At 62.4% G+C, this 197,497-nt stretch carries 184 protein-coding genes, 3 tRNA genes and 1 pseudogene (1 of these 188 running past the window's edge); 123 read left to right on the top strand and 65 right to left on the bottom strand.

From position 1 onward, the window contains the following. Positions 1-243: 243 nt before the first annotated feature. The 3 genes from QRN42_RS10010 to QRN42_RS10000 are packed head-to-tail and all read right to left on the bottom strand — an operon-like array spanning position 244 to position 2,138. Positions 244-492 (bottom strand): PspC domain-containing protein, encoded by a 249-nt coding sequence (locus QRN42_RS10010; protein WP_284979039.1) that lies wholly within the window; start codon positions 490-492, stop codon positions 244-246. Positions 493-523: 31 nt separating this feature from the next. Continuing rightward, positions 524-787: a hypothetical protein gene (locus QRN42_RS10005; RefSeq protein WP_284976348.1), complete on the bottom strand. Its 264-nt coding sequence runs from the start codon at positions 785-787 to the stop codon at positions 524-526. Between the two features lies 1 nt (position 788). Further along, the gene (locus QRN42_RS10000) at positions 789-2,138 is read right to left on the bottom strand and encodes a PspC domain-containing protein (protein ID WP_284979038.1); all 1,350 of its coding nucleotides are present in this window, start codon (positions 2,136-2,138) and stop codon (positions 789-791) included. A 125-nt stretch (positions 2,139-2,263) separates the two neighbouring features. Here QRN42_RS10000 and QRN42_RS09995 point away from each other — a divergent pair, with 125 nt between their 5' ends. Together QRN42_RS09995 and QRN42_RS09990 are read left to right on the top strand one after the other, a co-directional pair. Then, on the top strand, positions 2,264-3,661 hold the full coding sequence (locus tag QRN42_RS09995; protein WP_284979037.1) for an ATP-binding protein: 1,398 nt from the start codon (positions 2,264-2,266) through the stop codon (positions 3,659-3,661). Further along, positions 3,645-4,319, top strand: coding sequence for a LuxR C-terminal-related transcriptional regulator (locus tag QRN42_RS09990; protein ID WP_284979036.1), 675 nt, complete (start codon positions 3,645-3,647; stop codon positions 4,317-4,319). Before QRN42_RS09995 ends, QRN42_RS09990 begins: the two co-directional genes overlap by 17 nt. Before the next feature lie 119 nt (positions 4,320-4,438). Here QRN42_RS09990 and QRN42_RS09985 read toward each other — a convergent pair whose 3' ends face one another. Continuing rightward, the gene (locus QRN42_RS09985) at positions 4,439-5,668 is read right to left on the bottom strand and encodes a pyridoxal phosphate-dependent aminotransferase (protein WP_284979035.1); all 1,230 of its coding nucleotides are present in this window, start codon (positions 5,666-5,668) and stop codon (positions 4,439-4,441) included. Between the two features lie 255 nt (positions 5,669-5,923). Between QRN42_RS09985 and QRN42_RS09980 the strand changes: the two genes are divergently transcribed. The 9 genes from QRN42_RS09980 (at position 5,924) to rplL (ending at position 12,471) form a co-directional block, all read left to right on the top strand. Next, positions 5,924-5,996 (top strand) — tRNA-Trp (locus tag QRN42_RS09980). Positions 5,997-6,076: 80 nt separating this feature from the next. Next, positions 6,077-6,358, top strand: a complete 282-nt coding sequence (secE, locus tag QRN42_RS09975) for a preprotein translocase subunit SecE (RefSeq protein ID WP_284976353.1) — start codon at positions 6,077-6,079, stop codon at positions 6,356-6,358. Positions 6,359-6,469: 111 nt separating this feature from the next. Next, positions 6,470-7,339: a transcription termination/antitermination protein NusG gene (gene nusG / locus QRN42_RS09970; protein WP_284979034.1), complete on the top strand. Its 870-nt coding sequence runs from the start codon at positions 6,470-6,472 to the stop codon at positions 7,337-7,339. A gap of 129 nt (positions 7,340-7,468) precedes the next feature. After that, complete coding sequence (gene rplK / locus QRN42_RS09965) at positions 7,469-7,900, top strand: 50S ribosomal protein L11 (protein WP_011775609.1); 432 nt, start codon at positions 7,469-7,471, stop codon at positions 7,898-7,900. A 148-nt stretch (positions 7,901-8,048) separates the two neighbouring features. Then, positions 8,049-8,756 (top strand): 50S ribosomal protein L1, encoded by a 708-nt coding sequence (gene rplA / locus QRN42_RS09960; protein ID WP_284979033.1) that lies wholly within the window; start codon positions 8,049-8,051, stop codon positions 8,754-8,756. 106 nt (positions 8,757-8,862) lie between these two features. Beyond that, on the top strand, positions 8,863-9,972 hold the full coding sequence (locus QRN42_RS09955; RefSeq protein ID WP_284979032.1) for a GNAT family N-acetyltransferase: 1,110 nt from the start codon (positions 8,863-8,865) through the stop codon (positions 9,970-9,972). Further along, on the top strand, positions 9,951-11,120 hold the full coding sequence (locus tag QRN42_RS09950) for a GNAT family N-acetyltransferase (RefSeq protein WP_502869487.1): 1,170 nt from the start codon (positions 9,951-9,953) through the stop codon (positions 11,118-11,120). Before QRN42_RS09955 ends, QRN42_RS09950 begins: the two co-directional genes overlap by 22 nt. A 299-nt stretch (positions 11,121-11,419) precedes the next feature. Continuing rightward, positions 11,420-12,022, top strand: a complete 603-nt coding sequence (gene rplJ / locus QRN42_RS09945) for a 50S ribosomal protein L10 (RefSeq protein ID WP_284979030.1) — start codon at positions 11,420-11,422, stop codon at positions 12,020-12,022. A 74-nt stretch (positions 12,023-12,096) separates the two neighbouring features. Next, complete coding sequence (rplL, locus tag QRN42_RS09940) at positions 12,097-12,471, top strand: 50S ribosomal protein L7/L12 (protein ID WP_284976359.1); 375 nt, start codon at positions 12,097-12,099, stop codon at positions 12,469-12,471. A 59-nt stretch (positions 12,472-12,530) separates the two neighbouring features. Here the strand turns inward: rplL and QRN42_RS09935 are convergent, their stop codons facing one another. Both QRN42_RS09935 and QRN42_RS09930 read right to left on the bottom strand, forming a co-directional pair. Then, complete coding sequence (locus QRN42_RS09935) at positions 12,531-13,022, bottom strand: aminoacyl-tRNA deacylase (protein ID WP_284979029.1); 492 nt, start codon at positions 13,020-13,022, stop codon at positions 12,531-12,533. A gap of 14 nt (positions 13,023-13,036) precedes the next feature. Further along, on the bottom strand, positions 13,037-14,236 hold the full coding sequence (locus QRN42_RS09930; RefSeq protein ID WP_284979028.1) for an acetyl-CoA C-acetyltransferase: 1,200 nt from the start codon (positions 14,234-14,236) through the stop codon (positions 13,037-13,039). Between the two features lie 437 nt (positions 14,237-14,673). On the opposite strand from QRN42_RS09930, the gene rpoB reads away from it, so the two are divergent. The 6 genes from rpoB to tuf all read left to right on the top strand — a co-directional run bounded on the left by rpoB (position 14,674) and on the right by tuf (position 27,034). After that, positions 14,674-18,180: a DNA-directed RNA polymerase subunit beta gene (rpoB, locus tag QRN42_RS09925; RefSeq protein WP_284976361.1), complete on the top strand. Its 3,507-nt coding sequence runs from the start codon at positions 14,674-14,676 to the stop codon at positions 18,178-18,180. A gap of 104 nt (positions 18,181-18,284) precedes the next feature. Then, a complete protein-coding gene (locus tag QRN42_RS09920; protein WP_284979027.1) occupies positions 18,285-22,184 on the top strand; it encodes a DNA-directed RNA polymerase subunit beta' in 3,900 nt (1,299 codons plus the stop codon). Positions 22,185-22,581: 397 nt separating this feature from the next. Continuing rightward, complete coding sequence (gene rpsL, locus QRN42_RS09915; RefSeq protein ID WP_009358312.1) at positions 22,582-22,956, top strand: 30S ribosomal protein S12; 375 nt, start codon at positions 22,582-22,584, stop codon at positions 22,954-22,956. Between the two features lies 1 nt (position 22,957). Continuing rightward, a complete protein-coding gene (gene rpsG, locus QRN42_RS09910; protein ID WP_003803829.1) occupies positions 22,958-23,428 on the top strand; it encodes a 30S ribosomal protein S7 in 471 nt (156 codons plus the stop codon). 69 nt (positions 23,429-23,497) lie between these two features. Continuing rightward, on the top strand, positions 23,498-25,612 hold the full coding sequence (gene fusA, locus QRN42_RS09905; RefSeq protein ID WP_284979026.1) for an elongation factor G: 2,115 nt from the start codon (positions 23,498-23,500) through the stop codon (positions 25,610-25,612). 231 nt (positions 25,613-25,843) lie between these two features. Further along, positions 25,844-27,034 carry an elongation factor Tu gene (gene tuf, locus QRN42_RS09900; protein WP_284976364.1) on the top strand — a complete coding sequence of 397 codons (1,191 nt, stop codon included), beginning with the start codon at positions 25,844-25,846 and terminating at the stop codon, positions 27,032-27,034. A 105-nt stretch (positions 27,035-27,139) separates the two neighbouring features. Here tuf and QRN42_RS09895 read toward each other — a convergent pair whose 3' ends face one another. Continuing rightward, on the bottom strand, positions 27,140-28,585 hold the full coding sequence (locus QRN42_RS09895) for a GH1 family beta-glucosidase (protein ID WP_284979025.1): 1,446 nt from the start codon (positions 28,583-28,585) through the stop codon (positions 27,140-27,142). Between the two features lie 381 nt (positions 28,586-28,966). Here QRN42_RS09895 and rpsJ point away from each other — a divergent pair, with 381 nt between their 5' ends. From rpsJ to map, 23 genes are all read left to right on the top strand, one after another. Next, positions 28,967-29,275 carry a 30S ribosomal protein S10 gene (gene rpsJ / locus QRN42_RS09890; protein WP_003803825.1) on the top strand — a complete coding sequence of 103 codons (309 nt, stop codon included), beginning with the start codon at positions 28,967-28,969 and terminating at the stop codon, positions 29,273-29,275. A 17-nt stretch (positions 29,276-29,292) separates the two neighbouring features. After that, the gene (gene rplC, locus QRN42_RS09885; RefSeq protein ID WP_258438093.1) at positions 29,293-29,943 is read left to right on the top strand and encodes a 50S ribosomal protein L3; all 651 of its coding nucleotides are present in this window, start codon (positions 29,293-29,295) and stop codon (positions 29,941-29,943) included. Positions 29,944-29,947: 4 nt separating this feature from the next. After that, positions 29,948-30,565, top strand: a complete 618-nt coding sequence (gene rplD, locus QRN42_RS09880) for a 50S ribosomal protein L4 (RefSeq protein WP_284976366.1) — start codon at positions 29,948-29,950, stop codon at positions 30,563-30,565. After that, positions 30,562-30,867: a 50S ribosomal protein L23 gene (rplW, locus tag QRN42_RS09875; RefSeq protein WP_011775593.1), complete on the top strand. Its 306-nt coding sequence runs from the start codon at positions 30,562-30,564 to the stop codon at positions 30,865-30,867. The genes rplD and rplW overlap by 4 nt, the downstream gene beginning before the upstream one ends. A gap of 29 nt (positions 30,868-30,896) precedes the next feature. Further along, the gene (gene rplB, locus QRN42_RS09870; protein WP_011775592.1) at positions 30,897-31,736 is read left to right on the top strand and encodes a 50S ribosomal protein L2; all 840 of its coding nucleotides are present in this window, start codon (positions 30,897-30,899) and stop codon (positions 31,734-31,736) included. 12 nt (positions 31,737-31,748) lie between these two features. Further along, positions 31,749-32,030 carry a 30S ribosomal protein S19 gene (rpsS, locus tag QRN42_RS09865; RefSeq protein WP_011775591.1) on the top strand — a complete coding sequence of 94 codons (282 nt, stop codon included), beginning with the start codon at positions 31,749-31,751 and terminating at the stop codon, positions 32,028-32,030. 38 nt (positions 32,031-32,068) lie between these two features. Further along, on the top strand, positions 32,069-32,434 hold the full coding sequence (gene rplV, locus QRN42_RS09860) for a 50S ribosomal protein L22 (RefSeq protein ID WP_090817766.1): 366 nt from the start codon (positions 32,069-32,071) through the stop codon (positions 32,432-32,434). Next, positions 32,435-33,268 (top strand): 30S ribosomal protein S3, encoded by an 834-nt coding sequence (gene rpsC, locus QRN42_RS09855; RefSeq protein ID WP_284976367.1) that lies wholly within the window; start codon positions 32,435-32,437, stop codon positions 33,266-33,268. It begins immediately after the preceding gene. Then, positions 33,269-33,685 (top strand): 50S ribosomal protein L16, encoded by a 417-nt coding sequence (gene rplP, locus QRN42_RS09850; RefSeq protein ID WP_003803795.1) that lies wholly within the window; start codon positions 33,269-33,271, stop codon positions 33,683-33,685. Positions 33,686-33,687: 2 nt separating this feature from the next. Further along, positions 33,688-34,008, top strand: coding sequence for a 50S ribosomal protein L29 (gene rpmC, locus QRN42_RS09845; protein WP_284976368.1), 321 nt, complete (start codon positions 33,688-33,690; stop codon positions 34,006-34,008). Then, positions 34,005-34,301 carry a 30S ribosomal protein S17 gene (gene rpsQ, locus QRN42_RS09840; RefSeq protein ID WP_284976369.1) on the top strand — a complete coding sequence of 99 codons (297 nt, stop codon included), beginning with the start codon at positions 34,005-34,007 and terminating at the stop codon, positions 34,299-34,301. The genes rpmC and rpsQ overlap by 4 nt, the downstream gene beginning before the upstream one ends. A 353-nt stretch (positions 34,302-34,654) precedes the next feature. Further along, complete coding sequence (rplN, locus tag QRN42_RS09835) at positions 34,655-35,023, top strand: 50S ribosomal protein L14 (RefSeq protein WP_284976370.1); 369 nt, start codon at positions 34,655-34,657, stop codon at positions 35,021-35,023. A 3-nt stretch (positions 35,024-35,026) separates the two neighbouring features. Next, positions 35,027-35,386, top strand: coding sequence for a 50S ribosomal protein L24 (gene rplX, locus QRN42_RS09830; protein ID WP_284976371.1), 360 nt, complete (start codon positions 35,027-35,029; stop codon positions 35,384-35,386). Then, a complete protein-coding gene (rplE, locus tag QRN42_RS09825) occupies positions 35,386-35,973 on the top strand; it encodes a 50S ribosomal protein L5 (RefSeq protein ID WP_284976372.1) in 588 nt (195 codons plus the stop codon). The genes rplX and rplE overlap by 1 nt, the downstream gene beginning before the upstream one ends. A gap of 77 nt (positions 35,974-36,050) precedes the next feature. After that, positions 36,051-36,449, top strand: coding sequence for a 30S ribosomal protein S8 (rpsH, locus tag QRN42_RS09820; RefSeq protein WP_284976373.1), 399 nt, complete (start codon positions 36,051-36,053; stop codon positions 36,447-36,449). A gap of 18 nt (positions 36,450-36,467) precedes the next feature. Next, a complete protein-coding gene (gene rplF / locus QRN42_RS09815) occupies positions 36,468-37,004 on the top strand; it encodes a 50S ribosomal protein L6 (protein ID WP_284976374.1) in 537 nt (178 codons plus the stop codon). Between the two features lie 3 nt (positions 37,005-37,007). After that, positions 37,008-37,391: a 50S ribosomal protein L18 gene (gene rplR / locus QRN42_RS09810; RefSeq protein WP_284976375.1), complete on the top strand. Its 384-nt coding sequence runs from the start codon at positions 37,008-37,010 to the stop codon at positions 37,389-37,391. Positions 37,392-37,420: 29 nt separating this feature from the next. Next, complete coding sequence (rpsE, locus tag QRN42_RS09805; protein ID WP_284976376.1) at positions 37,421-38,098, top strand: 30S ribosomal protein S5; 678 nt, start codon at positions 37,421-37,423, stop codon at positions 38,096-38,098. A 2-nt stretch (positions 38,099-38,100) separates the two neighbouring features. After that, entirely contained in the window at positions 38,101-38,307 is a 207-nt protein-coding gene (gene rpmD / locus QRN42_RS09800) for a 50S ribosomal protein L30 (protein ID WP_284976377.1), read from the top strand. Next, complete coding sequence (rplO, locus tag QRN42_RS09795) at positions 38,307-38,789, top strand: 50S ribosomal protein L15 (RefSeq protein ID WP_284979024.1); 483 nt, start codon at positions 38,307-38,309, stop codon at positions 38,787-38,789. Before rpmD ends, rplO begins: the two co-directional genes overlap by 1 nt. 187 nt (positions 38,790-38,976) lie before the next feature. Then, positions 38,977-40,287 carry a preprotein translocase subunit SecY gene (gene secY, locus QRN42_RS09790; protein WP_284976379.1) on the top strand — a complete coding sequence of 437 codons (1,311 nt, stop codon included), beginning with the start codon at positions 38,977-38,979 and terminating at the stop codon, positions 40,285-40,287. A 5-nt stretch (positions 40,288-40,292) separates the two neighbouring features. After that, on the top strand, positions 40,293-40,862 hold the full coding sequence (locus QRN42_RS09785; protein WP_284976446.1) for an adenylate kinase: 570 nt from the start codon (positions 40,293-40,295) through the stop codon (positions 40,860-40,862). A gap of 164 nt (positions 40,863-41,026) precedes the next feature. Next, positions 41,027-41,854, top strand: coding sequence for a type I methionyl aminopeptidase (gene map, locus QRN42_RS09780; protein ID WP_284979023.1), 828 nt, complete (start codon positions 41,027-41,029; stop codon positions 41,852-41,854). 73 nt (positions 41,855-41,927) lie between these two features. On the opposite strand, the gene QRN42_RS09775 is transcribed toward map, so the two are convergent. From QRN42_RS09775 to QRN42_RS09765, 3 genes are read right to left on the bottom strand one after another with little or no spacing between them, the layout of a single operon-like run. Beyond that, positions 41,928-43,274 (bottom strand): ABC transporter substrate-binding protein, encoded by a 1,347-nt coding sequence (locus tag QRN42_RS09775; protein WP_284979022.1) that lies wholly within the window; start codon positions 43,272-43,274, stop codon positions 41,928-41,930. Positions 43,275-43,331: 57 nt separating this feature from the next. Then, the gene (locus QRN42_RS09770) at positions 43,332-44,189 is read right to left on the bottom strand and encodes a carbohydrate ABC transporter permease (RefSeq protein ID WP_284979047.1); all 858 of its coding nucleotides are present in this window, start codon (positions 44,187-44,189) and stop codon (positions 43,332-43,334) included. A 38-nt stretch (positions 44,190-44,227) separates the two neighbouring features. After that, complete coding sequence (locus tag QRN42_RS09765) at positions 44,228-45,217, bottom strand: carbohydrate ABC transporter permease (RefSeq protein ID WP_284979021.1); 990 nt, start codon at positions 45,215-45,217, stop codon at positions 44,228-44,230. Between the two features lie 273 nt (positions 45,218-45,490). Between QRN42_RS09765 and QRN42_RS09760 the strand changes: the two genes are divergently transcribed. The 8 genes from QRN42_RS09760 (at position 45,491) to QRN42_RS09725 (ending at position 50,833) form a co-directional block, all read left to right on the top strand. Continuing rightward, on the top strand, positions 45,491-46,465 hold the full coding sequence (locus tag QRN42_RS09760; protein WP_284979020.1) for a P1 family peptidase: 975 nt from the start codon (positions 45,491-45,493) through the stop codon (positions 46,463-46,465). 225 nt (positions 46,466-46,690) lie between these two features. Next, the gene (gene infA / locus QRN42_RS09755) at positions 46,691-46,912 is read left to right on the top strand and encodes a translation initiation factor IF-1 (RefSeq protein WP_011775571.1); all 222 of its coding nucleotides are present in this window, start codon (positions 46,691-46,693) and stop codon (positions 46,910-46,912) included. A gap of 72 nt (positions 46,913-46,984) precedes the next feature. Continuing rightward, positions 46,985-47,098 (top strand): 50S ribosomal protein L36, encoded by a 114-nt coding sequence (gene rpmJ, locus QRN42_RS09750; protein ID WP_011775570.1) that lies wholly within the window; start codon positions 46,985-46,987, stop codon positions 47,096-47,098. A 194-nt stretch (positions 47,099-47,292) separates the two neighbouring features. Then, a complete protein-coding gene (rpsM, locus tag QRN42_RS09745; RefSeq protein WP_011775569.1) occupies positions 47,293-47,670 on the top strand; it encodes a 30S ribosomal protein S13 in 378 nt (125 codons plus the stop codon). A gap of 51 nt (positions 47,671-47,721) precedes the next feature. Next, a complete protein-coding gene (gene rpsK / locus QRN42_RS09740) occupies positions 47,722-48,123 on the top strand; it encodes a 30S ribosomal protein S11 (protein ID WP_014922380.1) in 402 nt (133 codons plus the stop codon). Positions 48,124-48,272: 149 nt separating this feature from the next. After that, on the top strand, positions 48,273-49,283 hold the full coding sequence (locus tag QRN42_RS09735; protein WP_284976385.1) for a DNA-directed RNA polymerase subunit alpha: 1,011 nt from the start codon (positions 48,273-48,275) through the stop codon (positions 49,281-49,283). A gap of 66 nt (positions 49,284-49,349) precedes the next feature. Further along, positions 49,350-49,910, top strand: coding sequence for a 50S ribosomal protein L17 (gene rplQ, locus QRN42_RS09730; protein ID WP_284979019.1), 561 nt, complete (start codon positions 49,350-49,352; stop codon positions 49,908-49,910). A 32-nt stretch (positions 49,911-49,942) separates the two neighbouring features. Then, positions 49,943-50,833, top strand: a complete 891-nt coding sequence (locus tag QRN42_RS09725; RefSeq protein WP_284979018.1) for a tRNA pseudouridine synthase A — start codon at positions 49,943-49,945, stop codon at positions 50,831-50,833. Between the two features lie 121 nt (positions 50,834-50,954). On the opposite strand, the gene QRN42_RS09720 is transcribed toward QRN42_RS09725, so the two are convergent. The 9 genes from QRN42_RS09720 to QRN42_RS09680 form a co-directional block, all read right to left on the bottom strand. Beyond that, the gene (locus QRN42_RS09720) at positions 50,955-51,839 is read right to left on the bottom strand and encodes a type II secretion system F family protein (protein ID WP_284979017.1); all 885 of its coding nucleotides are present in this window, start codon (positions 51,837-51,839) and stop codon (positions 50,955-50,957) included. Between the two features lie 10 nt (positions 51,840-51,849). Further along, positions 51,850-52,791: a type II secretion system F family protein gene (locus tag QRN42_RS09715; protein WP_284979016.1), complete on the bottom strand. Its 942-nt coding sequence runs from the start codon at positions 52,789-52,791 to the stop codon at positions 51,850-51,852. A 2-nt stretch (positions 52,792-52,793) separates the two neighbouring features. After that, positions 52,794-54,113: a TadA family conjugal transfer-associated ATPase gene (locus QRN42_RS09710; RefSeq protein ID WP_502869489.1), complete on the bottom strand. Its 1,320-nt coding sequence runs from the start codon at positions 54,111-54,113 to the stop codon at positions 52,794-52,796. A 113-nt stretch (positions 54,114-54,226) separates the two neighbouring features. Next, on the bottom strand, positions 54,227-55,426 hold the full coding sequence (locus QRN42_RS09705) for a CpaE/TadZ family protein (RefSeq protein WP_284979014.1): 1,200 nt from the start codon (positions 55,424-55,426) through the stop codon (positions 54,227-54,229). Next, positions 55,423-56,193 carry a Flp pilus assembly protein CpaB gene (gene cpaB / locus QRN42_RS09700; protein ID WP_284979013.1) on the bottom strand — a complete coding sequence of 257 codons (771 nt, stop codon included), beginning with the start codon at positions 56,191-56,193 and terminating at the stop codon, positions 55,423-55,425. The genes QRN42_RS09705 and cpaB overlap by 4 nt, the downstream gene beginning before the upstream one ends. Positions 56,194-56,247: 54 nt before the next feature. Next, on the bottom strand, positions 56,248-57,267 hold the full coding sequence (locus QRN42_RS09695) for a pilus assembly protein TadG-related protein (protein WP_284979012.1): 1,020 nt from the start codon (positions 57,265-57,267) through the stop codon (positions 56,248-56,250). Positions 57,268-57,275: 8 nt separating this feature from the next. Further along, on the bottom strand, positions 57,276-57,686 hold the full coding sequence (locus QRN42_RS09690; protein WP_284979011.1) for a TadE/TadG family type IV pilus assembly protein: 411 nt from the start codon (positions 57,684-57,686) through the stop codon (positions 57,276-57,278). A gap of 98 nt (positions 57,687-57,784) precedes the next feature. After that, positions 57,785-57,979 (bottom strand): Flp family type IVb pilin, encoded by a 195-nt coding sequence (locus QRN42_RS09685; protein ID WP_284979010.1) that lies wholly within the window; start codon positions 57,977-57,979, stop codon positions 57,785-57,787. A 332-nt stretch (positions 57,980-58,311) separates the two neighbouring features. Further along, positions 58,312-58,956: a prepilin peptidase gene (locus QRN42_RS09680; protein WP_284979009.1), complete on the bottom strand. Its 645-nt coding sequence runs from the start codon at positions 58,954-58,956 to the stop codon at positions 58,312-58,314. 318 nt (positions 58,957-59,274) lie between these two features. Here QRN42_RS09680 and rplM point away from each other — a divergent pair, with 318 nt between their 5' ends. The 3 genes from rplM (at position 59,275) to glmM (ending at position 61,797) form a co-directional block, all read left to right on the top strand. After that, a complete protein-coding gene (rplM, locus tag QRN42_RS09675; RefSeq protein ID WP_024817563.1) occupies positions 59,275-59,718 on the top strand; it encodes a 50S ribosomal protein L13 in 444 nt (147 codons plus the stop codon). A 38-nt stretch (positions 59,719-59,756) separates the two neighbouring features. Further along, positions 59,757-60,263, top strand: coding sequence for a 30S ribosomal protein S9 (gene rpsI, locus QRN42_RS09670; protein ID WP_284976397.1), 507 nt, complete (start codon positions 59,757-59,759; stop codon positions 60,261-60,263). A 169-nt stretch (positions 60,264-60,432) separates the two neighbouring features. Further along, positions 60,433-61,797: a phosphoglucosamine mutase gene (gene glmM, locus QRN42_RS09665; RefSeq protein WP_284979008.1), complete on the top strand. Its 1,365-nt coding sequence runs from the start codon at positions 60,433-60,435 to the stop codon at positions 61,795-61,797. A 108-nt stretch (positions 61,798-61,905) separates the two neighbouring features. Here glmM and QRN42_RS09660 read toward each other — a convergent pair whose 3' ends face one another. Then, positions 61,906-62,751 (bottom strand): M15 family metallopeptidase, encoded by an 846-nt coding sequence (locus tag QRN42_RS09660; RefSeq protein WP_284979046.1) that lies wholly within the window; start codon positions 62,749-62,751, stop codon positions 61,906-61,908. Positions 62,752-62,821: 70 nt separating this feature from the next. After that, positions 62,822-63,793: a type I pantothenate kinase gene (gene coaA, locus QRN42_RS09655; RefSeq protein ID WP_284979007.1), complete on the bottom strand. Its 972-nt coding sequence runs from the start codon at positions 63,791-63,793 to the stop codon at positions 62,822-62,824. A 139-nt stretch (positions 63,794-63,932) separates the two neighbouring features. On the opposite strand from coaA, the gene glmS reads away from it, so the two are divergent. The 8 genes from glmS to QRN42_RS09615 all read left to right on the top strand — a co-directional run bounded on the left by glmS (position 63,933) and on the right by QRN42_RS09615 (position 76,675). After that, entirely contained in the window at positions 63,933-65,816 is a 1,884-nt protein-coding gene (gene glmS / locus QRN42_RS09650; RefSeq protein WP_284979006.1) for a glutamine--fructose-6-phosphate transaminase (isomerizing), read from the top strand. 4 nt (positions 65,817-65,820) lie between these two features. After that, positions 65,821-66,168 (top strand): holo-ACP synthase, encoded by a 348-nt coding sequence (locus QRN42_RS09645; RefSeq protein WP_284979005.1) that lies wholly within the window; start codon positions 65,821-65,823, stop codon positions 66,166-66,168. A gap of 16 nt (positions 66,169-66,184) precedes the next feature. Further along, positions 66,185-67,762, top strand: a complete 1,578-nt coding sequence (locus tag QRN42_RS09640; protein ID WP_284979004.1) for an NAD(P)H-hydrate epimerase — start codon at positions 66,185-66,187, stop codon at positions 67,760-67,762. A gap of 67 nt (positions 67,763-67,829) precedes the next feature. Next, entirely contained in the window at positions 67,830-70,103 is a 2,274-nt protein-coding gene (gene glgX, locus QRN42_RS09635) for a glycogen debranching protein GlgX (protein ID WP_284979003.1), read from the top strand. Beyond that, positions 70,100-72,412, top strand: a complete 2,313-nt coding sequence (gene treY / locus QRN42_RS09630) for a malto-oligosyltrehalose synthase (RefSeq protein WP_284979002.1) — start codon at positions 70,100-70,102, stop codon at positions 72,410-72,412. Before glgX ends, treY begins: the two co-directional genes overlap by 4 nt. 74 nt (positions 72,413-72,486) lie before the next feature. Then, the gene (treZ, locus tag QRN42_RS09625; protein ID WP_284979045.1) at positions 72,487-74,274 is read left to right on the top strand and encodes a malto-oligosyltrehalose trehalohydrolase; all 1,788 of its coding nucleotides are present in this window, start codon (positions 72,487-72,489) and stop codon (positions 74,272-74,274) included. A 97-nt stretch (positions 74,275-74,371) separates the two neighbouring features. Beyond that, on the top strand, positions 74,372-75,409 hold the full coding sequence (mgrA, locus tag QRN42_RS09620; protein ID WP_284979001.1) for an L-glyceraldehyde 3-phosphate reductase: 1,038 nt from the start codon (positions 74,372-74,374) through the stop codon (positions 75,407-75,409). Positions 75,410-75,589: 180 nt separating this feature from the next. Then, on the top strand, positions 75,590-76,675 hold the full coding sequence (locus QRN42_RS09615; RefSeq protein ID WP_284976406.1) for an inositol-3-phosphate synthase: 1,086 nt from the start codon (positions 75,590-75,592) through the stop codon (positions 76,673-76,675). Between the two features lie 77 nt (positions 76,676-76,752). On the opposite strand, the gene QRN42_RS09610 is transcribed toward QRN42_RS09615, so the two are convergent. From QRN42_RS09610 to QRN42_RS09600, 3 genes are all read right to left on the bottom strand, one after another. Continuing rightward, complete coding sequence (locus QRN42_RS09610; protein ID WP_284979000.1) at positions 76,753-78,441, bottom strand: formate--tetrahydrofolate ligase; 1,689 nt, start codon at positions 78,439-78,441, stop codon at positions 76,753-76,755. A gap of 117 nt (positions 78,442-78,558) precedes the next feature. Beyond that, entirely contained in the window at positions 78,559-79,803 is a 1,245-nt protein-coding gene (gene mshA, locus QRN42_RS09605; RefSeq protein WP_284978999.1) for a D-inositol-3-phosphate glycosyltransferase, read from the bottom strand. Between the two features lie 178 nt (positions 79,804-79,981). Then, positions 79,982-81,400 (bottom strand): family 4 glycosyl hydrolase, encoded by a 1,419-nt coding sequence (locus tag QRN42_RS09600; RefSeq protein WP_284978998.1) that lies wholly within the window; start codon positions 81,398-81,400, stop codon positions 79,982-79,984. Between the two features lie 46 nt (positions 81,401-81,446). Here QRN42_RS09600 and QRN42_RS09595 point away from each other — a divergent pair, with 46 nt between their 5' ends. The 6 genes from QRN42_RS09595 (at position 81,447) to tsaD (ending at position 86,725) form a co-directional block, all read left to right on the top strand. After that, positions 81,447-82,541 (top strand): carbohydrate kinase family protein, encoded by a 1,095-nt coding sequence (locus tag QRN42_RS09595; RefSeq protein ID WP_284978997.1) that lies wholly within the window; start codon positions 81,447-81,449, stop codon positions 82,539-82,541. 88 nt (positions 82,542-82,629) lie between these two features. Further along, positions 82,630-83,856: an alanine racemase gene (gene alr, locus QRN42_RS09590; protein ID WP_284978996.1), complete on the top strand. Its 1,227-nt coding sequence runs from the start codon at positions 82,630-82,632 to the stop codon at positions 83,854-83,856. After that, complete coding sequence (tsaE, locus tag QRN42_RS09585) at positions 83,853-84,428, top strand: tRNA (adenosine(37)-N6)-threonylcarbamoyltransferase complex ATPase subunit type 1 TsaE (protein ID WP_284978995.1); 576 nt, start codon at positions 83,853-83,855, stop codon at positions 84,426-84,428. Before alr ends, tsaE begins: the two co-directional genes overlap by 4 nt. Then, positions 84,428-85,099 carry a tRNA (adenosine(37)-N6)-threonylcarbamoyltransferase complex dimerization subunit type 1 TsaB gene (gene tsaB, locus QRN42_RS09580; protein WP_284978994.1) on the top strand — a complete coding sequence of 224 codons (672 nt, stop codon included), beginning with the start codon at positions 84,428-84,430 and terminating at the stop codon, positions 85,097-85,099. The genes tsaE and tsaB overlap by 1 nt, the downstream gene beginning before the upstream one ends. 13 nt (positions 85,100-85,112) lie before the next feature. Next, a complete protein-coding gene (gene rimI / locus QRN42_RS09575; protein ID WP_284978993.1) occupies positions 85,113-85,631 on the top strand; it encodes a ribosomal protein S18-alanine N-acetyltransferase in 519 nt (172 codons plus the stop codon). After that, a complete protein-coding gene (tsaD, locus tag QRN42_RS09570; RefSeq protein WP_284978992.1) occupies positions 85,628-86,725 on the top strand; it encodes a tRNA (adenosine(37)-N6)-threonylcarbamoyltransferase complex transferase subunit TsaD in 1,098 nt (365 codons plus the stop codon). The genes rimI and tsaD overlap by 4 nt, the downstream gene beginning before the upstream one ends. Before the next feature lie 52 nt (positions 86,726-86,777). Here tsaD and QRN42_RS09565 read toward each other — a convergent pair whose 3' ends face one another. Next, entirely contained in the window at positions 86,778-87,929 is a 1,152-nt protein-coding gene (locus QRN42_RS09565) for a glutamate--cysteine ligase (protein ID WP_284978991.1), read from the bottom strand. A gap of 125 nt (positions 87,930-88,054) precedes the next feature. On the opposite strand from QRN42_RS09565, the gene QRN42_RS09560 reads away from it, so the two are divergent. Beyond that, complete coding sequence (locus tag QRN42_RS09560; RefSeq protein WP_284978990.1) at positions 88,055-88,867, top strand: shikimate 5-dehydrogenase; 813 nt, start codon at positions 88,055-88,057, stop codon at positions 88,865-88,867. Here QRN42_RS09560 and QRN42_RS09555 read toward each other — a convergent pair. After that, positions 88,864-90,114, bottom strand: a complete 1,251-nt coding sequence (locus tag QRN42_RS09555) for a THUMP-like domain-containing protein (RefSeq protein WP_284978989.1) — start codon at positions 90,112-90,114, stop codon at positions 88,864-88,866. The two genes, QRN42_RS09560 and QRN42_RS09555, sit on opposite strands and share 4 nt — an antisense overlap. A 67-nt stretch (positions 90,115-90,181) precedes the next feature. On the opposite strand from QRN42_RS09555, the gene QRN42_RS09550 reads away from it, so the two are divergent. The 15 genes from QRN42_RS09550 (at position 90,182) to QRN42_RS09480 (ending at position 113,218) form a co-directional block, all read left to right on the top strand. Then, the gene (locus QRN42_RS09550) at positions 90,182-90,625 is read left to right on the top strand and encodes a hypothetical protein (protein WP_284978988.1); all 444 of its coding nucleotides are present in this window, start codon (positions 90,182-90,184) and stop codon (positions 90,623-90,625) included. Positions 90,626-90,815: 190 nt separating this feature from the next. Beyond that, the gene (groES, locus tag QRN42_RS09545; RefSeq protein WP_211711208.1) at positions 90,816-91,112 is read left to right on the top strand and encodes a co-chaperone GroES; all 297 of its coding nucleotides are present in this window, start codon (positions 90,816-90,818) and stop codon (positions 91,110-91,112) included. A gap of 84 nt (positions 91,113-91,196) precedes the next feature. Beyond that, positions 91,197-92,810: a chaperonin GroEL gene (gene groL, locus QRN42_RS09540; RefSeq protein ID WP_284978987.1), complete on the top strand. Its 1,614-nt coding sequence runs from the start codon at positions 91,197-91,199 to the stop codon at positions 92,808-92,810. Positions 92,811-92,986: 176 nt separating this feature from the next. Beyond that, the gene (locus QRN42_RS09535) at positions 92,987-94,639 is read left to right on the top strand and encodes a response regulator transcription factor (RefSeq protein ID WP_284978986.1); all 1,653 of its coding nucleotides are present in this window, start codon (positions 92,987-92,989) and stop codon (positions 94,637-94,639) included. Positions 94,640-94,812: 173 nt separating this feature from the next. Then, positions 94,813-95,934, top strand: coding sequence for a flavin-containing monooxygenase (locus tag QRN42_RS09530; protein WP_284978985.1), 1,122 nt, complete (start codon positions 94,813-94,815; stop codon positions 95,932-95,934). A 153-nt stretch (positions 95,935-96,087) separates the two neighbouring features. After that, complete coding sequence (locus QRN42_RS09525) at positions 96,088-98,151, top strand: acyltransferase family protein (RefSeq protein ID WP_284978984.1); 2,064 nt, start codon at positions 96,088-96,090, stop codon at positions 98,149-98,151. 244 nt (positions 98,152-98,395) lie between these two features. After that, on the top strand, positions 98,396-99,907 hold the full coding sequence (guaB, locus tag QRN42_RS09520) for an IMP dehydrogenase (protein ID WP_284976425.1): 1,512 nt from the start codon (positions 98,396-98,398) through the stop codon (positions 99,905-99,907). A 148-nt stretch (positions 99,908-100,055) separates the two neighbouring features. Further along, complete coding sequence (locus QRN42_RS09515; protein WP_284978983.1) at positions 100,056-101,933, top strand: ABC transporter ATP-binding protein; 1,878 nt, start codon at positions 100,056-100,058, stop codon at positions 101,931-101,933. A gap of 97 nt (positions 101,934-102,030) precedes the next feature. Continuing rightward, positions 102,031-103,167: a GuaB3 family IMP dehydrogenase-related protein gene (locus QRN42_RS09510; protein WP_284976427.1), complete on the top strand. Its 1,137-nt coding sequence runs from the start codon at positions 102,031-102,033 to the stop codon at positions 103,165-103,167. 185 nt (positions 103,168-103,352) lie between these two features. Next, positions 103,353-105,107 carry a glycerol-3-phosphate dehydrogenase/oxidase gene (locus QRN42_RS09505; protein WP_284978982.1) on the top strand — a complete coding sequence of 585 codons (1,755 nt, stop codon included), beginning with the start codon at positions 103,353-103,355 and terminating at the stop codon, positions 105,105-105,107. A 64-nt stretch (positions 105,108-105,171) separates the two neighbouring features. Next, positions 105,172-105,660 carry a PTS sugar transporter subunit IIA gene (locus tag QRN42_RS09500; RefSeq protein ID WP_284978981.1) on the top strand — a complete coding sequence of 163 codons (489 nt, stop codon included), beginning with the start codon at positions 105,172-105,174 and terminating at the stop codon, positions 105,658-105,660. Between the two features lie 62 nt (positions 105,661-105,722). Further along, entirely contained in the window at positions 105,723-106,625 is a 903-nt protein-coding gene (locus QRN42_RS09495; RefSeq protein WP_284978980.1) for an SURF1 family protein, read from the top strand. Next, positions 106,622-107,122, top strand: a complete 501-nt coding sequence (locus tag QRN42_RS09490) for a DUF3817 domain-containing protein (RefSeq protein ID WP_284978979.1) — start codon at positions 106,622-106,624, stop codon at positions 107,120-107,122. Before QRN42_RS09495 ends, QRN42_RS09490 begins: the two co-directional genes overlap by 4 nt. Before the next feature lie 123 nt (positions 107,123-107,245). Further along, positions 107,246-108,835, top strand: a complete 1,590-nt coding sequence (guaA, locus tag QRN42_RS09485) for a glutamine-hydrolyzing GMP synthase (protein WP_284978978.1) — start codon at positions 107,246-107,248, stop codon at positions 108,833-108,835. Positions 108,836-109,021: 186 nt separating this feature from the next. After that, positions 109,022-113,218: a DUF4011 domain-containing protein gene (locus QRN42_RS09480; protein ID WP_284978977.1), complete on the top strand. Its 4,197-nt coding sequence runs from the start codon at positions 109,022-109,024 to the stop codon at positions 113,216-113,218. 26 nt (positions 113,219-113,244) lie between these two features. On the opposite strand, the gene QRN42_RS09475 is transcribed toward QRN42_RS09480, so the two are convergent. The 3 genes from QRN42_RS09475 to QRN42_RS09465 all read right to left on the bottom strand — a co-directional run bounded on the left by QRN42_RS09475 (position 113,245) and on the right by QRN42_RS09465 (position 115,169). Beyond that, positions 113,245-114,060: an RcpC/CpaB family pilus assembly protein gene (locus QRN42_RS09475; protein ID WP_284978976.1), complete on the bottom strand. Its 816-nt coding sequence runs from the start codon at positions 114,058-114,060 to the stop codon at positions 113,245-113,247. An 85-nt stretch (positions 114,061-114,145) separates the two neighbouring features. Beyond that, positions 114,146-114,412 (bottom strand): FmdB family zinc ribbon protein, encoded by a 267-nt coding sequence (locus QRN42_RS09470; protein ID WP_284978975.1) that lies wholly within the window; start codon positions 114,410-114,412, stop codon positions 114,146-114,148. Positions 114,413-114,563: 151 nt separating this feature from the next. After that, positions 114,564-115,169: a 5-formyltetrahydrofolate cyclo-ligase gene (locus tag QRN42_RS09465; protein WP_284978974.1), complete on the bottom strand. Its 606-nt coding sequence runs from the start codon at positions 115,167-115,169 to the stop codon at positions 114,564-114,566. A gap of 106 nt (positions 115,170-115,275) precedes the next feature. Here QRN42_RS09465 and galU point away from each other — a divergent pair, with 106 nt between their 5' ends. The 5 genes from galU to QRN42_RS09440 all read left to right on the top strand — a co-directional run bounded on the left by galU (position 115,276) and on the right by QRN42_RS09440 (position 118,759). Then, a complete protein-coding gene (gene galU, locus QRN42_RS09460; RefSeq protein ID WP_284978973.1) occupies positions 115,276-116,181 on the top strand; it encodes a UTP--glucose-1-phosphate uridylyltransferase GalU in 906 nt (301 codons plus the stop codon). A 5-nt stretch (positions 116,182-116,186) separates the two neighbouring features. Further along, positions 116,187-116,798: a GNAT family N-acetyltransferase gene (locus tag QRN42_RS09455; RefSeq protein WP_284978972.1), complete on the top strand. Its 612-nt coding sequence runs from the start codon at positions 116,187-116,189 to the stop codon at positions 116,796-116,798. A 124-nt stretch (positions 116,799-116,922) separates the two neighbouring features. Further along, positions 116,923-117,843 (top strand): hypothetical protein, encoded by a 921-nt coding sequence (locus QRN42_RS09450; protein WP_284978971.1) that lies wholly within the window; start codon positions 116,923-116,925, stop codon positions 117,841-117,843. A gap of 3 nt (positions 117,844-117,846) precedes the next feature. Further along, the gene (locus QRN42_RS09445; RefSeq protein ID WP_284978970.1) at positions 117,847-118,647 is read left to right on the top strand and encodes an SDR family oxidoreductase; all 801 of its coding nucleotides are present in this window, start codon (positions 117,847-117,849) and stop codon (positions 118,645-118,647) included. Between the two features lie 36 nt (positions 118,648-118,683). Beyond that, positions 118,684-118,759, top strand: a tRNA-Ala gene (locus QRN42_RS09440). 72 nt (positions 118,760-118,831) lie between these two features. On the opposite strand, the gene QRN42_RS09435 is transcribed toward QRN42_RS09440, so the two are convergent. From QRN42_RS09435 to QRN42_RS09425, 3 genes are all read right to left on the bottom strand, one after another. Further along, a complete protein-coding gene (locus tag QRN42_RS09435; protein WP_284978969.1) occupies positions 118,832-120,199 on the bottom strand; it encodes a protein kinase domain-containing protein in 1,368 nt (455 codons plus the stop codon). 350 nt (positions 120,200-120,549) lie between these two features. Next, the gene (locus QRN42_RS09430) at positions 120,550-121,455 is read right to left on the bottom strand and encodes a DMT family transporter (protein ID WP_284978968.1); all 906 of its coding nucleotides are present in this window, start codon (positions 121,453-121,455) and stop codon (positions 120,550-120,552) included. Positions 121,456-121,617: 162 nt separating this feature from the next. Next, on the bottom strand, positions 121,618-122,877 hold the full coding sequence (locus tag QRN42_RS09425; RefSeq protein WP_284978967.1) for a phosphatidylserine decarboxylase family protein: 1,260 nt from the start codon (positions 122,875-122,877) through the stop codon (positions 121,618-121,620). A gap of 203 nt (positions 122,878-123,080) precedes the next feature. Here QRN42_RS09425 and QRN42_RS09420 point away from each other — a divergent pair, with 203 nt between their 5' ends. Next, on the top strand, positions 123,081-124,514 hold the full coding sequence (locus QRN42_RS09420; protein WP_502869488.1) for an S-layer homology domain-containing protein: 1,434 nt from the start codon (positions 123,081-123,083) through the stop codon (positions 124,512-124,514). Between the two features lie 4 nt (positions 124,515-124,518). On the opposite strand, the gene selB is transcribed toward QRN42_RS09420, so the two are convergent. The 3 genes from selB to QRN42_RS09405 form a co-directional block, all read right to left on the bottom strand. Next, positions 124,519-126,342: a selenocysteine-specific translation elongation factor gene (selB, locus tag QRN42_RS09415; protein WP_284978966.1), complete on the bottom strand. Its 1,824-nt coding sequence runs from the start codon at positions 126,340-126,342 to the stop codon at positions 124,519-124,521. Between the two features lie 3 nt (positions 126,343-126,345). Then, the gene (gene selA, locus QRN42_RS09410; protein ID WP_284978965.1) at positions 126,346-127,737 is read right to left on the bottom strand and encodes an L-seryl-tRNA(Sec) selenium transferase; all 1,392 of its coding nucleotides are present in this window, start codon (positions 127,735-127,737) and stop codon (positions 126,346-126,348) included. Positions 127,738-127,772: 35 nt separating this feature from the next. Beyond that, positions 127,773-127,867, bottom strand: a tRNA-Sec gene (locus QRN42_RS09405). Between the two features lie 57 nt (positions 127,868-127,924). Between QRN42_RS09405 and selD the strand changes: the two genes are divergently transcribed. Further along, positions 127,925-128,935, top strand: coding sequence for a selenide, water dikinase SelD (gene selD / locus QRN42_RS09400; RefSeq protein ID WP_284979044.1), 1,011 nt, complete (start codon positions 127,925-127,927; stop codon positions 128,933-128,935). Between the two features lie 4 nt (positions 128,936-128,939). Here the strand turns inward: selD and nrfD are convergent, their stop codons facing one another. The 8 genes from nrfD to QRN42_RS09360 all read right to left on the bottom strand — a co-directional run bounded on the left by nrfD (position 128,940) and on the right by QRN42_RS09360 (position 141,581). After that, complete coding sequence (gene nrfD, locus QRN42_RS09395; protein ID WP_284977305.1) at positions 128,940-130,046, bottom strand: NrfD/PsrC family molybdoenzyme membrane anchor subunit; 1,107 nt, start codon at positions 130,044-130,046, stop codon at positions 128,940-128,942. After that, positions 130,043-131,038: a 4Fe-4S dicluster domain-containing protein gene (locus tag QRN42_RS09390; protein ID WP_284978964.1), complete on the bottom strand. Its 996-nt coding sequence runs from the start codon at positions 131,036-131,038 to the stop codon at positions 130,043-130,045. The genes nrfD and QRN42_RS09390 overlap by 4 nt, the downstream gene beginning before the upstream one ends. Then, positions 131,039-134,338, bottom strand: coding sequence for a formate dehydrogenase (gene fdh, locus QRN42_RS09385; protein WP_284978963.1), 3,300 nt, complete (start codon positions 134,336-134,338; stop codon positions 131,039-131,041). Between the two features lie 83 nt (positions 134,339-134,421). Further along, the gene (locus QRN42_RS09380; protein ID WP_284978962.1) at positions 134,422-135,390 is read right to left on the bottom strand and encodes an NAD-dependent epimerase/dehydratase family protein; all 969 of its coding nucleotides are present in this window, start codon (positions 135,388-135,390) and stop codon (positions 134,422-134,424) included. Next, positions 135,387-138,074 (bottom strand): alpha/beta fold hydrolase, encoded by a 2,688-nt coding sequence (locus QRN42_RS09375; protein ID WP_284978961.1) that lies wholly within the window; start codon positions 138,072-138,074, stop codon positions 135,387-135,389. The genes QRN42_RS09380 and QRN42_RS09375 overlap by 4 nt, the downstream gene beginning before the upstream one ends. Further along, on the bottom strand, positions 138,068-139,090 hold the full coding sequence (locus QRN42_RS09370; RefSeq protein WP_284975914.1) for a 3-oxoacyl-ACP synthase III: 1,023 nt from the start codon (positions 139,088-139,090) through the stop codon (positions 138,068-138,070). The genes QRN42_RS09375 and QRN42_RS09370 overlap by 7 nt, the downstream gene beginning before the upstream one ends. Before the next feature lie 267 nt (positions 139,091-139,357). After that, positions 139,358-140,638, bottom strand: coding sequence for an ABC transporter permease (locus QRN42_RS09365; RefSeq protein ID WP_284978960.1), 1,281 nt, complete (start codon positions 140,636-140,638; stop codon positions 139,358-139,360). Between the two features lies 1 nt (position 140,639). Next, entirely contained in the window at positions 140,640-141,581 is a 942-nt protein-coding gene (locus tag QRN42_RS09360; RefSeq protein WP_284978959.1) for an ABC transporter ATP-binding protein, read from the bottom strand. A 206-nt stretch (positions 141,582-141,787) separates the two neighbouring features. Here QRN42_RS09360 and QRN42_RS09355 point away from each other — a divergent pair, with 206 nt between their 5' ends. From QRN42_RS09355 to crcB, 5 genes are read left to right on the top strand one after another with little or no spacing between them, the layout of a single operon-like run. Continuing rightward, on the top strand, positions 141,788-142,324 hold the full coding sequence (locus tag QRN42_RS09355; protein WP_284975917.1) for a PadR family transcriptional regulator: 537 nt from the start codon (positions 141,788-141,790) through the stop codon (positions 142,322-142,324). 3 nt (positions 142,325-142,327) lie between these two features. Further along, positions 142,328-144,040 carry an ABC1 kinase family protein gene (locus QRN42_RS09350; protein ID WP_284978958.1) on the top strand — a complete coding sequence of 571 codons (1,713 nt, stop codon included), beginning with the start codon at positions 142,328-142,330 and terminating at the stop codon, positions 144,038-144,040. Positions 144,041-144,087: 47 nt separating this feature from the next. Then, on the top strand, positions 144,088-144,600 hold the full coding sequence (locus QRN42_RS09345; protein ID WP_284978957.1) for a universal stress protein: 513 nt from the start codon (positions 144,088-144,090) through the stop codon (positions 144,598-144,600). Continuing rightward, a complete protein-coding gene (locus tag QRN42_RS09340; RefSeq protein WP_284978956.1) occupies positions 144,590-145,030 on the top strand; it encodes a fluoride efflux transporter FluC in 441 nt (146 codons plus the stop codon). The genes QRN42_RS09345 and QRN42_RS09340 overlap by 11 nt, the downstream gene beginning before the upstream one ends. Beyond that, entirely contained in the window at positions 145,027-145,398 is a 372-nt protein-coding gene (gene crcB, locus QRN42_RS09335; RefSeq protein ID WP_284978954.1) for a fluoride efflux transporter CrcB, read from the top strand. Before QRN42_RS09340 ends, crcB begins: the two co-directional genes overlap by 4 nt. A 60-nt stretch (positions 145,399-145,458) precedes the next feature. Here crcB and corA read toward each other — a convergent pair whose 3' ends face one another. Beyond that, complete coding sequence (gene corA / locus QRN42_RS09330; RefSeq protein ID WP_284978953.1) at positions 145,459-146,454, bottom strand: magnesium/cobalt transporter CorA; 996 nt, start codon at positions 146,452-146,454, stop codon at positions 145,459-145,461. A 17-nt stretch (positions 146,455-146,471) separates the two neighbouring features. After that, positions 146,472-146,975 carry an Lrp/AsnC family transcriptional regulator gene (locus QRN42_RS09325; protein ID WP_284978951.1) on the bottom strand — a complete coding sequence of 168 codons (504 nt, stop codon included), beginning with the start codon at positions 146,973-146,975 and terminating at the stop codon, positions 146,472-146,474. A 154-nt stretch (positions 146,976-147,129) separates the two neighbouring features. On the opposite strand from QRN42_RS09325, the gene QRN42_RS09320 reads away from it, so the two are divergent. After that, a complete protein-coding gene (locus QRN42_RS09320; RefSeq protein ID WP_284978950.1) occupies positions 147,130-148,365 on the top strand; it encodes an MFS transporter in 1,236 nt (411 codons plus the stop codon). Positions 148,366-148,382: 17 nt separating this feature from the next. On the opposite strand, the gene QRN42_RS09315 is transcribed toward QRN42_RS09320, so the two are convergent. Beyond that, positions 148,383-148,889 carry an Lrp/AsnC family transcriptional regulator gene (locus QRN42_RS09315; protein ID WP_284975925.1) on the bottom strand — a complete coding sequence of 169 codons (507 nt, stop codon included), beginning with the start codon at positions 148,887-148,889 and terminating at the stop codon, positions 148,383-148,385. A gap of 68 nt (positions 148,890-148,957) precedes the next feature. Next, the gene (locus tag QRN42_RS09310; protein WP_284979043.1) at positions 148,958-150,181 is read right to left on the bottom strand and encodes an MFS transporter; all 1,224 of its coding nucleotides are present in this window, start codon (positions 150,179-150,181) and stop codon (positions 148,958-148,960) included. Between the two features lie 159 nt (positions 150,182-150,340). Between QRN42_RS09310 and QRN42_RS09305 the strand changes: the two genes are divergently transcribed. Continuing rightward, the gene (locus tag QRN42_RS09305; protein WP_284979042.1) at positions 150,341-151,315 is read left to right on the top strand and encodes a LysR family transcriptional regulator; all 975 of its coding nucleotides are present in this window, start codon (positions 150,341-150,343) and stop codon (positions 151,313-151,315) included. Here QRN42_RS09305 and QRN42_RS09300 read toward each other — a convergent pair. After that, positions 151,290-152,330: a nitronate monooxygenase gene (locus tag QRN42_RS09300; protein ID WP_284978949.1), complete on the bottom strand. Its 1,041-nt coding sequence runs from the start codon at positions 152,328-152,330 to the stop codon at positions 151,290-151,292. The two genes, QRN42_RS09305 and QRN42_RS09300, sit on opposite strands and share 26 nt — an antisense overlap. 41 nt (positions 152,331-152,371) lie before the next feature. Here QRN42_RS09300 and QRN42_RS09295 point away from each other — a divergent pair, with 41 nt between their 5' ends. Further along, positions 152,372-153,319, top strand: a complete 948-nt coding sequence (locus QRN42_RS09295) for an N-acetylglucosamine kinase (protein WP_284978948.1) — start codon at positions 152,372-152,374, stop codon at positions 153,317-153,319. 31 nt (positions 153,320-153,350) lie between these two features. Here the strand turns inward: QRN42_RS09295 and QRN42_RS09290 are convergent, their stop codons facing one another. Then, positions 153,351-154,382 carry a pirin family protein gene (locus QRN42_RS09290; RefSeq protein ID WP_284978947.1) on the bottom strand — a complete coding sequence of 344 codons (1,032 nt, stop codon included), beginning with the start codon at positions 154,380-154,382 and terminating at the stop codon, positions 153,351-153,353. Positions 154,383-154,432: 50 nt separating this feature from the next. Here QRN42_RS09290 and QRN42_RS18005 point away from each other — a divergent pair. From QRN42_RS18005 to QRN42_RS09250, 9 genes and pseudogenes are all read left to right on the top strand, one after another. After that, positions 154,433-155,392, top strand: a pseudogene (locus tag QRN42_RS18005) (glycoside hydrolase family 35 protein); the annotation flags it as partial. A gap of 123 nt (positions 155,393-155,515) precedes the next feature. Next, positions 155,516-156,229 (top strand): glycoside hydrolase family 35 protein, encoded by a 714-nt coding sequence (locus tag QRN42_RS18000; protein WP_350224871.1) that lies wholly within the window; start codon positions 155,516-155,518, stop codon positions 156,227-156,229. 37 nt (positions 156,230-156,266) lie between these two features. Beyond that, positions 156,267-156,719, top strand: coding sequence for an NUDIX hydrolase (locus tag QRN42_RS09280; protein WP_284975929.1), 453 nt, complete (start codon positions 156,267-156,269; stop codon positions 156,717-156,719). Between the two features lie 183 nt (positions 156,720-156,902). After that, entirely contained in the window at positions 156,903-157,997 is a 1,095-nt protein-coding gene (locus QRN42_RS09275; protein ID WP_284978946.1) for an ABC transporter ATP-binding protein, read from the top strand. Then, complete coding sequence (locus QRN42_RS09270) at positions 157,997-158,674, top strand: ABC transporter permease (RefSeq protein ID WP_284975931.1); 678 nt, start codon at positions 157,997-157,999, stop codon at positions 158,672-158,674. Before QRN42_RS09275 ends, QRN42_RS09270 begins: the two co-directional genes overlap by 1 nt. Continuing rightward, complete coding sequence (locus QRN42_RS09265) at positions 158,671-159,414, top strand: ABC transporter permease (RefSeq protein WP_284978945.1); 744 nt, start codon at positions 158,671-158,673, stop codon at positions 159,412-159,414. The genes QRN42_RS09270 and QRN42_RS09265 overlap by 4 nt, the downstream gene beginning before the upstream one ends. Beyond that, positions 159,411-160,367: an ABC transporter substrate-binding protein gene (locus QRN42_RS09260; protein ID WP_284975933.1), complete on the top strand. Its 957-nt coding sequence runs from the start codon at positions 159,411-159,413 to the stop codon at positions 160,365-160,367. Before QRN42_RS09265 ends, QRN42_RS09260 begins: the two co-directional genes overlap by 4 nt. Before the next feature lie 121 nt (positions 160,368-160,488). Further along, complete coding sequence (locus tag QRN42_RS09255) at positions 160,489-161,709, top strand: pyridoxal phosphate-dependent aminotransferase (RefSeq protein ID WP_284975934.1); 1,221 nt, start codon at positions 160,489-160,491, stop codon at positions 161,707-161,709. Between the two features lie 50 nt (positions 161,710-161,759). Further along, positions 161,760-162,614, top strand: coding sequence for a polyphosphate kinase 2 family protein (locus QRN42_RS09250; protein ID WP_284978944.1), 855 nt, complete (start codon positions 161,760-161,762; stop codon positions 162,612-162,614). Here the strand turns inward: QRN42_RS09250 and QRN42_RS09245 are convergent. Continuing rightward, positions 162,611-162,874, bottom strand: coding sequence for an exodeoxyribonuclease VII small subunit (locus tag QRN42_RS09245; RefSeq protein ID WP_284978943.1), 264 nt, complete (start codon positions 162,872-162,874; stop codon positions 162,611-162,613). The two genes, QRN42_RS09250 and QRN42_RS09245, sit on opposite strands and share 4 nt — an antisense overlap. Positions 162,875-162,903: 29 nt before the next feature. Beyond that, positions 162,904-164,181, bottom strand: coding sequence for an exodeoxyribonuclease VII large subunit (gene xseA / locus QRN42_RS09240; protein WP_284978942.1), 1,278 nt, complete (start codon positions 164,179-164,181; stop codon positions 162,904-162,906). A 222-nt stretch (positions 164,182-164,403) separates the two neighbouring features. Between xseA and QRN42_RS09235 the strand changes: the two genes are divergently transcribed. Together QRN42_RS09235 and QRN42_RS09230 are read left to right on the top strand one after the other, a co-directional pair. After that, entirely contained in the window at positions 164,404-165,264 is an 861-nt protein-coding gene (locus QRN42_RS09235) for a hypothetical protein (RefSeq protein ID WP_284978941.1), read from the top strand. Positions 165,265-165,291: 27 nt separating this feature from the next. Then, positions 165,292-166,377 carry a 4-hydroxy-3-methylbut-2-enyl diphosphate reductase gene (locus tag QRN42_RS09230; RefSeq protein ID WP_284978940.1) on the top strand — a complete coding sequence of 362 codons (1,086 nt, stop codon included), beginning with the start codon at positions 165,292-165,294 and terminating at the stop codon, positions 166,375-166,377. Between the two features lie 118 nt (positions 166,378-166,495). Here the strand turns inward: QRN42_RS09230 and QRN42_RS09225 are convergent, their stop codons facing one another. Next, entirely contained in the window at positions 166,496-167,740 is a 1,245-nt protein-coding gene (locus QRN42_RS09225) for a DNA recombination protein RmuC (RefSeq protein ID WP_284978939.1), read from the bottom strand. Positions 167,741-167,874: 134 nt separating this feature from the next. On the opposite strand from QRN42_RS09225, the gene ychF reads away from it, so the two are divergent. Further along, a complete protein-coding gene (gene ychF / locus QRN42_RS09220; protein WP_284975941.1) occupies positions 167,875-168,960 on the top strand; it encodes a redox-regulated ATPase YchF in 1,086 nt (361 codons plus the stop codon). A gap of 44 nt (positions 168,961-169,004) precedes the next feature. On the opposite strand, the gene QRN42_RS09215 is transcribed toward ychF, so the two are convergent. Both QRN42_RS09215 and QRN42_RS09210 read right to left on the bottom strand, forming a co-directional pair. Further along, a complete protein-coding gene (locus QRN42_RS09215) occupies positions 169,005-169,406 on the bottom strand; it encodes a cupin domain-containing protein (protein ID WP_284978938.1) in 402 nt (133 codons plus the stop codon). Positions 169,407-169,481: 75 nt separating this feature from the next. Next, positions 169,482-170,699: an MFS transporter gene (locus QRN42_RS09210; protein ID WP_284978937.1), complete on the bottom strand. Its 1,218-nt coding sequence runs from the start codon at positions 170,697-170,699 to the stop codon at positions 169,482-169,484. Between the two features lie 136 nt (positions 170,700-170,835). Between QRN42_RS09210 and QRN42_RS09205 the strand changes: the two genes are divergently transcribed. Further along, positions 170,836-171,735, top strand: coding sequence for a helix-turn-helix transcriptional regulator (locus tag QRN42_RS09205; RefSeq protein WP_284978936.1), 900 nt, complete (start codon positions 170,836-170,838; stop codon positions 171,733-171,735). A 22-nt stretch (positions 171,736-171,757) separates the two neighbouring features. On the opposite strand, the gene QRN42_RS09200 is transcribed toward QRN42_RS09205, so the two are convergent. Continuing rightward, a complete protein-coding gene (locus QRN42_RS09200) occupies positions 171,758-172,822 on the bottom strand; it encodes an LLM class flavin-dependent oxidoreductase (protein ID WP_284978935.1) in 1,065 nt (354 codons plus the stop codon). Between the two features lie 120 nt (positions 172,823-172,942). Next, a complete protein-coding gene (locus tag QRN42_RS09195; RefSeq protein ID WP_284978934.1) occupies positions 172,943-173,968 on the bottom strand; it encodes a DUF6454 family protein in 1,026 nt (341 codons plus the stop codon). Positions 173,969-174,314: 346 nt separating this feature from the next. Here QRN42_RS09195 and QRN42_RS09190 point away from each other — a divergent pair, with 346 nt between their 5' ends. The 4 genes from QRN42_RS09190 to QRN42_RS09175 all read left to right on the top strand — a co-directional run bounded on the left by QRN42_RS09190 (position 174,315) and on the right by QRN42_RS09175 (position 179,794). Beyond that, the gene (locus tag QRN42_RS09190; RefSeq protein ID WP_284975947.1) at positions 174,315-175,952 is read left to right on the top strand and encodes a peptide ABC transporter substrate-binding protein; all 1,638 of its coding nucleotides are present in this window, start codon (positions 174,315-174,317) and stop codon (positions 175,950-175,952) included. Positions 175,953-176,164: 212 nt separating this feature from the next. Next, positions 176,165-177,094 (top strand): ABC transporter permease, encoded by a 930-nt coding sequence (locus QRN42_RS09185; RefSeq protein WP_284975948.1) that lies wholly within the window; start codon positions 176,165-176,167, stop codon positions 177,092-177,094. After that, a complete protein-coding gene (locus tag QRN42_RS09180; protein WP_284978933.1) occupies positions 177,084-178,067 on the top strand; it encodes an ABC transporter permease in 984 nt (327 codons plus the stop codon). Before QRN42_RS09185 ends, QRN42_RS09180 begins: the two co-directional genes overlap by 11 nt. Before the next feature lie 11 nt (positions 178,068-178,078). Continuing rightward, positions 178,079-179,794: a dipeptide ABC transporter ATP-binding protein gene (locus QRN42_RS09175; protein WP_284978932.1), complete on the top strand. Its 1,716-nt coding sequence runs from the start codon at positions 178,079-178,081 to the stop codon at positions 179,792-179,794. Between the two features lie 112 nt (positions 179,795-179,906). Here the strand turns inward: QRN42_RS09175 and QRN42_RS09170 are convergent, their stop codons facing one another. After that, complete coding sequence (locus QRN42_RS09170; RefSeq protein ID WP_284978931.1) at positions 179,907-180,782, bottom strand: SGNH/GDSL hydrolase family protein; 876 nt, start codon at positions 180,780-180,782, stop codon at positions 179,907-179,909. Between the two features lie 247 nt (positions 180,783-181,029). On the opposite strand from QRN42_RS09170, the gene typA reads away from it, so the two are divergent. Then, positions 181,030-182,946, top strand: coding sequence for a translational GTPase TypA (gene typA, locus QRN42_RS09165; RefSeq protein WP_284975952.1), 1,917 nt, complete (start codon positions 181,030-181,032; stop codon positions 182,944-182,946). 80 nt (positions 182,947-183,026) lie between these two features. On the opposite strand, the gene QRN42_RS09160 is transcribed toward typA, so the two are convergent. Beyond that, complete coding sequence (locus tag QRN42_RS09160; protein WP_284978930.1) at positions 183,027-183,263, bottom strand: putative acetyltransferase; 237 nt, start codon at positions 183,261-183,263, stop codon at positions 183,027-183,029. 134 nt (positions 183,264-183,397) lie between these two features. Here QRN42_RS09160 and fdxA point away from each other — a divergent pair, with 134 nt between their 5' ends. From fdxA to QRN42_RS09145, 3 genes are all read left to right on the top strand, one after another. Continuing rightward, positions 183,398-183,724, top strand: a complete 327-nt coding sequence (gene fdxA / locus QRN42_RS09155) for a ferredoxin (RefSeq protein ID WP_144648485.1) — start codon at positions 183,398-183,400, stop codon at positions 183,722-183,724. 14 nt (positions 183,725-183,738) lie between these two features. After that, a complete protein-coding gene (gene dapC / locus QRN42_RS09150) occupies positions 183,739-184,887 on the top strand; it encodes a succinyldiaminopimelate transaminase (RefSeq protein ID WP_284978929.1) in 1,149 nt (382 codons plus the stop codon). 231 nt (positions 184,888-185,118) lie between these two features. Then, positions 185,119-186,402 (top strand): citrate synthase, encoded by a 1,284-nt coding sequence (locus QRN42_RS09145; RefSeq protein WP_284975955.1) that lies wholly within the window; start codon positions 185,119-185,121, stop codon positions 186,400-186,402. A 69-nt stretch (positions 186,403-186,471) separates the two neighbouring features. Here the strand turns inward: QRN42_RS09145 and galE are convergent, their stop codons facing one another. Further along, positions 186,472-187,515 carry a UDP-glucose 4-epimerase GalE gene (gene galE, locus QRN42_RS09140; protein ID WP_284978928.1) on the bottom strand — a complete coding sequence of 348 codons (1,044 nt, stop codon included), beginning with the start codon at positions 187,513-187,515 and terminating at the stop codon, positions 186,472-186,474. A gap of 83 nt (positions 187,516-187,598) precedes the next feature. On the opposite strand from galE, the gene QRN42_RS09135 reads away from it, so the two are divergent. Together QRN42_RS09135 and QRN42_RS09130 are read left to right on the top strand one after the other, a co-directional pair. After that, positions 187,599-188,240 (top strand): TetR/AcrR family transcriptional regulator, encoded by a 642-nt coding sequence (locus QRN42_RS09135; RefSeq protein ID WP_284978927.1) that lies wholly within the window; start codon positions 187,599-187,601, stop codon positions 188,238-188,240. Positions 188,241-188,358: 118 nt separating this feature from the next. After that, on the top strand, positions 188,359-188,970 hold the full coding sequence (locus tag QRN42_RS09130) for a hypothetical protein (RefSeq protein ID WP_284975958.1): 612 nt from the start codon (positions 188,359-188,361) through the stop codon (positions 188,968-188,970). A 34-nt stretch (positions 188,971-189,004) separates the two neighbouring features. Here the strand turns inward: QRN42_RS09130 and QRN42_RS09125 are convergent, their stop codons facing one another. Further along, positions 189,005-189,847: a hypothetical protein gene (locus QRN42_RS09125; RefSeq protein ID WP_284978926.1), complete on the bottom strand. Its 843-nt coding sequence runs from the start codon at positions 189,845-189,847 to the stop codon at positions 189,005-189,007. A gap of 13 nt (positions 189,848-189,860) precedes the next feature. Then, positions 189,861-190,886, bottom strand: coding sequence for a 2,3,4,5-tetrahydropyridine-2,6-dicarboxylate N-succinyltransferase (gene dapD, locus QRN42_RS09120; RefSeq protein ID WP_284978925.1), 1,026 nt, complete (start codon positions 190,884-190,886; stop codon positions 189,861-189,863). 96 nt (positions 190,887-190,982) lie between these two features. Between dapD and dapE the strand changes: the two genes are divergently transcribed. Continuing rightward, on the top strand, positions 190,983-192,107 hold the full coding sequence (dapE, locus tag QRN42_RS09115) for a succinyl-diaminopimelate desuccinylase (RefSeq protein WP_284975961.1): 1,125 nt from the start codon (positions 190,983-190,985) through the stop codon (positions 192,105-192,107). A gap of 20 nt (positions 192,108-192,127) precedes the next feature. Here dapE and QRN42_RS09110 read toward each other — a convergent pair whose 3' ends face one another. The 4 genes from QRN42_RS09110 to QRN42_RS09095 all read right to left on the bottom strand — a co-directional run bounded on the left by QRN42_RS09110 (position 192,128) and on the right by QRN42_RS09095 (position 195,408). Next, positions 192,128-192,979, bottom strand: coding sequence for an amino acid ABC transporter permease (locus QRN42_RS09110; RefSeq protein ID WP_284978924.1), 852 nt, complete (start codon positions 192,977-192,979; stop codon positions 192,128-192,130). Then, on the bottom strand, positions 192,976-193,626 hold the full coding sequence (locus tag QRN42_RS09105; protein ID WP_284978923.1) for an amino acid ABC transporter permease: 651 nt from the start codon (positions 193,624-193,626) through the stop codon (positions 192,976-192,978). The genes QRN42_RS09110 and QRN42_RS09105 overlap by 4 nt, the downstream gene beginning before the upstream one ends. Before the next feature lie 95 nt (positions 193,627-193,721). Continuing rightward, positions 193,722-194,600, bottom strand: a complete 879-nt coding sequence (locus QRN42_RS09100; protein ID WP_284978922.1) for a glutamate ABC transporter substrate-binding protein — start codon at positions 194,598-194,600, stop codon at positions 193,722-193,724. Between the two features lie 52 nt (positions 194,601-194,652). Further along, the gene (locus QRN42_RS09095) at positions 194,653-195,408 is read right to left on the bottom strand and encodes an amino acid ABC transporter ATP-binding protein (protein ID WP_410549250.1); all 756 of its coding nucleotides are present in this window, start codon (positions 195,406-195,408) and stop codon (positions 194,653-194,655) included. Between the two features lie 182 nt (positions 195,409-195,590). Here QRN42_RS09095 and QRN42_RS09090 point away from each other — a divergent pair, with 182 nt between their 5' ends. The 3 genes from QRN42_RS09090 to QRN42_RS09080 all read left to right on the top strand — a co-directional run. Beyond that, positions 195,591-196,430: an LOG family protein gene (locus QRN42_RS09090; RefSeq protein WP_284978921.1), complete on the top strand. Its 840-nt coding sequence runs from the start codon at positions 195,591-195,593 to the stop codon at positions 196,428-196,430. Positions 196,431-196,448: 18 nt separating this feature from the next. Then, positions 196,449-196,790 carry a DivIVA domain-containing protein gene (locus tag QRN42_RS09085; protein ID WP_284978920.1) on the top strand — a complete coding sequence of 114 codons (342 nt, stop codon included), beginning with the start codon at positions 196,449-196,451 and terminating at the stop codon, positions 196,788-196,790. A gap of 80 nt (positions 196,791-196,870) precedes the next feature. Next, on the top strand, positions 196,871-197,497 hold the 5' portion of the coding sequence (locus QRN42_RS09080; RefSeq protein ID WP_284978919.1) for a putative hexosyltransferase. Its footprint extends 606 nt past the window's final position; the window shows 627 of its 1,233 coding nt (coding positions 1-627); its start codon is at positions 196,871-196,873; its stop codon lies beyond the right edge, outside the window.

Below are 197,497 nucleotides of genomic sequence, written 5' to 3'. Positions count from 1 at the left end.
GCCGCTGGTCAGAATGCCAATTTTCATGTTTGCTCACTCATGGCTTGGAGGAATACGTGCAGAGCGCCACGCTGAGCTCCCCATGATTGTAGACGGGCATGTGGGGTGCGACACAAATGATGACTTGTTAACACTGCTGTGCTGTCACTGAAACTTTCATGAAACGAGGGAGGTGCTCCACCTGCGGGTGGAGCACCTCCCTTTCCAGTCCGTGTTTGGCCGGCAATGGTTGGCTGGCAGCAGTTAGCGCAAGCGCTGGCTGACGAACGATTCGAGGACGATTTTGTTTCGCTGGTCCGGCAGGATGAGCCAGCCCAGGACGTAGACCGCGATCGCCGGCCCTGGCAGCAGGCAGAAGAGCAGGAAAGCAACCCTCACGTAAGCGACGTCCACGTTGAGCTTGGCGGCGATTCCTCCGCAGACACCGGCCAGCCAGCGCTTGGGTCCACGTTTCAGGCCAAAGCCCCTGACGATGCTGAAGAACTTGTCCATAGTTACAGCCTTCCCTGTTGTGGTTGCTTTGTCACCTGTTGTTGGTGGCTTTGCGCGAGCTTCTCCGTGCCGAAAGGAGCCCTCCGAGCACCAATGCGATGCCTGCGCCGATCATCAGGCCGATCAGGACGTACGTTCCGTTCAGGACCACCCAGCCAAGTGCTGTCAGGAAGATCAGGGCGGCGAGAACCACCACGATCAAGCCCCAGACAACGGTGCCGATCCTCGGTTCGCGGGCCTCGTCGCCGTCCTCGGGATGTTCTGGAGGGGTGAACTCCGGGTTGTTGGTGCTCATTTCATTTGCCTTCCTTGATGGTCACGTTGCTGAACGTGCCGTCCACCGCCACAACGAGTGCGGGGCCTGACTTGTCGGTGTTGTACGCGGTTCGGTCATTGTGGAGCTGGCCGCCACGATCACCGCCGTTTTCGCTGAGGTTGCCGAACGTCATGTCCGCTGTGACCTGGACCGGAACATTGGCGGGAATGATCACGGTGACCTCACTTGCCGTGGCGTTCACAGGAACGGCTACTTCGGAGGGTAATTGTGAGCCCGGAACCAGCCCGCTCAGGTCCACCACACCCTGGGCTCCAGTGATATCGACTCCCATGCGGGCCTCGTCCACGCTCGACGGCGTCCAATGGACATCATGGAAGGTGAACCGGTCCACTCCGCGCGGTGCCATGGTAAATGCGCTGCCCGCAACCAAGGCCACCACAGCAAGTAGGCCCAACAAACCGGAGCTCCGTCCGCGAAGCCCCGCCGCGACGATGCCCAGTCCCAACACCGCCGCCCCGGCAGCCCAGGCCACAGCGTTGACCGAAGCGCCCAGTTGCAGGAGGTGTCCGGCGTCGAGCGCCTTCAACGCACCGCCGACCACAAGGGCGGCGCCGGCCGATATGGCGACTATGCCCGAACCCGGGCCCCTCCGCTTCCCGCGTCCGGGCTTTGGCGGAGTACCCACCGGGGGAACACCCACTGGGGGAACGGCACCGTAGGCCGCGGCGCCGTCCGGGTCCGTGGGCTGACCGTAACCCGTCCCGGCCATCGGCGCAGCAGCGTTCCAAGCGTTGCCCTGCTGGGCTGCATTGCGTTGACCTTGGAACCTGTTGCCTTGAACGAACCTGTTGCGCTGAACAGACCTGTTGCGTTGAACAAGGAAGTAGATCAGGTATGCGATCGCGCCCATCCACAGAAGCGTCCAGAACAGACCGGCCAGGCCGTTCCCGCCCCATCCCCAAAAGCCGCGTCCCAGGCTGGGCAAACCTATGATCGATGTGACCAGGGCTCCTGTCATACCTGTTGTCCAGTGCCCGTTCCCGGCTTCCTGGACGTGGATTCGGCCATCGGGCTCGGGCAGGAGCGCCCAAGCCAAGCCATAGAGCAGAACCCCGACACCGGCGAAGAGCGCCAGGACGATGAAGATGCCCCGCACGATCATGGGATCGATGCCGAGTCGATGTGCAATTCCACTCGAGACGCCGCCCAGCCAGCGATCCGGTCCGCGTCGGATCCCTTGACCGCGAATCCAGTCGAAGAAGTTCTGCTGTGAGGCGGTTCCGGGCGCGTCCGGGGGCGCCCCATTCTCGGGTACTTCCGTGCTTCCGGGCGTCCCTGCGCCCTCTGGATTGGTGCTGTTCGCGTTCATAACTCCATCCTGCCGTTCGGCACGCGCGCGCCTCTATGAGGGGATACCCTGAACGATCCCTGAAAGGCCCCCGGTCAACCCCGAACAGCCAACCGGGGCACCCTGATCCGTGCTTGGATTGGTTCATGAGAACCGTTGTCCAACGCCCACCGATGGTCCGCAGCAGTGACCGGATCATCGCTGGCGTGTGCGGCGGTCTCGCCGACCATTTGGGCTGGCCCCTCAAATATGTTCGCCTCGGGATGGTCTTGGCGGTGTTCGCAGGCGGCGCCGGCATCGTCTTCTACGCCTGGCTGTGGGCTGTGGTTCCCACAGCGGATGAAAACGCGACACGCAGCGCCCGCCGGCCGGCGTCGCCCATTGCCCCGGCAGTCAGCCAGGCGCCCACCCTTGCGAACCTTGGGAACGGTATCCAGCCAGGCGGGCCAGGCCTCTTTCACGCAGGGTCCGACGACGGTCCCACCACGGGCGGCAGCAGCCGTGCGTCGTGGTTCACGTTGCGCCGGATCCAGTACGGCAAGGAAATCCTGCTTGGTTTCGCGCTGCTGATGGTTGCCGCCATCTTGATGGCACGCCAGTTCGGCGTGGACGTCCCCCTGGGAACGTTGATCCCGGTGGCGGCCATCCTTTGCGGTGCCGCCATCGCCTGGATGCAGTTGGATGAAACCCGCCGGGCAGGCCTGGTAGACAAAACCAAGGCGGATCAGGCCGGCGGCTGGGTTCGCCTCGCGGCAGGCTTGGCCTTGGTAGTGGCTGGCGTCCTGGTGATGGTGTCCGGGTCCGGATCATGGGAGCAGACCTGGCTGGCACTGCTCGCCTCGGTTGCCGTGCTTGGCGGCGTCGCTTTGGTTTTGCTGCCGTGGGGACTGAAGTTTTGGCGGGACTTGGAAGCCGAGCGCGCCGGCCGTGTTCGCGAGACTGAGCGTGCCGAGATCGCTGCGCACCTGCATGATTCCGTTCTGCAGACCTTGGCCCTGATCCAACGCCGCGCCGGTTCCGAGCAGGACGTAGTGCGGCTGGCAAGGGCGCAGGAACGCGAACTGCGGGCGTGGCTCTTCAGCGACGCGGCCAGGGAATCCGGCCTCCTGGCAGATCGGCTCAAGGCGGTCGCAGCGGAGGTGGAGGACTCCCACGGCCAAGCGGTCGACGTTGTCACTGTAGGCGATACCGGAATGACGGAAAGGCATGAGGCCTTGGTCCAGGCAGCCCGGGAAGCCATGCTCAACGCCGCCCGGCACGGTGGTGGCACGGTGTCGGTGTATGTGGAAAGTGCAGCGGGAAACACAGAGGTATTCATCAAGGACAGGGGTCCCGGCTTTGATCTTGCCGCGGTGCCTGATGATCGGCTTGGCATCAAGGAGTCGATCATCGGCCGCATGAAACGCCATGGCGGCTCTGCGGTCATCAACAGTAGCTCCGAGGGCACGGAAGTCAGGCTCTCCCTGCCTCCGCTGGGCACCGGTCCCGGAGAAATGCGCAATGACGACGGCGGAATGGAGAAGCGCGATGACGCACAACCCTGACAGTGGCGCGGACCGGCGCGTCCGTGTGGTGATCGTGGATGACCATGCGATCTTCCGATCCGGACTGAAGGCCGACTTGGATGCGCGCATGGACGTCGTGGGCGAGGCAGGGACGGTGGAACAGGCCCTCGCTGTGATCGCCGAAGCACGTCCGGAGGTGGTCCTTCTTGACGTTCACCTTCCCGGTGGCCTGGGTGGCGGAGGGCGGGAAGTCATTGCCGGTTCGGCCGCGCTTCTGGGCAGTACCAGCTTCCTAGCGCTGAGCGTCTCCGATGCCGCCGAGGACGTGGTGTCCGTGATTCGGGCCGGCGCCCGTGGCTATGTCACCAAGACCATATCCGGGCCCGAAATTTCCGACGCCGTGATCCGGGTTGCGGACGGGGACGCCGTGTTCTCGCCCCGCCTTGCGGGTTTCGTCCTGGATGCGTTCGGGACCGCGCCGGCAGACATCGCCGACGACGAGCTGGATAAGTTGTCAGCCCGGGAACTGGAAGTCATGCGCCTGATCGCCCGTGGATACAGCTATAAGGAAGTCGCGAAGGAACTTTTCATCTCCATCAAGACCGTGGAAACCCATGTGTCGGCGGTTCTCAGGAAACTCCAGCTATCGAACCGGCATGAGCTCACAAAGTGGGCAGCCGAGCGACGCCTGCTCTGACGTTAGTTGCCCAGACGCCCCAGACGCCGCTTCCTGACCCCTTCTCCCAATAAATCAGCCCCTGGGCAACCGTAAGAGGTTGCCCAGGGGCTGATCCAGGCCCCGGGAGGGTCAGAGGCCTATTTCGCCTTGCCCAGGAATTCCTGGATTCGGCGGACACCTTCGGCGAGGTCGTCGTCGCCCAAAGCGTAGGAGAGCCGTACATACCCGGAAGGACCAAATGCTTCGCCCGGAACCACGGCGACTTCGACCTCATCGAGGATGAGTGCGGCAAGTTCCGCCGACGTAGCCGGCCGGACAGGGCCGTTGGAGGTCTCGAATTCCTTGCCCAGGAGGCCGCGCACGTCCGCGTAGACGTAAAAGGCGCCTGTCGGCGTCGGGCATTCAACACCGTCGATCTTGTTAAGTCCGGCGACGATTGCTTTTCGACGGCGGTCGAAGGCAACCTTCATCTCGTCGACGGCGGTCAACGGGCCGGTGAGGGCCGCGGCGGCAGCAACTTGCATGATGTTCGAGACGTTGGAGGTGGCGTGCGATTGCAGGTTGGTGGCGGCCTTGATGACGTCGGCCGGGCCAATCATCCAGCCCACCCGCCAGCCGGTCATGGCATAGGTTTTGGCAACACCGTTGAGGATGACCACCTTGTCACCGAGTTCCGGTGCCGCCGTCGCGATCGAGGTGAACTCAACGTCGTCGTACGTCAAGTGCTCATAGATTTCGTCAGTGACAACCCACAGGCCCTTGGACGCCGCCCACTTGCCGATCTCCGCCGTCTGCTCCGGGCTGTAGACGGCGCCGGTGGGGTTGGATGGCGAGACGAAGAGCAGGATCTTGGTCCTGTCGGTGACTGCGGCCTCCAGCTGCTCAACAGTGACCAGGTATCCCTGCTCAGGGCCGGCGAAGACCTCCACCGGTACACCGCCAGCCAACCGGATAGCTTCAGGGTAAGTGGTCCAGAACGGCGTCGGGATGATGACTTCATCGCCCGGATCCACCAGCGTGGCGAAGGTGTTGTACACCGCCTGCTTGCCGCCATTGGTCACCAGGACCTGAGACGGGTCAACCTGGTAGCCCGAGTCCCGGAAGGTCTTTTCGGCGATGGCCTTCTTCAGCTCCGGGAGACCGGCGGCGGGGGAGTACCGGTGGTACTTGGGCTGGCCCGCCGCTTCAATGGCAGCCTGCACGATGTAATCCGGGGTGGGGAAGTCGGGTTCACCGGCCCCGAAACCGATCACGGGACGTCCCGCGGCCTTGAGTGCTTTGGCCTTGGCATCAACGGCAAGGGTGGCGGACTCGGCAATGGCGGAAATTCGCTGTGAAATGCGGGCGGTAGTTGTTCCGGCAGACATCTATGTACCGTTCTTCGCAGGCAGCTCGTGGGCTGGATGATGGGATTCGACGTAAACTACCTTATGCTGTTCTGCGGCGCTCTCGCGTGCCTGCCGGACAATGTGACCAATTCCCGTGCTCACACTTGCCCAGCGACGTGCGGGAACTCTGAAGTGCGTCGGTTCGACTATCGCGAATTTCTTGCGTAGACTGATTCACCGGTGTTGAAAAGCATCACAGGCTGAAGTGCGGCCTGAAACATGGATTCGATCCATAGGGTAGTGGCGCAATTGGTAGCGCAGCGGTCTCCAAAACCGCAGGTTGCAGGTTCGAGTCCTGTCTGCCCTGCGCAAGGTGTTCCGGCGGAAACGCCGGGACACGCGCAGCAACCATGGCTCTGATCAGAGTCGGGTCAACGACTTTGCAAGGTGAGTGAGGACCAGGTGACCGAAACAGCTGCCAGCAGCTCAAAGGGCCGTCCCGCCAAGAAGGCCGATCGCGGCCTCTTCGCCCGAATTGCACTTTTCGTACGCCAGGTCATCGGCGAGCTGAAGAAGGTCGTTGCACCCACCCGCAAGGAACTGATCAACTACACGCTCGTGGTGCTGGTGTTCGTCGTCATCATGATGGTTGTCGTCACAATATTGGATCTGGCCTTCGGTACCGGAGTCAACTGGGTCTTCGGTGGTTCCGGCATCAAGGACCACTAGGCGGACGTGTCCGCAAACTGTGCCTCATCTCCGCAGTTCGGAGTAAGGCAGGGTTTGCGGAATTGAGCCATTTAAATAGGCATGTTAGGCAATGAGGAAGCAGGAGACCAAGTGTCTGAGCAGGAGCTCGAGGTAACTGAGACTGAGCTGGGTGCGTCCACTGAGGACACAGCCGACGCCACGGCTAACGCCGCGGGAGAGTCCGAGGTTGATTCCGCTGCGCCCGAATCTGCCGACGTCGACGCGTCCGAAGAGGACTTCGAGGCGGACGTCGACGGCGAATCGGATAACGAGTCAGATCACGACGACACCGTCGGCGACGCCGGTGACGAGGACACTGCCGACAGTTCACTGGAAGCCGCTGCTGCTGCCGCGCCGGCTGACCCGGCCGATGAATTCAAAGCCAAGCTGCGCCGCCAGGAGGGTGACTGGTACGTCATCCACTCCTACGCAGGTTACGAAAACCGCGTGAAGGCCAACCTCGAGACCCGCATCCAGACCTTGGACATGGAAGATTACATCTTCGAAATCCAGGTCCCCATGGAAGAAGTCGTTGAGATCAAGAACGCTCAGCGCAAGGTCATCAATCGCGTCCGCATTCCCGGCTACGTCCTGGTCCGCATGGACCTGACCGATGCTTCCTGGGGCGCCGTGCGCCACACGCCCGGTGTCACCGGCTTCGTGGGTAACGCCCACAACCCCGTTCCGCTGCGTCTGGATGAGGTCTTCTCCATGCTCGCCCCGGTCTTTGAAGAAGAGCAGGCAGAGCAGGGCAAGCCGGTCAACAAGCAGAACCAGGCTCCTGTCGCCGTCGACTTCGAGGTCGGCGAGTCGGTCATCGTCAAGGAAGGTCCCTTCGAGACCCTGCCGGCAACGATCTCCGAGATCAAGCCGGAATCCCAGACCCTCGTGGTACTGGTCTCGATCTTCGAGCGCGAAACACCGGTGACGCTCGCATTCAACCAGGTCACCAAGATCTAGTTGACTCCATATTTCGCTCCTGTCCTGCCTGCTTAGCAGTTCGGGAGCGGCCGGCCGCCTCGCCATGGCGGCCACCAACCTGGGACGCGCTCCTGTGCCCCAGGAAGCTATTGAGAGAAGGACCCTACATTGGCTCCCAAGAAGAAGGTCACCGGCCTCATCAAGCTGCAGATCCAGGCAGGTGCCGCTAACCCGGCTCCGCCGATCGGTCCTGCGCTTGGCCAGCACGGTGTCAACATCATGGAATTCTGCAAGGCGTACAACGCTGCAACGGAATCCCAGCGCGGAAACGTTATCCCCGTTGAAATCACGGTTTACGAAGACCGTTCCTTCACGTTCATCACCAAGACCCCGCCGGCTGCAGAGCTCATCAAGAAGGCTGCAGGCGTTGCCAAGGGTTCGGCTACCCCGCACACCGTCAAGGTTGCCAAGCTGACCCAGGCCCAGGTCGAAGAGATCGCTTCCACCAAGATGGAAGACCTCAACGCCAACGACATCAAGGCCGCCGCCCTGATCATCGCCGGCACCGCCCGCTCCATGGGTATCACCGTAGAGGGCTAGTCAGCCTTTGAAAGCCATCCATGGCTTTCAACCCGCCGGGCAACCGGCACCAAAAATCGAAATGTCGTCAGGATCCACGCCGGATCCACGACTGTGGCAGGGCCCAGCGCGGTCCGCAGACCACAACTGCACAAGGAGAAACAGCAGCATGGCAAAGCGCAGCAAAGCATATGAGGCAGCCGTAGCCAAGATCGAGGCAGACAAGGTCTACGCCCCGGTCGAGGCCATTAACCTCGCGAAGGAAACCAACCCTTCCAAGTTCGACGCAACCGTTGAGGTCGCTTTCCGTTTGGGCGTTGACCCCCGTAAGGCCGACCAGATGGTTCGTGGCACCGTCAACCTGCCGCACGGCACCGGTAAGACCGCCCGCGTCCTCGTTTTCGCAACCGGCGACAAGGCTGAAGCAGCAATCGCTGCCGGCGCCGACTTCGTTGGTTCCGATGACCTGATCGAAAAGATCGCCGGCGGCTGGACCGACTTCGACGCCGCAGTGGCAACCCCTGACCTCATGGGCAAGGTTGGCCGCCTCGGTAAGGTCCTCGGCCCCCGTAACCTCATGCCGAACCCGAAGACCGGCACGGTTACCCCGGATGTCACCAAGGCTGTCAACGACATCAAGGGTGGCAAGATCGACTTCCGCGTCGACAAGCACTCGAACCTGCACTTCATCATCGGCAAGGTTTCCTTCGACGCCAACAAGTTGGCCGAGAACTACGCGGCTGCACTGGAAGAGGTGCTTCGTTTGAAGCCGTCCGCTTCCAAGGGCCGCTACATCCAGAAGGCCACCCTTGCCACCACGTTCGGCCCGGGCATCACCGTTGACCCGAACGTCACCAAGGTTCTCGTCGAGGCGTAAACTTCGGGAGCACTGGCTCTGATAAAAGGACCGTCCGGCATAGCCGGGCGGTCCTTTTTCTTGCATTGGCTGTCCCCAACGGACGCACAGCCGTAGGCTGTGGTGCGTGTCGACGTCGAACTCTTCTGTCAATGGCGGCGTATCCGTACAGCGGATCCCGGTGCCGGATAGTCCCGCGACGCCCGGAGCGTCCGGCTTCCACGCGTTCCACGAGTTGACGGTGTCCCACGAGATGGAACTCTGGGGAAACCTGGACCGCTGCCCCACGTGGGCGGAGGCTGTCCTGTTTTGGCAGGGCAACGACTATGAGGAGCGGCACGTATACCTGGCACACATCGGCGGCGTCCCCGTGGGAGCCGGCACGCTGACGCTCCCGATCTCGGAGAATACGACGACGGCGGGTGTGGATGTCCTCATCCGGCCAGGTTATTGGCGGCGCGGCTTAGGCTCGTTGATCCTCGGTGTGCTGGAGCAAGCCGCTTACGAACGGGGCCGGCTTTCTTTTGATGCGTATTTCGGAGGGCCGATCGCGGCGGTGGAGGCAGGCTCCGATATTTTGGCGGCGAAATCCGGCTCTGGCGGCGTCCCCCGGTCTTGGGCAGCCACGTGTTTTGCCCTCCACCACGGTTATTCCTTGGAGCAGGTGGAGACCAGCAGCGTCCTTTCCCTTCCCATCCCGGCCGAGCGCCGCCTGGACGTCGAGTGGGACGCGTTGCGGCACGCATCGGGTTACAGCACTGTGACGTGGCATGACTCGTGCCCGGAAGCGCTAATAGGTGCGTTCGCCCGACTCAAAAGCCTCATGAGCACGGAGGTACCTATCGCCGGCATGGGCTGGGAGGGCGAGCAATGGAATGCCGCCCGCGTCCGGCAGGAGGAAGCAACGTGGGACGCCAGCGGGCTCCGGTCCGTGGTGGCTGTTGCCCGGCATGATGCCACGGGCGAGTTGGCGGCGTACACGGCCATGACTCATCGTGACCAGACACCCGCCATGCTCTATCAAGAGGACACATTGGTGGCTCCGGAACACCGCGGGCACAGGCTGGGCATGCTCGTCAAGGTGGCGAATCTTCGTCAGGCCGCAGAGCGGTGGCCACACGCCACAGCCGTCTTGACATGGAACGCCACCGAAAACCAGCATATGCTGGCCATAAATATCGCCCTTGGATTCAAGCCTTCCGGGTTTGAAGGCGCATGGCAGAAACGGCTGGAATGACTGTAAACGACGTGCCGACCGTTCACATCGAGCAATTGTGGGTCCCGGATAACCTGGACAGCCCTGACGCCGTTGATTTCCTGGATGCGGTGGAAGTGGGCCGTCGGGTCCGAATGCAGACCTGGGGAAGCGATGACCTCGCCTACACACCACTTGAAAAGCTGCTTGAATTTTCCGATCCGTACGAGCGGCAGCTGATCCTGGTAGCGAAAATCGGCGGCGTCATTGTGGGCACGGTGGACATCGCTTTTCCCTTGGCGGACAACCAGGACCTTGCCGAGTTCACCTTGGACATCCTCCCTGAGGCCCAAGGGCGCGGCGTGGGGCGCCAACTCCTGGAAGCAGCAGAGGAACTGGCGCTGGCCGAGGGCAGGACCATGATCCTGGTGGACACGAACCACCCGGCAACCTCGCTGACAGAGGTGCCCGAGGATCAGCTGATACCCGGGAGCGGCGCCGGATTCATTCCGGTCAGCAGCAGGGAAGCGGACTTCGCCACGAGTGCTGGCTACACCTTGCAACACATCGAACAGTTCAGTTCCTGCGCGTTACCCCTTGATTCCAAGCTGGCGGCTGAACTTCAGCGGGAAGCGGAAGAAGCCAACTCGGGCCGGTACGCCCTCCACCACTGGACGGACCGGTGCCCTGAGAAATGGCTTGAAGCAGTAGCGGCGCTGGAGAACGCTGCCGGGGAGGTAGTGCACGACGGCGGAGAGGACGAGCCTGCAGCCGCGCTGGCAACCGGCATGGTCTTTGACGCAGCAGTGCTGCGTGAAACCGAAGACGCCGCGTTGGCGCAGGGCAGGCGCACGGTGGTCACCGCCGTCGAGCATCTTGCCACCGAGCGCATCGTGGGGCTGACCACCATCAGCGTGCTGGCGCACCGCCAGGACGTTGTCTTCCAGGACGATACCCTGGTCCTGCAAGAACACCGGGGCAATAAGCTCGGATTGCTGATCAAGGTATCCAACATGGAACGGCTTACGGAGCAGTTCCCGGACGCTCGCGTCATTTACACGTGGAATGCCCCCGAAAACCGGTACCTCCTGACGGTGAACAAGCAGTTGGGATTCACGACGGCGGGTGTCACCGGCTTGTGGCAAAAGGAGTTCCCGGCCCGAGGACCAAGGGTGTCCTCATCGGAGTAGTGCCGGGTCGATTTGGTTTGCCGGACAGTCTCCCGTAACCTTGAAGTACCAAAGACCGTCGGTTGATGGGAATCCACTCTTTCGAGCACAGCTCAACTCTGCAGCCACGCCCCTGAGATCCAAGTGAATTCCTTGACGAAGGACCCTGAACATAGGGCGGCCGGCGCAGGTGAACGAAGCGAGTCTCCACGCATTGAGCGTGTTGAGCCAAGCCCCGTGCATCTGCGCGGGGCGTTTTTAGTTTTTGCTCTCGTGAGCGGGGACCCGGAAGACCGGCTTTTATCCCCGGAAGGAGGGTTATGACAACGCCTAGCAAGGTCTCCGCAGTTGCAGAGATCACCACCGATTTCCAGGAATCGAACGCGGCTGTCCTGACCGAATACCGCGGGCTCACTGTTGCACAGCTCAAGGAACTGCGTGTTGCGCTCGGCCAGGACACCAAGTTCTCGGTCGTCAAGAACACCCTGAGCGCCATTGCAGCCAAGGAAGCTGGAGTTGAAGCATTCAACGAGCAGCTTTCCGGCCCTACTGCAATCGCCTTCATCAAGGGTGACGCTGTTGCTGCTGCCAAGAGCCTGACGGACTTTGCCAAGGCCAACAAGCAGCTGGTTATCAAGACCGGTCACTTCGAGGGCAAGGCACTGGACGCAGAAGGTGTTGCCGCGCTGGCAGCCCTTGAGTCCCGCGAGCTGCAGCTTGCACGTGTTGCCGGTGTCCTCAAGGCTCCCGCATCCGCTGCCGCACGCATCATCGACGCCCTGCGCCTCAAGCTTGAAGAAGAGGGCGGCGCACCTGCGGCTGCCGCTGAAGAAGCTCCGGCCGCCGAGGCTGCTGAAGAGCCCGCTGCTGAAGAGGTTGCGGCTCCGGCCGAAGCCGCTGAAGCTGCACCCGTAGAGAACTAAGTTCTCTCCCAATCAAACTCTGGCGCATGGACTGGCTTAGCCGGATCTGCGCCAACTAATGGAAGGACGCCACCATGGCGAAGCTCAGCAACGAAGAGCTCATTGAAGCTTTCAAGGAACTGACCATCATCGAGCTCTCCGAGTTCGTCAAGCTCTTCGAAGAGACCTTCGAAGTTACCGCTGCTGCTGTTGCAGTTGCTGGCCCCGCTGCCGGTGCTGCTGAAGCTGTTGAAGAGAAGACCGACTTCGACGTCATTCTCGAAGCTGCTGGCGAAAAGAAGATCGCAGTGATCAAGGAAGTTCGCGCTATTACCTCCCTCGGCCTCAAGGAAGCCAAGGACCTGGTTGACAGTGCACCGAAGGCTGTTCTCGAAGGCGCCACCAAGGAAGCCGCAGAGAAGGCAAAGGCTCAGCTCGAAGAAGCTGGCGCCACCGTTACCCTCAAGTAACACCTCTTACGCAGGAAGCCCCGCCCGGTTCGCCGAGCGGGGCTTCCTGCGTTAAACCCCTAGTTGGGTTCGCTGATGTCCGCCACGATCGCCCCAAGCGCTGAGGTGAGCGCGTCTGCGTCCACGAAGGCGCTACGGCCGTGGGCGCCTGCCCCCATGGATATCCGGCGCCCCGTGATGGTGGCATCCGCGTAGACAGGCCACCGGGTGGTGCTTCCCAACGGTGTGATGGTCCCGCGTTCATAGCCCATGGCAGCCAGGGCGACGTCGGCATGGGGGAGTGAGAGCTTGTTGACCCCCACAAGGGCCCTCAACTTTGGCCACGAGATCTGCCGATCACCCGGAATGAGCGCGAACAGAAAGCTACCGTCGCGGTGCTTCACCACCAACGATTTCACGATGTCGGCCGGGCTGATGCCCAGGATGCCCGCCGCCTCTTCCAAGCTGTTGGCAGCCGGACGCTCGACGACGTCGACGTCCAGCCCGCGCGCTGCGGCGTCAGCGAGGAACCTCTGTCCGCCGTCGTTCATGTCCTCCACGGTGTGGCCCATAAATACGGTGCCCCTTAGTCGCGGTAGAGGAGGAGAGCTTCGCCTTGGCCCCCGCCACCACATAGGGACACAGCAGCTTTGCCGGAACCCCTGCGTTTGAGTTCGTGCGCAGCGTGGAGGGCCAGTCGCGCGCCGGACGCACCAATGGGGTGGCCCAAGGCAATGGCCCCACCGTGGATGTTGCATTTCTCCAGCGGGTAGTTGAGGTCCTTCAACGACTGGACGGCAACGGAGCCGAAGGCCTCGTTGATTTCGATGAAATCCAAGTCTTCCGCGGTCCAACCGGCCTTCTTCAACGCTTGGGCAATGGCGTTGGAGGGTTGGGAGTGCAGGGAGTTGTCCGGGCCCGCAACCTGCCCCGGTTTGCCGACGACGGCCAAGTAGCCCAAACCGTTGTCCTCCGCGAAACGGCGACTCGTGAGCACCAGGGCGGAGGCGCCGTCGGACAGGGGAGAGGAGTTGCCCGCAGTGATGGTGCCGTCCGTCGCGAAGGCCGCCTTCAGCGGTGCCAGTGTTTCTACCGTTGTGTTCGGCCGGACTCCCTCGTCAGTTGCGAGGACCAGCGCGTCACCCTTGCGCTGCTTGACGCTGACGGGAGCAATTTCGACGTCGAAAGTTCCGTCCGCGATCGCAGCTGCGGCGCGCTGATGGGACGCAGCCGCCACGTGGTCCTGGGAAGCGCGGTCGATCCCCAGGGTGACGTTCTTGGATTCAGTGGACAGCCCCATCGACTGCCCGTCGAAGGCATCGGTAAGCCCGTCGTGGGCGGCGACGTCCAGGGCTTGGATGGAGCCGTAGGTCCAACCCTGCCGGGATCCGGGCAGGAGATGCGGAGCCCGGGTCATGGATTCCTGTCCGCCAGCCACCACCACAGTTGCATCGCCGCCGCGAATCATCCGTGCTGCGTCAATCACGGCCGTCAGGCCGGACAGGCAGACCTTGTTGATGGTGACAGCAGGGATGTTCCAACCCAAGCCAGCGGCGATCGCGCTCTGCCGGGCCGGGTTTTGACCGGCTCCGGCCTGCAGCACCTGCCCCATGATGACGGCGTCAACCTGTTCGGCCTTGACGCCGCTGGACTCGAGCGCCGCGGCGATGGCATGGGCGCCGAGATCGACGGCGGTGAAGGACGCGAGTTGCCCGTTGAGCCGACCCTGTGGGGTGCGGGAAGCGGCAAGGATGACAACATCGTTGTCGTCAGCGGAGGTGGTCATGATCTCTCTTCCGGTTGCAATGTGTAGCAAGGTTATCGCGGGGTGTGCGCTACCAGTTCAGCACCCTTCAACTACAACGGGAGTACTGTGCCTTGGATTCCCGACTGCCCGGTTCATAGGTACCCGGATTCTCAAGATTGGAACCATGCCGGACAGCAGGATTGGTGCTTGCATTCCCAGGCGATCTGGGGTAGACAGGAAGGCTGCTTTGCCGTATTGTAGATATTTGCGTCTTCCCTGTTAACCTTCAGCCTTCATATAGCGGTGGGCTTTACCTCTCAGCTGCGCCATTGACGTGCCGTTCCTAACGTGCACTTTAGTGGGCAGCCTGGGTCCGGGTCATATAGCGGAACCGGAATAAGTGTCCTGCGGAGCATTCTGCCGGATGCAAACGGGGGAGATCTGAAAACGCCTGAAGGTCTGTGGAAGGATCCCTCTTGGTCGCCTCGAGCACCTCTAATAACGAAACCGCTAACACGGCAAGCACCGATGGTGCCACCCGCCGCCTCTCATTTGCAAAGATTCACGAACCTTTGGATGTTCCGAATCTTCTCGCCCTGCAGACTGACAGCTTTGACTGGCTTGTCGGAAACGAACGCTGGCAGGCGCGGGTAGCAAAGGCTGTCGAGGAGGGCGACCTCAGCGTCGCCACCACCTCCGGACTTGCCGATATCTTCGAAGAGATCTCCCCCATCGAGGACTTCCAGGGCACTATGTCCTTGAGCTTCTCCGAGCCGGAGTTCGCTGACCCGAAGTACACCATGGCCGAATGCAAAGACCGTGATGCCACGTACTCGGCACCCTTGTACGTCAAGGCCGAGTTCATGAACAACAACACGGGCGAAATCAAGCAGCAGACCGTGTTCATGGGCGACTTCCCGCTGATGACCGAAAAGGGAACGTTCGTTGTCAACGGCACCGAGCGCGTCGTCGTCTCCCAGCTGGTCCGCTCGCCGGGCGCGTACTTTGAGCGCACCGCGGACAAGACCAGTGACAAGGACATCTTCACTGCGAAGATCATCCCGTCCCGTGGCGCATGGTTCGAACTCGAAATCGACAAGCGCGACCAAGTCGGCGTTCGCCTCGACCGCAAGCGCAAGCAGTCGGTGACGGTCCTGCTGAAGGCCCTCGGCTGGACCGAAGGCCAGATCCTGGAAGAGTTCGGCCAGTACGACTCCATGCGCGCAACGCTGGAGAAGGACGCCACCGAGACGCGTGAAGACGCCCTCTTGGACATCTACCGCAAGCTGCGTCCGGGCGAGCCGCCCACAGTCGAGGCTGCCCAGTCCCTGCTGGACAACCTGTACTTCAACGCCAAGCGCTACGATCTGGCCAAGGTCGGCCGCTACAAGATCAACCGCAAGCTTGGTATCGATCGCTCCCTTGGTGACAAGGAAGCTTCGGTCCTGCATGTTGAAGACATCGTTGCCATGATCAAGTTCCTCGTTGCGCTTCACGCCGGCGAGAAGACCCTCATGGGCAAGCGGGACGGCCAGGACCACGAGCTCCGCGTCGAGATCGATGACATCGACCACTTCGGCAACCGTCGCATCCGCGCCGTTGGCGAGCTGATCGAGAACCAGGTCCGCACCGGTCTTTCCCGCATGGAGCGCGTCGTCCGCGAACGCATGACCACGCAGGACGTCGAGGCCATCACGCCGCAGACGCTGATCAACATCCGTCCCGTCGTGGCAGCCATCAAGGAGTTCTTCGGAACTTCACAGCTGTCGCAGTTCATGGACCAGAACAACCCGCTGTCGGGTTTGACCCACAAGCGCCGTCTGTCGGCACTTGGCCCGGGCGGTCTGTCCCGTGACCGTGCCGGCATGGAAGTTCGAGACGTTCACCCGTCCCACTACGGACGTATGTGCCCCATCGAAACCCCTGAAGGCCCGAACATCGGCCTGATTGGTTCGTTGGCTTCCTACGGTCGCATCAACCCGTTCGGTTTCATTGAGACGCCGTACCGTTTGGTGTCCGAAGGCGTTGTTTCGGATGAGGTCCAGTACCTGACCGCCGACGACGAAGCTGAAGTTTTGATCGCACAGGCCAACGCTCCCTTGGATGCTGACAAGAAGTTCTCGGAAGAGACCGTCCTTGTCCGTGCCCGCGGTGGTGGAGGCGAGCCCGTCCTGGTTCCCGCAGGCGAGGTCCAGTTCATGGACGTTTCCCCGCGCCAGATGGTGTCCGTGGCAACGGCGCTTATTCCGTTCCTTGAGCATGACGATGCAAACCGCGCACTCATGGGTGCCAACATGCAGCGCCAGGCCGTGCCGCTGGTCCGTTCCGAGGCTCCTTTCGTGGGCACCGGCATGGAGCGCGCAGCCGCCGTCGACGCCGGTGACGTTGTCATCGCGAAGAAGGCCGGTGTGGTCACCGAGGTTTCCGCCGAGCTCGTTGTCATGATCAATGACGACGGCACGGAGACCAACTACCGCATCAACAAGTTCGCCCGCTCCAACCAGGGCAACTGCTACAACCACCGCGTCCTGGTCAACGAAGGCCAGCGCCTGGAAGTTGGCGGCATCATCGCTGACGGTCCCGCAACGGACCAGGGTGAGCTTGCCCTCGGTAAGAACCTGCTCGTGGCATTCATGTCATGGGAAGGCCACAACTTCGAGGACGCCATCATCCTGTCCCAGCGCATTGTTGCTGAGGACGTCCTTTCCTCCATCCACATCGAGGAGCACGAAATTGATGCCCGCGACACCAAGCTTGGTGCCGAGGAAATCACCCGTGACATCCCCAACGTGTCCGAGGAAGTCCTGGCGGGCTTGGACGAACGCGGCATCATCCACATCGGTGCAGAGGTTGAAGCAGGCGACATCCTGGTGGGTAAGGTCACCCCCAAGGGTGAAACCGAACTCACCCCGGAAGAGCGTCTCCTCCGTGCAATCTTCGGTGAGAAGTCCCGCGAAGTGCGCGACACCTCGTTGAAGGTTCCCCACGGTGAGTCCGGCACGGTCATCGGCGTTCGCGTCTTCGACCGCGACAACGACGACGAACTGCCCCCGGGCGTGAACCAGCTGGTCCGCGTCTACGTTGCAGCCAAGCGTAAGATCACCGACGGCGACAAGCTCGCCGGCCGCCACGGCAACAAGGGTGTTATTTCCAAGATCCTTCCGATCGAGGACATGCCCTTCCTTGCAGACGGTACCCCGGTGGACATCGTCCTGAACCCGCTTGGTGTTCCGGGTCGAATGAACGTTGGCCAGGTTTTGGAAACCCACCTCGGTTGGGTTGCCAAGACCGGTTGGAAGATCGAAGGCGAGCCGGAGTGGGTCAAGAACCTGCCCAACCTGCCCCGTGAAACCGGCCAGACCACCGTTGCCACCCCGGTGTTCGATGGCGCCCGTGAAGAAGAAATCACCGGCCTGCTCGACTCCACCAATGTCACTCGCGACGGCGACCGCCTGATCGATTCCTCCGGCAAGACCCGTCTGTTCGACGGCCGCTCCGGCGAGCCGTTCCCGGACCCGATCTCCGTCGGTTACATGTACATCCTGAAGCTCCACCACTTGGTGGACGACAAGATCCACGCGCGCTCCACCGGCCCGTACTCCATGATCACGCAGCAGCCGCTGGGTGGTAAGGCTCAGTTCGGTGGCCAGCGCTTCGGTGAAATGGAAGTGTGGGCGCTCGAAGCTTACGGTGCCGCTTACACGCTTCAGGAACTCCTCACGATCAAGTCTGATGACATCCATGGTCGTGTGAAGGTCTACGAAGCCATCGTCAAGGGCGAGAACATCCCTGAGCCTGGCGTTCCCGAGTCCTTCAAGGTCTTGATCAAGGAAATGCAGTCGTTGTGCCTGAACGTGGAAGTTCTTTCCACCGACGGAACCACGATCGAAATGCGTGACTCTGATGACGCAGTCTTCACGGCTGCGGAAGAACTGGGCATCGATCTGTCTCGTGCAGAGCCCAGTTCCGTAGAAGAGGTTTAGCAGCTATTCCGTCGGGCAGTCATTCAGTACTGCCCGACGGAACAGCTCCCTCTTCCCGTAACCAAGACTTCAGAATTTAGAGAACAAGAGAGAACAGGGACCATATGTCCAGCGAATCCTCCTTCGGCCTCATGCAGATCGGCCTTGCCACCGCGGAAGACATCCGCGGCTGGTCTTACGGCGAGGTCAAGAAGCCGGAAACCATCAACTACCGCACGCTCAAGCCCGAGAAGGACGGCCTCTTCTGCGAGAAGATCTTCGGTCCGTCGCGGGACTGGGAATGCTACTGCGGTAAGTACAAGCGCGTCCGCTTCAAGGGCATCATCTGCGAGCGTTGCGGCGTTGAAGTTACCCGCGCCAAGGTACGCCGTGAGCGGATGGGCCACATCGAACTGGCTGCGCCCGTAACCCACATCTGGTACTTCAAGGGCGTTCCGTCGCGCTTGGGCTACCTGTTGGACCTGGCACCGAAGGACCTTGAGAAGGTCATTTACTTCGCTGCCTACATGATCACCAGCGTTGACACCGAAGCACGTCACGCCGAACTGCCGAACCTCCAGGTCGAGCACGACCTCGAGAAGAAGCAGATGGTTGACAACCGCGACAGCGACATCGCCACGATCGCCCGTGACCTTGAAGACGAGCTTGCCCGTCTTGAAGGCGAAGGTGCCAAGGCTGCCGACAAGAAGAAGGCCCGCGACTCGGCCGACCGCCAGATGGCGAACGTCCGCAAGCGTGCCGACGCCGACATCGAGCGCCTTGAGCAGGTCTGGGACCGTTTCAAGAACCTCAAGGTCGCTGACCTCGAGGGCGACGAAGGTCTCTACCGCGAACTGCGCGACCGTTACGGTCTGTACTTCGAGGGCTCCATGGGTGCCGAGGCCATCAAGAAGCGTCTTGAGACCTTCGACATGCAGGCTGAGGCTGAGTCACTGCGCGACACCATCCAGAACGGCAAGGGCCAGCGCAAGACCCGCGCCCTGAAGCGCCTGAAGGTTGTCAACGCATTCCTGACCACCAACAACAGCCCGCTCGGCATGGTACTCGACGCCGTCCCGGTGATCCCGCCGGAACTGCGCCCCATGGTCCAGTTGGATGGTGGCCGCTTCGCGACCTCCGACCTCAACGACCTCTACCGTCGCGTGATCAACCGCAACAACCGTCTCAAGCGTTTGCTTGACCTGGGTGCTCCGGAGATCATCGTCAACAACGAGAAGCGCATGCTTCAGGAAGCTGTTGACAGCCTCTTTGACAACGGTCGTCGTGGCCGTCCGGTTACGGGTCCGGGCAACCGTCCGCTGAAGTCCCTGAGCGACATGCTCAAGGGCAAGCAGGGACGTTTCCGCCAGAACCTCCTCGGCAAGCGTGTTGACTACTCCGGCCGTTCGGTCATCGTCGTCGGCCCGCAGTTGAAGCTGCACCAGTGCGGTCTGCCGAAGCAGATGGCCTTGGAGCTCTTCAAGCCGTTCGTGATGAAGCGCCTGGTTGACCTCAACCACGCCCAGAACATCAAGTCGGCCAAGCGCATGGTGGAGCGTTACCGTCCGCAGGTTTGGGACGTGCTCGAAGAGATCATCACCGAACACCCGGTGCTGCTCAACCGTGCACCTACCCTGCACCGCCTCGGCATCCAGGCCTTCGAACCCCAGCTTGTGGAAGGCAAGGCAATCCAGCTTCACCCGCTGGTTTGTGGCGCCTTCAACGCTGACTTCGACGGCGACCAGATGGCAGTCCACCTGCCGCTGAGCCCGGAAGCCCAGGCAGAAGCCCGCATCCTGATGCTGTCCTCGAACAACATCCTGAAGCCGTCCGATGGCCGCCCGGTGACCCTTCCTTCGCAGGACATGATCATCGGCCTGTACCACCTGACCACCAAGCGCGTCGGTTCCGCCGGCGAGGGCCGCATCTTCTCCTCGGTTTCGGAAGCGATCATGGCGTACGACGCCCGTGACCTGCACCTGAACTCCCAGGTCAAGATCCGTCTCGACGACTTCGTGCCGTACGCGGGCTGGGAAGCTCCGGAAGGCTGGGAGCCCGGTCAGCCGGCGCTTGTCCAGACCTCCTTGGGCCAGGTCATCTTCAACCAGACGCTGCCCGAGGACTACCCCTGGGTTGAGGCTGTTGCCGACAAGGGCGAACTGTCCCGGATCGTCAACGACCTCGCGGAGCGCTACCCGAAGGTGGTTACGGCTGCAACGCTGGACAACCTGAAGGATGCCGGTTTCTACTGGGCAACCCGCTCGGGAGTCACCGTTGCTATCTCGGACATCGAGGTTCCCAAGGACAAGCCTGCCATCCTGGCCGGGTACGAGAACATGGCTGCCAAGATCCAGGGCCAGTACGACAAGGGCCTGATCGACGACGACGAGCGTCGCCAGGAACTGATCGAAATCTGGAACAAGGCAACCAACGAGATCGCCCAGGCAATGCGCGACAGCCTGTCTCCGATGAACACCATCAACCGCATGGTGTCCTCCGGTGCACGTGGTAACTGGATGCAGGTCCGCCAGATTGCGGGTATCCGTGGTCTTGTGGCCAACCCGAAGGGTGAGATCATCCCGCGCCCCATCAAGTCCTCTTACCGTGAGGGCCTGTCGGTGCTGGAATACTTCATCGCTACGCACGGTGCCCGTAAGGGTCTTGCCGATACCGCTCTGCGTACCGCCAACTCGGGTTACCTGACCCGTCGTTTGGTGGACGTTTCACAGGACGTCATCGTCCGTGAAGAGGACTGCGGTACCGAGCGCGGCTTGGTTACCCCGATCGCCGTGCCGGACTCCAACGGTGAGCTCGTCCTGGACGAGAACGTCGAGAACAGCGCCTACGCACGTACGCTGGCTGTCGACGTCGTCGATGCCCAGGGCAATGTCCTGGCAGCAGGCGGAACCGACTGCGGCGACGTCGTCATCGACCAGCTGCTGGCCGCGGGCATCACTGAGGTCAAGGTCCGTTCGGTGCTCACTTGTGAATCCAAGGTCGGTACGTGTGCCCTGTGCTACGGCCGTTCATTGGCAACGGGTAAGACCGTGGACATCGGTGAGGCCGTGGGCATCATCGCCGCACAGTCCATCGGTGAGCCCGGTACCCAGCTGACCATGCGTACGTTCCACACTGGTGGTGCTGTCTCTGCCGGTGGTGGCGATGACATCACCCAGGGTCTGCCCCGTATCCAGGAGCTCTTCGAAGCCCGTACTCCCAAGGGTGTTGCCCCGATTGCTGAAGCAGCCGGTCGTATCACCATCGAAGAGTCCGAGCGTCAGATGCGCTTGGTCATCACTCCGGACGATGGCTCCGAAGAGATTGCCTACCCGGTGCTGCGCCGTTCACGTCTCCTCATCGAGGATGGCGATCACGTCAGCGTCGGCCAGAAGCTGATCAACGGTCCTGTGGACCCGAAGCAGGTTCTGCGCATCATGGGTCCGCGTGCTGCACAGAAGTTCCTCGTGGACGAAGTGCAGGGCGTTTACCGCAGCCAGGGTATTGGTATCCACGACAAGCACGTCGAGGTTATCGTCCGCCAGATGCTGCGTCGGGTAACCGTCATCGAATCCGGCGACTCCGACCTGCTCCCCGGCGAGCTGGCAGAGCGCTCACGCTTCGAAGACGAGAACCGTCGCGTAGTGTCCGAGGGCAAGGCACCGGCTTCCGGTCGCCCGGAGCTCATGGGTATCACCAAGGCTTCCTTGGCTACCGAGTCCTGGCTGTCGGCGGCTTCCTTCCAGGAGACCACCCGCGTCCTGACGCAGGCGGCCATGGAAGGCAAGAGCGATCCCTTGCTCGGCCTCAAGGAAAACGTCATCATCGGTAAGCTCATCCCGGCCGGAACGGGCTTGCCCCGTTACACCGAGGTCACTGTGGAGCCGACGGAAGAAGCAAAGGCCAGCCTGTTCACGGGCCCCAGCGCTTTCACCGACTTCTCCTATGACGCCCTCGGGGGAGACGGTGCTCCTGAGTTCCACGCCATCCCGTTGGATGACTACGATCTCGGCAACGACTTCCGCTGAAATTAGTCGGCAGTAGTTAGCGATTGAAGGTCAGGCCCCGCACTTTCAGAGTGCGGGGCCTGACCCATTAAGTGCGGGCCTGGCCCGTCAGGGGAGGCGCGTGCCGCCGTCGAACTCCTATACACCCGATTAAGGCGCCGGAGCAAGCCGTGCTAGACTTTTGTTAATTGTTCTGTGTGGCAGTGGATGAAGGCCGCCGCAGCATCATTTTGGTTTTGTTCTCATGGTGCTGGGTGGAGTCTGTTTCCGGGTTGCGGGCAACATGCGCAACGAATGCCGCACTTTTGCACGCCTACCGGAGTTTCGGCCGGCCGCATGAGCAACGCCAAAGTTCCCACGTTCACACCGGCTGGCGCCTGTGTGTGGGGGCAGAGATCAAACAACGGAGAACACGAAAGTGCCTACGATTAACCAGCTGGTCCGCAAGGGCCGCACGCCGAAGGTCTCCAAGACCAAGGCTCCCGCGCTGAAGGGCAGCCCGATGCGCCGCGGTGTTTGCACCCGCGTTTACACCACCACCCCCAAGAAGCCGAACTCGGCTCTGCGTAAGGTGGCACGTGTGCGCCTCAACGGTGGCGTGGAAGTTACCGCTTACATCCCCGGCGTTGGCCACAACCTCCAGGAGCACTCCATCGTGCTCGTCCGTGGTGGTCGTGTGAAGGACCTTCCGGGTGTCCGCTACAAGATCGTCCGCGGCGCGCTCGACACCCAGGGTGTCAAGAACCGCAAGCAGGCCCGTAGCCGTTACGGCGCAAAGATGGAGAAGAAGTAATATGCCTCGCAAGGGTCCGGCCCCGAAGCGGCCGCTAGTTTCCGATCCCGTTTACGGCTCCCCGTTGGTCACGCAGCTGATCAACAAGGTTCTGGTTGACGGCAAGAAGTCCACCGCTGAGCGCATCGTTTACGGTGCCCTCGAAGGTGCTCGTGCCAAGTCCGGCGGCGACCCCGTTGCCGCCCTCAAGAAGGCCATGGACAACGTCAAGCCTTCCCTCGAGGTGCGTTCACGCCGCGTCGGTGGCGCAACCTACCAGGTTCCGGTTGAGGTCAAGCCGGGTCGCTCCACCGCCCTCGCCCTGCGTTGGCTCGTGGGCTACTCCAAGGCTCGCCGGGAGAAGACCATGACCGAGCGTCTCCAGAACGAAATCCTGGATGCCTCCAATGGTCTTGGTGCCGCTGTGAAGCGTCGCGAAGACACCCACAAGATGGCCGAGTCCAACAAGGCCTTCGCACACTACCGCTGGTAAAAACTTTCCGGACGCCGCCGGCTCACTGAGCCGGCGGCGAACGTGTAGTCCATCCGAAAGGGAGACCCCGTGGCACAGGACGTGCTTACCGACCTCAACAAGGTCCGCAACATCGGCATCATGGCCCACATCGATGCCGGCAAGACCACCACTACCGAGCGCATCCTGTTCTACACGGGTGTGAACCACAAAATCGGCGAAACGCACGACGGCGCTTCGACCACCGACTGGATGGAACAGGAAAAGGAACGCGGCATCACCATCACGTCTGCCGCCGTGACCTGCTTCTGGGACAAGAACCAGATCAACATCATCGACACCCCGGGCCACGTGGACTTCACTGTTGAGGTTGAGCGCTCCTTGCGCGTCCTTGACGGTGCCGTTGCGGTGTTCGACGGCAAGGAAGGCGTGGAGCCGCAGTCCGAGACTGTTTGGCGCCAGGCTGACAAGTACAACGTGCCCCGCATCTGCTTCGTCAACAAGATGGACAAGCTGGGCGCTGACTTCTACTTCACCGTAGACACGATCATCTCCCGCCTTGGTGCCAAGCCGCTCGTTATGCAGCTGCCCATCGGCGCTGAGAACGACTTCGTCGGTGTTGTGGACCTCCTTGAAATGCGCGCCCTGGTTTGGCCTGGCGACGCTAAGGGTGACGTCACCATGGGTGCTTCATACGAAGTGCAGGAAATTCCTGCGGACCTCCAGGCCAAGGCCGAAGAGTACCGCGCGCAGCTCGTTGAGACTGTGGCCGAATCTTCCGAAGAACTCATGGAGAAGTACCTCGAAGGTGAAGAACTCACCCTCGAAGAGATCAAAGCCGGCATCCGCAAGATGACCATCAACTCTGAGCTCTACCCGGTCTTCTGTGGCTCTGCCTTCAAGAACCGTGGCGTACAGCCGATGCTGGACGCCGTCGTCGACTTCCTGCCGAACCCGCTGGACGTCCCGCCGATGATCGGTCACGATCCCCGCGACGAAGAGAAGGAACTGACTCGTAAGCCTTCGGCCGACGAGCCCTTCTCCGCCCTCGCCTTCAAGATCGCGGCACACCCGTTCTTCGGTCAGCTGACCTTCATCCGCGTGTACTCCGGTCACGTCGAAGCCGGCGCCCAGGTGGTCAACTCCACCAAGGGCAAGAAGGAACGCATCGGCAAGCTGTTCCAGATGCACGCCAACAAGGAAATGCCCGTCGAGGGCGCTACCGCTGGCCACATCTACGCAGCTATCGGCCTGAAGGACACCACCACGGGTGACACCCTGTGTGATGCCAACAACCAGATCGTCCTTGAATCGATGAGCTTCCCGGCACCGGTTATCTCCGTTGCCATCGAGCCCAACACCAAGGGTGACCAGGAAAAGCTCTCCACGGCCATCCAGAAGCTCTCCGCTGAGGACCCGACCTTCCAGGTCTCCCTCAACGAAGACACCGGCCAGACCATCATCGCCGGCATGGGCGAGCTCCACTTGGACATCCTGGTGGACCGCATGCGCCGCGAATTCAAGGTCGAGGCAAACGTTGGCAAGCCGCAGGTTGCTTACCGCGAAACGATCAAGCGCACTGTTGAGCGTCTTGACTACACGCACAAGAAGCAGACCGGTGGTTCGGGTCAGTTCGCTAAGATCCAGATCGCCATCGAGCCGATGGACACCAGTGACGGCGAAATGTATGAGTTCGTGAACAAGGTCACTGGTGGCCGCGTTCCGCGCGAATACATTCCTTCGGTCGACGCCGGTATCCAGGATGCGCTGAACGACGGCGTCTTGGCTGGCTACCCGGTTGTCGGCATCAAGGCCACGCTGATTGATGGCGCGTCCCACGATGTTGACTCCTCGGAAATGGCGTTCAAGATCGCCGGCCGTATGGCTTTCAAGGAAGCTGCACGCAAGGCGAACCCTGTTCTGCTTGAACCGCTGATGGATGTTGAGGTCCGCACCCCTGAGGAATACATGGGTGATGTTATCGGTGACCTGAACGCCCGTCGTGGCCAGATGCAGTCCATGGAGGACGCAGCAGGTGTGAAGGTTATCCGTGCACACGTTCCGCTGTCCGGCATGTTCGGCTACATCGGTGACCTTCGGTCCAAGACCCAGGGTCGTGCCGTGTACTCGATGACGTTCAACAGCTACGCTGAGGTCCCCAAGGCAGTAGCCGACGAGATCATCCAGAAGACCCGCGGCGAGTAATCTCCCGGTAACCGATGCAATTCCGGTCCCGGGAAGGCATCTCAGCTCGCGAGGCCGGGTTGTGGCGAGAGCCGCAACCCGCCCCGTGCGCGAACAGGCTCTAGGAACTAAGATTGGTTCCTGAATCTGCAATTTCATCAAAACCAAGCCCCCAAGTAGACTTGCTAAAGTTTCTGCCGCGAAAAGCGCGGCCGAGGAGCACTTCACTTGAAATCGTTCTAGGAGGAACCTGTGGCAAAGGCAAAGTTCGAGCGGACTAAGCCGCACGTCAACATCGGCACCATTGGTCACGTTGACCACGGTAAGACGACGCTGACTGCCGCCATTTCCAAGGTGCTGTACGACCAGTACCCGGACATCAACGAGCAGCGCGACTTCGCGTCGATCGACTCGGCTCCGGAAGAGCGCCAGCGCGGTATTACCATCAACATCTCCCACGTGGAGTACCAGACCGAGAAGCGCCACTACGCACACGTAGACGCCCCGGGTCACGCTGACTACATCAAGAACATGATCACCGGTGCTGCCCAGATGGACGGCGCAATCCTCGTGGTTGCTGCAACCGATGGTCCGATGGCTCAGACCCGTGAGCACGTTCTGCTCGCCCGCCAGGTTGGTGTTCCCTACCTGCTGGTCGCGCTGAACAAGTCCGACATGGTTGATGACGAAGAACTCCTCGACCTCGTCGAAATGGAAGTTCGTGAGCTCCTCAGCTCGCAGGGCTTCGATGGCGATGAGGCTCCGGTAGTTCGCGTTTCCGGTCTGAAGGCTCTGGAAGGCGACCCGGTTTGGGTCAAGTCCGTCCAGGACCTGATGGCAGCTGTCGACGAGTCCGTTCCGGACCCCGTACGTGACCGCGACAAGCCGTTCCTGATGCCGATCGAAGACGTCTTCACCATCACCGGCCGTGGCACCGTTGTAACGGGCCGCGCCGAGCGTGGAACCCTCGCCATCAACTCCGAGGTCGAGATCGTCGGCATCCGCCCGGTCCAGAAGACCACGGTTACCGGTATCGAGATGTTCCACAAGCAGCTCGACGAAGCATGGGCCGGCGAGAACTGTGGCCTCCTGCTCCGCGGTCTGAAGCGCGACGACGTCGAGCGTGGCCAGGTTGTCGTCAAGCCGGGTTCCATCACCCCGCACACCGACTTCGAGGCTAACGTCTACATCCTGTCCAAGGACGAAGGCGGACGTCACAACCCGTTCTACTCCAACTACCGCCCGCAGTTCTACTTCCGTACCACGGACGTAACCGGCGTTATCACCCTGCCGGAAGGCACGGAAATGGTTATGCCTGGCGACAACACTGAGATGACCGTTGCGCTCATCCAGCCGATCGCTATGGAAGAGGGCCTCGGCTTCGCTATCCGCGAAGGCGGCCGCACCGTTGGTTCGGGACGTGTCACCAAGATCATCAAGTAGTTTCCTGCTTGTAGGTCGGTGACCTTCCGGATTTACCGGTAGTTACCTGAAAAGAACCCCATCGCTCCGGCGGTGGGGTTCTTTTTCATGCCTGGGCAGGTGACGCTACCGGAAGAGTGAGCTTTGGTGGTTCCGCGCCTTGGCCAACGAGCGGAACCAGTAGAAGGAGTCTTTGGGGGTTCGAGCCTGTGTGTCGAAATCGACGTGGACCAGGCCGAAACGCTGCGAATAGCCGGCGGCCCATTCGAAGTTGTCGGTGAGGGTCCACACGTAGTAGCCGCGTAAGTCCAAGCCCTCCGCCACGCCACCAGGTCCCGTGGCGGTCAGCGCATGCCCCAGATGCTCTGCCAGGTAGGAGATCCGGTTGGTGTCCTGTATGGGACCTTCCACGTGGGCCGGCTCCGGGAAGCTCGCACCTCCCTCCGTGATGTATACCGGAGGGAGCGCGTCGCCGTAGCGTTCCCGCATTTCCTGCAGCAATATCGACAAATGCTCGGGAGCCACCGGCCAACCGAACCCGGTGGTCTCGTATTCGCTGTACGTGGCCAGGTGAAACGGAATTTTGGCCATTTCGGGAGAGCTTCCAGTGGGGATCTCCGCCGGCCCCGGCCCCGAGGCGACCTTCAAGGGGTAGTAGTAGTTGAGCCCGTAGAAGTCCAGCGGCTGGTGAATGGTGTCCATGTCGCCGTCTTCGACAGTGCTCAGTGATCGAAACCAAGGTTTCATGGGCAGTGGTGGCTTGGGGTACTGACCAAGGAGGACGGCGTCCGCATAGATCCGGTTGAGGATGTGGTCCAGCGCTTGGGCCATGAGCCGGTCCGACAGCTTGTTGGTTGCGGCGCGGACGGGGGAGTGCATGTTCGAAATGCCAATTAGTCCTTTGACGCCCACGCCACGGAGGGCCTGGACTGCTAGCCCATGGCCCAACAATTGGTGGTGGGCGGCGGGAAGCGAGTCGAACAGCAGTTCCCTACCGGGGGCGTGGACCCCCAGCGCATAGCCTTGGAGGGTAACCGAAACGGGCTCGTTCAACGTAACCCATCGATCCACGCGATCCCCATAGCGTTCAGCTGCCGCTTCACAATAAACGGCGAAGCGCTCTGCGGTCTGCCTGTTCATCCACCCGCCGGTCTGCTCCAGTTCCAGCGGCAAGTCCCAGTGGAAGAGGGTGGCCATGGGGGAGATGCCTGCGGCCAGGAGTTTGTCGATGAGGCGATCGTAGAAATCCAAGCCGCGCTGGTTGACGGCGCCGGTCCCCCCGGGCTGTATGCGAGGCCACGATAGCGAGAAGCGGTACGAATCGATGCCTAGTTCCTGCATCAGGGCGATGTCCTCGTCCGCGCGGTTGTAATGGTCGCACGCAACGGCGGGGGAGCCGCCGTCGACAATCACGCCTGGCTTCTCGGAGAAGGCATCCCAGCCGGACGGGCCCCGACCATCGGCGGTCAGCGAACCCTCGATCTGGAATGCGGCTGAGGCCACGCCCAGGACGAACCCTGGCCGGAGGCGCGCGGCAAGATCTTCCACGGAACCTGTATCCTGGACGGTCATTTTCCTATCATGCACAGGGTATCGGTGCCCGGCAATGGTGTCTGGGGCCCCGATTGGCCTTTACGCCATAATTCCGCCATACTGGATAAGTTGTTCAAGCGCTTCTTCGTGTCCCGATCCGGATAATGCCGGATGTCAGGGGCCAAGCCGAAGCCCAAACATAACCCTGAACCCCATGATTGCGGTCGAGTTTGCGTGGAAATCGCGACACGCCCGACCGCGGGGGTCGGTGCGCTGGCAGGTTGAGGAACCCGGATATCCGGATTCAGCTTGTGCGGCGTGTGGTGGCAGAGCCTCAATCGCTTCGGCGGCCACGTCAACAGGTAAGTAAACAGAGCAGCCCTAACTAGAGCAGCACTAGCTGAAAGAGAGTCAGGCGACATGGCGGGACAAAAAATCCGCATCCGGCTGAAGTCATATGACCACGAGGTCATTGATGTTTCAGCGCGGAAGATCGTTGAGACGGTCACGCGCGCAGGCGCAACGGTAGTCGGCCCCGTGCCGCTGCCGACGGAGAAGAACGTGTACTGCGTTATCCGCTCTCCGCACAAGTACAAGGACAGCCGTGAGCACTTCGAAATGCGTACTCACAAGCGACTGATCGACATCATCGACCCCACGCCGAAGGCTGTTGACTCGCTCATGCGTCTCGACCTGCCGGCTGACGTGAACATCGAAATCAAGCTCTAGGGAGGTGCTGAGAGACTATGACCGCAACCCGTAATGTAAAGGGCCTGCTGGGCACGAAGCTCGGCATGACCCAGGTCTGGGACGAGAACAACAAGCTCATCCCGGTAACTGTCGTCCAGGCTGACTCAAACGTCATCACCCAGCTGCGCAACGCAGAGGTTGATGGCTACGTCGCCGTCCAGATCGGCTACGGCCAGATCGACCCCCGCAAGGTCACCAAGCCGCTGGCTGGTCACTTTGAAAAGGCAGGCGTCACGCCTCGCCGCCACGTTGTCGAACTGCGTACCGCAGACGCCGCATCTTACGAGCTGGGCCAGGAGCTTTCTGTTGAGCTCTTCGAAGCCGGCCAGAAGATCGACGTCGTAGGCACCTCCAAGGGCAAGGGCTTCGCCGGTGTTATGAAGCGTCACGGCTTCCACGGCGTTGGTGCTTCCCACGGTGCCCACAAGAACCACCGTAAGCCTGGCTCCATCGGTGGCGCATCCACCCCGAGCCGCGTCTTCAAGGGCCTGAAAATGGCCGGCCGCATGGGCGCCGAGCGTCACACGACGTTGAACCTGACGGTTCACGCTGTTGACGTTGAGAAGTCGCTGCTCCTTATCAAGGGTGCCGTTCCCGGTGCCCGCGGCCAGGTCGTACTCGTACGCACTGCCGTGAAGGGAGCCTAGTTAAATGACTAGCACTGTCAAGGTAGACCTGCCTGCAGAGATCTTCGACGTCCAGACCAACGTGCCCCTGATGCACCAGGTCGTCGTCGCCCAGCTCGCTGCTGCACGCCAGGGTACCCACAAGACGAAGACCCGCGCCGAGGTTTCCGGTGCAGGTCGCAAGCCGTTCAAGCAGAAGGGCACCGGCCGCGCCCGTCAGGGTTCCATCCGTGCTCCTCACATGACCGGCGGTGGCGTTGTCCACGGTCCGACCCCTCGTGACTACAGCCAGCGCACCCCCAAGAAGATGAAGGCTGCTGCACTCCGTGGAGCCCTCTCTGACCGCGCCCGTAACGGCCGCATCCACGTCATCGCTGAACTGGTTACCGGCACCAAGCCGTCAGCCAAGGACGCACTGGCTTCGCTGCGCTCTGTCACAGCGCGCAAGAACCTGCTCGTCGTTATCGAGCGCGCCAACGATGTTGCTGCACTGTCCGTGCGCAACCTCGAAGATGTTCACGTTCTGTACGCAGACCAGTTGAACACCTACGACGTGCTGGTCTCCGACGACGTGGTCTTCACCAAGGCTGCTTTCGAGGCGTTCGTCGCTGACAAGGCAAAGAACGAGGAGGCCTCCAAGTGAGCGTAACCACCATCAAGGACCCGCGCGACGTCGTGCTTGCACCCGTCGTTTCGGAAAAGAGCTACGGTCTGATCGACGAAGGCAAGTACACCTTCCTGGTGGACCCTCGCTCGAACAAGACCGAAATCAAATTGGCCGTCGAGAAGATCTTCTCGGTCAAGGTTGACTCGATCAACACCATCAACCGTGCCGGTAAGCGCAAGCGCACCAAATTCGGCTGGGGACAGCGCAAGAGCACCAAGCGTGCAATTGTCACCCTCAAAGAAGGCACAATCGACATCTTCGGCGGTCCGCTCGCGTAGCGGAGACCACTTTAACGAGGAAATAAATTATGGGAATCCGTAAATACAAGCCGACTACCCCGGGCCGTCGTGGCTCGAGCGTAGCCGACTTTGCTGAAATCACGCGATCGACTCCGGAAAAGTCGTTGCTGCGTCCGCTGCACAAGACTGGCGGCCGTAACAACTCCGGTAAGATCACCACCCGTCACAAGGGTGGTGGGCACAAGCGCCAGTACCGTCTGATCGACTTCCGTCGTCACGACAAAGATGGCATCAATGCCCGCGTTGCCGAAATCGAGTACGACCCGAACCGCACGGCTCGCATCGCACTCCTGCACTACGTTGATGGCACCAAGCGTTACATCATCGCCCCCAACAAGCTGTCCCAGGGTGACTTCGTCGAGGCTGGTCCTGACGCTGACATCAAGCCGGGCAACAACCTGCCGCTGCGCAACATCCCGGTTGGTACCGTAATCCACGCAGTTGAACTGCGTCCGGGCGGCGGCGCCAAGATGGCACGTTCCGCAGGTGCTTCGGTACAGCTCGTTGCCAAGGAAGGCCGCTTCGCCCAGCTGCGTCTGCCCTCCGGTGAAATCCGCAACGTTGACGTGCGCTGCCGCGCAACCGTCGGCGAGGTCGGCAACGCCGAGCAGTCGAACATCAACTGGGGCAAGGCCGGCCGTATGCGCTGGAAGGGCGTTCGCCCGACCGTCCGCGGTGTAGCCATGAACCCGGTTGACCACCCGCACGGTGGTGGTGAAGGTAAGACTTCCGGTGGACGTCACCCGGTTAACCCGAACGGCAAGCCCGAGGGCCGTACCCGCCGTCCGAACAAAGAGAGCGACAAGCTTATTGTTCGTCGCCGCCGTACTGGCAAGAACAAGCGATAGGAGCCTGGACACATGCCACGCAGCCTGAAAAAAGGTCCTTTCGTTGACCAGCACCTCTTTGTGAAGGTCGCACGGGAAAACGATAAGGGCACCAAGAACGTCATCAAGACCTGGTCCCGCCGTTCGATGATCATCCCCGACATGCTCGGGCACACGATCGCCGTACACGACGGACGCAAGCACATCCCGGTGTTTGTCACTGAGTCGATGGTCGGGCACAAGCTCGGCGAATTCGCTCCCACGCGGACATTCCGCGGCCATGTTAAGGACGACCGTAAGGGCAAGCGCCGCTAGGCGCCTGACTTTACGTCTTAGACGAGAGAAGGAAAGCAATGGAAGCCAAGGCTATTGCGCGTCACATCCGCGTAACGCCTATGAAGGCCCGGCGCGTCGTCAACCTTGTTCGTGGTAAGCAAGCGAATGAGGCTCTGGCAATTCTGAAGTTTGCCCCCCAGGCAGCTTCGGAGCCGGTATTCAAGGTACTTCAGTCGGCAATGGCCAACGCACGCGTCCTCGCGGACCGTGACGGCGTTGCATTCGACGACAGCGACCTGTTCATCAGCGAAGCATTCGTTGATGAAGGCCCGACCATGAAGCGGTTCCAGCCGCGTGCCCAAGGCCGCGCCTACCGCATTAGGAAGCGGACCAGCCACATCACCGTGGTCGTCGCAACCCCGGAGAAAGAGGAGGCTCGCTAAGTGGGACAGAAAGTAAACCCGCACGGGTTCCGACTCGGCATCACCACCGACCACGTTTCGCACTGGTTCGCTGACAGCACCAAGCCCGGACAGCGCTACAAGGACTTCGTCCGTGAGGACATCAAGATCCGTCAGCTCATGTCCACCGGCATGGAGCGCGCCGGCATCGCCAAGGTCGAGATCGAGCGCACCCGCGACCGTGTCCGTGTGGATATCCACACTGCACGCCCGGGTATCGTCATCGGCCGCCGCGGCGCCGAAGCAGACCGCATCCGCGGCGAGCTCGAAAAGCTCACGGGCAAGCAGGTCCAGCTGAACATCCTCGAGGTCAAGAACCCCGAGATGGAAGCACAGCTTGTTGCCCAGGGCATCGCTGAGCAGCTGACTTCCCGCGTGGCTTTCCGCCGCGCAATGAAGAAGGCAATGCAGTCCGCACAGCGTGCGGGTGCCAAGGGCATCCGTGTTGCTTGCTCGGGCCGTCTGGGTGGCGCAGAAATGTCCCGCTCGGAGTTCTACCGTGAAGGCCGTGTGCCCCTGCACACCCTCCGCGCGAACATCGACTACGGCTTCTACGAAGCCAAGACCACCTTCGGCCGTATCGGTGTGAAGGTTTGGATCTACAAGGGTGACGTAACCGCCAAGGAACTGGCTCAGCAGGCAGCTGCTGCTCCTTCCCGTGGCCGTGCAGGAGAGCGCCCGGGCCGCCCGGGTGGCGACCGTCGTCGTCGTAACGACCGTCCGGCAGCTGAGGCAGCACCTGCTGCCGTTGAAGCACCGGCCGCTGAAGCCGCTACCGCAGGTTCGGCTCAGGCAGCAGAAGGAGGACAGGCTTAAATGCTTATCCCACGTCGAGTCAAGCACCGTAAGCAGCACCACCCGGGTCGTTCCGGCGCTGCTACGGGCGGCACCAAGGTCAGCTTCGGTGAGTACGGTATCCAGGCCCTCAGCCCGGCATACGTAACCAACCGTCAGATCGAGTCCGCTCGTATCGCGATGACCCGCCACATCAAGCGTGGCGGTAAGGTCTGGATCAACATTTACCCGGACCGTCCGCTGACGAAGAAGCCTGCTGAAACCCGTATGGGTTCCGGTAAGGGTTCTCCGGAATGGTGGGTCGCAAACGTCAAGCCGGGCCGGGTTCTCTTTGAACTCTCCGGTGTCAATGAAGAGGTAGCTCGCGAGGCACTGCGCCTGGCAATCCACAAGCTGCCGTTGAAGGCACGCATTGTGCGTCGCGAAGGTGGTGAATAGAAATGGCAGTAGGGTCGAAGGATCTCGCACCCGCACAGCTGGACGGTTTCGACAACGAGCGTCTCGTTGAAGAACTCCGCAAGTCCAAGGAAGAGCTGTTCAACCTGCGTTTCCAGTCCGCCACCGGACAGCTGGAAAACCACGGTCGTTTGCGCGCGGTAAAGAAGGACATCGCACGCATCTACACCGTTCTTCGTGAGCGCGAGCTGGGCATTCGTGCCGAGGTTGCCGCACCGGTTGTGGAAGCCAAGGAAGAAAAGAAGTCCAAGAAGGCTGCCAAGGCTGAACCAGCCGAGGTTGAAGCCGGAGAGGACGCCAAGTGAGCGAGAAGGAAACTGTGACGGAAGCAGCAGCCAGCGCTGAACAGCGCGGTTACCGTAAGACGCGTCGCGGCTACGTAGTCTCTGACAAGATGGAAAAGACCATCGTTGTTCAGGTTGAAGACCGCGTGAAGCACGCTCTGTACGGCAAGGTTATTCGCCGCACCTCGAAGGTCAAGGCTCACGACGAAGAGAACATCGCCGGCGTCGGCGACCTCGTTCTCATCTCTGAGACCCGCCCGCTGTCCGCTACCAAGCGGTGGCGTCTGGTGGAGATCCTCGAAAAGGCCAAGTAAATCCAGCGCTGGGTTTACCCGGCACGGATTCACTGGAAAGGCCCGCGTTCCCTACGGAACGCGGGCCTTTCCGCGTTCCCGGCCGTTTCGGTTCATAGGCCAAAACGTGCTAGGATATTGAGTTTGTATGGCGCCACATGTGCGTCGTCCACTACCTCGTAAACAATCGTGCCACTGCATACTGCCCCGCGCAGAGTTTTCTGCAAGGGAAGCTGATGCTTGTGGCACGGGCGTTTAGGCCTGGTCTGGCAAAATCCAGCCAGGTCAAGAGACACCCCGATCAACCGTTCCGCAAGGCTCATTCCGTAGGCATGATTTCGGTCTGAGAACCCGCGCGACGCAAGGAGTAAAAATTGATTCAGCAGGAGTCGCGACTCAAGGTCGCCGACAACACGGGTGCTAAGGAAATCCTTACCATTCGCGTTCTCGGTGGATCCGGTCGTCGCTACGCAGGCATTGGCGACGTCATCGTCGCTACCGTCAAGGACGCTATTCCCGGCGGAAACGTAAAGAAGGGCGACGTCGTCAAGGCGGTCATCGTCCGTACCAAGAAGGAACGCCGTCGTATCGACGGTTCCTACATCAAGTTCGACGAGAACGCAGCTGTGATCCTGAAGAACGACGGTGACCCCCGCGGTACCCGTATCTTCGGCCCGGTTGGTCGTGAACTTCGCGACAAGAAGTTCATGAAGATCGTTTCGCTGGCCCCGGAGGTGCTTTAGTCCATGGCTAAGATCAAGAAGGGTGACCTGGTTCAGGTCATCACCGGCGCCAAGCAGGAACGCGGCGGCGACCGCGGCAAGCAGGGCAAGGTCCTGCGCGTATTCCCGTCCACCAACCGCGTGCTGGTAGAGGGAATCAACCGCGTCACCAAGCACACCAAGGTCGGTCAGTCGCAGCGCGGCACCAAGACCGGTGGCATCGAGGTTGTAGAGGCCCCGATCCACGTTTCCAACGTTGCTTTGGTGGACCCGTCGACCAAGAAGCCGACCCGTGTTGGTTTCCGTCTCGACACCGTTGAGAAGGATGGCGCTACCAAGACCGTCCGTATCCGCGTGTCCAAGGCCACCGGGAAGGACATCTGATGAGTGAGACATTGTCTGAGAACACCGTCGAAACCAAGATCGTTCCTCGTCTGAAGACGAAGTACGCAGAGACCATCAAAAAGTCCCTGCAGGACGAATTCAACTACGCGAACGTGAACCAGGTTCCCCGCCTCGTCAAGGTTGTCGTGAACATGGGTGTTGGAGATGCCGCTAAGGACTCCAAGCTGATCGACGGCGCTGTCCGCGACCTCACCCTGATCACCGGCCAGAAGCCGCAGGTTACCAAGGCCCGCAAGTCAATCGCACAGTTCAAGCTGCGCGAAGGCATGCCCATTGGCGCACACGCTACCCTCCGTGGCGACCGCATGTGGGAATTCGTGGATCGTCTGGTCTCCCTCGCACTGCCCCGTATCCGCGACTTCCGCGGCCTCAACGGCAAGCAGTTCGATGGCAACGGCAACTACACCTTCGGTTTGACCGAGCAGGTTATGTTCCACGAAATCGACCAGGATTCCATTGACCGCGTTCGCGGTATGGACATCACGGTTGTCACCACTGCCAAGACCGACGACGAAGGCCGCGCGCTGCTCAAGGCGCTTGGTTTCCCGTTCAAGACCGAAAACTAACTACGTAAAAGGTCCGCAGCGCCAACTCCTCGGAGCAAGCGCTACGGAAACCGGTACGAGGAAGGGCTATAGCCCAAATGACTATGACAGATCCTGTCGCAGACATGCTCACGCGTCTGCGCAATGCAAACTCGGCATACCACGACTCCGTGTCCATGCCGTACAGCAAACTGAAGGCACGCGTTGCTGACATCCTGAAAGCAGAAGGCTACATTGCCGGCTGGAAGGAAGAAGACGCCGAGGTTGGCAAGAAGCTGACCCTCGACCTGAAGTTCGGTCCGAACCGCGAGCGTTCCATCGCTGGCGTCCGCCGCATCTCCAAGCCCGGCCTGCGCGTCTACGCGAAGTCCACTAACCTGCCTCACGTTCTCGGTGGCCTGGGTATCGCAATCCTGTCCACCTCTTCCGGCCTCTTGACTGACAAGCAGGCCGGCAAGAAGGGCGTGGGCGGCGAAGTCCTCGCGTACGTCTGGTAACGGGAAAGGAAGAGAATAATGTCACGTATTGGACGTCTCCCCATCACCGTTCCTGCCGGAGTTGAGGTCAAGCTCGATGGCTCCGTCATCAGCGTCAAGGGTTCCAAAGGCGAGCTGAGCCACACTGTGGCCAGCCCGATCGAGGTTGCCCTGGAAGAGAACACGCTCACGGTCACCCGCCCGAACGACGAGCGCGCTTCGCGTTCGCTGCACGGCCTGACCCGCACCCTGATCGCCAACATGATCCAGGGCGTTACCGAGGGCTACGAGAAGAAGCTTGAAATTGTCGGTACCGGTTACCGCGTTCAGGCCAAGGGTTCTGACCTGGAGTTCGCTCTGGGCTACAGCCACCCGGTTAACGTCTCTGCACCCGAAGGCATCACCTTCGTAGTAGAGGGTCCGACCAAGCTCTCTGTTGCGGGTATCAATAAGCAGCAGGTCGGCGAGGTTGCTGCCAACATTCGCAAGCTGCGCAAGCCCGACCCCTACAAGGGCAAGGGTGTCCGTTACGCCGGCGAAGTCATCCGCCGCAAGGTCGGAAAGGCTGGTAAGTAAACCATGGCCATCGCAATTAACAAGAAGCGTTCGAACAAGAGCAAGTCTGCTGCACGCAGCCGTCGCCAGCTTCGTATCCGCAAGCGCATCAGCGGAACGGCTGTACGTCCTCGTCTGGTCGTCAACCGCTCGGCACGCCACGTATTCGTCCAGGTTGTCGATGACAGCAAGGGTGTAACCGTGGCTTCGGCTTCCACTTTGGAAGCTGACCTCCGCGCATTCGACGGAGACAAGACTGCCAAGGCCAAGCGCGTTGGTGAGCTCGTTGCCGGGCGTGCCAAGGCCGCAGGCGTCGAAGCTGTCGTCTTCGACCGTGGCGGTAACAAGTACCATGGCCGCATCGCCGCCGTTGCTGACGGTGCTCGCGAAGGTGGGCTGGCACTGTGACCGTTGAAAATAACGAAAAGGACATTCAGGTGACTGAAGCTGTAGCTGCTGAAGCAACTGAGACCGCGACGGCACCCGCTGCCGATGACCGCCGCGGCGGACGTCGTGGCGAGCGTGGCGACCGTGGCCAGGGCCGTGGCGACCGTGGTGGCCGTGGTGGCCGCGACGGTGGACGCGAAGCCGAGAAGAGCCAGTTCGTAGAGCGCGTTGTCACCATCAACCGTGTTGCCAAGGTCGTCAAGGGTGGTCGTCGCTTCAGCTTCACCGCCCTCGTCGTCGTCGGTGACGGCAACGGTATGGTCGGCGTTGGCTACGGCAAGGCCAAGGAAGTTCCCGCTGCTATCGCAAAGGGCGTCGAAGAGGCCAAGAAGTCCTTCTTCCGCGTTCCCCGCGTTGGCAGCACCATCCCGCACCGCGTGCAGGGTGAGGCTGCTGCAGGCGTTGTCCTGCTGCGTCCGGCTTCCGCCGGTACCGGTGTTATCGCCGGTGGTCCGGTCCGCGCGGTATTGGAGTGCGTCGGTATTCACGACATCCTCTCCAAGTCGCTCGGTTCCTCCAACGCGATCAACATCGTTCACGCGACTGTTGCCGCTCTGAAGCAGCTCGAAGAGCCCGCTTCCGTGGCTGCCCGCCGTGGCCTGCCGCTGGACGAGGTTGCTCCTGCTGCTCTGGTGCGCGCGCTCCAGAACCAGAAGGCAGGTGTTTAGTCATGGCTAAGAACCTGACTCCCTCCGACGCCAAGTTGGAGATCACCCAGATCAAGGGCGTCATCGGCGCCAAGCAGAACCAGAAGGCAACCCTTCGGTCACTGGGCCTCAGGCGCATCGGACACACCGTTGTCCGCAACGCTGATGCCGTGACTGTTGGAATGCTGAACACGGTTCCGCACCTCGTGAATGTAGAGGAGGCGAAGTAATGGCAGAGAACAAGACGGCCGCAGAGGCTGCTGAGAAGCAGAACACTCTGAAGGTCCACCACCTGCGTCCCGCCCCGGGTGCCAAGACCGCCAAGACCCGTGTTGGTCGTGGTGAAGGCTCCAAGGGTAAGACCGCTGGTCGCGGTACCAAGGGTACGAAGGCCCGCTACCAGGTAAAGGCTGGCTTTGCCGGCGGCCAGCTGCCGCTGCACATGCGCCTCCCGAAGCTGCGCGGCTTCAAGAACCCGTTCCGGGTTGAGTTCCAGGTTGTAAACCTGGAGAGGCTCAACGAGTTGTTCCCGGAAGGTGGCACTGTCACCGTGGAGTCCCTGGTTGAAAAGGGTGCGGTTCGCAAGAACCAGCCCGTTAAGGTGCTGGGCACCGGCGACATCACCGTCAAGGTTGACGTCACCGCCCACGCTTTCTCTTCCAGCGCTTCGGAAAAGATCGCCGCAGCTGGCGGAAGCACCACTGCTCTCTAGGAGCTAGTGGGGTGAACACCCGCTGTGAAAAGAATCCCGGTATGCGGGGCTTCGGCCCCGTATGCCGGGATTTTTTTGCGTGGCTGTGGACTCTCGATTATTGCGACGGCGTCACAAGCGGTTAGACTCGGTTGTTGGGTTTCATTGAGCCCATCCACACCCTTGTACTTTCTACTCAGGAGGACGCTTGCTAAGCGCATTCGGCCGGGCGTTTCGGACGCCTGATTTGCGACGCAAGTTGTTGTTCACGCTGGCAATCATCACAATCTTCCGCTTGGGAGCTTTCATCCCCTCGCCTGGTGTGAACTACCAGAATGTCCAGCAATGCTTGAACACCGGTGACACCTCGCAGGGCATCTACCAGCTGGTGAACTTGTTCAGCGGCGGCGCGTTGCTGCAGGTCTCGATCTTCGCTCTGGGGATCATGCCTTACATTACGGCGAGCATTATCGTGCAGCTGCTCCGGGTGGTCATTCCCCGGTTCCAGCAGCTGTATGAGGAAGGGGCCTCGGGCCAGTCAAAGCTGACGCAGTACACCCGCTACCTCACCATCGCCTTGGGCCTCTTGAACGCGACCACCTTGGTCTCCCTGGCACGGTCCGGCCAGTTGCTGCCGGGCTGTAACCTGCACATCATTCCCGATGACAGCATCATCACCACGATCCTCATCATCATCACACTGACGGCCGGTACGGGCTTGATCATGTGGATGGGTGAACTGGTCACCGAAAAGGGTGTGGGCAACGGCATGTCGCTGCTCATCTTCACTTCCATCGCAGCTGGGTTCCCGCGTTCGCTAGGTGCCATTTGGGAGTCCAAGGGCCCCGGTACCTTCTTCCTGGTGTTGGCCATTGGTTTGCTCACCGTGGCGCTCGTGGTCTTCGTGGAGCAGTCGCAGCGCCGCGTTCCGGTCCAGTACGCCAAGCGCATGATCGGGCGACGCACTGTCGGCGGCACCAGCACCTACATTCCCATCAAGGTGAACATGGCCGGCGTCGTGCCTGTCATCTTTGCTTCCTCCATGCTTTACCTGCCCGGACTGATTTCGCAGTTCAACCAGCCGAAGGCAGGGGAGCCGATGGCTCCATGGGTCGAGTGGATCAACAACAACCTCACCCGTGGCGACCACCCCATCTACATGGCGTTGTACTTCCTCATGATCGTGTTCTTCACCTACTTCTACGTGGCGATCACCTTCAACCCTGAAGAAGTCTCGGACAACATGAAGAAGTACGGTGGCTTCATTCCGGGCATCCGGGCGGGTAAACCGACCGCGGACTACCTGCAGTACGTGCTTTCGCGAATCACTTTGCCAGGAGCCCTGTACCTGGGCTTCGTGGCGCTGATCCCGCTGGTCGCACTCGTCCTGATCAATGCCAACCAGAACTTCCCCTTCGGTGGCACCTCAATCCTGATCATGGTGGGAGTTGGCCTGGAGACCGTCAAGCAGATTGATGCGCAGCTACAACAACGTCACTACGAAGGGCTTTTGCGATGACGAGAATGCTGATCATAGGACCTCCCGGTTCGGGGAAAGGTACGCAGGCTGAACGGATTTCCGAGCGGCTCGGCGTCGTTGCCATCTCAACGGGCGACATCTTCCGCGCCAACGTCAAGGGTGAAACTCCCTTGGGCATCGAAGCGAAGAAGTACATGGACGCCGGCGACTTCGTTCCGGACAGCGTCACGAACGACATGGTTCGCGACCGGCTGAGCCAGCCCGACGCCGAGAATGGCTTCCTGCTGGACGGTTACCCGCGCACCACCGCGCAGGTGGACTACCTGGACCAGATCCTCGCAGACGGCCAGCAGGAGCTCGACGTCGTGCTCCAGCTGACTGCCGACGACGAGGAACTGGTAGCCCGGCTGTTGGGCCGTGCGAAGGAAACTGGCCGTTCGGATGACAACGAGGCTGTTATCCGGCATCGCCTGGACCTTTACCACGGTCAGACTGAAGCGGTCGTGGCAAAGTATGCCGAGCGCGGAATTCTCACCAAGGTCGATGGCATCGGCGGTATCGATGAAGTTACCGAGCGCGTCCTCACAGCCATTGAGTCGGCCAAAGCAGTCTAAGTAGCTCCCCGCCGTCGGCCTTGGCCACGGAGGAAAAGGGCGTGCTTTGCACTAACCGTGCAGGGCACGCCCTTCCTTAATTTCGGCCACGCTCCCCAATACGGGAAAATGGTCTTAGTCGCGGCGCCTGATCGGTCCCCGCAGTAAACCATCCAGAGGAGATCATGGCGTTCGGTCAGCCCCGCATTGAGTACAAGACCAATGAGCAGATGCGCATCATGCACCAAGCCGGGCTCGTCCTGAGCCGTGCACTGGACGCCGCGGTAGCGGCGGCAAAGGCCGGTGTCACCACCAAAGACCTTGATGAGGTGTTCGCTGCCGTGCTGAGCGATGCCGGTGCGAAGTCGAACTTCCTCGGCTACCACGGCTTCCCCGCTACCATTTGCACCTCCGTCAACGAGGAGGTGGTGCACGGCATCCCAGGGAACCGTGTGCTCCAGGACGGCGACATCATCTCCATTGACGGTGGCTGCATCGTGGACGGGTGGCACTCTGACTCCGCCAGGACGGTCATCGTAGGCACTGCGGATCCTGAAGACCAGCGGCTCTCGGATGTGACCGAGGAAGCGATGTGGCGGGGCATTGCTGCCTTGGCCACGGGCAAGTTCGTGGGTGACATCGGCAATGCGATCGATGATTACGTGTCGTCCGTCCATGGCAAGCCCCTGGGCATCTTGGAGGACTATGTGGGCCACGGCATCGGTTCGGAGATGCACATGGCTCCGGACGTCCTGAATTACCGCACCGGACACCGTGGGCCGAAGGTCCGGCCCGGCCTGTGCCTGGCGATTGAACCGATGCTCGTTCGTGGCGGTATCGAAACCGCCACGTTGGAGGACGACTGGACAGTGGTGACCACGGACGGGAAACGGTCCTGCCAGTGGGAACATTCGGTAGCAGTTCACGAACAGGGCATCTGGGTGCTGTCCGCAGTGGACGGGGGCGCCGAACGCTTGGCCCCACTCGGCGTCGTGCCAGTCCCGATCCCGTAGCAGGCGACGAAAAATGGCAGTAGTGGTGGTGCCCAGGCGTGGGCACCACCACTACTGCCGGTTAATGACTCGATCAGGCCTTCAACTTGGGTTTGACGTCCTTGGTGTAAATCCCATCCAGCGTCCCCTTGAGGTCGGTCATGGTTGCCTTGACGTCACCTTGCTGGGTGAGGATCTTCGCGGCGGCCTTGGCCATCTCTTGGTCGGCGCCGGGAAGGAACACGCGCGCGTTGTCCTGGACCCGGGTAACGGCGAGTTGGTCCATTGCCGTTTTGATTTGGGGCGTCTTGGCAAGGACGGCGGACATGTCCGCGGAAAGCCGGGTGGGCATGTAACCGGTGGCTGCGGAGAATGCTGCGGTGTTTTCGGGTTCCGTCATGAACTTCAGGAAGGTGGCAGCTGCCAGCTGCACTTCCTTGGTGACACCGCTGGGGATGCCAAGGCCTGCCCCGCCCGTGGGGCAGACGTTCGTCGCTGCTTTGGGGCCGCCGGGCAGGAAGCCGACTCCGACGTTGAACTTGGCGGACTTCAGCACGCCGAGGAGGTCACCGGTGGAGGAGATGGTGGTCGATGTAATACCTGCTGAGAAATCGTCCGCAGCGTTCTTCGAGGAGACGCCGGCCCACTTGTCCTTGTAGACGGAGTCCTGTGCCCATTGAAGGGCAGCAACGGACTCGGTGGAATCGCAGGTGATTTTCCAACCGTCGGACCAGCTGCCGCCCCAGCCCCAGAGGTTGTTCTGCAGGGTCCAGCCGGCGTAACCGGCCAAGGCGGGATACATGTAGGCGTATTTGGCGCCCGAGGCCGCTTGGAGTTTCGGTGCCCAGTCCGCGAATTCCTGCCATGTCTTCGGTGCCCGGTCAGGCAGCCCGGCGGCCTTGAAGTGGTCCTTGTTGTAATAGAAGAGCGGTGTGGAACGGCCGTAGGGAAGCGCCCACTGCTTGTCGGCGTACTTGTAGTCAGCCACGAGGGACTTCTGGAAATCATCCATGGCGAAGTTCAACTGCTTCAGCAGCCCGTCCAAGGCAATGATGTTGCCGTTGGTGTAGTAGCGGAACCACCAGACGTCGGAGAGGACCACGAGGCCGGGGAGCGTTGACTTCGCAGCCTGCGAGGTCTGGAATTTCTGTGCGATTTCCTCATAGTTGGCACCGGCGGTTACCAGGTTCACCTTGATATCCGGAAACTTCGCGTGGAATTTGTCGATGATGGACCGTTCAACGTCCATGGACTGTCCCGGGTGGCTTGTCCAGAAATCAAATGAGCCGGCCGGCTTCACGCCGGTGAAGTCAACAGCGGAGGCGTCGACGGTTGCAGCCGGAGCCGACGTCGAGGGGCCGCCACAGGCCGCGAGGGCAACAGCGCTGGCGCCAAGGCCTGCGAGGCCCAGGAAGTGGCGTCGGTCAAGTTGGGTGTTCACAATGCTTCCTTTCAAGAATCTTTGGGGGTAGATCGATGCGGTGGATGTGATGGAGGCCTAGCCGGTCACGCTGCCTTGGGTGAGGCCGGCGACGATGTAGCGCTGCAGTGCCGCGAAGACGAGGAGGATCGGGATGATCACCAGAACGGCGCCGGCCATCAGGATTCCCCACCCGGCGCCGTTTCCTTCAGAGTTTTGAAGGAGCGTCAGGCCCACCGGAAGGGTCATGGTTTCAGGGCGGTCGGTAATGATCAGTGGCCAGATGTAGTCGTTCCATTCGCTGACCACGGTCACCAGAGCCACCGTCGCGATGGAGGGAAGCGATACCGGTGCCACCACTTGCCAGAGCCGCCGCCAGTGGCCTGCGCCGTCGATCTCGGCTGCTTCCAGGATGGAGGCAGGAAGCGTCAGGAAATGTTGGCGGAGCAAGAAGGTGCCGAAGGCTGTACCAAGGCCGGGAAGGATGATTCCCCAAAGCGTGTTCTTCCCGCCCAGTCCCGAGATCAGGATGTAGTTGGGCAGAATGGATACCTGCGGTGGCACCATCAGCGCCACGAGGATCAGAACGAAGATGATGTTCTTGAACGGGAATCGGACAAAGACCAACGCGTAGGCGGTGAGGATCGCCAGGACTACCTTCACGGTTGAACCCACCGTGGTGACGATGAGGCTGTTGAGGAAGAACTGGGCGAACGGCACAGTGGTCATGGCTGCGCGGTAGTTCTCCAGGTTCACGCCCTGGGGCAAGATCTTGAGGTCTGTTGTGACGATCTCGCCCGGCTGTTTCAGGGAGCTCAGCACCATCCACAACAACGGTAGGACCACCACCAACGTGGCCACGAGGAGGGGAAGGTAACCTCCTGCGAGTGTTTGGACGAGGTTCTTCCGGGAGAACGGACGGGCGCGTTCCACCATCGGCTCCGGAGATGTGTTCTGTTGTGGCGTCAGCGTGCTCACGAGTAGTGCACCTTCCGTTCGACGAACCGCAACTGGAGCACGGTGATGATGAGCAGGAGGGCGAAGAGGACCACTGAGATGGCGGCGCTGTACCCGGCCCGGTTGTAGGCCCCGAAAGCCTGTAGGTAGGCCTCGTAGATCAAGGTGCTTGTCCCCGCGCCCAGCGGAGTCATGATCCGGATGAGGTCGAAGGCCTGCAGTGAACTAAGCATCGTGGTGATCAGCAGGAAGAACGTTGTGGGGGAGAGCAGTGGAACAGACATGCTCACGAAGCGCCGAAGACCGCTGGCGCCGTCCAGCGATGCTGCTTCCATGACGTCTTTGGGAAGCGACTGCAGCCCCGCGAGATACACGACAGCGCAGTAGCCGAGGTTTTTCCAGATGTAGACGATGATGACCATCACGAGGGAAAGTTGGGGATCATTGATCCATTCCGGGCTTTGCTGGCCGAAGCCACGGAGGATCCAAGCGAGCACGCCGTAACCGGGATCGAAGATGAACAACCAGACAAGGCCGACTCCGACGCCGCTCAGAACGTAGGGAGCGAAGACGGCGGAGCGCGCGAAGGTGGTGCCGCGGACCTTCGAGTTGAGGGCAACAGCGATCAGGAGTCCCAGTGCCATCGAGCCACCCAGGGTCACCAGGGTGAAGACGGCGGTGGTCCCCAGGACGTTGGAAGCATCGGAACCGGTCAAGAAGTCGATGTAGTTCCCGAAGCCCACCACCGTGGCCGAAGCGGAGCCCAAGGTCCAGTCAAGGGTGGAGTAGTACATGTTGTTGATCAATGGCCAGTAGGTGAACGTCCCAATCAATATCAGGTTGGGCAAGGCCAGGGCGAGGAAGACCACGAAGTCCCTGCGGGTGCGGCGCGACCAGCCATTGCGTTTGCGGCCGGCGTCGTCGCTGCGGGAGGGGGTCCGCGTCTGGGCGTTCGCCTGGCCGAGAGGCACAGGGCTGTTGCTGCTGTGAATCTGTCGGGTAGTCATGAGTCGCTCACGGGTTGGATTGTGGTGGCCGGCTCCCGGATCGGGGCGGCGGGACAGGCCCAGCTCATCACGCCGCACTAGCGCCGTAGCGCCAAAACCGGCCAGCGTAGCGATAGTTGTCGTACACTTCCGCGCCTGTTTACCGTGCGTTCCCCGCATGTTCGGAAATGAGGTTCGGCTCCCGTTTGCGCCAGGATCTGCCCAGTGAGAGGAGCGTCCGGCTCATGGTGACTCCCCGGTGGACAGCCTCTGGCTCCGGTGGAGAATGGAGCCATGAATGCAATCACCGACGTACCGGGCGTCCGGGTTGGGCACGTGCAGAAGCACGACGACGGCTGGCTCAGTGGCGTCACTGTGGTCCTTCCTCCGCCCGGAACGGTAGGCTCCGTCGACGTGCGCGGGGGCGGCCCCGGGACGCATGAAACCGATGCGCTGGATCCCACAACGCTCGTGCCCACCGTTGACGCCGTGGTGCTCACGGGCGGCAGCGCCTTTGGACTGGCCACCGCAACAGGCGCCCAACTCTGGTGCGAGGAACAGGGCCGAGGGTTCGGAGTGCCTGGAACCGTGGTGCCGATCGTTCCGGCCGCCGCGATCTTTGACCTCGGGCGTGGCGGTGACGTGAATGCGCGACCCGGCGCGGACATGGGTTACCAGGCTGCCGCGGCGGCGTTCGCATCAGGGGACCACGCCGCCGTCGAACGTGGAAACGTCGGTGCCGGCACGGGCGCGGTCATAGCCCGTGGGCAGTACAAGGGCGGGGTGGGCACCTCGTCGCTCACGCTGGAGAACATCTCCGCCGAAGGTCCGGTCACCGTGGGTGCCATTGCCGTAGTTAATGCACTGGGGGCGCCGCTGGGATTGACGCCTGCCAGTGCGCGCCCGAGTCCGAGCACGCAAGGGGCGCCAGGCCAGGGAGGCCTCAACACCACTCTCGTGGTGATTGCCACCAACGCAGCCTTGGATGTGGCCGAGTGCAAGCGGACTGCCTCTGCGGCACACGCAGGCGTGGCCCGGGCGCTCGATCCGTCCCATACGCTAGCGGACGGAGATACCGTGTTCGCCCTGGCGACGGGCGGCGTCGCACTTGACCGCAGTAGCGAACAGGCACGGCAGATCTCGCTCATCACCCTGCAAAGCGCAGCTGCGGAAGCGGCCCGGCTGGCCATCCTCGACGGCGTCATGGCGGCGGAAAGCGTCTCGACCACGGCCGGTGATTTCCCGGCATTCGGGCCCGCAGGGGAGTGACGACGGCGGACAGGTGCGCTACCATGGCCGGATTTAACATTCATGCCGCATTGGCGTAGAGTTGTCTGTTGGTTGTCTGTACAGCCACGCCCTTTTCAGTGTCGCCTTCATCGGCGTCGCGCGCAGGAGTGTCGTGGACCCAAGAAGACCAAACAAACAAAAAACGTCCGCTGGATCTTCGGTGCCTAACCGGAGGACGGCGGCAAACAACAGTTAGCGGAGGGTATGGCCAAGAAGGACGGGGTCATTGAGATCGAGGGCGTTGTGACTGAGGCGCTGCCCAACGCGATGTTTCGCGTTGAGCTCACCAACAAGCACGTTGTTCTCGCACACATCTCTGGGAAGATGCGTCAGCACTACATCAGGATTCTCCCAGAGGACCGCGTAGTGGTGGAGCTAAGCCCATACGACCTCACACGTGGTCGTATCGTCTACCGCTACAAGTAAATTGCTGGGCGGCCAGGCAGAAATGCCCAGCTGCTCCAGCAGATCAACTGCTAAATCACGCAAAGGAACGCCATGAAGGTCAAGCCGAGCGTCAAGCAGATCTGCGACAAGTGCAAAGTGATCCGCCGTAATGGCCGGGTCATGGTGATCTGCGAGAACCCGCGCCACAAGCAGCGCCAGGGCTAATTCCCGCCAGGGAATCAGCGCCCGAAAGGGCAACCTGGGTTGCTAGCCCACGCAAGTAAATAAAGGCAGCACAAGCTGTGCCAGGACTGCATGACAGAGCCTGGTCAGCGAACCCCCGGTCGGAGGCTGGGGCCACACAGCACGTGTGGGTGTACTGCCTACGACCTCCGGTTTATTCAAGGAGTACCGCCACTATGGCTCGTCTCGCTGGCGTAGACATTCCCCGCGAAAAGCGGTTGGAAATTGCGCTTACTTACATCTACGGCGTGGGCAAGACCCGTGCACACGAAACCCTGGCTGCCACCGGCATCAGCGCTGACGTTCGCGTCAAGGACCTGACTGACGCCGAGCTGGTCCAGCTGCGTGACTACATTGAAGGCAACTACAAGGTTGAGGGTGACCTTCGCCGCGAGGTAGCCGCTGACATCCGCCGCAAGGTCGAGATTGGCAGCTACGAAGGCCTGCGCCACCGCAAGGGCCTGCCCGTACGCGGACAGCGTACGAAGACCAACGCTCGTACCCGCAAGGGCCCGAAGCGCACCGTCGCCGGCAAGAAGAAGGCCGGACGTTAATCCCTCGGGATTGACCTGGTTTTCCCCCGATAACTTTCTGTAGGAGAAACAATGCCCCCGAAGACTCGTGGAGCGGTTCGTAAGCCGCGTCGCAAGGATAAGAAGAATATTGCGCTTGGCCAGGCGCACATCAAGAGCACGTTCAACAACACCATCGTGTCCATCACGGACCCGAACGGTGCTGTCATCTCATGGGCTTCCGCCGGTGAGGTTGGCTTCAAGGGCTCCCGTAAGTCCACCCCGTTTGCTGCCCAGATGGCTGCCGAAGCTGCTGCAAAGCGCGCTCAGGAGCACGGTCTGCGCAAGGTTGACGTATTCGTCAAGGGCCCGGGATCCGGACGCGAAACCGCAATCCGTTCGCTTCAGGCCGCTGGCCTCGAGGTTGGCTCCATCCAGGACGTCACCCCCAGCGCCCACAACGGTTGCCGCCCCCCGAAGCGTCGCCGCGTCTAATTAGGTATTCCCTGCCTGCCGGCCGGGCCTTGCTGTGAATGGTTTTGACCCTTCATCAGCATGGCCCGGCCGGCAAGGCTGGAAACCGAAGCCGATTTCCACCACCTGTGTTGCGTCATATAGCGGATGCTCGCCGAAAGGAAACCTAAGTGCTCATTGCACAGCGCCCCACCCTGTCCGAAGAAGTAGTCTCCGAGAACCGCTCCCGTTTCATCATTGAACCGCTGGAACCGGGCTTCGGCTACACTCTGGGCAACTCACTCCGCCGTACCCTGCTCTCCTCCATTCCCGGTGCCGCTGTAACCAGCATCCGGATCGATGGCGTGCTGCACGAGTTCACCACGGTTCCGGGTGTCAAGGAAGATGTCACCGAGATCATCCTGAACATCAAGAACCTGTCGGTTTCCTCCGAGCACGATGAGCCGGTTGTTGCTTACCTGCGCAAGCAGGGCCCCGGAGTCGTCACGGCAGCGGACATCGCTCCGCCGGCCGGCGTCGAATTCCACAACCCGGATCTGCACATTGCCACCCTGAACTCGAAGGGCAAGTTCGAACTCGAACTGACCATCGAGCGTGGACGTGGCTACGTTTCGGCAGCTCAGAACAAGTCCGGCGACTCCGAGATCGGCCGTATTCCGGTTGACTCGATCTACTCGCCGGTCATGAAGGTAACTTTCCGCGTGGAAGCTACCCGTGTTGAGCAGCGCACCGACTTCGACAAGCTCATTGTCGACGTCGAGACCAAGCAGGCAATCGCTCCGCGCGATGCTGTCGCTTCCGCAGGCACCACCTTGGTGGAACTGTTCGGTCTGGCTCGTGAGCTGAACACCGCAGCTGAAGGTATCGAGATTGGCCCGTCGCCCACCGACGCTGCCCTGGCAGCTGACATGGCTCTGCCGATCGAGGATCTGGACCTCACGGTCCGTTCCTACAACTGCCTCAAGCGTGAGGGCATCCACTCCGTGGGTGAACTCGTTGCCCGCTCCGAGGCTGACTTGATGGACATCCGCAACTTCGGTGCGAAGTCCATTGACGAGGTCAAGGCAAAGCTCGTGGAACTGGGACTGTCCCTCAAGGACTCCCCTCCCGGTTTCGATCTCGCAGCCCGTGCCGCAGCCATCGAAGAGGACGACGCCGCGTTCAGCGACGACGAGCTCTAACCAGCAGATCTTGGCCAATGGGTTCAGCGATGGACCTGTTCGGCTTACATAACAGGAGAAATAACTATGCCTACCCCCACTAAGGGTCCGCGCCTCGGAGGCGGCCCGGCTCACGAGCGCTTGATGCTCGCGAACCTGGCAGCTGCTCTGTTTGAGCACAAGCGCATCACCACCACGGTCACCAAGGCCAAGCGTCTCAAGCCGTACGCAGAGCGTTTGGTCACCTTCGCCAAGCGTGGCGACCTCGCTTCCCGCCGTCGTGTTCTCGGCCTGATCAGCGACAAGGGCGTTGTCCACGAGCTGTTCACCGACATCGCCGGCGCCGTTGCCAACCGCGATGGTGGATACACCCGCATCACCAAGATCGGCAACCGCAAGGGCGACAACGCTCCCATGGCTGTCATCGAGCTCGTCCTTGACCCCGTTTCCCCGAAGCAGGCCGTTGTTGCTGAAGCAACCGCCGCTGCTGCCAAGGCTGCTCCGGCTGCCGAAGCTCCGGCCGCTGAGGAAGAGGTTGTAGAGACCGAAGCTGCTGAAACCGAAGAGGCTCCGGCTGCTGAGGCCGAGGTTGTTGAGGCTGAAGCTGCTGACACCGAAGAGGCTCCGGCCGCTAAGGACGCGAAGTAATTCACTGAATTCTTCCCAGTAGACTTGGGTCTATGAACGAACGAAAACCCGCTGCCCCCGTTATGGGGGGCGGCGGGTTTTTGCGTGTCCGGCTGGACCTGTCGTATGACGGCGCCCCTTTCAGCGGGTGGGCGCTCCAGCCAGGCCTGCAAACCGTGCAGGGTTCACTCGAGCAAGCTTTGGCGCTCCTTTTCCAGCGCCCGGTCCGTGTGACCGTTGCCGGCCGGACCGACGCCGGTGTCCATGCCCGGGGCCAGGTGGTCCACTTGGACGTTTCCGAAGCTGAGTGGTTGGCGCTTCCGCGAGGGCACGAACTTGATCCCGCCGTCGCCCTTTTACGGCGGCTCCGCGGCGCTTTGAGCCGCATCCTTGGCGAGCTCACCGGCGCGGTGGAAGTGCACGACGCCGGACTGGCGCCGGAGGGTTTCGACGCCAGGTTTTCGGCGTTGTGGCGCAGGTACAGTTACCGGATCGCTGATGGGCCCCAACGGTGGGACCCGGTGCTGCGCGGGATAACCCTGTGGCACAAGTCCGCTGTGGATGTCGACGCGATGAATGAGGGCTCACAGGCACTGTTGGGCCTGAACGATTTCCGGTCCTATTGCAAGCCACGGGAAGGTGCGACCACCGTCCGTGAGCTGCAGAAGCTTTCCTTCGCGCGCAGGCCCGACGGCGTCATTCTCGCCACCGTGCAGGCGGATGCCTTCTGCCACAATATGGTGCGGTCCCTGGTGGGTTCGGCGTTACGTGTGGGGGAGGGCCTGGAGTCGCCGGGATGGTTGCTCGAGCGCCTTTTGGAACGCAAACGCGATGCAAAGTCGATCCTGGCCGCACCCCACCCGTTGGTGTTGGAGGAAGTTGCGTACCCTTCGGACAGCGAGTTGCTGGCCAGGGCTGAGTTGACCCGGGCGCGGCGGGAGTAGTTTCGCTGCCACGCCGGACGTGGAGGACCCCCTCCCGGCTCTGGGTACCGGAAGGGGGCCGATGTGGCTGCCCGTGGTCTGGGATCCGCGGACAGCCGGTCTATCTCCCCGGAGGGCAGGATCACATGCTGGTGAAAACGTGCATGATCTTGATGACGGCTGGACCCAGAAGGACGATAAAGAGCACCGGAAAGATCGAGAACAGCAGCGGGAAGAGCACCTTGACGGGTAGTTTCATCGCCTTTTCCTCAGCAATTTGACGGCGTTTGACCCGTGCCTGCTTGGCTTGGGCACGGAGTACGTTCGCGATGCCGATACCGTACTTATCGGCCTGGATGACGGCCAGGACAAAACTGCGAACGTCAGCCACCGTGGAACGATCGGCCAAGGCGGTGTAGGCTTCCTGCCGGGGACGGCCCACCTGGATGTCTTGGAGCGTCCGCAGCAGTTCCTGTGCCAGTGGGCCCCCTCCGTATGTTGAGGCCCGCTCCATGGCGGCTTCAAATCCGAGGCCTGCTTCCACTGAGATGAGCATCTGGTCCAGTGTGTTGGGGAACTCCAACTGGATGGCTTCCTGCCGCTTGAGGCCTGTGTTGTAGACCAACAAGTCAGGTATGAAATACAGGAACACGGTAAGGAAAAGACCGAACCCAAGAACGAGGGGGCTGGGGTTCGCCACAAACAAGAGCACACCGGCAACTGCTCCTCCCGCGGCGCCCACTGGTTTGATGGCGATCAGCTTTGTTAGCGGGATCCATTGCGGACGGCCAGCTAAGGCGAGCCATCGATCCAATTTGGCTTCGTAGCTTCCAGGGGTGAGTTTCCTGGCGATCCCCAGCATCAGGGGTGGGCGTTGGATTGTCACCCCCGAACCATTGCTGAACCCCGAGCCCAGATTGCTGTGGATGGCAACCATGCCCTTGCGATCGATGGTTGCCAGGGACCAGGCAAAGTAAGCCAGCGGGATGATGATGACGGCGATGATCAGCCAGGCGATGATAGTCACGGCGATCCTCCTAGAACTTGATCTTCACGGTGCGGCTCATCCAGAAACCGCCGACGACAAACAGGACCGCGCTGGCAATCAACATGGCGATTCCCAACGGATTTTGAACGAAGACCGCCATGTATCCGGGGTTCATGAGGGTCAGCATGAGGCCGACGCCAACCGGCAAGGCCATGAGGATGTACGCAGACATCTTTCCTTCGGCACTGAGTGCCCTGACATGGGCCTTGATTTCGCTGCGCTCCCGGATGGTCCCCGCGACTTGTTCCAACACTTCGGCCAAGTCACCGCCGACCTCCCGATTGATCTGGATTGCTTGCCCGATCCAGCGAAAGTCATCGCTTTCCATGCGGGCAGCGCAATCTTCCACGGCTTGGCGTGGGTCCTGCCCGATTCGCACTTCATTGACGATCCGGGACAGTTCTTCAGAAGCGGGCCCTTGCGCCTCTTGGGCTACAGCCTCGAAGGACCGCATGATGGTGTGGCCTACCCGGAGGCCGCCGATGAGCATTTGGATGATGTCAGTAAGTTGGCCTTCGAACTTTGCCCGGCGCTTTCCGCTCCTGAAGGCGAGGACAAGTTTCACTAAGAACGGAGTGGCTAACGCCAGCACGAGTCCGAAGATGACGTTAATAAGGAACGTCACCATCACGCCTACCACAATGGTTCCAAAAGCAACCATGACCGTGAAGTCGGCGGGGCTTAGGTGGACGCCGGCGTTGTAGAGAACTTCCTGGTTGAACGGCCCGCCAGAGCGACCCAGAGCAGTACCCATGGCCTGGACTGCCGATTGGGAAACGCGGCCCAGGACCGAATCATCGGGCAGTGTGCTTTCCCGCCGCCTTTCCAACGGAATAGTGCCGTTGGCTGGCTTCAGGACAACGAAGAACAGCACTAGGATAGCGCTGACGCAAAGGCCGATCGCTGCAACGAAGAGGGCTGAATTGTCCATGGTTATCGCCTCACTGCAGACGCCGGGCCAACCCCGAAGACAGCGGGGGAGACGGAGATACCCAGTTCCGCGAAGCGGTCCAGGAACCTGGGCCTGATGCCGGTGGGAAGAGCCCTGCCCAGAAAACGTCCTTGGGCGTCCAAGCCCGCAGAGTAGTCGAAGAGGAATGCATCTTGGAGGGTGACGACGTCTCCTTCCATGCCTTGCACCTCCGTCACGTGGGTGACGCGACGGCTCCCGTCACGCAAACGGGTGATCTGGACAATGACGTCGACCGCGGAGGACACCTGTTCCCGAACTGCCCGGAGTGGAAGGTCCATCCCTGCCATCAGCACCAAGGTTTCCAGGCGGGAAATAGCGTCCCGTGGTGAGTTCGCGTGGACCGTTGACAGGGAGCCGTCGTGGCCGGTGTTCATGGCCTGCAGCATGTCAAGGGACTCTCCGCCACGGACTTCGCCGACGATGATTCGATCCGGCCGCATGCGGAGGGAATTGCGGACCAAGTCCCGAATGGTGACCGCACCCTTGCCCTCGATGTTCGGCGGCCGGCTTTCCAGCCGCACCACGTGGCGCTGCTGCAGTTGCAGCTCCACCGCGTCTTCAATGGTGACAACCCGGTCCGATTCCGGAATGAACGACGACAGCACATTGAGCAGGGTCGTCTTTCCGGTACCTGTTCCGCCCGAGACAATAATGTTCAGGCGTGCCAGCACGCATGCACTTAACAATTCCGCCATCTCTTGGCTTACCGAGCCCCACTCGATGAGGTTACGCACCGTCAGCGGGATGTGGCTGAACTTCCTGATGGTCAACGACGGTCCGTTGACAGCCAGGGGCGGAATGATGGCGTTGACGCGCGAGCCGTCCTCCAAACGGGCATCAACCAGGGGTGATGATTCATCAATGCGGCGGCCCACCTTGGATACGATGCGCTCGATGACTTTCCTTAGGTGCTCATCGGAACTGAACTGGAGGTCCGTCAACGCCAAATGGCCGTGGCGTTCGACGTAGATCTGGTCAAAGCGGTTGACCATCACTTCGGTGACCGACGGATCTTCGAGCAAACGCTGCAACGGGCCGAAACCCATGACCTCATCGGCAATTTCGCGGATGAGACGCCTACGCTCTTCAGGGGAAAGTGGAACCTGTTCATCGTCAATAACCGCTGACAGCTCATCGACGGCAAAGGACCTGAGTTCCTCTTCCGACGACGACGAGTCGCCTATGCGGCTTCCCATACGCTCGAACAAAGCCGAGGCGGCACGCTGCTTCAGCCCGGCCAGGGCGTCCACGACCGGAGTTGCAGGGACTCCGCCGAGCATCGGGGTTTGTGGCTGTACCGGTATCTGCGGCTGCACCAATGCAGGGGCTTCATCAGAGTCCAAGGCGTCAGGCATGGCCAGGGGATTGTTTTTTGAGAGCCGTTCCGAGAGCTTCATGACACCACCACCCTTCTGTGCAGCTTGTTCTGCGGCAGGGATTCCGTGCGGGGATCAAAACGCGCAACGAGCTTTTTGAGCCCTTTGGTTGCCGAGTCACGTGTGTTTCCCTGGAGGACGGGGATGCCACGGTTGGTAGAGAAGGGAAGGTTCCGGGAACGCGGAATGACGGCGTCAACCGGCACACCGACCGTCGCTTCAACATCTTGTACCGTGATGCCGCTCTTTCGGTCAGCGAAGTTCAAGACCATGTGGCGGCCCTGAGGAAGAAGTTGGAGTTCCTTCAGCACGCTGAAGCTCTTGCGAAGCCCCCGAACACTGGGAACGTCCATACCGCATACCCACACGCCGTCCGTTGCGATTTCCAACGTGGCAAGGCAGTGCTCGCCAAGGCCAGGCGCAGTATCCACCACCACATATTGAAACTCTGTTGCCAGTTGGTTGATCAGCCTGGTGACGTGGTCTGCCGTGATGTAGTCGGAGTCGGAGGGCTTCTGGGGTGCACAGAGGGCGTAGATTCCGGCCGGGTGCACCGTGAGGAAGGCCTTGAGCACCATGGAATCCTGCGACGCCGGCCCATGCACGGCTTCGGTGATGGTGTGCTCGGGTTCAAGCAGAAGCCCGGAAGCGACATCGCCGAACTGCAGGTCAAGGTCCACGATGACCACACGCATCGGAGCTACCGCACCCAACCCCACTGCAAGATTCGTTGCCACCGTTGTCTTTCCCACGCCACCCTTCGGTGACATCACGGCGATAACGCGTCCCCGCTGCTGACCTGATTCTGCGGCAGGCTGCATACCACGCCGCCTGCTGGCAGCGGCCAAGCACGCGCGTTCAAGCAGAACCCGAAGCTCGTTGACCTCGATTTCGGGCGCTACCACGTCCCTGATTCCTGAGTGCATGGCCCGGAGCACGATCTCGGGGCTGGGGTCGGCCACGAGCAGCAGGCTGATCTCGGGGTATTGCAGGTCCAACACGGTAGCCAGTTTCAGTGCGTCATCGGGGTTTACCCCGGGGCCCAGGACAATGACCTCCGGCGGCGCTCCTGTCAGCTGGTTGAAGACATCCTCGGTACCGCGTTGCAGGACGTCAGGCGAGAGGGTTTGAAGTTCGCCATGCAAGGCACCCGTGATGGCCTGGCGCACGCGGCTCTCAAAATCGCGCACTGCCGTAATGGCTACGAAGCGGCTCATTTCAGCTCACCGCCCAGGGTCGTCACAGGGGGTTCGCTCTTGGTTGTCTTGTCTGTCTGCTTCGATAGGTACAACGTTCCAAACTCGGCACCGAACACCATTTTCGCTGCATTGGCGTCGCTGACTGCCAAGGTGACGTAGGCTGAACCGTTCGGCAGGGCGACCGCTTGGTCGGATGTTGCCGACTTTTTCTGTGCGTCGGGCGCTGCCTGCTGGATTGCGGTCACGATGACGTCATGATTCAGGAGCTTGGTGTATTCCTTCCACCCTTTGACCTCGGCAGGAAGATCGGCACCTGCAGGCATGTCGCCGTCCAACTTAAAGGACGAAAAGACAGTCACGGTGTTACCCGCTTCGAGCCGGCCACCAAGAATGCGCTCAGGTGCCAAGAGAAAGGTGACTTCTTGTAAGCCGGCCGGCACAGGGACAGTTCCCGGCACCAATTCATTGGGGTTCACGAGCTTGGCGCTCAGGAGTTGCTCTCCGGGCTGCAGATCCGCGGAGACAACTTTGCCCGTCTGGCCGCTGAGTGCGCTGATGGTGCCCTGCGCTACGGCTGATTGGGGCAGTGTTTCAGTCTTGACTTTGGAACCTATTTCTTCGGCCTTGGTTCCGGCCGGTATACGTTCCTTGACGACCAGGACGGTGACGGGATTGAGCCCTTGCTGCGCCCGCTTATCGGCTCCTTGAACATAGGAAACCAACAAAACGGTACCGATTACTGCCAGTAGCAGCGCTGCAATGCCTCCCAGTAGGCGTGTTTTCACTGTGCATCTCCTTTCGGTTTTTCCTAACGTGGTGAGTAGACATTGAGCCAACGGCTACTCGATGAGCGTGACCACCGACGCTCCATAGTTGGGGGTGGTTCCACTGACCGTCATCCCTTCATCAAGGGACACGAACCGCTCGAAGTACCCCTGTAAGCCGCGACAGTTGCCGGTGCAACCTGGCGCGGCGGGATCCAGGACGGCGCCCGAACCGCTGAACTTGTAGCCCGTGACTTTGAACGCCGCGAAACCAATCAGCGTGTAGCGGGCGTTGGACCCATTGCCGGTCGCGGTCTTGAAAAGCGGGATAAGGGCGGGCTGGTCCATGATGTGGGCGAGGACCGTATTGCAGGCGGCAGCGTTGGGGAAGTGGTTTCCCGTCTGCCCGTTGACCGTGGCATTGACTGAGATGTCGGTGGAGCATCCGGAGTTAGTCACCAGCCAGCCAAAGCCGCCCGGTTGGTAGCCGTTTTGTGCTGCGCAGCCCGGGACAGTGGGCGCGTTGGTGTCGTAGCGAAGCAGGATATGCGTAGGAATCGGGTCTCCGCTAAAGCTGCCCGTGGAGTTCAACGATGCGAGCTGCGTTGGTGAAAGATACTTCTTGAAAACACACTCGCTGACCGTCCACGGCAGGGTTGTGGCCTTTGAAGGTGCTCCCCACGATGCTGTAGCTGTAGCCCCCACTGTGGCGCTATCGATTCCCAACGCCCGCGCAAAGAACAACCCGAAGCCGTTCTGGCCGCTCGTATCGCGTGAATTGGTGACCACTTTGACAGTTGTTCCCGAGGGAAAACTAACCACCGCCCCGCTGGTGTTGTCATTGGCGTTGCTGTTGGCAAACTGGTTACCCGTGGAAGTGCTGTTGCCGCAATGCCCGCCCGCGCAGTCGGTGGCAATGGCCAAGGCGGCGGCATCGGCACCGTTCTGGAGCTGTGCCTTCTCGAAGTACAAAGCGCCGACGTCCACAACCAATGCTGCGAAGCCCAACAGCACGACCATAAGTCCGGCGACCATGATGGTAGCTGCTCCGCGCTCGTTGTCAGCCTCGTCGCCGCCGGGTAGGACATCTCCCATGTAGCGACTTAGCCACCGCATCTCATCACCCCTACCCCGCGCATGCTGACCGGAAAGATGCTCGGGGCTCCGAAGAACCCGGCATCGAGGAATCCGGACATGGAAGGCAATGAAACCCTGGTTGTCACGGTGACATTCGAGCCAGGTGCGCAACTGGCGGCGTTATCGGTGACGGTCACGCCCAAACCGCTAAGTGAGGGGGCGGAGGCCAAGGCGTCCGCCGAGACATTGAGTCCGCCGTCCTTATAGTGGACTGCGGCGTAGCGGGCACCCTCGCGGGCAGCCTCAGTCAGCGATATTTGCACGTTGAGGGCACGGCCGAATTCCATTATTCCAATCAGGAGCAGCAGCAATAGAGGTAGGAGCAACGCCATTTCCACAGCCACTGCGCCGCGCTCCTTTTTATTATTTGATGCCATGACCATCTCCCAGAGCCAGAACCATGCAACGAAAATGCGCTTAAGCAGTTGACTGCGGCGGCAAAGGGTTGCCGCCGCAGTCAACTGACCGCGACCGGTTAGAGGCTTCCGGCAACTGTGGTGAAGAGGCCTGCGATGGCCGGCCCGAGGACCAGAAGGGCAGCGATGACGACGACGGCGATCAGGGAGACCATGAGGCCGTATTCAACCATGGTGGCGCCCTTCTCCTCGGAGGTGAGGCGGGACTTGACGCCGGCGATGAACGAGGTGACGGAAAGCATAAGAGCAGACATTGGAAACCCTTCCCAGAGAAATATTTAGAATTAGCGATTTGAAGTTCAAGCAAATTGTCGGAATTTGCATGACTCTCGAATTTCACCTTGAGCCTTTTTGGCGGTTCGAATTCGATGAGATAAGAATTCCCCATTGGAAGCCGGCTGGACAATGCGTAGCCGTACTCAAATTTTCTTTAGGGGGCGGACGCCTCGTACTCGGCTCGAACGCGGCGAGTACTCAGTTTTCGGACGCGCGGGGCCGTGGACTACTTGGAAAAGTAAGGGTGCTTACGAATTTCAGGCCAGATGGCAGGGGTGCTTTTCAGCTGAAATCGTCAGTACTCGTAAGGTCAGTTCAGGAACAGGATGACGCCCAGCGCCGCGCTCAACATGGCCGGACCATGCGCGGTTTCCCGTGTATTTCCGCTGTTTCCCACCCGTAACAGCAGCAACGTGAGTATCCCGCCCACTACGAATCCCAGCAGGCCGCCGTAGAGTACTTGCCCCCAACCCAAGTACCCCAAGTACATTCCGAGCGGGGCTGCGAGCTTCACGTCCCCCATGCCGAGGCTGCCCGGCGAAAAAAGTCCAAGAATCAGGTAGGAAAGGAACAATATTGCTCCGCCGGCTAGGGCCCGGAACAGTTGGGGCCACCCTGGAGCCAAGGAGGCGGCAAGCGCAAGAAGCAGCAATCCGCCGCTTAAGAGAAGCAAGACAAGGGGATTGGGCAGCAGGTGCAGGGTGAAATCGATGCGTGACAGTTGCACTCCGACAAGTGCGAGCAACAGAAACGCGAACAGCTGGGGCGCCGAACCAAAGCGCCACGCGAGCAAGCCGAACAGCAGGCCGGTGACGGCCGCCGTCGTGGTCCGGACCTTAAGATCAGGCAGTGAGCCCAGCCTCGGGAGCGCTCGGGCGATCACGAGCTCTGCGCCCAGGCTGAGCAGTATGCCGGCCGCGGCGAAAACGAGCAGGAAGGCGGGGTTGTCGGTCATCGGCTCTCCGTTTGCTGTGATGCTCAGTCCCTTGTGCACGAATCCAGAGGACGCGTATCCCGAGGGCAGATACCCCATTTTGACCCGGACGCCCCGTTGAAGGTATTGTTTAGAGTCGTTGTGCGTGTCCTATCTCGATCACACGTGCCTCCTCGGGGATCCAGTTGCAGGATCAATAACTCAAGAGGCATTTCGAGATCCTGGGATTACTGGTACATAGAGCCCTCACCTCTGCTCCGGTAGCGCATACATAGTAGGTACACGCCTCACTGCGTGTCGCCTAAAACATGAACGCCAGAACAAGAACGAGGCAAAACCGTGCGTACGTACACCCCGAAGCCCGGCGATATCAACCGCCAGTGGCACGTCATTGACGCCACCGACGTTGTCCTTGGTCGTCTTGCCAGCCAGACCGCAACACTGCTGCGCGGAAAGCACAAGCCGACCTTTGCGTCCCACATGGACATGGGCGACTTCGTCATCATCATCAACGCTGAAAAGGTTGCCCTTACCGGCGCCAAGCTGGAGCAGAAGCGCGCATACCGCCACTCCGGTTACCCGGGCGGCCTGACCTCCGTCAACTACGCCGAGCTGTTGGAATCCAACCCGGTCCGCGCTGTTGAGAAGGCCATCAAGGGCATGCTCCCCAAGAACTCCCTTGCTGCACAGCAGTTGGGCAAGCTCAAGGTCTACCGTGGCGCCGAGCACCCCCACGCTGCACAGCAGCCGAAGACTTTCGAAATCACCCAGGTCGCCCAGTAGTCCTGGCCACCAAACAACTTTTCATCACAAGGAGAACCGTGGCTCAGAACGAAGAACTGACCGCCGAAGCCGTCGAGGCCGAGGAAACCCTCACCAGCTACACCTCTGAAAGCACATCTACTGAAGATGCGCCCAAGAAGGAGCGCCCGGCACTGACCGTTGCCGGCGCAGCTGTTGGCCGCCGCAAGGAAGCCGTTGCACGCGTTCGCGTCATCCCGGGTTCCGGCAAGTGGACCATCAACGGCCGCACGCTGGACAACTACTTCCCGAACAAGCTGCACCAGCAGGACGTCAACGAGCCCTTCAAGATCCTCGATCTCGAAGGCGCCTACGATGTCATCGCCCGTATCCACGGTGGTGGCATCTCCGGCCAGGCCGGTGCACTGCGCCTCGGTGTCGCTCGCTCGCTGAACGAGATCGACGTCGACAACAACCGCGCCACCCTGAAGAAGGCCGGTTACTTGAGCCGTGACGCCCGCGTCATCGAGCGTAAGAAGGCCGGTCTCAAGAAGGCTCGCAAGGCCCAGCAGTACTCCAAGCGTTAATTCGCTTACACCCCTCTCGAAGGGGGTATCGAAAGCCCGTTCCGCCCTTCCGGCGGGGCGGGCTTTCGCCGTTAAGCCACCTGCTCCGGGTGCGCATTGGCCATTCTGGCGGGGCGGCCGCGACACGCCCTGTCCCAGCGTTCTCCCAGCGTCGTCTAAACTTGAGCCGATGTCTAGATTATTTGGAACAGATGGCGTCCGCGGTCTCGCGAACGAATTGCTCACAGCCGAGCTGGCTATGCAGCTCGCGCAAGCCGCCGCCGTCGTACTCGGCCATGACCGCACAACCGACGGTAAGCGGCCCCGCGCCGTCGTCGCCAGGGATCCCCGCGCCAGCGGCGAATTCCTCGCCGCCGCCGTCGAGGCGGGGCTCTCCAGTTCCGGCGTGGATGTCTACGACGCCGGTGTCTTGCCAACCCCCGCCGCGGCGTATCTGGTAGCTGATCTCGACGCCGACTTTGGCGTCATGCTCTCCGCCTCCCACAACCCCGCGCCGGACAACGGAATCAAGTTCTTCGCCCGGGGCGGCCAGAAGCTGCCGGACCAGGTCGAAGATGCCATCGAGGCGCAGCTTGGGAAAGATCCGCGGCGCCCCACCGGTGGCGAGGTCGGCCGCATCCAAAGGTTCTCGGACGCCGAGGACCGGTACATTGTTCATCTGCTCGGCACCCTGCCCCATCGGCTTGAGGGCTTGAAAATCGTCCTGGACTGCGCGCACGGTGCCGCGAGCGGCTGCTCGCCGCAGGTGTTCGCCGACGCCGGGGCCGAGGTAGTGGTGATTGGCGCCGAACCGGACGGCTTGAACATCAACGACGGCGTCGGGTCCACCCACTTGGGACCCCTCAAAGCCGCCGTGGTGGAGCATGGCGCCGACCTCGGCATCGCGCATGACGGCGACGCGGACCGTTGCCTGGCCGTCGACCACGAGGGCAACGAGGTGGACGGCGACCAGATCATGGCGATCCTGGCACTGGCCCTCAAGGCTTCAGGCCGTCTCAAGGACAACACGCTGGTAGCCACCGTGATGAGCAACCTCGGCCTCAAACTGGCTCTCCGGGATGCAGGGATCAGCATGCTCGAGACCGCCGTTGGCGACCGGTACGTCCTCGAGGGCATGCGCGACGCCGGCTACAACCTCGGCGGCGAGCAGTCAGGCCACGTTATTTTCTCGGACTACGCCACCACGGGCGACGGCGTCCTAACGGGACTCCAGCTTGCGGCCCAGGTTGCACTAACCGGCCGCAGCCTCAAGGAATTGGCGACGGCGATGACCAAGCTCCCGCAGCTGATGATCAACGTCAAGGACGTGGACAAGGGCCGCGCCGGCACTGACGAAGGCATAGCGGCCGCTGTAGCCGCTGCTGAAGTGGAGCTGGGCGAAACGGGCCGGGTCCTTCTCCGTCCGTCCGGGACAGAAGCCCTGGTCCGGGTCATGGTGGAAGCTGCGGACATGGACACCGCCGAGCGTATCTGCACGGGGCTTGCCGCCGTCGTCAAAGAGCGCCTGGGCGCCTCAAGCGAGCTGGCGGTCTAGGCGCAGCCCGCACGTTAACAGAGCTGCTCACGGCCCGTTCCTGGAATACCCGGGAGCGGGCCGTTCCTGTATCTGAACAGCTCTCTGTTGCTACAAACGACCCGGTTCTTACAAGTAACCCGGCGCGGCCGGGAGGCCGAAATATTGCTCGAGGGTTGCTATGCCACGGGTTGCCATGGCCGTGGCGACGTCCGTCCCGACGTACCGCAGGTGCCAGGCTTCGTGGACGTAGCCGGTGACGGCCTGCATCCCCGCGGGGTAGCGGACGATGAAACCAAACTTGTACGCATTGGCCTTGGCCCACACGGCCGCTGGTTGGTCCGCGAAGCAGGGAAGGAAGCTGCACACGCCGCCGCCGTCGCCGATGTCCATGGCCCAGCCCGTTTGGTGTTCGGAGTACCCAGGACGGGCCGAGACGGTGTCCGCGGCTGCACGGCCGTCGGTGTTGACGTACCCGTTGTACGTGGTCACTTGGGTCGAGTACGAGCGGTAGCCGGAAGCCAAGGTCATAATGACGCCGTCGGCAGCCGCGGCGGCAAACATCTTTTCTGCGGCAGCCGCCGTCGTGCTGTTGACCATGGAGGCCTCACCGCTGATGGCGAGGCGTACCCTCGGCTGCACGAGGTCCGCCGGCGCGAACGTTGTCGGGTTGAGCGGGCGGCGCTTGTTGACCACCACCCAGGGGCTGGTGGGGTCGGTGAGGGAAAATTTTGGTGTGGCCGCGGTGGGGGCAGGCGCCGGGCTCGACGCGTCGGGGCCGGGGGCGGTGCTGGTCTCCGCTGCCGGGGCATGCTCAGTGGTCAGGACGCCCGACGGCGTTGCAGCTGCTGACAGGGTGGATGGGCTGGGCGTCGCGGTGGATGAAGGCGTCAGTGAGCCTGCGGCGGTGGGCAAGCCTGCCGCAGTGGGGGAGGGTGCGGGGCTCCCGGGGCTGCAGGCCGTGAGCGCAGTCATGCCAAGGCCGGCTGCCAGGAATCCCGTAAACGCCCGGCGGCTTGGTGCTGGGTGCGGCTGATCCACTGTCTTAGACCTTTCGCAGGAGCATGCGTCGGATGGAATGGTCCGCGTCCTTGGTGAGGACCAACTGGGCTCGGCCGCGGGTTGGCAGGACGTTCTCCTCCAGGTTCGGCTCGTTGATCCGCTTCCAAATACCCCTGGCTGTGGACTCGGCGTCGTCGTCGGACAAGGTGGCGTAGCGGTGGAAATAGGATTCCGGCTGCGCGAAGGCAGTGGACCGAAGCTTCCGGAACCGGTCCACGTACCATTCCTCGATGTAGGACGTTTTAGCGTCCACGTAGATGGAGAAGTCGAAGAAGTCACTGACGGCGAGGCCTTGCTTGCCGTCCATCCGCGGACGTGCCGGTGCGAGGACGTTGAGTCCTTCCACGATCAGGACATCCGGGCGCCGGACCACCACCTGCTTGCCCGGCACAATGTCGTACGTGACGTGGGAGTACCACGGTGCCCTGACTTCCTCCGCGCCGCCCTTGACCTCGGAGACGAACCGGAGCAAGCTCCGCCGGTCATAGGATTCCGGGAAGCCCTTGCGTTCCAGGAGGTGCCGGCGCTTCAACTCGGCCAGGGGATAGAGGAACCCGTCGGTTGTGACGAGTTCCACGTTCGGAGTCCCTGGCCAACGTCGCAACATTTCCCTGAGCACGCGGGCGATGGTCGATTTGCCCACGGCTACCGAGCCAGCCACACCGATGACGAACGGGGTGCGCTGTGTTTGCTCGCCAAGGAACGTGGTGGTTGCGGCGTGGAGCTGCTGGGATGCCTGGACGTAGAGGTGCAGGAGGCGGGAAAGGGGAAGGTATACCTCCCGGATTTCCTTCAGGTCCAGGGGATCGCCCAGGCCGCGGAGGCGGAAGACGTCCTCTTCATTGAGCGGCTGCTCCATTTGGGCTGCAAGCCGCGACCAGGTTTGACGGTCCAGCTCAACAAAGGGGGAAGCGCCGTCGCCATTCGCCTCACTGCGTTGCAAAGTCACTCTCATGATTCTGCCTTCAGTGGGGCGGATCAGGAAATGGGCGGCGACCGTGCGACCACGCGAAAGGGGACGGGAGGTGAATTGTTAAGGCTGGAGAGAGGATGTCCGACCTCGATTGTCCGGGCTAGCAGTTAGGCTTGTACCCATGTGTGGAATCGTAGGCTATGTTGGCAATTCGTCTCGCAAGGAAGCTGGTCACAGCGCCCTTGACGTTGTGGTGGAAGGGCTGCGTCGTCTTGAGTACCGCGGCTATGACTCCGCTGGCGTCGCTGTGGTGGCTGACGGGAGCATTTCCTCCCGCAAAAAGTCCGGCAAGCTGAGCAACCTGATTGCTGAGCTGGAAGCAGATCCGGTTCCGGAGTCGTTGACCGGTATCGGTCATACCCGTTGGGCCACGCACGGCGGCCCGACCGACCAGAACGCGCACCCGCACCTTTCCGACGGCGGACGCCTTGCGGTGATCCACAACGGCATCATCGAAAACTTCGCCGAGCTCAAGCAGGAGTTGCTGGCCAAGGGCGTCGTATTTGCCTCGGAAACCGATACCGAAGTTGCTGCCGCCCTGATCGGTGACATCTTCCGCACCGAATTCGACGGCGACGGCGCCAACCTCACGCAGGCGATGCGTCTGGCCTGCCAGCGGCTCGAGGGTGCCTTCACCCTCTTGGCCGTCCACGCCGACCAGCCCGACGTCGTTGTTGCTGCCCGCCGTAACTCCCCGCTTGTGGTGGGCCTTGGCGACGGCGAGAACTTCCTGGGCTCGGACGTCTCCGGCTTCATCGACTACACCCGCCGCGCCGTGGAATTGGGCCAGGACCAGATCGTTACCATCACCGCTGAATCCGTGGACATTACCGACTTCTTCGGCAAGCCCGCTGAAGGCAAGGAGTACCACGTTGACTGGGACCCGGCCTCGGCGGAAAAGGGTGGATTCAGCTCCTTCATGGAGAAGGAAATCCACGACCAGCCGGACGCCGTTGCCCAGACCCTGTTGGGTCGCTCCGACCTCGATGGCAAGCTGACCCTCGATGAGGTCCGCATTGACCCTGAGCTCCTCAAGCAGGTCAACAAGATCATTGTGCTCGCCTGCGGAACGGCAGCCTACGCCGGCCTCGTGGCCAAGTACGCCATTGAAAACTGGTGCCGTATTCCCACGGAGGTTGAGCTCGCCCACGAGTTCCGCTACCGCGATCCGATCGTAGACTCCAACACGCTGGTGGTTTCCATCAGCCAGTCGGGCGAGACCATGGACACGCTGATGGCCGTCCGCTATGCCCGCGAGCAGGGTGCCAAGACGATCTCCATCTGTAACACCAACGGTTCCACCATTCCGCGTGAATCCGACGCCGTGCTCTACACGCACGCCGGCCCGGAAATCGCCGTCGCCTCCACCAAGGCGTTCCTTGCGCAGATCACCGCCGCATACTTGCTCGGCCTGTACCTGGCCCAGTTGCGCGGCAACATCTTCTCCGGCCAGATCAAGGATGTCCTCGCGGACCTCTCCAAGATTCCCGCCAAGATCCAGCACATTTTGGACGGTGCGGGCCCGCTGCGCGAGCTGGCACGCAGCATGAAAGACGAAAAGTCAGTGCTGTTCCTCGGCCGCCACGTGGGCTACCCAGTAGCACTGGAAGGCGCCTTGAAGCTCAAGGAAATCGCGTACATCCACGCTGAAGGCTTCGCCGCCGGTGAGCTAAAGCACGGCCCGATTGCCCTTATCGACGACGGTCAGCCCGTTTTCGTCGTCGTTCCGTCACCTCGTGGCCGCGACTCCCTGCACTCCAAGGTGGTCAGCAACATCCAGGAAGTCCGCGCCCGTGGTGCACGCACCTTGGTCATCGCGGAAGAAGGTGACGAGTCGGTCAAGGACTACGCGGAGCACGTGTTCTATGTTCCTGAAACACCTACCCTGCTGATGCCGCTGCTCACCACGGTTCCGCTGCAGATCTTCGCAGCAGAGCTGGCCGGTGCGAAGGGTTACGACGTCGACCAGCCGCGTAACCTCGCCAAGAGCGTGACCGTAGAATAACGCCATGATCGTTGGCATTGGCGTAGACGTCGTAGACATCGAGCGCTTCGGGCGGCAGCTGGAACGCACCCCCGGGCTCAGGGACCGCTTGTTCGTCCCTGCTGAGCGGGAGCTGAACCCCCGTTCCTTGGCTGCCCGCTTTGCAGCCAAGGAAGCCGTGGCCAAAGTGCTTGGCGCACCTGCGGGCATGAACTGGCAGGACTGCTGGATCGGCCTGGACGAGAACGGTCCCACCGTGCAGGTCAAGGGAACTGTCCTTGCGGTGGCTGAGTCGCGCGGCGTCAAACGCTGGCATTTGTCCATTAGCCACGACGGCGGCATCGCCACGGCGACCGTCATCGCCGAGGGCTAGACGGACTTCATAACTAATGATCAGCGCCTTCACCGGACAACAGATCAGGGATGCGGAACAGCCGCTCCTGGACTCCGGTGAGGGCGCTGTTCTTATGCAGCGGGCAGCGTATGGCCTGGCCCTTGCAGTGGTCCGTGAGGTGCGCCAAGAGCGTCGTCTGCCCGGTGCCGCCGTCGCGGTCCTCGTCGGCAGCGGAAACAACGGTGGCGACGGCCTCTTCGCGGGTGCCCTGCTGGCCCGCCGTGGAATGCGGGTTACGGCTATCCTTACGTCCCCTAAAGTGCATTCCGAAGGGCTGGCTGCCTTCCTCGCGGCCGGAGGACGCTGCCTTCAGCTGGGTTCCGGAAACGCTGAGGAACTTGCGGTTCTCTGCGCCGGGCACGACGCCGTCATTGACGCGGTGCTGGGGACCGGTGCCCGGGGAGGGTTGCGTGAAGACTCGGCGGAGCTGGTTGCCTGCCTCCAGGAACTCCGTCCCCGCCTGGTGGTGGCCTGTGATCTTCCCAGTGGGCTGGATGCGAACACCGGAGAAGTGCACTGGCCCGTCCTGGAGGCTGATGTCACCGTTACCTTCGGCGGTATCAAAGCCGGACTCATGGCCGATCCCGGGGCAGGATGCGCTGGCCGGGTCGAACTGGTCCGCATTGGTATAGAAGAATCGCTCAACTCCGCCACTCCGGAACTCCGGAGGCTCACCGCCGCTGACCTCCACGGCGTCCTGCCCAAGCCCGAGCGCCGTGCGCAGAAGTACTCCCGGGGCGTCCTGGGGGTGGTAGCGGGTTCTTCGCGGTTTGTTGGCGCTGCGGTCCTTTGCGTGCATTCTGCAGCGCTCACCGGCGCTGGAATGGTGCGCTACCTCGGGCCGGAGACCGCGGCGCATGAAGTGCTGGGCCGCACCCCCGAAGCCCTCTGGGAAAGTGGTAGCCCGGGCCGGGTTCAGGCGTGGCTGCTGGGACCGGGGGTTGACGGTGATGAACAACTGGAGCGTGTCCGCGTGGCGCTGAAGGACGCAGGGTCCTCGGAACTTCCGGTGGTGCTCGACGCCGGCGCACTAAGTGCCTTGCCGGTCCGATGCCCCCCGCAGTGGATCCTGACACCGCACGCAGGAGAGCTGGCAACCCTCCTGGCCTCCCTCTCGGGTCCAGGTGAAGCAGCGGTGACGCGGGAGGACATCGAGTCCCGTCCGTTGCACTTTGCACGTCAGGCGGCCAAGCAGACCGGGGCCACGGTCCTCCTGAAGGGCTCCACCACCTTGGTGGCCTCGCCGTCGGGCGTTGCCTTCAGCCAGTCCGAGGGGACGCCGTGGATGGCCACCGCGGGCAGCGGCGACGTACTGGCCGGCCTCTTGGGTGCCCTGCTGGCGCAATCCGTGGAATGGATCCAGGACGACGACGGCCCTTACGCCGCGTTGGGCCTCGAACAGGACGATCGCTGGGCTGCCCTGGCGGCCTGCGCGGCGAGCATCCACGGCCGGGCCGGAACCGCCGCCTCCGGCGAAAACGGGGGAGGACCTATCACTGCATCGGCCATCATGGCGGCGGTTCCCCGCGTCATTGGTTCGCTGTGCGCGGAATACGACCACAGAAGACCCTAAGGTTACTGACTGTGTCGTTCCAGTGAGTAGGCTTGCAGCAGTTGTTCGCATCACTAGAGGAGAACGCATGGAAGTCTGGCCTGGATCGGCTTACCCGCTCGGCGCCACGTTTGATGGCACCGGCACCAACTTCGCGCTGTTCAGCGAGAAGGCCGAAAGAGTGGAGTTGTGTCTCTTCGACGACGACGGCGGGGAAGTCCGCGTGGAAGTCACTGAGGTTGACGGTTACGTGTGGCACTGTTACTTGCCATTGGCACAGCCGGGACAGAAGTACGGGTACCGCGTCCATGGGCCGTATGACCCGGATGCAGGCCAGCGCTTCAACCCCAACAAGCTGCTGCTGGACCCTTACGCAAAGGCTATCCACCGGCAGATCGACTGGGATCCGTCGCTGTTTTCCTACAACTTGGGAGACCCCGAGTCGCGTAATGACGAGGACTCCGCAGCCCACATGATGCTCGGTGTCGTCACCAACCCGTTCTTCGACTGGGATGGCGACAAGCTCCTCAAGATTCCGTACCACAAGTCCGTGATCTATGAGGCCCACGTCAAGGGCCTCACCCAGCTGCACCCCGAAATCCCCGAGGAACAGCGCGGCACCTACGCCGGCGTCGCCCACCCCGCCGTGATTTCGCACCTGCAGAAGCTGGGTGTCACCGCCATCGAACTGATGCCTGTGCACCAGTTCGTCAATGACGGAATCCTGCAGGACAAAGGCCTGAGCAACTACTGGGGCTATAACACCATCGGCTTCTTCGCCCCGCACAACAGTTACAGCTCCAAGGGCGATACCGGGCAGCAGGTCCAGGACTTCAAGGCGATGGTCCGGGCGCTGCACGCTGCGGGGATCGAGGTCATCCTCGACGTCGTGTACAACCACACAGCCGAAGGTAACCACCTTGGCCCCACGCTGTCCTTCAAGGGCATCGACAACTCTGCCTACTACCGCTTGGTGGAGGACGACCAGAAGTACTACATGGACTACACCGGGACGGGTAACTCCCTGAATGTCCGCAGCCCGCATTCACTGCAGCTGTTGATGGATTCCTTGCGCTACTGGGTCACCGAAATGCACGTGGATGGCTTCCGGTTCGACCTCGCTTCCACCCTGGCCCGCGAGTTCTACGATGTGGACAAGCTCTCCACCTTCTTCGAACTTATCCAGCAGGATCCGGTGGTCTCGCAGGTGAAGCTCATCGCCGAGCCATGGGACGTTGGCCCCGGCGGCTACCAGGTGGGCAACTTCCCGCCGCAGTGGACCGAGTGGAACGGCCAATACCGCGATACCGTCCGCGATTTCTGGCGGGGTGAGCCTTCGACCCTCGGTGAATTCGCATCACGGCTGACCGGCTCCGCGGATCTCTACGAGCACTCCGGGCGGCGGCCTGTTGCCTCGATCAACTTCGTAACCGCCCACGACGGTTTCACCCTGCATGACCTCGTCTCCTACAACGAGAAGCACAATGACGCCAACGGGGAAGACAACAATGACGGCGAATCGCACAACCGTTCATGGAACTGTGGCGTAGAAGGTCCCACCGACGACGCCACCGTCCTGGCACTGCGGGCCCGCCAGCAGCGGAACTTCATTGCCTCCCTGTTCCTTTCCCAAGGTGTTCCCATGTTGCTCCACGGCGATGAACTTGGAAGGACCCAAGGCGGCAACAACAACGGCTACTGCCAAGACTCCGAGATCACCTGGATCCACTGGGACAACGTGGACCAGCCCCTGATCGAGTTCACGGCAGCCGTCAGCGCGCTGCGTGCAAAGCACCCAAGCCTGCGCCGCAGCCGCTTCTTCGACGGCCGCCCTGTGCTTCGCGGCGAAGGAGAGCGGCTCCCGGACATCGTATGGCTGGACGCCGACGCCAATGACATGAGCCCGTCCGATTGGGACGAGGCACTGGGCCGTGCTGTGGGTGTCTTCCTCAATGGCGACGGCATCCACGGCCTGGATACCCAGGGCCGGCGCATCACCGACGTCAACTTCCTGCTGTACTTCAACGCGGACCAGGAACAGGTCGATTTCCGAATTCCTTCGGACGAGTACGCCCCGGCATGGGACGTCATGATCGACACCGCGGGAGAAGGTGCCGAAGCGGGAGTTGTCAAGCCTGACCAGACACTCACCGTGGCAGGCAAGTCGCTCGTGGTCCTCCGGGCCCACACGGCTCCCGAGGTGGAGCCGGACCACTCCGTCGCTGCTTCCCTTGCTGCGCTGACCCAGACCAGCACGCCGGAAACGGCGTCGATCACGGCGCCGGCAGTGACGTCATTGCCCTTCGACTACAAGGCCGGAGACGCTGCCCCGGCCGCCAGCCCCGCGAAGGACGGAGAATGAGGACCCCTGTATCCACGTACCGGCTCCAAATCCGGTCCGGATTCACGCTCCAGGACGCCGCCAAGCTGACCGGCTACCTCCGGTCGCTGGGCGTCGACTGGTTATATCTTTCTCCCATCCTCACGGCGGAGGAGGGCTCGGATCACGGCTATGACGTCACCGACCTCTCCAGCGTGGACCCGTCCCGCGGCGGAGCGGAGGGGCTGTCCATGCTCTCCAAGGCCGCACGGGAACAGGGCCTCGGCGTCCTGGTGGACATCGTCCCCAACCACATGGGCGTGGCCACTCCGGCGCAAAACGCCTGGTGGTGGCAACTGTTGAAAGAAGGCCGTTCGTCCAAGTACGCAGAAGCGTTCGACGTCGACTGGGACTTCGGCGGCGGGAAGATCCGCATTCCCGTGCTCGGCAGTGATGAGGACATCGACCAACTCACCTTGATGGACAATGAGCTCCATTACTACGATCACCGCTTCCCGGTGGCGGAAGGCACTGTGCAGGCCGGGGACAGCCCCCAGGATGTCCACGCGCGGCAGCACTATGCGTTGGTTGGATGGCGTCGGGCGGATGCCGAGCTGAACTACCGGCGCTTCTTCGCCGTCAACACGCTTGCCGGTGTGCGCGTGGAGGTCCCGTGGGTCTTCGACGAGGCACACCAAGAGATCGTGCGTTGGTTCGATGAGGGTCTGGTGGATGGCCTACGGATCGACCACCCGGACGGCCTCGCGGATCCGGAGGGATACCTGGCCAGGCTCCGGAAAGCCACAGGCGGAGCCTACCTGCTGGTTGAAAAGATCCTGGAACCGGGAGAAAAGCTACCGGAAACCTTCGATTGTGAAGGTACTACGGGCTATGACGCTCTCGCCGACGTCGACCGCTTGTTCGTGGACCCGACGGCCGAAGAGTACCTCGACTCCCTCGATGCGCGTCTTCGGGATGCCGACGAGCCCGCGGACTACCACCTCATGATCCATGCCACCAAGCGCCGGATCGCGGATGGGATCCTGCGTTCGGAGGTCCTCCGGCTGGCCCGCCTCGTTCCGGAGGATGCGCAGCTTCCCATGGACTCTGCTGCCGATGCGATAGCCGAGGTCATTTGCTGGTTCCCGATCTACCGGACGTACCTCCCATATGGGAAGGAAACGTTGGTGGAAGCCGTCCACCGCGCGGCAAAGCACCGGCCGGAGCTCGAGCAGGTCCTGGGGGTTCTCCAGCCCTACCTGCTGGACACCTCGGGCGAACTTGCCCGGCGTTTCCAGCAGACCTCGGGAATGGTGATGGCCAAGGGTGTGGAGGACACTGCGTTCTTCCGTTACACCCGGCTTGGGACCCTGACCGAAGTCGGGGCAGAGCCCACGGAGTTCTCGTTGTCGCCCGCAGGGTTCCATGAGCGGATGGCCCGGCGACAAGCAGAACTGCCGCTATCCATGACCACGCTGAGCACGCACGATACCAAGCGCAGCGAAGACACCCGGGCCCGCATCTCGGTCATTTCCGAAGCTGTCCCGGAGTGGGAGCTCTTCCTCGGCACGGCCCAGGAACTCGCCCCGATTCCGGACGGCCCCTTGGCTGCCCTGGTGTGGCAGGCTATCGCCGGAGCGTGGCCTGCTGATCGCGGCAGGCTCCAGTCCTATGCGCTCAAGGCGGCACGGGAAGCCGGGAATTCCACTAACTGGACGGACCCGGACCAGGAGTTCGAACGCCACTTGGCTGCCGCCGTCGACGCCGTTTTCGACGTCCCGGAGGTAGCCGCAGCGTTGGAAAACTTCGTGGCTGAACTGGAGCCGTACGGAACGTCCAACTCCTTGTCCGCCAAGCTCATCCAGCTGACAATGCCCGGTGTCCCGGACGTGTACCAGGGGACTGAGTTCAGGGATGGTTCACTGACTGACCCGGACAACCGGAGGCCTGTGGACTTCCAGGCGCGGATGGACGCACTGGCGGATATCGATAACGGAGCGAGGCCGGCTTACACGGAGGATGCAGCCAAACTCCTGGTGGTATCCCGTGCCCTGAGGCTGCGCCGTGACCGGCCTGAACTTTTTGGCGGGTACCGTGCGGTGGATGTCCGCGGTGAGGCAGCGAACCACCTGATCGCGTTCGATCGGGGTGCCGATGGCCCAGGCGCCGTCACACTCGCCACCCGTTTGCCCAAGCGGTTGGCTGGGGACGGCGGCTGGCGGGATACGGTCATCGATCTGCCCGTCACCTTCCGCGATGAACTCACCGGAGCTACGTACGGCGCCGGCGAAGTTTCCGTGGCCACTGTCTTGGGGCAGTATCCGGTGGCACTGCTTGTACCTGCCGAGTAATGACGGACGCACCACAACTGCACTGAACTGACACTGCACTGCAACGCACGCTTGAAGACATACAGGGGATCATGATGCTGGAGCACGCTGCTGGAAAAAGCCGCTACGACGTGTGGGCGCCGAACGCCGATTCGGTACGCCTTCTGGCTGGCGGCCAGGAATACCCCATGGAGGAAATTCACGACGACGGCGCCGCCGGTTGGTGGCGGGCGCCCGCTGACCTAGTAGCAGGGGACGCCGTGGACGTTGCCTATGGCTACCTCGTGGACGGAGAAGGGCCCTTCCCGGACCCGCGTTCGCGCAGGCAGCCGGAAGGTGTCCATGGGTTGTCCGCGACGTTCGATCCCGCCGCGCATGAGTGGCAGGACGCCCAATGGAAAGGGCGCGAACTCAAGGGTTCCGTCATTTATGAGCTGCACTTGGGCACGTTCACGCCCGAAGGAACGCTGGACGCTGCTGCCGGCAAGCTGAGCTACCTCGCGGAACTCGGCGTTGACTTCATCGAGCTGCTGCCGGTCAACGATTTCAATGGAGTCCATAACTGGGGCTACGACGGCGTCCTCTGGTACGCCGTCCATGAGCCCTACGGCGGTCCTGCGGCGTACCAGCGTTTCGTGGATGCCGCCCATGCCGCCGGGTTGGGTGTCATCCAGGACGTCGTCTATAACCACCTTGGTCCCAGCGGGAACTACCTGCCGAAATTCGGCCCGTACCTGAAGTCGGGCGAGGGCAACACCTGGGGCGATTCGGTAAACCTCGACGGGCCCGGGTCCGACGACGTCCGGCGGTACATCCTCGGGAACGCGGCGATGTGGCTCCGTGATTACCACGTGGACGGCCTCCGACTCGATGCGGTGCACGCCCTGCGGGACGAACGCGCAGTTCACATCCTCGAGGAATTCGGGGCGCTGGGGGATCTTATCGAGGCGGAGACCGGGATCCCGAGGACGCTCATCGCGGAATCGGACCTGAACAATCCACGCCTCATCTACCCGCGCAAGGACAACGGTTACGGACTGGAGGGCCAGTGGAGCGATGACTTCCACCACGCCGTCCACGTTAACTTGAGCGGGGAGACAACGGGGTACTACTCGGACTTCGATTCACTCGCCGTGCTGGCGAAGGTCCTGGAGCATGGATTCCTGCACGATGGCAGCTACTCGAGCTTCCGCGGCCGGCATCACGGGCGGCCCATCCGCCACGATCTCGCGCACCCTTCGGCCTTGGTGGTCTGCCTCCAAAACCATGACCAGATCGGCAACCGGGCCATAGGAGACAGGCTTACCGCATCCCTGTCCTACGGCAGGTTGGCAATCGGTGCCGTCCTGACCATGACGTCCCCCTTTACGCCCATGCTGTTCATGGGCGAGGAGTTCGGCGCGTCCACACCGTGGCAGTTCTTCACCTCCCACCCGGAGCCGGAGCTTGGCAAAGCCACAGCCGAGGGCCGGATCAAGGAGTTTGAACGCATGGGCTGGGATCCCAAGGTGGTGCCGGATCCCCAGGACCCGGAAACCTTCCTGCGCTCCAAGCTCAACTGGGCTGAAGCCGGAGAGGGTGAGCATGCGCGCTTGCTCCAGCTGTACAAGGATTTAGCACAGCTGCGCCGGAATACGCCTGAACTGGTTGACGGAGGATTCGGTGAGACGTCCGTAGAGTTCGACGACGACGATCACTGGCTGCAGTTCTCGCGCAGCCACGGGGGAGCGGGCAGCGTTCGCGTGGTGTGCAACTTCGGGGATGACGCCCTTGAGCTTCCGCTCACCGGCACCGTGCTGTTGGCCACCGACGAAAAAGCAGTCCTCGAGGACGGGACCCTGGCGCTTCCGGGTGCCAGCGCCGTCGTCGTGCGCCTTTCCTAGGACGTCTTTCAAAAGAAAAACCACGACGTCGGGGTGACGGCGCCCACATTGCGGACAGCGCCGTCACCCCGCGCCGGGCAGTGGCAGGATGGTAAGTATGACTTATTCGGCTGCGGAAGACCGCTACGAGACCATGCCCTACCGCCGCGTCGGACGCAGCGGACTCAAACTCCCTGCCATTTCGCTGGGCCTTTGGCACAACTTCGGTGATGACAAACGCTTCGATGAACAGCGCGCCATCCTGCGCCGCGCCTTCGATCTCGGAGTGAACCACTTTGACCTGGCCAACAACTACGGGCCTCCGGACGGATCGGCCGAAACGAACTTCGGCCGCCACCTGAAGGAAGACTTCAAGCCCTACCGCGATGAACTCATCATCTCCACCAAGGCCGGCTATTACATGTGGCCCGGCCCCTACGGCGAGTGGGGATCCCGGAAATACCTGATTTCCAGCCTTGACCAGTCCTTGGAGCGGATGGGCCTGGAGTACGTGGACATCTTCTACAGCCACCGCCCGGACCCGGAGACGCCGCTTGAAGAGACGATGGGTGCCCTCGACTACGCCGTCCGCTCAGGCAAGGCCCTTTACGCCGGCATCTCTTCCTACACTCCCGAACAGACGCTCGAGGCGGCCCGGATCCTGAAGGAGCTCGGAACACCCCTGCTCATCCACCAGCCCAGCTATTCCATGCTTAACCGTTGGACCGAGAACGGTTCCCCCAACCTGTACGAGGCCTTGGACCAGGTGGGCGCGGGATCCATCGCGTTCTCGCCGCTGGCCCAAGGGATGCTGACCGACCGCTACCTCAACGGTATTCCGGCTGATTCCAGGGCTGCGAAGGAACGCTTCCTGTCCGAGTCCCAGTTGACGGAGGAAAAGCTGGATCGCGTGCGGGGCCTCAAGGCCATCGCTGAGGGCCGCGGCCAGACCCTGGCACAGATGGCCATTGCCTGGATCCTTCGTGACCAGCCCAAGGGTTCCCCGGTGACCTCCGCCCTGGTTGGTGCCTCGAGCGTGGCGCAACTGGAGGACACCCTCAGTGCCATCAACAACCTTGCTTTCACGACGGATGAGCTGACGGCGATCGATGAGTTTGCCGTCGAATCCGATATCAACCTCTGGGCACAGAAGTAGCAGGAGGCTGCAGAGTCGAACATCGGGGGCCGGTGGCCAACGTGGCGGGAACAAAACCTGCCCCCGATGTGTTCGATACAATGCAAGGTGTGCGCCAAGTGGCGCCGTGCCCATTCGTCGCGTTCCGAAACCATTTGGAACGGCGCGAGGCACCTGAGGTTTAGTCTCAAAAGGAGTTCCGTGTCTTCACATCCGATTCGTGTTGCCATTGTCGGCGTAGGTAACTGCGCTGCATCGCTGGTCCAAGGTGTTCAGTACTACCGTGACGCCGACCCTACGGCCACGATCCCGGGTCTGATGCACGTTGAGTTCGGTCAGTACCACGTCAACGACGTCCAGTTCGTTGCTGCCTTCGACGTCGATAGCAAAAAGGTGGGCTTGGACCTTGCCGACGCCATCGGCGCCAGCGAAAACAACACCATCAAGATCGCCGACGTTCCTTCCACCGGCGTAACTGTCCAGCGCGGCCACACCCTGGATGGCTTGGGCAAGTACTATCGCGAAACCATCGTCGAAGCTCCCGAGGAAAACGTCGACATCGTTGCGGCCCTTCGTGAAGCGAAAGCCGATGTCATGGTGTGCTACCTGCCGGTGGGCTCCGAACAGGCGGCAAAGTTCTACGCACAGTGTGCCATCGACGCTGGCGTTGCTTTCGTCAACGCCCTGCCCGTATTTATCGCCGGAACCAAGGAATGGGCTGACAAGTTCACCGAAGCCGGCATTCCGATCGTGGGCGATGACATCAAGAGCCAGATCGGCGCCACCATCACGCACCGCGTCATGGCTAAGCTCTTCGAAGACCGCGGCGTCACGCTGGATCGCACCTACCAGCTCAACGTCGGCGGCAACATGGACTTCAAGAACATGCTTGAGCGGGACCGCCTCGAGTCCAAGAAGATCTCCAAGACCCAGGCCGTGACCTCCAACGTCGAGGCCGTACTGCACGCTGACGATGTCCACATCGGACCGTCCGATTACGTTGCGTGGCTTGATGACCGCAAGTGGGCTTTCGTCCGCCTCGAAGGCCGCAACTTCGGCGACGCTCCCGTCTCCCTGGAGTACAAGCTCGAAGTGTGGGACTCACCGAACTCTGCGGGTGTGATCATCGATGCCATCCGTGCAGCGAAGATCGGCCTGGACCGTGGCATCGGCGGTCCGCTGCTCTCGGCTTCCAGCTACTTCATGAAGTCCCCGCCGGAGCAGTTCAACGATGACATCGCTCGCGAAAAGGTCGAGGCCTTCATCCGCGGCGACATCGAACGCTAAAACCGAATAGCTTCTGCAGGCGCCCTTCCACCCAAGGTGGGAGGGCGCCTGCCGTTTGCTACGCTGCTGGGCGGCACCTAGGAGAGGCCCGAGGGGTTGCCTTCGGCGTCAACGTCCATGCGCATCGCTGCCGGTTCTTTGGGAAGCCCGGGCATCGTCATCACAGCCCCGGTCAACGCCACGATGAAACCTGCGCCCGTCTTGGGGATGAGGTCCCGGACGTGGACCGTGAATCCGCTTGGGGCGCCCAGTTTGGAGGCGTCATCGGTGAACGAGTACTGGGTCTTGGCCATGCACACCGGTAGCCCGCTCCACCCGTTCCTCTCAATCTCGGCCAAACGCCGCAACGCTGGAACCGAGAACTCCACGCCGTCGGCACCGTAAATCTCGCGCACGATCGTGGTGATCTTATCCTCGATGCTGAGCTCCAGCGGGTAAAGGTGACGGAAAGACGACGGCGCCTCCAGCGCAGCGGCCACCTTGGCGGCCAGGTCGTCACCGCCGTCGCCTCCACCGCCCTTGCCCCATACATCGGCGACGGCGGCTTGGACACCTTCTGCTTGGCACCAATCGAGCAGCCACTGGAGTTCCGCGGCGGTGTCCGTTCCGAATTTGTTGATCGAGACCACCGGGGAAATCCCGAACTTGGCCACATTGCCCAGGTGCCGTTTGAGGTTGGCGACTCCTGCGGCCACCGCCGCCACATTGGGCTCGTTGAGTTGGTCCTTGGGGACGCCGCCTTGCATTTTGAGGGCCCGGACTGTCGCGACCACCACGACGGCGGAAGGCGCCACGTCCGCGATCCTCGCCTTGATGTCCATGTACTTTTCGGCGCCAAGGTCAGCGCCGAAACCGGCCTCGGTGACAACAATGTCCGCCAGCCGGGTAGCCGTGCGCGTTGCGATGAGGGAATTGCATCCGTGCGCGATGTTGGCGAACGGGCCACCGTGAACCAGCGCGGGCGTTCCGGCTATGGTCTGGACGAGGTTTGGCTTGATCGCGTCCTTGAGCAACAGCGTCAGTGCTCCTTCAACACCTAGGTCCGCGACCGTGACGGGCGCCCGGTCATAGGTGTAGCCGAAAGTGATGTTCGCCAAGCGGCGTCGCAGGTCGTCGAGGTCGCTGGCCAGGCAGAAAACCGCCATTATCTCCGAGGCCACCGTGATGTCGAAACCGTCTTGCCGCGGCACACCTTGGGTTGGTCCACCCAGGCCTATGACCACTTCCCGCAATGAGCGGTCGTTCATGTCCAAGACGCGCTTGAACGTCATTCTGCGCGGATCGATTCCGAGCGCATTTCCTTGGAAGATATGGTTGTCCACCAAAGCCATCAGCGCATTGTTGGCCGAGGTGACGGCGTGGAAATCACCCGTGAAATGCAGGTTGATGTCATCCATGGGCAACACCTGCGAGTAGCCGCCTCCCGTGGCCCCGCCCTTCATGCCAAGGATCGGTCCCAGCGAGGGTTCGCGAAGCGCGATCATGACCTTGTGTCCGGCCCGCGCCAAGGAGTCGGCAAGCCCCACGGTTGTTGTGGACTTCCCCTCCCCGGCAGGGGTGGGCGACATGGCAGAGACCAGGACCACCTTGCCGGGGGCTTTGCTGTCTTGGAGGCGCAGCTTCCCGGGCTGGATCTTGGCCTTGTAGGGGCCGTAGAGCTCCAAGGCGTCCGCAGGAATGCCTGCACGCCTGGCGATTTCCTCGATGGGCAAGATGGCGGCGTTGTGGGCAATGTCCAGATCGGAGGGGACCTTATTCTCAGACATCGTTGTCCTTCGGCTCAGGGCTTGCGCTGCGCGTAGGCGGCGGGAAACGGGATTCCCCGGATCGCCTACGTTTCGCATCAACCTATCAGGCCGTACCCGTGAACCGGCGGAGGGCCGTTAATGCCGTGGGACGAGCAGCCCTGAGGCCGCTTCGCGGTAGCTTTCCATCGTGATGTCGGCCGTGTGCTTCCAGCCGAAAGATTCAGCGTGCACCGCGGCAAGCCTGCCCATGTCTTCGCGCGTCTGCGCGTCGTCGAACAGGTCCTCCAGGACATCAGCCCAGTGGCTGGGGTTGTGGCCGTCCACCAGGATGCCGGTGCGGCCGTCTGAAATAGCCCTGGACAGGCCGCCGACATTGGTAGCCACCACCGGGGTACCGCACGCCTGTGCTTCCAAGGCAACCAATCCGAAGGATTCACTGAAGGACGGCATGACCACCACGTCGGCGGATCGGAACCAGCCGGCGAGCTCGGGTGCGATCACCGGCGGGCGGTGGGTGACGACGTCGTGCAGTCCCTCTTCGTCAATGATTTGCTGGAGGTTGAAGTCTTTGGCGCCACTGAGCGAACCCAAGATGGTCAATTCAAGGTCGATATCGGGACGGCGCTTGCGCAGGATGCCCGCGGCCTTGACGAAGATCTGGGGACCTTTGAGCCGTTGGATTCTTCCGGCAAAGACAAGATGGAAACTGTCCGGCCTGACCTTGCGCTCTGTCCGTGACTTCCTGCGGAACGAGGGCGTGAACACCTTAAGGTCCACGCCCGGAGGTGCCACATCTATCCGGTCGATGTCCGCGCCGTAGTGGGAAACGAGTTCAGCGGCTTCCGCGGACGTATTCGCGATGAGCCGGGAGGCGCCGTCCACGATCCGCTGCTCGCCGTCCTCGCGACGCCTCGGTTCCGGCCGCTCGCCGGATTCCAGGACCAGGTTCTTGACCTTGGCCATGGTGTGCATGCTGTGCACCAGTGGAACACCCCACAGTTCCGACAACTCCAAGCCGGCCACCCCGGAGACCCAGTAATGGGAATGGATGGCGTCATAGCGGCCGTGGAGTTGCTGGTGGCGGATCTTGTCGATCTGTTCCACCATTTGGTGCAAAAGTTCGGGGAGCTCCTCCTTGGGCAGCTTCCGGGGCGGCCCTGCCAGGACGTTGTGGACGCAGACGCCGGGCCCGGGATGTTCGACGGCGGCTTGGCCGGCTTTGGTGGAGCGGGTGAAGATCTCTACCTCCACGCCGGATTCCGCCATGGCCATGGCCAGTGCCCGTACGTAGACGTTCATGCCTCCGGCATCCCCGGCGCCGGGTTGCTCCATGGGGGAAGTATGCAAGGAAAGCAACGCCACACGGCGGATCAACGGCACAAACTTCCTCCTGACAACCACAGCAAAACCATCTTTGCCCTGCAGAAAACAGTACTCCTGCGCCGCGCTGTAGTGGCGTCAGGCTATGCGGCCTGTACTCACCAGAGGCGCGTGTTGGCAAAGCTCCGTGTTAACCAAGGTGTGCTTTAACCGAGGCATGCTTTAACTGAGGCGGTCTTTAACTGAGGCCGGAGCCATGCGCCCACAAGGACCGAAGGGCCGGGAAAGCCGTCTCGTATCCTTCCAACAGTTGTTTTCCGATGGCTGTGGATCCCACCAGCGGGTGCGCGGCGAAGGCTTGGAGGGCCGCTTCCCGATCACCGTCCCGGGCGGCCCGGATGGTCAACTGCTCCACTTCCTTGACGTGCCGCATCAAGGTCAGGAACTGCCCGGCGGGCCGTTCCTGCGCGAGTGGCAGGGCGCCGTCGGACGTGACTTCGCAGGGCACCTCCACCACCGCAGATTCGGGCAAGCCCGGCACGGCGAGCTCGGGCGGGCCGGTTTCGGGCGAGCCAGTTCCAGAGCGCAACGATGCGGCCACAGGGGAGTTCGGCACGTTCAGGATCAACTCGGTGCTTCCCGCGCCAGCCAAGGCCCGCATCACGGACAAGGCAACGCGCTCATACCCACCGCCGGCGAGATCATCCTCGTCACGCTCCTCTCCGTTCTTGCGCGCCTCGGCCAAGTAGCCCTCCTCCCGGGCACGTCGGGCGGATTCCCAGAGCGCGTAGGCATGGGAGGAAGCCGTCAAGGCTGGGTACAGGGCGTCCTGCTGATGATGGATGGCGGCCCCGCGTGTTTCCTTCAGGGCCCGGATGGCAGCGGTGGCGTGGTCTGTCTCGTAGTAGTAATAGAGGTACTCATTGGGTAGGCAGCGGAGCTTTTGCAGAATGTGTTGCCCAAACAAGCGGCCCACTTCCATCGATTCAAGGGCCGCGTGATCAGCGAGCAGATCCGGCAGGACGTCGTGGCCTGCGGGCGCCAACCGATACAGCCAACCGAGGTGGTTCAGTCCGTAGTAGCCCACGCCGTCGAGCTTTCCCTCGCCTAACGGGACGCCCGCGGCGCGTGCGGCGCGCTGCACCAGCCCGCCAGCGGAATCGCAGATGCCAATGACCCGACGGCCCAGCGCCGGGACCAGCGCCTCAGTGACCATGCCTGCCGGGTTGGTGAAATTGATGAGCCACGCATCGGGGCAATGGGCCTGCATGGCTTCGGCCAGCTCCAACATGGTGGGAATGGAGCGCAGCGCGTAGGAAAGGCCGCCCGCGCCGGTGGTTTCCTGGCCCAGCAGGCCCAGGTCCAAAGCGATACGTTCGTCCGCGATACGCCCGGCTGTGCCACCCGTGCGGATCGCGGAAAAAACCATATCCGTCCCCGCCAAGGACTTTGCCAGATCGGTGGAAACCACGACGACGGGCCGGGAACCTTCGGCCACCGGCATGTCCCTTAGCACCGCGTCAATGGCGGCCAAGCGCGCGGCGTCGACGTCGTAAAGGACCAGTTCGCTGACGAGCCCTGCATAGGGACCCGAGCAAAGGGCCCGGTACACCAGGGGAACCCTGAATCCGCCGCCGCCGGCGATCATGAGCCGCATGGGTTGAGTCTATGCAGCAAAGTGGCTGCAGCGTAGTGTGCGATGCATGGACGCTTTGCCCCAGCGCCGCTTCGATCCCCTTGCGGCCGTGCGCAAGGATGCGAACGGAGCCTGCGATCTTTTACTCACGGGAACGGTTTTCCAAGACATCATCTTCACGGGCCTGCCGCACTCGCCCGAACCGGGCACCGAAGTCTGGTCCGAAGGAATGGGGAGCTGCCCCGGCGGGGTGGCCAACCAGGCAATCGCTGCGGCCAGACTAGGCCTGCGCACGAGCCTCGCCGCCACCTTCGGTGATGACGGATATGGGGACTACAACTGGCAGATCCTTGAAAGCCAAGAGCACGTGGACCTTTCGTTGTCCCAACGGGTGCCGGGTTGGCACTCGCCGGTAACGGTGTCCATGTGCGTCAACCAGGACCGCTCCATGGTCACCCATGGGCACCCGGCCCCGATCAGTGCCACAGAGCTGATGGGCGAACCGCCCAAGGCCTTGGCCGCCGTCGCCGATCTTGGCGAAGAACTCGAACCATGGATGCATGCCGTGAACTCCGCGGGTACAAAACTCTTCGGAGTGGTGGGCTGGGATCCCAGCGGAAAGTGGTCCGAGCGCCGGCTGGACCAACTGGAGAATTTCCACGCCTTCCTGCCCAACGCTCCTGAAGCCATGGCCTTCACGGGCAAGGACGACCCCTGGGCTGCGCTGTACTCGCTGGCCGATCGCGTTCCCGTGGCCGTGGTGACGCTCGGTGTGCAAGGCGCCGTTGCCGTGGACTCGGAGACGGGGGAGGAGGAGTGGGTGCCGTCGCTGCCGGTCTCGGCCTACGATCCCACCGGAGCCGGAGACTGCTTTAGCGCGGCCTTCATCATGGGATCGTTGGCGGGGTGGCGGCTCGGGGACAGGTTGCGCTTCGCGAACTTGTGCGCCTCCCTCGCCGTCCAGCAAGTGGGAGGCTCGTTGGCTGCGCCTGGCTGGGGCGACATCGCCGACTGGTGGCAGCGCGCCAACGCCCGGAAGGAACGGCAGTCGAGCCAGTGGATCCGGCGGTTCGCGTTCTTGGAGCCGATCCTGAAAGACATACCCGCCGGCGCCCAGCGGCGCGCCAAGGCAACCATCGCGCACCTGTCCGATGCCCAGTAGGCCGATCCCCACGGGACGTCCGCCCAAACTGAGGCCGTCACCAACCCCTGATTAAGCCCGGATCATTGGCAGCACTAGAATCTCTAGGGTGACTTACGAAGCAGCTGCAGATATCGGTATCGGGTCCACCACCCCCATCGCCAGATCGGCGGTGCTTGAACGGTCCGCGCTGATCGACCTCGAAGCAGTGCGGCACAACGTCCGCCAGTTCGCCGGTATTGCCTCCCCCGCAGCTGTGATGGCCGTTGTGAAAGCCGACGCTTACGGTCACGGAGCCGTGCAAGTCGCCCGCGCCGCACTCGACGCCGGAGCGGCGTGGCTTGGTGTCGCGCATATCTCCGAGGCGCTCGCCTTGCGCGCCGCGGGAATCGAGTCGCCACTGCTTGCCTGGCTGCACACCACCGAGAGCAACTTCCAGGCAGCTGTCGCCGCGGGCATCGACGTCGGAATTTCCGGTTGGGAGCTGGACGCCGTGGTCGCCGCCGCCCGCGACCAGGAGCGTCCGGCACGCGTGCACCTTAAAGTCGACACCGGTTTGGGCCGCAATGGCTGCCCCATTGGGGAGTGGGACAACCTGGTGGGACAGGCAATGGACTACCAGGACCAAGGCCTTCTCCGGGTGGTGGGAATCTTCTCGCACCTTGCTGTGGCCGATGAGCCGGAGCGGCCCGAAACGGACGCCCAGCTGGAACTCTTCCGCGAAGCCATCGCCATCGCCGAGGACGCCGGTGTGGACACCGAGGTGCGGCACATCGCCAACACACCCGCAACGTTGTCCCGTCCCGACTCACACTTTGACCTGGTCCGGGTCGGCTTGGGCATCTACGGACTGTCACCGTTCGACGGCGTCACCTCCGCCGAGCTCGGCCTCCACCCCGCCATGACCGTCCGCACACTGTTGTCCAACTGTAAAAAGGTGCCGCAGGGACAGGGCGTCTCCTACGGCCTGAACTACCGGACCAAGGAAGAGAGCACCCTGGGCCTGGTGCCGTTAGGATACGCCGACGGCGTTCCCCGCATCGCGACAGGTGGACCAGTACGCGTCGCCGGCACAAACTACCCGGTGGTCGGCCGAATCGCGATGGACCAGATGGTCATCGACCTCGGGCCGCTGACAGCGGAGGAAGCAACCGCCCTCAAGGGCGCCGAAGCCGTGCTTTTCGGTGATGGAGCCGACGGCGGACCGACGGCGGACCATTGGGCAGCGGCTGCGGGCACCAACAATTACGAGATCGTCACGCGCATCAGCCCGAGGGTTCCCCGCAGTTACCTGAACGAGCTGCCTGCCCAGCCCACCGGGACGGCGACCCCGTGAACGGACCACAATGGGAGCGGACCGTAACGGTCACGACGGCGGAACAAACCCACGCGCTCGCTGCCGCGCTCGCCGGGCTGCTGGAGGCCGGGGACCTCCTGGTCCTCACAGGAGAACTTGGCGCCGGCAAGACGACTTTCACCCAAGGCCTGGGGGAAGGCCTCGGAGTCCGCCCAGGCATCATCTCGCCCACCTTCGTGCTGGTGAGGATCCACCCGAATCTCCCCGAAGGCCCCCGCCCCGGCGGCCCGGACCTGGTCCACGTTGACGCGTACAGGCTCGAATCGGCGGCCGAAATCGACGACATCGACTTGGAAAACACCATGGACACCGCCGTGACGGTGGTGGAATGGGGGCGTGACCGGGTGGAGCATCTCTCCGAGAGCCGCCTTGAAGTGGACTTGCATCGCTCCGTGGGCGGAGAGTCTGTTGCGGCCGGCGCGGAGCAGGTTATGGACTTCGATACCGAAGACGACGACGAACCCCGCACCATAGTCTTCCGCGGCTTCGGGCCGCGCTGGCCCGAAGCTCCGGAGCTGCTGGAGTCCACGTCCCTTGGGGGAGGAAACTGATGCTTATTTTGGCCATAGACACCTCCGCAGTTGCCAGTGCAGCCCTCATTTCGGACGTCGCGATGGAAGGAGTCATCGACTCCTTCGCCACGGAGGACACCCGGAGCCATGCCGAAGTTCTCGCCCCGGGAATCGAAAAGCTCCTGGCCGGCGCAGGGGTTACCGGAGCGGACATCGATGCGATCGTGACCGGCGTCGGACCCGGACCCTTCACGGGATTGCGCTCCGGCATTGCGACCGCCCGGACGCTGGCTTTCGTGTGGAACAAGCCCCTGTATGGGCTCATGAGTTTGGACGCGATCGCCTTGGAGGTGGCCGAGTCCACCGCAGCGGCTCCTGAGTTCCTCGTTGCCACCGACGCACGGCGCAAAGAGGTCTACTGGGCTCGATACGCGGCCACGGAGGGCCAATTGCCTGAATTGCTGGACGGTCCCCATGTGGGGTTCGCTGCCGACTTGCCCGACCTCCCCGTGTTCGGTGCTGGTGCGGGCCTGTATCCGGACGTCCTGCGCGCCGACGAGGACTTCGCCGATGCGCAGCCGAACGCAGCGGCCTTAGGCCAGTTTGCGATGGCCCGGCTCACGGCAGGCAAACCGCTGCTGGACTCCACGCCCTTGTACTTGCGGGAGTCGGACGCCCAAGTGCCTGGGCCCAGGAAGCGGGCGCTCTGATGGGACGGAAACCGTGAAACTGCCTCCCCAACTCGAGTTTGCGGGGGTTTGCCTGCGTGAGATGACCGAGGCCGACATTCCCGCCGTCGAGGTCCTCGAACGCCGGCTATTTCCCGTCGATGCCTGGCCGCTGCAGATGTTTTTCGATGAACTCGCCCAGCCCGAAACCAGGCGCTACCTGGTGGCCGAGGTCGCCGGGGAGATCGTCGCCTACGCCGGCCTGATGTGCATCGAGCCCATCGCCGATGTCCAGACGATCGCCGTCGTGCCTGAATTCGAAGGCAAGGGAATCGGCTCAGCGATCCTGACCGAACTGACCCAGGAAGCCCGACGCCGGCACGCGGCGGACGTTCTCCTGGAGGTGCGGGCAGACAACCCCAGGGCCCAGAAGCTCTACCTTCGCTTCGGCTTTGAACAGATCCACATTCGCCCGCGGTACTACCGCGACGGCACCGACGCGCTGATCATGCGCCTGCCGCTGACCGGGCCGCATCCCAACGAATCCGCCCCCACAGAAGGAGCCACCTGGTGAGCGCCGCACTTCCCAAGCAGCCGCTGGTCCTGGGCATCGAATCATCCTGTGACGAGACCGGCGTCGGAATTGTCCGCGGAACCACGCTGCTGACCAACACAGTGTCCTCGTCCATGGACGAGCATGTCCGCTTTGGCGGCGTCATCCCCGAGATCGCTTCACGGGCCCATCTGGATGCTTTTGTGCCGACGCTCCAAGAGTCGTTGCACGAGGCCGGGGTCACGTTGGACGACATCGACGCCATCGCCGTGACATCGGGGCCCGGCCTCGCAGGTGCCCTCATGGTGGGTGTCTGTGCTGCCAAGGCGCTCGCGGTGGCAACCGGAAAGCCGCTCTACGCGATCAACCATCTGGTGGCGCACGTTGGTGTTGGGCTGCTCGACGGAAAGTCGTCCGACGCCGGGCAGTTGCCGGCGTCGTTGGGCGCGCTTTTGGTCTCCGGTGGCCACACAGAGATCCTCCGGATCCGGAACATCACCGGCGATGTGGAACTTCTCGGTTCCACCATCGACGACGCCGCCGGAGAGGCTTACGACAAAGTAGCCAGGATTCTAGGCCTGGGTTATCCGGGTGGACCGGCGATCGACAAACTCGCCCGGCTTGGCAACCCAAAATCCATCCGCTTCCCGCGCGGACTGACACAGCCCAAGTACATGGGCACAGCCGAAGCCAAGGGACCGCACCGCTATGACTGGTCCTTCAGCGGCCTGAAGACGGCCGTGGCCCGTTGCGTTGAACAGTTCGAAGCCCGCGGAGACCAAGTGCCCGTTGCCGATATTGCCGCGTCCTTCCAGGAAGCCGTGGTGGATGTCGTCACGTCCAAGGCCGTTCTGGCTTGCAAAGAGCACGGCATTAGCGATGTCCTGCTCGGTGGGGGAGTCGCGGCCAACTCCCGGCTCAGGGAGCTTACTGCCCAGCGCTGTGCCTCCGCCGGGATCAAGCTCCACGTTCCGCCCCTTAACCTCTGCACGGACAACGGGGCCATGGTGGCCGCGCTCGGGGCGCAGTTGGTGATGGCGGGAGTTGGCCCGAGCGGTGTGTCTTTCGCTCCGGACTCGTCCATGCCGGTGACGACGGTGTCGGTGCCGGCCTAAGTTTCGCAGGGCGGTGCCAGGAGGCGGTGCCAGGCGGTTTCAGGAGGCGCTGCTACGCGTCCGGCCCTTTGCGCATCTGCTGAACCAGATCCATGACAACTTCGCGCAGGTCGCCGTGGTGCTCCGCGGCAACCCGGCGTTGGCGCTGGTAGCTGGCGCCGCGTTCGATGATCTTAAGGACGTCCGCCAGCTCCTCGGTGCAGCCAAGCTTCGCTGCCACCGGCTCCAACCTCGCAACGGTTTCTGCCAGGTGTTCGGTGACCAACTGCTCGTTGCCTTGGGCGTCGAGGATGATGATGGCTTCCAACCCATAACGGGCAGCGCGCCACTTGTTTTCCTGCACATGCCACGGCGGCATGGTGGGAATGGAACCGCCCGCGTCCAGGATGGTGGAGAACTCATCCACCAGGCATTGGGTGAGCGCAGCAATTGCGCCCACTTCTTCGAGGCTGGCCAAACCGTCGCAGATACGCATTTCGATGGTGCCCAAGTTCGAAACCGGACGGATATCCCAGCGGATCTCGGAGGTGGAGTCGATCACCCCGGTGGTGAACATGTCCTGGACATAGGATTCGTACGCTTCCCAGGTCTCGAACTGGAAGGGCAGGCCGGCGGTGGGAAGCTGCTGGAACATCAAGGCACGCTGTGACGCATAGCCGGTTTCCTCGCCTGCCCAAAACGGACTGGAGGCGGAGAGGGCCTGGAAGTGCGGGAAGTAATTCACCAAGCCGTCCAGGATCGGCAGGACTTTATCGCGGCGGTCGATGCCCACGTGGACATGCACACCATAGATCACCATTTGGCGTCCCCACCATTGGGTCCGCTCGATCAACTTGGCGTAGCGCTCTTTGTCAGTGACAGGTTGCAGCAGGGGCGGGCTGAAGGGGTGGCTTCCAGCGCAGAACACTTCAACGTCCATGGGGTCCGTGACTTCGCGGACGGCTGCCAAGGACCGGCTCAGGTCCTCCTTGGCTTCTTGGACGGTTTCGCAGATCCCGGTCACCAGTTCGACGGTATTGAGAAGGAGTTCACGCTTGATGTGCGGGTGCTCGTCGTCTTCGTTGAGGTCGGGGTGGTTTGCAGCGACGCCTTTGAGAACCTCATTTGCTACGGAGACCAGTTCTCCCGTACGTGCATTGACGAGCGCCAGCTCCCATTCCACACCCAGTGTCGATTGCCTGGATGGCGCAAAATCAATCTGCACGTAGTCCCCTCGTTGGTCTTGTCTGAGCCGGACACGGCCCCGCTGCAGGGCCGCCAGCGGTCGGCTCAAGTCTAATGCAGGGCGAACGACGTTTCTTGCCGGTGACCGAGGTGTTAAATGGGTGGATGCCCATCCTGAACAAAGACATGTCCCTGTGCATTTCGCTTGCAGCCCGGCCCAGCAACATCGGCACCCGGTTCCATAACTACTTGTATGATCTGCTCGGCTTGAACTTTGTCTATAAGGCGTTCGCCCCAACGGACATCGCGCTTGCCGTTGCCGGTATCCGCGGCCTTCCGATCAGGGGAGCGGCGGTGTCCATGCCGTACAAGGAAGACGTCATCGCCCTGGTCGATGTCATGGATCCATCGGCAAAGGCCATCGATTCGGTCAACACCATTGTGAACGACGACGGCGTCCTGACCGCCTACAACACTGACTACATCGCCATCGCGCGGCTGCTGAAAGACCACGAAGTCCCCAGCAGCCATACCGTCCTGCTCCGTGGTGCCGGTGGCATGGCCAAAGCTGTTGCAGCTGCCCTGCGGGATGCCGGCTTCACTGCGGTCACCATTGTGGCCCGCAACGAAACCAGCGGCCGTGCGCTGGCGGGTCTCTACGGTTTTGAATGGCAGGCCGAGGTCAACGGGTCCACCGCCGACCTCATCATCAACGTCACGCCACTGGGCATGGCCGGCTCAGATGAAGCGGTCCAGTCCTTTGATGACGCAGCTATCGCGGCCGCGGAGGTGGTCTTCGACGTCGTCGCCCTGCCTTCGGAGACTCCGCTCATCGCAGCGGCACGCCGAGCCGGAAAGCCGGTTATCACCGGAGCCGAGGTCATTGCCATCCAAGCGGAGGAACAATTTGTCCTCTACACCGGTGTGCGTCCCACACCGGGGCAGGTGCGGGAAGCCTCGGAATTCTCGCGCCGCTAGGCTTCCACGCTGCCCGTGGCAAAGGACGCAGCCTCCACCACAATGGCCACTCTGTCTTCGCCGATCCGGGTGAGGACCAAGGTGGCGGTCTTGGCCGTGAGTGACTTGTCCGGTTTCCCGGGGAGCAGCTGTTTCCGCAGCTCTTCCGGGGTCACGGACGTGCCGCGCTTCTTGATGTCCAGCACAGTGATGCCGTTGTTTTTGACCCACGACTTGAGGGCTTTGACGTTGTAGGGCATCACGTCAAGCACCCTGTAAGCACGGGCGAACGGAGTGTCGTGAAGTCCGGGTGCGCAAATATAGGCGATGTGCTCGTCCACCAGGTGCCCGCCCAGCTTTTTCGCGACGTCGGCCACCAAGCCCGCGCGGATCACGGCGCCATCGGGTTCGTATAGGTAGCCCTCAACCGGCCCGACGGCGGCAACAGGACCGCCGTCGAAATCCTCGCCGCTGGTGATTTCGGCGGCGCCCTGCGAACTGAGGACAAGGGCCGCGCGCCGGACGCCCGGCCGGGCCACCGCGTTGAACCACAACGCCACCTCTGTGACATCCCCGCCCACCGAAACCCATTGGGCTTCGCAGCCGTCCGGAACGGAGTCGTGGGGTATGCCGGGCCCCATCTTCACACCCACGGCCCGGCCCGTGGATGCTACTGCCTCCACGAAGGACAACGGGGGAGAGAACGCTTCGGGATCCCAGATCCTCTTGGTGCCGGACGTGGACGTGGTGCGTCGTGCCGGGTCCATCCATACGCCGTCGATCCCGTCGAGGTCCACTGCTGTCGCATCTGAATGCACCACCCTGGCGTGGGGGAACGGGATGAGGTTGATGGTGGCGCAGGCTGCAGTGGTTTCGTCCATCTCCACGGCCGTGACAGCGAGGTCCAACGATGCCATGGCCATGGAATCGGCACCAAGGCCGCAACCGAGGTCGGCCACGTGGGCTATTCCCGCTGCGGCGAAACGTTCAGCGTGGCGGGCAGCAACCGTCAGCCGCGTGGCCTGCTCCAAGCCTGCCTGGGTGAACAGCATTTGACGCGCGAATTCGCCGAACTTGGCCTCCGCGCGGGTCCGAAGGCGTGACTGTGTCAGCACTGCGGCCACCAGTTCGGGCGCGTGTCCCGCTTTCCGGAGGTCGGCGTTGATGGTGAAAGCCTCGGCCTCCTGGTAGGGGCCCAGGGAGGCAAGGAGTTCCCAGCCCTCAGTGGTCAGCAAGGGGGCAATCTGTTCCTGCGGTGCGTGGGACATGGCATCAAGCCTAATGGGCTGCGAAGCAGCGTCGTGACTTGGTATCAGGCCAGCTAGGGTTGTTTTCATGGAAGACAACGCAGCCCCGCAGCCCTCCGACGCCGACAACTCCGGCGGCGACAACCCGGACGCGGAGGGTCCGGCAGCGCCATTGGCTCCAGGTCATCCGGACCATCACCCGCTCGTGGCATCGGCCCGTCCTGCTTTGATCGCAGGAGCTGTGATTGCCGTGGTTTGTATCGCCTTCCTGGTCATCCTTTTCGTCCTCGATTCCTTCAACGCGGCCGCCTACTCAGTCAGCGGCAAGAGCGTCAGCGATGCCACCGATGAAGCGCGGCAGATCCGTGACCTCTACAGCGGCGCCCGCATAGGCGGGATCATCGCGCTGGTGGTTTCCGCCGTCGTCGCCTTGGCGTCCGCGCTGGTGTTGTACCTCGATCGGGATGTCGTCCGGTCTGACGGTAACGACGACGGCGAGAGCTACCACCTCGACGACCTGACGGGCAGGTAGGAGTTCGCCTAAGGACGAAATGCTGGCACTCGCCTTGACCGAGTGCTAACCACTTACATAGAGTCTAGTTAGCACTCTCCCCCGGAGGGTGCTAACTACGCCAAGCGTCCACCGGCACCGCGACGACGGATGTACGCATCGGCACCCTAGTTCTTAGTCCATGAATCAGCTCATGAAAAGGAGAGTCCGAGTGTCGGTCTCGATTAAGCCTCTTGAGGATCGTATTGTTGTTCGCCCGCTCGAAGCAGAGCAGACCACCGCTTCCGGACTGGTCATTCCGGACTCCGCACAGGAGAAGCCGCAGGAAGGCGAAGTTGTTGCAATCGGCCCCGGCCGCTTCGATGACAACGGCAACCGCGTTCCGGTCGACGTAACTGTCGGCGACGTCGTTATCTACTCCAAGTACGGTGGAACCGAAGTCAAGACCGGCGGCAACGAGTACCTCGTTCTGTCCGCCCGCGACGTTCTGGCGATCGTCGTAAAGTAACTTCCTGGAGCCCCGCACCGCAGCCGCGTTGGATCTATTCCGACCAACGGCGGTGCGGGTTTTCCGTCTTGAAAGGACACAACCATGGCAAAGCAGCTTGCTTTTAACGATGCTGCCCGCCGGTCTCTTGAGGCCGGTATCGACAAGCTCGCCAACACTGTCAAGGTGACGCTTGGTCCGCGCGGCCGCAACGTCGTGCTGGACAAGAAGTGGGGCGCTCCCACGATCACCAATGATGGCGTGACCATCGCCCGTGAAGTCGAACTTGACGACCCCTACGAGAACCTTGGCGCACAGTTGGCCAAGGAAGTAGCAACCAAGACCAACGATGTCGCCGGTGACGGCACCACCACCGCCACCGTCCTGGCCCAGGCCCTGGTCAAGGAAGGCCTGCGCAACGTAGCTGCAGGCGCGGCTCCGGGTGAGATCAAGCGCGGCATCGAAGTTTCCGTCGAAGCCATCGCAGCACGTCTCTTGGAGAACGCCAGCGAAGTTGAAGGCACCCAGGTAGCCAACGTTGCTGCTATTTCCGCGCAGAGCGACGAGGTCGGCGAACTGCTGGCAGAAGCGTTCGGCAAGGTGGGCAAGGATGGCGTCATCACCATCGAAGAGTCCTCCACCACGCAGACGGAATTGGTCCTCACTGAGGGCATGCAGTTCGACAAGGGCTACTTGTCCCCGTACTTCGTCACCGACGCGGAACGCCAGGAAGCTGTCCTGGAAGGCGCCCTGATCCTGATCAACCAGGGCAAGATTTCCTCGCTGCAGGAATTCCTGCCCCTGCTGGAAAAGGCACTGCAGGCCTCCAAGCCGCTCTTCATCATTGCCGAAGACATCGAGGGTGAGGCCCTGTCCACCCTGATCGTGAACCGCATCCGCGGCACGCTCAACGTTGTCGCCGTCAAGGCTCCCGGCTTCGGCGATCGCCGCAAGGCCATGCTGCAGGACATCGCAACACTCACCGGGGCACAGGTTGTCTCCCCGGACCTTGGCCTGAGCCTGGACACCGTGGGCCTGGAGGTCCTCGGTACCGCACGACGCATCACGGTGACCAAGGACAACACCACGATCGTCGATGGTGCCGGCACCGCTGAGGACGTAGCGGATCGTGTTGCGCAGCTTCGCGCCCAGCTCACCCGTACGGACTCCGACTGGGACAGGGAGAAGCTGCAGGAACGCTTGGCCAAGCTCGCTGGCGGCATCGGCGTCATCAAGGTTGGTGCAGCCACCGAGGTTGAGCTGAAGGAAAAGAAGCACCGCATCGAGGACGCTGTTTCCTCCACGCGTGCTGCCCTCGAAGAAGGCATCGTTTCCGGTGGCGGTTCCGCACTTATCCACGCCCTCAAGGCGCTGGACGAGTCCGAAGCCGTTGCGGCGCTTGAGGGGGATGCTGCAGCTGCTGTTGGCATTGTCCGCCGAGCCCTCATCCAGCCTCTGCGTTGGATCGCCCAGAACGCCGGCTTTGATGGCTTCGTGGTTGTTTCCAAGGTCTCTGAACTTGAAGCCAACCACGGATTCAACGCCAAGACCGGCGAGTACGAGGACCTGATCGCCGCTGGCGTGATCGACCCCGTCAAGGTCACCCGTTCGGCACTTCGCAACGCCGCTTCCATCGCAGCCTTGGTTCTCACCACTGAGACCTTGGTTGCCGAGAAGCCCGCTGAAGAAGAAGACGCACACGCAGGGCACCAGCACTAACCTGCCCTTCAAAGCCCCGGTCACTGTTTTTGGTGGCCGGGGCTTTTGCCGTGTAGGACCAGTAGCGTGCAGGACCAGTAGGGCGGCCTATTGTGACGCGTCCGACGTCGGCAGTAACCTGACGCTATTACGGCGGTTTCGGGCGAACACCGGGCCGCTACCCTGCAGGGTGAGTCATGACAGCACCGGCCACAGCGTTGGACCTCGGCCGCTCGGCGTACTTCGAGCGCCGCTGGAGGGATGCGTTGGATTACTTGGCCCGGGCGGACACCGAAGGGGGATTGCCGCCTGCGGACATCGAGTTGGCGGCATCGGTTGCGATGCTGCTCGGGCTGACCATGGAAAGCGTTGACTACCTTTCCCGGGCCCACGACGAATTCCTGACCCTTGGAGATACGGACAGTGCAGCGCGCTGCGCCGCTTGGCTGGTCCTTTTCCTCATGGACATGGGCGAGGAGGCACGTGGCAACGGCTGGCTATCGCGCGCCAAGCATTTGCTGCAGGGAATGAAAGGTCCCAGTGCCGCCGAGGGATACTTGCTCATTCCAGCCGGGCTCGGCTCATTACGTGCCGGCAACCCGGAGGCCGGGCGTGCCTTGTTCAGCCGCGCCTTGGACATGGGGCTTGCGTGCCATGACAAGGACCTGGAGGCAATGGGGTTGCTGGGCGTAGGAACCTCGCAAGTGTCCCTCGGGCATACGGATGAAGGGCTTCAGCTCCTTGACGAGGTCATGGTTGCGGTGGGCGCAGGGGAGGTCTCTCCCATTCCGGCGGGCATCATCTACTGCGCGGTGCTGGGCAGTTGTCGCGTTGCCCACGATGTCCAACGCGCCCAAGAGTGGACGGTGGCGTTGGAACGCTGGTGCGGAGACCGTCCCGACATGGTCATGTTCAGTGGGCAATGCCAGGCGCACCGTGCAGAGCTGCTCATTCTTCACGGTGCATGGGACGACGCAATGTCGGTGGCCCGTTCGGCCGAAGGCCGGGTCAGGAAAGGCGACCCTGATGCCACTTTCGGTGCGTGGTACCAACAAGGGGAAGTATTTCGGCTGAGGGGTTCATTCGAAGAAGCAGGAGCGGCTTACGCCATGGCGGCAGAGACGGGCTTCGAACCCGTTCCCGGGATAGCCTTCCTCCAGTTGGCCCAGCACCGGACGCAACAGGCGCGGGCCACCATACGCCGGGCCGTGGAGGGCGCGGACGCAGCCAACCGGCGTCGCCTGTTGCCGGCGTTGGTCGACGTCGAACTTGCCGCGGGCAATCTCGAGGCCGCCAAGACCGCCTCACATGAATTGGCTGCGCCCTTGAACCATCAAAGCCGCCCCTTGGAGTTGGCACTTGCCGCCCAGGCTGAAGCCCAAGTTCTGCTCGCCGAGGATCCCGCATCTTCCCTTCAAGCAGGCAGACGCGCTTGGCGGCTCTGGTACAGCCTGGAAGCGCCCTACGAGGCAGCGCGTTGCAGGGTGCTCGTGGGCAGGGCATGCGCCGCAATGGGCGATGCCGACTCGGCGGCCATGGAGTTCGAGGCTGCCAAGGCCGAATTCGTCGATCTTGGTGCACTACCGGCCGTTGCTGAAGTCTTGGAACTAAGCGGCGAAAAGCCCAAAGGCGAGTCCCAGCTGACTGCCCGGGAGCTGGAAGTATTGCGCCTCATTGCGGGCGGCCGCTCGAACAGGAGCATCGCGCGTGAGCTTTACCTTAGCGAGAAGACAGTCGCCCGTCATGTGAGCAACATTCTCTCCAAACTCTCGGTGCCCTCCAGGGCCGCAGCGACCAGTTTTGCCTTCCAGCACCGCCTGGTCAATGGTGGTCCGCTACCTTTTTCGTAGCCCATTGCTGATGCAGGGCTGAGGACACCCACACCTACGCGCTCTTGAGTGGGCTTAAATACCCATGTCCTGCCACGAGGAATGCGCATTTCGCCCGACGCGGCGCGAGCCCCCGGCCGCCTAGCGTGGCTGTATCGGCATCCGTTGCCAGGACCAGCAGGAAGGAATGCACCATGGACACGAGGCAGCACACAGAAGTGGACACCGTCATCGTCGGCGGTGGCCAGGCGGGTCTGGCGCTTGGGTATTGGCTTGCCCGGGAAGGGCGGGATTTCGTGATTCTCGACGAGAATGCCAGGGCAGGGGAGGCATGGCGTCAACGGTGGGACTCGCTGCGACTCTTCACCCCGGCCAAGTACGACGGACTTCCGGAGGCTCCCTTCCCAGGCGACCCCCTGGCCTTTCCCCCGAAGGATGAACTTGCAGACTACTTGGAAGAGTACGTCCGCCGCTTCGATCTTCCCTTCCGTCCGGCTACCCGTGTGGACCAGATCCGCCAAGACGGGCAGAGATTCATCGTCATCTCAAAAGATCACACATGGCACGCCAGCAACGTAGTTATTGCCACGGGTGGGCACCGCATACCCAAAACGCCACCCTTCGCATCGGAATTGGACCCGAGGATACTTCAGCTGCATTCGCAGGACTACAAGAATCCGGGGCAATTGCGGCAGGGGACCGTTCTGGTGGTCGGGCTCGGCAACTCGGGGGCGGAGATCGCGCTGGAGACAGGCCGCAGCCACCACACTGTGCTGGCAGGCAAGCCCAGCGGCGAGTTGCCGATGCGGCACGGGCGGACGGCGGCCCGTTTCGGCTTGCCCATTGTCCGGTTCCTGGGCCTGCACATCCTTAACCTCAACACTCCTATCGGACGGAAGGTGGCCCCCAGGTTCAAGTCCATGGCAGCGCCCCTCATCCGGACAAAGACCAAAGACCTGACGGCCTCGGGCGTGAGCCTGGTTCCCAGGCTGGCCGGCGTCTCCGGGGGTCAACCAGTTGTGGAGGATGGGACCGAAATCGATGCGGCCACGATCATTTGGTGCACCGGTTACCACGAGGATTACTCCTGGGTGAAGCTCCCGGCTTTTGACGAGCACGGCAGCCCGGCGCAAACCAGGGGAGTAGCGGACAAAGTTCACGGGCTCTACTTCCTTGGCCAGGAGTTCCTGTATTCCGCAGCCTCCGCCACGCTGCCGGGGGTCACACAGGATGCAAGATACCTGGCCCGCAGGATAACGATGACCAGTGAATCCGCGGTGGTGCCCGCGCCCACGGCCGAGCGCAGAATGGCATAGCACAGGTGGCGCACAGGGAAGGCTGGGACAACGCATAGCTGGATTTGAGCTAATAGACAGCGAAGACGCGGTCGGGGCAAGCATCCCCTGGGGGCTTGTGACCTAGCCGCGTAGTATGGATACTTTGTGCCGCTGCTTTGAGGAACCACCAACGTGATTACGCCAACGATCCCAGCCCCCACCCGACGTGACAGGAGGGCTGCTGGAGCCGTTGGAAAGCCGAATTACCGGCCCGAGATCCAAGGTCTTCGCTCATTGGCTGTGCTCATGGTGGTCAGTTACCACGTCTGGATCGGCAGGGTCTCCGGGGGTGTCGATGTCTTCTTGCTGATCTCCGCGTTCCTCATGACCTTGCAGTTCACCAGACGCTATGAACAAGGCCGCGCCATGGACCTCGTCCGGCACTGGCTGCACCTGTTCAGGCGGCTGCTTCCCGCCGTCGTCGTGGTGCTGCTCGCAACCCTCGCGGCCACTTTCGCCTTCCTGCCGGCAACGCGGTGGGTGGATGTGGTCCATCAGGTCTGGGCCTCGTTGTTCTACTTTGAAAACTGGCTTCTGCAAAGCCTGGCGGTGGACTACTACGCTGCGGACCACAGCCTGGCAAGCCCGGTGCAGCACTTCTGGTCGCTGTCCATCCAGGGCCAGATTTTCATCATGTGGCCGGTTATCTTTGCCGTGGTGGCCGTGCTGTGCCGCCGTTTCCGATTGCGCTACCGTGCCTGCCTGGCCTATGTCTTCGCCATCATTTTTGCTGCTTCCCTGACGTACTCCATCATTTTCACTGCCCAGAACCAAGCGGTGGCGTACTTCGATACGTTTGCCCGTCTGTGGGAATTTGCCCTGGGCACGCTTGTGGCGCTGGCATTGCCCTTCCTCAAGCTGAGCCAGCCGGTCCGGATCGCCATGGGCTGGGTAGGTGTGGTGGCGATGCTCAGTTGCGGCATCGTCCTCCAGGTCCAGACGGCGTTCCCGGGTTTCCTTGCCCTGTGGCCCACGCTCGCCGCCACCGCGGTGATCGCGGCGGGACAAACCGGAAGCCGCTGGGGAGCGGACCGGATACTGAGTTCAAAGTTCCTGGTCCGCCTGGGAGATAACTCTTACGCGCTGTACCTGTGGCACTGGCCCATCCTGGTCATCGCGCTTGCCTGGAGTGGGAAGTCCCACGCCGGGTGGCTCTCCGGAACAGTGATCATAGCCACTGCACTGACGCTGGCGTTCGTGACCACCAAATTCGTCGAGAAGCCATTTAGGCAATGGAAATGGCCCGAGGAGAAACGGCGCCGTGCACTCATAGCCATCGTGGCGTGCCTGGCCCTGGTCTCCGGACCCTTGCTGGGCTTCCAGTACAAGCAGCTCATGGATCAACGGGCCGCCGAGACCCAGGCTTTCAACGATAATCCGGGGGCGGCCGCGCTCCTTCCCGGCTATGTCAACCTTGTCAGCGCCGGTGCCAAGACGTTGCCTACCGCAGCCCAGCTCCCCAAGGACTGGGCGAACCTCGGCGGATCGTGCCAAGGCACGTCGAAGCCAAGCGACAAGCTGCTCCAGGCCAATTGCCAACAGAACGACGTCGGCGATGATGCCACCAAGTCCATCGTGGTGCTCGGCGACTCCCACGCTCAGCAGTGGATGGGGGCGCTGGCCCCCCTCGCGGAGACCGAGCACTGGAAGGTCACCTCCCTGCTCCTGGGTGGTTGTCGGACTATGCCTGAGACGCCGGCCGCGAGCGCGGAGTGCAACACCTTCAATGCCGCCGCCCTGAAATACGTGGAGGCCAACAAGCCGAGCGCAGTGTTCATGGTGGGAACTGATGCTTCCCCTTCCTCCCCGAACGAACAGTTGGTGGACGGCTTCGCCCAGACGGTGAAAACCTTCAACGACCTCGGTGTGAAGGTGGTAGCCATCCGTGATAACCCCAGGTACAACTTCAACGTCACCGAGTGTGCGCTGTCCAAGGGTGCGGACAATGCGGCCTGCAAGTCCAAGGAAGCCAGTGTTCTCGCACCGCAAAGCCCCTTCGCAGCGGTCCAAGGGTCCTTCGCTAACGCAGCGTTCCTGGACATGACCGACCTGCTCTGTGACGGCGTCGAGTGTTCACCGGTGGTGGGGAATATGTTCGTCTACCTGGATGACAACCATTTGTCCAAGACCTACGTGGCCAGCATGGGGGACACGTTCAATGCACGCTGGTTTGCCGCCACGGGCTGGCAACAATAGCTGGCCCGCTAGGACTGCGGGCAACGAGAACCGCACGTGCCGTTGCTCACAGTCAGGCGTCGTGGAATATGGCGATCGCCGCTGAGGTTCTACTATTTATTCAATACCGGCGGCCCGTTCCGCCATTGAAGTAGATATGCCATTGAAGTAACTATGCACAGGCCAGTCCCGTAATGACGGGCTGGTCATCAGTTGCAACCCCTACCAGTTAAGCCCCCAGAACCCAGGTAAGAGGCGCACACTCATGACCCAGCCCGAACACAATCCATTTGGCTTCATTGGCCTGACGTACGACGACGTCCTGTTGCTCCCCGGACACACCGACGTCATTCCGTCCGAGGCTGACACCTCGTCCCGTATTTCCAAGCGGATCAGCGTGCAGACACCCTTGCTTTCTGCTGCCATGGACACCGTTACTGAGTCGCGCATGGCGATCGCCATGGCACGCCAGGGCGGCCTCGGCGTCGTGCACCGCAACCTGTCCATCGCTGACCAGGCCGAGCACGTGGACCGCGTCAAGCGCAGCGAATCCGGGATGATCACCAACCCGCTGACCATCGGTCCGGAAGCGACCTTGCAGGAGCTCGATGAGCTTTGCTCCCGCTACCGCGTATCCGGCCTGCCCGTGGTAGACACCGACGGGCGGCTCCTCGGCATCGTCACCAACCGCGACACCCGCTTCATTCCCGAGTCGGACTTCCCGCTGCGGAGCGTCAGCGACGCCATGACCAAGATGCCCCTCATCACCGGGCACGTGGGCATCAGCCGCGAGGAAGCCTCGCACAAGCTGGCCACCAACAAGATCGAGAAGCTTCCTCTGGTGGACGAGCAAGGCCGGTTGAAGGGCCTCATCACCACCAAGGACTTCACCAAGGCAGAGCAGTACCCCCTGGCGACCAAGGACGACGAAGGCCGCCTTCGCGTGGGCGCTGCCATCGGCTTCTTCGGCGATGGTTGGGAGCGCGCCATGACCTTGATCGACGCCGGCGTTGACGCCCTTTTCGTGGACACCGCAAATGGCCACTCCCAGGGAGTGCTGGACATGATTGCCCGCCTGAAATCCGATCCCGTTGCCGCGCATGTGGACATCATCGGTGGCCAGGCCGCAACCCGCGAAGGGGCGCAGGCATTGATCGACGCCGGTGCTGACGGTATCAAGGTGGGCGTTGGGCCCGGCTCCATCTGCACCACCCGTGTGGTGGCCGGTGTGGGCGTCCCCCAGATCACGGCCATTTACGAATCCGCGAAGGCTGCCATCCCTGCCGGCGTGCCGCTGATCGCCGACGGCGGACTCCAGTACTCCGGTGACATCGGAAAAGCCCTCGTTGCCGGTGCCGATACCGTGATGCTCGGTTCCCTCTTGGCCGGCTGTGAGGAATCGCCGGGCGACCTCATCTTCGTCAACGGCAAGCAGTTCAAGAGCTACCGCGGTATGGGGTCCCTCGGCGCCATGCAGTCCCGCGGCAAGAACACGTCCTACTCCAAGGACCGCTACTTCCAGGCGGACGTTTCCGGTGACGACAAGCTCATCCCCGAAGGCATCGAAGGACGCGTGGCCTTCCGCGGCCCGCTGGCGTCCGTTGCTTACCAGCTGGTGGGTGGGCTCCGCCAGACCATGTTCTACACGGGTGCTCCCACCATCCCTGAGCTCAAGGCTCGCGGCAAGTTTGTCCGCATCACGCCGGCCGGCCTCAAGGAATCGCACCCGCACGACATCCAGATGACGGTGGAGGCGCCGAACTACGGCTCCCGCTGATCTTCCGCAAGAAAGCAGTTCCCCGCGGAAAACCTCCGCGGGGAACTGCCATTTAACGGCAAGCAGCGGAACCGCCGGAGGGCACCGCCGGACATCAGCGAACCCAGGACGCATGAGGATTGTCTGCCCATGAGAATAGGCTGGGTGTATGTCTGAAACGCCTGCGAATCCGCGGCACCCGGAGTCCATCCGGCCAAACAAGGCACCGCCCCGGCGCCTTGCCCTCCGGCCGTATACACGCGCCGTCGGGCAGGTTCTCAAGGTGAGTTTTTCGGCGTCGCCACTGGCTGTCATCATGAAGGTCGCAGGCTCCCTGATCTCGGCCACGCTGCCACTGGTCACTACCTACTTCGCGGCCTTGACCACCTCGGCGCTGGCCGCCGGTTACGCCGGAAATCACGACGCCGGGCAGCGGGCCGTGCTGTACGTCGTGATCACGGCCGTTCTCGGGCTGCTGTGGGGCACCTTCAGCAGCGTTGACCGGTACATACAGCAGTTAATGAGCTTCAAGGTGGGGGCCATTGTCGGAGACCAGATGTACGAACGTTTCCTGGCGCTCGATTTCTGGCGGTATGACGACAAGGAGACGGTGGACCTATATGACCGCGCCAAGCGGTTCTCCGATTCCTATGCCCGGGTGTTGGACCGTATCGCCGCCATCTTCACGCAGCTCGTGTCCGTCATTCTTGCCGTCGGCGCCCTGCTCCTTGTGAGTTGGTGGATCGCGATGATTGTCCTCGTGGCGATCGTGCCAAGCGTGTACCTGCAGTTCAAATTGTCGCGGGAACAGATCGAGCACTGGAACACACAAGTGGATTCGCGGCGGCAGCGCAGGATGATCGAGCAAAACCTGCTCAGGCCCCAACACATTGCCGAGATGCGGTTGTACGGCATCGTCGGCTACCTCATGGACCTGCGGTCCCGGCTTCGCGACGCTGACGAACGCAGGCGTTTGGACTTCCAAAAACGCTACATCCCCAAACAGCTCGCGGCAGATGCCTTGCAATACGGGGCAGAAATCGTGTCACTGGTGTGGGTGGTCGGGCAGATCATCTCCCGCGTCTTGCCCGTGGGTCAGTTCCTTTACGTCCAACAGATTGTCAGCCGGGCGCTCTCTACGGCCAGTAGCCTGGTTTCCTCGCTGAGCTCCATTGATGAGGACCTGGCCAACCTCAAGGACTACGAACTCTTCATGACGATGCCTGTCCCCGGCGGGCACGAGCCCCCGCTGGCCAGGTCGCCCGACGTCGTGGAGTTACGTGATATCCGCTTCAGCTACACGGGCAGTGACATAGAAGTCATCAAGGGCATATCGATGACCATCCGTGCCGGGCAGCACATCGCGATCGTGGGGGAGAACGGGGCCGGGAAGTCCACGCTGATCCGGATCCTGGCAGGCCTGTACCGGCCGGATTCGGGGCAGGTGCTGCTCGACGGCGTCGACCTCGCCGACGTTGATGTGACCAGCTGGCACCGGTATTTGGCGGTCCTCAGCCAGGAGTTCCTCAAGTACGAGTTCGCCACTGCGGCAGAAAACATCTACCTCGGCGATGTGGAACAGAGCATCGACGACGAACGGGTGCGGCGGGCAGCGTCCGACGCCGAGGCCATGGAGTTCATCGAGAAGTTGCCCAACGGCTTGGACAACCATGTGAGCAACTGGATGGAAGACCCACGCGGACGCAAGGGCAGCGGGCTTTCCGGCGGGCAGTGGCAGCGGCTCGCCATGGCGCGCAACTTCTACCGGGACGCGTCCTACATGGTGATGGATGAGCCCACATCGGCCATCGATGCGTTGGCCGAACACCGGATCTTCACCCGCCTGTTCGCGGACCGCAGCAGCACCATCATCGCCATCAGCCACCGGTTGGCCACCATCGAGAAAGCTGATGTCGTGTACATGCTGGAGGACGGCCGGATCGCCGAACAGGGCACACATAAGGAGCTGGTATCCCTGCGTGGACGCTATTTCCGGATGTTCGAATCACAGTTGTCCGTGGATGAGGGAAGCTCGACCACCCCGTAACGGTCCGTCTGTGCGGCTGCGGCTGGGGCACGCCACCGTGGGTTTGATGGACCGTGGTTCGCGTGGGATGAAGGTTGGGGTGGGATAAACTCGAGCAGTGACTTATGAGATTGAGATTGGCCGTGGCAAGCGTGGGCGTCGTGCCTACTCCCTGGATGACATCGCGATCGTTCCTAATCGCCGGACGCGTGACCCGAAGGACGTCTCAGTCTCATGGCAGATTGACGCGTATAAGTTCGAAACCCCGGTGATCGCGGCACCCATGGACTCCGTGATGTCCCCGGATACCGCCATCGCTTTCGGGCGCTTGGGAGGATTGGGCGTCTTGGACCTTGAGGGACTCTGGACCCGTTATGAGGACCCCCAGAAGGTCCTGGACGAGATCGCGGCCTTGACGGATGAAACCAGCAGCACCGCCGTGACCCGGCGCATGCAGGACCTTTACCAGGCTCCGGTGCAACCGGAACTCATCAGCTCCCGGCTCGCGGAGATCCGGGCAGCCGGCGTCACCGTGGCCGGTTCCCTCACCCCGCAGCGAACCCAGGAACACTACAAGACTGTGGTGGCTGCCGGCGTCGACATCTTTGTTATCCGCGGAACCACTGTCTCCGCCGAGCACGTCTCCAAAAACCATGAGCCGCTGAACCTCAAGCAGTTCATCTACGAGCTCGACGTCCCCGTGATCGTGGGCGGCGCAGCCGGCTACACTCCGGCCCTGCACCTCATGCGCACCGGGGCTGCAGGCGTCCTGGTCGGCTTCGGCGGTGGAGCGACCACCACCACGCGCCGCGCCCTGGGCATCCATTCGCCCATGGCGTCAGCCATCTCCGACGTCGCTGCCGCCCGCCGCGATTACATGGACGAGTCCGGCGGCCGCTACGTCCATGTCATTGCCGACGGCGGCATGGGCAGCTCGGGCGACATCGTCAAGGCCATCGCCATGGGAGCTGACGCCGTCATGCTCGGAAGTGCTTTGGCGCGGGCCGAAGAAGCCCCCGGCCGTGGCTGGCACTGGGGTCCCGAGGCGCATCACCTCGAGTCCCCCCGCGGCGACCGCGTCAATGTCGGCACCGTCGGTCCGCTCGAGGAGGTCCTCTTCGGACCGGGACACCACACTGACGGAACATCCAACCTGATCGGTGCCTTGCGCCGATCCATGGCAACCACCGGCTACTCGGACCTCAAGGAGTTCCAGCGCGTCGACGTCGTCGTTTCTCCGTACGCCGGCAACTAAGGCACCCCGCTGAACCTGCCTGGGGCCCTGTGCTGAACCTGCCTGGGGCCCTGCGCTGAACATACGTGGGGCCCTGCGCTGAACCTACCTGGGGCCCTGCGCTGAACATACCTGGGCCCTGCCCAAGGCGCTGACCAACAAGTAGGGTAGGAAACTACCAGCCGTTGCGTTTGAGGAGGGTTCCGATGAGCAATACCGCAGGCGGTTCGCAGGTGAGGACCCCGGGAGCACTGAGCCCGGAGTCAAGAGCCGCATCCATCGATGTCCTGAAAGCCACTGCCGAGGCCGGTAAAGAGCTCGACATCCTGATCGTCGGCGGCGGCGTAGTGGGTGCGGGGGCTGCCTTGGACGCGGTTACCCGTGGCCTCACAGTCGGCATCGTCGAGGCCAGGGACTGGGCATCCGGCACCTCCTCCCGGTCCTCGAAGCTCATCCACGGAGGCCTGCGATACCTGGAGATGCTGGACTTCGCGTTGGTACAGGAAGCCCTCCAGGAACGTGGATTGCTCATCCAGCGCATAGCCCCGCACCTGGTCCGGCCGGTCCCTTTCCTGTACCCACTGACGCGCCGTTTCTGGGAAAGGCCCTACGTCGGAGCCGGCATCATGCTCTACGACACCTTGGGCCTTACCTCGGGGAACAGTCGCGGCGTTCCCATGCACAAACACCTCTTTAAGCGCGGAACCCTCCGGGCTGCCCCCAGCCTGAAGGATGACGCGTTCGTCGGGTCCATCCGCTACTACGACGCCCAGGTCGACGACGCCCGGTTGGTGGTCAATGTGGTCAGGACCGCGGTGCATTATGGCGCCCACGCGGCCAACCGGGTCCGCGTCGTCGATTTCCTCCGCGAGGGGGAGCGCGTGGTGGGAGCACGGCTCGAGAACCAAGAGGATGGCACTGTCTTTGAGGTGCGGGCCAAGCAAGTGGTCAATGCTACGGGCGTGTGGACCGACGAGACACAGGCGATGGTGACTGATCGCGGGCAGCTCAAAGTCCGGGCTTCGAAGGGCATCCATCTTGTGGTGCCGCGCGACCGTTTCCAGTCCACTGTCGGACTGATTCTCCGGACCGAGAAATCGGTGCTCTTCGTGATCCCTTGGGGACGTCATTGGATCATTGGCACCACCGATACCGACTGGAAACTGGATAAGGCCCACCCCGCGGCGTCGAGCAAGGACATTGACTACGTGCTTGAACACGTCAACAAGGTGCTCAAGCGGCCCCTGACCCGTGAGGACGTCGAGGGAGTCTACGCGGGCTTGCGGCCGCTGCTGGCTGGTGAAAACGACTCGACGGCCAAGCTGTCCCGGGAGCACGTGGTGGCCCATCCCGTTCCGGGCCTTGTGGTGGTAGCCGGCGGAAAGTTCACCACCTACCGTGTCATGGCCAAGGACGCCGTTGATGAGGCCACCCGCGCCATGGACGAGCGCGTTCCTTCAAGTTGCACCGAAACCATCCCGCTCCTGGGCGCCGACGGGTTCAAGGCAGCGTGGAATCGTCGAGCACGGTCCGCGGAGGAAGCCGGCGTTCACGTGGCCCGCGTCGAGCACCTGCTGAACCGCTATGGCTCCATGACCCATGAAGTCCTGCAGCTGATTACGGAGCGGCCGGAGTTGGCTGAACCGTTGCCCGGCGCGGACGACTACTTGGCGGCTGAGGTTGTTTACGCCACCACCCACGAGGGCGCACGCCACGTTCATGATGTCCTGACCCGACGCACCCGGATCTCCATTGAGTCATGGGACCGGGGTGTGTCCGCAGTCCCGGTTGTAGCTAAGCTGATGGGAGAAATCCTTGGCTGGAGTGAGACGCAGCGGGACAGCGAGATCAAACACTACCTGGCGCGCGTGGAAGCTGAACGGCTCAGTCAGCAGCAGCCCGACGACGAATCGGCGGACGCCGCGCGTATGGGAGTCGATGACATCGTTCCCCTTCGCTAACCGGTTGAAGGGGTAACCGGACGAGGAAAACGGGCCGGACGACCACCATTCGGAGGAACACGACTTGGCAGAACCACTGGATCGGTACGACGCCGACCTGACCACCCCCGATCTGGTCATCCTCGAACTTGTCGCCCAGGACAAGAATGATGCTGCTGCCCAACTTGCCCGCCGGCTCCATGCGGCAGGTCGGGTCTCGGACCTTGATGCCTTCCTTGAGCAGGTGCAGTCGCGCGAACACCAGCTGGCCACCGGCCTCCCGGGCGGTATCGGCCTGCCGCATGCCCGAAGTGAATTCGTGGACCGCATTTCCATCGCTGTTGGGGTAACCAAGTTCGGCCACGCGCTGGAATTCGGGGCGACGGACGGTCCAGCCAACCTCATCCTGCTCATTGCCACACCGGCAAGCTCCTTTTCGGACCACCTCGAAGTCCTGGCCACCATGGCCCGTTCGCTATCGAAAGAATCTTTCCGGGAGTCCCTGCGGCGGGCACACGATCCGGAGGTCATTGCAGAACTCATTAACTCCAGCCTGGTGTTCTTCGACCACTGAGCTGGGTATCCCGGCGGGGGGACGTTTAGCTGTTCTACAGCCGGACGAAGTACGGTTAACAGGTGTTGAAAACCGCGTTGAAACCCCGCTGGATCGCAGGACTGGTCTTTGCGCTTCTGCTGTCCGGGGTGTTCGTGCTGCTCAGCCAGTGGCAGATCAGCCGGTCCACGCAGCACGACGTGCCCGAATCGTCCAGCGTCGAACAAGTCAAGCCCCTGCTGGAGGTCCTCACTCCCGGTCAGTTCTTCCCCGGATCGGCGTCGGACCAAATGGTCACCGCCACCGGCAGCTACGATCCCCAAAAACAGGTGCTCGTTGAAGGCCGCTTGTACAACAACCAGAAGGGATTCTGGATTGTTTCAGCCTTCGCTGTGGACAAAGCACCGAAGCTGAGCGGCGCAGGCGCCTCACCGCAGACCTGGATTCCCGTTGCCCGCGGTTGGGTCGCTGATGCCTCCCAAGCGGGCCCGCCGCCGTCGGGCAGTATCACCCTTACCGGACGCCTCCTGCCGTCCGAAGCGCCGGTCCCCAACGTCGACCCGGGCCCTGGCCGCGCGTCGGCGGTTTCCTCCGCTGAACTGATCAACACGTGGAACGTCTCGAGCTACCAGGGATTCATCGCAGCTACGTCCGAGGTCGCGGCCGGGGGAGCCCACATCCCCTTGGGTCCGGACGTGAAGGCCCTCAACATTCCGGCCCAGCCTCCCACGGAGCAAGTCAACTGGCTCAACGTCTTTTACGCCATCGAATGGGTTGTCTTCGCAGGGTTCGCCCTCTACATCTGGTGGAGGATGGTGGCCGATGATTATCGGCTGTCCCTCGAAGATGACGACTTCGACGACGACGACGAGTTCGTCGGGGATTTCCACGACGACGGCCACCAAGCGGTCCAGTCCGAAGCCAACCATGACCCTCAACAACCAGAGCCAGAACATCCAGAGCCAGAACAAAAGGTGCAGCAATGATCGAGCCCAAGCCGGCCATCCAGCCCGAACACTCAGGGCCCAAGCCTAAGAAGAGGCGTTTCGGCGGGACCGAAGCGCAGATCCGGTCCGCGTTGAAGTTCTACAAAGTCATGGCCTACCTCACCGGTGGGATGCTGCTCTTGCTGTGTGCCGAGCTCATCGCCCGCTATGTTTTCGGCGTCGCGCTCTTTGCCGGTGGAACGGATGCCCTGACCGGGCGGCCCTTCGGTTTCGGTTTTGCCGCAGCAGACCCCAAGGGAGTCATTGGCGGGTTCAACATCTCCACCACGGTGCTGATCGTGCACGGCTGGATGTATGTGGTGTACCTGGTGTCCGACTTCCGTCTGTGGTCCCTCATGCGCTGGCCGTTCGCCAAGCTGGTTCTGTTGGCGTTGGGCGGCGTTATCCCGTTCTTGTCCTTCATTGTGGAGAAGAAGTTCCATGCGCAGGTGGAAGCGGAGCTCGCAGCGAACCCCAAGGCGTCCAAACGCTACTAAGCCGTGCCAATTAGCCGGGGCTTCCGCGGTGCTGGTGTGAGATGCATAACGCAGGGCTGTTTTTGCTCCCGGGATACAGGGGTAAACGTGCAACCGGGTGCCCCGGCAAAGTAGTCTTGTTCGGTGACTACTCCCACCGCACCCCAGACTTCCCAGAAGCCGGTGCTGGTTGTTGACTACGGTGCCCAGTACGCGCAGCTGATTGCCCGCCGCGTCCGGGAAGCGAACGTGTACTCGGAAATTGTTCCGCATACGTTCACCACCGAGCAGCTTCTGGCCAAGAACCCCGCAGCCATCATCCTTTCAGGTGGACCCTCCAGCGTTTACGCCGAGGGTGCTCCGCGAGTTGGTGCTGACCTCTTTGAAGCTGGAGTACCGGTCTTCGGGATCTGCTATGGCTTCCAAGCGATGGCAAACGCGCTGGGCGGCAAAGTGGCCCAGACTGGCCTGCGCGAATATGGCGCCACCGAAGCATTGGTTGTGGGAGACGCACGCTCCATCTTGGACGGTGTGCCCTCATCCCAGAACACGTGGATGAGCCACGGTGACTCCGTGCACGAGGCTCCTGAGGGCTTTGAGGTTCTTGCCTCCACGGCAGGTGCCCCCGTTGCCGCCTTCGCCAATGACGAGAAGCGCCTTTACGGTGTGCAGTGGCACCCCGAGGTCAAGCACTCGGTTCATGGCCAGCACGTTCTGGAGAACTTCCTCTTCAAGGGCGCAGGATTGACCCCCAACTGGACCACGGGGAACATCCTCGAAGAGCAGGTGGATCGCATCCGCCAGCAGATCGGTGACTCCAAGGTTATCTGTGGCCTCTCCGGCGGCGTCGACTCTGCGGTTGCGGCTGCGCTGGTCCAGCGGGCCGTCGGGGACCAGCTGACGTGCGTGTTCGTCGATCACGGCCTTCTCCGCGAAGGCGAAGCCGAGCAGGTTGAGCGTGACTTCGTAGCTGCCACGGGAGTTAACCTCTATGTGGCGAACGAGCAGGAGCGTTTCCAGTCCGCGCTTGCCGGCGTTAGCGACCCCGAAACCAAGCGGAAGATCATCGGCCGCGAGTTCATACGCGCTTTTGAAGAAGCCGAACGGGCCATCATCGCCCAAGCGGAGTCCGAGGGCGAAAAGATCAAGTTCCTTGTCCAAGGAACCCTTTACCCGGACGTCGTTGAATCAGGCGGCGGAGAAGGTGCTGCCAACATCAAGAGCCACCACAATGTGGGCGGGCTGCCTGAGGACCTCCAGTTCGAGCTCGTCGAACCGCTGCGAGCCCTCTTCAAGGATGAGGTCCGCGCCGTCGGTGCCCAGCTCGGATTGCCGCAGGAAATCGTGGGCCGCCAGCCCTTCCCCGGGCCGGGGCTCGGAATTCGTATCGTCGGGGAAGTAACCAAGGAACGCCTTGACCTGCTTCGCAAGGCCGATGCCATCGCCCGTGCCGAATTGACCGCGGCAGGCTTGGACAACGATGTGTGGCAGATGCCGGTGGTTCTCCTGGCAGATGTCCGCAGCGTGGGCGTCCAAGGCGACGGGCGTACGTATGGCCACCCGATTGTGCTCCGCCCTGTATCTTCCGAGGATGCCATGACGGCGGACTGGTCACGTTTGCCCTATGACCTGCTGGCACGGATTTCCAACAGGATCACTAACGAAGTGGACGGCGTGAACCGCGTGGTGCTGGACGTTACCAGCAAACCGCCGGGAACCATCGAGTGGGAATAGCGTTTTAAGTGGCCGGCTTCCTCTGGGAGGCCGGCCACTTTGTTCTTGCCGGGCACTTGGTCTGCCCACGTCATTCTTCGTGCACCATGGCGGTGAAGGGCAGGCTCCTGTGAATTCGCGGCGAATTTTGCGGAGCCACAGTGTTGCGGACAGGGCAGCCCGGGTATTCCCGCTACCCTCGAAGGTATGCCGGTATGGTCTAAGGCGTCTAAAGCGAGCAAAGAGAAGAAGGCAGAAGTTGTGTCAGTAGGTCAAGGCCAGGAAGAGGGCTCCGAAGAGCTCAAGAAATGGCTGTCTGGTCTCAAGCCCGTCACAGGGGCGGATACGATGCTGCGCTTCGTCAAAACGCCGGAGGGCGCCATTGATTTGAGCAACGCCCACCCGTCAGGGTTGGCGCAATTGCTCGCTGGGCGGAAAACCCGCCTGTCCACCCTGATCAGGGACCGCCAGCAGTATTTGGTAGCGGCCCGGGCGGCCCGGAATATTCGTTCGAAAATCTTCGAACTCAGCAACGATCGCGGCATCGAGGCCGGATACTTATCTGCGGGAACGGTGGTCTGGACATCGGCCGTGGGCGGGAAGCCCCAGCGCGTTTCAGCGCCCGTAATGCTGACCTCCATCATGCTGACGGTCCGTCCCGGCGAGGACGACTACGAGCTGCAGCTGACCGAGCAGGCCCGGATGAACCCTGCTTTGGTGCGGCACTTGAAAACCGTGCACGGCATTGTCTTTGACGTTAACGCGGTGGCACGCATGGCCTACAACACGGCCCGGCTTGATCCCCAGCCGGTCTTGGATCGCTTGACCACCCTTGTGCGGCCTATCCATGGCGCCGAGGTGGAGTTTAATTTGCTGGTTACCACCCTGGCGGACCTGTCAGGCAATCTCGATGATCCCTGGATCAATATGAACAATCCGCTGGTCGCCGCTCTTGCCACGGTCGCGAACGGCGGCGACGTCGAACCCGAGCCGATCAAGTCGGGCAGGTTCCCCAGCCTGGACGATCGTGACCCGGCGGACGAGCTGCTCCTGTTGGATGCAGACACCGATCAGCAGTATGTTGTGGACGCGGTCCGTGCCGGTGACTCCCTCGTTGTCAGCACACCCCCAGGCAGCGGACAAACGCAGACGGCAATTAACGCCATCGGTGCACTCGTGAGCCAGGGCAAATCCGTTCTTGTGGTGGGTGACCGGCAGTCCAGCTTGATGGGCCTGTCCGCCCACTTGGAGGCGCTGGGTCTCGGCTCCATGTTCTTCCGTCCGGGAAACGGCACCACGCCGCAGCAGCTCAAGGGCCAGTTGGTGCAGGCCATCATGCGAAACGAGAAGGCCCTCGAGCCTCAGCTCGGAAACCTTCACCAGACCTTGATCGGGCACCGCCATGCCCTGATGGACCATGTTGCCTCATTGCATAATGTCCGTGAGCGTTGGGGGTGCTCGCCGTACCAGGCGATGCAGTCCCTCGCCGAATTGACTTCCATCCACCCCGCTCCTTCAACCACTGTGCGCCTGAAACGCAGCGTCTTGGACAATATTCGGGACCGCGAGGAGTTGGCTGGCCGTTTGCGCCGGGCCGCTGAGCTGGGCAGCTTTAGCAAGGACGCTACGTCCAGCCCGTGGTACGGCGCCCGTTTGGTGAACCGGAAAGAGACTGAGGAAGCGCAACTGCTGACTCGCGTGGCGGCAGAGAAGCTTCCTGTGTTGCGCGAACGCATGAAGGCGGTGTCCGACCATGCCGAGATCCGTTTGGGGGAGACCTTCGCCGAGTGGGGCGCGCAACTGGAGCTTCTCATTGCCGTGCGGGAGAGCTTGGACAAATTCACTCCCGACATTTTTGATCGCCCGGTGCACGACCTCATTTCGGCCACGGCCACGTCCGCATGGCGTCGTGAGCACAACGTGGAGATGCCGTCCATGCAGCGCTCCCGGTTGCGGCGCGTCGCAAAAGAATATGTCAGGCCGGGCGTTCATATCGCCGACCTTCACAGCTCGTTGGTTCTGGTCCAGGAGCAACGTGCGTTGTGGGCCGACTATGCCACCACCCAACGCCACCCCGCTGTGCCTTCCGGACTCGCCGACCTCGGGGTTCTCTACCGCGAGTTGGACAACGAGCTGCGGCGTCTCGGGGAAGCCCTCAAGCACACCGCAGCCGGCGGCTCTCTGCGTGAAACGCCCTATGCGGAGCTGACGGAGCGCTTGGGACGGCTCGTGGAGGACGCGGCCACCTTGGAGACCCTCCCGGAGCGGACACTCCTAATTGAGGAAATGCGCGAGCATGGTCTGGGAGAGTTGCTCGCCGATCTTGCTGCCCGTGAAGTCCCCGCCGAATCGGTGGCGGCGGAACTGGATTTGGCGTGGTGGCAGTCTGCGCTGGAAGCAATGATCAGTGGCGATGACTATCTTGCTATGTCGGACGGCGATTCGCTGCGCCGCCTCGAAGCTGAATTCCGTCTCGCCGATCAGGCACACATCGCCAGTGGCGCTGCACGCCTGCGCTGGCAGTTGGCCGAAAAGTGGCGGCAGGGCATTCTCGAGCATCCGCGCCAAGCCGAGCTACTCCGGGCGTTGTTGAAGGACGGTCGGGTGACATTGCCGGCTTTGAGTGCGCAGGCTCCCGACCTCGTCCCGTTGTTGGTTCCTGTGTGGTCAGTTAGCCCCTACCTTCTGACGGGCGTTCTTCCTGCGGAGCAGAAGTTCGATGCCGTGGTGGTGATCGACGCCGAATCGACCTCCTTGCAGGCGGTCCTGCCGGCGATATCCAGGGCTCGCCAGGTGATCGCCTTCGGAGACGGCAAGATCGGCAATGCACGTACCTTCAGTGTCGCGGTGGAGCCGCCCGTGGCAGGGGTAGCCAGCCATGTTGCCGTGGATAGTGCGTTTAAGTCGTTGGCTCGGGTGTTGCCTACGTGGCAGCTCAACTGGGTGTATCGCGCGGTTGATGAGGACCTGATCCTTCAGCTCAGCAAGAATTATTACGACGGCGGCTTGCGGCGCCTCCCCGACGGAAGCTCCGTCACTGGCTTGGATCGGTCCATCCTGGTGGAGTACATTCCCGACGGCACCGGGCTGCCCGGTGCCGATCACGAAGGGGTGGAATCCGTAACTGCCGAGGTCAACCGCGTGGTGGATCTGGTCTTTGAACACGCGCGGCTGCGTCCGCGGACGTCCTTGGCCGTGGTTACTGCGAGCCTTCGCCACGCAGCGCGTATTGGTGAAGCGATCAGGCTCCAATTGCCTAATCACCCATTGCTTTCCCCGTTCTTCGGGGCAGGACCGGAATCCTTCCGCGTAGTGGATTTGGAGCGGGCCCAGGGCTTGGTGCGGGACCACGTGATCTTCTCGCTCGGTTACGGACGCACCCCGCACGGGCGCGCCCTCCACTCCTTTGGCCCCCTGTCCACAGAGGGCGGACGGAACCGGTTTGCTCTGGCCATGACGCGTGCACGGCGGTCCATGCACGTGCTGAGTTGCTTCCGTCCTGAGGACCTCGACCTGGATCGGCTGGCCCACGGCGCCGTGGACTTCTATGAGTTGCTTGATCGGGAGCTTTCCGGCAACAGCAACCTGGGTACTCCTACTTCCCGCGCGGTAGCCAGCGAACAAGCCCTGGGGGAGGACCCCCTGGTTGCTGACCTCGGGGAGCGCCTGCGCGCCAGGGGCGCACGGGTATGGCATCTTTACGACGGCGTCCTTGACATCGCCGCCGCTGCGGACCCTGTTCATACCATTGGACGGGAAGGCGCGGAGATCCCCACGCCGGTTGCCATCGAGTCTGACGGTACTGAGCGGTACCGTCGGATGAGCGTCCGTGAGCGCAGCAGGCTCCGGCCCCAACTGCTGGAGCGCATGGGATGGCGCTACATGTCCCTTTGGACCATTGAGGTGTTTACCGATCCTTCCTCGTGTGCAGACCGCATTGGTTCCTACCTGGGCCTTGAAAACCACATTCTTCAGTCATCTGCCGCACCTCAGCATGGCTTCCTTGACATGGATGTTGAAGAATTGAATGTGGGCGGTGGGCAGCCAATCTTCGCGGCGGCTTCTTCGGCCAGGAGATCACGCGAAACGCCTCAATCGCACGGATATGGGGCTTCGGTGGCCAGTCAAGACGTGGAGAAAGCAGTAGGTATGGAACCGGACGGAAACCAGCGGGACACCGCCGGAGAAGCCGACAGGACAGAAGCGGTGGCATCCTCGTCGGACGGATCACGAGCGGATGGCACTCCTGATCAGCAGGCAGCCGACGTGACCTCCACGAAACCGTCATCTGGCGGCATTCTTCCGACCAAAGCGGCCGAGGACGATCCCCGGCGCTGGGGCGACGAATCCGGATACGATCATGAGCAGTGGTTGAAGGAGCAGAAACCCCCTCACTGGGGGTGAACGGCAGGCGGCGCGTCCGACGTCGTTCATTGCTGGTGCTCCAGCACAAAGAAAAGCTTGCCTTGCGTGGATGCGCCGGCAAGCTTTTCTGCTTGCAGGGGGTCGGCGGCGACGACGACCAAACCGTCCGTGTCGCTGGTCCCGAGCCACTCGCCAGGCTTTCCACCGTGGGCCGATGTCCAGAGCACTGGAACCGGGCCAGCGAGCACTTCGCTCTTCCGGGATTCGGCATAGGAACTGTCCGCTGTGAGAACCACCGTTACCAACTGGCCGGGGGACAGGAGCTGGATGGAGGAGGGGTCCGCCATCCGCAGTGGAACTGCCGAAGTTCCTGCGGGGGCACCTGTGAGGAGGGCGGGGCCCAGGAGAACCGACTCAGACGGGATCTGTCCGCGGCGTAGTGGGGCGGCCAACTGGCGACCCACCAGGGGTTTGGCGTCTTGGAGTGCACCAGCCAGAGCGACGTCCGTCGGCACTCCAATGGTGGTGAAGTCGTTGCCCGTGAGGCTTGTGCCCACTGGAAGGTCCCTGGCAGCAACTACCACGCTGACGCGTTGCGGTGGCTCGGGAGTCAACTGTTGGACTGCCAAGCCTGCGGCAAGGCATAGAAGCAGGACAACCGTAAGCCGGCGGTTCCGTCCCACCCAGGACCCCCAGCGCAACCTCAAAGGGCGCGTCTGCCGGAACCCGCGCGCCTGGGCCCGCTGGAGCTTGCCGGTTTTTCCTCGTCCAGGCCCTGCCCGCAGTTGCTGGACGCGCATCGAGGGGAACGTTCTAGGAGGAGTGGCTGACGCCGCCCGTTCAGCACGGGCCAGGAGGGTGGTGCGCGATGTTTGAGGCATGCGGCCACGCTAACGTCGTGCATCCATGCGGGGACAGCTGCTCGTCTCCCTATGTGGAGAACGCCCTATGTGGAGAACTTAGGGCCTAGCTGGTAGCTGCGGCAGGTGCCGGGGCGGCCGCGGCTGGCGCAGCAGCGGGCGCAGCCGGAGCAGGCGAAACCGTGCTGCCCTTGGTGTCGCGTGAGTCGGTCCGGTAAAACCCGGAGCCCTTAAAGACAACGCCGACGCTGTTGAACTTCTTGCGCAAAGAACCCTTGCATTCGGGGCACTCCGTCAGGGAGCTGTCAGAGAAAGACTGGACGATGTCAAAGGCATGGCCACAGTCCTTGCAGGCGTACGCGTAAGTGGGCACTGAATTCCTCCTTTGGGACAAAGTTCAGGTCCTGGGCGGCGGAAGCGGGAGATCCGCATTAGCAGTCGCAGGGCCTGAGTGCCAATTCTATCATCCAGTGCGCGGCAGTTCCGGCACCGGCCTACCCCGGCAGCAAAGGCGCTACGCCGGTCTAGGCTCCCGCCAGCATCCGGACAATTCCTGAAGGTGTCAGGACCTCCGGCACTGGGCGATCAAAGCCTTCGGCGGGGATGGAGCCCGCGGGTAAGAGGTCCTCGTCGTAGATGACCGCAATGCTGGGGGGCCGTAGTCCGGACGAGTCCAAGCCGTCCAATAGCCGGTCGTAGTAGCCCCCGCCTTGTCCTATGCGGCTGCCAGCCAGGTCCACCGCCGTCGCCGGCATGAAGATTCCGGCGGTTCCGGCAATGACCGCACTGTCCAAGCGTTCGCCCTCCGGCTCGTCGATAGGGGCGTAGGCAGAGCGGACAAAAGCCGTGTCCGGAGTCCAGTACACCCAGCTCAACTGCCGATCGGGTTCGCAGACCGGTAGGAGGACCCTGTGGCCTTCTGCGTAGAGGGCCTCGATGAGCGGCATGGTTGGCGGTTCGTGGGCGACTCCAACGTAGAGTGCGAACTCGCCCGTGGATCCGCCGGCCACCCGTGCTGCCCACTCTTTACCATGAACGCTGATCGATGCCCCCGCAGCTGACCGTTGTTCGGGGGTCAGGGCACTGCGGCAGAGTCGTCGCGAGCTGCGGATCTCTTCTTTGCTAAGCATCTGGGTCCCATCATATTGGCGTCGGGTACAGAGTAATCCCGCAATAGTGCAGTCCGGCTCGGCGGGGGTTTACCCGTTGCCGTGCTACTTCCGTTAGATTAGTCCGGTGACTCTCGATAACAATGCTGTCCGTAAAGCTGTCATCCCTGCCGCGGGTCTTGGTACCCGTTTCCTTCCCGCCACCAAGGCGATGCCAAAGGAAATGCTGCCGGTGGTCGACAAGCCAGCCATCCAGTACGTCGTCGAAGAAGCGGTCAAGGTTGGCCTGCACGACGTCCTGATGATCACCGGACGCAGCAAACGCGCTCTGGAAGATCACTTTGACCGGGTGCCGGCGCTGGAAGCGACGCTGGCCGAGAAGGGCGATACGGCCAAGCTTGAAGCCATCCAGTCAGCCACCAACCTCGGTGACATCCACTACGTCAGGCAAGGCGACGCCAAAGGCCTGGGCCACGCGGTCCTGCGTGCAAAGCAGCACGTAGGGCATGAGCCGTTCGCCGTTCTGCTCGGCGATGACCTCATCGATCCCAAAGATGACCTCTTGAGCGAAATGATTGCCGTCCAACAGAAGACCGGCGGCTCCGTGGTGGCCCTCATCGAAGTGGAGCCTTCGAAGATCAGCGCCTACGGTTGTGCCGACGTCGAGGACATTGGCGAGGACGGCTACGTCCGGATCAAGCAGCTTGTGGAAAAGCCGTCTCCGGAAGAGGCGCCGTCGAACCTGGCCGTCATCGGCCGCTACGTTCTGCACCCGGCAGTGTTCGATGTTCTGGAGAAAACCGAACCCGGGCGTGGCGGGGAAATCCAACTTACCGATGCCCTTGAGGTCCTTGCTGGTGGCGACGGTGAAGGCTATGGGGTCTATGGTGTGGTATTCCGGGGCCGCCGCTATGACACCGGCGACAAATTGAGCTACCTGAAGGCCTGCATCGAGCTTGCCTGTGAGCGTGAGGACCTCGGTCCCGAGCTCCGGGAGTGGCTGCCCAACTTCACCGCCAACCTTCCCCAATAGCGCGGATGTACGGCTCTGCGATCTGGCCGGTAACGCTGGAATGCGGAGACTTGGCGCTGCGGCCCATCCGTTATCGCGACCGGCGGGAGTGGTCCGACGTCCGGTCCCGCAACGGGGAGTGGCTGGCGCCCTGGGAAGCCTCGAACCCGGAACCCGGGGGACGCCTGCCCAGCTACCGCCAGATGGTGGCGTCGCTCCATAACCAGGCAAGACAGGCCACTGCGCTGCCGTTCCTCATCACCGAACGGACAGCTGGCTACCGCGATCCTAAAATCGTCGGTCAACTGACTGTTTCCTCCATCATCTGGGGTTCGGCAATGATGGCAACCCTGGGTTATTGGGTTGACAAGGATCGGGCCGGCCATGGCATTGCGCCTACCGCGGTTGCCATGGCCACCGATCATTGCTTCGCGGTGCTGGGCTTGCACCGCATGGAAATCAACATTCGCCCTGAGAACGCGCCAAGCCTTCGGGTGGTGGAAAAGCTGGGGTTCCGTGATGAGGGGTACCGCGAACGGTATCTCCACATCAACGGGGAATGGGCCGACCATCGCTCCTTCGCGTTGACTTCAGACGAGGTTCCGGAGGGACTGCTCCGCCGCTGGCTCCGAGGATAAAACGGCAGGTCAAGCGCTGGTTTTGGACCTTCTTCGGGGGCATCTGCAGTCATTTGCCGACTCGGCCACGACACACCGACGGCAATGCGGCGGACCTCAGCTATTTGCTTCTACCGTTTTGAATGTGGACTTCCCTCTCAGCAGCTCCCTGGTGCTCGTTGTCACTGTCGCGCTGTGGATGGTGTGGGTGGCGCCCTATGTTTTGCGGAACAGGCGGCAGCAAGTCCTCACGGCCTCGCTGCCAGTTGAGGCATTCACCGACGAACCCAATCAACCGCACCCAGGGGTGGTACTGACTTTGGCACCTCAGCAGGAGAAACCGATGGAGACCATGCACGGCAAAGCACAGGCGTCACCCTCGGATTCCGGAGCGGTTGGGATGCCCAGGAAAAGGCCGGCAGCGGACCCCTTCAGCATTCGTTATGCCCGGTTCACCATTGCGCTTGCCGGGCTTGCCCTGCTGCTGACGGCCATTGTTTCAGGCGTCCTGCGGGTTCTCGGTACGGGCTCCGCTTGGGTGCCGGTGCTTTCCCTTTTCGGTGCGGTGATCGCCGTCGTTATCCTGCGCAGGCTCGCCCTCAAGGATCGCCGTGCCCGGCGGGCGGTGCGTCCAGCGCCGGTCCAGTCGCCAGCGTGGATCCGCAGGGACGAAACCCCTGCGGTGCCGAAAGAAACCACAGTGTTCGACGCCGAAGCCGGGCGCAAAGAGCCGGCACGCCTTTCCGCTTCGGAACTTCGTGAGGCAGCCTTGGCTGTCGCGCTGGCCGCGGGGGATAAGCCGGGCGAAGTAACTCGAGATGCAAAGGGAGCCAGTTGGGAGCCGGTGGAGGTGCCGAAGCCCACGTACGTCGATGCTGCCAAAGCGTCCCGCCCTGCTCCCGAACCGCTGGATCTCCCGGAATCCCCCAAGCCGGTGGGCAAGCCGGTCCTTAAACAAGGTGCTGAACAGGTCGAAGCTGCTGTTGCCGCGCAAGCATCGGTTACGGCCAAGGGCAGCAGTGCGCTGAGCAACCTGGACTCTGTGTTGCAGCGCCGCCGCGCCTGACCCATGGCCACCATTTGCGTCGCGGGGGGAACGGGGCAGGTGGGCCGTGAGGTTGTCCGTATGGCGGTTGGCGCGGGCCATACGGTTTCCGTACTCGCCCGCCATGTGCCGGCCTCCGGCTCGTCGCAGCACCACGACGGCGCCACCTACTTCGCGGGCGACGTCACCACGGGGGAGGGCCTGGACGCGGCCGTAGGCGGTGTCGACGTCGTTATCGATTGCCTTGAGGCTCAGTTCGGCAAGGCGCAGAAGCAATTCGCCGACGGCGGCGGGAGGCTTCTGGCTGCGGCCCACCGGGCCGGCGTGGCCAGGGTCGTCATGTTGTCGATCGTCAACTGCGACCGCACCACATATCCGTACTATGCGTCGAAGGCCAAAAAAGAGGCGGTCTACGCGCAGGCATCCTTGGAAACAGTGGTGGTGCGGGCCACCCAGTTCCACAGCCTGGTTGCCGCGATCTTCCAATCGGGAGCGAAGCTTCGCCTGATCCCGGTCTTCAGGGGCGCGAAATTCCAGTCCATTTCACCCACCGACGTTGCCCGTGGCCTGCTTGAATCCGCGTTTGCAGTCCCGGACACGGAGCAGCACAGTGTCCGCACTCTCGGTGGCCCGGAGGTCCAGTCCATGCGGCCGATGGCTGAGCAGTGGCGCGAGATTACCGGACGAGGCGGCAGGATCGTAGAGCTGCCCCTGCCCGGACGGCTAGGGGATTTCCTCCGCGCCGGACACAACCTGAGCCCGGGTGAACGGCGTGGAACTGAGACGTTCGTGTCGTGGTTGGAAATGCGCCGCGAAACTTTGTAGCCTAGGGACACTGGCTGCGCGGAAATGCATGGTCCGGGGGCTATAGCTCAGTTGGTAGAGCGCTTCGTTCGCATCGAAGAGGTCAGGAGTTCGAATCTCCTTAGCTCCACCATTGCAAGGGCACGCAATGCGCCGACGACGACGCCTAGTGTCGGTCGCTGGCGCCGTCTGCGGATGTTCCTTGTTAAGCGCGGCTGGCGGCGGTACTGTGCAGGCGCATCTCCAGGTCGTTCATCACGATCGCCGCAAGATCTTCCAGGGAGCGGACGTCTTCCGCTGAGAATTCCCGGGCTTTCCTGTCCAGTACGCACATCGTCCCGAGGTTGTAGCCGTCCTGGGTCCGCAGTGGTACTCCTGCGTAGAATTTCAGCCCGAATTCGCCGGCGACCAGTGGGTTGGTGAGCGTGCGTGGGTCGGCGGGTGCGTTGGTGATGACCCACGGATCGTCCTGCAGGATGGCCGAGGCGCACAGCCCGGGGTCCCGGCTGATTTGCTCCACGTCAGTTCCGTGGTGGGATTTGAACCAAATCCGGTCGTGGTCCACGATGCTGACGATGGCGATAGGTACGGAAAACAACCGCGCGGCTAAGGCCGTAATCCGGTCGAAGGCCCCATCGGGGGGTGTGTCGAGAATGCCGTAGCGGTGGACCGCTTCCATCCTGGCTTCTTCGGTATCACTGCGCAATCCGGAAGTGTCGCGGTGACGCCCTGTGCCGGTGATGACTTCCTGCCTCAAAGCCAGTGAGACCTCTCGTGCCGAGGGCCGGTCATCGGGCTCCCGTGAGAGCATCGCTGTCAGCACTCGTGCCCATGCCGGGGCAAGGTCTTCGGGGATGTGGGGATCGCGCAAGAGCCGGGCAAGAGCAGATTCCAGTGGCGCCCCCGGGTAGGGAACAATACCGGTCAGGCCCTCGAGGAGGACCAGCCCCAAGGAATAGACGTCACTGGCGGTACCTACGGGCTCGCCCAAAGCTTGTTCGGGACTCAGATAAGCGGGAGTGCCTGAAGTTCCGGAGGTATCGTCCAGCCGGTCCTTGGCTGCGAGCATGGCGACGCCGAAGTCGGTGAGTTTGGCACGGACGCGGCTATCGTCGTTGTTGTAGTCGACCAACAGGATGTTCGCGGGTTTGATGTCGCGGTGCACGATGCCGTGATGGTGGATGTAGGACAAGCCATCGGCGAGATCGTGGCCGATAAGGGCCATGTGCGCGGCTGATAGTGGCCCCTGGCGTTCCCTGACGCGCAGGTCCGGGCCGCGGACCAGTTCCATCACGAGGTAGCCCTTCCGGTCATCCGGGTCCGTCAGATCGGCGCCGGCATCGAGAAGGGTCACCAAGGCGTGGTGGCTTAGACCGGCCAGAATCCGCACCTCATTCTCCTGGCGCGGGATTTGGGCCGGTTCGGCGCCCACATTCCGGAAAAGCTTCACCGCGACTTCCCGTAACAGGAGTTCGTCAGTGGCCCGGTAAACAGTTGCCAGGCTTCCGCGTCCGAGCACTTCGTGCAGGCGGTAGCGTCCCCCTAAGAGGAGCCCCGGTTTCAGCTCAGTCACAACAACCCCTCCAACGCACAGTCCCGCAATTACTTGTCGTCACCAAATGATTCATCGTCGCCCCGCGGCCCCGTCCCATTTGCTGTGACGTCCGCCTCATGGCCAAGCACTGCGAATACCCGGAGAATAGTAACCCTACTTACTATTCGGCGCAAAACGCCTCCCACTTGAGCGGTCCTCGGCTGAGGTGACGGTGATGTCTTATATCGGTGGTGACTCCGCGCGCGGTCGGCCAAGGGATTCAGTTTCAGGTGCCGCAGAGGGCTCCGGACCGATCGGGTCTCCCGGCGTCGGCTATTGCTGCCGCGTCCGGTTAAGGACGGGGAGACCCTTCGCGCGCGACCTTTAGGTCAGGGCTTGGTTTGTTGTTTTTTGACGGTGGCCAGAAGGATGACCCCGGCGATGGCGACGGCGCCCGCGAGTCCGAAGCCGAGGAACGCCAATGGCGGGGCGGCGGCGGCTTCACCGAGGACGGTGATGCCAATGGTCACGGCGACGAGCGGATCGATGACTGTCAGCCCAGCAACGACGAGCTCCGGTGTGCCGCGGGTGTGCGCGTTCTGGACCAGAAACGTCCCGGACAGGGCGGCGATGATCAGCCCTGCCAGACAGCTCATCGATAGCCATTCGAAATCACCTTGGAAGAGCCGGGCGATGACGGTTTTGGCCAGGGCCGCGACAAACCCGAAGAGGATCCCGGCGCCGGCGGTGAACACCACCGCTCCCCAGCGGCGGCGCCACAGACCAAATCCCGTGCCCAATGCGGCGAGGACGACGCCGAGCAGGATCAGGATGGTGATGAGGTGACGGTCGCTGATCTCGACGTCCTGCGCGGATACGGCCGCGACAGCAACGAACACGCCCACCCCAACTATGCACAAAGCCACTGATGTGAGAGCCCGGCGGCCGGGGGACCGGCGGGTCATCCTGGCCGTGGCCAGGGTGGTGACGACCAAGGCTACAGCGCCGACGGGTTGCACGACGATCAGGGGTGAGAACCTCAGGCTGGTCAGCTGTAGAAGGATCGCTGCTCCGAGCATCCCGGTCCCGGCGAGCCAAACAGGTTTGCGCAGGAGAGCCTGCAGGCGGCCCCCGCCCATGCTTCCGGCCGCCCGCCCCGGTGCGGCCTCCTGGCCCTCGACGGCTTTGTGCTGGAAGAGCGTCCCGAGCGCCAGTAGGACGGCCCCGGCAACGGCGATCGGAATACCGAGCCAGTGATAGGACGACAACGCCGACACAGCTGAAACGTTGATCATGAACCAACCCTACTGATTCGTCGTTGGCGCTGCCCATCCCGGATCGCCAGGTCCGGCCGTGCGGGTTCCAGTGATGCCGGCGCGCACTTCGGTGGCCAGATTCTCCCGCTCGGTGCAACTCAAGAACCAGGTACTGGCCTTACCGTTCACCCAGTCCTCCTTTCAGGACTTGGCGGTTGCAATCTTTGACCGAACCCGCACAAGGGGAGCGTTCGGATCGTGCGGCTGGGGCAGCGCATTGAGGGAGAACTGGTCGATGACGCCGGGCCGGAAGACCAGGCATTCCGTCGAGCCACCGAACTGGAAGTACCCCAGCTCATCGCCCTTATCTACATGGTGGCCGGGGACGATTTCCGGGTTGATAACGCACGACGAGACCTCGATCATGCCCACCGGGATCACGGCCATGAGGCCGATGACCGGGTCGTCCGCCTGAATCAGGATGATCGCCCGCGCGGCGACATGGGCAAGATAGGACTGCGAGACGGTGGGCTCGACCGCGTCGGCGCCCTCGGATTCCGCCTCGGAAAAGTACGTACCGTCTTTGAGGTATGCACGCACAATCGTTCCAGCGACGGGAGCGTGCCACCGGTGATAGTTCAAAGCGCTCAAGAACGCCTGGTATACGGTTCCACCGATAAATTCATCCACGGACTCGTCCCGGGCGAGCAGGTCATCGAGTGAGTAGGGCTGGTTCTTGACCCAGAAGCGGCTCTGGCGTTGAACGTCGGAACTGATCTTGTAGGGGGTGGACTCGCAGGCGCTGACGATGACCTTGTCATCCTCGGGTGCAGCGACCGGCCTGGAAGTTGGAGTGAGCCGGCGGGCGAAGAAATCATTCCACGATGTGAAGCCCCAGTGCTCGGCGAGGGCATCGTGTTGGTAGTCGTCCATCCCGACGACCTGCTGGGCCTTCTCGGACATCCACCCCGACGGGGAATCGTTGAGCACATACAGCGAATCCTCGCTGGTCAGGAACTCGCACCACGCGTCCAGGACCTTGCGGAACATGGCCACGATCCGCGGATCACGGTGGGCTGCGAACCCCGCCTCGGTTCCCATCGTCCAGTCAAGGATCGCCGTCAATGGCGTGGTGACCATGCCGCCTTCGCTGAACTCGGGTGCCGTCGTCAGCACTTCATTGATCAGCCGGAGCAGCTGGTCAATGCTGGTGAGGTGGCGTTTGCGGTAGGGCTTCGACTTGGGGACCTGGTCGATCATCTCGGTCATGTAGAGACGGACGACCGGGTCGCTGGCGATCAGTTCCTGGAACTCTACAATTACCGGGTGCAGAGGAGCGTCTTCGCCCCGGGCCTCGACCCGTTCGCGGTGCCCCGCGATCCAGTCTTCGAGGTCATCGTGGTTCTCGGGCAGCCAACCGCCCGGGCGTGGGACGCGGCGGGATGAAGTGTCGATAGTCATGACGCTGAGCCTACCCGTCCTGTTCTCGGTGAAGGCTTCGGGCCCGTGACGGATAGGTCGACTTTTACCTGTATCCCGTCCGGCCTGGTTGCTGGAATCGGCGGCGCAGGCATAGGGTACAAAGGTCGGTTCGTCAGCGCCGGCGTTATTGGGGGACGGGCATTCCGTCCGTTGGCGGGAAGGCCTTTTGTATGCTCCGTGGTGTGGTGGTGCGTGCATTGGTGTGCGTGGCTTTGGTCATAGCGGGCATATCGACGTTCCCACTGGTAGCAGAGGCCGCACCCGGAGGAAAGTCCCTCACCGCACCTGCTTCTCCCGTTCGGACGGCAACGACTCGGATGGCAACGACGAACACGTCCTCGGGCTCGTTCGCCGACGTTCCGCCGGGGTCGCAGTTCTTCACGGAAATCCAGTGGTTGGCGGCGCAAGGCATCTCCACCGGCTGGATCATGCCTGATAACAGCAAACAGTATCGCCCGCTGCTTCCTGTGGCCCGCGACGCGATGGCCGCCTTCATGTACCGTCTGGCCGGCTCCCCGGCGTTCACGGCCCCGCAGAACTCACCCTTCACGGATATCACGCCGAGCACAAAGTTCTACAAGGAGATCACCTGGCTGGCCTCCACCGGCATCAGCACCGGATACGTCGATTCCGACAAGTCCAAAACGTACCGGCCAGGGAACTCCGTGGGACGTGACGCGATGGCGGCGTTCATGTACCGCCTGGATGGCTCCCCGGCGTTCACGGCCCCGCAGAACTCACCCTTCACGGATGTGACGCCGAGCACCACGTTCTATAAAGAGATCACTTGGCTGGCCTCCACCGGTATCAGCACCGGATACACCGAGTCGGACGGCTCCAAGACGTACCGGCCACTCTTGCCTGTGGCCAGGGACGCCATGGCGGCGTTCATGTACCGCTTCTACCAGCTCACCCACCCAGCGGTGGGCAACGATGTCTCCTGGCCGCAATGCGGCTCGACTCTTCCCAGCGGACAGGCCTTCGCCATCGTCGGTGTCAATGGAGGCCGTGCGGACACCACCAATCCATGTCTCAGTACGCAGCTATCCTGGGCTGCCACCTCTTCTGGCGGGACCAGCCAGCCCGCAGTGGCCCTCTACGTCAACACCGGCAACCCTGGCACGTCCGGGTCGTGGTGGCCTCAGAGCAACACGTACGGCGGAAAAGCCGTCACCAACCCCTACGGCAACTGCACCCCCGGTTCGGTCGGCGCGGCCTGTTCCTATATGTACGGCTATGCCAAGGCTTATGACGATGCGACAGCGCGCGGGGTTGTAAACCCGGCTTCCTTCATTTGGTGGCTGGATGTGGAGACCAGCAACAGCTGGTCAACTGATACTGCTGCCAACAGGGCCGACCTCGAAGGAATGGCCGCCTACTTCATCAGTATTGGCGCCCGGACCGGGCTCTACTCGACCACCTTCCAGTGGAGCGGGATCACCGGCACCGTGCCCTTCACCAGCAACCTCTACACGCTGAACAGCTGGATCCCAGGGGCCGCGTCACTGGCCGATGCAAAAAGCAAATGCACCACCGCGCCGTTGACGGGCGGCGGCAAAGTCGCCTTGACCCAATACATCTCCGGTGCCTTCGACTACAACGTCGCGTGCCCTTGAAGGGTCAGCGCACCACACTTCGGTGACCGGCATCCAACCGTCGGGTCCAACCCCGTGAGTCAAGATACTCCAGGAGCGGAACTGCCACCCGCCTTGTTGTTCCCAGCGCCTGCCGGGCCTGGCTCGTGGTGAAGGGCTGCTCCAAGCGTGCGAGTTCGCGCATGGCCAGCGCCGGCGCCGTCGGCAGCAGGACCACACCATCGCCCAACCTCAGCAACCGCCCGGCGCGTCCGGCAGCAGCCAGCTCCCGTGCACCCAAGCCGAGCGAGACCAGTTCATCGGCCTCAGGGGCCCTGAAGGGGGCTGAAGCGAGTTTGGCCTCCACAGCTGAAACGGCCGGTTCGACGGCGCCAAGCTCACCACCGCTGCCCGCCAACCGCACGTGACCACTGTCCTGCTCCAGGCCCGCATCGCGAACCACATGGCCCAGCAGTGCCTCGGCCGGAAGTTGCAGCAGGTCTCGTGCCGCACCTTGGGACAGGCCAAGGGTCAGCGGGTCCCGCTCATGCAATGCCTTTAGCTCCGTGCGCAACCGCTCTTGCCATGCTTGATAAAGCGGGGCGTGGACCCACCAACCGCCGATGACCTTCACCCCGTCGGGAGCAGCGGCGGTGGGAGCAGCGCCGTCGTGTCCGGTTTCATCGGCTGCGGGCAGCAGGCCTAGACGGCGCAGGTGCTGTTCCTCCATGGCACCACGGCCGGCGACTTCTCCGAGCAGATCTCCACCGGCGTCCAAGCGCGAAAGGCGCTTCGCCCACTGGAGGCCATCGCCGCGGCGGCGCAGTGCCGGGGGGTCGGCATCGAGGACTTGTGCACCGCCCAAGACCATTCGGCTCCCCGGATCGCGTAACACCAAGCGGTCGCCGAGGACCAGTGGCAAAGGCCGATCAAGAACGAGCCGCGCGTGGTCTGCATCAAAGGGCCGCAGCCGGCACGGCACCGCCGCTGTGCCAGCGTGAACCATCAGGCGTTCCGGTACGTCGGTGTAGCTGACGCCGGTGGTGCGTCGGACACCAAGGACGCTAGTGGCGGCCCAAGCGCCGGGGGTGAGCAGCGCATCGCCGCGCCGGACATCGCCAGCGGAAACATCACGCAGATTCAGTGCGACCCGGTTGACCGGCCCCAGCGACGAGTACGACGTGTCGCGGCTTTGCAGCCCGCGAACGGCAACCGAACGGGAGCCGTCGTGACCCAGCAATTCCAAGCGGTCACCCTGAACGAGCGTTCCCGCTGCGAGCGTTCCGGTCACCACGGTTCCCGATCCCGCGATGGTGAACGAGCGGTCCACCCACAACCTGACCCGCCCCGAAGCGGTGGGCGAAGGCAGCTTGGCCAGTACGTCGTCGAGGGTGGCGCGCAGTTCTGCCAGTCCGGTACCCGCCGGGGCGGAAACGGCGACGGCGGGGGCATTCGCCAACCCGGTACCGGCCAACTCGCTCCGGGTTCTGGCGAGCACTTCGTCAACTCGCCCCGGAGCCCTGTCGATGCGGCTCAGGACTATAACGCCGTGTTCGATGCCCAAGGCGGCGACCGCGTCACGGTGATCGCTCGACTGCGCTTGCCAGCCCTCGTCGGCAGCAACCACAAAGCAGACCACGGGTGCCGGCCCGATGCCGGCGAGCATGTTCCCGAGGAACCTCTCGTGCCCGGGGACATCCACGAACGCGACATCACGCCCGGATGGCAGCTCTGTCCACGCATAACCCAAATCAATGGTCAGGCCCCGCCGTCGCTCTTCCTCCCAGCGGTCCGGTTCCATGCCGGTGAGGGCCCGTACAAGGGTGCTTTTCCCGCAATCGACGTGCCCGGCGGTGGCGACAACATGCACCGGCTAGGCCGTCCGTCCGGCAATTTCTTCGGTGCCCGCCACCAAAGCACGTCCCGGGCCTCGCAGCTTCGCCGTGGCCTGACGAATTGCCCGGAGAACCAGGTCGTCGTCTTGTTCGGGCACGCACCTCAGGTCCACCAAGCAGGAGCCATCGTGGACGCGGGGGAGCACCGCCGGATCGCCGGTACGCAAGGTGTGGGCCAGTGCTGCAGGGAGTTTCAGTGCCCAGCCTGGCAGTGGCACACCGGGAGCGCCACCGCCGCCAACCCGGCCGTCATGCTCCACCACCGGTACCGCCAGCGCCGCGGCCAGTCGATCAGTCCGCCTCCGCAATTGCGCCGATGTTGCATGCAGCGCCCGGGCCACCGGCGGCTCGCCGCCATTGAGCGTGGCCTCGAGCGCGGCGAGAGTCAGTTTGTCGGCGCGGACAGCACGGGCCAGGGGGTGTGTGGCGAGCCGGGAGATCATCGCGGACGTGCCCAGCAGCAAACCAGCCTGGGGACCGCCCAGGAGCTTGTCACCGCTGGCTATGACGACGTCGGCCCCGCTTGCCAAGGCTGTGGCGACGTCGGGTTCTTCCGGCAGCAGCGGATCGGGCGCCAGCAGGCCGCTGCCCAGGTCCGCGACGAGTGTAGTCCCGCGCTCCGCGGCAAGGGCGCTAAGTTCGCGTAACGGCACGGCAGAGGTGAAGCCGTCAACTCGAAAGTTGCTGGGATGAACCTTGAGTATGCAAGCGGTGTTAGGCCCGACGACGGCCTCATAGTCGCGTAGGTGGGTCCGGTTGGTGGTGCCTACTTCGCGCAGAGTGGCACCAGTGGATTCGATCAGGTCAGGAAGCCTGAAGCCCGCGCCAATTTCCACCAGCTCCCCGCGGCTCACCACGACTTCCTTGCCGGGGCCCATGGGGGCAGTGCCTGGGGAAGCCGCTGCCAATGCGGTAGTGGCCAGTACCAGTGCTGCGGCGCCGTTGTTGACCACCAAAGCGTCCTCGGCCGCGGGACAGGCCGCCAGCAACGCTGCCCGGACTCCCGCTCCGCGGCGCGAACGCGTGCCCGTGGCCAGGTCAAGCTCCACATCTACATAACCGCTGGCCGCCAAGAGCGCTTCAACGGCCGCCCCGGACAGCGGAGCTCGGCCGAGGTTGGTGTGGACAACAACACCTGTCGCGTTCAGCACCGGGCGCAGGGTAGTCGCAGTACGCGCGGCCACCGCAGCCAGCAAGGCAGGTTCAACCTCATCGGGATGAAGCTCACCGCGGCGAGCCTGCTCCTGGACCTGGCGGACGAGTTCGCTGATGACGCGGCCGCTGAGCCGCTCCCGTGCGGCCTCGACGGCAGGAAGTCCCAACAGATCGTCGGTGCGCGGTATGCGGCGGCGCGGATCGATGTGGCTCATGGTCCCTCCTCGGTCCGCGGGTTGTTGCCCGTAGTTGGCGGAGGCGGACGGGAATCGAACCCGCCAGGCCGAGATGCTCGGCCTCACCGGTTTTGAAGACCGGGGGGCCCACCAGGACCCGGACGCCACCGCGTTCAATTTAGCAGATCATCGGCAGGGGTACGCTAAGGAGGTGAACCACGCCCCTATGTCCAGCCCGAAACTTCACGAGCATGCCGCAGGCGCAGTCCGACTCACCGGCTTCGCCCACGGGGGCGGGTGTGCGTGCAAAATCCCACCCGGCGAACTCGAAGACGCCGTTCGGGGCCTCACGGGCCAGCCCGGGGCCGATGTTCTCGTGGGTCTCGACAGTGGCGACGATGCCGCAGCCGTTAGGGTCGCGGACGGTCTTGCCGTCCTCTCCACGGCCGATTTCTTCACTCCCGTTGTGGATGACGCCTTTGACTGGGGCCGGATCGCCGCCGCCAACGCGCTCTCGGACATCTATGCCATGGGTGGTCGTCCCATCATGGCGATCAACCTCGTCGGTTGGCCCCGCGACGTGCTGCCCATGGAACTGATGACCGAAGTCCTCCGGGGTGGCCTCAGCATCGCGTCCGAGGCCGGGTGCCCGGTCATTGGCGGGCATTCAATCGACGATCCAGAGCCGAAGTACGGCATGGCGGTAACCGGTCTGGCCCACCCTGACCAACTGCTGCGCAACGACGCCGCCACTGCTGGATTGCCGCTGACGCTCACCAAGCCCATCGGCGTCGGACTGCTCAATAACCGGCACAAGCAGACCGGTGAAGTGTTTGCCGAAGCCATCGCCACCATGACCGGCCTGAACCGCGACGCCGCCAACGCCGCGGTGGTGGCGGGCGCACGGGCGGCAACCGACGTCACGGGTTTTGGTTTGCTCGGACACCTTTACAAGATGTGCAGGGCCTCCGGCGTCGGCGCGGTGATAGACGTGGCTGCAGTGCCCGTCGTCGACGGCGCCCGGCAGGCACTGCGGGACGGTTACGTCTCAGGTGGAACAAGGCGCAACCTCGATTGGGTGTGTCCACATCTGCGGTCCGCTCCCGGAGTCAGCGAGGATGACCTGCTGCTTCTGGCGGACGCGCAGACCTCCGGTGGCCTGCTGGTGGTCGGAGAATTGCCGGGATATCCCGTGATCGGATACACCACTGCGGTTCCCGGTATTGAAATCCGCTGATCCCTCAGTTGGCGGTGGTGATCGAATCGTTGGTGACGCCAGCGGCCCTGCGCGCCGCGAGCCGCTTCTTTTGCGGTTCGATCGTGTAGCGCGGATCCCTTGCTGAGGAAAGCCCCGCTTCGAAGACACCGAACCGGGTCAGCGCGGAGGCAGTCAGTAACGCCACACCGGAGGCAGCGGCGACCACTCTGTGGCGTCCTCCCAGCAAAGTCCCCAGAGCTCCTGCGATGGCCAGCCGTTCGCTCCACTTAAGCATGGTCCCCGCTTTGCCCAGGTGCAGTGGCTCGGCAACCACGGGATCCATCCTGTGCTCCATGACGCGCATTGCAAGGACATCCCCCATAACCCCGACGACGGCAAGTTTCCGTGCCGGACCGGCCTCATGGACGGGAGTGGTGATCATGGCAAGCCCGGCAGAGGCCAAGGCGGCCGAACTGACGAAGACGAATGGCAATTCCTCGTGGGCGGCGTTCCATGTGGGCGTGGCAGTGTCGCCGAGAAGCACCGCTGTGTACGCCGCCAAAGGCCCGGCGAAAATGGCTGCCTCGAATCCTGCAGGGCCTTCCACTGCCCGCAAGACAGTCCGCAGCGGGCCCAACGGCAACCGGGCCCCCGTCAGTCGATCGAGCTCCGCCACGGCAACCACGCCGGCGCCGGCACTGAACGCACTGAGGATCCAGGAACCCACACTCATGGGCGATGTCACCTTGAAGGTCCGCAGCATGTTCAGGAAGCGCTCAGGCCTGCCAAGGTCCTTGACCAAGGCAACAGCACCCAGTCCTACCGCCCCAAGCGCACCCAGTCGCGCGTTCCGGCGGAGCGTGGGACGGCCGGTCAGTTGCCCGCCGAGGCCAAGGAGCGCCGAACCGGCGGCCACGCCGCCCAGGAACAAATATGCTGCAACGTCCTCGGCCCAAGGGGCTGGTTTGACCACGGGACGGCCATAGTATGAGCTGAATTCCGGCTCCGGGACCATGGGCATTTCCCGTGAACCGTCACCGCCGTCGCGGCGCCGTCCGTTGTTGCGCTGTCCGTTGCTGCGCACGCCGCCCGTTCGACGACGACGCGCCGGCTCAGGGGGACGGAAGGCATCGAACTCTGAGTGGGTCACGCTTTTCCTCCGAGGAAAGCAAAGGCGGCGGCAGCGACCATGCCGGCGACGGCCATCCCTGCGCGGCGGTACATCTGGGGCAGGTCGGCTGTGGGCACCCGTGGGTCCGGTGGAAGTCCGTACACTTCGGGTTCGTCCAGGAGCAGGAAGACCGATCCGGTTCCGCCGACGCCGTCGAGCTCGTTGGCCCCGTAAAGCCTCGCCTCGGTGAGGCCTTGCGCGTGCAGTTCTGCCACCCTCTCGCGGGCGGTCTCAACCATGGTGTCGTGGTCACCGAACTTGATGGACGTCGTCGGGCATGCCTTGGCGCAGGCAGGCGTCTCATCGTCGACAAGTCGGTCGTAGCAGAGTGTGCACTTCTGCGCGACGCCTACGTTCGGAATATCAGGATGGTCGGTGTGCTGCTCCTTCCGTTCGGAGGCGACCATGGCCGTGCCGTCGCTGCGCCGTTCAATCACGCCGAACGGGCATCCGGCAACGCAGGTTCCGCAACCGTTGCATACGTCGTCCTGAACCACCACAGTGCCGAATTCGGTGCGGAAAAGGGCTCCTGTGGGGCAGACGTCGAGGCAACCGGCGTGCGTGCAGTGCTTGCAGACGTCCGAGGACATCAACCAACGGAAATCAGCCGTGTCAGGCGGGGTCGTATCCGCAGACGCAAGGTCCGGCTGAGAGGGAGGACCGAATTTGGGCATTCCCAAACTCACGAGTGCCCGCCCTGTCTCGCGTGCTTCCTTGATGCGTTCCTGACCCTGCTCCACGAACGCGACGTGCCGCCACGTGCTTGCCCCGAGTGCCCCGGTGTTGTCATAGGAGGATCCGAGGAGTTCCAGGTTCCCGTCTCCGGGATTGTGGTTCCACTCTTTGCACGCTACTTCGCAGGCCTTGCAACCGATGCAAATGGACGTGTCCGTGAAGAACCCCTTGCGGGATTCGTGCTGCTCCCAGTGGGCGTCCACGGCCGGGTCCGTTGGTCCTGACAGCTGTCCCATCTAGTCCTCCAACGTCGAGCCGCTGCCCGGATCGGTGATTCGGGCATTTCCGGTTTCGGGCGTTATTCCTGCACGTGCTTGGTATTCCGCCACCAGGGCGAGCAAGTCCGCGCCCCGGGGCCGGCGGCCGGGTCGAATATCACACGAGGCTGCCTTGGATTCCTGGATCTGGACGTTCGGGTCCAGTGTCACGCCCAGAAGGTCGTTGGCGGCGTCACCGCTGACAATCGCGTTCGTTCCAACTCCCCAGTGATAGGGGAGCCCAATCTGGTGAACGGTATGGCCCGCTACGGTCAGGGGGGTCATCCGGTCGGTGACCAGCACTTTCGCTTCAATGGCGGACCGTGCCGAAATGATGGTGGCCCAACCAAATGGCTCAAGTCCGCGCTCGGCAGCGAGCTCGGGCGAGACTTCGCAGAACATTTCCGGTTGCAACTCCGAAAGGTAGGGCAGCCAACGGCTCATCCCGCCGGCCGTGTGGTGCTCGGTGAGGCGGTACGTGGTGAAGACGTACGGATAGATGTCCGCACCGGGGCTACCGCCACTCGGTGCACTCAGATTATCCTTGCGGCCGTACGTCATCCTTCCGGGATTCTGCTGCTGCGGATAGAGTGCGTTGGACACAGGCGATTCCTGCGGCTCGTAGTGCGTGGGCAGCGGGCCGTCCACAAGACCCTTCGGGGCGAACAACCACCCCTTCCCGTCGGCTTGCATGATGAAAGGATCATCTCCAGCCAATGCGGCCGAACCACCCAGTTCAGGGTCAGGCCGGCTTCCAGGGGCACGGTCAATCGGGAAGTCGGGGACGTCGTCGCCAACCCATTGGCCCTTTTCCTGGTCCCACCAGACGTACTTCTTCCGCTCGCTCCATGGTTTCCCGGCCGGGTCCGCCGATGCACGGTTGTAGAGAACACGCCGGTTGGCAGGCCATGCCCAGCCCCACTCAGGCGCTACGGGCCCCTGTTCCTGGCCGGGCTTCCTGTTGGCGGCGTGGTTTACCCCGTCTGCATACACGCCGGTGTAAATCCAGCATCCCGAGGAGGTTGAACCGTCTGCACGTAACTCGGTGTAGGCGGAAAGCGGTTTGCCCGCATCCGGACCCGTCAGATGGCGGCCGTTGATCTCAGCGAGCACGGCTTCGGGCTCCGGATCGCCGTGTTCGTCAACTGGGTAGTCCCACGTCAGGTCAAGGAGCGGGCGATCCCGTTCATCGGTGGAGCCAGCCAGCTTTTCACGGATCTTTTGCCCCAACAGGAAGAAGAACTGCAGCTCGCTCTGGCACTGTCCCGGTGGCGCCACAGCCTGGTGCCGCCACTGGAGCAGCCGCTGGGTTTGCGTAAACGAGCCCGCCTTCTCCACGTGGGTTGCTGCGGGCATGAAGAACACTTCGGTCTCGATGTCCTCGGTCCGCAGTTCTCCTGATTCGATCTCGGGGCCGTCCTTCCACCAGGTCGCGGACTCGATGAGGTTCAGGTCGCGGACAACCAGCCACTTCAAGTGGGACATACCCATGCGCTGCATGCGGCCGTTGGAAGATCCGACGGCGGGATTCTGACCGAGAACGAAGTAGCCCTCCACCTTGTCCTCGAGCATGGACATCACGGTCTGGTAGGTACCGTGCGGCCCGTTAAGCCTCGGAAGGTAATCGTAGGCCCAGTCGTTTTCCTTGGTGGCGGCGTCGCCCCACCAAGCCTTCAACAGGCTGATCGCGTAGGCATCAGCTTCAGCCCAAAAGCCCTTCTGCTTCTTGGACCCGATGGCTTCGACGAACTCGCGGAAAGTGTCATGACGGCCGGCGCTGGGCATCGGCAAGTATCCAGGCAACAAGTTGAACAGCGTGGGGATGTCGGACGAGCCCTGGATACTGGCATGGCCACGGAGTGCCATGATTCCGCCGCCCGGGCGGCCCATGTTTCCCAGCAACAGCTGCAAAATGGCAGCAGCACGGATGAACTGCGTTCCCAAGGTGTGCTGGGTCCATCCAACGGCGTAGGCAAAGCACGTTGTCCGGTCACGTCCGGAGTTTTCCGTGATGGCACGCGCCATGTACTCGAAATCCTCCGTGGTGATGCCACACATCTGCTGCACCATCTCCGGCGTGTACCGGGCGTAATGCCGTTTCACGATCTGGAAGACGGTCCGGGGGTCCTGCAGGGTTTCGTCCCGCTGGACTTTAGCGTGCTCCAAGGGAGGGCCACCGCTGCCGAACTGATGGCCGGCGGCACGGTCCGAAGCATCGGAGCCGTGTTCCGTTCCGGGGCCGGGCTCGTCGATGGTGTCGCCGCCCTCTTCTGCGTAGGACCACGAAGAGGGGTCATACGCACCTGTTTCGGGATCGAATCCGGAAAACAGGCCGCCGAGGTCTTCGGCGTCACGGTAATCGGCATGAACCAACGTTGCCGCATTGGTGTACGCGCTCACGTACTCCTTGAACCAGAGGTCATGAGAGATGACGTAGTTGATCAAGGCACCCAAAAGCACGACGTCGGAACCAGCCCGGATGGGAATGTGCTTGTCAGCCACCGCGGACGTACGCGTGAAACGGGGATCCACGTGGATGACTTTAGCTCCGCGTGCCTTGGCTTCGGCTACCCACTGGTAACCCACTGGGTGGCACTCCGCCATGTTGGAACCCTGAATGACGATGCAGTCGGCGTTAGCCATGTCCGGCAGTGATTGAGTCGCACCACCTCGACCAAATGAGGCTCCCAAACTGGGAACCGTAGCGGAGTGTCAAATGCGGGCTTGGTTCTCGATCTGCACGGCCCCGGCGGCGGTGAAGAGCTTCTTTATCAGGTAGTTTTCTTCATTGTCCAGAGTTGCGCCGCCCAGGGAAGCAATGCCCATGGTGCGGCGGAGCAGGCGGCCTTCCTCATCTTCCTGCTCCCAGGTTCTGCGCCGGGTCTCAATGAAACGATCTGCCACCATGTCAATGGCAGTGTCGAGGTCCAAGGTCTGCCATTGCGTGGAGCGGGGCGCCCGGTACAGCACGCTGGTCTGGCGCCCGGGGGAATTGACGAGCTGCTCGCTGGCTGACCCCTTGGGGCACAGGCGGCCGCGGGAAATCGGCGAATCGGGATCGCCTTCGATCTGGATGACCTTCTCATCCTTGACGTACACGCGTTGCCCGCAGCCAACTGCGCAGTACGGGCACACGCTCTGTACAACGCGGTCCGCGGTGGCGGTCCGGGGGGTGATCGCTTGTGTGTGCGGCGAAGTCACAGAGGGCCCACGACCCAGTAGATCGCCCGAAGTCACCTGCCGGACGACCGGCCACTGAAGAAAACTGCGGCGTGCCATGTCAGGAGCTTATCCCAGGCCGCGGCAGAATCAACAGACCCCGATCCGGCGTGGTGGCGGAAAGTACGTCAGGGTGTGCCGAATCAAGCGCGGTAGTAGTCCGCTAGCCGGGCCAAACCTTCATCGAGGGTGACGGCGGGCTTCCAGTCGAGGAGCTCGTGCGTTTGGCGCTGGTCGAACCAGTGGGCAGTGGAAAGCTGCTCAGCGAGGAACTGCGTCATGGGTGGTTCTTCTTGGCGCCCGGCCCAGGTCCAGGCTTTTTCCACCAGTTTTCCTGCCGTACGTGCCAGCCGCCCAGGAACAGCCCAAGCAGGGGCGGGCACGCCACCGGCGGCACATATGCCGGCCAGCAGCTCGCCGATAGGGCGGGGCTCGGCGTTGGTTACCACCAAGGCCTTGCCGTGAACGTAGTCCATGCGGCCAAGGGCTGCGACGATCGCTGCCGCCGCGTTGTCGATGTAGATGGTGTCGATCAGGGCCGCCCCGGCGTCCAGAAGCGGCAGGCGACGGCGGCTGGCCCGGTCAAGAACCCGTTCGACCAGTTGGGTGTCACCCGGGCCCCAGACGATATGCGGACGCAATGCCGTCACACGGAATCCTGGTGCGTCAGCAGCCAAGGCCAGAAGTTCCGCCTCAGCTTTGGTCCGTGAGTACTCGCCATGGGCGTGCACGGGGTCAGGCGGCTCCGCGCCCAGCCCGGCGATCGCAGTTCCTGAGTTCGCAACGGAAGGGGAGGAGATGAAGACGAGATCCCGCACCCGTGCCCGCCGGGCATGATGGACCAAGCGGCTGGTGCCTTGGACGTTGATGGCATCGAACTCTGCGGCCTTGCCGGTGAAGGAGACCTTCGCGGCGAGATGGATGATTCCTTCTGCGCCCTGGACGGCACCCCGGACCGCTTCATCGTCCGTGACCGACCCGCGCACGTCAGTAACGCCGTCGACTCCGGAAGCCCTGCGTTGAAAGGTCGTGACGTCGTGCCCATGAGTCACGAGCAACCGGGCCACTTCCCGGCCCAGCAGCCCGCTTGCTCCGGTGACCAGGACCCTCATGGCTTTCCGGGGCGGCCGCCGGCAAGTACGCGCGTAGCCCACCGCGACAGCCGGCTCCTGTCGATCTTGGCGTTGTGCCTGATGTCCGTGGGAAGGTTGGGAACCACCAGGACAGCGGACACGGAGACTCCAGCCTCCCGGGCCGCAGCACGAACCCGCTGAGCGAGTTGGGGCGTGGCGGGACCAGCGGTGTGGCTGGCCGGCTCAGTTTCGACGACGGCGACGACGACCTGGGTCCCCGCGGGCCCGACGCCACCTATGGCTGCCGCCTTGATGCCGTCCAAGCGTTCGATGGATTGCTCCGAGCCCACCGGCGTGACCACAGCGTCCGGCGCGGTAACCACATGCGCCAGGCGCCCCTCAACCCACAGGCGTCCTGCCCCGTCGAAGTGTCCAACATCGCCGGTGCGATGCCACCCGGGGACGTCGGTGCTCCCTTGCTGGGTCAGCCAAAGCCGGTCGTAGGAGTCCTTCACGTGCGCAGCGCTGACCAGGATTTCTCCTGTCACTCCCGCATCCGTTAGGGGTGTGGAGGCGGGTGCGCTGCCGTCGCTCGCCAAAGGCACGATTGCCACACGGGCACCGTGGACGGGCCAGCCGACGCACACGCCGTTACCGGCGCCGACGACGATGCCTGCAGACGCATCCGAGGCCGCGGCTTGGATCTGCTCAAGGGTGATGTCGGCGACGGGCAGCGCCTCGGTCATCCCGTAAGGGGTCCGCAGTGACGCCGCGGGCAGCAAGCGCTGGACTTCTGCCAAGAGCGGTTCGGGGATGGGAGCACCGGCAGAGAGCAACAGGTCCACGCCCGCCAGTCCTTTCCGGTCTGCCTCCCGCAGGCCGTCTTGTGTTGCCAACACGTTGCGCAACGCTGCGGGCGAGGCAAAAACGACCGTCGCATTGATGGCAGCAATAGCGTCGGCCAATGCTCGTGCCGTCAGCGTGCGGGGGGAGGTGACGTCCATGGCGGGCGTAACGGAAACGGCACCCAGTGCGGGCCCCAACAATGCGAAGGGCGCGAATCCAGCCACCAGCCGGGCACCCGCACGGATTCCGAAGGTCGCGGCCAGCGTGTCCCGGGTCGCGGCCAACTGCTGGTGCGTGTAGACCACGCCTTTCGCCGGGCCGGTGGAACCGGAGGTAAAGAGGACCGCGGCCGGAGCCGTGGGGTCGACGACGGCCCCAGGAGTTTGCCCGTCACGTCCAGCTGAAGGCCTGCCCAGGGAGGTGAGCGAGGTGCGCACTCCGAGGAGCCGACGCCGGGCGGCTGGAAGGTCCTTAACGCTGATACGCTCACCGGGCCAGCCCAAAGCGGAGGCTGCAGCCAGCGCCTTATCGATGCCAATGAGGAAATCGGGTGTGGCACCTTTCACGGCACGGCTGAGGCCCTTGGTTCCCAGTCCGGCGTCGGCAACGATCACGACGGCACCCAACCGCAGGCAGGCGTACAGGGCAACTGTCAGATCCACGCCTGGCGGAACCATCAGGCTCACCCGGCTGCCAGGGCCCACTCCGGCGCCAGCCAGTCCGGCAGCGAGATCCAGGACGTTCCGGCGCAGTTGTTCCCAACTCAGGGAGCGGGCGGTGGAACCATCCGCGGCCATTTCCACGACGGCGGTTTCGCCACCGCCGGGCGACAAAGCCTGCTCGTCCAGGAGGTCCCAGAGGGGTCGGAAGCCTTCGGATTTGGTTGCGCCTGCCAAGCCCGTGTCTTCAGCGCCTGCATCTTCTGCCGCGCCGGGGGACCCTGCAACGCCCTCGTTCGCGGCGAGCCATTGGAAGATTGGTCCGGCAATATCCCGGTCTTCGGCCACAAGGTGCCCAGCACCTTCGAAGCGGTGCACGTCCGCATGGGGCAGGCGGTTGATCAAGTCCTTGAGGTACCGGTCCGAGAAGATAGGGTCCCGCGGGCCCCAGAGCATGAGGGCGGGGACATCCAAGGTGCGGAGGCCTTCGGCGATGTCCTGCAGCGTCGGAAAACTCGGATGGGACGGGGTGCGCGGAATATCTTCCACGAAGTTCCCCACGCCGGCCCTGCGGTGCCGTCCCCGGTACGGCGCCATGTATGCCTTCCGGACATCGGCGGGCAGCGGCGGGTGGGCCAGAGAGTGTGTCACTCGCAGGAAGGCGTCCGACGTCGTCGTTCCCCATTGGTGCACGGCCGGGTGCAGGGCGAGCCGGAGCGCCGCGGGGAGCGGGCTCGTAGCGGGCTGATGCACTGCCGTGTTGGTCAGGACCACGCCCGTTACCAGCTCAGGATGGGCCAATGCCCAGCCCAGGCTGATCACGCCGCCCCAGTCATGGCCAACCGTCACCACCGGTCCTTCCACACCGAGCGCGGCGGTCAGGTCTCCAAGGTCATTGACCCGGTCCGGCAACCGCCTAAAAGTGTTGGTGCGGGCCGAATAGCCCATGTCCAGTTGGTCCACGGCGATGACGCGCCACGGATGCGCGGGATCGGATCCGGCGGCCAGCAGGGTTCGCCACAAATAGGACCAGGTGGGGTTGCCATGCACACAGAGCAACGTGCCGACAGGAACCAGGCCACGGCGGGAGAGCTGGGCCTCGTTGTCAAGCAGGTGCCACCGCCGGACTGTTCCCGGAGCATCAACAGCTGTTGTGGATCTTACGGATACGGTCCGGGACCATTCCGGATCAACGCCTGGCCAATGTGCGGTTACCATACGATTTCCAGCATGCCCGCATTCAGTCCTGAGCCGACGCCCATGCACAGGACGCGGTCCCCGGCGCTCAATGATTGGGCCTCCGCAGCCAGTGTCATCGGCAGGGACGCCGGGCCCACGTTGCCCCAGTGGGGGAACGTGATGGGGACCCTGTCCGGGTCCAGGCTGATGGCATTAATGATGGCCTGCGTGTAGGCGTTGCTGACCTGATGGGTGACATAACGGTCCATCGTTGCCCAGTCCCATTCGGGCTGCGCTTCGTGCCACGCGTCGACTACCAGTTGCAGGCCGCCGTCGAGCAAGCCCTTGGTATCGGTGGTCATGCCATCGATACCGCCGACGCATAGTTCGTGGTGCTCGGTGCCGGCACGCATGACACCGCCCACCAGCCGGTGGCCGCCCTGGTGCTCGTCCGCCGGGCCGAGAACGGCTGCAGCCGCGCCGGATCCAAGCGTGAGGGTGGCAAACTCCCGGCTGAAGTCTTCACGGGTGGTCTCGGGCCTTTGGAGTCGCGCCAAGGTGGCCTCTTGGGTGAGCTGGGAGTCCTCGCCATTGACGATGATGGCGTACCTGATCTGGCCGGAGTCGATCATGTTGGCTGCCAGGATCAGGCCGTTCACGAAACCAAGGCAGGCGTTGGCCAAGTCAAAGTTCATGGCCGAGGACGGGAGCCCGAGCTCGTGGTGGATCTTCACTGCCACGGAAGGTTCGAGGTTGCGCCGGGTCACGGACGTATTGATCAACAGGCCGATCTCGGAGGCTTCGACGCCGGATTCAGCCAAGGCTTTGGCGCCTGCTTCCACCGCTGCGTCGTCAAAAGACGTGCCGTCGGCCCACCAGCGCCGGTGGGTAACGCCGGCCACCCGCTCCAGTAGGCGGGGAGGGAACTTCAGTCGTCGCAGTGTCGGGGCAAGTTTGTGGTCGAAATCCTTGGAACTCACGATCCTCGGAGCTTCGATGCTGCTGATCGAGAGCAGCGCGGTGTTGCTGTGCCGGAAGGTTGCGTTCCCTGCCAATTCAAGCCCCTGTTCATTTCCGTCCTGCAGTCTTGCGGTGACTGTACCCCGTAAGACTGAGCCCAAGCCCATTGCATGTGGTGCTTTTGGTGGGTGCCCCATCCTCGGCGCAGCCTAGGCAGCCGTTAAGGCGCCAAGCGGCTTTAACGCACCCATCGGCCCTTAATGCACCATGCAGGCTTTTAATCATGACAGACAACCGGAGCAGTTCTGACCGGCCGTGTAGGCGGACAGTGCCAGCGACAGTGCCAGCGACAGTGCCAGGGTCTACTTCCCGGCGAGTTCGGCAGGCCGCCGTCGGAGGGTTTTGGTGATGGAGAGTTTGGAGCCGTACTGGATGGAGCCGTAGCGGAAAAGGTGCACAGCAAGGCGCAGGATGACTATTCCCAAGAGGAAAAGCATGGCGATGACCACTATGGCTTCACCGGTGCTCAGTGTCCCGAACCCGTTCCGGAGCATGGCCGTCACCGGGGCGGAGAGCGGGAAGAAAGTAAAGACCCGGACGATAGGCGCGGAGGGATCGGACAAGATCAGGCTAATGGCGTAAAACGGCACAAAGATCAGGGCCATGAGGGGGCCAAAGACCACTGCCGCCTCCTTGGCTGTGGGCATGACCGCGCCGATCGCCACCAGTACGGCGGTGAAGAGGGTGAAACCGCTGATCAGTAACAGCGCCCCGACGATCATGGGACCGGGTTCGAACGTCAGCGCGGACAAATCCACGTCCGGGAGTGCAAGCCGGTCACGGAAAAAGAGATAACCGATCACGATCGGAGCCAGGAAAACGGTGACTTGGACCAGCCCTACCAAGAACAGGGAGATGATCTTTCCCACGATCAGTGTTGTGGGGTTCAGGGTGGTCAAGATCATCTCGGTGACCCTGTTTTCCTTCTCTTCAAGGGTGCTGTTCAGCATCTGGTTGGAGAGCAGGATGATGACTACATAGAACAGCAGCAGGAACATCAACGGCGGGAGGGCCGCCCCCAACCCTCCTGATGGTTGGCCTTCCCGGAAGGTCTCAGTGTCCACACGGACATCGCCCCCGGTAGCTGCGGTGAGTGTGGGAGAGCCGATCTTTTCCTGGGCCGCGATGGCCAGGACTTGTTTGGCGACTGCCTCGTAGGTGTTGTTGGCGAAGACGCCTTTGTCCACGCCGTACACCTTGACAGGGTCCTTGGCCGGATTCGCCGGGTAGGCAAAGTAGGCCTCGCTGGTGCCGCTTTTTACGGCGGCCAAGGCCGTGGCCGGGTCCTGTGCCTTCCTTCCGCCCATGGCTCCGGCGAGGGATTCAGGGATGATGCCGGAAGCATCGGTGTACATGAAACTCAGTGCCGCGTTCTTCTGCGCCTGGGTGGTTGCACGGGTTGATGAGTTACTGGCAAAGACCAAGACGAAAATGACGGCCATGACCACGGGGATGGCCAACGTGGCGATCCAGAACCGCCTTTTCTTGATGGTGCGGGTGAATTCGAAGCCCACCACTGTCCCCAGGTTGTGGTGCGCTTTTGTGGTTCGCCGTGCACGGGCAAGTCTGGGTGCCGGTGTCATGTCAGGCCTCCGTTAAGGTGTTCTGGTCGCCGTACACGCGGATGAAAATCTCCTCCATCGAGACCCGTTCCGTAGTGAAACGCTTGACCTCGACGCCGGCTTGGATGAGTTCACGAACGACGGCGGCTTCGGTGGCCCCGTGCAACGGAACCAGATCGGCTGTGCCGCTGCTGGTGGATGTGACTCCGGTGGCGCGATACAACGTCGACGGCGGGAGGTCGCCGTCGTACGCCACGCGGTAGACGGTCCCGCCGAACTGTTCCTGAACGGCGGAAATAGTGCCGTAGGCCTTGGCGGTTCCGTCTTTGAGGAGGATCACGCGGTCGCAGAGCCGCTCCACCTCTTCCATCTGGTGGGTAACCATGATGACCGTAGCGCCGCCGCGTTTGTGTTCTTCGATGATGTCCATCAATAGGCGTCGGTTGACGGGGTCGAAGCCTTTGGTGGGTTCGTCCAGGATGAGCAGTTCGGGGTTATTCATGATGGTGACGCCAAGCTGGATCTTTTGCTGTTGGCCGCCGGAGAGCTTGTCGATCTTCACTGCGGCCTTGTCCGCAAGTTGCACACGTTCGAGGTATTCCAGGGACCAGTTGCGTGCCGCGGCCTTGCTCAGGCCTTTGAGCCGGCCGAAGTAGACCATGACGTCCAGGACGCGCTCCTTCTTATACAGGCCGCGTTCCTCGGGCAGGTAGCCCAGGCGTGCCCCGTCCCGTGGTTCAAACACTTTGCCGGCGATATGCAACGTGCCGGCAGTGGGCTGGTAGATGCCCAGGAGTGCCCTCAAGGTGGTGGTCTTTCCGGAGCCGTTGCTGCCAAGGAAGCCAAACGTTTCGCCTGCGTAGACGTCGAAGGAGAGGTCCTTGATGACCGTTGTGTCTCCAAAGTCCATCCGGAAATTCTCGATGTGCACCAACGGCTCTTTGGCGCTGCCCCCTGCAGTCATAAACTCACTGTATAAGTTCTTGAAATTTTTGCGTCACGATTCGATGTTGAAGCGCACTGTTCCTTTAAGCATGCTCAATCCGTCGGCACCATCTCTTCCTTGCACTGGGGTTTTTGACGTTTTCCTGACCTTGCTGTGGCTCTTCCCGTTGAGTATGTCGTTGGCTATCGTTGAGTATCGTTATCGATCAAATTGAGGTGGGCGCGATGCGTGATTCATTTCCTGGCACCGGTTTCATTGGAAGCAACCTGGACGGCATGTGGCAGGCGGTCGAAGAGTTCCGTTCAAGGTTCGAAAAGAGGTCGGGCACACGTGCCGGGCGGGGCGAACTGCGCACTGCAGTACTGGCGCTGCTGGCCGAACGTCCCATGCACGGGTACCAGATCATTCGCGAGATCGAGGAGCGTAGCGGTGGCAACTGGAAGCCCAGTGCGGGCTCGGTCTACCCGACGCTCCAGCTGCTCTCAGATGAGGGCTTGGTCAGTTCCGAGGAGTCCAACGGCAGGAAGATCTACTCACTGACGGAGGCAGGACGTGAGGACGTTGCTGGCGCCGAAACGTCGTCGCCCTGGGAGTCCGCGGCCAGTGGACCCGGGTTTGCAGCGTTACCCAAGGCCGGCGTGGAGCTTGCCCAAGCGGCGGCCCAAGTAGGCCGCACCGGAACGCCGAAGCAGGTGCAGGAGGCAGTGGGAGTGCTCGAGGACGCCCGGCGACGGTTGTACGCAATCCTCGCCCAGGACTGACGGTTGGCGTCGGTTCACCACGCTCGGGCTGATCCGGACACCCGTGCCGGAAACACCCGTGCCCGTTACCGTCGGATCCTGCGCTTCGCGGCCTGGCACCTCGCAGTAGCGTGGTGGTTCGAACTTTTCCTTCCACGGATCGGCCTGCGCCATGTTGCGGATCGGAACCGGTCCGAGCGGATGCTGAGGTTTGCACGGCGATTCCGCAACCTCGCGGTGGATCTGGGCGGCTTGATGATCAAGGTCGGCCAGTTCATGTCCTCCCGGTTGGACGTGCTCCCGCCGCAGATCACCGCTGAGTTGGAGGGCCTCCAGGATGAGGTCCCGCCTGTGCCCTTCCCGGCAATCCGCGCGCTGGCCGAGGCGGAACTCGGTGCACCACTGGAGGCGGTGTTTGCCTTCGTGGAAGAGAAACCCATGGCCGCCGCGTCCCTTGGCCAGGCGCACCGGGCGCACCTCCTCCCCGGCAACGCCGCAGACACGGGACTCGGACGCGTTGTGGTTAAGGTGCAGCGCCCGGGGATCGCCGCAATTGTCGACGTCGACCTCGCCGCCCTTCGCAAAGTGGGCCGCTGGCTCAGCCGAATCCGCGCGGTAGCCAACCGCGCCGACGTGCCGGCCCTGGTGGAGGAGTTCGCGCAGACCAGCCTGGAAGAAATCGACTACCTCAACGAGGCCGCTAACTCGGAACGCTTCGCCGCCGACTTCGCCCACGATGACCGGGTGACCGTTCCAGAGGTCGTCTGGGAGCGGACCACCCGGCGGGTTCTGACCCTTGAAGACGTCACGGCAATCAAGATCACTGATGCCGCGGCCCTCCGCGCGGCCGGCATCGACCCCGCGGAAGTGGCCCCGGTGTTTGCCGCCGTCATGTTCGACCAGCTGTTCACCAACGGCTTCTTTCATGCAGACCCCCACCCGGGGAACATGTTCATTACCCCCATGGCCGGGTCGTCGTCGGAACAGCCATGGAAGCTGACGTTCATCGACTTCGGCATGATGGGGGAGGTGCCGCCACAGACCAGGGCGGGGCTGCGGAAACTGTTGATAGCTGCGGCCGCCCGCGATGGCAAGGGACTGGTAGCGGCGATCCGTGACGTCGGCGTGCTGGTTCCGTCTGCGGATCCTGCCGGGCTCGAGCGGGCCATGACGCAGCTTTTCGCCCGCTTCGGCGGAATGGGATTTGCCGAACTGCGCGACGTCGACCCCAGGGAGTTCCGGGACTTTGCAGCCGAATTCGGAGATGTGGTCCGTTCACTGCCGTTCCAGCTACCGGAGAACTTCCTGCTGATCATCCGGGCGATGTCCTTGACCTCCGGAGTATGCAGTTCCTTGAATGCACGCTTCAATCTCTGGGACTCGGTGGAACCGTATGCTGCCCAGTTGTTGCGCGACGAGCGCGGAAACCTTGTCAGGGACGTCGCTGCCCAAACAGTTGACATCGCCTCGCTCGCTTTGCGCATGCCCCAACGCCTCGACAACGTCCTCAGCCGAATCGACGAGGGCTCGGTGCAAGTGGCCATCCCCAGGCTCGAACGGCAGGTTTCGCTGCTGGTGCGCATGGGTCAACGGGTTGCCTATGCTTTGGTCTTTGGAGCGCTGTTGCTGGCTGGCGCCGTGATCCGGGTCAACGATACGGCGCTGAGCAACGTGCTCATGATCGGCTCCGTGATCCCGCTGCTCTTCGGGCTGGTGCTGGGACGCCGCCGGCCGTAGACCGGCCGAATCCCGAAGGACAGCCAGCGTTCGTGAAAGGATGTGCCATGACCGAACCCCCGGCTTCGAGCTCCCCGACCCTCAACGGGCCCGTCGTAGTGGGCGTCATGCCCGGGCAGCGGCCCGCCGTCGTCGAACAGGCTGCCAGGCTGGCGGCCAGTGCGGGACTGGCGCTGGTGTTCGCCTATACGGATGTGACCGTTTATCCGGTGGACGGTACTTTGGGCGGACCTGCAGCCCCGATCGATCCCGACGGCGTTGACGACGTCGCAGCAGGCTTCCCCGAGTCCCTGGCAGATGACCTCCGGCGGCAGTTGGCGCCCTTCGGTGTTCCCTGGTCCACCGTGCTCCTGGCCGGCGAACCCGCCCACGCACTGGCGCGCGAAGCTGCAAACGTTGGAGCGTCGATGATCGTGGTGGGCACACGCGGGCACCGGTTATCGGCAACGCTGAAGGACTTGGCGGGCTCGGTGGCACGTCAATTGCTTCGCCGCCAGGACAGGCCGGTGCTGGTTGTACCCGTTGATTCCCGGGGCGCGGACCGTCACGATGAGCACTAAGCCTAAACGCCCGGTCCATCTTCACTGGGGCTTTATAGGAATCGTGGGGCTAGGGGGCATTGGGGGAGCGCTGGTGCGGTATGGCTTGGGCCTGGTGCTTCCAGCGCCCGGTGGTTGGCCGCTACCCACGCTGTTCATCAACCTCACCGGGGCGTTGGCGCTCGGCGCCCTTCTGGAAGGGCTTTCCCGTAGAGGGCCCGACGTCGGACGCCGCCGGGTCCTGCGGCTCGCCTTGGGGACGGGCTTCTTGGGGGCGTACACAACGTACAGCACCCTGTCATTGGACGCCGTGCATTTGTTCGCTGCCGGGGCTGCTCCGGCAGCAGCGGGCTACCTTGCCGCCAGCTTGCTTGGTGGTGTCGTGGCCACCACTGCAGGCATCTGGCTCGGCGCCTGGCAGCACAGGCGTGTCCTTGGTCGGATCCGATGACGGTGGTGCTGCTGGCCCTGGCCGGGGGACTTGGTGCCATCGCACGGTTCGTGGTGGATGGGCTCCTCCGGGCCAAAGTGCGCACAGCCCTCCCGTGGCCCACCATCCTGATCAACATCTCAGGCTCGGCGCTCCTTGGCTTTCTCGCCGGACTGGTGATGCGCGGGGCCGCGCCCCAGTCGCTGCAACTGGTCCTCGGGACGGGTCTCATGGGCGGCTACACAACGTTCAGCACAGCGAGTCTGGAAACCGTCCGCTTGGTGCAAAGCGGACGGACGGGGTTGGCCTTGGTGAACGCGCTGGGGTCGATGGTGGCCGGCGTCCTGGCAGCTGCCTTGGGCCTAGGGGCGGCGTTGATGTTGCCCTGACTGCTGGTGCCCTGACGAAGGTTGCCCTGACGAAGGTTGCCCTGACCACTCCGTGGGACGTTACAACCAGCCCTTGCGCTTGAAGATCAGGAACATCACCAACGCGGCGCCGATCATCATCCCGATCGCCATGGGATACCCGTACGCCCAGTGCAGTTCCGGCATGACATCGAAGTTCATCCCGTACACCCCGGCCACAAAGGAGGGGGCAAAGAAGATCGCTGCCCAGGACGAGATTTTCTTGACCTGCTCGTTTTGCGCGGCGCTGGCCTCGTTCTGCCGATTTGCCGTGAGCGTGCCGTCAAGGGTCAATGCGTTTTGGAGCAGGTCCCTGAAGGCGTTGGCCCTGGAGATGAGGTGCTGGACGTGGTCCTCCACGTCGCGCAGGGAGCGTTGGAGTTCGATGTCCACCCCATATTTTTGGAAGCCCCCTTCAAGGAGGCTGATAATGTCCGGAATTGGCTGGATGGCCCGCTGGAACTGGATGACCTCGCGGGCGAGCTCGTAGATTCGCCGGGAAACGGTCGAATCGCCGGCGAAGAGCTGGTCTTCGATCTCGTCAATGTCATTTTCGAGCCCGGCGACAACCGGTCCGTAGTCGTCCACCACCTGGTCAAGGAGGGCATACAGAACGGCCTCGGGGCCGTGGCACAGAAGGTCCGGACGTTGTTCCAAACGATGGCGTACTTGGGCGACGCCAGGGGTTTCCGCGTGCCGGATGGTGACCACGAAGTTCGGGCCGGTAAAGACGTGCAATTCACCAAATTCGACCGTCTCCGCTTCATCCACGTACCTCGCTGGCCTCAGGACGGTGAAGAGGTTGTTGTCGTAGCGTTCCAACTTGGGTCGCTGGTGTGCGGAAATGGCATCCTCTACGGCGAGTGCGTGGAGCCCGAACTCTGCGGCTACTCCGGCCATCTCCTCTTGCGTGGGCCGGTAGAGCCCGATCCACGCCATGCCTCCGTGCCTGGCAAGGGTCTCGAATGTTTGCTCAAGGCTATCCGGGGTGGCTGTCCGTACACCGTCTACGTAGACGGCATTGTCGATAATGGTCACGGAAGAACGCTACTCCATCACTGGGGCCGACCCGCCCCGGCAGCCATCCGGCCGATCAGCGGCTCGGTCCTGTAAGGGATGTGGGTGTGCAGCGCCAACACGGTTTCAGTCCGGATGACGCCTTTGGTGCGGAGAACCGAGCGCAAGGCCGATTGCAGGTTGTGGGTGTCCGTTGCCACCACCCGGCACCACAGGTCGCCGCGACCGGAAATTTCGTGCACTTCCAGTACCTGCGGTATCAGGCGGAGGGCGCCGATCACGCCGTCGAGCTCCCGGTGCGTCACTTCGATAGTGACGAAAGCGACGACGTCGTATCCCACCTTCTCCAGGTCAACTTCCCGGCCAGCTGCGTGCAGCACACCGGAACGAAGCAGTCGCTTCAGGCGGCTCTGCGCTGTGTTGCGGGCAATCCCCAACGCCTCGCTGAGCTCGGCGATCTGGATCCGCGGGTCCTTGATGAGTTCGAGCAGGATTTTCAGGTCCATCGGGTCAAGGGTGTTCAAATGATCACTCCAGCTCATTGGTGAGGCACGTCTTTGCTTGTTTTGATCAATCTTCGCACCTCATTCGTTCTTGCCGCGCAGTGATGCGGCATTCTGTTGCCACCAATACATTGCTGCCCGGAAACGTCCCACAAGGATGGAGCCGGTTGCTGATCAGCCCGAGGACATGGAAATGACTGTCTTAAGCGAACTCCGCATGCGTCCGGCCACCGCCGGGCGTGGGGGATGGGATGCGTCCACCACTGCCAGGCTGGTGCTGGCCGGCGTCGTAATCTTCACGTTGCTGGTGGGCGCCAACCTCGCGACGCCGCTGTATCCCTTGCTGCAGGCCAGGCTGGGCATGTCCTCGCTGGATGTGACGGTCGCTTTCTCCAGCTATGTGCTGGCACTCGTGGGCGTCCTCATGGTGGCCGGGCATTGGTCGGACTATATCGGCCGTCGGGCTGCCTTGGTGTTGGCGGTATTGGTGGGCCTTGCAGGTGGCATGATCTTTGCCGGTGCCCACAGCCTGGTGGAGCTTTGCCTCGGACGCGCGCTGCAGGGCGTGGCTGTTGCGCTCGCAACAGGAGCCAGCTCAGCTGCTTTGCGCGAGTTACTCCCGCAACGGCCTGACTGGGCTTCCCGGTTTACGCTGCTTTCCTCGGCCGGGGGAGTGGCCGCTGGCCCGGCGATCGGCGGCATGTTGTCGCTTCTTCCCGATCCGACACGGACGCCCTACTACATTCACTCGGCAGTGCTGCTCGCTGCCCTGGTTCCGTTATGGATGCTGAAGGCCAGGCCCGCCATTGCGCCCGCCCCGGCGACCAAGGCGTTCAAAGTCCTGGCGCCACGAAAGCCATCGGTCTCCCGGGACGCCCGCGGAGCCTTTTGGATGGCGGCCTCCACCGGCTTCCTCAGCTTTGCCGTTTTCGGGTTCTGCTTGTCCTTGGCACCGGGCTACTTCGCCGTCGTGGTGCATGCAGACTCCCGGCCATTGATCGGTGTGCTGGCCGGAGTCACGCTGGGCTCGTCGGCCCTCAGCCAATTGCTCGGCGTCCGTGGCCGATTGGTTGTTCCGGTCAGCTTGCTGGTGCTCGGAGTGTCCGTTGTCTTGGTAGGCGCTGCAGCAGCCTGGTCCAGTCCTTGGCTCCTCGTGCTGGCAAGCATCACCGCCGGCATGGGCCAGGGAATTGCCTTCCGCCAGGTTTTCAACGAGGTGGCCGGAAAAGTAGAGGCGGCACGCCACGCACAAGTCATCAGCACGGTCTATGTGATCACCTACTTGGGAAGTGCTGTTCCGGTGATCGGCCTCGGCCTGGCCGTTTCCGCGGTAGGGCTCCAAGCCGCCGTCGTCGGATTCACGGTGCTCTGCGGTGCGGCAGCGCTGCTGCTTGCCGCTGTCTCCTTCAGGCAAACAGCACGCGCCTAAGGGGCACTCAACCCGAACTATTCCGGCAGCGGTCCTCGGTTGCCGGGGATGTGCTGGAAGACCATGGTGGTTTCCGTGTGGCCCACCACGGGGTCGGTGGCCAGGTTGTCCAGCAACCAGTTGCGCAGGTCATCGGTGTTTGCGACGGCGATGTGCAGTAGGTAGTCGACCGAACCCGTTGTGTGGAAGGTCGAAATGACGGCGGGAAGTTTGGGCACCCGCGCGGTGAAACGATCAATCTGGTCACGGTCGTGAGCGCGGAGGCGCACCGCGATCAGCGCCTGAACGGAGCGGCCGATCGCCGGAAGGCTAAGGACCGCCTCGAAGCCTTCAATAATGCCGCGTTCCGACAACGCCCTGGTCCGCATCAGCGCTGTGGACGGCGCGATCCCCACCAGCTCGGCGAGTTGTTTGTTGGAGATGCGGGCATCATCCACCAAGGCTGCCAGGATCCGTTCGTCGATAGCGTCCAGCGGTTCTGCAGCGCCCGTGTTGGGGCGAATATTCTTCGCGGGGTTGCTCACGAATCCTCCTGAAAGTGCGTTTGACTCATCCTAGTGGCTCATTTCAGGCAATCGTCCCACCGAGCGGATCAGGTGGCGCGGCGTCCCGGGCGGTGCACTACCCAGATGACTGCCGCCGTCGTGCAGGAGAGGACGATGACGCCGCCCGCCAGGGCCTGCCAACCAAAGGTTTGGAATGCCAGTCCGCCTGCCCAGCCGATGACACTGGAGCCAAGGTAATAGGACAAGTTGTACAGCGATGCTGCCTGTGCGCGCCCGGTTGTGGCAATGGCTCCCGTCCAGCCTGAGCCGACGCTGTGGGCGGCGAAGAACCCGCCAGTGAAGATCACCAGCCCGGCCAGGATGGCTGGCAGGTTGCCGGCGAGCGTCAGGGCCAAGCCTGCTGACATGATCGCGATCCCGCTGACCAGGACGTTACGGCGTCCGTAGCGAGTGGTCAGTCCGGCGGCCCATCGGGAGCTCAGGGTCCCGGAAAGGTAGGCCACGAAGATGAGGCTGACAAGGGAAGCAGGAAGGGCGAACGGTTCTGCATGAAGGCGGAAGCCGAGGTAGTTGTACACGGCAACGAAACCGCCCATGAGGAGGAACGCCTGCAGGTAGAGGGACAAAAGCCGGGGGTTGCGGGCATGGCCTGCCAGAGTCCGTAGCGCTCCGCGAAATCCCATCGCCGCTGCCGGGCTGAACCGGCGTTGCTTGGGGACAAGGACCAGGAACAGGATGGCCGAGATGGTTGCGAGCACCGAGACGGCCCAGGTGGCCGCACGCCAGCCCCACAATTCGCCCACCGGGCCGGCCACCAAGCGGCCGGCAAGGCCGCCAAGGGTGGTCCCGGCTACGTAGCTCCCTGCCGCGAGGGCCGTGTGCATTTTGGTGACTTCCTCGTTGAGGTAGGCAATGGCAATTGCCGGGATACCTCCCAAAGCCATGCCTTCCAAGGTCCTGATCGCCAGCAGCAGGGGCAAGCTGGGGGCCAACGGAACCAGCAGGCCAAGCAACGTTGCCGCCGCGATGCCGATAGCCATGGCACGGACCCGTCCAATCCTGTCCGCTACGAAGGACCAAGGCAGTACGGCGATGGCCAGGCCGACGGTTGCCAGGGAGATGCTGAGAGCGGCCTCGGCCGCAGTGATCCGGAGATCGCTCGCCATGATCGGCAGGACAGCTTGGGTGGAGTACAGCTGCGCGAACGTCGCCACACCGGCCAAGGCCAACGCGATCAGAACCCGGCGATACCCGGACGAGCCTTTTGCATGGCCGTCCCACTTATCGACGCCGGTTTCCGCTGTACTGATTTCTGCTGTACGGACCTCTGCTGTACTGATCCCTGCTGTGCCCAGCTCCGCTCTATCCACCCAACAAGGCTAGGCGGGGCCGAACCTGCTATCCAATGCATGAGTTGCCTAGAATTGATGCACTAATGCATGAATAACGTCAGTCGGCAGGGGAGCCCCGTGGAACCGGATCATCAACAGCTCGTACAACTCCTACCCCTCATGCCCTTACTGGCCGAGCTCGGGCGCACCGAGCACATGACGGAAACCGCGGAGGTCCTGGGAGTTCCACAATCGACCGTCAGCCGGGCGGTATCCCGTGCCAGCGCGATCATCGGCATGGACCTTCTGGTCAGGGACGGACGGGGAATTCGCCTGACTCCGGCGGCAAAAACACTGTTGCCCTATATCGAAGCAGCGCTGGAGGACTTCCAAGCCGGGCTGGACAGGGTCCGGCAGGAATCGGAGGTAGTTCGGGGACGCATCGGGGTCTCCTTCCAACACACCTTCGGTGAGGCAACGCTTCCATTGCTTATCAGTGCGTATCGCAGTGACCATCCGCAGACCCTTTTCGAACTGCGGCAAGGGCCCCGGGATGATTGCCTGAGGGAACTGGCCGCGGGCGAAACGGACTTTGCCCTCACTGCACCCCTTGCCCCCGAAGGTAAGGGCATCCGCTCGCTGCCGCTTTACCGTGAGCCGTTGCGGGTAGTCCTTCACTACCGCCATCCTTTGGCGGAGCGGTCCAGCATCCACCTTTCTGAACTGCGGCACGAGCCCTACGTAACACTCCCGGTGGGCGTGGGCCTGCGGTCATTGGGTGAAGCGCTTTTACGGGAGGCCGGCTTCCGTCCCCGGATCGCTTTCGAAGTCCAGGAGTCCACCTCTGCGCGGGGCTTGGTTTCAGCCGGGCTGGGATTCAGCATCCTGCCACCCGCTGGTCCTGGTTACGGCACCGGCCAGTTCCTGCCCAAAGCGGAACTCGGCCTCGTTGAAGTGGCGATTGAATCCGACATGGCGTTCCGGCAAATCGGCATTGCGTGGCGCGAACGGAGCTTCGAGCCGGAAGCGGTCCGCCTGTTCCGCCAATTGGTGGCCACGCGGGGTGAAGCCTTGTTGTCAGAGTTGGTCAGAGCCCGCTCAGGAACTCACTGACTATCACTCGGGCAGGTCGTGTACCGGCATTCCGCCAGCCGGTCCCCGCCCAGAGGTTCAAACGGTGCGGATCGCCTGCTGCGGATGCCGCAGAGCGGATCGAAGAGGTCAGGTGATGGATAGCCGGGTAGCCCTCCGGTGCATCCTCATGGTCACGCACGAAGTCGTTGACCAACGCACGCGCCCAGCGCCCGGTAAAGGCCCGGGTCATGGTTGTCTGCGTAAAAGCAGGGTCACCCAAGGCATCCTTATGCAGCTGCCTGGCACCACTTTCCGGGGTCCGAACCAATGCAGTTCCTATCTGCCCGGCCACGGCTCCCGCTGCCAGCACCTTACTCAGGTCAGATCCGTCCATGATCGAACCCGCCGCTATCAGCGGAAGTCCGACGGCGGCACGCACTTGGGCGACCAGTTCCGCCGTCGTGCCGGCAGCCGGCGAAACCGCAGATCTGTCCGCCGGAAGGAAGGCCGCGGAGTGCGCGCCCGCAGAGGCGTGCTGCACAACGAGGGCGTCCGGACCCTCCTCCGCAGCAGCCAATGCTTCGGACACACTTGTGACGCTGGATATGACGCGGGAACCTGCCTTCTGCAACGCGCGGACCACAGCCCTGCCCGGCAGTCCGAAAGTGAAGCTCACAGCTTCCACAGGGTCTTCCAAGAGGGCGTCGATCTTGTCGCGCCAAGCGTCGTCATCATCGAAGCGGAGAGCGGGTAAAGGCACCCCGAACCTGGCGGCCTCAGGCTCGAGCATGGCCCGGTAGGCCGCAAGCCGGGCCTTGGTTTCGCTCGACGGGGCAAGTTGGGCCACATCCGGCACGAATACATTCATGCCAAACCGGATGCCCAGCGCCTTGGCCGCCGCGATGTCCGCCGTCATCGCCGTCGGACTCTTGTAGCCGGCGGCAAGGAAACCGAACCCGCCGCCGTCGTGAACTGCCTGGACCAATGCGGTGGTGGAAGTTCCACCTGCCATCGGTGCTCCAATGAAGGGCGTATCAAACAAGGAATCAGACATGGGCGGTTTCTCCTCCGGACGCTCCACGCTAGTCTTTCACGGTGAACAATCCTGACTCCTCAACGCATTCCCGCACGCAGCCGGACTCTACCGACAGCTCGGTAGGCGGCACGGTCATCGGACTCGACATCGGGGGCACCAAGACCCGGGGAGTGCGGTTCGAACACGGCACAGCGGTACGGGATGAGAGCGCCGGAAGTTCCAACGTCCAAAATGTCAGCCGCGACGTGGCCGCAGCGAACCTCGCCGAGCTGTTCGGCAAGATCGGCGGAGGCCAGGTGGACGAGGTCTACGCGGGGGCCGGCGGTATCGACACGGACGAGGACGCCCAGGCGCTCGCAGACTTGATCGCACCACACGTGCCCGGAGCGCGGATCACGGTGGTTCACGACTCACGGCTGCTGCTTGCAGCCGGTGGCGCGAGCACAGGAGTCGCCGTTATCGCCGGTACCGGCTCGGCCGCCTGGGGAAGAAACGACGCCGGAGAAGAAGCCCGCGCCGGTGGTTGGGGCTACCTGCTGGGGGATGAGGGAAGCGGGTACTGGCTGGGACGCGAAGCGGTACGGCACAGCCTCCGGCTCATGAACAAGGGCCTCGCGCCGGATCGTCTGAGCAGTGCGCTCCTGGAGTCCTGCGGGTTGGACGAGCCCGGCAAATTGATCGCACTCTTCCATTCGCCGGCAACGGGCCGCCGGTACTGGGCGCAGCAAGCCAGGATCGTTGTGGAGGCCGCGGACGACGGCGACCCGACGAGCCAAGATCTGGTGGACCAAGCCGGGCGGGACCTGGCAGTCCTGGCTGAGCAGGTGGTTCGCCAACTGGGCCTGGACGGACCTGTCATCTTGGGCAGCGGGCTGGGGACGAACGTGCGGCGGCTACAGGAGGCGTTCATTGCCACGTTGTCCGGGAGGGGCATTGAGGACGTGCGGATCCTCGCCCAGGACCCCGTGTTCGGCGTCCCCCGGCTGGTGGCCGAGCAGCGGGGCTAGCAGGCCAAGCCGGACAGCCCCTTCAGCACACTCAGCCGCGGGTCCGCGGACGAAGCTTGACCCCGGGGAGCTGGGGGGCGGGTATGCGGCCGGCCTCGGGGCCTGCGTCCGGGCCGTGGCCCGGCACCAAGCCGAAGCGTGAGGCGGCGGCAGCATCGTCGTCGAGCAATCCCTCGGCTTGCCATTCTTCCCGGGCTTTCTCCACTTCCTCGTGCGTGCGCCCCACGAAGTTCCACCACATGAGGAGGTCTTCGCCGAACGGCTCGCCCCCGAGCAGCATGAAGCGGGTCTCCGCAGCAACCTCCAGCCGGAGGTTGGAACGGCCTGCGCCGAGATAGGCCAAGGGGCCTGGTTGGACGTCGACGCCGTCGATCACTGCGCTGCCGTCCAGAATCAAGATTGCATGTTCGAAATCCGGGCGCAGCGGCAGTTCCAGGCTTCCGGTCCCAGTGATGTCCGCTCCAACGATAGGGCTGAACATTGTGGCAGGGGAGCTCTTCCCGGCGAATTCGCCCACCATGACTGTGGCGGTGAAACCGGGGCCCTCGGCCACCGGGAGGTCGCGCTGCTGCTCGAACGACGGCGCGCGGTGCCGGTGCTCCTCGGGGAGGGCCACCCAGAGTTGAAGTCCGCGGGAGACAGGGATCTCATCCACCAGGGGGCTGGATCCATCCGGGGTGGTGGCAGGCAGGGCCGAAAACTCGGAGTGGGAAATTCCGTGGCCCGCGGTCATGATGTTGAGCTCGCCGGGCTGGACCACGACGTCGCTCCCAACGCTGTCCCGGTGGCGCACTGCACCCTCGAGCGGCCAAGTAACGGTTTGCAAGCCCATATGCGGATGCGGCAGGACACTCATGGCCACACGATCCGGACCAAATCTATCCAGGAAGCACCAAGCGCCCACGGTGGGAAGCCCGCGCTGGGGCAGGGTCCGGAAGACGTTCATGGCGCGAACACCGCCCAAGGGAACCTCGCGCTCGGGCCACAACTGGACGCATGGTCCTTGACCCTCCGGCGCAGCGGGGCAAACTTCCTGCGCCGGGGAAATGTCGAGATTGGTCATTTGTTCATCACCTGTGCATAAATGTTGTATTTTGAGCTAATCTGCTCACTATGAACAACGCCCTGCTGAGCTATGGTGACGCTGTCCTTTACCGCTCGGGTGAACCGTACCGCATCCTCGCAGGAGCCATCCACTATTTCCGTGTCCACCCGGAACTCTGGCAGGACCGGCTGCGTCGGCTCAAAGCGATGGGCGCCAACACCGTGGATACCTACGTGGCGTGGAACTTTCACCAACCCAAGCGCGGCGCGGCTCCGGACTTCACTGGCTGGCGGAACCTCGGCCACTTTATCGACCTCGCCCAGTAGGAGGGCCTGGACGTGATCGTCCGTCCGGGTCCGTACATTTGCGCCGAATGGGATAACGGCGGGTTCCCGGCGTGGCTGACAGGTATCCCCGGAATCGGCCTCCGGTGCCTTGACCCGATGTTTACGGCCGCCGTCGAGGAATGGTTCGGTCACCTTCTGCCCATCATCGCCGCCCGGCAGGCGGCCAATGGCGGTCCGGTGGTCGCCGTGCAGATTGAAAATGAATACGGCAGCTACGGCGATGACCATGAATACATCCGCTGGAACAAGCGCCTGCTGGAACAAGGCGGCATCACTGAACTCCTGTTCACGGCCGACGGCGGCACGGACTATTTCCTCGACGGCGGCTCAGTGGACGGAACGTGGGCGACGGCGACGCTGGGAAGCCGGGGCGATGAAGCCGTGGCGACATGGAAACGACGGCGGCCTGATGAACCCTTCTTCAACGTCGAATTCTGGGGCGGGTGGTTCGATCATTGGGGCGAGCCCCATCACCGACGCGACGCCGAAGAGGCCGCACAGGAAGCCCGCAAGATCCTGGATCTCGGCGGTTCTTTGTGTGTCTACATGGCCCATGGAGGTACCAACTTTGGCTTGGGCTCGGGCAGCAACCACGATGGCACCAGGCTTCAACCGACGGTGACCAGTTACGACTCCGATGCTCCTATTGCCGAGAACGGCACGCTGACATCGAAGTTCCAGGCCCTGCGCCAGGAGTTTTATCGAGCCCAGTCAATAACGGACCTGCCTGAGCTCCCGCCGGAGCTGCTCGCGGATAATCCAGTCGTTCCTGCGCGATCGTTGCCGCTATCCCGAGGGCAGGACGTGCTGACGCTGGCACGGGGTGCCGGCGAGCCGGTCCACAGCGCCACGCCGCTCAGCTTCGAAGAGTTGGGGCTCGACGGCGGGATGGTCCTCTACGCGGCAACGGCCATCCTGCCGGGACTTCCGGATGCACCCGCCGAGTGCCGGTTGAGAATCACCGGGCTTCACGACCGCGCCTATCTTTGGATCGACGGGAGATTCGCCGGGGTACTGGACGACACATCCGGGGACGAGGGTGTGGTGGCTACCGGCACAGGAGCTCCGGCAAAGATCGAGATCCTGGTGGAAAACCTTGGCCGGATCAACTACGGGCCGCTGATCGGACAGGGGAAGGGGATCCTGGGCGGCGTCCTGGTCAACCAGCGGTATACGTTCCATTGGACGCACATTCCTCTTGCGCTCGCCGAGTGGGAACCCGCACGCCTGGAAGGCCTGGCCGTGGCCGAGTTCGACGTGGACGTTCCTGCCGATACCTACATTGCACTCCCGGATTCGGGCAAAGGATTCCTGTGGCTCAATGGCTTCTTGCTGGGCCGTTATTGGAACAAAGGTCCGCAAGTCACACTGTACGCACCGGCCCCCTTGCTCAAGGCCGGACGCAACAGCGTCAAGGTGCTCGAACTGGGCAAGCCGGGGACCGTCGTCGAACTTCGGGACGCGCCGGACCTGGGACCCGTGGAAGCGGGCCCTATCGCGGCAGCGGAACTCCCTTAACGTCCGGCCGCCTGGAGCGCACCCCTAAGCTGGCATCATGAGCCTGGACTTCGACACCCGCCCTGCCGCCTACGCCGTCATCATCCGCGATGGCCTGATTCTGTTGGCCTATTGGAAGCAGGACAACAAAGAGGGCTGGACCTTGCCCGGCGGCGGGCTGGACCTCGCCGAACATCCCGTGGACGGGTGTCGCAGGGAAGTTTTCGAAGAAACCGGATATCACGCCAAGATCGAACGGATGTTGGGAATCGACGTCGGGCACTGGCCCGGGGACGTTCAAGCGGACGGTTCCGTCAGGGACTTCCAAGCACTTCGGTTGGTCTATGAAGCCACTGTGGTGGGCGGTGAACTAACCCATGAGGTGGATGGCAGCACCACGCATGCGGCCTGGATTCCCTTGGAGAAAGTGCCGGGGCTACAGCGGGTGTCCTTGGTGGATGTCGCCCTACGGCTGTACTGGGAGCGTCCGGTGGACGGAAAACTCGCCTGAAAGCAGCAGGAAGATTGCCGATTCATTACGGAATACGTGGCGCCGCTGACATCCTCGGCCGGGCTGGTTACTCTGGGGGAAGATTTTACTGTGCGGCCAGATAGCAGCGTTGCGGCCTCTCAATAAGAGTGACGGTCGTTAGGCTCCACCAAAGTTGTCCTCCACAGATAGGTAAGCCCGGGTATGGCTGAAGCCATGATTGAGTTCCAGAGCGTCACCAAGCAATACCAAAGTGGGCAACCGGCCGTGGACGCCTTGACCATGTCCGTGGACAAGGGCGCTATTACCGTATTCGTGGGTCCCTCGGGGTGCGGCAAGACCACCTCCTTGCGGATGATCAACCGTATGGTCGAGCCCACCAAGGGGACCATCACCGTGGGCGGCAAGGACGTTTCGCAAGTGCCCGCTGCTGAGCTTCGCCGCTCCATGGGCTACGTGATGCAGTCGGCCGGGCTGCTGCCGCACCGTTCGGTACTGGACAATGTGGCAACAGTTCCGCGGCTCAACGGAGTTTCGAAGGCCGTGGCGCGCAAGCGGGCCGCGGAACTGCTCGACGTCGTGGGGCTCGATCCGGTACTGGGCAAACGCTACCCCTCACAACTCTCGGGCGGCCAACAACAGCGCGTCGGCGTGGCCAGGGCGCTCGCAGCGGATCCGCCTGTGTTGCTCATGGACGAGCCTTTCAGTGCAGTGGATCCCGTTGTCCGCGACGAACTCCAGCAGGAGTTGCTGCGCCTTCAACGCGAACTTGCCAAGACCATCGTCTTTGTCACGCACGACATCGACGAAGCGACCGTCCTCGGTGACAAGGTGGCCGTGTTCGCCGTCGGGGGCAAACTCGCGCAGTACGCAGCGCCAGAGGAGATCCTCCGGGCCCCCGCCAACGACTTCGTCGCGTCATTCGTCGGTCGCGACCGCGGGTTCCGACACCTTGCCTTCAACGTGGCAGACGCCGTCACGCTTCACCCCGTTGCAACGGTCAGCGCTTCCGACGGAACAAACGCCGGCCGGGAAACGGGGGAGTGGGCACTGGTTGTGGACGCGGACTCGCGTCCCTTGGGTTGGTCCTCGCCCCGGGATGGTGCCGGACTGATTCCCGGTGGCTCCCTCTTCCGCAAGGGAGACACCTTGCGCCGCGCGCTGGACGCAGCGTTGTCCTCGCCGTCGGGCCTCGGTGTAGCGGTGGACGACGACGGCCGGGTGGCCGGAGTCTTGAAGGCGCCCGAGGTCCTGGCGCTGATCGAAGAAGTCCGCCACCACAGGGAGGACGCCACCTGATGGAATGGTTCCTGGCTAACAGCGGCATGATCTTTGGGTTGGCCGGACAGCACCTGCTGCTGGCCGTCATCCCTATGGTTTTGGGACTCGTGATCTCAGTTCCCTTGGCTCAGTTGGCCAGGCAAAACCGGGTCCTGCGTTCGGTGGTCACAACGGCCACCTCGCTGCTCTACACCATTCCTTCGTTGGCCCTTTTCATCATCCTTCCCACGATCCTGGGCACCAGGATCCTGGACCCCCTCAACGTGGTGGTGGCCCTGACGATCTACGCAGTCGCACTGCTGGTCCGGGCTGCCATGGACGCCTTTGACTCCGTGGATGATCAACTCCGCAACGCCGCCGTGGCCATGGGCTTCAAGCCCACCGCTCGCTTCTTCCGGGTGGATTTGCCGTTGTCACTTCCAGTGCTGTTCGCTGGCCTTCGGGTTGTCTCGGTCAGCAACATTTCCCTGGTCAGTGTCGCCGCCCTCTTGGGCGTCGGTAACCTCGGTATCCTCTTCACGGACGGCCTCCAGCGCAACTTCGTCACCGAGGTGGTGGTGGGAATCCTCGCCATCCTGGTTCTCGCCCTGCTCATGGACGCGGTCCTCGTTGTCCTGGAGAGGCTGCTGACGCCTTGGACACGGGCACTTGGGGGCAGCAACGCTGTGCCTAAACCGGCGGGAGCGCCCGTATGAACATCTTGGCCGACACTCTTGCCTGGCTAGCTGATCCCGCACACTGGCGCGGCAGCAGCGGCATACCGAACCGTCTTCTTGAACACCTTCAGTACAGCGCCTTGGTATTGGTTATCGCAGCCGTGATCGCGGTTCCGATCGGCCTGTTCATCGGCCACACCGGCCGTGGCCGTGTGGTTGCCGTCGCCGTGGCAGGTGCCCTGCGCGCACTGCCCACTCTTGGGTTGTTGGTGCTCTTCGCCTTGCTGGCCGGGAGCGGGCTGATGCCGCCTGTCTGGGCGCTCGTCATCCTGACGGTGCCGCCGTTGTTGGCAGGAACGTACGCCGGCATCTCCAGCGTTGATGCCACAGTGGTGGACGCTGCCCGGGCCGTGGGCATGACCGAACTCCAGGTCTTGTTCCGGGTTGAGTTGCCCAACGGCCTTCACGTGATGTTCGGCGGTATCAGGACGGCCGTCCTGCAAGTGATTGCAACAGTGTCTGTAGTGGCCTACCTGCCGTTGGGCGGATTGGGACGCTACCTGTTCGATGGCCTTGTCCTGCAGGATTTCCCCAGGATGCTGGGCGGCTCGTTGCTGATCGCTGCGCTGGCGATCGCTGTAGACCTCATCCTTGCCGGGGTGCAGAGACTGGTTCTCTCGCCTGGCTTGACTCTCGACTCACGCGGACGCCAGACGGCGGCCGACGATCTCGCAGCCCCAGCTCCCGCCGGAGCTGTCCTTCAAGGAGGTACACCATGAAAAACCCTGTATCCACGCCCCTGACCCGCCGTGGGTTGGCCGGGCTCGCCGCCGGAGTCGGCGTTGCCCTCGCCTTGAGCGCCTGCGGTGGCAGCCCGCTGGCCACGCCCTCGACGTCGGCAGCGAGCGGGGGCGCCGCCGGCGGTCCGTTGGTTGTCGGCTCTGCCGACTTTCCGGAAAGCCAGATCATCGGTGAAATCTATGCCGGTGCCTTGAACGCCGCAGGCATCACTGCCACCACCAAGCCCAACATCGGATCCCGGGAGATCTATTACAAGGCCGTCCAGGACGGTTCCATTGACCTTGTTCCGGACTATTCCGGGAACCTGCTGTCCTATTTGGACACGTCGGCTACCCAGGTCTCCGCCGATGACGTGTACAAGGCGCTCCAGGGGAAGCTGCCGTCCGGTCTTGGGGTGCTGGATCCGGCGAAGGCTGAGGACAAGGACGCCATGGTGGTGACCAAGGCGACGCAGCAAAAGTACCAGCTCAAATCCATCGAGGATCTTGCCAAGGTCTGCAAGGACCTCACCATGGGGGCCCCGGCAACTTTCGAGACACGGTCCTACGGGTTCCCTGGCCTGAAGGCCAACTACAACTGCGAGCTCAAGGGCCTGCAGCCGTTCAACGACGGCGGCGGGAACCTGACCCTGCAGGCTCTGCTTTCGGACCAGGTACAGGTGGCAGATATCTTCACCACCACACCGTCAATTGCGGATAATGACCTTGTCATCCTCGAAGATCCCAAGAACAACTTCAAGGCCCAGCAGGTGCTGCCCCTGTACAGCAAGGCCAAGATGACGGACAAGGCCAAGGATGCACTCAACAACGTGTCCAAGATCCTCACCAGCGATGACCTGGTGAAGCTGAATCGCGCCGTCAGCGGCAACCAGAAGCAAAGTGCCAAGGATGCAGCTGCCGCATGGTTGAAAGACAAGGGAATCGTTAAGTAGGTCTCCTGAAAAGCAGCGTACGACGACGGCGACGGACCCAGGCGGGTCTGTCGCCGTCGTCGTACGCGTGTGTGACGGACATCTCCGAAGGAGTCCATCACCCATGTGGCATATTTGAGGAATGGCGAATTTCAAGCAGTCCACGAAGCTTCATAATGTCCTCTACGACATCCGTGGACCGATCCTGCAGGCCGCCCAGCAGATGGAAGCCGAGGGTCACCGGATCCTCAAACTGAACATCGGCAACCCGGCTCCTTTCGGATTCGAGGCGCCCGACGCGATCTTGGTGGACATGATCCGCCACTTGCCCAACGCCCAGGGCTACAGCGATTCGCGAGGTATCTTTTCCGCGCGCACGGCGGTCTCGCAGTACTACCAGACGCGTGGCATCCAGAACATCCACGTTGACGATATCTACTTGGGAAACGGCGTCAGCGAACTGATCACCATGTCCCTCATGGCGCTTTTGGACGACGGTGATGAAGTCCTCATCCCCACGCCCGACTACCCCTTGTGGACCGCGTCAGTGGCCTTGGCCGGCGGCCGTCCTGTGCACTATTTGTGCGACGAGGACTCCGGCTGGCAGCCCGATCTTGAGGACATGGAGTCAAAGATCACGCCCCACACTAAGGGAATCGTGGTCATCAATCCCAACAACCCCACGGGTGCCGTCTACCCCGAAGAGACACTCAAGAAAATTGTGGCGCTGGCCGAGAAACACGGGCTGGTGGTGTTTGCCGATGAGATCTACGAAAAGATCCTTTACGAAGACGCGGTCCACGTAAACCTGGCGTCACTCACCGGCGATGACGTCCTCTGCCTGACCTTCAGCGGATTGTCCAAGGCGTACCGTGTGTGCGGTTACCGGGCAGGCTGGATGGCTATTTCCGGCCCCAAGAAAAATGCTTCGGACTACCTTGAGGGCATCAATCTCCTGGCAAACATGCGCCTGTGTGCCAACGTTCCGGCACAGCATGCCATCCAGACGGCGCTCGGCGGGTACCAAAGCATCAATGACCTCATCCTGCCCGGCGGCAGGCTCCTGGAACAGCGCAACAAAGCTTACGATCTTCTCAACGCGATCCCGGGCGTCAGCACCCAGCAGGCACGGGGGGCGCTTTACCTCTTTCCGAAGCTGGACCCCGAGGTCCACCACATCAGGGATGACGAGAAGTTCGTCCTGGACCTTCTCAAGGAACAGAAGATCCTGGTATCGCACGGCAGGGCGTTCAACTGGGTCCGCCCAGACCACTTCCGAATGGTCACTTTGCCCAACGTCAAAGACATTGAAGAAGCCATCAACCGCATGGCGGACTTCCTGTCGAGGTATCCGGGCAACTAGCCTGAGGTCCAAGGCGAGCCACGGGGGCCGCCGGGCAGAAAGGCATGCCAATGGTAGATGCACTTGAGTTCGCCAAGAGTCCCGCCAAGACCCTGAAAGTGGAGCCCGGGTTCTCGCTTGCCGGCGTCGATCCGAACTCCACGCCCGGTTACAAGGGCAAGAAGTCCGATGGCAAGCAGCTTCTGGCCGCCCAAAAGACCCGCCTCGCCGGACTTCAGGAAAGGCTCTTTGCCGAGGGCAAGTTCGGCAGCGACAAACGGCTCCTGCTCATACTCCAAGCCATGGACACAGCGGGCAAAGGCGGAATCATTGGCCACGTGGTGGGTTCGATGGATCCACAAGGCGTGCAGTTGGCGGCCTTCAAAGCCCCGACGGATGAAGAGAAGTCCCATGACTTCCTCTGGCGGATCGAAAAGCGGTCCCCTGAGGCCGGAATGGTGGGCGTTTTCGACCGTTCCCATTACGAGGACGTACTGATCCACAGGGTCCATGGGTGGGCTGACGCCGCCGAACTGGAACGGCGGTACGCCGCCATTAACGACTTCGAGGCCCGGCTGGTCGAGGATGGCACTACCATCATCAAAGTCATGCTCAACATTAGCCAGGACGAGCAAAAGAAACGCCTTATCGCCAGGCTTGACGATCCCAGTAAACACTGGAAATACAGTCAGACTGACCTGGCCGAGCGAGCGTTCTGGGGCTCCTATATGGATGCTTACAGGGTTGCTTTCGAGAAGACCTCCACCGGGATCGCGCCGTGGCATGTGGTCCCCGCCAACAAGAAATGGTACGCGCGCATCGCCGTGCAGCAGCTGTTGTTGGAGGCTCTCGAAGGCATGTCCCTGAGGTGGCCGTCCGCAGAGTTCGACGTGGCGGCCGAACGCGCGCTCGTCATGAACTCCTAGGACTGCGGCTTCGTCCGGTCTGCGTTGGGGTCCATCTGGGCGTCCCGCGCGCTGGCCAGGCGCTTGCGGGCGCCATCAAGCCAGTCCTCGCAACGCTTGGCCAGCGCTTCGCCCCGTTCCCAGAGGGCGAGGGATTCCTCCAAGCTCGCGCCGCCGGCTTCGAGACGACCCACGACGGCGACCAGTTGTTCGCGGGCTTCCTCGTAGCTGAGGGCATCCAATGAGTCGTGGGCCGGCGCTGCCGGAGTCTTCTCAGTCATGGTGATCCTTACGTCAGGTGTTTCGAAATTCATGGTTCGGCGATTTCGCCATGACCGGACGACACCGCCCGGAAACGGCCTTCGGCCACGCGTATGGCCAATTCCGTGCCTTCAGGGGCTTGCCCCGGGCTGCTCACCACCGTATGCCCTGCGTGGTCTGCCCCGACCACCTGGACCACCGCGTAGCCCCGGTCCAAGGTCTTTTGGGGGGACAATGCCCGTACTTGGGCGCGCAGGTGACGCACTTGGTCCAAAGACCGAACGAGCGCAGTGGACACTGCTGAATGTGCCCGCTGTTGGAGACGTGCAACGTCATCCGCCCGGGTGGCCACCATCGAATCAGGCGACGCCAGGACAGGCCGGGACCTCAACGAGTGGAGCCGGTCCGTCTCCCGATCCACCATGCGGCCCACACTGCGCCGCAAGTGCTCGCGCGCTTGGCGCACCACCCCCAATTCCTCGCTCACGTCGGGCACGATGCGCTTGGCGGCGTCCGTGGGCGTGGAGGCGCGGAGATCGGCCACGTCGTCCAGGATAGGGCGGTCCGCTTCGTGGCCGATTGCGCTCACCACGGGAGTGGAAGCAGCGGCTACGGCCCGGACGAGGTCTTCGTTACTGAACGGCAGGAGATCCTCCAGAGCCCCTCCACCACGGGCCAGTACGATGACGTCAACGTGCGGGTCGGCGTCCAACGATGTGAGGGCGGCGATGATCTGCGCTACGGCCGTGTTGCCCTGCACCGCAACCTCCCGGACATCGAATTCGACGGCGGGCCAGCGGAGTGCCGCGTTACGCAGCACATCCTTTTTGGCATCGGAATCACGGCCCGTAATGAGCCCGATTCGGTGGGGAAGGAGGGGCAGCTTCCGTTTTCGGGAATCCGCGAACAGTCCCTCTGCTGCCAAGGCCTGCCGCAGGCGTTCGATTCGGGCAAGGAGGTCGCCGAGGCCGACGGGCCTGATGTCTTTGACGGACATGTTGAGGCGACCAGTCTTTACCCAGAAGTCCGCCTTCACCAGCGCCACCACCCGCGAACCCCGTTCCAGGGGCACCGGCTGGCGGTCCAGGACAGTGGACCAAACAGAAGCAGGCAAAGAGATTTCGGCGTCGACGTCGCGCAGCGTGAGGAACGCATTGCCGCCCCGGCGGTTCAGTTCGATGACCTGGCCTTCGATCCAAGCGGCCGGTGCCCTTTCAATATGGGCTTTCAACTTGCGTGAGAGCAACTGAAGGGGCCACGGGTTGTCCGGGCTGGTTTCTGCCGCGGTCCCAGGCAGCGTGGATTCCGGGGAGGCGTCAGCGGACATGTCTGCTCCGAAGCTGAGCCGGGGGCCGCAACGGTGATTCCATGGTGATAGTCCTTGCTAAGGGTACGGCGCTTGTCTTAGTGCGTTTGTCTTGTGCTCTTGGCTTGGGGCGCTTGGATGCCGGTCAGTCTTCCAACTCTATCCAGCTATAGCGTGTGGCCCGGACATTTTTCCTATCCTGTGGACAGTCCTAGGATGGTTCCTTGACCCCCGACTCAAAGGATGGCTTTGCGAACTTTTGTCTCAGCGTTGGGAGTGGTGGTCGCCTTGCTGCTCACCGCCGTCGCAGTTCCTGCGGCTTGGGTGGACCAGAACATCGTCAAAGAGGACGGTTTTGTCCGTCTCGCGGGTTCGTTAGGTAGCGATTCCGATTTCCAGAGCCGCCTGGCCACGGCCGCCGTCGGCAGTTTTGAGTCCTCGGTTAATCTTCCCGAACCGGTCCGATCCCTCGCCGCGGGAGTCCTCAAAAGTGCCACCGCGGGAATGCAATCATGGAGCGACTACCCCCAGGCGTGGCAGGACACTGTGAGGAACAGCCATCGCCTCAACTTCGGCGCCGCCGCCCAACCGGGGAGTGGTTCGTCCAGTACGGCCCTTGTCCTCGACGTCGGACCCTTGGTCAGACTGGTGCGCGACCACGTCGCCGGCACTACTGGATTCAAACTGGACGTCCCATCGGAAAATCTGGTCACCCTAGGCCAACCCTCGCAGAGGCAACTCGTTGAGCGGGTCTCGGCCTTCGCGCCACTGTGGTGGGTGGCCGCACTTGGCGCCGTGGTATCTGCCTTGTTGGCGTTGGTGTCTGCCCGTCGGCGCGCCCTGGTATTGCTGTTCTTGGGGCTTGGAGGACTCGCATTGGCCGCGCTCTGGATGGCCGGATCCCAGCTTGCCGGTGGAGTGGTAGGCAATCTGTCCAGTTCGAACAGTGTGGCGGAGCTTTTCAAACAAGAGTTCCTCTCAGCAGCAACAAAGGGCTTTGGTGAATGGGTGTGGGACGCTGCGTTCGCCTCGGGCATCCTGCTCGTCGTAGGCCTCGTAGGTCTGATCGTCTCAAGGCGACGATGGTCACCTTCCGCCCGTTAGCGAGGGTCGGGCCGCTACCATTGAAGGATGACCAGCACAGCCGTTTCCATTCCCATGCCCACGGTGCCCCGCCGGCGGCGTTCCCCGGAAGAGATTCAGGCGGCGGCTCCCGTTACTGGACCCAAGAAGGTTCTCCTGGCAGCCCCCCGGGGTTACTGCGCCGGCGTTGACCGGGCCGTCATCGCCGTCGAAAAGGCTTTGGAACACTACGGACCTCCTGTGTACGTCCGCAAGCAGATCGTTCACAACGTGCACGTCGTGTCCTCGTTGGAAGAACAGGGCGCCATCTTCGTTGACGAAACGGACGAGGTGCCCGAGGGCGCCTTGGTGATCTTCTCCGCGCATGGTGTTTCTCCTGCCGTGGTGCAATCAGCGGAAGATCGAGGGCTGCGCACCATCGATGCCACGTGCCCGCTGGTCACCAAGGTTCACCGCGAAGCTGTTCGCTTCGCCAAGGAGGACTACGACATCCTTTTGATCGGCCATGACGGCCACGAGGAAGTCGAAGGAACCGCCGGCGAAGCCCCGGAGCATATCCAAATCATTAACGGGCCCCATGAGGTAGACAAGGTCACGGTCCGCGATCCTGAAAAGACCATCTGGCTATCGCAGACTACCCTCAGCGTGGATGAAACCATGGAGACCGTACGCCTGCTGAAGGACCGGTTCCCCACTCTGCAGGATCCGCCCAGCGACGACATTTGCTACGCGACCACCAACCGCCAGGTGGCCATCAAGAAGATCGCCCCGCAGGCCGATCTCGTCATCGTGGTCGGTTCGGCAAACTCCTCCAACTCGGTCCGGTTGGTGGAAGTAGCACTTGAATACGGTGCGCGAACCTCCTACCGGGTGGATTTTGCCAACGAGGTTGACGAGGCGTGGTTTGAGGGCGTGGCCACTGTCGGCGTGACATCCGGGGCCTCCGTTCCCGAGGTGCTTGTCCAGGACGTTCTGCGGCTCTTGGCCGACTACGGCTATGGCGAGGTCCAGGAAGTGGTCACAGCTGAGGAAGACCTGCTCTTCTCATTGCCCAAGGAGCTGAGGGCAACCCTGAAGAAGGCTGGCGATGTGTCCAGGGCACTTGGCGGCCGTGGAAGCCGTCCCACGTCCTAGGGCCACCGTGCCGACGTCCTAAGAACCGCCGTGGCTGAACCGCCCGCAGTGCAACTACCCGCAGCGCAACCGCCCGCAGTGTGCCCCCGTTTCCGGGGACGCACTGCGGGCGAGTTCGTTAAGCGGCTGATTCCTCGGTGTCCACCGTGAGCAGTTCAGGGGCTGCCAACCCGCGGGGGACGGCCTCCACGGACATTGGCGTGGCCAAACCGGAGTCATCCATGCTGTTGAGCTTCCGGGCCGTCGGAAGAACCCGGGCCTCCAAGGTCCCTACTAAGGCGTTGTAACGGTCGACGGACGTTTTCAGGGAACTTCCCAGTTTCCCCACATTTTCGCCGAGGGTGCCCATGCGCTCATACAGCTGCTTGGCGAGCTCGAAGAGTTGGTGGGCGCTGTCCGTCAGGACATCCTGGCGCCATGTGAAAGCCACGGATTTGAGGACCGCCAGTAGCGTTCCAGGCGAAGCGAGCACCACGTTTTTGGACAAGGCGTACTCAAGCAAAGCCGGGTCGGCTTCGAGCGCCGCAGCCAAAATGGACTCCGCCGGGAGGAAGCAGATGACCAGCTCTGGTGAGCTCCCGGGAATGTCCCAGTACTTCTTGGCTGCCAGGGCATCGATGTGTGCCTTGAGTGCCTTGGCATGCCGAGCCAGGAGCGCCTTGGGGTCACGAAGTACGGAGTTGAGCTGCCCGGCCGCCGCCACTGATTCGCCTGTGGAGCCGCCGTCGTTGATTTGCTCTTGGGCCTCCAGATAGGCCGAAAGCGGAACCTTGGCATCCACTACCAGTTGCTTGCCGCCTGGCAGTTGAACCACGAGGTCCGGCCGCAGGGTGTTCTCCGTGCTGCCTGAGTGGACCTGCTCATGGAAGTCGACGTGCCGGAGCATTCCGGAGGCTTCCACCACACGGCGCAGCTGGACCTCGCCCCACTGTCCGCGTGCACTGTTGGACCGGAGTGCAGAAGCCAAAGCATGCGTGGATCGCAGCAGTTGTTCGTCGGACAACCGGGCATCCTGGAGCTGCTGGGCGAGCTGACCATATTGTTCTACCCTGTCCCGTTCCAAGAGAGCGACCTGTTGTTGCACGGCCGTCAGCTTGTCAGCGACGGGAGCCAAGGCCTGGAGCACGTTGCTGTCTGTGTTCCTGGCAGCGCTGAGTTCACGGTTTTGGGTAAACAACAGGCGCCGTTCGGCATCGGCTGCAGCCAGTTGCGCCGTCACCTCCGAGAGCCGCGACGATACGGCGTCGAAGTCTTCCTCCAACCCCACGCCCCGACGCCGGAAGAGCACGTAACCGGCAACGAGACCGACGACGGCGCCGATCAGCAGCATCAACAGGGCCAAGACCAATCCAAATCCATCCATGCAGCAACCCTGTCACAGGGGTACGACAGTTTTAGCAAAGCAGCCGCGCCGTGGCACTGCGGCGGGGCACCGCGCCGGGGGCGTGCTTTGGGCGGTAGGCGCCGAGAACACCCCAACGGGTAGAATCTATGCTCGTGGCTCTTACTATTGGCATCGTCGGACTGCCCAACGTCGGCAAATCAACTCTTTTCAACGCACTGACCCGCAACCAGGTGCTTGCTGCGAATTATCCGTTCGCAACGATCGAACCGAATGTCGGCGTCGTCAACCTGCCGGATCCCCGTTTGGCTAAGCTCGCGGAGATCTTCGGTTCGCAGCGTCTTTTGCCGGCGCCGGTCTCGTTCGTGGACATTGCCGGGATCGTTAAGGGCGCATCGGAGGGTGAGGGCTTGGGCAACAAGTTCCTCGCAAACATCCGCGAGGCCGAGGCTATCGCGCAGGTGGTGCGCGTGTTCGACGACCCGGATGTCATCCACGTGGACGGCAAGGTAGATCCGCGCTCAGACATGGAGACCATCAACACCGAGCTCATCCTGGCCGATCTCCAGACCATCGAAAACGCGATCCCGCGCATCGAAAAAGAAGTCAAGATCAAGAAGCGCGACGCCGCGGAGCTGGCCGCCATCAAGGCCGCCCAAGCTGTACTCGAGCGCGGTGACACCATTTTCTCGTCCATCAAGAGCGACAAGTTGGAGATGGCACACCTCAAGGAGTTGGGCCTCCTCACCGCAAAGCCCTTCATCTACGTTTTCAATGCGGATGAAGGGATTCTCGGAGATCCGGCAAAGCAGGACGAACTCCGGGCCTTGGTGGCCCCTGCGGACGCCATCTTCCTTGATGCCAAGCTGGAATCGGACCTCGTGGAACTGGACGAGGACGAAGCTCGCGAGATGCTGGAAATGAACGGTCAGACCGAATCCGGCCTCGACCAGTTGGCGCGCGTCGGTTTCCACACGCTGGGCCTGCAGACATACCTGACGGCTGGCCCCAAGGAAACCCGTGCGTGGACTATTCGCCAAGGCGACACCGCACCCCAAGCCGCTGGCGTGATCCACTCCGACTTCCAACGTGGGTTCATCAAGGCCGAAGTCGTTTCCTTCGATGACCTCATCGACGCCGGTTCCATGTCCGAAGCCAAATCCCGGGGCAAGGTTCGGATCGAAGGCAAAGAGTATGTGATGGCCGACGGCGACGTGGTGGAGTTCAGGTTTAACGTCTAGCGTTAACCTCCTGGAGCTTTTGCGATCGCCGCTGGAGTGGCCCTCTACTTGCCGTTGTACTCATCGTCGCTAACGTGCTCTCCCCAAGTTGTCGTGGTGGAGGGATCTTCGCCGTTCTGGAGCATGGCGATGTGTTCCATGAAGCAACCGGGGGCGGCCGCATGCCAGTGCCCCTCGCCGGGCGCCGTGTACAGAGTCTGTCCTGGGTGAACTTCGATGATCTTGCCGTCGCGGCCGCCGAAGCGGGCCACGCCTTGGGTCACGCGAAGGTACTGGCCGTGTTTGTGGGAGTGCCAGGCTGTGCGGGCTCCTGGAGCGAAGCGCACAGTGGCAACTACCATCGTCTGGTCCTGCTCGTGGGGAACTGCGATCGGGTCGAGCCAGACATCGCCGGCGAACTGCGCGGCCGGGTTTTTGGTGGTGGGGCCGGTGGGTTCGATATTCATGGTTTTCCTACTCTTTATCGCTGAAAAATTCCTTTGCCACACCCATTTCGGGCATGCCCTTGGGTTGGTCGGACGTCATGGACCTTCTGTCGGTGAGGGGCTGGGGAGGAACGCCGTACGGCGTCCGTAGATGGTCAGTAGGAGTGCGGCCAGACCGGCGACGATCATCACGATCGTGAGCACCAAGGCGCTGAAGTTCGTTAGCAACGCGGCTCCGAGAACGCCGGCGGCGAAGATGGCCAGGTTGAACGCTACTGGCAAGAATGAATTTGCGACGTCGGAATCCTCCCCTCCAGTGACGGTCAGGGCAGCTTGCAGCTGGGCAGGAGCCCCGCCGAATGTGATGCCCCACAGGATGGTGGCCGCGATGATCGCGGGGCCCGACGTATTGCCGAAGAGCAGCACCACTGCCGCGGCGATGAACGCGATGACGCTTCCGTGCAAAAGGGGGCGGGGGTGGCGGTCCAGGACCGCACCGGTAATGATGATTCCGGCGATCGAGGCCACACCGAAGATGAAGAGTTCGACGTCGGCCGTGAGACTGGTGCCTGTGGTCCTCAGGTACGGTGCGATGTAGGTGTAGATGGTGTTGTGGGCCAGCATCCACGTGAAAATGACCGCTAGGATCACTGCGATACCCGGAATGCGAAAGACCCGGACCAGGGGGAGCCGTGAGGTCCCGGATTGCCCTGGTGCGTCGGGCGCGATCACAGCAATTAACGCAGCAGCGATGAGGGCAACCCCTGTGAGGCCGGCGAATGCCCAGCGCCAGCCAAGACTCGTTCCGATCCAGGAGCCAAGGGGTGTGCCGAGTGCGAATCCGACGGGCGCCCCGACGGAGACGACCGCCAAGGAGAGCCCGGCTCGGGAGGGAGGGCTGATCTTCCGGCCGTAGGCGGCCAGCATTCCCCAGATGATTCCGGAGAACGCCCCAGCGAGGAAACGCGATGCCAGGGAGAGGGCTACGTCGCTTGAAAGGGCAGTGGTGGTATTAGCCAGGATGAGGCCGCCGATAGCGCCGAGGAGCAATGGCTTCCGGCGCATGCCCCGGGTCAGCGTAATTGCGGGGATGGTGACGATCACGGTGCCTAGGGCATAGGCGCTGACGAACAGTCCGACGGTGCCTTCGCGTATGTCCATTCCGGCGGCAATGACCGGCAGCAGCCCCGCCGGCATGGTCTCCATCGCGACCAGTACAAAGCCTATGACGGCAAGAGCGGCCAAGCTGGCTAAGGGCAGCCGTTTCGGCTCGTCGGCTAACTTCAGGGACGGTGCCGGGGCGGTGGTGGTCATTCTTCTCCTTGTTCGCGACTCAGGGTGTCGGGATCCTTATCCAGTCAACACGCGGCGTCTCAGGGGTGGGAGTCTCCATCAAACGGTGTACCAGCAGGGGACCCCAGCGGAGTTTGGAGGGACGTATTCTCGTGGCATGGACAATAAAGCCGAGGTACGCGAGTTCTTGATGTCGCGCCGGGCAAAGATCACCCCCGAGCGGGCCGGGCTTCCTGCCGGCCCGAACAGGCGCGTTGCCGGGCTTCGCCGCACTGAGGTTGCCGCGCTCGCGGACGTCAGCGTCGAGTACTACGCAAAGCTCGAACGTGGTGCCCTCGGAGGAGCCTCCTCATCCGTGCTCGACGCCATTGCGCGCGCACTTTTCCTCGATGACACGGAGCGGACCCACCTCTTTGACCTTGCCCGCGCGGCCGACGGCATTCCGCTGTCCGGGCGCCCCCGCCGCCGATCAACGAGTAATGTCGCCAGTCGACCCAGCTTGCGCTGGGTGCTCAACACAATTACCGACGGCGTTGCCTTCGTTCAAGACCAGCATCAGGATCTCCTTGCCACGAACGAGCTCGGACGTGCTTTCTACGCACCCCTGATCGGTTCCGGGGGTCGCACTCCGAATCTGGCCCGGTTCCAATTCCTTGACCCTGCGTCCAAGGACTTCTATCCGGATTGGGAGCTCTTCGCCGGGATGTGCGTGGCGATCATGCGGACCGAAGCCGGACGGGACCCCAACGACAAAGACCTCCAGAACCTCGTTGGTGAGTTGTCAACGCAGAGCGACGTATTCCGGCGGCTGTGGGGCGCGCATGACGTCCGGACCCACGGGGCGGGCACAAAGCGGTTCAACCATCCCGTGGTGGGCGAGCTCACCCTTGCTTACGAAGAACTCGTTATGACGGCCGATCCGGGGTGCGTGCTCATGATCTACACTGCGGAGCCAGGCTCGCCCAGCGCTGAGCGATTGCGGTTGCTGGCCAGTTGGGCAGCTAGTGGAGCCGTAGCAGAGCCGCCCCATCAGGAAACCTCCAAGACAGTCAGCTGATGTGTCGGTCCCCTCGGCCGGGCTACGCGTTGGCTCGCGCCGGCGCGGTTGCTCCGGGGGCCCACCCGAGGGCTGGTCCTAGTTTGGTGGCGATGTCAGAAAGTATTTGTATGTAGTCTTCGTGGTCGAAGCTAAAGGGCAGCGCGAACGCCACCTCGTCCACCTCTTGGAAGCCCGCGTGCGCATACAGCTGCTCCGCGATCTCATCACTCGTACCAATAAGGTCCGGCGCGAACAGCATGCCTTTGGGCCCTTGGGGAGCCAGGGTCCGGGGAGTCCGCTCGTCAACGTATCGGTGGTACTTCTTCCGTTGTTGCGCCGTGGCTGAATCGGTGGGTATGACCACCAAGCCCTGCGAGACGCGGGCTGGTCCCTGTGCTTGGGCCGATGCCGCCGCGGCTTCGCGGAAGGCGCGGATCTGGTCTTGCTGGATGCTGGCGAACACCGGCTCCTGATCCCGCTCGGCGAAGACCACACTGCTGGAGAGTAGGTTGAATCCGTGGGCACCGGCCCACGTTGCTGATTGCCTGCTGGCCGCCCCGTACCAGAGGCGTTCGCGAAGCCCCTTCGAGTGCGGTTCCACCCGGTTCGAGAACTCCTCAACCACTCCCTGCTTGCCGGAAAACTCCCGTACCGGTTCGCCCGCAACCAAGCGTGCCAAGCGTTCCAATCGTGTGTAGCTGAAGTCTTCCAGCTCCGCCGAATCCGGGTATAACTCGTGTTTCACAGTGCCATAGTGCATGGGTTCGCCCACGCTCAGGCCTGGATTGATTCGGCCGCCCGCGAGAAGGTCCACAGTGGCTAAATCTTCGGCCAAACGCAGCGGGTTTTCCCATCCCATGGGGGTTACCGCGGTTCCAAGTTCGATGCGCGAGGTGCGCTGGCTGGCCGCCGCCATGATGGCAATCGGGGAAGAGATGCCAAACTGCAGGTGGCGGTGGCGCAGCCAGGCGCTGTCGAAACCGAGCCGCTCACCCAACTCGATGATCTGCAATGTCGATTCGTGGCCCGCGCCTGGATCCGCGGGATCGAACAAACCAATGGTGAGGAATCCCAGTTTGCGTAGCGGTTGCGAGGAGTGGGGCATGGCTTCCCTTAGACGATGGAGCGGCGACTGATCATCATCATAAGGCGGCGGCCGCCGTCGTGAGTCCGCCACTCAGCGCCCAGCGGCGGCGCCCGGTGCTCCACGACGGCGGCTCCGTGTTCACTGGGCGGGGGCGACCGTTGCTTCGTAGGTGAGGATCTCGGTGCCGTTGCCTTCGTCGCCGTTGTCCGGAGCGACCTTCATGGTGAGGTGGTTTCCGTCCGCGGTCATTTTAAAGGGGTTGCGGGTGGCTACGTGCCCGGCAGTGGACCATTGCTGGAACGGAACGTCACGAACCACGTTGTGCGACTTGAGGTCGATCATGGCGATGCCGCCCAATTCATATGTCGCGCTGGTTCCGCCGGCTGCGGGCGTCTGCGGGAGGTTGGTGATCCCGGCGCACAACATCTTGGACCGGGGTACGTACTGGCAGTCCTGGTAGTCGATGAAGTAGTTGGGGTTGTCCCAGGTAGCGAGCTGCTTGCCCTGCAGGTCCCATTCAGCGAAACGGCGCGAACCCCACGTGTTGCCGACAAGGTGGCCCGTCTCTTTGTCCATGACGATGCCGCCGAAGTGGTCCTTCACCTCGAACTGCTTGTGCACGTCCATGGTCTTAGCATCGATCCGGTAGATGATGGCGCTGCTGTTGGGCCGGTACTGTGCCACCGGGACCCATACATTGGTGCCGTCGAAGTCGATGCCACCTGGGTGGTACATGTCGCCCTCACCCAGGACAATGTCCTTTTGCAAATTTCCCGCCTTGTCCATCACGAACAAATGACCGATGCCCTTGCCGGGAGTGCGGTCAAAGCCGCCTTGCGGAGTGGCGAATTTGACCGTCGGCTCAATGATCTGGACGGACGACAGGAAGATGTGGTCCTGGCTGAAGGCGATTCCCTCGGTGTGAAACGTGGGGAAGTTCAACTTCAGCTTTGATGTCTGTTGCCACGAGGTATTGCGGTCGACGCCGCCGAAGGCAGTTGCCAGAGCGGTGTCCGTTTGGCCGCGTCCTTCGGACTGGTCTTTCCTGCCGTTCTGATCGTTTCCGTTTGACGCCTGCGCAGCGGCAGTGCCAACGACGGCGGATGCGGCCAGTATGACCGCGGCGACGGACGTGATGATGGTACTGGTTTTTTTCGTGCTCATGCGGAGGCTCCCAAGATGGTCTGGCAAGAGCCTTCGACGCTACTGACCAGTAATTAATCTCCGGATGCGGCAGGGCAAACTGTGGGTGAACACCGCAGGAGGTGCCCTGTCCTGCTGTCAGACAGCGAATGCTACCACCGAGTAACGTTTGACTTGAAATCCCCGACAATTTAGGCATCCGGAGGTTGCGGAACGGTTACGGTTTGCCCAGCATGTTCCAACATTCGGACACAATGTGGGTAGGCTTACACTCACATGTAGGCAACGTCACAGTAGCTAGCTGTGTCCGCGCCTGGGGGAGATCATGAATTTTCCCTCCTCAACTCCACGACTCATAGGAGGCGGAATGCGTTTCTCGCGCACTTCCAAAGCTCTAGGCGTAGCGGCGATCCTCGCCCTCGCAATGTCCGGTTGCAGTGGCGGCTCCGGTAACAGCTCCAGTTCATCAACGGGCAACAGCAATAAGGTCATCATCGCCGACGGCTCCGAGCCGCAGCGACCGATCATGCCCGCCGACATCAACGAAGTGGGCGGCGGCAAGATCGGCACCCTGATCTTCGCCGGCCTGGTCAGCTACGACGCAAACGGCAAGTCCGTCAACGAGTTGGCCGACTCCATCCAGGCGCCTGACGCCCAGCACTTCACCATCAAGATCAAGAAGGACCAGAAATTTACCAACGGCGAAGCCATCACGGCCAAGACGTTCGTTGATTCCTGGAACTTCGGTGCCGCTGCGAAGAACGCACAGTTGAGTGCGACCTTCTTCGAGAGCATCAAGGGCTACGACGAGGCGAGTGCTACGGGCTCCACCGTGACAACGATGTCCGGCTTGAAGGTTGTTGACGACACCACCTTCACCGTTGAGCTCAAGCAGCCTGAATCAGACTGGCCGCTCCGCCTGGGCTACACAGCCTTCATGCCTGTTCCTTCCGCTGCCTTGGCTGACCCGAAGACCTACGGCGAAAAGCCGGTAGGTAACGGTCCGTACAAGATGGCCGAGAACGGCTGGCAGCACAACGTTCAGATCTCGCTTGTTCCGAACCCGGACTACAACGGTCCGCGCAAGGCCAAGAACGGTGGCATCACGTTCAAGATCTACCAGAACGACGACGCCGCGTACCAGGACCTGCTCAGCAACAACCTGGATGTCCTTCAGACGATTCCCACCAGCGCTGTCGCGAACTTCAAGTCTGACCTGGGCGACCGTTCAATCGAAAAGCCCTACGCTGGTAACCAGACCATCGCGATCCCGGAGTACCTGCCGGCCTGGAGCGGTGAAGCCGGTAAGCTTCGCCGTCAGGCCATCTCGATGGCGATCAACCGCGACGAAATCACCAAGGTCATCTTCAGCGGTGGCCGCCAGCCCGCCAAGGACTTCACGTCCCCCGTGCTGGATGGCTACAGCGACAACGTTCCGGGCTCTGACAACCTGAAGTTCGATGCGGCCAAGGCAAAGGAACTCTGGGCCAAGGCAGACGCCATCCAGAAATGGGACCCGAACACCACCTTCACCATCGCGTACAACGCGGACAAGGGTGGCCACAAGGCTTGGGTCGATGCTGTTACGAACCAGCTGAAGAACAACCTCGGCATCAAGGCGGAAGGCCTTTCCTTCCCGACCTTCAAGGAAGCACGCGACCTGGCTACCTCCGGCAAGCTGACGGGCGCAATCCGTGCCGGCTGGCAGGCTGACTACCCGTCGCTGTACAACTTCCTCGGCCCGATCTACAAGACCGGCGCAGGATCCAACGATGCCCGCTATGACAACCCGGCCTTCAACAAGGCAATCTCCGACGGTCTCTCCGCATCCTCCGTGGCTGACGGTAACAAGGCCATGAACAAGGCGCAGGAGATCCTGCTGCAGGACCTCCCCGCCATCCCGCTGTGGTACCAGGTTGCCCAGGGCGGCTGGAGCACCAACGTCAGCAATGTCGACTATGGCTGGGACGGCGTCCCGCTGTACTACGACATCACCGGTAAGTAAGTAGGGAACGACGGCGGGGGTGCTCACGTGAGTACCGCCGCCGTCGTGCCAAGCCCCACATCAATGACGCCCAACTCCGGTTGGGCGTCCTTGTGCAGGCGGCACTTGCCGCGGCAGGTCCCGCCCGCACATCGGACGAAAAAAGGTTCTTCGATGAACAACTCCGCTGCACTCTTGGATCGGGTGCCTGCAGACAGGGGTGTGACGCGCTAATGGCGACGTACATCCTCAAAAGATTCCTCCAGTTGCTGCCCGTTTTCATCGGCGCAACGTTCCTGGTGTATTTCCTGGTTTTCAGCCTCCCCGGGGATCCCATCGCTGCCCTGTTTGGCGATAAACCGGTCAATGCCGCTGTTGCTGCCAAGCTGCGCTCGCAGTACCACTTGGACCAGCCCTTCATTGTCCAGTACCTGCTCTACCTCAAGAGCATCTTCACTTTTGACTTGGGCCAGGACTTTTCCGGCCGATCGATTGCGGCCGTCCTCGGTGAAGTTTTCCCCGTCACTGCCCGGTTGGCCGTCATGGCGCTCATTTTCGAGGGTGTCTTCGGCATTGCCTTCGGCCTGGTCGCGGGACTGCGTAAGGGCAAGTTCTTTGACGGAACAGTTCTCATCGCATCCCTGATCGTGATCGGCATCCCGATCTTCGTTCTTGGCTTCCTCCTCCAGTTCTTCATCGGCGTGCAGCTTGGCTGGGCGAAACCGACAGTGAGTTCCGCCGCGTCAGTCCAGGACCTGATCCTGCCCGCGATTGTGCTTGGACTGGCATCGTTCGCTTACGTTCTGCGCCTGACCAGGACGAGCGTTATCGAAAACATGAACGCCGACTATGTCAGGACGGCCACGGCCAAGGGATTGTCCCGGTTCCGAGTGGTTAATGTGCACATCCTGCGCAACTCGTTGATTCCAGTGATCACCTTCCTCGGTGCGGACCTCGGCACGCTGATGGGCGGGGCAATCGTCACGGAGGGCATCTTCAACGTTCCCGGCGTCGGCAACCGTCTATACCGCGCGGTGCTGTCCGGAGAAGGTCCTACCGTGGTCTCGATCGTCACCGTTCTGGTGCTGATCTACTGTGTTTCCAACCTTATTGTTGACCTTCTCTACGCTTGGCTTGACCCGAGGATCCGCTATGACTCCTGAAAATAACCTGACCGGTCAGGACACTGGCCGCCGGCACATCGAGCACTTTGTCGCCGACCTCGACGAGACACCGCTGCAGGCCACCGACAAGGTCAAGGAAGAGAACGCCCCCTCGAGCTTGTGGGGTGAAGCGTGGAAAAACCTCCGCAAACAGCCACTGTTCATCATTTCCGTGATCATGATCCTGGTAGTGGTTGTCGTTTCGCTGTTTCCCGGGCTTTTTTCCCCGATCGATCCTTCCTCTGAGGCTTGCCAACTGGCGAACTCGAATGGGGGATCGGTAGCGGGCCATCCCCTGGGGTTCAACAAGCAGGGTTGCGATGTCTATGCTCGCGTTATTTTCGGCACCCGCTCCTCCGTCACAGTGGGTCTCTTCACCACTGTGGGCGTGGTGGTCTTCGGCGGCATCGTAGGGTCCTTGGCCGGCTATTACGGCGGTTGGCTTGACGCCCTGCTGGCCCGGCTCACCGATATCTTCTTTGCCCTGCCCCTGATCCTTGGTGCCATCGTTATGATGCAGCTTCCCGTCTTCCGTGCCAACCGCACCGTGTGGACGTTGGTACTGATCTTGGTTATCTTCGGATGGCCGCAAATTGCCCGTATTACCAGAGGCGCGGTGATCGAGGTCCGGAATGCCGACTTTGTGGTCGCAGCCCGTTCCCTGGGTGTCTCCCGGTTCCGTTCGTTGCTGCGGCACGTGCTCCCAAACTCGTTGGCTCCGATCATCGTTGTTGCCACTATTTCCTTGGGCACGTTCATTGTTGCTGAATCGACGCTTTCATTCCTGGGCATTGGTTTGCCTGCGAGTGTCATGTCCTGGGGTAACGACATCCAAGCCGCCCAAGCGTCACTTCGGTCCAACCCGTTGCCGTTGCTGTATCCGGCTATCGCCCTATCCCTCACGGTCTTGAGCTTCATCATGCTTGGCGATGCTCTTCGTGATGCTCTTGATCCGAAGGCGCGCAAGCGATGAAAGGCGAAGCCATGAATGCATCAGTCCACATCAGGGAAGAATCGTCCGACGCCGAGCGTCCGTTGTTGGAGATCAAGAACCTCGCCATCAACTTCGTCACGAGCAACGGTGAAGTCAACGCGGTACGCAACGCGCACCTGACCGTGATGCCAGGGGAAACCGTGGCCATCGTGGGGGAGTCCGGTTCAGGGAAGTCCACGTCGGCGCTTGCCGCCATCGGGTTGCTTCCGGGCAACGGTCGCGTCGCCGCAGGCGAAATACTGTTCGACGGCGAAGACATCGCCCATGCTTCCGAGAAGCGCATGATTGAGCTCCGCGGAAGCCATATCGGCATGGTTCCCCAAGACCCGATGTCAAACCTGAACCCGGTCTGGAAGATCGGCTTCCAAGTGCGGGAGACGTTGAAGGCCAACGGTCTTCCCTCCGGACCCGAGGACGTCGCCAAAGTCCTTTCCGAGGCAGGGCTTCCGGACGCCGCGCGCAGGGCAAAGCAGTATCCGCATGAGTTCTCGGGCGGCATGCGGCAACGTGCGCTGATCGCGATCGGCCTGTCGTGCCAGCCGCGGCTGCTCATCGCCGACGAGCCGACATCCGCGCTGGATGTCACAGTGCAGCGCCAGATCCTTGATCACTTGGACAAGATGACCACTGAACTCGGCACAGCTGTGCTGCTCATCACCCACGACCTTGGGTTGGCCGCTGAGCGGGCAGACAAGGTGGTTGTGATGTACCGCGGCCAAGTGGTGGAAGCGGGGCCTTCCCTTGAGTTGCTGCAAAACCCGAGGCACCCTTACACCAAGCGCTTGGTTGCTTCAGCTCCGTCGTTGGCGTCACGGCGTATCCAGGTAGCCAAGGAACAAGGCATCGAGTCGGAAGATCTTCTGGCTCCGACGGAACCGGTTGTTGTCAAGGAGGCCCTTCCTGAGGATGTCCTGGTTGTCGAAAATCTGACCAAAGTCTTCAAGCTGCGCGGGGGAATCGGTAAAACCACGGACTTCACTGCCGTCGACTCTGTGTCGTTCGCGGTCAAGCGTGGAACCACTACCGCGATCGTTGGCGAGTCAGGCTCCGGAAAGTCCACAGTGGCCCAGATGGTGCTCAACCTGTTGGAACCGACCTCCGGAAAGATCACTTTTGATGGGGTGGACACGTCCACGCTGAACAGCAAGGACCTGTTCAAATTCCGGCGCCGTGTACAGCCGATCTTCCAGGATCCATACGGTTCGTTGGACCCGATGTACAACATCTTCCGGACCATCGAAGAGCCGCTCCGAACCCACAAGATCGGCAACAAGGCGAGCCGGGAAAAGAAGGTCCGGGAGCTTTTGGACCAAGTGGCACTGCCCCAATCGACCATGCGCCGCTACCCCAACGAGCTCTCCGGTGGCCAGCGCCAGCGTATTGCCATCGCCCGAGCCCTCGCGTTGGACCCCGAAGTGATCATTTGTGATGAAGCGGTCTCGGCACTGGATGTCTTGGTCCAAGCGCAGGTGCTCAACCTGTTGGCCGACCTCCAGGACAACCTCGGCTTGACGTACCTCTTCATCACCCATGACCTGGCGGTGGTTCGGCAAATCGCCGACCACGTCTGTGTGATGCAGAAGGGCAAGCTCGTGGAAACGGGCAGCACTGACGACGTGTTCGATAACCCCCGTGAGGCATACACGCAGGCACTGCTGGACGCCATCCCGGGTGGTTCCCTGCTCTTGCCGCCTGAGGTGGCCTGACCGACGTCGTACGTCGCCAGCGCCGTGGCATGAAAGCAGCGCCGTGGCATGAGAGCAGCACCGCGACATGAGAGCCGGTGGTTCCCCACAAGGGGAGCTGCCGGCTCTCTTGCTATTTCGGCGTTTTGCCGGTTCCGCCCGGGCGGGCGGCCAGTCCTAAAGCCAGGAGTTGCTTGGCCAGGGCACTTCCGAGTTTCGCGTGGCCTGACGGTTTTACATGGACACCATCAATGAGGTCTCCCACAGCGTTGTAGCGGGTCAACCAGTCACCGGTGCTGACGAACGGAATTCCGTGGTTGGCGGCAATCCGGCCGATCAAGGCGTCCACCTCCGTGCGGCGTCCGCCTCCATTCCCGGCGCCGCGGGCCAACGTGCCAATCATCGCCAGCGCGGCGTCTGGGTAGCGCTGCTTGAGGGCTGCGAGCAGCCGCTCGGCGTTCGCAGTAATCTGGCCGTCCGTGGCGTGCTGCGTGGCATCATTCCCACCGCCCTCGACGACGACGAGGGGTGGTTCACCGTAGGGGAGGACCCAGTCGCCGCGTTGCAGCGCATCGATGTAGTTAGCGGTCTTCCCGTTGCCGGCGACGTACCCTGTGCCGCCCATGCCTGCGACGTAGAGCTTGTACCCCAAGGCTGCTATGCCTCGCTGGGGCCAGGAGTCCTTGGGCATTGCTTGGGAATCGCCAATCAGGACGGCTGTATGGTCGACGTCGGCCAGGACCACTTCGCTGCGCTTGCTGACGTGATTTTTGAACAAACCACCCACAGGCACGTTGAGGGGCACGAGCTCGGAGGCGACCCTTTGGGCGCTGCCGGCGGAGGCGGCTTGCCCGGAGGGCGAGGCAGGGGAGGAGTTGGGTTGGGACTGGGGGCTGGGTCCGCAGCCGGCCAAGAGAACGCCGACGGCGATCAATGGAGCAAGCATGCGGAGCCGGGCCGAAGCTGGGGGCATCGAGGGGTCTCCGTGGGGCACTGGTACTGCTGCCATAATGGTCCACCGTTGCCCGAAAATCCAGCATCAAGACGTGAGGTTTCGGCCACACAGCCGCATGTGAGCGGCGCCACATCCAGAGGGTGGATAGCTTGCTTTTTAGGCTCAGAAATGCAACTGCGTTTAGACTTGTGCTAGGTGCCCTGTGTCCCGGGGTCTTTTCGCTGTGTGTTCCGATCAAGTCGATCAGGTATGCGCGCGGATACAAACAGCTGATTTCACCACTGAATCGAGTCATTACCGCATGTCTGAAACCATCACCAACACTGCGTCGCGTAGCGATCTGCGCAACGTCGCGATCGTCGCACACGTTGACCACGGCAAGACCACCTTGGTCGACGCCATGCTCAAGCAGACCAACTCCTTCGCTTCCCACGGTGAGGTTGAGGACCGCGTCATGGACTCCGGTGACCTGGAACGCGAAAAGGGCATCACGATCCTCGCGAAGAACACCACGGTTGCCTACAACGGCCCGTCGTCCAACGGCGAGACCATCACCATCAACGTCATCGACACCCCTGGCCACGCTGACTTCGGTGGCGAGGTGGAGCGCGGCTTGTCCATGGTTGACGGTGTCGTTCTGCTCGTGGATGCATCCGAGGGCCCGCTGCCGCAGACCCGCTTCGTTCTCCGTAAGGCGCTGGCAGCCCACCTTCCCGTGATCCTCCTGGTCAACAAGACCGACCGTCCCGATGCCCGCATCGATGAAGTTGTCCACGAATCCATGGACCTCCTCCTCGGTTTGGCTTCTGACCTTGCCGACGAGGTCCCGGACCTTGACCTGGACAAGATCCTTGAAGTTCCGGTCGTCTACGCTGCTGCCAAGGTTGGCCGCGCATCCCTGGACCAGCCTGCTGATGGGCTGGCTCCGGAAAACGAGGACCTTGAGCCGCTGTTCAAGACCATCATCGAGCACATCCCGGCTCCTACGTACAACCCGGACGGCGTGCTGCAGGCACACGTGACCAACCTGGACGCTTCCCCGTTCCTTGGCCGCCTCGCCCTGCTCCGCATCTACAACGGCACCCTCCGTAAGGGCCAGACTGTGGCCTGGGCACGCGCCAACGGTGAACTCAAGAACGTCAAGATCACTGAACTGCTGGCCACCAAGGCCCTGACCCGTGTTCCTGCCGAGTCCGCAGGCCCCGGTGAGATCGTCGCCGTCGCCGGTATTGAAGACATCACCATTGGTGAAACCCTCACGGACGCCGAGAACCCGCAGCCGCTTCCGCTGATCACCGTGGATGACCCCGCGATCTCCATGACCATCGGTATCAACACCTCCCCGTTGGCCGGCAAGGTCAAGGGCGCCAAGGTCACCGCCCGCCAGGTGAAGGACCGCCTGGACAAGGAACTGATCGGTAACGTCTCCATCAAGGTACTTCCCACCGAGCGTCCTGACGCTTGGGAAGTCCAGGGCCGTGGCGAGCTCGCCCTGGCAATCCTCGTGGAGCAGATGCGCCGCGAAGGCTTCGAGCTGACTGTTGGCAAGCCGCAGGTTGTCACCAAGACCATCGACGGCAAGATCCACGAGCCGATGGAACACATGACCATCGACGTTCCGGAAGAGTACCTCGGTGCCGTCACGCAGCTCATGGCAGCCCGCAAGGGCCGGATGACCAACATGGCCAACCACGGTACCGGCTGGTGCCGCATGGAATTCATCGTTCCTGCCCGTGGTCTGATCGGTTTCCGCACCAAGTTCCTCACCGACACCCGTGGCGCCGGTATCGCTGCTTCCATCTCCGAGGGCTACGAGCCGTGGGCCGGCCCCATCGAATACCGCACCAACGGTTCGATGATCGCCGACCGTGCCGGTGTTGTGACGCCGTTCGCCATGATCAACCTCCAGGAGCGCGGTTCCTTCTTCGTGAAGCCCACCTCCGAGGTTTATGAGGGCATGATCGTCGGCGAGAACTCCCGCGCTGATGACATGGACGTGAACATCACCAAGGAAAAGAAGCTCACCAACATGCGTGCCGCTTCTTCCGACACCTTCGAGAACCTGACGCCGCCGCGCGACCTCACCCTCGAAGAGTCCCTCGAATTCGCCCGCGAAGACGAGTGTGTCGAGGTGACCCCGGATTCCATCCGCATCCGCAAGCTCATCCTTGACTCCAACGAGCGTGCCAAGGCCAACCGCGCCCGCGCCAAGTCCTAAGTGAACGAAGGAGCCGCCAGAACGCTCCGGGGCATTGCCTCGGCCGTTCCGGCGGCTCTTTTCGTTGGTGCTGCTCGTCTTTAGCGGGACTCGCGGCGCTGCGGTGGGGGCGGAACTTCCTTAGCCGCAACCACCAGCGCCAGGGGGATTTCGACGTCGGACGTCCGCGTTCGTACGGTGCAGCTGCTATCGCTGGTCTCCACCAGGTAGCCCAACGCGTCGGTGAGGCCGCCCTCGATTTTGTACCTGACCACCAGCCGAATGCCTGGCTGGGCACTGAGGAGGAACTGTCGGGGCTGCGCATGCGGGGGAGTCACCGTTTCATACTAAGACGCGGGCTAGGTTGGCGTGAGCGCACTGTTGGATAATAGGCTCAGAAGTTGAGTGCCCGGCATGCTGCCGGCAGTATCACCCGGCCATGGCCGGGACTAACCGTTGAGAGGTCTGGGACGTGACGTACGTAATCGCGCAGCCGTGTGTGGATGTCAAGGACAAGGCATGTATCGAAGAATGCCCTGTGGACTGCATTTACGAAGGTGAGCGTTCCCTCTACATCCACCCCGATGAATGCGTCGACTGTGGTGCCTGCGAACCTGTTTGCCCCGTGGAGGCCATCTACTACGAGGATGACACCCCGGAAGAATGGGCTGACTACTACAAGGCCAATGTCGAATTCTTCGACGATCTTGGCTCGCCGGGTGGCGCCGCCAAGATCGGCAACACCGGCAAGGACCACCCGTTCATTGCTGCGCTGCCCTTGCAGAACCAAGACCACTGAGGGCGGTTGCTTCCTTGATTTCCGCCGCACCGGCTTTCGGCCTGAACCTGCCTGACTACCCGTGGGAGGCTATGGCTCCGTATGTTGCCACGGCCGCCAAACACCCCGGGGGAGTGGTAAACCTTTCCATTGGGACTCCCGTGGACCCCACTCCGGGGCTCATCCGGGACGCACTGGACGCGGCCTCCGACGCCCACGGGTACCCGACCGTTCACGGCACCGAGGGTCTTCGCCAGGCTGTGGTGGAGTGGTTCGCCAGCCGCCGCGGCGTGCCGGGGCTGGACCCTAAAGACGTCATGCCGACCGTTGGGTCCAAAGAGTTGGTGGCCTGGCTGCCGTTCCTGCTTGGACTAGGCAGCGGAGACGTGGTGGTCAGGCCCTCCGTCGCCTACCCGACGTACGACATCGGAGCATCCCTGGCCGGTGCCACTGCCATCGCTGCCGATGACTTGGATGAGCTCGACGCCGCTACCCGCGCGAAGGTGCGGTTGGTGTGGATCAACTCCCCCGGGAATCCCACGGGAAGTGTCCGGGACGTCGAGTCACTCCGGAAGATCGTGGCACAAGCCCGGGAGCTTGGTGCCGTGGTTGCCTCTGATGAGTGCTACGCCGAGTTGGGCTGGGGCGAATGGGACGTCCAGCGTGGGGGCGAGGCAGTCCCCAGCGTCCTGGATCCCCGTGTTACCGGCGGATCCACAGAGGGTTTGCTCTGTGTCTACTCATTGAGCAAGCAATCCAATGTCGCGGGGTACCGGGCCGCCTTCGTGGCCGGAGACTCTGCCATCATGGCCAACCTGGTCAACAGCCGTAAACATGCCGGGATGATTGTTCCCTACCCCGTCCAAGAGGCCATGCGCGTGGCCTTGGGCGACGCCGCACATGTCGTGGCCCAGAAAGATCTCTACCGTGGACGCCGCGAACGGATTGTTCCGGCCTTGGAGCGATTTGGCCTGCAGATCCACGAATCAAAGGCGGGCCTCTACCTCTGGTCCACGGCAGGCGAAGCGACATGGGACACTGTTTCGCGGTTCGCGGACCTGGGCATTGTGGTGGGCCCCGGGGTCTTCTACGGCGATGCCGGCGAAGGCTTCGTTCGCGTTGCCCTGACAGGCACGGACGAACGCATCGACGCAGCTGTTGCGCGCTTGGGTGCCAGCTCATAACAAAGCTGTGACTTAGGGCACTAACAGGGCCATTCCGCCGGTAACCGGACCTCACGGATTAGTTCCGTGGGGTTACTGGCGGTAGCTTTTAACTGACTATCAATGGTGGCCTTCGCTAAGAAAGCACTTCGGCCGTTGGAGCCCTGCAACAGTAGGGCCGGGGGCCGCGACACCAGACGTTGGTCGGACAAGCGTTCGATAGAGGCCTTGAGGCCTCATGAAGGGGACTCCATGACTGAGACCACCAGCGCGACACTGCGCCATGCCGGCGGCGAACTCGAACTGCCGCGTATCAAGGTTGTAGAAGGAAACGAAGGTTACGACGTTTCCAAGCTGCTGAAGCAGACGGGCGCCGTCGCTTATGACCCCGGCTTCATGAACACTGCGGCCACCACCTCGGCCATCACCTACATCGACGGCGACGCAGGCATCCTGCGTTACCGCGGTTACCCCATCGAGCAGCTCGCACAGCACTCGAGCTTCCTTGAGGTTTCATACCTCCTCATCTATGGCAACCTGCCGACTCCTACTGAGTTGGAAGAGTTCGATCAGCGCATCCGCCACCACACCCTCCTCCACGAGGAATTGAAGGGCTTCTTTGGTGGCTTCCCGAGGGACGCGCACCCCATGCCGGTGCTTTCCTCAGCCGTCTCCGCGTTGTCCACGTTCTACCAGGACTCGCTGGATCCCTTCAACGCCGAGCACGTGGAAGTTTCCACCATTCGCCTGATGGCGAAGCTGCCGGTGATTGCCGCTTATGCGCACAAGAAGTCGGTAGGGCAACCGATGCTCTACCCGGACAACTCCATGAACCTCGTGGAGAACTTCCTCCGCCTCAGCTTCGGCCTTCCCGCCGAGCAGTATGAGATGGACCCTGTAGTGGTTAAGGCATTGGACCTCCTCCTGATCCTGCACGCTGACCACGAGCAGAACTGTTCCACGTCCACCGTCCGCTTGGTGGGTTCGTCCAACGCGAACCTCTTTGCTTCGGTGTCAGCCGGTATCAACGCCCTCTTCGGCCCCGCTCACGGCGGCGCCAACGAAGCTGTGCTCAAGATGCTTCGCCAGATCCAAGCCGACGGCATCAAGCCTGAGGATTACATGGAGAAGGTCAAGAACAAGGAAGACGGCGTCCGCCTCATGGGCTTCGGGCACCGCGTGTACAAGAACTACGATCCCCGCGCCAAGATCATCAAGGCAACGGCTCACGAGGTACTCGGCAAGCTCGGCGGTAACGACGAACTGTTGGACATCGCCATGCGCCTCGAAGAGAAGGCCTTGGCCGATGACTACTTCATCCAGCGCAAGCTGTACCCGAACGTGGACTTCTACACCGGCCTGATCTACAAGGCCATGGGTTTCCCGGAGAAGATGTTCACCGTCCTGTTCGCCATTGGCCGCCTCCCGGGCTGGATTGCCCAGTGGCGCGAAATGATCAACGATCCCCAGACCAAGATCGGCCGCCCGCGGCAGCTCTACACAGGGGAGCCGGAGCGCAACTACCCGGTCAACTGATACGGCAAAAACGTCATTAACGACGTCGGCCGCCCACCTCGCGCGAGGTGGGCGGCCGACGTCGTTAAGCTACGGGGCCGTGGCTGCGGACGCGGGCTGGGCCGCGTTGTAACCGAAGGGGTTGTTCTTCTGCCAGCGCCAGTGGTCCTCGCACATTTGGTCCACGGTCTTGGTGGTGGACCAGCCAAGGTCTGCCAGGGCCGAGGAGGCATCGGCCCAGAACGCGGGCAGATCGCCCGCTCGCCGGCCCGTGATCTCGTACGGGAGCTCGTGCCCCACGGCCTTCTCAAAGGACCGGAGAACCTCAAGCACGGACGATCCCTTGCCGGAGCCCAGGTTCCAGCGGCGCACACCGGCGTGTGATGCGATGAAGTCCAAGGCAGCAACGTGGCCCTCGGCCAAGTCCACCACGTGGATGTAGTCCCGCTGGCAGGTACCGTCCGGGGTGTCATAGTCGCCGCCGAACACCATCAGCTTCTCGCGACGTCCCACTGCCACTTGGGCGATGAACGGCACCAGGTTGTTCGGGATGCCCTGAGGGTCCTCGCCGATGCGGCCGGACGGGTGGGCGCCCACAGGGTTGAAATAGCGCAGCAGTGCGATATGCCAGCGGTCATCGGCGTTGCCGAGGTCGGAGAGGATGTCCTCGATTTGCTCCTTCGTACGCCCATAGGGGTTGTTGGCGCCGATCTCCATCTTCTCGATGTAGGGGATGGGGTTGTGTTCGCCGTACACAGTGGCCGAGGAGCTGAAAACGATTGACCTGACGTTGTGCTTGTCCATGGCGCGGAGCAGGTTCAGCGTTCCCACGATGTTGTTGTAGTAGTAAGCGAGCGGCTCCTGCACGGATTCGCCCACCGCCTTCAGTCCGGCGAAGTGGATGACGGCGTCGATCCGGTGCTGGTCGAACACGGCCTCGACAGCGGGCTCGTCCACCAGGTCAACCTTGTGGAACACGGCGCTCTTGCCGGTGAGCTCAGAGACGCGGCGGAGGGATTCTTCGCTGGAGTTCACGAGATTGTCCACCACGACGACGTCGTGGCCAGCCTCTTGCAGGGACAAAACGGTGTGGGAACCGATGTAGCCGGTGCCGCCCGTGACAAGGATTTTCATGGGTCCTACGCTATCGGAAAGTGGAGCCACGCCGCTCGCCCGCCGGTGACCAGCGTAGAAGCACGTTCGTGCTAAAAATACTAGTGCCCAAAATTGTTGATGCCGAAGCCCGACGCCAGGAAGTTGTCCACGCTGTGTTTCGAATTATTGCCAGTGATGGCTTGGAACGGGCGTCCCTCCGGGAAGTAGCTGATGAAGCGGGGCTGGCAGTGGGTTCAGTACGGCACTACTTTGCCAGCAGCGACGAATTGCTGGTCTTCTCTTTTGGGGTTGTCGTTGACCGAATCGTAGGACGGTTGGAGTCCGCCATGGCGGCCGTGGAAGGGGAAGGCTCCGGAAGCCCGGAACAGCACGCCGCTATCCTGTCCCTCCTCGGTCAACTCCTGCCGTTGGACGAAGAACTGGCAGTAGATGCCTGTGTGTGGATGGCATTCCGCAACGCGGCGCGCATCAAACCGGTCCTGGCACCCGAGGCCGAGCGCAGCCACAGGGCTGTTGCCGCCGTCGTCGGACGACTGGTCATGATCCTGAACAAGGAGTCCACAGGCGGCCAGGATGCCGACGGACAACAGGCACTGGTCAACGAGGCCGAAAGGCTTTTGGCTACCATGGACGGCCTCTGCATGCATGCGCTCCTCCACCCCGAGTGGATGACGGCACGGATGTGCAGCGACGTCCTCACGGCACACCTCAGGTCAATGGAAAGTGCGGCGGCTCCCGTGTGAGGGCCCGTCCCGCGCAGAAGGCCCGCATCCCAAGTAAGGGCAACTTTCCCGTTCCGCCTGACGGCAACGGGAATAGACTGGGATTTGTTGGGAATCTGCTGCCAAGGGAGGCATTCGGATGCACGAAACGGGCGGCCCGGGGTGGCGAATTACCTTGGACACATCGGGGCCAATGCTCATCGCACTGTACCTGCGGGATGTAGCGGGATTGGACGGTGCGGGCAAGCCCACCCTCTCCCACGCCGCTCCCAAGGTCAGGCACGCGGACCACACCCACCTGACCGCCGACGTCGGCGGCCTACCGGCCCTGAAGACAGAATGGGAGGCTTGGTGGGAGAACCTGGTGAAGTCCTACCCGAACGAAGCCCTTGAGCTTTCGCCCCCGGGTTTCCAGGCCTTTGGCAACTCTCCTGCCTTGCAACGGGTGCTTCAGGCCCACTTTGGTTCAGCGTTGGACTGGGCTACTGACCGGATCGAAGAGTACGCAGACATCGAGGCTGCCCGGGAAGCCAATGGCGTGACGGAAGTGCTCGGTGAGATGGTGGAGGACAGGCTGCTGGAGGTGGGGCGCAGCTCCCGGGACTTCGACCTCACCATCATCGAACTGCCGCTCGCCGAACCCCGCGCTTGGTATCTCGAACCCAGCACCATGATCATGAGCCACCGGCTCTTGTCCCAACCGGATGTGTTCCGAAGCTACGTCCAACCCGTGGTGGAGTTGCTCGCCTAGCGTTCGAATGCTTGCCTGACGTTCGGAAACCCGCCTACGTGGGTGGCGCCGAGACGGTGATGGTCACTGATTCCGAAGGAGCCACAGAGGCTTGCCAGCCGTCGCGCTTTTGACGGTTCCACGTTTGCCCTGCGACATCCACTTGGGTGATCGACAGGGTCTTCGCGTTGGCCACGGCCCACTGGGCCACCGCCCACCCTTGGGCGCCGGAGATCCCGAGGTGGACCGAGCGGCCCTGGACTGTCGCCTGCTGGGTGCCGAACGCCGTCGTGATGCCTTCGACGACGGCGCTTGGGTCACCAGCCGCGTCCGGCATACGAAGCACGCAGTTCAGTGCGGATTCCGAGTGGCCGGTCAGGGCGGAGGCAAATGCCCGGGCCATGTCCTCGTGCTGTGAGTAGGCCTGGGGAAACGCGGAGCGTTGGACGGCTTGTGCGGCCTGGGTAATATCCATGGTTTGGTATCCGGGCACCTTCACCAAACGATCGAAGAAAACGTTGGTGGCATACACAGGGTCCATCACCTGGGCTTCCGTGCCCCAGCCTTGGGAAGGACGTTGCTGGAACAGTCCGCGGGAGTCGGGGCCGGCCTGATCGCCATAGTTGATGTTCCGCAGCATAGATTCCTGCATGGCCGTCGCTATGGCAATGCTCGCAGCCCGGGGTGGCAGTCCGCGCTGCACGGAGATCGCCGTAATGAGGGAAGCGTTCGCGGCTTGGTCGGTGGCGAGCTCGTGGCTGGCCGTTCCGGCAACCGCCACGCAGCGCTCCGAGACCAGTGTTTCGGAGCGCTGCAGGACAGCGAACACTGCGAAGACGGCGCTGGCAACCAAGGCCAACGCCAGCACCACAATGACGGCCCGGCGCAGGCGGCGCATGGGTTTTCTCCTGCTAGTTGGCGTGGAGCGCCTCATTCAACTCAACAGTCTGGCCCTTACGGGGCAGGACCTCGACGCCGCCAGTGGTGGAGTTGCGGCGGAAGAGCAGGTTGGGGACGCCGGAGAGTTCCACTGCCTTGATGATCTTGCTGGTGTCTTCACCGTTCTCGTCCTTGGGCCCGGGAACGCGAACCCGGGTACCGGCGGTGACGTAAAGGCCGGCTTCCACCACCGAGTCATCGCCAATGCTGATGCCCACACCCGAGTTGGCGCCCAGCAGCACGCGCTCACCCAGGGCGATCTTCTCCTTGCCGCCGCCGGACAGCGTGCCCATGATGGATGCGCCGCCTCCGACGTCGGTCCCGTCACCGGCAACGACGCCGGCAGAGATCCGTCCTTCCACCATGGAGGTGCCGAGCGTCCCGGCATTGAAGTTCACGAAGCCTTCGTGCATCACTGTGGTGCCTTCGGCGAGGTGCGCACCGAGGCGTACGCGGTCGGCGTCGGCAATGCGCACACCGGTAGGAACCACGTAGTCCACCATCCTGGGGAACTTGTCCACGCCGTAAACCACAACGTTGCCGCGCTTGCGCAGGCGCGCGCGGGTCAGTTCGAAACCCTCCACCGCGGCTGGACCGAAGTTGGTCCACACCACGTTGGGAAGCTTGCCGAAGAGGCCGTCGAGGTTGATGCTGTTCGGTGCAACCAAGCGGTGGGAAAGGAGGTGGAGGCGCAGGTAGGCGTCGGCGGTGTCAGCCGGTGCGGCGTCGAGGTCGATCTGTGCGAAGACGACCTTTTGTTCTGTGCCGCGCTCGGCATCCTTGCTGTCATCGGCGAGTGCAAGCAGCGAGGGATCGGCGTTCTCGACGTCCCGCAGGGTCTCCGCAGCAACGCCGAGGGCCGGGGCCGGATACCAAACGTCCAGCACCGTTGCTTCGCCGGAGGCTGAGGTGGCGATGGTGGCAAGTCCGAATCCATAGGCTGATCGATCGTTGGCGGGCGCGGTCGCGGGCGCAGCGGAGGAAGCAGTTTCAGTCATGGGCCAAGTCTATCCAGCAGGCCAACGGCGGCTGAAACGAGTCTCATGCTGAACAAGTCGCATTTGTGGCATATTCGTGGGCGTTAAGGTGGAAGGGTGACCCAGAATCCTGCCTTCGCGCCTCTTGACCTACGCCAGGACGTGGCCGTGCTCACGGCCGCACTTATCGATATCAACAGTGTGTCCGGTAACGAAACCGAACTGGCCGACGCCGTCGAGGATGCGTTGCGTGCCATCGGCGAATACTCGGTGGTGCGCGATGGAGATGCCATTATCGCCCGGACCGAACTTGGCCTACCCGAGCGCGTGATCCTGGCCGGACACCTTGACACCGTCCCGTTGCCCACGGTTGAGGGATCGCTGGGCACAGTGCCTGCAACCTGGGAATCCGGGCGTGCGGGGGAGGGCGTGCTCTACGGCCGTGGAACAACGGACATGAAGGGCGGCGTGGCTGTACAGCTCGCTCTTGCTGCGACACTGTTCGACGCCGGGCGGCAGCCCGACAGGGACGTCACCTTCGTTTTTTATGACCATGAAGAAGTAGAGGCCGTTAAGAGCGGCCTGGGCAGGTTGGTCCGCAACCACGGCAACCTCCTGCAGGGCGATTTTGCCATCCTGCTGGAGCCCACCCACGGCACCGTGGAAGGCGGCTGCAACGGCACGAGCCGCTTCGAGGCCACCACCACCGGCGAAGCAGCTCATTCTGCCCGCGCGTGGATGGGCAGCAATGCCATCCATGCAGCGGCGCCCATCTTGGCCAGGCTCGCAGCTTACGAGCCGCAGACCATCACCGTCGATGGGCTCGACTACCGGGAAAGCCTTAACGCGGTGAAGATCAAGGGCGGGACGGCAGGAAACGTCATCCCCGATCGCTGCGTGGTGGAGATCAACTACCGATTCGCCCCCGACAAGACGCCGGATCAGGCCGAAGCCCATGTACGTGAGCTCCTGGAGGGCTTCGACGTGGTCCGAACCGACGCCGCCGCCGGTGCCCGGCCCGGCCTCAACCACCCTGCTGCCGCCTCCTTCGTGGCCGCCGTCGGCGCCGAGCCGAAACCGAAATACGGATGGACCGACGTCGCGCGGTTCAGTGAACTCGGCATCCCGGCGGTGAACTTCGGACCCGGCGATCCGCTGCTGGCCCACAAGGACAACGAACACGTCGACGCCGACGCCGTCCGGGAGTGCCTCCGGGCACTGCGGACATGGCTGGGGCAGTAGCCGGGCCGTTTGGACTGGTGCTACTGCGGCGCGTTGACGTCCAAGTCGACTGTCTTGATGGCGGAGGCGACGCCGCCGGCGGCTTTCTTGGTGCCGCGCCGTTCGATCATGATGGCAAGCCGGGAAACGGACAGGTTGATCAGGATATAGATGGCCGCGCCTACGAAGAACGCAGAGAACAGCAGGCTGGGTTCAAGGTCGGCTATCAGCTTGACCTTACGCAGCAGTTCCTCGTACGCCACGATGTAGCCCAGCGACGTGTCCTTCAGGAGGACCACCAACTGCGCAATCAGCGAGGGAAGCATGCGCCGGATTGCCTGCGGGAATTCGATGCTCATGCGTGACTGGAAGCTGCGCAGGCCTATGGCCAAACCGGCCTCCCGCTGCCCCTTGGGCAGGGACTGGATTCCGGCCCTGAGGATCTCGGCAAAGATCGCGGCGTTGTACAGGACGAGGCCGCTCACGACGGCGGTGAAAGGGCTCGTGGCGAAAACCAGGAGGACAAAGAGGATCATCAGCACCACGGGCATGCCGCGCAGGAATTCGAGGACCACCTGAGTGGGGATCCTGACCCATGGGATCAGCGAGATCCGCAGGAGGCAGAAGGCAACTCCCAGGGGGAACGCGATGACCGCGGCGACACCTGCGGCTTGCAGCGTGGCAAGGACGCCAAGGCCCAGTTGGGTCCACACGTCAGCGGCGTAGTCGTTGACGAAGACTTCCCAGCGGGACGAGTTGAATATCCCCTGCGACGAGAGGATGACAATAGCCCCCACCACGCCGGCGGCAATGATGACGGAACCGATGATCGAACCGATGAGGGAGATACGCCGGGCTTTGGGGCCGGGAACGTCGTAAAGGACTGAAGTCATCGGGCGATCGCCACCTTTTTCTCGATGAAGTGGGCCAACAAGCCCAATGGGACGGTGATCAGCAGGTAGAAGAAGGCCACACCGATCAGGATCCACATGACGGCGTCGCCATGGCTGTTGGTGAGTTGCAGGCCATAACCGAAGAGCTCCATGACGAAGAATGCGCCGGCAACGGATGAGTTCTTGACCAGGGCGATCATGATATTGATCAACGGCGGCACCACTGTTCGGAGGGCCTGGGGCAGGATGACCAAGCCAAGTACCTGGGTGAACGTCATGCCGATGCTGCGGGCCGCTTCGGCCTGCCCTACAGGGACGCTGTTGACGCCGGACCGCACGGCCTCGGCGACGAAGGCCGCGGTGTAGGTGCTCAGTGCGATGACGGCGGCCACTTCGAATTGCTCGAACTTGATACCCAGCCTGGGAAGCACGATAGCCGAGAAGAAGAAGATGATCGTCAGGGGAGTGTTTCTGGCGACTTCAACGTAGAAGGTGCTGAAGCCCCGCAGAGCTGCTACCGGCGAGACGCGCATGGCGGCCAGGATGGTACCGACGATCAGGGCGATGACGCCCGAAATGACGGCGAGGAAGAGGGTGCGGAGGAATCCGTCCCAATATTGGGGGAGGCTTTCGAAGATGGCGTCCATGGCTTCTTTCGGCTACGGCGGAAAGGGGAATTAATCCGTGGAATCCGCGGTTGCCGCCGCTCCCGTTCAAGGGCCGGCGGCAACCACGCGATTCTTTAGTAGCGGCTGATTGCGGGCAGCTCAGGAGCGGTCTTGATGACCTTTCCGGCTGTTGCTTCCCATGCCTTCTTGTACGTGCCGTCCTTGCCGAAAGCCTCAAGCTGATCGTTGATCCAGTTGCGGAACACGGTGTCGTCCTTCTTGAGTCCGATGCCGTACGGCTCCTTGGTGAACGTCTGGTCCGAGGCCAGCTTGAAAGCGTCCGGCTCCTTGTCCACGTACCCGGCGAGGATGACGTTGTCCGTGGTGACGGCCACAACTTGCTTGTTGCGCAGCGGTTCCAGGCAAGCAGTGTAGTTAGCGGCCGGAACCAGATCCGCGCCGTACTTGTCAACGATGGTCTTTGCCGGCGTTGAACCCGTTACGGAGCACACCTTCTTGCCCTTGACGTCTTCGGGCTTGGTGATGGAGTTGTCGTCCTTGTTCACCAACAGTGCTTGCCCTGCTTGGTAGTAGGGGCCAGCGAAGGACACCTTCTGCTTGCGGGCATCGGTGATCGTGTAGGTCGCAATAACGATGTCAACCCGGCCTTGTTCGATGAAGGACTCACGGTTGGCCGATACGGTTTCCACCCATTCGATCTTGTCGGCCGGGATACCCAGCTTGGCGGCGATGCTCTTGCCGATTTCGACGTCGAAACCAACCGGCTTGCCGTCCAGGCCCTTCTGTCCGAACAACGGCTGGTCGAACTTGGTGCCGATGACGATCTTGCCGGCCTTGTTCAACTTCTCCATGGTGGTGCCTGCCGCGAACGAGGGCTTGTCGACGGGAGCCGGTGCGGAGCCGCTTCCGCCACCGCAGGCGCTCAGTGAGAGGGCAAGCGCGGCGGATGCGGCAACCAGGAGAGACTTCCTCCGGGTGATGAGTGACTTCATGACGTTCCTTTCATTGGATGGCCGAAAGGGCCGGGTGCAAGCGATGGGGAAGCTAGTGGGTCAGTAGCTTGGAGAGGAAGTCCTTGGCCCGGGCACTCTTCGGGTTGGTGAAGAACTCCTCGGGTGTGGCATCCTCGACGATCTGGCCGTCGGCCATGAACACGACGCGGTCAGCAGCCTTCCGGGCGAAGCCCATCTCGTGGGTGACCACGATCATCGTCATGCCTTCCTTGGCGAGCTGGATCATGACGTCGAGGACCTCGTTGATCATCTCGGGATCCAGCGCCGACGTGGGCTCATCGAACAGCATCACCTTCGGCTTCATGGCCAACGCGCGGGCAATGGCCACACGCTGTTGCTGGCCACCGGAGAGCTGGGCGGGAAGCTTCGGGGCCTGGTGCCCGACGCCGACGCGTTCGAGGAGTGCCATGGCCTCCTTTTCAGCCGCGGCTTTGGCCATTCCCTTGACCTTGATGGGGCCCAAAGTAACGTTCTCGAGGATCGTTTTGTGGGCGAACAGGTTGAAGGACTGGAACACCATTCCGACGTCGGCGCGCAGGCGGGCGAGGTCCTTGCCTTCTTCGGGGAGCTTCTTCCCGTCAATGGCGATATCGCCGTCGTCGATTGTTTCGAGCCGGTTGATGGCACGGCACAAGGTCGACTTGCCGGAACCGGACGGTCCGATGACCACCACCACTTCACCCTTCCGGACGTGGAGGTTGATGTCTTTGAGGACGTGGAGTTGACCGTAGTGTTTGTTAACACCATTCAGGGAGACCAGCTCATCGCCGGACACTTGTGTAGTCATATTAAGAATCTAGCGAACGAAGTTCTTCCTATGACCGTGGTCACGGCACTTGTCCAAGATCGTGATTGAACAGAAACCTTATCTCCAGATTAATTCCAGCCTTAAGTGGTGGCGGTCCGGGCGTCGCCAACGGGACGAGTCGCTGCGCAGGGGCTGCGGCCGATAAGCGCTAGCCTTGGGCAATGAGTATGAGCCAGCACCCAGTTCCTCGTCCGGACGCCAACGGCAGCGTCCCGGCCGGCCAAGCACCCCTCCCCTCTGACGTCGCCCCGGCGAAATACAAGGGCCCGCTGGAACTTCGCCGCAAACAAGCTGATTCCGGTATGTCCGATCAGCACTTGTTGGATTCAAACGGAGCTGATCAGTTCATCCATACTGATCCGTGGCGGGTGCTGCGGATCCAAAGTGAATTCGTTGAGGGTTTTGGTGCCTTGGCAGACCTCGGCCCGGCCGTCAGCGTCTTTGGCTCCGCGCGCACCAAACCAGGAACGGCCTACTACGACATGGGGGTGGAGGTAGGGCGCAAGCTTGCCGAAGCGGGCGTGGCCGTCATCACCGGCGGCGGTCCGGGTTCCATGGAAGCCGCCAACAGGGGCGCCGTGGAAGGCAACGGTGTGTCGGTGGGGCTCGGTATCGAGCTTCCGTTCGAACAAGGCCTCAACCAGTGGGTGGACCTGGGGATCAACTTCCGGTACTTCTTTGCCCGCAAGACCATGTTCGTCAAGTACGCACAAGGGTTCGTGGTGCTGCCAGGTGGTCTCGGTACCTTGGATGAGCTCTTCGAAGCAATGGTGCTGGTGCAGACCCGAAAGGTCACCTCGTTCCCCATCGTTCTGTTGGGCGTCCGTTTCTGGGGGCCGATGCTTGAGTGGATCAAGGGCACGTTGGTGGAGGAGGGGATGGTCTCCGAAAAAGACCTGGACCTGATCCAACTGGTAGACGATCCGGCCGACGCAGTTCACCGCGTGCTCCACGGGGCGCCCCTCCCGCCGGCGGCCAACGGCAATCAACGCCCTGAATAGCCGCGTCTTTCTGGCACCATGGACCCTGTGAGCTTTTTCCTGGTGTTTCTCGCGATCGTCCTTGTTGGAGCCGCGCTCTATTTCGGGGCGCGCATCGTGCAGGGACGTTCCCTGGGGTCCGGCCTGGATGATCCGGTGCCGAACCTGCCTCCCGTGCTGCTTGCCCACAATCCGGAAGCGCGCGACGTCGATGCCGTTCGCTTTGCGCTGGGGCTGCGGGGTTACCGGATGGACCAGGTGGACCAGGTCCTCGATGAACTGCGGGACCAGCTGCAGGCAAAAGACCGTGAAATCGAGAGGCTGCAAGCGTTGGTGGAGGCACTTCCCGAGGACAGTGCCTCCGCCCCTGGCCCGCAGTGATGAAACCTGCGGCGCGCCCTGCGGGTCAAGAGGGCGCCACGGACGCAGTGTCCCGGTTGCTGTCTACCACGGTGTGGCGGATGTCCGGTTGGCCGTGGTGGCTGCAGGTCTTGGTGGTCTTCGTGGCCGCACGGCTGGTGAGCGCGTGCATCTTTGCCGCCGCTGCCCTGCACCAAGGGACCAACCCGTGGTTCGCCCCTGCGCCCGATTACTGGAACTTCATCACCATTTGGGATGGCCGCTGGTATCAAACCGCCGCTGATGAGGGCTACCCGTCCGTCTTGCCACTGGATGAGAACGGAGTGGTCAAGGAGAACACCTGGGCGTTCTACCCGCTGTTCCCGCTGCTGGGCCGAGGACTGAGCGCCCTCACGGGGTTAGGCACCTTGCAGTCTCTCACCACCGTTGCGATGGCAGCGGGCTTGGGTGCGGCGCTGGTCATCTACAGGCTTTTCCTCGAGTTCACCGGCAGGCGCACAGCATTATGGGGAGTCGTCTTCGTCTCCACCTTTCCGGTGTCGGCGATCCTCCAAGTTCCGTACGCCGAATCCCTGAACCTGCTGCTGCTCGCTGCGGCGCTTTTGTTGGTGGTACGCGGCCGATACCTGAGTGCCATCCCGGTAGTTCTGCTGATGTGTCTTTCCAGGCCCACCGGTGTGCCGTTCGCGTTAATGCTGGGACTGCTGCTGGTGGGGAAGTTGTGGCAG

The organism is Arthrobacter sp. fls2-241-R2A-200, from assembly GCF_030209745.1.
In the GTDB taxonomy this organism is placed as follows: Bacteria; Actinomycetota; Actinomycetes; order Actinomycetales; family Micrococcaceae; genus Arthrobacter.
Note: the sequence above shows the minus strand (reverse complement) of the source record. Positions and strands in the feature narration are given on the sequence as shown.

Bases quoted from the DNA above. Each gene is read 5' to 3' on its own strand.
- QRN42_RS10010 (WP_284979039.1), bottom strand. From the start codon at position 492: ATGGACAAGTTCTTCAGCATCGTCAGGGGCTTTGGCCTGAAACGTGGA.
- QRN42_RS10005 (WP_284976348.1), bottom strand. From the start codon at position 787: ATGAGCACCAACAACCCGGAGTTCACCCCTCCAGAACATCCCGAGGAC.
- QRN42_RS10000 (WP_284979038.1), bottom strand. From the start codon at position 2,138: ATGAACGCGAACAGCACCAATCCAGAGGGCGCAGGGACGCCCGGAAGC.
- QRN42_RS09995 (WP_284979037.1), top strand. From the start codon at position 2,264: ATGAGAACCGTTGTCCAACGCCCACCGATGGTCCGCAGCAGTGACCGG.
- QRN42_RS09990 (WP_284979036.1), top strand. From the start codon at position 3,645: ATGACGCACAACCCTGACAGTGGCGCGGACCGGCGCGTCCGTGTGGTG.
- QRN42_RS09985 (WP_284979035.1), bottom strand. From the start codon at position 5,668: ATGTCTGCCGGAACAACTACCGCCCGCATTTCACAGCGAATTTCCGCC.
- rplA (WP_284979033.1), top strand. From the start codon at position 8,049: ATGGCAAAGCGCAGCAAAGCATATGAGGCAGCCGTAGCCAAGATCGAG.
- QRN42_RS09950 (WP_502869487.1), top strand. From the start codon at position 9,951: ATGGCAGAAACGGCTGGAATGACTGTAAACGACGTGCCGACCGTTCAC.
- rplJ (WP_284979030.1), top strand. From the start codon at position 11,420: ATGACAACGCCTAGCAAGGTCTCCGCAGTTGCAGAGATCACCACCGAT.
- rplL (WP_284976359.1), top strand. From the start codon at position 12,097: ATGGCGAAGCTCAGCAACGAAGAGCTCATTGAAGCTTTCAAGGAACTG.
- QRN42_RS09935 (WP_284979029.1), bottom strand. From the start codon at position 13,022: ATGGGCCACACCGTGGAGGACATGAACGACGGCGGACAGAGGTTCCTC.
- QRN42_RS09930 (WP_284979028.1), bottom strand. From the start codon at position 14,236: ATGACCACCTCCGCTGACGACAACGATGTTGTCATCCTTGCCGCTTCC.
- QRN42_RS09920 (WP_284979027.1), top strand. From the start codon at position 18,285: ATGTCCAGCGAATCCTCCTTCGGCCTCATGCAGATCGGCCTTGCCACC.
- rpsG (WP_003803829.1), top strand. From the start codon at position 22,958: ATGCCTCGCAAGGGTCCGGCCCCGAAGCGGCCGCTAGTTTCCGATCCC.
- QRN42_RS09895 (WP_284979025.1), bottom strand. From the start codon at position 28,585: ATGACCGTCCAGGATACAGGTTCCGTGGAAGATCTTGCCGCGCGCCTC.
- rpsJ (WP_003803825.1), top strand. From the start codon at position 28,967: ATGGCGGGACAAAAAATCCGCATCCGGCTGAAGTCATATGACCACGAG.
- rplC (WP_258438093.1), top strand. From the start codon at position 29,293: ATGACCGCAACCCGTAATGTAAAGGGCCTGCTGGGCACGAAGCTCGGC.
- rplD (WP_284976366.1), top strand. From the start codon at position 29,948: ATGACTAGCACTGTCAAGGTAGACCTGCCTGCAGAGATCTTCGACGTC.
- rplB (WP_011775592.1), top strand. From the start codon at position 30,897: ATGGGAATCCGTAAATACAAGCCGACTACCCCGGGCCGTCGTGGCTCG.
- rpsS (WP_011775591.1), top strand. From the start codon at position 31,749: ATGCCACGCAGCCTGAAAAAAGGTCCTTTCGTTGACCAGCACCTCTTT.
- rplV (WP_090817766.1), top strand. From the start codon at position 32,069: ATGGAAGCCAAGGCTATTGCGCGTCACATCCGCGTAACGCCTATGAAG.
- rplP (WP_003803795.1), top strand. From the start codon at position 33,269: ATGCTTATCCCACGTCGAGTCAAGCACCGTAAGCAGCACCACCCGGGT.
- rpmC (WP_284976368.1), top strand. From the start codon at position 33,688: ATGGCAGTAGGGTCGAAGGATCTCGCACCCGCACAGCTGGACGGTTTC.
- rplX (WP_284976371.1), top strand. From the start codon at position 35,027: ATGGCTAAGATCAAGAAGGGTGACCTGGTTCAGGTCATCACCGGCGCC.
- rplE (WP_284976372.1), top strand. From the start codon at position 35,386: ATGAGTGAGACATTGTCTGAGAACACCGTCGAAACCAAGATCGTTCCT.
- rpsH (WP_284976373.1), top strand. From the start codon at position 36,051: ATGACTATGACAGATCCTGTCGCAGACATGCTCACGCGTCTGCGCAAT.
- rplF (WP_284976374.1), top strand. From the start codon at position 36,468: ATGTCACGTATTGGACGTCTCCCCATCACCGTTCCTGCCGGAGTTGAG.
- rplR (WP_284976375.1), top strand. From the start codon at position 37,008: ATGGCCATCGCAATTAACAAGAAGCGTTCGAACAAGAGCAAGTCTGCT.
- rpmD (WP_284976377.1), top strand. From the start codon at position 38,101: ATGGCTAAGAACCTGACTCCCTCCGACGCCAAGTTGGAGATCACCCAG.
- rplO (WP_284979024.1), top strand. From the start codon at position 38,307: ATGGCAGAGAACAAGACGGCCGCAGAGGCTGCTGAGAAGCAGAACACT.
- QRN42_RS09785 (WP_284976446.1), top strand. From the start codon at position 40,293: ATGCTGATCATAGGACCTCCCGGTTCGGGGAAAGGTACGCAGGCTGAA.
- map (WP_284979023.1), top strand. From the start codon at position 41,027: ATGGCGTTCGGTCAGCCCCGCATTGAGTACAAGACCAATGAGCAGATG.
- QRN42_RS09770 (WP_284979047.1), bottom strand. From the start codon at position 44,189: ATGGTGGAACGCGCCCGTCCGTTCTCCCGGAAGAACCTCGTCCAAACA.
- QRN42_RS09765 (WP_284979021.1), bottom strand. From the start codon at position 45,217: ATGACTACCCGACAGATTCACAGCAGCAACAGCCCTGTGCCTCTCGGC.
- QRN42_RS09760 (WP_284979020.1), top strand. From the start codon at position 45,491: ATGAATGCAATCACCGACGTACCGGGCGTCCGGGTTGGGCACGTGCAG.
- infA (WP_011775571.1), top strand. From the start codon at position 46,691: ATGGCCAAGAAGGACGGGGTCATTGAGATCGAGGGCGTTGTGACTGAG.
- rpmJ (WP_011775570.1), top strand. From the start codon at position 46,985: ATGAAGGTCAAGCCGAGCGTCAAGCAGATCTGCGACAAGTGCAAAGTG.
- rpsM (WP_011775569.1), top strand. From the start codon at position 47,293: ATGGCTCGTCTCGCTGGCGTAGACATTCCCCGCGAAAAGCGGTTGGAA.
- rpsK (WP_014922380.1), top strand. From the start codon at position 47,722: ATGCCCCCGAAGACTCGTGGAGCGGTTCGTAAGCCGCGTCGCAAGGAT.
- rplQ (WP_284979019.1), top strand. From the start codon at position 49,350: ATGCCTACCCCCACTAAGGGTCCGCGCCTCGGAGGCGGCCCGGCTCAC.
- QRN42_RS09725 (WP_284979018.1), top strand. From the start codon at position 49,943: ATGAACGAACGAAAACCCGCTGCCCCCGTTATGGGGGGCGGCGGGTTT.
- QRN42_RS09715 (WP_284979016.1), bottom strand. From the start codon at position 52,791: ATGGACAATTCAGCCCTCTTCGTTGCAGCGATCGGCCTTTGCGTCAGC.
- QRN42_RS09710 (WP_502869489.1), bottom strand. From the start codon at position 54,113: ATGCTCGGCGGAGTCCCTGCAACTCCGGTCGTGGACGCCCTGGCCGGG.
- QRN42_RS09705 (WP_284979014.1), bottom strand. From the start codon at position 55,426: ATGAGCCGCTTCGTAGCCATTACGGCAGTGCGCGATTTTGAGAGCCGC.
- QRN42_RS09695 (WP_284979012.1), bottom strand. From the start codon at position 57,267: ATGGGAGATGTCCTACCCGGCGGCGACGAGGCTGACAACGAGCGCGGA.
- QRN42_RS09690 (WP_284979011.1), bottom strand. From the start codon at position 57,686: ATGGCATCAAATAATAAAAAGGAGCGCGGCGCAGTGGCTGTGGAAATG.
- QRN42_RS09685 (WP_284979010.1), bottom strand. From the start codon at position 57,979: ATGTCTGCTCTTATGCTTTCCGTCACCTCGTTCATCGCCGGCGTCAAG.
- QRN42_RS09680 (WP_284979009.1), bottom strand. From the start codon at position 58,956: ATGACCGACAACCCCGCCTTCCTGCTCGTTTTCGCCGCGGCCGGCATA.
- glmM (WP_284979008.1), top strand. From the start codon at position 60,433: ATGTCTAGATTATTTGGAACAGATGGCGTCCGCGGTCTCGCGAACGAA.
- QRN42_RS09660 (WP_284979046.1), bottom strand. From the start codon at position 62,751: ATGACTGCGCTCACGGCCTGCAGCCCCGGGAGCCCCGCACCCTCCCCC.
- coaA (WP_284979007.1), bottom strand. From the start codon at position 63,793: ATGAGAGTGACTTTGCAACGCAGTGAGGCGAATGGCGACGGCGCTTCC.
- glmS (WP_284979006.1), top strand. From the start codon at position 63,933: ATGTGTGGAATCGTAGGCTATGTTGGCAATTCGTCTCGCAAGGAAGCT.
- QRN42_RS09645 (WP_284979005.1), top strand. From the start codon at position 65,821: ATGATCGTTGGCATTGGCGTAGACGTCGTAGACATCGAGCGCTTCGGG.
- QRN42_RS09640 (WP_284979004.1), top strand. From the start codon at position 66,185: ATGATCAGCGCCTTCACCGGACAACAGATCAGGGATGCGGAACAGCCG.
- glgX (WP_284979003.1), top strand. From the start codon at position 67,830: ATGGAAGTCTGGCCTGGATCGGCTTACCCGCTCGGCGCCACGTTTGAT.
- treY (WP_284979002.1), top strand. From the start codon at position 70,100: ATGAGGACCCCTGTATCCACGTACCGGCTCCAAATCCGGTCCGGATTC.
- treZ (WP_284979045.1), top strand. From the start codon at position 72,487: ATGCTGGAGCACGCTGCTGGAAAAAGCCGCTACGACGTGTGGGCGCCG.
- mgrA (WP_284979001.1), top strand. From the start codon at position 74,372: ATGACTTATTCGGCTGCGGAAGACCGCTACGAGACCATGCCCTACCGC.
- QRN42_RS09610 (WP_284979000.1), bottom strand. From the start codon at position 78,441: ATGTCTGAGAATAAGGTCCCCTCCGATCTGGACATTGCCCACAACGCC.
- QRN42_RS09600 (WP_284978998.1), bottom strand. From the start codon at position 81,400: ATGCGGCTCATGATCGCCGGCGGCGGCGGATTCAGGGTTCCCCTGGTG.
- QRN42_RS09595 (WP_284978997.1), top strand. From the start codon at position 81,447: ATGGACGCTTTGCCCCAGCGCCGCTTCGATCCCCTTGCGGCCGTGCGC.
- tsaB (WP_284978994.1), top strand. From the start codon at position 84,428: ATGCTTATTTTGGCCATAGACACCTCCGCAGTTGCCAGTGCAGCCCTC.
- QRN42_RS09560 (WP_284978990.1), top strand. From the start codon at position 88,055: ATGCCCATCCTGAACAAAGACATGTCCCTGTGCATTTCGCTTGCAGCC.
- QRN42_RS09555 (WP_284978989.1), bottom strand. From the start codon at position 90,114: ATGTCCCACGCACCGCAGGAACAGATTGCCCCCTTGCTGACCACTGAG.
- QRN42_RS09550 (WP_284978988.1), top strand. From the start codon at position 90,182: ATGGAAGACAACGCAGCCCCGCAGCCCTCCGACGCCGACAACTCCGGC.
- groL (WP_284978987.1), top strand. From the start codon at position 91,197: ATGGCAAAGCAGCTTGCTTTTAACGATGCTGCCCGCCGGTCTCTTGAG.
- QRN42_RS09535 (WP_284978986.1), top strand. From the start codon at position 92,987: ATGACAGCACCGGCCACAGCGTTGGACCTCGGCCGCTCGGCGTACTTC.
- QRN42_RS09530 (WP_284978985.1), top strand. From the start codon at position 94,813: ATGGACACGAGGCAGCACACAGAAGTGGACACCGTCATCGTCGGCGGT.
- guaB (WP_284976425.1), top strand. From the start codon at position 98,396: ATGACCCAGCCCGAACACAATCCATTTGGCTTCATTGGCCTGACGTAC.
- QRN42_RS09515 (WP_284978983.1), top strand. From the start codon at position 100,056: ATGTCTGAAACGCCTGCGAATCCGCGGCACCCGGAGTCCATCCGGCCA.
- QRN42_RS09505 (WP_284978982.1), top strand. From the start codon at position 103,353: ATGAGCAATACCGCAGGCGGTTCGCAGGTGAGGACCCCGGGAGCACTG.
- QRN42_RS09490 (WP_284978979.1), top strand. From the start codon at position 106,622: ATGATCGAGCCCAAGCCGGCCATCCAGCCCGAACACTCAGGGCCCAAG.
- QRN42_RS09480 (WP_284978977.1), top strand. From the start codon at position 109,022: ATGCCGGTATGGTCTAAGGCGTCTAAAGCGAGCAAAGAGAAGAAGGCA.
- QRN42_RS09475 (WP_284978976.1), bottom strand. From the start codon at position 114,060: ATGCCTCAAACATCGCGCACCACCCTCCTGGCCCGTGCTGAACGGGCG.
- QRN42_RS09465 (WP_284978974.1), bottom strand. From the start codon at position 115,169: ATGCTTAGCAAAGAAGAGATCCGCAGCTCGCGACGACTCTGCCGCAGT.
- QRN42_RS09455 (WP_284978972.1), top strand. From the start codon at position 116,187: ATGTACGGCTCTGCGATCTGGCCGGTAACGCTGGAATGCGGAGACTTG.
- QRN42_RS09445 (WP_284978970.1), top strand. From the start codon at position 117,847: ATGGCCACCATTTGCGTCGCGGGGGGAACGGGGCAGGTGGGCCGTGAG.
- QRN42_RS09430 (WP_284978968.1), bottom strand. From the start codon at position 121,455: ATGATCAACGTTTCAGCTGTGTCGGCGTTGTCGTCCTATCACTGGCTC.
- QRN42_RS09425 (WP_284978967.1), bottom strand. From the start codon at position 122,877: ATGACTATCGACACTTCATCCCGCCGCGTCCCACGCCCGGGCGGTTGG.
- selA (WP_284978965.1), bottom strand. From the start codon at position 127,737: ATGAGCCACATCGATCCGCGCCGCCGCATACCGCGCACCGACGATCTG.
- selD (WP_284979044.1), top strand. From the start codon at position 127,925: ATGTCCAGCCCGAAACTTCACGAGCATGCCGCAGGCGCAGTCCGACTC.
- QRN42_RS09390 (WP_284978964.1), bottom strand. From the start codon at position 131,038: ATGGGACAGCTGTCAGGACCAACGGACCCGGCCGTGGACGCCCACTGG.
- QRN42_RS09380 (WP_284978962.1), bottom strand. From the start codon at position 135,390: ATGAGGGTCCTGGTCACCGGAGCAAGCGGGCTGCTGGGCCGGGAAGTG.
- QRN42_RS09375 (WP_284978961.1), bottom strand. From the start codon at position 138,074: ATGGTAACCGCACATTGGCCAGGCGTTGATCCGGAATGGTCCCGGACC.
- QRN42_RS09365 (WP_284978960.1), bottom strand. From the start codon at position 140,638: ATGACACCGGCACCCAGACTTGCCCGTGCACGGCGAACCACAAAAGCG.
- QRN42_RS09360 (WP_284978959.1), bottom strand. From the start codon at position 141,581: ATGACTGCAGGGGGCAGCGCCAAAGAGCCGTTGGTGCACATCGAGAAT.
- QRN42_RS09355 (WP_284975917.1), top strand. From the start codon at position 141,788: ATGCGTGATTCATTTCCTGGCACCGGTTTCATTGGAAGCAACCTGGAC.
- QRN42_RS09345 (WP_284978957.1), top strand. From the start codon at position 144,088: ATGACCGAACCCCCGGCTTCGAGCTCCCCGACCCTCAACGGGCCCGTC.
- QRN42_RS09340 (WP_284978956.1), top strand. From the start codon at position 144,590: ATGAGCACTAAGCCTAAACGCCCGGTCCATCTTCACTGGGGCTTTATA.
- crcB (WP_284978954.1), top strand. From the start codon at position 145,027: ATGACGGTGGTGCTGCTGGCCCTGGCCGGGGGACTTGGTGCCATCGCA.
- QRN42_RS09325 (WP_284978951.1), bottom strand. From the start codon at position 146,975: ATGAGCTGGAGTGATCATTTGAACACCCTTGACCCGATGGACCTGAAA.
- QRN42_RS09320 (WP_284978950.1), top strand. From the start codon at position 147,130: ATGACTGTCTTAAGCGAACTCCGCATGCGTCCGGCCACCGCCGGGCGT.
- QRN42_RS09300 (WP_284978949.1), bottom strand. From the start codon at position 152,330: ATGTCTGATTCCTTGTTTGATACGCCCTTCATTGGAGCACCGATGGCA.
- QRN42_RS09290 (WP_284978947.1), bottom strand. From the start codon at position 154,382: ATGACCAATCTCGACATTTCCCCGGCGCAGGAAGTTTGCCCCGCTGCG.
- QRN42_RS09280 (WP_284975929.1), top strand. From the start codon at position 156,267: ATGAGCCTGGACTTCGACACCCGCCCTGCCGCCTACGCCGTCATCATC.
- QRN42_RS09275 (WP_284978946.1), top strand. From the start codon at position 156,903: ATGGCTGAAGCCATGATTGAGTTCCAGAGCGTCACCAAGCAATACCAA.
- QRN42_RS09270 (WP_284975931.1), top strand. From the start codon at position 157,997: ATGGAATGGTTCCTGGCTAACAGCGGCATGATCTTTGGGTTGGCCGGA.
- QRN42_RS09265 (WP_284978945.1), top strand. From the start codon at position 158,671: ATGAACATCTTGGCCGACACTCTTGCCTGGCTAGCTGATCCCGCACAC.
- QRN42_RS09260 (WP_284975933.1), top strand. From the start codon at position 159,411: ATGAAAAACCCTGTATCCACGCCCCTGACCCGCCGTGGGTTGGCCGGG.
- QRN42_RS09255 (WP_284975934.1), top strand. From the start codon at position 160,489: ATGGCGAATTTCAAGCAGTCCACGAAGCTTCATAATGTCCTCTACGAC.
- QRN42_RS09250 (WP_284978944.1), top strand. From the start codon at position 161,760: ATGGTAGATGCACTTGAGTTCGCCAAGAGTCCCGCCAAGACCCTGAAA.
- QRN42_RS09245 (WP_284978943.1), bottom strand. From the start codon at position 162,874: ATGACTGAGAAGACTCCGGCAGCGCCGGCCCACGACTCATTGGATGCC.
- xseA (WP_284978942.1), bottom strand. From the start codon at position 164,181: ATGTCCGCTGACGCCTCCCCGGAATCCACGCTGCCTGGGACCGCGGCA.
- QRN42_RS09235 (WP_284978941.1), top strand. From the start codon at position 164,404: ATGGCTTTGCGAACTTTTGTCTCAGCGTTGGGAGTGGTGGTCGCCTTG.
- QRN42_RS09230 (WP_284978940.1), top strand. From the start codon at position 165,292: ATGACCAGCACAGCCGTTTCCATTCCCATGCCCACGGTGCCCCGCCGG.
- QRN42_RS09225 (WP_284978939.1), bottom strand. From the start codon at position 167,740: ATGGATGGATTTGGATTGGTCTTGGCCCTGTTGATGCTGCTGATCGGC.
- QRN42_RS09215 (WP_284978938.1), bottom strand. From the start codon at position 169,406: ATGAATATCGAACCCACCGGCCCCACCACCAAAAACCCGGCCGCGCAG.
- QRN42_RS09210 (WP_284978937.1), bottom strand. From the start codon at position 170,699: ATGACCACCACCGCCCCGGCACCGTCCCTGAAGTTAGCCGACGAGCCG.
- QRN42_RS09205 (WP_284978936.1), top strand. From the start codon at position 170,836: ATGGACAATAAAGCCGAGGTACGCGAGTTCTTGATGTCGCGCCGGGCA.
- QRN42_RS09200 (WP_284978935.1), bottom strand. From the start codon at position 172,822: ATGCCCCACTCCTCGCAACCGCTACGCAAACTGGGATTCCTCACCATT.
- QRN42_RS09195 (WP_284978934.1), bottom strand. From the start codon at position 173,968: ATGAGCACGAAAAAAACCAGTACCATCATCACGTCCGTCGCCGCGGTC.
- QRN42_RS09190 (WP_284975947.1), top strand. From the start codon at position 174,315: ATGCGTTTCTCGCGCACTTCCAAAGCTCTAGGCGTAGCGGCGATCCTC.
- QRN42_RS09185 (WP_284975948.1), top strand. From the start codon at position 176,165: ATGGCGACGTACATCCTCAAAAGATTCCTCCAGTTGCTGCCCGTTTTC.
- QRN42_RS09180 (WP_284978933.1), top strand. From the start codon at position 177,084: ATGACTCCTGAAAATAACCTGACCGGTCAGGACACTGGCCGCCGGCAC.
- QRN42_RS09175 (WP_284978932.1), top strand. From the start codon at position 178,079: ATGAATGCATCAGTCCACATCAGGGAAGAATCGTCCGACGCCGAGCGT.
- QRN42_RS09170 (WP_284978931.1), bottom strand. From the start codon at position 180,782: ATGGCAGCAGTACCAGTGCCCCACGGAGACCCCTCGATGCCCCCAGCT.
- typA (WP_284975952.1), top strand. From the start codon at position 181,030: ATGTCTGAAACCATCACCAACACTGCGTCGCGTAGCGATCTGCGCAAC.
- QRN42_RS09145 (WP_284975955.1), top strand. From the start codon at position 185,119: ATGACTGAGACCACCAGCGCGACACTGCGCCATGCCGGCGGCGAACTC.
- galE (WP_284978928.1), bottom strand. From the start codon at position 187,515: ATGAAAATCCTTGTCACGGGCGGCACCGGCTACATCGGTTCCCACACC.
- QRN42_RS09130 (WP_284975958.1), top strand. From the start codon at position 188,359: ATGCACGAAACGGGCGGCCCGGGGTGGCGAATTACCTTGGACACATCG.
- QRN42_RS09125 (WP_284978926.1), bottom strand. From the start codon at position 189,847: ATGCGCCGCCTGCGCCGGGCCGTCATTGTGGTGCTGGCGTTGGCCTTG.
- dapD (WP_284978925.1), bottom strand. From the start codon at position 190,886: ATGACTGAAACTGCTTCCTCCGCTGCGCCCGCGACCGCGCCCGCCAAC.
- QRN42_RS09110 (WP_284978924.1), bottom strand. From the start codon at position 192,979: ATGACTTCAGTCCTTTACGACGTTCCCGGCCCCAAAGCCCGGCGTATC.
- QRN42_RS09105 (WP_284978923.1), bottom strand. From the start codon at position 193,626: ATGGACGCCATCTTCGAAAGCCTCCCCCAATATTGGGACGGATTCCTC.
- QRN42_RS09100 (WP_284978922.1), bottom strand. From the start codon at position 194,600: ATGAAGTCACTCATCACCCGGAGGAAGTCTCTCCTGGTTGCCGCATCC.
- QRN42_RS09095 (WP_410549250.1), bottom strand. From the start codon at position 195,408: ATGACTACACAAGTGTCCGGCGATGAGCTGGTCTCCCTGAATGGTGTT.
- QRN42_RS09090 (WP_284978921.1), top strand. From the start codon at position 195,591: ATGAGTATGAGCCAGCACCCAGTTCCTCGTCCGGACGCCAACGGCAGC.
- QRN42_RS09085 (WP_284978920.1), top strand. From the start codon at position 196,449: ATGGACCCTGTGAGCTTTTTCCTGGTGTTTCTCGCGATCGTCCTTGTT.